Genomic DNA, 219,626 nt, shown 5'->3' on the forward strand with positions numbered 1-219,626 from the left:
GCGCCGGCCGCCGCGCCGGACGTCGTCCTCGACCAGGCCCCCGCCGAGGAGAAGGCGGCCGACGTCATCAACGCCATCACCCCCGACAAGGACCTCGCCGCCAAGGCGCCGGCGAAACTGAAGTCCGACGGGCTGAAGGTCGTCTCCTCCATCGGCTACCCGCCGATGGAGCTGTTCGCCAGCGACGGCAAGACCCCGATCGGATTCGACCCCGCCCTGGCCAGGGCCATCGCCAGGAAGCTCGGCGTCAAGGTGACCATCACCGACGAGGAGTTCAACTCACAGATCCCCGGCGTGCTCACCGGCCGCTACGACTTCGTCATCTCCTCGATGACCGACAACCCGGAGCGGCAGGGCCAGATCACCTTCGTCGACTACGTGCAGGCGGGCTCGGGGATGCTGGTCAAGGCCGGCAACCCGGCCGGCGTCACCGGGCCGAAGGACCTGTGCGGCAAGAAGGTCTCCGTCGTCGACAACGGCTCCTCGATGGAACTGGCCGAGCGCTACGACGCCGACTGCAAGAAGGACGGCAAGGCCGCGGTGGACATCCTGAAGTTCCCCGGCGACACGGAGGCCATGCTCCAGGTGGGCAACGGCCGCGCGCAGGCCATCATCACCGACTACGTGGTGGCCGCCTACAAGGCCGCGGACCCCAAGCTCGCCATGGAGGCGATCGCCCTCGAAGGCACCGAGAGCCCGTGGGGCATTGGGATGAAGCCCGACAACAAGGAGCTCATCGAGTCCGTCAAGGGCGCGCTGGACTCGCTCATCCAGAGCGGGGAGTACGGCAAGATGCTCGCGGCGTGGAACCTCGAGAAGCTGGCCGTCCAGTCCGCCGTGGTCAACGGCGGTAAGTGACCATGCGGACCGAACCGATCGCCGACGCGTCGGGCAGGCCGATCCCCGTCGCGCGGACCTGGCACTGGGGCCGCTGGCTGGCCGCGGCGGTCGCACTGGCGGTCGCGGCCCGGTTGGCCTCCCTCATGGTGGCCAACCCGAACCTGGACTGGGGCAAGGTCGCCGAGTACCTGTTCCACGAGCGGATCCTGAGCGGGGTCTGGGTCACCATCGAGATCTCGGTCCTGGCCACGGTCCTCGGGCTGGTCCTGGGCGTGCTCGTCGCGATCATGCGGCTGGCGCACAACCCGGTGCTGAGCGGGCTGGCCACGTTCTACATCTGGTTCTTCCGCGGTACGCCGGTGCTCGTGCAGCTCATCTTCTGGTACAACCTGGCGTTCCTGTTCCCCGAACTGGTGCTCAAGATCCCGTTCACCATGATCGGCGTCAAGTGGGACACCAACCTGGTGATGACCGGCTTCACCTCGGCCATGCTGGGACTGGGGCTGAACCTGGCCGCCTACTTCGCCGAGACCGTGCGCGCCGGGATCCAGGCCGTCGACCACGGCCAGACCGAGGCGGCGTACGCGCTGGGCATGACGCCGGCCAAGCGGATGCGGGTCATCGTGCTGCCGCAGGCGCTGCGCATCATCATCCCGCCCACCGGCAACGAGTTCATCTCCATGCTGAAGACCACCTCGCTGGTCTACGTGGTCGCCGGGCACGACCTGATGACCAACGCCAGCCAGATCTACAAGGCGAACAACCTGATCATGGAGCTGCTGATCGTGGCGAGCCTCTGGTACATGCTCATGACCGCCGTGGCGACCTTCCTGCAGGGCAGGCTGGAACGCCGCTTCGGCTCCGAGGCCGTACGGCTGGTGCGCGGCGGCGGCCTGGCCGCCAGGATCCTGCCGAAGGCGGCCGCGTGAACGCGGCGGGCGAGCAGATCGTGCGGGCATCGGGCGTCCGGATGGCCTACGGCGACGTGCAGGTGCTCAACGGCGTCGACTTCACCGTCGCCGCCGGCGAGGTGAGCTGCGTCATCGGCCCGTCGGGCTCGGGCAAGTCCACGTTCCTGCGGTGCATCAACGGCCTGGAGCCGGTGCTCGGCGGCAGCCTGCGGGTGCTCGGCGAGGAGGTCGGCCACACCCTGCGCGGCGACAGGTACCACCCCTGGACCCCGAAGGAGTTCGCCGCCTTCCGCAGGAACATCGGCATGGTGTTCCAGCGCTTCAACCTGTTCGCCCACCACAGCGCGCTGGAGAACGTCGCCTGCGGCCCCGTCCACGTCCTCGGCACCCCCGCGGACCGGGCGCGGAAGCTGGCCATGGAGCACCTGGACCGGGTGGGCCTGGCCGACCACGCGCACAAGCGGCCCCACCAGCTCTCCGGCGGACAGCAGCAGCGGGTGGCCATCGCCAGGGCGCTGGCGATGAACCCGGCGCTGATGCTGTTCGACGAACCCACCTCCGCCCTGGACCCCGAGCTGGTCGACGAGGTGCTGGAGGTCATGAAGGGCCTGGCCGTCGAGGGGATGACGATGGTCGTGGTCACCCACGAGATCGCCTTCGCCAGGGAGGTCGGCGACTGGCTGACCTTCTTCGCCGACGGCGTGGTCGTCGAACGGGGCCGGCCTCGTGAGCTCCTGGCCAACCCGGGCCACCAACGGACCAGGGCCTTCCTGTCCAGCGTGCTCGACCCGAAGGAGCGCGGGGAGTCCCGGTAGGCGCCCCGCCGGGCGGCCCGGCCGCGACGTCGCGGTGGAGCCCGTCGCCGATCCCCTGCCGGCGCACGGGCTCCACCGCGACGGGGCCGCCACGGCGGGCTTCGACACGGGCCCTAGTACATCGGCGGGACGGGCAGCAGGTCGTCCGTCTGGTAGGTCAGGTCGCCCCTGACGTCCACCACCCCGTCCACCTCGTGGACGGCGGCGGAGGCCGCGGCGACCTGCGAGCTGCGGGGGACCTCGCCGGTCAGCGTGACCACGCCGGCCTCGACCTCCACGGTGACGTCCTCGACCGGCACGCCGAGCCCGGCCAGGACGTCCGTGACCTCCCGCCGGACGTCCTGCCGCGGTCGCAGGAAGACCTTCAGCAGGTCGCGCTGGTGGACGGTCCCCACCATCCTGCCGGTCACCGGGTCGATCACCGGCAGCTGCTTGATCCTGACGGTGTGCATCAGCCGGGCCGCGTCCCGCACCGGCGTGCCGATGGTGACGGTGATCGCCGGGCTGGTCATGATCTCACCCGCGACGGCGCCTGCGGCCTTGCGCCGCTCCCGGCGCTGCTCGCGGCCCTCGAACAGGGCCGTGCCGTACCGGTTGCCGGTCGTCTCCTTGAGCAGGAGGTCGTCATCCGACACCACGCCCACCGGGCGCCGGTCGGCGTCGATCACCGTCACCGCGCCGACCTTGAACCGCTGCATGGTGGCGACCAGTTCGGCGAACGGAGCGTCCTGCCGGACGGCGATGGCCACCTTGCCCATGACGTCCTTCACCTGCATCGTCATCGCTGACCTCCTCGTGTCCGGCTCAATCGTGCCGTCCCGGGGCGGGCCGGGGTCAGCGGCGAAGGTCCCGGGGCCACGGGACGTTCATCCTCGCCGCCTCCGGCCGATCGGCCCGCTCCTCGCGAACCGGACATCACGGCTCCGGCTTCCCGGCCCTGGGAGCCGCCCCCCACGCACCGGGCCGCCCACGGCTCCCGGCTCCGCCCCTGCCGGCCGGGCGGAGTCTCCGGGACGTCGTCGCGGCCGGCCCGGCTCCGCTGCTCCTCGCCGCCGGAACGGGAGACCCGGGGCCCGTGCACTAGGGTGCCGAGGGTGTACGTGAAGATCTGCGGGCTGCGTGAGCCCGGGCATGTGGCGGCCGCCGTCGAGGCGGGTGCGGACGCGGTCGGCTTCGTCCTCACCAGGAGTCCCCGGCGGATCACCCCCGCCCTGGCGCGGGAGCTGGCCGCGGCGGTGCCGTCGCACGTGCTGACCGTGGCGGTCTTCGCCGGGGAGACCCCGGACGAGGTGCGGGCCGCCGTACTGGAGACGGGGGTGCGCGCCGTACAGCTGCACGGCGACCACCCGCGTGGGGACTTCGCCGCGCTGCGGGATCTCGGGCTCATCCTGGTCCGCGCCGGGTCGGCGAGCGCCGACCCGCACTGCGGCGCCCTCGGAGAGGACCTGCTCATCGTGGACGCGCCCAGGCCCGGCTCCGGGGAGCCGTGGGACTGGGCCGCGGTGCGCGGACGCCCCACCGGCCGGTGGATGCTGGCCGGCGGCCTGGACCCGGCGAACGTGGCCGAGGCGATCGACGCCGCCCGGCCGTGGGGGGTGGACGTGTCGAGCGGGGTGGAGACCGCGCCCGGGACGAAGGACACCGGGCTCATCCGCGCGTTCGTCGCCGCCGCCCGCGGAGCCGCCGCCCCCGCGCGCTGACCCCGCGCGGACCGCGTCGGCCCCGCGCGCCGGGCCGGATTCGGGGGAGAACGCCCGTTTCATAGATGTGCGGGTGGCCCGGGGAGATCGCCGGTGATATACACCCCTGGAAACCCCAGGGGGTGAGGCATGCGCAGGAAACGGCTCCTGGCACTGATCGGCACGGCGGTGACGATCGTCGTCGTCAGCGTGTACGGCCTGCTGACCGCGCCGGACGCCGGGCGGGCCTCCCCCACGCGGACGCCGGATCGGACGAGGGAGATCACCCTCACCGACGAGGAGCCGCCGGTGGGGGAGCCGCAGGCCGGGGAGCCGCAGGCCCACGCGCCCACCGGGCCGCCCTCGTCGCCCACCCCGGTCCCCGCGGCCCCCGCCCCCTCCACGCCCTCCGCCCCGGCCACCCCCGAGGAGGCGGCGGCTCGGTACGTCGAGGCGTGGCAGAACGGGAACCTGACCGCGATGACCGCCCTGGTCGCCGACCCGCCGGCGGACCTCACCGCGCGGCACCTGGACTTCGATCGCGACCTGCGGGTCTCCTCGCTGTCCCTCACCCTCGGTGAGGCGCTGCGCGAGGACGCGACGACGGCCGAGTTCGCCTTCCACGGGGTCCGGCAGGTGGAGGGCTTCGACGAGCCCTGGCAGTTCGCCTCGGTGCTCCGCCTGACGCGGCGGGACGACGCCTGGAAGGTGCTGTGGACCCCCGAGACGATGCATCCGTCCCTCAGGGACGGCGGCTCCGTCCAGCGCACCGAGACCGCCTTCCGCCGGCCCGCCACCCTCACCCGGGAGGGTGAGCCGTTCCCCAGGCGCAGCAGGGCCGACCATTACGTCCTCGGGCTGGAGGGCACGGTGACGGTCCCCGCCCTGCTGGAGCGGCCCTCGGGCCGCGAGCTGCTGGCCGCCCCGGTGCCCCCGCAGGACGGCAGCCGCAGCACGATCTCCCGGCCGGTGCAGGCCGCCGCGGCCCGTGCCCTGGACGGCGTCGGCCAGCCCGCCGCGATCGTGGCCCTCGACGTTCGGAGCCGTCAGGTGCTCGCGGTGGCGGACACCCTGGACGAGGGCCAGGCGGCCTTCACCGGCCTCTACCCGCCCGGTTCGACCTTCAAGATCGTCACAGCCGCCGCGCTGCTGCGCACCGGCGTCGTCCCGGACGCGCCGCTGCCGTGCCCGGCGGTCTACACCGTCCCCAACGGCAAGACCTTCACCAACGACGGCGGCGCCGACCACGGTACGGTGACCCTCACCGCGGCCTTCGCGTTCTCCTGCAACACGACGTTCGCCCAGCAGACCTACGAGCGGCTGGGCGGTGGGCGGCTGTCCGCCGAGGCCGCCGACCGGTTCGGCTTCCGGGTCAAGCCCGGCCTGAGCGCGTGCCGGATCGGCCGGGGAGAGACCGAGACACCGGACGAGCTCACCACCGACGCCATCGGCCAGAACTCGGTGCTGGCCAGCCCGCTGTGCATGGCGGAGGTCGCCGCCGCCGCGGCGAGCGGCGTGTGGCAGCCCGCCGTCATGACGGATCGGCCGGCCCCCGGCCTGCCCGCCGCCGTCCCGCTGGGCGACGGCGTGGCCGCCGAGCTGCGCGCGATGATGACGTCCGTGGTCACCGAGGGCACCGCCGCGCGGGCCGGCCTGCCCCCGGGCACCGCCGGCAAGACGGGCACCGCCGAGGTGGGTGACGGGGCGTCACACGCCTGGTTCGTCGGCTACCGCGACTCGGTGGCCTTCGCGGTGTTCGTCCGGCACGGCGGAGGCGGCGGCGCGGTGGCCGCGCCCATCGCCGCCCGGTTCCTCAAGGCGCTCTGACCGTGACGGGGCCGCCGCGGCCTTCTCAGTGAACCTCCTTGACGGGCACGCACCGCTTCACGGGCGTGCCCGCCCGGGCCAGCCAGGCTCCGAGCAGCCAGGGCACCCGCGCGTCCCGGTTGTCGCGGAACTCCACCACGAGCGTCTCACCCGGCCTGATGTTCCGCGGGAAGATCCGGATCGTCCGTACGGAGGTCACCCGGATGGCGGCGAACGAGCGCGATCCGGTCACGAGCGAACGCAGCTCGTCCCTTCCGGAGGCGGCCGGTCCGTCGTAGGTACGGTCCACACCGACGAACCGGGGGGTCGCGCACAGCGTGCCCGGGGCCAGGAACGTCACGTCCGCCCTGACGCCGGCCGCGCCCAGCCTGGCCTGCAGCCCGGCGGGGTCGCGCAGCTCGTTGACGAGCACCCCGATCGTGCCGTCCGGACTCGTCGTCACCGCGTAGGCGGGGGTCCCGGTTCCGAAGATCAACGGTATGACGGCGAGCGCCGCCGCGACACCGGCCATGACCGGCAGCCAGCGAGCGGCGGCGACGCGCCGCCGGGGGCGCATCCCGTCGAGCAGCCGCCGCCGTGCGCCGGCGAGTTCCTCCGGGGTGGCCGGTGGGACGGCCTGCCACATGCCCTTCAGCGCGTCCATCGTCATTCTCCTTGTCCGTCCAGGGCCCGGCGGATCCGGAGGCGGGCCCGGTTGAGCCGGGAGGCGACGGTTCCCGGCGGGATGGCGAGCGCGTCGGCCACCTCCTGGTAGCTCAGCTCGGCCCACGCGACGAGCAGCAGCACGTCGCGATCGGCCTGCGCGAGATCCAGCAGGGCCCTCGCCAGCGGCCGGTTGACGGCCAGGGTGTTGACCCCGTCCTCCACCGGCAGGCCCGACACCTCGGCCGGGTGCACGCCGCTGCGGACGTAGGCGCGGTAGAGGCTCAGCTCGGTGCGCCGCCGCCTGCCGATGACGTTGGAGGCGATGCCGTACAGCCACGGCCGGGCGCTGGAACGGCTCCGGTCGTACTCCTCCCGGTGCTGGAAGGCGGCCAGGAAGGTGTCGGCCACGACGTCCTCCGCCTCGCTGGGGCCCAGGCGTCTGGCCGCGTAGCGGTGCAGGAGCGGCGCGTGCCGGTCGAACAGGATGGCGAAGGTCTCGGGTTCGTTCAGCGATCTCTCGATGAGGGTCGCGTCATCGACCTCGACGACTTCGAGGGGGATCGTCATGCATGCCGGCCTTTCTCGGCGTATGCGGTCACCTGTACTTACCGTGCCGCGCCGGAATGCTTCACGGGACGGCCGGGGCCCGTGTCCGGCGCACGCCGGGTCCGCCCCGGCGGAGGACCGGGCGGGGGACCGTGCGAGGGACCGGGCGGGGGAGCGGGTGTTCAGAGCGCCCGCTCCAGGGCGGCGAGCACGGCGTCGTCCAGCATCTCGGCGCGGCCGCCCACGAGGTGGCGTTCCACGATCTCCAGCACCACCGTCTCGCTCCGGGCGACCTCGGCCGCGACGCGGTCCGGCCCCGTCGTGGCGGGCGCGTCGCTGCGCAGGTAGGTGACGTCGGCGAAGTACGGCAGCACCCACGGCAGCGAGTTGCGGGTGAAGGAGTCCCCGATGAGCAGGGTCCGGGGCCGGAACAGGGGCGCCCGGTCCGAGGCGTTGACCGTGGCGAACGACACGGGCAGCTCCCGGTCGTCCTGCCGGACCCGCCGCACGCCGTCCCGGACCAGCCGCCACCGGTCGACGGTCTCCTCGACGGGGATGCCCAGCAGCCCGCCCAGGTCGCCGCTTCGCGGCGCCCGCCCCTCCTTCACCAGCCGGGTGTCCCGGGACAGGCCGGGCTGGAGCGCCCGGGCCAGCTCCGCGCCGTACAGGCCGGCGGAACGCTCGTTCCAGTGGCTGTCGGTCCGCCAGTACGCCGGTGTGCCGGACTCTCGCTGCGCCCGCTCCAGCGGCTCCCGGAGATCCACGTGACCGGGCAGGTCCGCCGCCCGCAGCGCCGCCCAGAACTCCCGCTTGCGCTCCCGGAGGCAGTCCCGGCCGGGGAAGCGCTCCGGCAGCCTGCCGGGGCTGACCGTGGTCTTGTCGGGGGCCACGGTGAACACGAACCGCCTGCCGGATCTCCGCACGATCCCGGCCAGGCGGCGCAGGCGGTCCAGGGTCTCCGCGACGGGCCGGTGCGGCCGGCACGCCTCTCGCACGTCGTCGCCGAAGTAGAGCCAGCCGTCGCGCCCCTCGATCACCCGGGGGTAGTCCGCGGCGTCCGCCGTGCCGTACGACGGCGCCTCCCCGAACAGGAACTCCGACAGGGCGGCGTTGCCGCCGACCGCGTACCGCCGGAGCGGCAGGTGGGCCGTCACCCACGCCTCCACGTCCGGAACGGCCTCCCAGCCGCGTGCCAGGACCGGGAACTCCGGCAGCCTCCGGTTCTCGATCTCCACGGCCCGGTCGCCCGCGGCGAAGGCCAGGGCGGGCCCGCCGAAGAACAGCACCGCGGCCAGCAACGTCATCGGCCGCCGTACCTTCGGCCACCGTGTCACCGGCCGCCGTGTCACCGGCCGCCGTCCTGCCGGACGGCGTTCCCCGGCTGCGGAGGACGCCGGTCCGGTTCGTGCAGCGATCATCGGTGTCTCCTCACCCGGGACTCGCCGGAACCGTCAGAAGCGGTAGTACAGGAAGGGGCTGAAGGTGCCGGCGGCGACGAGCGCCGCCGCGTAGGGGGCGGCCACCCACGTCACCACGGTGCGTGCCGGCCGTACCAGCCGCCCCCGCCCCGCCTGGAGCAGCGGGCCGAGCGCGGGCGAGGCCGGCAGCGCCACCACGGCCAGGGCCAGCGCGAAGACGGCCATCCGCTGGTGGCCGGCGGCGAACGCGACGAACTCGTCGAGCTCGCCCGGCCGCCAGGTGAACATCGCCCCCAGCATGTCCCACGCCCCGGCCATGCTCTCCGCGCGGAAGAACACCCAGCCGACCACCACCAGCAGCAGGGTCGCGCCGCGGCGCAGCACCAGGGCGCAGACGCCCCCCGGCGGGCGGTCCCAGCCGAGCAGCCGTTCGGCCACCAGCAGGGCGCCGTGGTACAGCCCCCACACCAGGAAGGTCCAGTCGGCGCCGTGCCAGAAGCCGCAGAGCACGAAGACGACCAGCAGGTTGCGGTGGGTCCTCGGTGCGCCGCCGCGGTTGCCGCCCAGCGGGATGTAGACGTAGTCGCGGAACCAGCGCGACAGCGACATGTGCCAGCGCCGCCAGAAGTCGGTGACGGAGTACGCCGAGTACGGCCGGTCGAAGTTCTCCGGGAGCCGGAACCCGAACATCAGGCCCAGCCCCACGGCCATGTCCGAGTAGCCGGAGAAGTCGAAGTAGATCTGCAGGGCGTAGGCCGACGCGCCCAGCCACGCCGTCGGGGTGTTGAGGGGGCCGCCGGCGTGCGCGAACGCCGCGTCCGCGACGGCGGCGAGCGAGTCGGCGACGACCACCTTCTTGGCCAGGCCCAGGGCGAAGCGGGGAAAGCCCTCGGCGAGGTCGCCGAGGCGGTCCCGGGGGACCTCGCCGAGCTGTCCGGCGATCTCGTGGTAACGGACGATCGGCCCGGCGACGAGCTGGGGGAACATCGCGATGTAGGTGACGAACCGGACGGGGCTCCGCTGCGCGGGCGTGCTGCCTCGGTAGACGTCCACCACGTACGAGAGATGGTGGAAGGTGAAGAACGATATCCCGATCGGCAGGGCCAGGGTCACGACCGGGCTGTGACCCAGCCCCAGCGCGCCCGCCAGCGCGTCGACCTGGGCGGTGGCGAAGCCGGCGTACTTCCACACCGCGAGCACCGCCACATTCCATCCGGCGGCGGCCAGCAGCACACCGCGCCGGGCCCGGGGACGGTCCCGCAGCCGCGCCCCGCCGAGCGCGAGGCCGGCCCCGTAGTTGACGGCGATGGCCGACAGCAGCAGCGGGGTGTGCGCTCCGGCGCCCCAGGCGTAGAAGAACAGGCTGGCCACGGCCACCACCGCGTTGCGGTGGCGCGGCGGGAGCAGCAGGTGGGCCAGCAGCGTGGCCGGCATGAAGAACCACAGGAACAGGGGGGAGGCGAACGACATCGGCGTCCAGACGGCTTCCGGCTCTCGTCGCGACGCCCGTCAGCCCCCGGCCCGCCGCCGGGGACACGTCCCGGGCCGCCGCCGCGCTCCGGCGGACCTCTCCGATGCGGCCGGTGCGGTGGCCTGCCGTACGGCCTTCAGCGCGTCCATCGTCGTTCTCCTCGCCTGGTCGGGGTACGGCGGGTCCGGAGGCGGACCCGTCCGGGTGGTCACCCCTACTTGCCGCGCCGGGCCGGAATGTTTCACGGCCGGCCGGAAAAAGCCTCACCCGGCGCCGCGGGCTCCTCCGTCCCCGCCGGTGTTCGCGGGCCCCTCCGCCGCCGGTGGCGGTCCTTCGCCGGAGGAGAGCCGGTGCGGCGGACCGGCTCCCTCCCGGGAACGGGACGGCGGGCGCTCCGGGCCCTCTCAGGGGCCGGACGGCAGCTCCTTCAGCAGCCTGCGGATCTCGGTCACCTGGAGCGGCTCGGAGATCCCGTCCCACGGCGCCAGCGCGGCCAGCCCCGCCCTGCGCCGCTCGGGCGCGCTCGCGGGGTCGAGCCAGGCGAGGTACAGGTTCGCCAGCGCGGTGATGATCCCGGTCTTCGGCAGCCGCGGCAGCGCCGAGCACAGCAGTTCCACGGCCTCCTCGTGGTGCGTCCTCCGGAGCGCCGCCGCCCGGTGCACCTGGCAGCGGAGCCGGCCGAGCTCGTCGCCGGCCCGTTCGTACAGCTCGGCGGCCTTCGCCCAGCCCTCCAGAGCCTCGTCATTCTGGCCCTGGTACCAGTGGACGAGCGCCAGGTTGTTCCAGACATGCGCCTCGAAGTGGGCGTAACCCGCGGCCTTGGCGTCGCCGAGGGCCCGGATGAGCAGGTGGCCCGCGCCCTCGTACAGGTACCGGGCCTCCTCCTCCCGCCCCTGGAAGTCGAAGGTCTGTCCCCAGCGCAAGTACAGGACGGCGTTGTTGTGCTTCCGGATGGCGTGGCCGACGGTGTCCCCGCCGGGAAGCGCCTGGCCGTACCGCACCATCGGCGACTCCACCGTGACGTACTCGTCGCCCCTGGCCAGCAGTCTCAGCCCTTCCGCATGGTGCATCCGGGCGGGGCGGGACTCCAGGTCCGGCAGCAGTCTCTCGGCCTCGCGGAAGTGCTTCTCGGCGGCGTCGTGATCACTGCGCATCAGGGCGATCAGGCACAACCGCAGCTCGGCGTCGGCGTGGACCGCCACGTCCTTCAGGGACTTCGCCGCATTCGACAGGGCCAGGGCGGTCTCCTGCCTCTCCTCGACACGCTGCTCGAGGGTGAACCACACGTCCAGGGCGTCCGCGATCCGCCACAGAGGGTCGCCCAGGTCGGGCCGGAGCGCCTTCGGCCACGGGAAGCCGCTCCCATGCCGATCCGGCCGGTACTCCCGCAGCATCTGCAGCAGCGTCCTGTCCTCCAGGGCGAACCAGTCGCGGGCGTCCTCGTCCGGCAACCGTTCGGCGAAGAAGACGGCCCGGTCGGCGAGGTGCTCGGCCAGACGCCGCCACGCCTTCGCCTCCCGGCCGTCCGGCCTCCGTACGGCCGGCCGGGCGGAGGCCGTCACCCGGAACCGCGACTCCCGCACCTTCTCCACCAGGCCGTACCGGCACAGCTCCTCCATGGCCTGCCCGGCGTCGCGTTCCGGCCCACCGGTGAGCGCGACGATCTCGTCGATGCCGAGCTCGGCGACCGGCGCGTGCGCCAGCAGCGCCAGCAGCCGCCGCACCGCCGCGTCCATCCGCGCCATCTGCATGCTGAACAGCCGTTGAAGGCCGAGGTCGTGGGCCCCCTGCCTCTTCAGGTCGGCCACCAGGGCGGCGATCGGGACCTTGGGATTCTCGTCGAGCCAGCGGCCGACTCCGATCACGACCTGGGGCATGCCCAGGAACTGGCCCGCCAGCTCCCGCAACGACTCGGGGTCGGCGTCGCTCCGTTCGGCGGAGGCCTGCGAGCGCAGCAGTTCCACGACGGCGGCGGTGTCCAGGAGGTCGATCTGGACGATCGCCACGTCCCCGAGGGACGGATACCTCACGTCCTCGTCGAGGGCGCCCGCGACGATGATCGTTCCTTTCGGCATGTTCTGTGGCAGCCAGCTGACCTGGCTCCACAGGGAGACGTTGTCCAGGAGCAGCAGCAGGCGGCCGGGGTCCCCCAGGGCGGCGGCGACCTCCTGCGCCGCAGTCTCCAGGTTCGTCGCCGCCCGCAACGGGCGGCCGAGCGCGCGCAGCACGCGCTCGGCCACGCTCCGCGTGCTCTCCGGCCGGTTCCGGTCCTGTCCCCGCAGGTCCACGTAGTACTGGTGCTCGGGGTCGCACCGGGGCTCGGCGCCGGACACCAGGTCCCATCCCGCGGCGAGGGCCACGGCGCTGGTGCCGGCCCCGGCCATGCCCCGCACCAGGACCATCCGGTGCTTCCCGGCCTGGGCGGTCACCTCGGCGACCTTCTCGTCCCGCCCGAACAGCGGATCGACCGGCTTGGGGAGGCCCCGGGCCTGTCTGGGGGGCGGGGGGAGCTCGCGCCGGCGCAGCCGCCGCACGCCGGTCACCACGCCGTACAGCAGCATCCCCCCGCCGAGCGCGCCCCACTGCGGGACCGCGTCCAGGAAGTTGTTGAAGAAGATCTCGACGATGGTGGCTCCTCCGAACCACCCGATGAACTCCATCACCCTGTCCGCGGATTCCCTGTCCCGGGGGCGTCGTGCCCCGCGGGACCTCATCGGCGGATCCCCTGCGTCAGCCCCCGCGCCAGCCACCTGCCCGTCGCCAGCAGCAGCGCCGCCGGAACCGCCGTCATCAGCACCCCCTGCGCCGCGAGCTCCCCGGCCGAGGTCGTGAAATATCGTGACGCCTGCAGCATGGTCAGCGGCGCCTGGTCGGCGGCCGGCCAGTTGAGCAGCAGGCTGACCACCATGTCGTTCCACACCAGCACGAACGACAGCACCGCCACCGCCGCCACGGCGGGGGCGCCGTCCCGCACCACCCGGGTCATCGCCGAGCGGCCGTCGGCGAAGCGGTCCAGCGTCGCCGGCCGCGGCACCGACATGAACGCGTTGCGCAGCAGCAGCACCCCCAGGGGCAGCAGCAGCGCGGCGTGCACCAGGCTGAGGACGAACGTGCTGCCCAGCGACCCGCCCAGCGCCCTGCCCAGCGGCGCGGCCAGCGCCTGCGGCGGCAGTACGGCCAGCACGACCGCCGCCGCGGTGACGGCCCGCCGCGCGCGGCGGGGGAGGGCCTCGTGCGTCAGCGCGTAGGCGGCCGACACCGCCGCCGGCACGACGAGGAAGGCGGTCAGCAGCCCGCGCTGCGCCGTGGCCCACAGCGCCTCCGCGAAGAAGCCGCCGTCGAACGCCTCGCCGTACGAGCCGAGCCCGTAGCCGCCGGTCCACCACCCGGAGGTGGCCGCGGCGTCCGGTGACCGGAACGAGGTGAGCAGCAGGACCACGAAGGGGAACGCCCAGAGCGCGGTGACCGCCCCCGCCGCCACCCGTCGCGGCCACCGGGCGGTCGCCGCCCGCCGCGTCCGGCGGGCGGCCGGCCCGACCTGGAACGGCTGCCGCCACGGACGCTCGGCCCCGGGCAGGTCATGGCGCAGCCGCCACAGCACGGCCAGCGCCACCGCGACGGCCGTCACGGTCAGCAGGACCGCCAGCGCCGCCGCCCGCCCGTCCCCGAGGACGGTACGGCGACGCCACCACAGCAGCCCGGCGACGTCCACCTCCGGCTGGACCGAGCCCGGCGCCCCCACCAGGACCAGCTCGAACACCCGGGCGGCGGCGGTGAGGACGATCAGCAGCGCCACCGCGGCCGTGGGGAACAGCGCGGGCGCCGCCACGGTGCGCAGGAGTCGCAGCGGCCCCGCGCCGAAGGCCCCGGCCACCCGCAGCAGGTCCCGGGGAAGGTTGGCCAGGCCCACGTGGAAGACCAGGAACGCCAGCCCCGTCCACTGCCAGACGAACGCCAGGCCCAGGACCAGCCAGATCCAGCCGGGGCCGGTGAAGAGCACCGGCTCGGGCAGCAGGGCGTTCACCGAGCCCAGCCCGGGATCGGGCGCGAAGATCATCCGGAAGGTCACGCCCGCGGTCAGCGGAGACGTCACCACAGGCAGCGTCAGCGCGGCCAGCAACAGCCTGCGCAGGCGCGGCCCCACACCCCGGGCGAGCCAGGCCAGGCCCAGCCCGAGCGCGCAGACCACCGGCGCGAGCACCAGCCAGACGGCGTTGTTCAGCAGAGCCGTCCGGACCTGCGCGTCGTTCACGACGTCCAGGTAGGCCCGCGGGCCGCCGTTCCCGGTGAGGCTCGTCACCACGGTCGCGGCCAGCGGGACGAGCAGGCCGGCGACCACCAGCCCGACGGCGGGCAGCAGCCGCCGCCACGCCTCCCACCGCCCGCGGCCCGGTGACTTCGCCGGCGCGCGCATGTCGTAGTACGGGGCCACCTCGAAGAGGAAGGCGTCTTCGCGGCTCATGATCCTCCACTCCGCCAGGCCGCCGCCTCCACCGCCGCGGCGTGCGCGGCCCGCGCGGCCTCCTCGGCGCCCCGGCCGCCGACGGCGACCGCGGCGAACAGGTCGGTCAGGACGCGCCAGAGGCCCTGGCCGTCCCCGCCGGCCAGGGCGCCGCCGAGCCGGTCCGACAGGTCGAACGCGATCGATCGTCCGGGCGTCCCGGCGCCGGCCTCCGAGGGTGCGGCGAGCTCGCGGAGCTCGTGCGCCAGCGGCCGCACCGGCGCGGGGTAGTCACGGTCGCGCAGCCCGGCGCCGAGGGACAGGAACCCCCCGGCGCCGGCCCAGGCGGCCAGCGGCCCGCGCATCTCCCCTCCGGTGAGCCGCGCCACGAACCGCCTGCCCCGCTCCCCGGAGGAGGCCAGCGCCACCACGGCGTCCCCGCCGGCCAGCACGGGCGGTCGTTCTCCGCCCGCGGGCCAGGGGAAACGGAACCAGCGGGCCTCGCGGCCCGGGACGCGGTAGCGGTCGATGACCGGCCAGGCGAAGTCGGGGCCGGCGACCATGTCGGCGCGGCCGTACCGGAAGACGTCGAGGATCGCGTCGTGGAACTGGGTGACCAGGGCCCGCCGCCCCCCGCCGGGGACCAGGCCGGGGACGGACCACAGCTCCGCCAGCCGGGCGAACGCCTGCGCCACCCGCTCGTCCCCCCAGTCAGCCGGGTCCAGCAGGTGCAGCCTGCCGTACAGGTCGGGGGCGACCCCGAGGAGGACGTTCTCGAACCAGTCGGTGAGCGCCCACCCGTCGGCGGCGGGCACGGAGAGCGGGGGGCGGCCCGAGGCCGCGCGGGCCCGGCACAGCTCCAGCCACGCCTCCCACGAGGCGGGCGATGTCTCCACGGACTCCGGCCGGTACCACACGAGCGACTTGTGGGCGACCTTGAACCAGACCCCCTTGACCCGCCCGTCGTCCGCGCAGCGCACCAGGTCCCGCCAGAACGGCGGGTCCTGCGAGACGAGCGGTTGCAGCCGGGCGCAGATCTCCGGGTCGCCGATCAGGCCGGGCTGCGGCACGATCGCCACGTCGGGGGTCGCCGCCGGGGCCACCGGTTCGCGCAGCAGCGCCGCGATGTCGTTGCCCGCCGAGTAGACGGTCACCGGCTCGCCCTCCAGGACCCGGCGGAAGCGGGCCAGCTCCCAGCCGCTCCACACCACCGCGACCCGCAGTGGCCGTTCGGCGGAGCAGCCGGTGAGCCCGGCCGCGGCCAGCCCCGACAGCGCGGCCAGGGCCCGTCTACGGTTCATCCGCATCGACGACCTCCCAGCGGGCCGAGGGGCTGCCCAGCGTCTCGATCCGGTCGCCCTCGTCGCCGACCACCAGGACCGGAAGGTGGGGGAAGGCGGCCAGGCTCCTGCCCACCACGGAATGGCAGGGCGGCCGGCCGTCGCGGTCCTCCACCAGCACCGCGTTCGGCCTCCTCCAGTGGCACATCGCGCGGGCGAACGCCACCCAGAGCCTCTGGTCCGCCGACAGGTCGTACGGCCGGCGGTCGAGCGGTACGTCCAGGTCGAGCCGGTCGGTGATGAAACGCACCTGTCCTCGTAGGAAATCCTTTCCGTACCGGTATCCTTTTCCGTCGCGGCCGTGCAGCCCGAAAACGATGTTCTGCTCGACCGTCAGATGGGGCAGCAGTCCGCCCCCGGCCGGAACCAGCGCGATTCCGCGTTCCCGCGAGGGCAACGAGGTGACCTCCTCCCTCCCGCTCAGTATCCGGCCCCGGACCGGCCACGCCCTGCCCAGCAGCACGTCGGCGAAGGCGTCCGCGGCATCGGCGTCCTCGGCCAGCACGACCCCGACCCGCCCCGCCGCGACCGACAGGCGGTCCGGCTTCAGGGCGCAGATCCTTCCTCCGTGCTCCCAGGAAAGACCGTCCAGCTGAAGCGGCCGTCCTGTCACGAATACATCAGCTCCATATGTCGGCGGGGATGCTTACTTCTATAACGCACCGGAATGGAAATCCGAAAGGCTGCCGGAAAATCTGCAGGAAATTCCTTTTCGGGCCTGCAAAATATGCGGAATCGGTCTTTCTGTGGGGTCGTACGAGCACGGCGCGGCCCGACGGCGGGCGGCGGAAGGCCGCCGGGGACTGCCGGAGGCGGCGGCGCGGGCGTACCGTGTGGTGATCACCGATGGGCGATCGCCGAGAGGAGCCGCCGCCATGGGCGCCACCGGCAACACCGAGATCTACCGCAGGGCCCGTGACGGACTGCTGGGCGCGGGCGGCGACCACGCCGGAGCGGTCGCGGAGTTCACCTGGCCCCGCTTCGAGGACCCGTTCAACTGGGCCGTGGACTGGTTCGACGCGATCGCCCGGGGCAACGACCGCACCGCCCTGCGGGTGGTCGGGGAGGACGGTTCGGAGACCCGGCTCACCTTCGACGAGATGGCCCGCCGCTCCGACGCGGTCGCGGCGTTCCTGGCCGCCCACGGCGTCTCCCGGGGCGACCGGGTGATGCTGATGCTCGGCAACCAGGTCGAGCTGTGGGAGTCGATGCTGGCGGTGATGAAGCTGGGGGCGGTGATCCTCCCGGCCACCACGGCCCTCGGCCCGGCCGACCTGCCCGATCGTGTGGAGCGGGGCGGGGTGCGGCACGTCGTCGCCAACGCCGCCGACGCCGCCAAGTTCGACGGGGTGGGCGGAGGTTACACGAGGATCTGCGTGGGCGGCGCCCCAGCGAGCTGGGCCGACTACTCCGAGGCCCACGCGGCCCCGGCGCCGCCCGCGCCGCATCCGGGCACCGCGCCGGACGACCCGCTGCTGCTGTACTTCACCTCCGGCACCACCAGCAGGCCCAAGCTGGTCGAGCACAGCCAGGTCTCCTACCCGGTGGGCCACCTGACGACGGCCTACTGGATCGGTCTGCGCCCCGGCGACGTGCACCTCAACATCAGCTCGCCCGGGTGGGCCAAACACGCCTGGAGCTGCTTCTTCGCGCCCTGGATCGCCGAGGCCACGATCTTCGTCCACGACTACCGGAGGTTCGACCCTGGGGCGCTGCTGGAGCGGATACGCGACGCGGGGGTGACGACGTTCTGCGCCCCGCCCACGGTATGGCGGATGCTGATAAAAGCTGATCTGTCCGGTGGTCCCGGCCGGCTGCGGGAAATCGTCTCGGCGGGCGAACCGCTCAACCCCGAGGTCATCGAGCAGGTCCGACGCCACTGGGGGCTGACCCTGCGTGACGGCTTCGGCCAGACCGAGACCACCCTGTCGGTCGGCAACGTCCCCGGCATGCCGGTCAAACCGGGCTCGATGGGCCTGCCCATGCCCGGCGTGCCGGTGACGCTGGTCGACCCGGTCACCGGACGGCCCGGCGACGAGGGGGAGATCTGCATCGACCTCGGCCGCCGGCCCGTCTCGCTGATGACCGGCTACCGTGGCGACGACGAGCGCCACGCCCGGGCGACCTCCGGCGGTTACTACCACACCGGCGACGTGGCCGTCCGCGACGCCGACGGCTACGTCTTCTACGTCGGCCGCACCGACGACGTGTTCAAGTCGTCCGACTACAAGATCTCCCCGTTCGAGCTGGAGAGCGTGCTCGTCGAGCATCCCGCGGTCGCGGAGGCGGCCGTCGTGCCCGCGCCGGACGAGCTGCGGCTGGCGGTGCCGAAGGCGTACGTCGCCCTGGCGGCCGGATGGGAGCCGGACCGCGGGACCGCGCTGGCCATCCTGCGCCACGCCCGCGAGAGGCTGCCGCCGTACCAGCGGGTGCGCCGCCTGGAGTTCGCCGAGCTGCCGAAGACGGTGTCGGGCAAGATCCGCCGGGTCGAGCTGCGCGGTCTGGAGGAGAAGGCCGGACAGGCGGGCGGGCTGCCCGCGGAGTGGCGCGACGAGGACTTCCCCGAGCTGCGCTCCTGACCGCGCGGATCAGCCGGACCGCAGCGGCTCGCGGGGGAGTGGCTCGCCCCGCAGCCAGCCGGCCAGCCGGTCGCGCTCGACGAGGATCAGGCCCGCCTCCCCGGCCTCGGCGAGGGCCTGGCGGGTCAGCCGGCCGGAGGTGACCAGCACACCGGTGTGCCCGGCGAACGCGTGAGCCAGGGCGCCCAGGAAGTTGCGGACCTCCGGGGCGCCGACGTTGCCGGCGTAGCGCTTGCACTGGAAGGCGTAACGCCGGCCGTCCTGTCCGACGGCGGTGAGGTCCACACCCCGGTCGCCGGAGCCGCCCAGCTCCCGGACCCGGCGGAAGCCGTCCCGCCGCAGCAGCCCGGCGGTGAGCGCCTCGAACTCCGGGCCGGTCAGCCCGTCGACCCGCTCCAACTCCAGGTTCGCCTCGAACCACCGGCGCTGCCGCGCGGCCACCGTACGGGCCCGGACGACCGGCACGGCCGCCGCCAGGGCGAGCACGGCGACGGCCGCCGCCGTGAACCACGGCAGGTGCGCACGGGCGAACGGCAGCGCGCTCCGCAGCGCGGCGTAGGCGAGCACGGCGGCCACACCCCACAGGAACAGGTCGGTCCACCCGAACCCTCCGGGCCGGCCCTTCCTCCTGACGGCCCGGTTCCTCCCGGTCCGGCGTCCCTTGGCCGGTCGTCGGCTCGGCATCGTGTCAGCTCCCGCGGGGGTGGGGGATCGGGGGTCGGGCGCAGGCCGGTGCCTGACGCCCTCGGCCAACCGCTTCCCCGCGCACGCCCCCCGCAATCCCGCCGGACCGCGCTCCCGCGGTCCCGGGTCGCCCTGTCCGTACGGTGCTGCCGCGGTCCCGGGCCGCTCTGCCCTTACGGCGCTCCCGCGGCGCGCGGGAGCGCCGGGCCGGTCAGCTCGCGCCGGGGACGGTGACGTTCTTCTCCTTGAACTTGTAGCCGTCCTGCGCGGCGCCCTGCTGGAGCTGGCCGAACGCCTCCCTGCCCGCGGTCACGTCGGCCTCGGTGGCCGTGCCGTTGCGCAGCTTGGCGGTCAGCGCGTCGAAGCGGTCGCTCACCGCCTTGACGCTCCGGCACAGGCCGGGGTTGGCGAGGGCGAACCCGCGGGCCACCTTCAGTTCGTGGACGGTGAACAGGCCCGCCACCGCGGCCTTGGCGAAGGTGCGCTTGCGCTTCTCCGCCCCGGCCTTGAACCCGCCGCTGCGCAGCGGCCGGTAGATGTAGCGGTAGAACGCCCCCAGCGCGAGGCCCGCGTGCAGCGCGAAGCGCGTCTTGGCGAACGGCCTGGCGTTGGCCCCGGTGGGGCACTCCCCGTCGTACTCCAGCTCGGGGCCCGCCTGCGGCGGCGGAGCGGCCGCGGCCGACGAGGTGGCGACCACCGGGGCCTCGGGCGGCAGGGCGGCCGGCCGCCGGTCGCCGCCGCACCCGCCGAGCAGGGCGACCGTCAGCAGCGCGGCCATCGCCACGGCGGCCGGTCCGGCACTTCGAGCAGCCATATCTCCCCCTGGAACGTCACGGCGCCGGGATCGGCGGACTCCTTCCCGGTTATCCCCGCTGTGACGGTTCCGACACGGAAAGTGTTCAGTGTCGCGTCGTGAGCCCCCGGACGGCGGAGACCAGGGCGTCGAGCTCCTCGTCGGTGTTGTAGTAGTGCACCGAGGCGCGCACCGCGGCCGGCACGGCGTTCGGGTCGAGACGCTGGTGGGCCCGGTCGGTCACGCTGACGTTGATCCCACGCTCCCGCAGGACGCCCTTCACCCCGGCCGACTCGTGGCCCGCGACGGTGAACGTGACGATGCCGCAGCGGCGGGCGCCGCGGTCCAGCACCGTCACGCCGGGCGTCGCCGCGAGCTCATCGCGCAGGCGGGCGGCCAGGCCGGTCACCCGCTCCTCGATGGCCGCGACGCCCAGGGCGGCGGCGTAGCCGGCGGCGACGCCCAGCCCGATCTGGCCCGCGACGTAGCGCTCCCACGTCTCGAACCGGCGGGCGTCGCCGCGGATCTCGTAGCGGTCGGGGGCGGTCCACTCGGCCGAGTGCAGGTCGAGGAAGGGCGGCTCCAGCTCCCCGACGAGGTCGCGCCGCACGTACAGGAATCCGGTCCCGCGCGGGCCGCGCAGGAACTTGCGCCCGGTCGCCGACAGCATGTCGCAGCCGATCTCCGTGACGTCCACGGCGAGCTGGCCCACCGACTGGCAGGCGTCCAGCAGGAACAGCACGCCCGCCTCCCGGCACAGGCGGCCCACCTCGGCGGCCGGGTTGACCAGGCCGTTGTGCGTCGGCACGTGGTTGATCGCGACGAGCCGCACCCCGCCCCGGGCCAGCCCCGCGGCGAGCGCGTCGAGGGACAGCTGCCCGTCGCCGTCGTCGGGCAGCGTCTCAACGCTCACCCCACGCGACTTCGCCACCTGGTGGAAGGCGATGGCGTTGCTGGCGTACTCGCTTGTCGTGGTGAGGATCCGGTCGCCGGGGGCGAACGGGATCGCGTAGAACGCCATGTCCCAGGCGCGGGTGGCGTTCTCCACGTAGGCGATCTCGTCGCGGTGGGCGCCGACCAGCCCGGCCACCGCGTCGTAGAACCCCTCGGTCAGCTCCCGGGCCTGGTCGGCCGCCTCGTAACCGCCGGTGACGGCCTCCAGCCGCAGGTGCCCGTTCACCGCGTCGAGCACCGGGGCGGGCGGCAGCGCCGCCCCCGCGTTGTTGAGGTGCGCGACGGACGCGCAGCCCGGCGTGTCCAGGCGGGCCTTCTCGACGTCGATGATTCCGTCACCCGTGGGCGTGGTCATGATCTCTCCCGTCTCCGGTGCCGTCGTCTCCGGTGGCGTCGTCCCGCGCCCCGGCGGGGATGTCGCGGACGCTGCCGGGGGCGCGGCTCACGGGCCATCCCCCGGCCCGCGCGAGCGCCGCGTAGCGTATCGCGTTCCGTACGGCGGCGCCGCCGGGGTCGTTGTTGAAGTACACGTGGACGTCGCGGTCGCGGCCCCACGTCCGCTCCAGGCGGCGCAGCCAGGAGCGGAGCGCGGTGTCGCCGTAGGACGGCCGGGGACGGGCGCGCCCCTCGTGGAGGCGCAGATACCCCCAGCCGGCGGTGCGCCACAGCGGGGAGAGGGGCCGGCCCAGCCGGTCGGCCCAGCACAGCGCCGCGCCGTGCGCCGACAGGACATCCCGTACGGACTCGGTCCACCAGGACGGGTGGCGCGGCTCGACGGCGACGCGCACCCCGGCCGGGAAGGCCCGCAGGCACGCGTCCAGACGTTCGGGATCGGCCCGCAGCGTGGGCGGGAGCTGCAGCAGGACGGGGCCGAGCCTGTCACCCAGGCCGCCGGCCGCCGCCAGCATGCGCCCGACCGGCTCCTCGGGGTCCTTGAGCCGTTTGACGTGGGTGAGGAAGCGGCTCGCCTTGATCGCCATGACGAACCCGGCGGGGGTGCGCGCCGCCCAGTCCTCGAACGTCTCGCGGGCGGGGAGCCGGTAGAAGCAGTTGTTGTTCTCGACGGTGGCGAAGCACTCGGCGTAGCGCTCCAGCCAGAGCCGCTGGGGCAGCCCCGGAGGGTACAGCTCCCCGCGCCAGTCGGCGTACTGCCAGCCGGAGGTTCCCACGAACATCATCGGACCCTCCTGCCGGTCGCCGCCTCACACCGGCAGATCTGCCCGGTGGGGCGGCCCTGACACGGGCGGAACCGCCCCGGGCCGTCACGGACGGTGTCCCCGCCGGGACGTGTCGCGGACCGGACGGGACGGGGACGCCGTCGGAACGGGCGGCGTTCGGGGAGGCACCCCGGGGGACGGCCGCGCCGGTCAGAACGGGCGTGTGCCGCCCGCGCCGAAGCCGGTCTCGTGCTCCCACAGGTGGGTGCAGCCGGGGCACTGCAGGTGCAGACGGCTGCCGGTGACGCCCAGGAGGTAGCGCCAGTGGTCGGCGCAGTTGCGGCCCGCGCCGCAGGTGGCGCAGTCCCGGTGGTCGCGGCATCCAGGGCAGGGGACCCAGGCCCTGCGGCCCAGGTCGGCGCAGGGGTCAATGGGCAGCATCGCCGGTCTCCCCTCCGGGGAGGACCCCGGCCGCCACGAGCATGTCGTAGATCTCCCGCTGCCGCGGGTCGAGGCCGGAGTAGAGGAGGTCGTGGGCCTCCTGCTCGGCGCGCATCACGGCCGGGGGATCCCAGTCGACCCCGAGCGCGGCGACGACCGCGGCTCGCCGCCGCGTCTCGTGGGAGGACAGGTCGAAGGCGATCCGGAACCCGGCGGGCACGCCGGTGCTGTCGTTGCTCATGGAGCGGCTTTCCGATGGGGTGGCGGGCAGGTGCCGGGCGTGACCGGAGGAAAGCGGCCGCCGTGCCCCGGAGGGGAACGACCGGACGGGGGACGGGACGCCCCGGTCCTCGACGATCACGTGACCGCACGTCACGCGGGGACCTTCACCGAAGGAAGGTGGATTACCCTCTGTCTACCCGAACATGAACTTCCACCGGTAATCGGGCCGGAAGCCGGTACGGATCGCGGGCCCGCCGGCGGCCACGCGGCCCGTGACCCGGGGGCTCCGCGTGCCGCCGTGACCGGACGGTGCCGCGCGGGCGGCCGTGACCCGCGGCACGGCGGGGTCGCGCGCCCCGCCGTACCGGGGAGCACGACCCCGCGCGGATCAGCACCGGCCGTCGGCCAGGACCCAGTAGGCGGGGCCGGTCTGCATCAGCGTGTGGGTGGTCAGGACGTTCCACAGTCCCATGGGGTCGTTGGACCCCTTGGCGTAGGTGTATCCGCCGGAGGCGTAGGCGCGGCCCGCCGTGGTGTGGGCGTAGTTGCTCGCCGTCACGCAGACCGGGGCGACCGTCGGCGTGGCGGTCGGGGTGGCCGTCGGGGTGACGGTGGGCGTGGCGGTCGGGGTGGCGGTCGGCCCGCCGCCGCCGTCCAGGCCGAAGAACCGCGCGTCGTGGTAGGCCGAGCAGATGGTGTCGAGGAAGTACGCCGCGGCGTTGCCGCACTGGTCGGGGCCGCTGCCCGGGTCGACCGGCAGGCCGTGGCCCATCCCGGATATCTCGTACAGGCGCACGTCATTGTTGCCGTACACCTTCAGCGACGTGCCGCCGGGGAGGCTCGACGTCGAGGTCGGCGTCTGGGAGACGCCCCGCACGTTCGTCCACTGGTCGCGCAGCTGGGTGCCGTTGGCCGGGGTGACCGTGTAGTCGGACGTGCCCTGCCATACGGCGACGCGGGGGTAGGGGCCGGAGTAGCCGCTGTAGGCGGCCCGGACCAGGTCGCCCCACTGCTGGGGGGTCTTGTTCGTGGCGCCGTACTGGCAGGAGGTGGCCTGGGTCAGGCCGGCGGCGCAGCGGTAGGCGATCCCGGCCCCGACCGAACCGGCCTTGAAGACGTCGGGGTAGGTGGCGAGCATCACCGCGGACATCGCGCCGCCCGCCGACAGGCCGGTGACGTAGACCCGCGCGGAGTCGGCGCCGTAGTTGGCGACCGCGTAGGCGACCATGGCGCGGATCGAGGCGGCCTCACCCTGGCCCCGGCTGGTGTCACCCGTCTCGAACCAGTTGAAGCACTTCGAGGAGTTGTTGGAACCGCTGGTCTGCGGCAGGACGAGGGCGAAACCCCACTGGTCGGCGTACTTGCGCCAGCCGGAGTTGGTGAAGTAGCCGTTCGCGTCCTGCGTGCAGCCGTGCAGGGCCACGACGAGCGGCCGGCCGGAGGGCAGGCCGTCGGGCCGGTAGGCGTACATGGCGAGGTTGCCGGGGTTCGAACCGAACGAGCCGACCTGGATCAGTGACGCCGCCCGCGCGGGAGGCCCGGCCAGGGACGCCCCGAGCAGGCAGAGCAGCACGAGCAGCGCGGTCGCGGCGGCGGTGAGGACGGCGGAGGGCCGTGACGGGCGGAGCCGGGGGGACGAGGAGGGTGCGGGCGGTGCGGGGGGTGCGGCCATGACGTACTCCTTTGACAACCGGGTTCACCGGTCCTTTCAGGGAAAGGTAGATCCGTCGAAACCCCCCGGACATGTCCCGGGCACACACTCTTCATCTCTGTGATGTGGAACACACGCGGGCCCCGCCTCGCGGTCCCGTCCCCGGACGCACGGCCCGGTCCGGGTGGCCCCTGGCCCGGACCGTCGGTGGCCCCGCCCCGCGGCCTCCCTCCGGGCGCGCCGACGGCCCCGCCGACGGTCCGGCGGGGTCGTGGGTGGACATGGGTGGAGGAGCGGACCCGTCTAGCCTCCGTACTCGCGGGAGGATCCCGCCATCTGGGCGACGTCCTGGGCGCCGTCCTGGATGAGCTGGGCGGCCAGGGTGGACAGCGCGCGGCCCACCGCCAGTTCGTCGCCGATCTCCGGCACCGGCTGGTCGACGGGGTTGCGCCGCGCGTGCGCGACGCCCTCGTGCCGCTTGCCGCGGTCGGTGAACAGCACGGCTCTGGCCGTGGTGACGTCGTCGTTGTCGTCCTCGCTGATGAAGATCTGCACGTTCCACTGCTTGGCTTCCATGGCGAACACCCCCTATGCCACAGCGTCACCTCTGCCGGGCCCCCGGAGGAAGGGACCTTGGACCCGCCCGGGAAGGTCCTTGCGCCCACCGGGCCGCGGATCCCGTGCCCGCCGCTCGCGGTGGTCGCCGCGTCCGTGGCCCGCCGCGCCCGTCGCGCCCGCCGCTCGCGGTGGTCGTCCCGTCCGTGGCCCGCCGCGCCCGTCGCGCGCCGGGCGGGACCGTGTCCGCCGCGTCCCCGCCCGCCGGGCGTGACCGCCGCGTCCCCGCCCGGCGGTCACGGCGGGCGACCGCGCCGGGTTCGGGACCTTCGGCCCTACAGGCCGGTGAGAGGCCAGGCGAATGCTGAGAAAAGGGGGTTTGAGATGTTCATCGAAATCCTGTACGGGATCATCGCCTTCATCGTCGCCTGGGTCGTGCTGGGCGGGGCCCGCGTGGTCAACCAGATCGAGCGGGGCATCGTCTTCCGGTTCGGCAGGGCGCTGCCGAACCCGCGCCGTCCGGGCCTGGCGATCCTCATCCCGGTCGTGGACCGGATGAAGAAGGTCAACGTCCAGATCGTCACGATGCCGGTGCCCGCCCAGGAGGGCATCACCCGCGACAACGTCTCGGTCAAGGTGGACGCGGTCGTCTACTTCCGGGTCGTGGACCCGATGAAGGCGGCCATCGAGGTGGAGGACTACCTGTTCGCCGTCGGCCAGGTGGCCCAGACGTCGCTGCGCTCGATCATCGGCAAGAGCGAGCTGGACGACCTGCTGTGCAACCGCGAGCGCCTGCACGAGGGCCTGGAGCTGATGATCGACAGCCCGGCGATCGGCTGGGGCATCCACATCGACCGCGTGGAGATCAAGGACGTGCAGCTTCCCGAGACCATGAAGCGGTCGATGTCGCGCCAGGCCGAGGCCGAGCGCGAGCGCCGGGCCCGCGTCATCACGGCGGACGGGGAGTTCCAGGCGTCCAGGAAGCTCGCCGACGCGGCGGGCATCATGCACGACACCCCGGGAGCCATGCAGCTGCGCCTGCTGCAGACCGTCGTGGAGGTCGCGGCGGAGCGCAACTCCACGCTGGTGATGCCCTTCCCGGTCGAGATGCTGCGCTTCTTCGACCGGATGGCGGGCGCCGTCTCGAAGGGCGCCGTGCCGAAGAGCACCGCGTCACCGGGGCAGGGATCACTCCCCGCCGGCGCGCCCGTCCCGGAGAGCCTGCGCGATCTCGTACGGCCCCGCGACGGCGAGCCCGCCGACCCGGCCTGACCGTACGGCCTGACCGGGGCGGCCCACCCGGCCTGCCCGGGCGTCCCGCTCCGGGGAGCGGGACGGCCGTCAGGCTCCCGGCCGCGGCGCGGCCGGGCGGGGGAGGTGCAGGTCGTCCAGCAGGACCTGGGTCGCGGCGGCGATGGTCTCCACGGCCCGGTCGAAGACCTCGGCGTTGCGCGCCGACGGGGCCCGGAAACCGGAGATCTTACGGACGTACTGCAACGCGGCGGCCCGCACGTCCTCGTCCGTCACGTCGCTGGAGTACGGCTCACGAAGGGTCTTGATGCTCCGGCACATGAGTAGGACCGTACGCCATCCACACCCCGCCGTTCCACCGTCCCGCAGCGTCCTTTCCCGACGGGGGAGGCCGCCCCCGGGACGGCGTCGTCCGTGTGGACCCCGCCCCCCGGCTCAACCGATCGGTGGATCGGCTCGACCGTCCGGTCCATCCGGTGCCTCGGCCCGGGAGCCGCGGAATCTCGCCGGACGGTCGATACCGCGTCCGGCCGGATCCCGCGAGGCTGAAGGCACATGGACGCGACGGGCCGGAACACCGGGAGGGCCACCACATGCCGGCAGTGATCGAGGTGCGCAACCTGCACAAGCGCTACGGGGACACCGTGGCGGTCGACGATGTCTCCTTCACCGTCCAGGAGGGGGAGATCTTCGGGATCCTCGGCCCCAACGGCGCGGGCAAGACCACGACGGTGGAGTGCGTCGAGGGGCTGCGCAGGCCGGACCGGGGCGAGATCAGCGTGCTCGGGCTCGACCCTCGGCGCGACCGCGCCGAGCTGACCCAGCGGCTCGGCGTGCAACTCCAGGACGGCGCGCTGCCCGACCGGCTGAAGGTCGGGGAGGCGCTCGAGCTCTACGGTTCCTTCTACCGTGAGCCGGCCGACCGGCGTGCCCTGATGGACGCGCTCGGGCTCGCGGACAAGAGCTCGACCAGGTACGGGAAGCTGTCCGGCGGTCAGAGGCAGCGGCTCTCGATCGCGCTGGCCCTGGTCGGGGACCCGCGGGTGGCCGTACTCGACGAGCTGACCACCGGCCTCGACCCGCAGGCCAGACGTGACACCTGGCAGCTGATCGAGGATGTGCGTTCCCGCGGCGTCACGATCGTGCTCGTCACCCACTTCATGGAGGAGGCCGAGCGGCTGTGTGACCGGATCGCGCTGATCGACGCGGGCCGTGTCGCCGCGGTGGACACCCCGGCCGGGCTGACCGGGCGGATCCACGCCGAGCAGCGGATCCGCTTCCGGCCGTCCGCGCCGTTCGACGACCGGCTGCTGACCGATCTTCCCGAGGTGACCGGCGTGACCCGCCGGGACGACGTCGTGACGGTCACGGGAAACGACGACGCGCTGAACGCGGTCATCTCCGCGCTGGCCCGCCACGGCATCGTGGCGCGGCAACTGCGCGTGGAGCGGGCCAGCCTGGAGGACGCCTTCGTCGCGCTGACCGGGCGGCGCCCGGAGACCGGGCGTCCCGCCGGGCGGAACCGGCCCGGTGAGAACTGACCGGCCACGTCATATCGGATCAGGAGAATGATCATGTCCGTCACCACCACCGCGGCGCCGCCGGCGGCCGTGTCGCGTTCCGCGCTCGGACGGCTTACCGTCACCGAGCTGAAGCTCTTCATTCGTGAGCGGGTCGGGCCCGTCTGGGGCGTCGGGTTCCCGCTGGTGCTGCTGATCGTCTTCGGCAGCCTGCCCTCCTTCGGCAAGCCGGAGAAGGAACTCGGCGGCGCCACCCTGCTCGATGTCTACGTGCCCGTCCTGATCGCGTTCTCGATCGCGCTGCTCGCGCTCAGCGCGCTGCCGATGGTCCTGGCCGGCTACCGGGAGAAAGGCGTCCTGCGCCGGCTGCGGACGACGCCGATGGGGCCGGTCCGGGTGCTCGCCGCCCAGCTCGCGGTCAATTTCGCCGTCACGGTGGTCGCGGCGACCGTGATCCTCGTGGTGGCCGGGGTGGCGTACGGCGTGGCTCCGCCGAAGCAGCCCGCGGGGTTCGCCGTCGCGGCACTGCTCGCCGCCGCCGCGCTGCAGGCGATCGGCCTGTTCGTCGCCGCGGTCGCCGGAAGCGGGCGGGCCGCCCAGGCGATCGGCACGGTCCTGTTCTTCCCGATGATGTTCTTCGCCGGTCTGTGGGTGCCCATCGCCCAGATGCCCACGCTCCTGCGTCACCTCAGCCACGGCACCCCGCTCGGCGCGGCGGTCCAGGCGCTGCAGCGGGCGGCGGGGGGAGACTGGCCGCACCCGCAGCAACTGCTGGTCATGGCGGTGTACGCGGTGGTGTTCGGACTGGCCGCCGCTAAATTGTTCCGCTGGGAGTAGGCCGCGGCGGAAAGGATGCAGATGAGCGCTCCGACGCCGCACACCCGGCAGGACCGGTGGAACCGGGGGCTGCTTCCGCTGGTGACCGTCGTGCCCTACGTCCTGCTGGCGATCATGACCGGTGTCACGGTGGCGATCAGGGGGTCCGACGGCGACCTCTTCGGCGTCGATCTCGCGCTGTGCGCGCTGACGGCGGCGTGGATGCTGTGGATGTTCACCCTGCATCCGGCCTGGCGGGAACGCCCGCGGATCATGGGGCTGTTCATGGGCGGGCTGATCGTGCTCATGGCGATCCTGGTGGTCAGGGACCCCTGGTTCGGGCTTTTCACCCCCGTCGGCTACTTCTACGCCTTCCGGGTTCTGCCGTGGCCGTCGGAGCTGGCGGCCATCGGCGGGGTGGCGATCGTGGCGGGCACAGCACAGGCGTCCTCCGTGCCCAAGACGGACCTCTACGGCGTGCTCGCCTACCTGGTGGTCCTCGCCGTGAACGTATTCCCCATGTGCGGTCTCGCCTGGCTCGGCCGCAAAGGCGAGGAGCGCGAGGAACTGCGGGAGCAGGCCCTCGTGGAGGTGCGGGAGGCGAACCGCAGGCTGGAGGCGAGCATGGCCGAGAACGCCGGCCTGCAGCGGCAGCTGCTGATCCAGGCGAGGGAGGCCGGGGTCTCCGACGAGCGGCAGCGGATGGCCCGCGAGATCCACGACACGCTGGCGCAGGGGCTCACCGGGATCGTCACCCAGCTGCAGGCGGCCGAGCAGCTCGCCGACGACCAGACGCTGTGGCGCCGGCACGTCCGGGCGGCGACCCGGCTGGCCAGGGAGAGCCTGTCCGAGGCGCGGCGGTCGGTCCACGCCCTGCGCCCCGAGGCGCTGGAGGAGGCCCGGCTGAGTGAGGCGCTGGCCGACGTCGCCGGACGCTGGTCGGCGCTGCACGGCGTCGCGGTCCAGGTGGCCACGACCGGCACGGTACGGCCGATGCCGCCTGAGGTCGACATCGCGCTGCTGCGCACGGCACAGGAGGCGCTGGCGAACGTCGCCAGGCACGCGCGGGCGACCATGGTCGGGCTGACACTGTCCTACATGGAGAACGAGGTCGCGTTGGACGTGCGTGACGACGGCAGGGGTTTCGAACCGGACCGGCTCGGTGACGGCGGCGGCGGTTCGCGAGGCGCGGGAGGCGCGGGAGGCGACGGTCCGCGGCCTCCGGACGCGGGTACACCGGGCGGCGGGTTCGGCCTCGTCGCGATGCGGCAGCGTATCGAGAGCCTGTCCGGGACGCTTCAGATCGAGTCGGAACCGGGTGCCGGAACGGCCGTCTCGGCCTGCCTCCCGGTCGCGCCCGCGGGGGCCGTGGCATGAGCCACGCGACCGGCGCCCCGATCAGGCTGCTGATCGTGGATGACCACCCCGTGGTCAGGGACGGGCTGAGCGGCATGTTCGCACGCGACCCGGGCTACGAGGTGCTCGGCGAGGCCGGCGACGGCGCCGAGGCGGTCCGGCTCGCCCAGGTCCTCGCACCCGACGTGATCCTGATGGACCTGCGGATGCCCGGCATGGACGGCCTGACCGCGATCACCGAGCTGGCCCGGCGGGGCGTCACCGCGCGGGTGCTCGTGCTGACCACCTATGACACCGACAGCTATGTCCTGCCGGCGATCGAGGCGGGTGCCACCGGCTACCTGCTCAAGGACGCTCCCCGCGACGAACTGCTGCGGGCGGTACGCGCGGCGGCCCACGGGCAGGCCGTGCTCTCGCCGTCGGTGGCGACCCGGCTGATGAGCCGGGTCCGGGATCCCGGGACCAAGCCGCTCAGCCGGCGGGAGCTGGAGGTCCTGGAGCTGGTCGCCGCCGGGACGACCAACCGGGACGCCGCGGCCAGGCTGCTCATCAGCGAGGCCACCGTCAAGACCCACCTGTTGAACATCTACGCCAAGCTCGGGGTCGGCGACCGCGCCGCGGCGGTCGCCGAGGCGTTCAACCGGGGGCTGCTCGTCCCCGACCCGCCGGAACAGCCATGACGCCGGTTCCAGGGAAGAGGGGTACGGCCCGCCTCGGCAGGTCGTGCGGAGCGGGTGTCAGCCGGAGGAGAGCAGGGCCTCCTCGGCGTGCTCGTCGTCCGGCTGGCTCTCGGCGGCCAGTTCGGCGTGGACCAGCCGGCGGTACTCCTCGGTCTCGCGCCGGACCGTCTCCTCGTCCCAGCCCAGCACGGGCGCGACGAGGGCCGCCGCCTCGGGCGCGGCCGCCAGGCCCCGGTCCCGCTGCTCGATGGCGACGTGGGTACGGCGGGCCAGCACGTCCGCGAGGTGCAGAGCCTGCTCGTGCGACGCCGCGTAGACGATCTCGGCCCGCAGGTAGTCCGGCGCCGCGGGCAGCGGCTCCCCCAGAGCGGGGTCGGCCCCGACGATCTCCAGCAGCTCCTCGACGCCGGACCCGTAGCGGCGCAGCAGCCGCTCCATCCGGCCCACGCCGAGCCCGTACCGTTCGGCGAGGTTGCGGCGGCCGTTCCACACGGCCTCGTAGCCGGTCGCGCCCAGCAGCGGCAGCCGCTCGGTGGCCGACTCCGGCACGCCGGAACCCAGTTCCTCGGCGGCGGCGTCGACGGCGTCCCTGGCCATGACGCGGTAGGTGGTGTACTTGCCGCCGCTGACCGTCACCAGGCCCGGCACCGGGTTGGCGACCAGGTGCTCGCGCGAGAGCTTCTCGGTGCCGGTCGCGGCGCCGGCGATCAGCGGCCGCAGCCCGGCGTAGACGCCCTCGACGTCGTCGTGGCCCAGGGGGGTGGTCAGCACCGCGTTGACGTGGTCGAGGATGTAGTCGATGTCGGCGCGGCTGGCCACCGGGTGGTCCCGGGCCAGGGTCCACGGCGTGTCGGTGGTGCCGATGATCCAGTAGTCGTCCCAGGGGATCACGAACAGCACGCTCTTCTCGGTCCGCAGGATCAGCGCCGTGTTCAGGTCGAGCCGGTCGCGGCGGACGACGATGTGGACGCCCTTCGACGGCTTGACGGTGAGGCTCTTCCCTGCCCCGGCCATCCGCAGCGTCTCGTCGGTCCAGACCCCGGTGGCGCCGATCACCACGCGGGCCCGGACGTCCATCTCCCGGCCGCTCTCCAGATCCGTCACGTGCGCGCCCACGACGCGCTCGCCGTCGCGGAGCAGGCTGCCGGCGCGGACCCGGTTGGCGACGGCGGCGCCGTACCGGGCGGCCGTCCGCACGATCGCGATCGCCAGCCGCGCGTCGTCGGTGTGGGCGTCGAAGTACTGCAGGGCGCCGACCAGCGAGTCGGGGCGCAGGGCGGGGGCCTCCCGCAGCGCGCCGCGGCGGGTCAGGTGCCGGTGCCGGGGCATGACGGCGCGCAGCCCGCCCAGGAAGTCGTAGAGGGTCATGCCCGCGCCGACGTAGAACCGCTCCCAGAGGCGGTGGGTCAGCGGGTAGAGGAACGGCACCGGCCAGACGAGGTGCGGCGCCAGCCGGGTCAGCAGCAGGTGGCGTTCCTTCAGCGCCTCCCGCACCAGCCCGAAGTCGAACTGCTCCAGGTAGCGCAGGCCCCCGTGGATCAGCTTGCTGGATCTGCTGGAGCTGCCGGCCGCCCAGTCGTTCGCCTCGACCAGCGCGACCGTCAGGCCGCGCGACGCGGCGTCGAGCGCGGCTCCCGCGCCGACGATCCCGCCGCCGACGACCAGCACGTCGTACTCCTTCTCGCCCATCCGCCGCAGCGCCGACTCCCGGTACAGCGGTCCCAATGCGGGTTCGTTCAACGGGCACCTCCCGTGTCGTCGTCCCGCCTGCGCGGGACGGGCGTGCTTCCCGGGCTCCCCGGGCTCCCCGGGCTCCCCGGGCCCCTCAGGCTTCCCGGACTTCCCGGTCCGGACGGTCCGGGCGCGGTCAGTCGACGTCCACCCAGCCGAACGTGCGTTCCACGGCCTTCTTCCAACCGGCGTATCCGTGCTCGCGCTGCTCCTCGGTCCATCTCGGCTCCCAGCGCCGCTCCTCGTTCCAGTTCTGCCGCAGCCCGTCGGTGGACTTCCAGAAACCCATCGCCAGCCCGGCGGCGTAGGCGGCGCCCAGGGCGGTGGTCTCGGCGACGACCGGCTTGGAGACGGGCACGCCCAGCACGTCGGCCTGGATCTGCATGCACAGGTTGTTCGCGGTGACGCCGCCGTCGACCCGCAGCACGTCCAGGGTGACGCCGGAGTCCTGCCGCATCGCCTCGACCACGTCGCGGCTCTGGTAGCAGATCGCCTCCAGGGTGGCGCGGGCCAGGTGGGCGTTGGTGTTGTAGCGCGACAGGCCCACGATCGCGCCCCGGGCGTCGGAGCGCCAGTAGGGGGCGAACAGGCCGGAGAACGCCGGCACGAAGTAGATGCCGCCGTTGTCGGCCACCTGGCGGGCCAGCGCCTCGCTCTCGGCGGCCCCGGAGATGATGCCGAGCTGGTCGCGCAGCCACTGCACCGCCGAGCCGGTCACCGCGATCGACCCCTCCAGCGCGTACACCGGCCGCTCGTCGCCGAACCGGTAGCAGACGGTGGTCAGCAGGCCGCTCTTGGAGCGGACCGGCTCGTGGCCGGTGTTGAGCAGCAGGAAGTTGCCGGTGCCGTAGGTGTTCTTGGCCTCGCCGACGTCGAAGCAGACCTGGCCGACGGTCGCGGCCTGCTGGTCGCCCAGGTCGCCGGAGAGGGGAACCTCGCGGCCCAGCGGCCCGTTCGCCCGGGTGACGCCGTACAGGCCGGGGTCGGAGGAGGGTCTGATGGCGGGCAGCATGGCGCGGGGGATGCCGAAGAACGACAGCAGCTCGTCGTCCCACTCCAGCGTCTCGAGGTCCATCAGCATGGTGCGGCTGGCGTTGGTGGGATCGGTGACGTGGACTCCGTCGTCCCTTCCCCCCGTGAGGTTCCACAGCAGCCAGGTGTCGGTGTTGCCGAAGATCGCCTCGCCGTCCTCGGCGGCCTGCCGGACCCCGTCGACGTTCTCCAGGATCCACTGGATCTTCCCGCCGGAGAAGTAGGTGGCCGGCGGCAGGCCCGCCTTACGGCGGATGACGTCGCCGCGGCCGTCGCGGTCCAGAGCCGAGGCGATGCGGTCGGTGCGGGTGTCCTGCCAGACGATCGCGTTGTGGTACGGCCGGCCGGTGCGCCGGTTCCACACCACCGCGGTCTCGCGCTGGTTGGTGATCCCGAGGGCGACGAGGTCGGCGGCGGTCACGCGGGATCTGGCCAGGGTGGTCTCGATCACCGAGCGGGTGCGTTCCCAGATCTCCACCGGATTGTGCTCGACCCAGCCGGCCCGGGGCAGGATCTGCTCGTGTTCGAGCTGGTGGCGGGCGATCTCGTTGCCGCCGTGGTCGAAGATCATGAACCGGGTGCTCGTCGTCCCCTGGTCGACCGCTCCGACGAAGTCCGCCATGGGTTCCCTCCTTCACTGTTCCGGTCGCTGTGCCGGTGACGCCTTCTCAGGGGGAGGGCGGTCCGGGGGGCAGCCTGCCGGGCTCCGGTTCCTCCCCGGGGCGCAGGAACCGGCCGACGAGGAGCTCGTACAGGGCTCCGCCCAGCACGCCGCCGATCAGCGGGGCCACGATCGGCACCCAGAAGTAGATCTGGCCGTACTGGTCCCGCCAGGCGGTCTCGTAGCCGGTGAGGAAGGACGCCAGGCGCGGCCCGAAGTCGCGGGCGGGATTGATGGCGTAGCCGGCGTTCGTGCCCCAGGCCATGCCGATCGCCACCACGATCAGCCCGATGACGAAGGGGGCGAGGTTCGCGCCGGGCGGGGTGTTCAGGACGTCGATGACGGCGAAGATGAGGAAGAGCAGGATCGCGGTGCCCATCACCTGGTCGCGGAAGGCGCCCCAGAGGCCGACGGGCAGCGAGCCGTTGCCGGGCAGCGTGGAGAAGACGCCCTGCGTCTTGATCGTCAGTCCCGGGTCGGCGGCGTGCAGCATCTCGGTGTAGTTCCACCGCACGAGGAGGGCGGCGACGAACGCCCCGGCGATCTGCGCCACGCAGTACGGCAGCACCCTGCGCCAGGAGAAGCCCTTGAAGACGGCGAGGGCGACGGTGACGGCGGGGTTGAGGTGCGCGCCGCTGATCCGGCCTGCGGTGTACACGCCGAAGGTGACGCCCAGGCCCCAGGCCCACGAGACGCTGTCGTGGTCGCCGATGTGGGCGGCGACGACCTGTGCCACGACGCCCACCCCGAACAGGATCAGGATCGCCGTGCCGGCGAACTCCGCCGCCAGCTCGGCGATGAGACCGGGGAGTTTCCGCGGGTCCGCCATGCACGCCCCTTCTGGAAGCCGTACGGCTCGCCCTCCCGCTCCGAAACCGAGCAGACTTGCCCAATAAGGAACGAAATATCCAACCGAAGCACTCGTCACACGGCTTTATCCCTCAAGAAAGGTTCATGCTTATCCATAGGGGAGGTATTGGCGAGGCCGGCCGCCGATGCCGCTTCCGCCCCGAGCCGTGCCTCCCGTGTTCTCTCCGTGTTCTTTCCGTGTTCTCTCTGTGTTCTCTCCGTGTCGTCCCCGCGCCTTCCCGCGGCCTTTCCCAGAGTTCTCCCCGGCTCCTCCCGGCCCTTCCGTCACGCGGCCGAAGCCCTCTCCGGAAGGCCCTCCCGGGCTGTCACGGCTTTTTCTGCGAGTGCCGGAATGGGCTCTGAGCTGGATGTTCACCCGTCCCATCAGGCCGTAATTGTTCTGTTATGTGTTGCCGTCCCGTGCCGGGGCAGACGATCGGCAGCCGAGCAAAAGGAAGTGTGAACATGACTGTCACCGGAATCATCACCGCCATCGTCATCGGAGCCATCGTCGGTGCCCTCGGCCGTCTCGCCGTGCCGGGCAAGCAGCACATCCCGATCTGGCTGACCATCGTGATCGGCATCGTCGCCGCCTTCATCGGTACCGCCATCGCCGGTGCTCTCGGCGTGGCCCACACCTCGGGCATCGACTGGATCGAGCTGCTCCTCCAGGTGGCCGTCGCGGCGATCGGCGTCATCCTGACCGTCAGCCTGTACCGCAGGCGCGGCGTCCGGTAAGCGCCTCCACCCCCGCAACGGTGCGGGACGGTGAGAACCGCCGGCGGCCCCGCTCCCCGACGCCCATCAGGGCGGGGAGCGGGGCCGCCGCCGCATGTCCGTCTCCGCCCGTCTCCGCCCCGAATCCGCGTCCGAGTCCGTCTCCGGCCCGGCCCGCCTCCGCGCCGTCCGGCCCCGGCCGGACGGCGCGGGCACTCCCAGGGGACTTCCAGGTAACCGTCAGGAATCCCCAGGTCACTGTCAGGAAAGCTCGATAGCGTCCATGGGATGAACTGGAAACGCAAGGCCAACGCCGCCGTGAAGGAGCTGACCGGGTTCCAGATCACTCGCGTCGGGAAGGCGGAAGCCGGCGCCGGGTCCGCCGCCAGGGGCGCGGGACGGGCGCCCGCGGTGGCGGCGGACGACCTCGTCCGTCTCCCCGCCGACCCGCGGAGCGACCGGCTGCTCACCGCCCCGATCTTCATCCTCTCGCCGGTCAGGTCCGGCTCCACCCTGCTGCGCGCGATGCTCAACGCCCACCCGATGCTGCACGCCCCGCATGAGCTGCACGTGCGGCGGCTGTCCGTCGGGCTCACCACCCCGCTCGCCGCCCGCGCCATGGAGGCACTCGGCCACAACCAGGCCGACCTGGAGCACCTGCTGTGGGACCGGGTCCTCCACCGCGAGCTGGTCCGCAGCGGTAAAGCGCACATCGTGGACAAGACCCCGGCCAACGCCTTCGCCCACCGGCGCATCGCCACCTGCTGGCCCGACGCCCGCTTCGTCTTCCTGCTGCGTCACCCCGCCTCCATCGCGACCTCCTGGCACGAGGCGAGCCCCGACCGGCGGACCCCGCGCGAGGCCGCGCTCGACGCGCTGCGCTATATGAAGGCCGTGGAACGTGCCAGGGCTGACCTGCCCGGCCTGACCCTCCGTTACGAGGACCTCACGGCGGATCCCGAGGCCGAGACCCGCCGGATCTGCGACTTCCTGGGCATTCCGTGGGAGCCGGTGATGCTCGCCTACGGCGAGCAGACGGTCGTCCAGAAAGGGCTCGGCGACTGGAAGGACAAGATCCGGTCCGGGAAGGTCCAGGAGGGACGCGCCCTGCCCCGCCCGGAGGAGATCCCCGAGGAACTCCGTCCGATGTCCCGGACCTGGGGCTACCTCGACGGGGACGAGAGCCGGTGAAGATCCGCTACATGCTCCTGCACGCCTACGGCATGGGCGGCACGATCCGGACGGTGGTCAACCAGGCCAACGCCATGGCCGCGGCCGGCCACGACGTCGAGATCATCAGCGTGGTACGGCGCCGCGCCAGGCCCCAGTTCCCCATCGACGGGCGCGTGGAGATCACCACGCTGGTCGACCAGCGCGGCGGCGTGCGCACCGACTCGATGGGCCGCCGGATCTGGCGGAGGGTGCGCGGCAAGGTCGTCCCGCCCGGGGAGTTCGCCGCCGGCTACTTCACCGAGCGCGTGGAGAAGGCCGTCATCGACCACGTCTCCGCCCTCGACGGAGGCGTCCTGGTCACCACCCGCCCGGCGCTGAACCTCATCTCCGCCCGGCGCGGCCCGAGCGGCGTGGTCCGCGTCGCCCAGGAGCACATGAACTTCACCACCCACCGCGAGAGCGTGCGGCGGCAGATCGCCCGCCACTACGGCAGGCTGGACGCGGTCGCGGTGCTCACCGGCACCGACCGCGACACGTACCGGCGCCTGCTGCCCGGCACGCCGGTCGTCCGTATCCCGAACGCCGTCCACACCCTGCGCCGGAGACCCTCGGCGCAGGAGAACCCGATCGTGATCGCGGCGGGCAGGCTCGTCAAGCAGAAGGGCCTCGACCTGCTCATCCCGGCGTTCGCCCAGGTCGTGCGGCGCTTCCCCGACTGGCGGCTGCACATCTACGGCACCGGCCCCAAGAAGACCGAGCTGAGCGCCCTCGTCGGCGAGCTCGGCCTCGACGGCAGCGTCAAGCTGATGGGCCGCACCCCCCGGCTGGACGAGGAGCTGGCCCGGGCCTCGGTGTACGCGCTCAGCTCCCGGTTCGAGGGCCTGCCGATGGTCATGATCGAGGCGATGTCCCACGCGCTGCCGGTCGTCGCGTTCGACTGCCCGACCGGCCCGCGCGACGTGCTGACCGACGGGGTGGACGGCCTGCTGGTCCCGCCCATGGACGTCGACGAGCTGGCCGGGACGCTCATCCGCGTCATCGGCGACCGTGAGCTGCGCCTGCGGCTGGGTTCCGCCGCCGCCCGCACGGCCCGTGACTACGCCCCCGAGGCGATCATGCCGATATGGGAGAACCTGTTCACCGAGCTGTCGGCCGCCCCGCGCGTCGCCTGAGGACGAGCCGAGCCGGCCCGCCGTACCGCAGCCGGGAGCCCGAGCCCGGGGGGTCAGATGAGGAGCACGGCGGCGCCCTCGACGCGGTCGGCGGCCAGGTCGGCCAGCGCCCGGTCGGCCGCGTCGAACGGGTAGGGCACGGTCGTGACCCTCGGCGGGCAGGCCGCGGCGGCCTCCAGGAACGCCCGGCCGTCGGCCCGGGTGTTGGCGGTGACGCTGCGCAGCGTCCGCTCCTGGAACAGGTGCCGCCCGTAGTTGAGCACCGGCACGTCGCTGAGGTGGATGCCCGCCACGGCCAGTGTGCCGCCGCGGTCCAGCGCCTCCAGGGCGACGGGCACCAGCTCGCCCGCCGGGGCGAACAGGATCGCGGCGTCCAGCGGCTCGGGCGGGGCGTCCGCCGCGCCGCCCGCCGAGGCCGCTCCCAGCTCCAGGGCCAGCTCCCGGGCCCTGGACGAGCGGGTCAGCACGTGCACGGTGGCCCCCTGGGCGATGGCGACCTGCGCGGTCAGGTGCGCCGAGGCGCCGAAGCCGTAGATTCCCAGGCGCCCGCCGGGCGGCAGCTCGCTGCGGAGCAGGGCGCGGTAGCCGATGATCCCGGCGCACAGCAGCGGCGCCAGCTTCCCGGCCGCGCCGCCCTCGGGCAGCCGGTAGGCGTAGTCCTCCGGGACGGTGAGGTAGCGGGCGTAGCCGCCGTCGGCGTCCCAGCCAGTGTAGGAGGAACGCGGGCACAGGTTCTCCGCGCCGCGCAGGCAGTAGGGGCAGCGCCCGCAGGTCGAGCGGAGCCAGGCCACGCCCACCCGTTCCCCGGCGGCGAGCCGTACGGTCTCCGGGCCGCGGGCCGCCACCCGGCCCACCACCTCGTGACCCGGGACGGTCCGCGGGCGTCGCGGTGGCAGGTCGCCCTCGGCCAGGTGCAGGTCGGTGCGGCAGACGGCGCACGCCTCCACCTCGACCAGCACCTCGCCCGGACCCGGCCGGGGGACCGGCAGGCGGACCCGCTCCAGGGGGCCCGAGGCGATCGGCCCTGGCCGGGCGACCACCCAGGCGTCCATCTCCTCGGGAACCGTCACGTGCCCGGTCATGGCGCCCTCCGTTCGCGTCCCCCCCGGCGTTCCCGCGTCGCGGGCCGGAGAGCCGTACGGCGGGCATCCGCGCGCCGCGTCCTACCCGTCCCCGCGCCGCGGGCGGTGGAATCCGTCCCGGAGATGATCGATGACCCGCTCTTTTGACCGGGGTGAAGGTGGGCGGGCACAAGACGAGGTGGGAACGGTCGCGAGGAGGGTGACATGGCGACGGACGTGGTCGTGGCGGGAGCCGACGGTTCGCCCCCGTCCCTGGCGGCGGTCGGGTGGGCCGCCGGTGACGCCGTGCGGCGCGGCGCCGTCCTGCGGATCGTGCACGCCTGCGAGGGCATGGACTACGACCTCCCGGTGTTCTCGGAGCCGGAGTACGGCGCGGCGGTGACGGAGCAGTGCCGCCGGGTGCTGGCGGAGGCGGCCGATCTGGCGCGCGGCCGCGTTCCCGGGCTGGAGGTGGAGGAGCGGCTGGAGAGCGGGCCCGCGGCCGAGGCGCTGCGCCGCGCGTCCGGGGACGCGGCGGTGCTCGTGCTCGGCCACCGGGGGCGGGGCGGGTTCCGCGAACTGCTGCTGGGGTCGGTCCCGCAGCGGCTGGCGGGCCACGTGGCCGTGCCGGTCGTGGTCGTCCAGGGCGAGGCGGAGCGCGGGAGCGGCGAGGTCGCGGTCGGCTTCGACGGGTCCCCGTCCTCGGAGGCGGCGCTGGGCCACGCCTTCGAGGAGGCGGCGCGGCGCGGGGCCCGGGTGCGCGCGGTGCACGCCTGGGAGGCGCCGGTCATGGGACCGTACACGGTGGTCTACACGCCGATGCTGGAGGAGGTCTCCACCGCGGCGGAGAAGACGGCCGAGAGGGCGCTCACCCCGTGGATGGAGCGCTACCCGCACGTCCCGGTGATCAGGTCGGTGGTGTGCGGGCATCCGGTGGTCGCCCTGCGGGAGGCGTCGGAGACCGCCGACCTGCTGGTGGTCGGCTCGCGCGGGCTGGGGAGGCTGGGATCGGCGGTGCTCGGCTCGGTCGGCCACGGGGTGCTGCACCACGCCCGCTGCCCGGTCGTCGTGGTGCCCGCGCCCGAGAACCGGCCGGCCGGGGACGGCTCGCCGGCCGAGGGGGCCGCCGCCCCCTCCTGACCTGGCTCTCCCGGCCGCCCTGGCCGCTCCGGCGGCGCGCCTGCCCGATCCGGCGCCTTCGGCTCTGCAACGGACGACCGTAATGCAAGATTTGCCGCAAGTGCCGTAATTGCGGGAGCATCCTTTCCGATCGCCCGCCGGGCGTGGGGCGCCGCCCGGCCGTGGAGCCGGGGCCGGTACCCGAGGATCAGGGAAAGGGAGCGATGTGGCGGCTGTGTCCCGCGACGTCCTGCGGCGGGGCGCGATCCGGGGTCTTGCCGCGTCGATCACCGCCGTGGCGCTGTGCCTCGGCCCGGCCGGATCCGGCCTCGCCGAGCCGAAGCCGACCGCCAAGCAGCTCCGCAAGGAGCTGGCGGACATGCAGAAGCAGTCCGAGTCCCTGATCGCCCGCTACTACGACTCCCGCGTCGAGCTGCAGAAGGCCGAGAAGACCGAGAAGGCGGCCAAGGACCGTCTGAGCCGGGCGCAGGGCGAGCTCGACCTGGCCGCGCGGGAGGTCCGCCTGCTGGCCGACGCGCGGTACCGGAGCGGCGGGATGGAGGGGATCTCCGCGCTGACGGGGGCGGGCGACCCCGCCGCCCTGCTGAGCCGCATGGCGCTCACCCAGCAGATCCTCGACGAGCAGGACGCCAGGCTCCGGGTGTTCGTCCGGGTCCGCGACGACCACCGCCGGGCCCGGGACGAGGCCAGGACCCGCGAGGCCGAGCTGAAGAAGAGCATGTCGAAGCTCGACAAGGAGAAGGACCGGGCGGAGAAACTGATCGAGAAGATCAAGGACCGGATCGACCTGCTCTATCCCACCCCGGGCGTCCGCCGGGCCGACGGCACGTGGGTGCCCCAGCTTCCGTCGGGCCCCGACAACGTCACCCCGCGGATGCGGCTGATCCGGCAGCTCGTGGCCCAGCGGTTCGGCCCGCACTTCGGGATCGGATGCTTCCGGGTCGACGGCGGCATCGCGGGCGGCGGCGAGCACCCCCTCGGCCGCGCCTGCGACTTCATGCTCAGCGGCGGAGGCGCCATGCCGTCGGCCGGCGAGGCCGGGCGCGGCGACGAGATCGCCGCCTGGGCGATCAAGAACTCCCGGCGGCTGGGCGTCATGTACATCATCTACCGCCAGCGCATCTGGCACGTCCGCACCGGGAGCTGGCGCGGGATGTCCAACCGCGGCGGCGTCACCGCCAACCACTTCGACCACGTCCACATCTCGGTCTACTGACCGGCGCGGGGCGGCCGGGGCCCTCCGGGACGCTCACCCGGCCGGAGCCCCCCTCGTCCCACCGGGGATCCTCCGGTGCGCCTTCCGGCCCGCAGCGGCCCGCCGGACTCCGCCGGCCCGCTCAGCCGAGCGTCTCCGGATCCGCCGTACGGTCGCCCGCGGCGCCCCCGGGGGCGGCGGGGAGGCTCACCACGAACCGCGCGCCCTTCTCCGAGTCGCGGATGGTCAGCGTCCCGCCGTGCCGTTCGACGATCTCCCGGCAGATCGCCAGGCCGAGCCCGGTCCCGCCCTTGTCCTTGCTGCGCGCGGCGTCGAGCCGGGCGAAGCGCTGGAAGACGTACTCCCGCTGTTCCGGCGGGATCCCGGGGCCGTCGTCGAGCACCTCCAGCACGCTCCGCCCGTCCTCGGGCCGCACCGTCACGACGATCGTCGACTCGGCGTGCCGGTCGGCGTTGTCCACGAGGTTGGTGAGCAACCGGACGAGCTGCATGCGGTCGGCGTCGACCATCACGCCGGGCTCCATGTGCATCACGACGGGCATCCGGTGGACGCGGCGCGCCAGCTCCGAGCCGGCCAGCTCTCCCAGGTCGACCCGGGCGTGCGGGCCGCCGGCGCCGGCTTCGAGACGGGAGAGCGCCAGCAGGTCCGTGACGATCGCCTGCAGCCGCCCGAGACTGGCGAGCACCGCCGCGGCCACGGAGGGCCAGTCGCTGTCCTCCCGGTGCAGCAGCGCCTCCTCCACCTGGGTGCGCATCGCGGTGATGGGACTGCGAAGGTCGTGCGAGGCGTCGGAGGCGAACCGCCTCTCCCGCTCGACCGCGGCCTCCAGCCGGTCCAGCGTCTGGTTCACCGTCTCCGCCAGCCCCCGGATCTCGTCGCGGTACGGGGGCACGGGCACCCGGCGGCCCAGGTCGGAGGAGGTGATCTCGGCCAGTTCGGCGCAGATGTCCTCCACCGGATCGAGGGTCCTGCTGACGGTGCGGTAGGCGCCGATCGCGGTGGCCCCGACCAGCAGGCCGGACGCGGCCAGGAGGCCGAGCAGCAGCGAGCGGCTGACGTACCACGGGGTGGAGAGGCCGGCGCCGTAGACGATCCAGCTGCCGTTGCCGGTGGGGACCCGGACGGCCACGACGCGCAGGCAGGTGCCGGGGAACCCCGGGGCGTCGCAGATCACCCGGTCCGCCGACGAGTCGTCGTCCCGCGGTGTGAGGCGGGTCAGCCGGGGCCTGCCGGCCAGTGACGGGCTCGCCGCCACGATCTGGCCGCCGGGTCCGATCACCTGGATGAGGGCGGACTTCCGGACGGGGAGCACCGGGGGGACCTGGCCGTGCTCGATGAGGCGGGCCACCTGCATGCCGGACAGGAGGAGCCGGTCGGTCAGGTCGGCGACGGCGCGGTCGCGCACGCCGATCAGGACCAGGGCACAGATGCCCCCGCACAGCAGTGCCATGACGACACTGGACAGCAGCGTCATCCGAACACGCAGTGACCAGATTTGTCCAAACATCACCGACTTATTGGTCCCCCTGACGACCAGGCTAAGCGTGCGCCCCCCGGAAATAGGGTGAAAAAAAGTATTAGGACGGTAATAAAATGAAAAGCGGTTGCAAAAACCTTAAGGTGAAAAATGATCGGGAAAGGCGTTTGCGATACTTCGTTCGGTGAACGACGCGGATACCCGCGCCACGCGACGCCCGGGTGATCGCCCGGTGAACCGGGCGGACGACACGACGACCCGGAGAAAGGACGGGACCGGTCAAGGAACCGTCAAGCGTCCGGCCGGGAGGTACACGGACGGCCGACGGGGTAGGGGAGCGCCCGTGAACGGCGAAACAGACATCACGGCGGCCGACGGGGTCCCGGAACCCGTCACGGCGGACCTCCTCCTGTCGGTGAACGGCGTCCCCCGCCCGGTCACCGTGGACACCCGCGAGACGCTGCTGGACACGCTGCGCGAGCGGCTCGGGCTGACCGGCGCGAAGAAGGGCTGTGACCACGGCCAGTGCGGCGCCTGCACGGTGCTGGCGGACGGCCGGCGCGCGCTGTCGTGCCTGACGCTCACCGTGACCGCGGACGATGTGGAGATCGTCACGGTGGAGGGACTCGCCGACGGCGACGCCCTGCACCCGCTGCAGGCCGCCTTCATCGAGAACGACGCCTTCCAGTGCGGCTACTGCACCCCCGGCCAGCTCTGCTCGGCCGCCGGCGTGCTGGCCGAGGCCGCCGACGGGTGGCCGAGCGCCGTCACCCCCGACCTGTCGGTCCAGCCCCGGCTGGACGAGACGGAGATCCGCGAGCGGATGAGCGGAAACCTGTGCCGGTGCGGCGCCTACCCCGGCATCGCCGCGGCCGTCGCGCAGGTGGCGCCATGAGGGCCCGTACGGCACGGCCGTACGGCACGGCGGCGCGGACGGTGCGGCCGTACGGCACGGCGGCGCGGACGGTGCGGCCGTACGGCACGGACCAGGGGACGCGGATGACGCGGGTGGCACGATGAGACCCTTCACCTACGAGCGGCCCGTCGACGTGCGGGCCGCGGTGGCCGCCGCGGCCGGACGGCCGGACACCGCCTACCTCGGCGGCGGCACGAACCTGGTGGACCTGATGCGGCTCGGCGTCGCCACGCCGCAGACCCTGGTGGACGTCACCCGGATCTCCTCCCGCGCGATCGAGGAGACGGACGGCGGCCTGCTGATCGGCGCGGGCGCCCGCAACGGCGACCTCGCCGCCGACCCGCTCGTCCGGCGGGTCCACCCGCTGCTCGCCCGCGCCGTGCTGGAGGGTGCCTCCGGGCAGATCCGCAACATGGCCACGGTCGCCGGCAACCTGATGCAGCGCACCCGCTGCCCCTACTTCCAGGACGTGACCAAGCCCTGCAACAAGCGGCGGCCCGGCTCCGGGTGCCCGGCCCGCCAGGGCGACCACCGCAATCTCGCGATCTTCGGTCACTCGGAGCACTGCGTGGCCACCCACCCCTCCGACATGGCCGTCGCGCTCGCCGCGCTGGACGCCCTCGTCCACGTGGAGGGGCCCGGCGGCGCTCGTACGGTGCCGATGCCGGGCCTGCACCGGTTGCCCGGCGACGAGCCGGACCGCGACACCGTCCTCGCGCCCGGCGAGCTGATCACCGCGGTCGAGGTGCCCCGCCTGCCGTTCGCGGCGCGCTCGCGCTACCGCAAGGTGCGCGACCGGGCGTCCTTCGCGTTCGCGGTGGTGTCGGTGGCGGCCGCGCTGGACGTGGCCGGCGGGGTGGTGCGCGACTGCCGCATCGCGCTGGGCGGCGTGGCCCACGCGCCGTGGCGGGCCGAGGCGGCCGAGGCGGCGCTGCGCGGCGCCTCGGCCACACCGGAGGAGTTCGCCCGGGCGGCCGACGCCGAGCTGGCCCGCTCCAGCCCGCTGCCGCACAACGCCTTCAAGGCGCCGCTGCTGCGCAACGTCCTGGTCCGTACTCTCACCGACATCATGGAGGCGCCGTGAAGACCGAGGCCAGGCCGTCCGTCGGCGCGGCGCTGGAGCGCGTCGAGGGCGTCGAGAAGGTGACGGGCCGGGCCCGCTACGCCTACGAGAACTTCCCGGCCGACCTCGCCTACGCCATGCCGGTGCAGGCGACCGTCGCCCGCGGCACGGTCCGCGCGGCCGACGTCGACGCCATCGTGCGGCTTCCCGGAGTGATCGCCGCCATCTGGCACGGCAACGCCCCCCGGCTGGCCCCGGCCGACAACGCCGAGCTGGCGGTGCTGCAGTCGGACCGGGTGGCCTACCGCGGCCAGTACGTCGCGGTCGTGGTGGCCGAGACGCTCCAGTGCGCTCGGGAGGCCGCCCGGCTGCTGCGGATCGACTACGACGCCGAACCGCACGACGTCGAGCTGCGCGCCGACCACCCGGAGATGTACCGGCCCGACCGCGTCAACGCCGGCTACCCCGCCGACAGCGAGCTGGGCGACCCGGACGCGGCGCTCGCCGGGGCGCCGGTCGTCGTCGACGCGACGTACCGCACCCCGGCCGAGCACAACAACCCGATGGAGCCGCACGCCACGGTCGCCGTCTGGCACGACGACGGCCTCGTCCTGCACGACTCCACGCAGGGGGTGTCCGCGCTGCGCCGGACGATCGCCCCGCTGTTCGGCATGCCGCCGGAGAACGTCCGCGTCATATCCCCGCACGTGGGCGGCGGCTTCGGCTCCAAGGGCGCCGCGCTGCCGCCCGTGGTGCTCGCCGCGCTCGCCGCCAAGCACACCGGCCGCCCGGTCAAGCTCGCGGTGACCCGGCAGCAGATGTTCGCGGTGACCGGCTACCGCACCCCCACGATCCAGCGGGTACGGCTCGGCGCGGACGACGACGGAAGGCTGACCGCGATCGTGCACGAGGCGTTCGAGCAGAGCTCCCGGCTGCGCGAGTTCGCCGAGCAGACCACCACCCCGACCCGGATGATGTACGCCGCGCCCGACCGGCGCACCACGCACCGCCTGGTCCGGCTCGACGTGCCGACCCCGTCCTGGATGCGCGCCCCCGGCGAGGCCCCCGGCATGTTCGCGCTGGAGTCGGCCATGGACGAGCTGGCCGTCGCCTGCGGGATCGACCCGGTCGAGCTGCGCATCCGCAACGAGCCCGCCGCCGATCCGGAGAGCGGCCTGCCGTTCAGCTCCCGCAACCTGGTCGCCTGCCTGCGCGAGGGCGCCCGCCGGTTCGGCTGGGCCGGCCGCGACCCCGCGCCCGCGGCCCGGGTCCGCGGCCGGATGCTCGTCGGCACCGGCGTGGCGGCGTCCACCTACCCGGCCTACCGGCGCCCCTCGCGGGCGAGCGCCCGCTGCGAGCCGGACGGCCGGTTCACCGTGCGGATCGCCGCCGCCGACATCGGCACCGGCGCCCGGACGGTCCTGACCCAGGCCGCCGCCGACGCGCTGCGCGTCGCCCCGGACCGGGTGCGGGTGGAGATCGGCGACACCGAGCTGCCCGACGCCCCGCTGGCCGGCGGCTCGATGGGCACCGCCTCCTGGGGGACGGCCGTGGTGCGGGCCTGCGAGGCCCTGCTGGACGAGCTCGACCGGCACGGCGGCGACGTGCCCGCCGGGGGGCTGGAGGCGGCCGCCGACACCGCCGAGGAGGTGGGCGGGCAGCGGGACTACGCCCGGCACGCCTTCGGCGCCCAGTTCGCCGAGGTGGGCGTGGACCCCGACACCGGGGAGACGCGGGTGCTGCGGCTGCTCGGGGTGTTCGCCGCGGGCCGGATCGTCAACCCCGTCACCGCGCGCTCGCAGCTCGTCGGCGGCATGACCATGGGCGCGTCGATGGCCCTGCTGGAGGAGAGCGTCATGGACCACGAGTTCGGCGACTACCTCAACCACGACTTCGCCCAGTACCACATCCCGACCGCCATGGACCTGCCCGACGTGCAGGCGTACTGGGTCGAGGAGGACGACCCGCACCTCAACCCGCTGGGCGTCAAGGGCATCGGGGAGATCGGCATCGTCGGCACCGCCGCCGCCGTCGCCAACGCCGTCCACCACGCCACCGGCGTCCGGATCCGCGACCTGCCGATCCGGCTCGACAAACTGGTGCGCTGAGCGCGCCGCGGACCCGGCCGCCGACGGTCGCCGACGATGCCCCGCCTGTTCCGCTCCGCCGCCGACCGGCTGGCCGACGCGGCGCCGGGCTGGCTGGTGGAGACCGTACGGCCCGCCCCGGCGAGACCCGCCTGGTGGCCGATGATCCGCATGGCCCTCGCGGTGACCGCCCCGCTCCTCGTGGGCGCCGCCGCCGGGAACGTCACGCTGGGCCTGCTGCCCTCCATGGGGGCGATGGGCCCCGGCCTGGCCGATCGGGGCGGGCCGTACCGGGAGAAGGTCGCCCGGATCGGCCTGGTCGGCCTCGGCGGGGCGGCGGGCTACGCCATCGGCGCGACGGTGCGCGGCCACGGCTGGTGGACCGTCCCGGTGATCATGGTGGTCTCGGTGGCCTCGGCGCTGATCAGCACGGTCGGGGCCAAGGGGTCGCTGGCGGGCCTGCAGCTCCTGGTGATGGCCGTGATCGGCAGCGGCATCCCGCTGCCCGGCGGCCCCCTCCCCGGGGCCGCGCTGTTCCTGCTCGGCACGGCCTGGGTGATCGTGCTCGGCGTGGCGGACCGGCCGCTGCGCTCGCGGAACCCTGAGGAGACCGCGACCGTCCAGGTCTACCGGGCGCTCGGCCGGTTGATCGACGACCGCGACGCCGGCGCCCTGGCCGCGTTCGACGCCGCGCTGGAGAGCGGCTACGACGCCGTCTTCGGCGCCCGCTCCGCCTCCGCGGGCCAGGACCCCGCGCAGACCCGGCTGATCGCGCTGCTGAACCAGGCGTCACTGATCCGCAACGCGCTGATCTCCCTCGGCCAGGAGGGGCTCGACCCGCCGGAGGAGACGGCCGCCGCCGTCGAGGAGATCGTCGCGGCGCTGGACGAGGGCCGCCCGCCGCACCGGCCGCCACGCCCCGGCGGCGACTCGCCCGCGCTGCGGGCGCTGAACTCCGCCGTGGACGGGGCCGTCGAGCTGGCCTCCGGCGGCGACGTCGAGGCCGAGCAGCTGCCGTACCGGCCGGTCGGCCACGGCGAGCGGTTCCGCAAGGCCTGGGCGAAGATGTGGTACGGCCACTTCACCCGCCTGTACGCCGTCCGGCTCGCCCTGTGCATGGGCGTGGCCGCCGCGATCAGCGGGTTCGGCCTGTTCGAGCGGTCCTACTGGATGGTGCTGACCGTCGCGCTGGTGCTCAAGCCCGACTTCGGGTCGGTGTTCGCGCGGGCCCTGCAGCGGGCCCTCGGCACGTTCGCCGGCACCCTCGTCGCCGTCGTGGTGCTCCTGGTGATCCCGTACGGCCCGCTGATCCTCGTCCCGATCGCGGTGTTCGCCGCGCTCATCCCGTACGGCCTGCAGCGCAACTGGGGGCTGATGTCGACCTTCCAGGCGCCGCTGGTGCTGTTCCTGGTGGACCTGCTGACCCGTGGCGGGCCGCGGCTGGCGGAGATCCGCCTGGTGGACACCCTCGCCGGGTGCCTGATCGTGCTGCTGCTGGGCTACCTGCCGTGGCCGGGGAGCTGGCACGCCCCGGTCCGGGGGGCCTTCGCCGACGCGGTGTCGGCCACCGCGCGCTACCTGCGCGACGCCTTCGACCCCGGCAGCCCCGACCGGCCGGTGCGCCGCCGCAGGGCCTACGAGGCCATGGCGGACCTGCGGGCGGTCTTCCAGCGCGCGGTGACCGAGCCGCCCGCCGTCAGCAGGCGGATCACCACCTGGATGCCCGCGATGACCGCGCTGGAGAAGGTGGCCGACACCACGGCCGCCACCGTGGCGCGCGCCGAGTACGGTGCGCCCCCGCCGCCGCCGGAGGCGGTGCGGACGATGGCCGACTCCCTGGAGGAGATCGCCGAGTCCATCCGCCGGCGGCGTGTCCCCGCCGAGCCGGGGCCCGCCGCCGAGGGCGCCCCGGAACGGCTGGCTGACGCGATCCGCGCGCTGCGCGACACCGTCTCGGGGCGCCACGCCTGCTGAGGGCGGTCCGTGCCGACACGGCGGGGCGGCCGGCCGTACCGCCGGCACCGTGACGTCCCGCGACGCCGTGCCGGCGGGCCGCCGCCGGGGCCTCAGCGGCCTCGGTGCCGTCAGGCCTTGCCGCCGAGGAAGCCCTGCTGGTCGAGCCAGTCGGCGGAGACCTTGCCCGGCTCCCGGCCCTCGACATCGACCTCGGCGTTGAGCTTCTGCATCGTGGCGTCGTCCAGCTTGGCGATCACCGGCTGGAGCACCTTCTCCAGCGCCGGGTACTTCTTGTAGACGTCCTCCCGCAGGGTCACGGCGGCGTTGTAGACCGGGAAGAACTTCTTGTCGTCCTCCAGCACGGTGAGGCCGAGGGAGGCGATGCGCCCGTCGGTCGTGAACACCTCACCGAAGTTGCAGGTCTTCCCCTTGTCCGTCTCGGTGTAGACGACGCCGGTGTCCAGCAGGCTGACCCGGTCCTTCGGGATGTCCATGTCGTAGGCCTTGGAAAGTCCCGGCAGGCCGTCGTCGCGGGTGGAGAACTCCGTCTCGATGCACAGCGTGACCTCCTCCGGCTTGGTCTTCGCCAGCTCGGCCACGTCGGAGAGCGTCTTGACGCCCAGCTCCTGGGCCTTCTCCGAGCGGATCGCCAGGGCGTAGGTGTTGTTCAGCGGGGTCGGGCCGATCCAGCGGATCCCGTTCTCGGCGAGGTCGGCCGCGGCGGTGGCCTTGAACTGCTCGGCCGAGTCCTGGATGGGCTTCGCGTTCTTCAGGTGCTCGATCCACCCGGTGCCGGAGTAGTCCCAGTACATGTCGATCGCCTTGGACTCCAGCGCCTTGCGGTTGGGGACGGTGCCGCCGAGGTTGGTCTTGTCGACGACCTCGGCCCCGTGCGCCTTCAGCACCTGCACCGCGATCTTGCCGAGGACGATGTTCTCGGTGAAGTCCTTGGAGCCGACGACGAACTTCGCCCCGGAGAGCTCGTCGCCCGCGGCGGCGGTCTCGACGGCCTCGGCGGAGCCGCAGGCGCTCACGGCGGTGAGGGTCAGCGCCGCGGCGGCGAGCGCGGCGGCCGTCCTGCGGAGGGGGGCCGTATCACGGAGGGGATGGGAACGCATGGAAAGGACACCTCTTCGTTCTCGTGTGGGGAAGGGACAGGGACCGGCCGGGCCAGGCCGTCCCGGGTCAGAGGCCGCGGGGTCTGAGCACGTCCTCGGCGAGCGCGCCGAGCCAGTCGATCAGGAAGGCGATGCACGCGGTCAGCACGCCGCCGACCACGGTGACGGGCATCCGGTTCAGCTTGAGACCGTTGATGATCAGTTCGCCGAAACCGCCCGCGGCGACGAACGCGCCGAGCGTGGCGACGCCGACGGTCAGCACGAGTGCGGTGCGCAGCCCGGCGAGGATCGCGGGCACGGCGAGCCTGAGCTCCACCCGGCGCAGCACTTGGCCCCTGGTCATGCCCATCCCGCGGGCGGCCTCGACGAGCGCCGGGTCCACCTGCTGGACCCCGACCATCGTGTTGCGCAGGACCGGCAGGACGGAGTACGCCACCAGCCCGACCAGCGCGGTCTGGAAGCCCACTCCCAGCAGGAAGGTGCACAGGACGAGGAGCCCGATGCACGGCACCGCCTGCCCGAGGTTGGCCGCGGTGAGGATGACCGGCGTGACGATCCGGTTGCGGGAGCGGGAGGCGACGATGCCCAGCGGGATCGCGATGACCACCACGAGCGCGGTCGCGGCGAGGGTCATCTGCAGGTGCTCCACGGCCTTGGCCAGGATCACCGGCCCGTTGAGACTGCGCCGTTCGATGGAGTCGAGATCCTGGGCGCTCACCCAGGCGTACAGGACGGCCAGTACGGCGCACACGGCGGCGGGGGTGAGGAGGAGGCGCAGGCGCGTGGCGCGCCGGGAAGGCCGCGCCGCGCCCGCGGTGAGGGCGTCGAGGGCTTCGGGGGTCCCTGGGGTCTCTGCCGCTTCGGAGTCGGGGACGCCGGCGGTGAGGGTGTCAGCGGCCACCGGCCACTGCCTTCTCCGGCGCGGGGAGGGAGGGCTCCGCCTCCGGCTCCCGCCCGGGGGACGGAGGCCGTCCGGTTCCCACGGCCCCGCACAGCGCGGCGTAGGTGAGGACGCCGGAGGGGGAGCTGCAGCGGTCGGAGCCGTGGGCGATCATGACGTCCAGGGCCTCGCGCAGGCTCGTCCCGGCCGCGACCTGCGGCAACCCGACCGGCTGGGGTGGCCCGGCCGGTGTCACGTCCTCCACGCGCAGCAGCGCGAGCCGCTTGAGCGTGGCGTCCTGGCCGACGAAGCCGGCGACGTAGTCGTCGGCGGGGTGGGCGAGGATCTCGGCCGGGGTGGCGTACTGCGCGATGTGCGAGCGCTCCCGGAGCACGACGATGCGGTCGCCCAGCTTGATGGCCTCCTCGAAGTCGTGGGTGACGAAGATGATCGTCTTGCGCAGACGCTTCTGCAGCCGGACGAACTCCTTCTGCAGGTGCTCGCGCGTGATGGGGTCGGTCGCACCGAACGGTTCGTCCATCAGCATCACGGGCGGGTCGGCCGCCAGCGCCCGGGCGACGCCCACGCGCTGCTGCTGGCCGCCGGACAGCTGGCGGGGGTAGCGGTCGTGGAACAGCGACGGCTCCAGGTTCACCAGCGAGAGGAGCTCCTCCACCCGCGCGGCGATCCGCGCCGCCGGCCAGCCCAGCAGCTTGGGCACCAGCCCGATGTTCTGCCCGATCGTCAGGTGGGGGAACAGGCCCACCTGCTGGATGGCGTAGCCGATGTGCCGGCGGAGCTCGTCGGGCTGCAGGCTCAGCACGTCCTCGCCGCCGATGCGGATCTCGCCCGACGTGGGCTCGACCAGGCGGTTGATCATCTTCATGGTGGTCGTCTTGCCGCAGCCGGACGGGCCGACGAAGACCACCAGTTCCCCGGCGGGGATGTCGAGGTCGATGCCGTCGACCGCGGGCGCCGGCTGCCCGGGATAGTGCTTGGTCAGCGCGCGCAGTTCGATGCGCGCGCCCTCTGTCTCAGTGTCGAACACGAAGCCCCCTGGGGACGGTCAGTCGGCGAACGGCGTAGAAGAACAGGTCGAACAGCACGGCGATGACCACGATGCCGAGCGTTCCCGCGAGCGTGGCGTTGAGAGCGTTCACCGACCCGAGCCGGGAGAGTCCCTCGAAGATCTGCGTACCGAGGCCCGGCCCGTCGACGTAGGCCGCGATCGCCGCGATGCCGATGATCATCTGTGTCGAGACGCGCACCCCGGTCAGGATCAGCGGCCAGGCCAGTGGGAGCCGCACCTTCATCAGGACGCGGGTACGGCTCATGCCCATCCCGCGCCCGGCCTCCACCGTGGTGGCGTCCACGCCGTTCAGCCCCGTCACCGTGTTGCGGATGATGGGCAGGAGCGCGTACGCGGTCAGCGCGACGAGCGTGGAGCCCCAGCCGAGGCCGGTGAGGGGGATCAGCAGGGTGAGCAGGGCGAGGGAGGGGACCGTCAGGACCGCCGCGGAGAGCGTCAGCGAGGCGTTCCGGGCCCTCGGCGTCTCGTGGACGAGGAGGCCCGTCCCGATCCCGACGAGCGCGGCGACGCCGATCGCGATCGCCACGGCGAGGACGTGTTCGGCGGCGGCCAGCGAGAGAGTGTCCCAGCGAGAGACCACGTACTCGCCGAAGTTCATGGGGGAACCACCTTCGCTTACGCTTGCAGGACTTGTAAACGTATGCGTTTGGTTGCATTCATCGCAAAATAAGTTGCAGCTGTCGCAACATAACGCAATGCTTTCGTTATGAACGGATGGGGATGAGCGAGAAGGCGGTGTCCTCGGCCGGGCTGCGCCGGGACATGGAGATCCTCGAGGTGCTCGCCGGTCACGGGGACGGCCCGGACGCCGACGGATTCGGCGTCAACTGGATCGCCCAGCGCCTGGGGAGGGAGAAGAGCCAGGTCTCACGGGCGCTGCGCGCACTCGAAGCCGAGGGAATGGTGGAGCGTGACCCGGTGACGCGCCGCTACCGCCTGGGCTGGCGGCTGTTCTCACTCGCGGCGCGGACCCAGCAGTCGAGGCTCGTCCGGGTGGCCGAGCCCTTCCTGCGGCATCTGGCCACGCTCTTCGACGAGGACACGCACCTGTGCGTGCTGCGCGGTGAGACGGTTCTCACACTGTCGTCGGTGCCGTCATCCCGGGCCTACCACCGGATCTGGGAGGGCGTCTCCGTCCCGGTGGTCATGGCGGCCGCGGGGCGGTCACTCCTCGCGGACTGGGAGGACGAGCAGATCCGCGGACTGCTCCGGGCCGCCCTCCCCGGCGGCCTGGACACCTCGATCGGCGGCGAGGAGCAGTGGCTGGCCGACATCGAGCACGTGCGGACCGCCGGGTACGCGGTGACCGACGTCGAGCTGGACGACAGCGCCGCCGGGGTGTCGGCGCCGGTGCGGGAGCACCGGGGACTGATCGCGGCCGCCATCAGCGTGTCGGTCACCCGCGCCGTCGCCGAGTCCCGGCTGAGGGAGATGGGAACCGCCGTCGCCGAGACGGCCCGCAGGCTCTCGGCTGCCCTGGGCCTGCCCCCGGGCGCCCCCGGCCCCGGTTCCGGCGCGGGCGGCGTGGACCGTTCCCCGGGTTCGGGGGAGTCCGCCCACGGCTGATGATCCCGGGGGTGTGACCGCCGCCCGCCGGAGGAATCGGCCGCCCGGCTGCGCGCCCTCGTCGATGGCTACGGCCTCGCCGGGGAGGCGCGCCCGGCGCTGGCCGCCATGCTGGGCCGCCGGGCCCGCGCCATGTACGACCTGCTGCGCGACGGCGCCCGGCGGGGCCGCGAGCCGTGGGCCCGCATCTGGACCGAGGACGGCCCCTACTGGAAGGCGACCGCCGACCACCTCGACGCGCACACCGCCCTGTGGGCCGCCGCGCTGCTGTGACCCGGCGTGAGGGCCGGCCCGGCCGTGGGCGGCGGCCGGCGGGGTCAGCGGATCCGGTCGTAGATCATGGCGATCTCGCCCAGCTCGCCGGCCCTCTGGTGGGTGAGCGCCCACTTCGTGGCCGGCAGGCCGTCGTCGAACAGCCGCGGCCCGCCCCCGGTGATCTCGGGGAAGATCATGAGGTGCAGGCGGTCGACGAGGTCCGCCGACAGGAGCGGTTTGATCACACTGGCGCTGCTGTTGACGAGGATGTCGCCCTCTCCGGCGGCCTTGAGCTCGGTGACGACGTCGGCGGCGGGGGCGTTCACCACGCGGGTGCGTTCCCACGGCGCTTCGGTCAGGGTGGTCGACAGGACCACCTTCTCCGTGTCGACCAGCCACTTGGCGTATCCGCGGTCACGCGGATCGGCGTTCTCGTCCCCGGCGACCGACGGCCAGTAGCCCATGAACCCCTCGGCGTTGTTGCGGCCGAGCAGCGCCGTCGTCGCGCCCTCCCAGATGCGGGTCATGTGGTCCCGCGCGACCTCGGTGGTCACATACGGGATGAAAGCCCCGAAGTCACCGGGTCCGCCGGGGCCGTGGTAGCGCCCGTCGAGGGTGAGGTTCAGGTTCGCGGTCACCCTGCGGCCGGTCTGCTCCGTCACTTCGTGCTCCTTGCGTCGATGCCGTGCTCGGTGTCGGTGTCGGTGGTGTCGTGGTCGGTGCCGTCGTCGTGCGGGTCCGCGGCGAGGATCGCCGCGAGCCTGTCGAGGCTCTGGCCGAAGCCGAGTTCGATGCCCGCGACGAAGTCCGCGGAGTCGACCGTGCTGCCGGTGATCCGCCAGTGGACGTCGAGGTCCGTGCCGGAGCCGGTGGGCCGGAGGCCCAGGTCGACGTGAGCGGTGAAGGCCGGGCCGCCGCCGGGGAGCAGTGGGGAGAGCCGGTAGGCCAGGTGCTCGGCGGGCCGTACGTCGTCGACGACCCCCTCCGCACGCCCGGCGACCGGGTCGGAGCCGTCGGTGTCCTCGATGTCGCGGTACTCGTGGACGATCCGCCCGCCCGGTCGCGCCTCGAACACGAGCTCGGAGACGCGCAGGTCGTCGGGGGTCCACCATCGGGCGAGCCGGGAGGTCTCGGTCAGGTGGCGCCAGATCGGCTCGGGACGCCCCGGCAGCGACCGGAAAAACCGGAACGAGCGTCCGTCGGCCCACCCGGGCTCCTGCGCGGCGAGCCGCTCCGTGTGGAGGCTGAGCCCGTAGCGGTCGTGGGTGGTGTGCGGGCCGTCGGCCCGGCCCGCGGTGTCGGCGAGTCCGGTGAGCGCGGCCGCCAGGTCCCGCAGGGGAGCGGGCCGGAGCGCGTAGACGCGGCGCTGGCCGGTGCGCTGGGAGGTGACGACGCCGGCGCGCTCAAGGGTCTGCAGGTGCTTGGTCGTCTGCGGCTGGCGTGCCTCGGCGAGCCGGGCGAGGACCCCGACCGGGCGAGGCCGTTCGGCCAGCAGGTTCACGAGCCGCCAGCGGGCCGGGTCGGCCAGCGCGGCGAGGAGTGCGTCCATGGCCATGATTATTCTCCAAGGAGAATATTCGTGTCAAGGAATAATTTTGCAGGCGTCACCGGAGGGATGATCCCCGGGGAAGACGGCCGCCGACCACCTCGACGCGCACACCGCTCTGTGGGTCGCCGCGCTGATTTGATCATGGAATCGACGCTCCGGCTCCCGAATCGGGACGCGGTCCCCGGCCGCAAGCCGGTTCGGGGGCCGGGTGCCGCTGTCGGTCCGGGAACCGGACGCCCCGCAGCGGAGGCCGCTCTATGGCGGTTTGTTCACATGGGGCACACCTCTAGGCTTAGAGATGGATCATGAGGCGGGCCCGTGCCAGTGTGAGCCCATGGAGTTCCGAATCCTCGGCCCCGTAGAGGTCCGGGAAGGCGCGCACCAGGTGGCGCTCGGTGGAGCCAAGCCACGGGCGCTGCTCGCCGCGCTGCTGCTGGAGGCAGGACACGTCGTTCCCGCCGGGCGGCTGATGGAGGTCGTGTGGGGCGACCGGCCACCGGACACCGCCCGCGCGGTCCTGCAGACCTACGTCTCCTCACTGCGCCGATCCCTCACCCGGGCCGGTCTGCCCCCGGTCATCGGCTCGCACCGCGTCGGCTACCTCGCCGAGATCCCGCCGGGAACGCTCGATCTGCACGTGGCCGAACACCGGATCGCCGAGGCGCGGTCGGCGGCGGCCGACGGACGGCACGAGGAGGCCGTCGCGTCTTTCCAGGCCGCGCTCGCGCTGTGGCGCGGTCCGGCACTCGGGGGCACCGGGGACGTGCTTCCCCAGATGGCGGGCCGCCGGTTGGACGAGCTACGACTCACGGTGACCGGTGAGCGGATCGCCGCCGAGCTGGAGACCGGCAGGCCGGACCGGCTGATCGGCGAGCTGACCGAACTGGTCGCCCACCATCCCCTGCACGAGGGGCTGCGCGGGCACCTCATGACGGCGTTGTACCGGGCGGGGCGCCAGAGTGACGCCCTCGCGGAGTTCCGGCGCGGCGCGGCGGCACTGGCGGACGAGCTCGGCATCGATCCCGGCCCGGAACTGCGCCGGCTTCAGGAGGCCATCCTGCGCGCCGACCCCGCCCTCGCCCGGCGCTCCCGCCTCGCCGTACCCGCGCCCCCCGCCGGACCGGCCCGCCCGTCCGGGCCGGCGGATCCACCGTCCCCCTCGCGACCCCCCGAACCCGCCGGGGTCCCGCCGCGGCCCGCGCAGGCCGCCGACGGCGGCACCGAACCCGTCCCGCCGAGCCTCGAAGAAGAGGAGAGGGAGAGGGTCCTCCCGCGTCAGCTGCCGCCATCCCCGTTCGACTTCACCGGGCGTGACACCGAGCGGGCGTCGCTGCGGACGGCGCTGACCCGTCCGGACGCCACCCCCATCTGTGTGATCTCCGGCCCCGGTGGTGTCGGCAAGTCGGCGCTCGCCCTGCGGGTCGCCCATGACATCGCCGACCGGTACTCGGACGGGCAGATCCACGTCGAACTGCGCGGCACCTCCGACACCGTCACACCTGACGAGGTGCTCGCCCGGTTACTGCGTGAGCTCGGCATCCCGGCCGGTGAGCTGCCCACCGGACTGGAGGAGCGGGTGAACCGTTACCGAACGCTGCTCGCCGGTCGCCGGATGCTGCTCGTGCTGGACGACGCGGCGGGGGAGCGCCAGGTCAGGCCGCTGCTTCCCGGCTCGCCCGGGTGCGCGGTGCTGGTCACCTCGCGGAACCGGCTGGCGGGACTGGCCGGCTCGCTGCTCACCGACCTGGGGGTGATGGACACGGAAGCAGGGCTGGAGCTGCTCGGCCGGATCGCCGGAGCGGACCGGGTCGCCGCCGAGCCCGAGGACGCGCGGCGGATCGTCGGGCAGTGCGGGGCGCTGCCGCTGGCCATCCGGGTCGCCGGCGCCCGGCTCGCCGCGCGCCGGCAGTGGTCGGTCGGGTACTTCACCCGGCGCCTCACCGACGAGCGGCACCGTCTGGACGAACTCGCCGTGGGTGACCAGGAGGTGCGGGCGAGCATCAGTCTGAGCTACGACCTGTTGTCCGAGCCGGCACGCCGCGCGCTGCGGTACCTCGGCTGGCTGGGACTGCCCCACTTCCCGGCCTGGGTGGCCGCCGCCGCCCTGGACGCCGACGACCTGGAGACCGACCGGCTCCTGGAACAGCTGGTCGACGCCTCACTGGTCGATGTGGAGGGCGTGGACGCCACCGGCGGCATCCGCTACCGCCTGCACGATCTCATCCGTCTGTTCGCCCGCGAGCAGGCGGAGGTGGATGACTCCGGCGACGGGCTGCGGGCCGCGGTGCGCCGGGTGCTCGGCAGCTGGCTGTGGCTGCTGGACCGCACCGGCGCGGCCGTCCCGCCGGGCACGCCGACCCTGCGCGCCGGACACCGGCACGCGGTAGCGGTCGATCCGGAGGTCGAGGACGCGGTACTGGCCGACCCGGCGGGCTGGATCCGTATGGAGGAGGAGAACCTCGCGGTCGGTGTGGAGCGGGCGGCGGCCGAGGACCTGGACGACATCGTCATCGAGGTGGCCTCGGCGACCTGCGCCTCCCCCATGATCTTCGAGAACAACTTCGTCTCGTGGGAGCGCATCCATGATGCCGCGCTCGGCGTCGTCCAGCGCACCGGCAACACCCTCGGCGAGGCGACGCTGCTGGCCTGCCTGGGGCAGGTCCGCCTGGAACAGGACCGGTTCACCGAGGCCCGCACGAATCTCGGCCGGGCACTGCGGATCTTCCGGTCCATCGGTGACGCCCACGGCGAACGCGTCGTCCTGGCGCTGATGGGCGGCGCCTGCCGGGAGCAGGGAGACCTGCCCGAGGCGCTGCGTTTCCTGGGCCTTGCGGAGGAGAAGTGGCGCGGCGAGGACGACGTCGCGGCGCTGGCACACGTGCTGCGTCTGAAGGGGGCGGTGCTGGTCGAGCGCGGCGAGCTGGAGTCGTCGGCCGGCCCCCTGGCGGAGGCACTCGACCTCTACCGGTCGGCGGGCAGTCTCCGCGGGGAGGGGCTGGTGCTGCGCACCATGGCGCTTCGCCACCTGGCCGGCGACGACCCGTCCGCCGCCGAGGAGGACGCCGGGCGGGCGCTGCGGATCTTCACCGAGCTGAATGACCGGCTGCTGGGGGCGCACGCGCGGCGCACCTGGGCCAAGGCCCGGCTGCGCCTCGGAGACCCGGCGGCGGCACGCGAGCCGCTGGAGGCCGCGCTCGCCGTCGCCCGGTCCATGGGGGACCGGTGGGGTGAGGCCCTCGCCCTGCGCACCCTGGGCCAGAGGAGCCTGGCCGCCGGCGAGCCCGCGGAGGCGGAGGCATTCCTGCGCGAGGCGATCGAGCGGTTCGCCGTACTGCGGCTGCCGCTGTACCGGGCACGCTGCCTGCGTGACCTGGCGGTGCTGCATGACAGCCGGGGGGAGGGCGCCGCGGCGCGCGCGGCACGCGCGGAGGCGATGGAGATCTTCCGTGACCACGGCACTCGCGAGTACGGCGAGCTGGCCGAGATCGCCGATGACCGGTGATTTCAGCGAGGCTGAAGAATTCCTCCAGCGGTTTCGCAGCCGATCGCGCCGGGTTGGAGAGCGTTTACAGAGCGGTTGAAGGCCGCGCGCCGATCCTCGTTCACAGCGGAAGCGAACGAGGAGGAGAAACCCATGAAGAACACGGGACACGGTGTGCGGCGCGTCGTCTGCGGGCTGGCGGCGGGCACGGTGGTGCTGGCCGGGCTACAGGCGGCGACGGTCACGCCGGCGTCCGCCGCCACCCGCGACGGCATCGTGGACGTGGCGAAGGCGGAGCTCGGCAAGGCGTCACGCAACGTCGAGAAGCCGGCCGGCAGCGGCTGTAACTACTACACGGGCTACTTCCGCACCTGGAAATCGGCCTCGGGTTGCGGCTCCGCCGACGGGGTGCAGTTCCGGGACAGCGACTGGTGCGCGGACTTCGCCAAGTACGTCTGGAAGAACGCCGGCGTGGCGTACGCGGACGTGCCGGAGACCTCCGGCGGCGTGCTGACCGGCTGGGCCAGCTCGTTCAAGGACTACGGGGTCGCGCACGGCACCTGGCACACCCGGGCCAGCGGCTACGCTCCCCAGCCGGGCGACTCGCTGGTCTTCGACTGGGACCACGACGGCGGCATCGACCACGTGGGCATCGTGACCTCCTCGACGGCGAGCACGGTCTACACCATCGAAGGCAACAGCGGCGACGCCACCCGGTCGAGGAGCTACTCGCGCTCGGACGCCGACATCGTCGGCTACTCGGCGCCGATCGTCGACAGTGTGCCCCCGGCCCCCACGGTGGTGGACGGGCGGACGCGGTTCGCGGATCTGGACGGTGACGGGCGGGACGAGCTCATCGGGATCTGGGCGGACGGGACGGTGCACGCGTACCGGAACGCGGGCTGGGATGCGGCCAAGGTGTACGACGGGGTGGACACCAAGGTGGTGGCGTCGGGGTTCACCGATCCGGAGCGGACGAAGTTCGCTGATCTGGATGGTGACGGGCGGGCGGAGATCATCGGGATCTGGGCGGACGGGTCGGTGCACGCGTACCGGAACGCGGGCTGGGATGCGCCGAAGGTGTATGACGGGGTGGACGTCAAGGTGGTGGCGTCGGGGTTCAAGGATGCGACGCGTACGACGTTCGCGGATGTGGACGGGGACGGCCGGGATGATCTGGTGGGTCCGTACGCCAACGGTGATGTGCACGTGTATCGCAACCTGGGCTGGGATGCGGCGACGGTGTTCGACGGCAACGTGCAGAAGGTCGTGGCGTCGGGGTTCAGCGCGCCGGGGACCAAGTTCGCCGACGTCGACGGGGACGGCCGGGCGGAGATCATGGCGTTCTACGCCAACGGTGATGTGCACGTGTACCGGAACCTGGGCTGGGATGCGGCCAAGGTGTTCGACGGCAATGTGCAGAAGGTCGTGGCGTCGGGGTTCGGTGACCAGTCGCGGACGAAGTTCGGTGACCTGGACGGTGACGGGCGGGCGGAGATCGTGTCGATCTTCGCGGACAAGACGGTGCACGCCTACCGCAACCTGGGCTGGGACGCCTCGCCCAACGTCTACGACGGCAACGTCCAGAAGATCGTCGCCTCCGGCTTCGACGCCTGAGTGAGGAAGCCCGCCGGCCGGGACCGCCATGACGGTCCCGGCCGGTCCCGCTCGGTTGAAGCGGATTTACAGCGAAGTTGAAGAGGCGCCGTCCATGGTGGTCCCGGCGGAAGGGGCCACCGGCGGCGCCACACGAGGTGCCGGATGCCGGACTCACTGGAAACGGAGCTTGAGTGGTGTACGAGCCGGTGTTGATGTCGGACCCGGTGGTCTCCGCGGTGCCGGTCCAGGACTGCGGGGAGCCGTTGGTGGACCTGCGGGGCTTCGGAGCGTTCCACCTGGACTCCCGGCTGGCCGACGACGCGGGCGCCTACGCCCTCCTGCGGCGAGGCGTCGCCGAGCGGCTGCTCGTCGCCCAGGAACTGCTGGAACCCGATCTCGCCCTGCTGGTGGTGGAGGGCTACCGTCCGCCCGAGCTTCAGGAGCGCTACTTCCAGGAGTCCGTCGACGAGCTGCGGACATCCCATCCCGGCTGGACGCAGAGCGCCCTGCGGCGCGAGGCGGGCCGCTACATCTCGCCACCCGAGGTGGCGCCGCACGTCTCCGGAGCGGCGGTCGATCTCACGCTCTGCACCCGGGAGGGCCTTGAGCTGCCGATGGGCACGGAGGTCAACGCGACTCCGCTCGGCGAGGACGGACCCTGCTACACCGCCTCACGGGGGATCTCCGCCGAGGCCCGGCGCAACCGCCGGACGATGGGCGGGGCTCTCGCCGCGGCGGGTCTGGTGAACTACCCGACCGAATGGTGGCACTGGTCCTACGGCGACCGCTACTGGGCCTTCGTCACCGGAGCCGGCCGGGCCGTCTACGGGCGGACGCGGCCGTCCTGATCACCGGGGAGCGCAGCGCCGGGGCGGGTTCCGGCGGGGCGGCGGCGCGGGCGGCCCCCCGCACGGCGCCGCCGGTCGCGGGCACGGCGGGTCAGCCGCGCCCGCTCCGGCCCGCGGCGGCGAGGGACGCGAGCTTCTCCGCCTCCGCCGAGTCCGGGGCCACCACGTAGACGACGATCAGCTGGTCGGGGTCGCCGGGCAGGGCCAGCGTCTCGTAGCCGACGTCGAGCAGGCCGGCGACCGGATGGCGGATCAGCTTGCGGCCGCCGGCCTTCTCCCGGACCGTGTGGTCCTCCCACAGGGCCCGGAACTCGGAGTTTCCCGCGGACAGCTCCGCGACCAGGGCGGCCATCCGGGGGTCGCCCGGGTGGCGCGCCGCGTCCAGCCGCAGGTACGCCGCGGTCTCGGTCGCGACCTCCGTCCAGCGCGGGTAGATCGTCCGGGCGGCGGGGTCCAGGAACGCCTGCCGGGCCATGTTGCGCTCGCCGGGCGGCATCGCGGAGAAGCCGGCGACGGCGTCGCCCAGCGCGTTCCACGCCAGGACGTCCATGCACCGGCCCAGCACGAAGGCGGGGGCCTGCAGGGCGTCCAGCATCATCTGGACCTGCGGCCGGACGGCGGCCGGGGCCGGCGGCTCCGCCTCGCGCGGCGGCCGGGCCAGGTCGTACAGGTGCGCCCGCTCGGTCGCGTCGAGCCGCAGCACGCGGGCGACCGCGTCGAGCACGGCGTCCGAGACGTTGTGCCCGCGTCCCTGCTCCAGCCGGACGTAGTAGTCGACGCTCACCCCGGCGAGCAGGGCGACCTCCTCGCGGCGCAGTCCGGGTACCCGCCGCCGCCGACCCGCGTCCGGCAGGTTCGCCTCCTCGGGCCGGATACGGGCACGGCGGGACCGCAGGAAGCCGCCGAGTTCGTCCAGATTGGTTCCCTCCATGCCCGCGACCTTAGCGGTGGTCCCGGTACGGCTCCGGCGCGGTGGCCCGCCACGGCACGGGCGGGAGCGGCCGGGTCGCGGCCCGCCGCGGCGCGGCGGGACCGGGGCCGCAGAGGAGGGGAGCGGCCGGGTGGCCGTCCCGTTGCCGAGGGACACCGTCCGCGAAGGTGGTAACCGCAGACCCAGGAAAACCAGTGCTCTGGGTAGACGGCGCGGCCGGCGGCAGAGTGGTCTCACACCGGGAGGACATCCCGGAGCGAGACCCCGGAGAACCCCAAGGAGATCCGGGCGGGGACCTCGCAGGACTTCACCGAACCATGCAGAACCTGGCAGAACCTGGAGAACACCGTGGACTACACCTCCCTTTCCGGCCGCACCGCCGTCGTCACCGGGGCCGCGAGCGGCATGGGCGCCGCGACCGCCCGGCTGCTGGCCGCGCACGGCGCCCGCGTGGCGCTGCTGGCCCGCCGCGAGGACCGCCTCAAGGAGCTCGCCGCCGAGATCGAGCGGGACGGCGGCCGGGCGATCGCGGTGGCCGTGGACGTCACCGACCAGGCGTCCGTCGACGCCGGAGTCGCCCGCGTCCACGCCGAGCTGGGCGCGGCCGACCTGGTGGTCAACGCCGCCGGCGTGATGCTGGCCAACCCGATCGACGACGGCCGCGCCGACGAGTGGACCCGGATGATCGACACCAACGTCACCGGCGCCCTGCGGATCATCCGCGCGTTCACCGCCGACCTCGTCGTCGCCGCGGCCCGCGGGGACGTCGCCGACCTGGTGAACATCTCCTCGATCGGCGCGCACTCGCTCTTCCCCGGCTACACCGTCTACGCCGCGACCAAGGCCGCGTTGACCCACCTGTCGGCGTCGCTGCGCACCGAGTTCGGGCCGCGGGACGTGCGGGTGACCAACATCGAGCCCGGCCTGACCGACACCGAGCTGGGCTCGCACGTCGACAACCCCGAACTGGGGGAGGAGGGCCTGCTCAAGGAGATGGCCGCCGCGCTCGGCTCGCTGTCGGCCGGCGAGATCGCCGACCTCGTCGCCTACGTGACCAGCCGCCCCCGCCACGTCAACCTGCGCCAGATCGTCGTCCTGCCCACCCGCCAGGCGTGAGCCGCGGAACCCCACCCGCCAGGCGTGGACCGCGGAACGGACGCCGCCGCGCCGTACGGCCGGCCCGTCCCGCCGTACGGGAACCGGCGCTAAACGATCGGCGGGCGGCCGGCGCGGAGCAGACGCAGCACCGTGGTCCAGGACATCGGACGGCGAGTCCCGTGCCCGCCCGCCAGACCCTCCCGCAGACCGGCGGCCCATACGGCGAGGTGCGCGCGGGACCGGATCCGGGCGACGCTGAGCAGCGTCCAGACCAGCAGGTAGACGGGGATCAGGGGGGCGGGCAGGCGGCGGTAGGCGAGCCAGACCCGGTTGCGGGCGACGAGCCGGTAGTAGCCGGCGTGCCGGGCGGGGTCGGTGGCGGGGTGGTGGACGACCACGCCGGGCGCGTACCAGCCGGTGCGGCCGAGGTCCCACAGTCGCCAGGCCAGGTCCACCCCCTCGTGGAAGAGGAAGAACCGGCCCGGCCAGCCCCCGGCCTCCTCGTAGTCGGCGCGGCGCACGAGGACGACGCCCTCGGCCATGACGGTGACGACGCCCGGCCGGGTCGCCTCACCGGCCCGCAGTCGCGGCACCCAGCGGCGCAGGGTGACCCCGGAGCCGGGATCGGCGATGCGCGGCTGGATGTAGGCCGCCCCGGGACGGCGGCGGGCCTCGGCGACGAGCCGCGCCAGCACGTCCGGGGCGGGCAGGACGGCGTCGTTGTCGAAGAAGAAGACGAACTCGCCGGCGCCGGGGCCGGAGAGGGCGTCGGCGCCGACGTTGCGGCCCCCGGGGATGCCCACGTTGGCGGGCAGGGCGACGGTGCGCACACCGTCCGGCACGTGGTCGGGCTCCACCCCGTTGCCCACGATGACCACGCGCAGATCGACTCCGCGCTGGGCGAGGAGGGACTCCATCGCCCTGGGGAACTCGGCGGGCCGGTCGTTCATGGTGAGGACCACCACGTCGACGGTGGCCGTCGGGCCGGTCATCGGTTCTCCTGTACATGGCTCGGCGCTCGGCGCGCGGAAGACGTCACCCGCCCGGAGGGGGTGGGGATCACCGGCCACCTTAGCGGTGTATCGGCGGAGGACAGCGGGTGAACGCCGATCCCGCCGCTCCCGGTCGACGCGGCGGCGCCGGTCAGCCGTACAGGCCGGCGGCGCGGGCGACCTCCTCGTTGCGGCGCAGGTGGTCGTGCCCGGCCGGGCCGAGGGCGGTCAGGACGCCCGCGACGACCGTCTCGATCACCGCCAGCGTGGGGACCAGGCTGTCGTACGGCGAGGGCGCCCCGACGTGGCCGGGCAGCACGACGTCGGCGATCGAGGCGATCGGCGACAGCCACGGGTCGGTGAGCAGCACCACCCGGGCCCCCCGGTCGCGGACGTAGCGGGCCAGCTCCAGCGACTCCGGCTCGTAGCGGCGGTAGTCGAGGACGACCAGGACGTCCCTGCGCCCGGTCCCCGCGAGGACGGCCGTACGCTCGACCTTCGCCTCGGGCAGCGGACAGACGTTGCCGCGCATCTGGATCAGGTGCAGGGCGAGGTAGTGGCCGAGGAGCCGGCTGAAGCGGCCCCCGGTGATGAGGATCCTGCGGGAGGGGTCGGCCAGCAGGTCGATCGCGGCCTGCAGGTCGCCGGGCGGCATGGCGGCGAAGGTCTGGGCGACGGACTCGCCGAACGCCCGGCCCGCCCGCTGCAGCAGTTCGGCCGAGGAGGAGTCGCGCGAGCCGTACCCGGTGGCCTCGTACAGGGTGGCCGGGGAGGCGTCGCGCTCGCCCAGCTCGGCGCGGAGGGCGTCCTGCAGCTCGGGGAAGCCCCCGAAGCCGAGCCGCCCGGCGAACCGGAGCACGGTCGGCGCGCTCACCCCGGCGCGCTCGGCCAGCCGGGCCACGGTCTCCAGCCCGGCGGCGGGATAGGAGGCGAGCAGGGCGCGGGCGACCTTGCGCTCGGCCGGGCTGCACTCGCCCAGCCGCTCCCTGATCATGTCGCTGATCCGCGCCATGCCGCGATTCCTTTCCCCGGGTGACGGGGCGGGGGCGCGACGCCCCCGCCGTGAAGATGATGTTCGCCGTCCGGCGCCGGTGTCCACCCGCGGCCGGACGCGGGTCCGCCCACGGCCCGCCGTGGTGCCCGTCGGCCGGACGCCCGCCCGCCGTGGTGCCCGCCTGCCGGGCGCCACGGCAGGCGGGCCACGCGGTCAGGCCGGTGCGACGGCCAGGCGCAGCCCGGTGAAGGACCCGTCGGTGCGGGAGCGGAACCCGTGCGGCTTGGTCAGCGTGACCGCGAAGCGCGGGCCGGTCTCCAGGGTGTAGCCGGTCACCGAGCGCGAGCGCCCGGCGGTGGCGAGGTCCCGGGCGACGTCGAACAGCTCGTAGCCGTCACCGGCGCCCGCGGGGGAGTCGAAGACGTCCTGGCTCGCCGGGCGGGCGGTCCGGTCCTCGGGCCGGTCGGGCCGCTTGCCGGGGGCGGTGCGCACCCCCTGGGGCGTCCACCGGTCGCCCCGGGTCAGGTGGCTCCAGCTCACGTCGTCGATCGACCACGGGTTCCGGGTGACGCGGGCCCGGGAGAGGTCGAGCACCGAGACCCCGTGCTCGCCGATCACCCGGACGTCCTCGCGGCGGGTGCCGACGCCGGTGACCAGCAGCGCGGTGTTCTCGTCCAGGCCGAACACCCGGTCGTGGCCGGTGTCGGCGGCCAGCCGGACGGCCCGGCCCTGCCTGCCGTACACCGAGAAGTGGGTGTCGAGCAGGCCGTGACGGAAGAACCCGAAGCCGCCGGCCGGGTGGTAGGCGAGGACGGCCGCGTCGTCGAAGTATCCGGGGCGGGCGCCGTCGCGCAGGCCCTCGTAGGACTCGCCGCCGGTCACCATGTCGGGCCCGGCCTGGATCTGCGCGCCGGCGCTGCTGCCCGCGACGACCGCGCCGTGCTCCAGCCGGTCGCGGACGGCCGCGAGGACGGGCGAGTCGCGGCCGTCGCGGATCATCGTCCGCACGTAGCGGTACTGGTCGCCGCCGCCGAAGAAGAAGCCGGTCATCGTCCGCACCTTCGCGGCCAGTTCGGGGGAGTCGGCGGCGTCGGGGTGGTCGAGGTCGATCGGCAGCCACTCGGCCGAGCCCGCGCCGTACCGGGTCAGCAGGCCGGCGTAGAACGCCCCGTTGGCCTCGCTGTTGGCCGCGTCGGGCGTGCCGGCGTCGGGGTCCTGGCTGGGCGGCACCGAGGCGGCGGTGATCACCCCGAACCGGGCGGCCGGGCCGCCCGCGCGGCGGACGATCTCGCCGTAGATCTCGGCGTTGCCGTCCTTCAGGCCGCCGCCGACGAGCACCAGCGTGCCGCCGCCGTCCCGTTCCCGGTCCTGTGCCTTCGCCTGTGCCCCGGCGGGCGCGGCGGCGGCCGTCGCGGCCAGCGCGCCGGCGAGGAACACGGCGGCGGCCCCCCTGATGAGAGCAGTGATCATGATGCCTCCGTGAGTCGTTCGATGAGGTCGGCCAGAAGGGTGACGCGGGGTTCGACGCTGGCCAGGTCGAGCCACTCGTCCTCGGAGTGGTCGGCGCCGCCGATCGGGCCGAGCCCGTCGAGGGTGGGGGTGCCGGCCCCGGCGGTGAGGTTGGCGTCGCCCACGCCGCCGGTGGCCGCCGCCTCCAGCGTGAAACCGGCGTCGCGGGCGATGGCGCGGGCCAGGTCGAGCATGCGCAGCGACGCGGGCGTGGTCTCCATCGGCGGGCAGACCGTGCCGCGCCGTACGGTGGCCCGGGTGCCGGGCACCTGCGGTACGGCGGCCAGCAGGTCCACGGCGTGCAGCGCGGCGTCCAGGTCGCGCAGGGCGCCCGCCCGGATCTCGGCCTCGATCGTCGCCTCGGGGCAGACGATGTTCGGCCGGGAGCCGGCCCGGACGACCCCGGCGTTGACGGTCACGCCGTCGGCCAGGCCGTTGAGCGCGTGCAGGCCGATGACCAGGTGGGCGGCGGCCAGGGCGGCGTCGGCGCCGCGCTCCGGCTCGATGCCGGCGTGCGCGGCCCGGCCCTCGACGGTGATCGTCAGGTCCGCGACGCCCTTGCGGGCCCTGACCAGGTCGCCGTTCTCGCGGGCGCACTCCAGGCAGAGCGCGTGGTCGCTCTCCCGGGCGAGGCCCTCGATGACCGCGCGGCTGCCCGCGCCGCCGACCTCCTCGTCGGGGGAGCAGCAGAGGATCAGCTCGTCGTACGGCTCCCGCCCGCGCCGCAGCACCGTCTCCAGCGCGTACAGCCCGGCGAGCAGGCCGCCCTTGTCGTCGCAGACGCCCGGCCCGTAGGCGCGGCGGCCGTCGGTGGAGAACGGGCGGGCGGCGGCGGTGCCGGCCTCGAAGACGGTGTCCATGTGGGCGAGCAGCAGGACGCGCGGGCCGCCCGCGCCGCGCCTGCGGCCGATCACGATGTCGCCCGTACCGGGGGAGACCGCACGGCGCTCGACCCGGCAGCCGAGCGCGGTCAGCCGCGCGGCCACGAAGTCGCCGACCTTGTCGACGCCGGCCGCGTCGTAGGAGCCGGAGTCGATGTTGACCAGGGTCTCCAGGTCGCTGAGGTAGTCGGCGAGGTTCATAGGACCTTCGACAGGAAGGCGCGGGTGCGCTCGTGCCGGGGCTCGGTGAGGACCTGACGCGGGTCGCCGGCCTCCACCACCACGCCGCCGTCCATGAACACGGCGGTGTCGGCGACCTCGCGGGCGAAGCCGATCTCGTGGGTGACCACGATCATGGTCATGCCGTCGCGGGCGAGGTCGCGCATGACGTCCAGCACGTCGCCCACCAGCTCGGGGTCGAGGGCGGAGGTCGGCTCGTCGAAGAGCATCAGCTTGGGCCGCATGGCCAGGGCGCGGGCGATCGCCACCCGCTGCTGCTGGCCGCCGGACAGCTGCCCGGGGTAGCCGCGCTCCTTGTCGGCGAGGCCGACCCTGGCCAGCAGTTCGCGGCCGTGCCGCAGGGCGTCGGCCTTCGACTCGCCGCGGACCCGGATCGGGGCCTCGACGATGTTCTCCAGCGCGGTCATGTGGGGGAAGAGGTTGAACCGCTGGAAGACCATGCCGATGTCGCGGCGCCGGCGGGCGATCTCCTTCTCCCGCAGCTCGTGCAGCCGTCCGCCGCGTTCGGCGTAGCCGACCAGCTCGCCGTCCACCGACAGCCGGCCGCCGTCGATCTTCTCCAGGTGGTTGACGCAGCGCAGGAAGGTGCTCTTGCCCGAACCGCTCGGCCCGAGCAGGCACATGACCTGGCCCTGCTCCACCGCGAGGTCGATGCCCTTGAGGACCTCCAGCCTGCCGAAGCGCTTGCGCACGTTCTCGGCCAGGACCATCGTCACCGGGTTCCTCCGATCATGCGCTGGAACACGCCGGGTCCGCTCCCGGTGACGCCCCGGCCGAAGCGCCGCTCCAGGTAGGACTGCGGGACCGACAGCAGGGTGGTCAGCACGAGGTACCAGACGCTCGCCACGATGAGCAGCGGGATCGTCTGGTAGTTCTGGCTGTAGATCCGCTGGATCTGCGTCATCATCTCGGCGGCGGAGATCACCGACACCAGCGCGGTGGTCTTGAGCATGTTGATCGTCTCGTTGCCCATCGGCGGCACGATCACCCGCATGGCCTGCGGCAGCACCACGCGGCGCATGGTCAGCAGCGGCGACATGCCCAGGGAGTGGGCGGCCTCGGTCTGGCCGTGGTCCACCGACTGGATGCCGGCCCTGATGATCTCGGCGGCGTAGGCCATCTCGTTCAGGCCCAGCGCCAGCAGGGCCGCGACCATCGGGGTGATCACCTGGTTGGTGGGGGCCGACCAGAAGACGATGCCGGTGAAGGGGACGCCGAGCTGGATGTCGGCGTAGAAGATCCCGAAGAACCCCCAGAACAGGATCTGCACCAGCAGCGGCGTGCCGCGGAACAGCCAGACGAACGCCCCGGAGGTGATCGACAGCACCGGGTTCCTCGACAGCCGCATGACGGCGATGAGCGTTCCGCCGACCAGGCCGAGGGCCATCGCGGCGGCGGTGAGCCAGACGGTGGTCACCAGGCCCTGGAGGATCACGTCCTTGAACAGGTAGGACCTGATCGTCGGCCAGCCGAGGTTAGGGTTGGCGAGCAGTGACCTGACGAGCGCGGCGAGCAGGAACAGCACGGCCGCCGCGGCGACCCACCGGCCGTAGTGCCGGACGGGGACCGCCCTGACGCCGGCGGCGTCGCCCGCCGCCTCCGGGGCGGCGGGGCGGGATGAGGTGTCCTGCACGGCCTAGTCCACGGCCGCGTTGATCGTGGCGGTCTTCACGGCGATCGACTCGGCGCCGTACCCGGCCAGGATCTTCCCGTAGGCGCCGTCGTCGATGAGGGACTGCAGCGCCTTCTGGACGGCCTGGGCGAGCGGCTGGTTCGCCTTGGCCACGCCGATGCCGTTGGGGGAGGCGTTGTAGCCGCCCATGGCGGCCGGGTCGTCGACGGCCTCGAAGGCGGCGCCGCCGTCGGCGGTCTCGGCGGTGTAGATGGCCGCGGGCTTGGTCTGCAGGCTGGCGACGACCGTGCCGGCCTTGATGGCGAGCTGGGCGTCGGTGTCCTTGGGGTACTCCTTCTTGGAGATCTCCGGTTTGCCCGCGGCCTTGCAGTCGGACTGCCACTTGTCGATCAGCTTCGACTGGTTGGTGGCGGCCTGCGCGGCGACGGCCTTGCCGCACAGGTCGGTGTGGGCGGTGATCTTCTCCGGGTTGCCCTTCCTGACGAGGATGCCGGTGCCGGAGACGGAGTAGTCGACGAAGGTGAGCACCTGCTGGCGCTCCTTGTTGTCGGTGAGCGCCGACATGACCGCGTCGTACTGCCCGGCCTGGATGGCCGGGATGATGCCGTCGAACTTCTGCTGGCCGAACTCGAACCGCACGCCCAGCCTGGCGCCGAGCGCCTGGCCGAGGTCGTAGTCGATGCCGGTCAGCTCGGTGCCGCCCTCGGAGACGAACATCTCGAACGGCGGGTACGGCGCGTCGGTGGCGACGCGGACCTTGCCGGCGCTCCTGATCGCGTCGGGCAGCAGGGCGGTGAGGGCCGGGTCGGCGGTGATGGAGACACCGGCGACCGTCTGGGGCTTCGGCTCGGTCCCCGCGGCGGAGGCGCCGCCGGCGTCCGCGGGCGCGCCGGAGGTGGTCTGGCCGCACGCGGCGGCGCCGAACAGGAAGAGGCCGGTCAGCAGAAGGCGGTGTCTGCGCACGTCACACCTCGGGGGATCGGGGGCTGAGGTGGTCTGGATGTTACAGATACGCTCCATGATTTCCAAGATGTAATGAACATAACAATCACGTCATGCCGTCTCCACCGGTAGGCCGGGGTGCCGGGAGTGCGGGGGCCGGTGCTCGGGCCCGGGCGTCGCCGTACCGGCCGTCGCCGCCGCGCCAGTCAGGTCCGATCCGGGTCGGTCCGGGTCGGGTCGGTCCGGGTCGGGTCGGTTCGCGAACTCGGAGGCGCGGCCGAACGAACGCCGATGATTCTGGTTAATCCCTGCTTTCTTGGAAAAAGCGCGGTATATATAAATTTTCATGATCCGCGGTAGACGTCGGCACGCATGCGAAGCCCTCCTGATGGCGCTGGTCCTGGCGGCCTGCTCGACGGCTCCCGCCGGACGGGAGCCCTCGGCCGCCTCCACCCCCGCCCGCGGCACGACCGCGTCGGCGGCTCCCAGCGCGACTCCGGCCACCACCCCCGGCACGGACCCGTCCGCCGGGCCCCCGCCGCTCGCCACCCTGTACGGCGACGGCCACAGCGGGGACCACGGCAGCGCGAAGATCGAGGTCATCGCGCTGGAGCGGAGCGCGCCGGATGCCGTCACCGCGCGGTTCCGGATCAGCGCCGAGCAGTCCGAGGTCAGGCTCGAAGGCTTCCACGCCTCCGGGCTCGCCGGGAGCACCCCCTACGACCACAACTCGGCCTTCTCCGGCTTCTACCTCCTCGACGACACGCGCTTCTCCGCCTACTACCCGATGAAGAGCCCCCCGGCGCGCTGCCTGTGCAGTCAGCCCGAGCCGTTCGCCAAGGTCAGGGCGGGCGAGTCCGCGCTGATGTGGGCGGTCTACCGGGTGCCGCCGGACACGACCGGCGTGGCGGTCGGCTTCCACGGCGCGGGGCTGACCCCGACGCTGCCCATCGCTCCGGCCGGTGGCGGCGGCACGCTCGACGGCGAGCCCGACGCCGCCGCCATCGCCGCGGCGACGCCCAACACGATCGCCCTCGCCACGCGGACCGACGGGACCGGTTCCTCGGTCACCGAGTCGGGCGAGCGGATCGACATCGCCCTCGACACCGACGTCCTGTTCGACTTCGACAAGGCGACGCTGACCGGCCGCGCCCGGCGGACGCTCCAGGGGACGGCGGAGCGGATCCGCGCGGAGGCGGACGGCGAGGTCCGGGTCGTCGGGCACACCGACGACGTCGGCTCCGACGCCTACAACCAGGACCTGTCGCTGCGCCGGGCCAGGGCGGTGGAGAAGGCGCTGCGCGGGCTCGTTCCGGACGCGGAGTTCGCCACCGAGGGCAAGGGGGAGACCGACCCCGCGGAGAAGGGCACCTCGGATGGGGCCAGGGCGCGCAACCGCCGCGTCGAGGTGGCCTTCCCCCGTAAGGCCGTCCCGCCGCCGCCCGCGGCCTCCCCGTCCGCCGTCCCCGCTCCCGCTCCGTCCGAGGTGGCGGCCGCCACCGCGCGGGGCCTGCGCAAGATGGCCGGGCTCACCGCGAACCTGCTGGAGCTGCGGCGCGTCGGCGGCCGGACGCTCGTCGCCACCGTGGAGCTCGCCCACACCGGCGGCGGCGAGGTCACCCTGGAGAACGGCGCCTGGGACGGCGACGTGGAGAAGGGCGGGTTCGTCTACGGCTACAAGACGGACTTCTTCTGGCTGGCGCTGGCCGACCGGTCCGGAACGCGCTACCTCCCGATGACGACGCCCGGCGACAACGGGTTCCCGCGGCACTGCGTCTGCTCGGAGATCGTGTTCACCAAGCTGCGCGCCGGTGAGCGCATCCGGATGTCCGTGCTGATGACCGCGCCGCCGCCCGGGGTGACGAGCGTGGACGTCGAGATCTCCGGCTTCACCCCGATGCGGGACGTGCCCGTCACCGGGTGACACCCCGGCGAATCCCTCGAAGCCTTTCCTGACCATTTGTTCCTTCATATAGCTATAAATGTGGATAACGGAGCACGTCGTCAGGAGGTGGTTGTTCAGTCGCACACCGAACGGGGGACCCAATGATCAGAAGGATCGTCGTCCTGCTGGCCGCCATGCTCGTCGTGATGGGCGGCGCCGTACAGGCCGCCGTGGCCCAGCCGAACCTCAACGAGCAGGACAGGAAGTTCCTGGTCCAGGCGCACCGCGGCAACCTGGCCGAGATCCGGTCGAGCAGGCTCGCGCTGAGGAGGTCGGACTCCCAGGACGTCAAGGACATCGCCCAGAAGCTCATCACCGACCACACGGCCCTGGACGACAAGCTGCGGCCGGTGGCGGAGCAGGCGGACGTGCGGCTGCCGGACCGGCCGAACCGGATGCAGCGCGAGCAGATCGAGAAGCTGTCGAACCTCAGCGGCCCGGCCTTCGACAGCGCGTGGCTGGCCGCGCAGGCCGCCGACCACCGCATGACGCTCAAGCGCCTCGACCGGGAACTGACCAACGGCTCCTCCTCGGCGGTGAGGAAGCTGGCGCAGGACGCCCTGCCGGTCATCCGGGAGCACCTGCGCCTGGTGCGCGAGGCCCGCGCGAGCGAAGGTCCGAGCGAGGGCGCGAGCGAGAGCCCGAGCGAGAGCCCGAGCTGACCCGTCCCGGACGCCACCTTGACCTCGACCTTAGTTGAGGTTTTAGGATCGACCCCTCGATCCTAAAAGAAATCCGGTGGTGTCCTGATGAACATGGAAATGGCGGCGTGGCACTCGATGTACGCCACGATGCAGGCGCAGGAGGACAAACGGCCGTTCTCCATGGCCACGCTGCGCCGGATCGGAGCCTTCGCCCGGCCGCACACCCGCAAGCTGGTGTTGTTCCTGCTGCTCAGCGTGGTGGGAGCGGTGCTGGCGGTCGCCACGCCGGTGCTCGCGGGCCAGGTCGTCGACGCGATCGTCAACCGCGCCCCGGTGGAGGCCGTGGTCCGTCTCTCGGCGCTGATCGCGGTGATCGCGCTGGCGGAGGCCGGGCTCGGCCTGGCGACGCGGTGGCTGTCGGCGACCCTGGGCGAGGGGCTCATCCTCGACCTGCGCGCCGCCGTATTCGACCACGTGCAGCGCATGCCGGTGGCCTTCTTCACCCGGACCCGCACGGGCGCGCTGGTCAGCAGGCTGAACAACGATGTGATCGGCGCGCAGCGGGCGTTCAGCGACACCCTCTCCGGCGTGGCCGGAAACCTCGTCACGCTGCTGCTCACGCTGGTGGTGATGATCGGCGTCTCCTGGCAGATCACCTTGCTCTCGCTGATCCTGCTGCCGGTGTTCGTGCTGCCCGCCCGGCGGATGGGCTCCCGGCTGGCCCGGCTGAGGCGTGAGGCGGCCGCGCACAACGCGACGATGAGCACGCAGATGACCGAGCGTTTCTCCGCGCCCGGGGCGACGCTGGTGAAGCTCTTCGGCCGCCCGGCCGAGGAGTCGGCCGAGTTCGTCGCCCGGGCCCGCCGGGTGCGGGACATCGGGGTGCGCACGGCGATGACGCAGTCGGTGTTCGTCACCGCGCTGACGCTGGTCTCGGCGCTGGCCCTGGCCCTCGTCTACGGCGTCGGCGGCGCCTACGCGCTGCGGTCGCTGCTCGACCCGGGCGCCGTGGTCGCCCTCGCGCTGCTGCTCACCCGCCTGTACGCGCCGCTGACCTCCCTGGCCGGCGCCCGCGTGGAGGTGATGAGCGCGCTGGTGAGCTTCGAGCGGGTCTTCGAGATCCTCGATCTCAAGCCGCTCGTCGCCGAGCGTCCCGGCGCCCGCGCGGTGCCCGACGGGCCGGTGTCGGTCGAGTTCGACGACGTCCGGTTCGCCTACCCGTCGGCGGACAAGGTGTCGCTCGCCTCCCTGGAGGACGTCGCCCGGCTCGACACGCGCGGCGGCGTGGAGGTGCTGCACGGGGTGTCCTTCCGCGCCGAGCCGGGCCGCATGGTGGCGCTGGTCGGCTCCTCGGGGGCGGGGAAGTCGACGATCGCGCAGCTCATCCCGAGGCTCTACGACGTCGACGCGGGCGCCGTACGGCTCTCCGGGGTGGACGTGCGCGACCTGACGGCCGAGTCGGTCCGCGGGGCCGTCGGGATGGTGACCCAGGACGGGCACCTGTTCCACGACACGATCCGCGCGAACCTGCTGCTGGCGCGGCCGGAGGCGACGGAGGAGGAGCTGCTGGACGTGCTGCGCCGCGCCCGCCTGACCGAGATCGTCGACGCGCTGCCCGACGGCCTGGACACCGTCGTGGGCGAGCGCGGCTACCGGCTCTCCGGCGGCGAGCGGCAGCGGCTGACCATCGCCAGGGTCCTGCTGGCCCGGTCCCGGGTGGTGATCCTGGACGAGGCCACCGCGCACCTGGACTCCACCTCCGAGGCCGCGGTGCAGGCCGCGCTGGGGGAGGCCCTGGACGGCCGGACGGCGGTGGTGATCGCGCACCGGCTGTCCACCGTCCGCGCGGCCGACCTCATCCTGGTGATCGAGGACGGGCGGGTCGTGGAGCGCGGCACCCACGCCGAGCTGCTGGCGGCGGGCGGCCGCTACGAGCAGCTGTACCGGACCCAGTTCGACCAGGAACCCGCCGGCCCCGTCGCGGACCCGGCCGGCTCCGCCGTACCCGTCACGGCCGGTACGGCGGGCTGAGCCGGGGCGGTCCCGCCGGTCACGGCGGGACCGGGGACGGACCTGGCCGGGCGGCCGTGACGGGTACGGCGGGGCCGATCCGTCAGGGGAGGCCGAGTTCGGCGAAGACCGGGCGGTGGTCGCTGCCGGGCAGGGAGTGCACGCTGAACGCGCTGACCGGCATCCGCCGGTCGGCGAGCACGTGGTCGATCGTCACGCCGGGCAGGGACCTCCACCCGAGCCGCGGCCAGGTCGGCGTCAGCCCCCGCCCGGTGGCGTCGGCCGCGTCGCGGTAGCCGCTCGCCAGCAGGTCCCGCACCGGCGGATGGTCGAGGGTGGCGTTGAAGTCGCCGGCCAGCACCCGCGGACGGCCGCCCGCCCGTGGCAGCGCCGCCAGGCCCGCGCCCCAGCAGGGCACCTTGCCGGTCTGGCTGGGCGCGCACGGGTGCACCGAGACGACCTCGACCTCCCGGCCGCCCGGCAGCGCGACGACGGCCCGCGACTGGCGGAAGCGGCCCAGTTCGATCATCGGCGCCTCGGTGAGCGGGTGGCGGGAGTAGATGCCCGACCCGGACACCCCGGGCCGGGAGCGGTCCACGACGTACGGCATCAGGCCCCGCAGGCCCGCCCCGTCCAGGCGGCCGAGCGCGGCGGGGGTGAGCTCCTGGAGGGCGAGCACGTCCGGCCGCAGGTCGTGCACCAGCCTCATGAGCGACGCGGTGTCGCCCGAGCCCACCCTCAGGTTCGCCGCGAGCACCCGCAGCCGCGACGGCCCGGCGGCCGGGCCTCCGTCGGCGACGTACCGGGGGAGCACGGCCGCGATGAGCGCCACGCTCGCCGCGAGGGCCACGGCGGCGGACGCCCGGCGGCGCAGCACCGCCGCGAGCAGCAGCGTGACCACCGAGAGCGCCGCCACGTACGGCGTGAACGCCACCAGCGGGACCCACTGCCAGGCCGGGGTCCACCCGGCGGTCCTGACCACCGCCCACGCCGCGACCGGCAGTACCGCGAGCCACACCAGGAGACCGACCGCCCTTGACCTGATCATGGTGTGGGAGCGTAACCGGCGCCGGTGCAGATTCCGTGGAGATCCGGTGCGCGCACCGTCGTGCTCCGCCGGGACGTCCCGGCGGTCGCGGACGTCCCGGCGGCCGGCGCGGAGCGGATTCTCCGCCGTCCGGTTTCCGTCGTCCGGTTTCCGCCGTTCAGTAGGAGCCGGCGCGGCGCAGGGCGCGCGGACGCCCGTCGGGGTCGTGCACGATCCGGTAGAGCGGGTCGGCCCACAGGGCGGTCCACCGGGAAAGACCCGGCGACCGGTAGACGCGCAGCCGGCCGGGCGGCCGGGGGCCGCGCCGTCCCTCCTCGTGCCAGTGGTCCAGGCGGGCGGCGCAGGCGGCGAACGCGTCGAAGAAGGACCGCGGGTCCAGCAGACCGCCGTCGTCGTCCTCCGGCAGTTCGAGGTGCTCGCGGGCGAGGGTGAGCCGCAGGTCCCGGGGGAGGCGGCGGGCGCCGTCGCCGTGACCGGCGGGGTCCAGCGGCGCGCGGCCGTCCGGGGTCTCGTCGAGCACCGCGCAGGTCAGCTCGGAGTCGTAGGTCCAGGAGCGGCGGTTGAAGTTGTCGGAGCCGATGGTCACCCACACGTCGTCGACGACGCAGACCTTGGCGTGGACGTAGACCGGGGTGCCGTTCCCGTTCTCCAGCCCGTACACCGCGAAGCGCTCGCCGCCGGCCTCCTGGAGCACCGACAGCGCCCGGTTGCGGCCCAGCACCTGGGGGACGTCGCCCAGCAGGCCGTCCTCGTCGGAGTGCAACGGCAGGACACTGATCATCAGCAGATCCGGGTTGTCGCGCAGCGCGTCGGCGAACGACTCGGCGACCTGCGGCGACCACAGGTACTGGTCCTCGATGTAGACCAGGGCGCGGGCGCGGCGCAGCGCCTTGAGGTAGCCGCGGGCGATGCTCCGCTCGCCCCGCGGCGCGAACGGGTAGCGGGTCAGCCGGTGGGCGTAGGTCCGCAGGAGCTGTACGGCGTGCGGCCCACGGGCGGGCGGGTCGGGGAACTGCCGTGGCAGCGGGTCGGGGCGGGTGTCCTCGCGGCGCAGCAGGTCGGCCAGGCGGTGCACGGGGTTGCGGGTCAGCGGGCCGGGGTCCTCCCAGCGTTCCCGGAAGACGGCCTCGACGTCGCCCACGGCGGGACCCTGGATCGCCGCCTGCACGTCGTGCCAGGGCGGGCGCTCGCCGTACACCCCGGACATGGGCGCGGCCTGCGGGTCGCCGTCGTGCGAGGCGTCGTCGCGGCGGCTCCAGCACAGGTCGATCCCGCCGACGTAGGCGATGTCGCGTTCCGGCCGGTCCCGGTGCCGCAGCACCACGAGCTTCTGGTGGTGGGAGCCGCCGGGCGGGACCCGCATGTCACGCAGGCACTCGCCGCCGGCGGCCTCGATCTCGTCGCCCAGGTGGCGGTTCTCGGCCTCGCTGAAGCGGAGTCCGTCCCAGTGCGAGCGCCACAGCAGCCCCTTGACCACGACACCGCGCTTGGCCGCCTCCCCGAAGACCCGGGCGACCTCCGTGCCGGGGCCGTCCAGCCGCTCGGAGGGGTCGCCCCGCCAGTCGGTGAACAGCAGCAGGTCCCCGGCGCGCAGTTCGCGGACCCGGGCGAGCAGCTCGGCGAAGTACGGCGCGCCGTGCGGGATGGGCCGGACCGTGTTGCCGTCCGACCAGGCGACACCGGGATCGTGGCGGCCGTCGATGGACGTCGCCGGGTTTCCCCGTTCCTCGGGGGTGAGGAACCAGTCGTTTGCCTTCATCGCAGGTGCTCTACCCGCCTTTGACCTGGTTTCACCCGCGAGACGGGGAGCGGACCCCTCGACGGGGTCGGGGAGCGGGCCCCTCGACGGGGCCGGGGAGCGGGCTCCGAAGGGCCGGGCGCCGGCACCGCCGAGGCCGGACGGGCCGCGGCGCGGGCGTTCCCCTCCGTTGGGGCGGACGGCGGCAAAGACCCCGCCAAAAGCCGCAACACCCCGGTTTCCGGATGATGTTTCCCCAGGTCCGCTCCCTAGGCTGGCAGCGTCCGACGCCGCACCCGCCGAATGGGGGCAGCTCTCGTGAGGATCGTCGTGGACCTCAACCGGTGCGAGGCGTACGCGCAGTGCGTCTTCCAGGCACCCGACGTCTTCGCCATGCACGGCGAGGAGGCGCTGATGTACGAGCCCGGCCCCGGGGACGAGCGGCGCGAGCAGGTCATGCGGGCCGCCGCGTCCTGTCCGGTCCAGGCCGTCCTCGTCGAGTGGCCCGGCGAGGCGGCCGCGCCGGAGGGGGCGGGGACCGGTGCCCGCGGCTGACGGAGCGGCGGAGGAGTTCCGGCGGCGCGGCCACGCCGTCGTGGTCGGCGCGTCCCTGGCGGGCCTGCGGGCCGCCGAGACGCTCCGCGAGAAGGGCTTCGCCGGGACACTGACCATGATCGGTGACGAGCCGCACGAGCCCTACGACCGGCCGCCGCTGTCCAAGCAGGTCCTGCTGGGCCTCACCGGCGCCGGCGACACCCTCCTGCCGCGGCGACACGCGCTGGAGGCGCGCTGGCTGCTCGGGGAGGCCGCCACCGGGCTCGACCCGGCCGGGCGGCTGGTACGGCTGGCAGGCGGGGACGAGGTGCGCTACGACCGCCTGCTGATCGCGACCGGCACCCGCGCCCGCCCGTGGATCAGGGAGGCCGAGGCCGCCCTGGACGGCGTCTTCACCCTGCGCACCAGCGACGACGCGGCCGGTCTCGCCCGCCGGATGGACGCGCGGCCCCGCAGGGTGCTCGTCATCGGCGCCGGGTTCACCGGCTCGGAGATCGCCTCGGCCTGCCGGGAGCGGGGGATCGACGTCACGGTCGCCGAGCGCGGCCCCGCACCGCTCGTCGGGGCGCTGGGCGGCGTCGTCGGCGCGGTGGCGGCCGAGCTGCACCGCGAGCACGGCGTGGACCTGCGCTGCGGCATCACGGTCACCGCGCTGGAGGGCGACCAGGCCGGGCGGCTGCGGTGCGCCCACCTGTCCGACGGCACCGCGCTGGAGGCGGACGTGGCCGTCGTCGCGCTGGGCGCGGTGCGCAACACCGAGTGGCTCGCCGGATCCGGGCTGGCCGCCGGGCCGCGGGGGATCGCCTGCGACGCCGGGTGCCGGGCCTTCGACGTGCACGGCATCGTCACCGACCACGTCTTCGTCGCCGGGGACGTCGCCCGGTCCCCGCACCCGCTGTTCGGCTACCAGTTCCTGTCGCTGGAGCACTGGGGCAACGCGGTCGCCCAGGCCGAGGTCGCCGCGCACAACATGGTCAGCCCCGGCCCGGACCGCCGCCCGCACCTGTGGCTGCCGGCGTTCTGGTCCGCCCAGTTCGGCGTCAACATCAAGTCCGTCGGCGTCCCGCCCATGGGCCGCGAGCTGGCCGTCGTCCAGGGGTCCCTGGCGACGCGCCGGTTCGCCGCCGCCTACGGCCACCAGGGGCGCGTCATCGCCGCCGTCACCTTCGACCACGGCAGGTGGCTGCCGTTCTACGGCCGGCTCATTGAGTCGGCCGCGCCCTTCCCGCCGGACTTCGCCCAGGTGGACCGCGCCCCCGGGGGTGCGCGGGCGATCCCGGCGGAGTTCCCCGACCCCGCCCTGCCCACCCACGGCCCCACCGTCACCCTGAGCGGCTACGCGCCCGACGAGCGGCGCGTCACGTTCGTCCCGGCCCGCCTCTGAGGACCGTTGAGGACTCTGAGGACCGTTGAGGACTCTGAGAACCATCCGCCGCTCCGAGAGCCGTCCGCCGCTTCACGGGACCGCTGAGAACCACCGAGAACCACCGAGAACCGCCCGCCGACCCCGGGAACCGTACCCGCCTTCCGGGAGCCGTCCGCCGAGAGGAGCCCGTCATGACCTCAGCCACCCTGCTGCGGCGGATCACCGACTACGCCAGCCGCGCCGACCCCTACCCGCTCTACGCCGAACTGCGCAGGACGCCGGTGGCGCGGCAGGAGGACGGCGTCTACGCGGTGAGCACGTACTGGGAGATCGCCGCCCTGCTGCACGACCCCCGCCTCAGCTCCGACCCCCGCAACCGGGTCCCCACCGCCGGTGAGGAGGACCTCCTGGAGGAGGAGCAGGAGGGGCTGCCGCCCGCCTTCCTGCGGCTCGACCCGCCCGAGCACGACCGGCTGCGCCGGCTGGCGAACCGGCCGTTCGGGCCGCCGGACAGCCCCCGGCGGATCAGCGACATGCGCGGCGACCTCGCCCGGATGGTCTCCGGCCTGATCGACGGCCTGCACGACCGGGAGGAGGCCGACCTCGTCGAGGACTTCGCCTACCCCTTCCCGGTGATGGTGATCTGCGAGCTCCTCGGGGTGCCGCACGAGGACGAGGCGCGCTTCCACGTCTGGGCCGAGGCGATCGTCGCCGGGCTCGACCCCGGCGAGGAGGGGGAGGGCCCGGTCGAACGGCGGCGCGCCGCCCAGCGGGCCCGCGGGGAGCTGGGCCGCTACCTGGCCGGACTGATCGAGGACCACCGCCGCGCGCCCGGCGGCGACATGCTGTCCGCGCTGGCCGCCGGGCACGGCGACCGGGAGCGCATGTCGCCGCTGGAGCTGGTCGTCACCGCGGTCCTGCTGCTCATCGCCGGCCACGAGACCACGGTGAACCTCATCACCAACGGCATGCTGACCCTGCTGCGGCACCCCGACGCCCTGCGGAGGCTGCGGGAGGAGCCCGGCCTGGCCGTGCCGCTGGTGGAGGAGCTGCTGCGCTTCGAACCGCCGGTGCAGCTCCTGCCCCAGCGCACCGCCCTCGCCGACATCGACGTCGGCGGCGTCACCATCCCCCGGGGGGCGCCCGTCTGGCTGGTCCTGGCCTCCGGCAACCGGGACCCCAGACGCTTCACCGACCCCGACCGGTTCGACCCGGGCCGGACCGGCAACGAGCACCTCGGGTTCGGCGGCGGCATCCACTACTGCTTCGGCGCGCCGCTGGCCCGGCTGGAGGCACAGGTCGCGCTCACCGAACTGGCCCGCCGGCTCGTCGAGCCTCGGCTGGTGGAGGATCCGCCGCCCTACCGGCGCAACCCGGTGCTGCGCGGCCCCCGCCACCTGCCCGTCGCCTTCGGCGGCTGCGCGCCCTGACGCCCGGTCAGACGCCGGGCACCGGGTACGGCCGGGCACAGGACCGCTCGCGCGGGCCACGCGGCCACGCGGGCCGGGCGCCGTACGGTCAGGCGCCGGGCAGGCCGTACGCTTCGGCGATCAGACCGTAGGAGCGGATCCGCGCCCCGGGGTCGGCGACCTGCGAGGTGATCATCAGCTCGTCGGCCTCGGTGCGCTTGCGCAGCTCCTCCAGCCCCGCGCGCACCGCGGCGGCGTCGCCCAGCACCACGTTCGACAGGTGGTCGTGGACGAAGGCCGCCTCGGCCGCGGAGTAGGGGTAGGCCTCCGCCTCCTCGGGCGTGGGGATCGGCTCCGGGGCGCCGCGGCGCAGGCGCAGCATGGCCAGCGCGCCCGGCCGGGCCAGGCGCAGCGCCTCCTCGGCGGTCCCGGCCGCCACGGCGGCGACGCCGATCATCGCGTACGGCCGGTCCAGCGCCTCCGACGGCTGGAACGCCGACCGGTACAGCTCCAGGGCGGGGACGGTGTTGGCGGAGCTGAAGTGGTGGGCGAACGCGAACGGCAGCCCCAGCAGGCCGGCGAGCTGGGCGCTGAAGCCGCTGGAGCCGAGCAGCCAGATCGGCGGGCGGCCCGACTCCGGGGAGCGGGGGACGGCCGAGAGCCGGTGCAGGGGGTCGTCGGCCGGGAACGAGGCGTCGAGGAAGCCGGTCAGTTCGGCGAGCTGCTCGGGGAAGTCGTCGGGCCCCAGGTCGCCGCGGCGCAGCGCCCGCGCGGTGGCCGGGTCGGTGCCCGGGGCGCGACCGAGACCGAGGTCGATGCGGCCGGGGTGCAGGGCGTGCAGGGTGCCGAACTGCTCGGCGATGATCAGCGGCGCGTGGTTGGGCAGCATCACGCCGCCGGAGCCCAGCCTGATCGTCCGGGTCGCCGCGGCAAGGTGGGCGATCAGCACTGCGGGGGAGGAGCTGGCCACCGACGGCATCCCGTGGTGCTCGGCCACCCAGATGCGGTGGTAGCCCCACTCCTCGGCGCGTCTGGCCAGCTCGGTGCTGCCCGCCAGCGCCTGGGTGGCGGTGAAGCCCCTGCCGACGGGCGCCAGGTCGAGGATGGACAGCGGGACCTCGGCGGAGCCGCGCGCCGCGCCGCGGATGTCACCGGGGACGTCGCCGGAGATGTCATGAGCCATGTCAGCGGCGAACCCGCCCCGGCCCGCGTTTATTCCGGCGTCCCCTCCCCGTCCCGGGCCCCGGCCAGCTCCGAGTGCCGGTAGGAGTAGGCGAAGTACACCACCAGGCCGATCACGAACCACACCGCGAACCGCACCCAGGTCTGCCACGCCAGGAAGGTGATCAGCCAGAGCGAGAAGGCGATGCCGACGGCCGGGACGACCGGCATGCCCGGGACGCGGAAGGTCCGCGGCAGGTCGGGCCGCCGGTAGCGCAGCACGATCACCGCGGCGCACACCACCACGAACGCCAGCAGGATGCCGATGTTGGTCAGCTCCGCCGCCTCCACGATGGGCAGGAACCCGGCGATGAGCGCCGAGAGGACGCCGACGATCCAGGTCACCCGGTACGGCACGTGCCGTACCGGGTGGGTCTTGGCGAACCACTTCGGCAGCAGCCCGTCGCGGCTCATCGCGAACCACACCCGGGTCACCCCGAGCATGAACGTGAACATCACGGTGAGGATGCCGATGATCGCCCCGACCGCGATCACGTCCGCGAGCCGGGTCAGGCCCACCGACTGGAACGCCGTGGAGAAGCCGCTCTCCCGATCGATCTCGGTGTACTTCTGCATGCCGGTCAGCACCAGACAGGCCAGCACGTACAGCGTCATCGCGATGGCGAGCGAGTACATGATCGCCCTCGGCATGTGCCGCGTGGCGTCCTTGGACTCCTCCGCGGCGGTGCTCATCGCGTCGTAGCCGAACACCGCGAAGAACACCGTGGCCGCGCCCGCGAACACGCCCCCGACGCCGAAGGGGAAGAAGGGGACGTAGTTCGAGGACCTGACGTAGAAGGCGCCGACCACGATGACCAGGATGACCACGGCGACCTTCAGCCCGACGACGGCCATCTCGAACCGGGCCGCGTTGCGCATCCCGAGGTTCAGCAGCCAGGCGATCAGCAGGCACAGCAGCGCGGCGAACAGGTCCACCCGGTGCCCGCCGCCCGTCCCCGGCGCGCCCAGCATCCACGCCGGGAGATCGGCGCCGAGACTGCCCAGCAGGAAGGAGAAGTAGCCGGAGATGCCGATGGCGACCACCGCGACGATCGCGGTGTACTCCAGCAGCAGGTCCCAGCCGATGAACCAGCCCGGCAGCTCGCCGAGCACCGCGTAGCCGTAGGTGTAGGCGGACCCCGCCTTCGGGATGAGCCCGGCGAACTCGGCGTAGGAGAACGCCGCCGCCGCGCTCGCGATCCCGGCGACCAGGAACGACAGCACGACGGCGGGACCGGCCTTGCCGTTGGCCACCGCGCCCGCGAGCGTGAAGATGCCCGCGCCGATGATGCCGCCCACCCCGATCGCGGTGAGCTGCCACACCCCCAGCACACGGGTGAGCTGCCCCGTCCCGCCGCCCCCGGCCTCTTCGATCTGTTCGAAGGGCTTGCGGCGCAGCACGCCTTTTCCCGTCCGCAGTCCGGCCACGACCCATCTCCCCCGAGCGACGCCCGGCGGCTGGGCGCCGCCGCCTGCCCGGCCCCCGTTTTACCCTCTTTCACCTGCGGCTATGCGAGCCTCCCCGAGGATCGGCCCGGGCTCGCCGTGGCCCCGCCGGACCCGGCGCGGTACCGTCGAGTCATAGGACATAAGCCACCCGGGGGGCCGCTATGGCAAGCGATCCCGATCACGTGCTCGACGCCATCGACGGAGTCGTCGACGAATGGCTCACCATGAGCGAGGACTCGATGCGCTGGGCGCCACCAGAGAAAGCCCCGCCGCGGCAGCGGCTCGGCCTGCCGGCGCCGCCCCTGCCGCAGATCGTCGAGGGGATCATCCAGGAGGTCGGCGCCCGCACCCAGGCCGTGGTGGAGGCGGTCCGCCCGCTGGGCGAGGGGGTGATCGAGGCGTTCGCCGCCGTGCTGGACAACTCCCCGGTACGGCACCTGCTCCACACGGGCCCGCGTGACCGGCCCCCGCACGGACCGGCCGGCCACGATGAGGACGGCCCCGAGGACGGTCCCGCGGATCCTCAGGCCGGATAGCGGATCCTCAGGCCAGATAGTCGCGCAGGGCCTGGGACCGGGACGGGTGCCGCAGCTTCGACATGGTCTTGGACTCGATCTGCCGGATGCGCTCGCGCGTCACGCCGTAGACCTTGCCGATCTCGTCGAGCGTCTTGGGCTGACCGTCGGTCAGGCCGAACCGCATGGACACCACGCCCGCCTCGCGCTCCGACAGCGTGTCGAGCACCGAGCTCAGCTGCTCCTGCAGGAGCGTGAAGCTGACCGCGTCGGCCGGGGTGGGCGCCTCGGAGTCCTCGATGAGGTCGCCGAACTCGCTGTCACCCTCGGTGCCGAGCGGGCTGTGCAGGGAGATCGGCTCGCGGCCGTACTTCTGGACCTCGACGATCCTCTCCGCCGGCATGTCGAGCTCGCGGCCCAGCTCCTCCGGGGTGGGGTCGCGGCCCAGGTCGGCCGTCATCTGCCGCTGCACGCGGGCCAGCTTGTTGATCACCTCGACCATGTGGACCGGGATGCGGATGGTCCGTGCCTGGTCGGCCATGGCGCGGGTCACGGCCTGCTTGATCCACCAGGTGGCGTAGGTGGAGAACTTGAAACCCTTGGTGTAGTCGAACTTCTCCACCGCGCGGATCAGGCCGAGGTTGCCCTCCTGGATGAGGTCCAGGAACAGCATGCCGCGGCCGGTGTAACGCTTGGCCAGCGAGACCACGAGCCGGAGGTTGGCCTCCAGCAGGTGGTTCTTGGCCCGGCGGCCGTCCTCGGCGATCCACTCCAGCTCCGCGCGGACGTCGGGGGCCAGGCCGTCGCCGTCGGTGGCGAGCTGCTCCTCGGCGAACAGACCGGCCTCGATGCGCTTGGCCAGCTCCACCTCCTGCTCGGCGTTGAGCAGGGGGACCTTGCCGATCTGCTTGAGATAGTCCTTGACCGGGTCGGAGGTCGCGGACGCCGAGACGCCGCTGAAGTCGTCGTCATCGTCGGCCAGGACCAGCGTGTCGTTGTCAACCGGGGCCGTCACCGCGATCACACCCTTCGTGAGCCGAGCAGGGCGAACACCCGCTCCTTCTCCTTCAACGTACGTCCCGCGCCGGCGTGCTGCGGACACGCGGAACCCCGCCCGCGGCCCGGGACCACCTCGGTCTTCTGCCCCGTTCCCCTCCGCCTGAATCGGTTCCGCCCCAACCGTGTGGCCCGCGTCACCCATCGTGACCTGCGCGGACGTCCCGTCCCGCCGTCGCGCTCCGGCCGCCCCCGGCCGCCCCGGCACGCCCCGCCCGGCGGCGGCGTGCCCTCGGCCGGAGGGCCGAACAGAGCACGCCGCCGGATGGGTCAGCGCGGTACGGCCCGCACCCACCCGCGGTCCCCGTCGACGAAGCCGTCCATCGCCAGGCCGGCGTCGTCGAGCTCCCGCGCCAGGAAGTCGTCGTCGAGGCGCCTGCTGAGGAAGAAGTGGGTCCAGCGCCGGTCACCGACCGTGTACTCCATGGTGGCCGCCAGCATGCCGGGCTCCGGCCGGCTGACCTCGGTCATGCGCATGACGTGGCCGTCGTCGGTCACCCGCTCGGAGGGCCCGACCGTGTCGTACCACTCCGGGGGCTTGCGCTGGAGGATCACCAGGCCGCCGTCGGCGACGTGGTCGCGGCAGGTGCGCAGGAACGCCCGGCGCAGCTCGTCGTCGGCCGTCTCGATCACGAACGACATGAGCAGGACCACGTCGAACGTCCGGCCCAGGGCGAGCGTCTGGATGGGGGAGCAGACGGTCTCGGCGCCTTCGATGTGCGCGAGCATCTCCGGCGACTCGTCGACGGCGACCACCGGGTGGCCGAGGGCCAGGAGGCCGTGGGTGACCCTTCCGGCCCCCGAGCCGAGCTCCAGGATGCTCGCGCCGGCCGGGACGGCGCCGTGCACGAGCTCCGGCTCGCCGTTCGGGGTCAGCATCGCGTAGTAGTCGACGGCGCAGCCGTCCGGGGTGATGGGGCCGGGACCGGTGCCGTGGTAGATGCGCTTCGCTTCCATGATCCCCATCATGTGTCGCCGCCCGGGGCCGCGCGCGGCGATACGGCGGGCCCGTGAGGATCCGGTGGGAAGCGGCGGTACGGCGAGCCGGGTGAGAACCCGGTGAGAGAACGAGAACCCGGTGAGAAAACGCCCGAAACGGGCATGGCTCGCTGAGAACGAGGAAGCACCCGAAGCGTGACCGGGGTCGCGGCCCGGGTTCCGCACCAGCTGGAGGCCCGTCATGGTCGACTTCCCCGAGTCCGGCGTCTTCTTCGTCGGCAACGCCACGATGCTCATCCGCTACGACGGGTTCACCCTGCTCACCGATCCGAACTTCCTCCACCGGGGCCGGCGCGCCTACCTCGGCTACGGCCTGAGCAGCAGGCGCCGCACCGATCCGGCGATACAGGTGGAGGACCTGCCCCCGCTCGACGCCGTCGTGCTGTCGCACATGCACGGCGACCACTGGGACCGGGTCGCCCGCCGCGGGCTCGACCGGTCCGTGCCGATCGTGACCACCCGGCAGGCGGCGCGGCGGCTGCGGCGCCAGGGCTTCGGCGAGGCCGCGGGCCTGAGCACCTGGCAGGAGCGGATCCTCCGCCGCGACGGCCGCACGCTGAAGATCACCGCGCTGCCCGGACGGCACGCGCCCGGGGCGGCCCAGGTGCTGCTGCCGCCGGTGATGGGCAGCATGCTGGAGTTCGGCCGCCGGGACGGCCGGGTCGGCCTGCGCATGTACATCAGCGGCGACACGCTGATGGACCGCGAGCTCCTAGCGCCCATCCCCGAGCGTTACCCCGACATCGACGTGGGCGTCGTCCACCTGGGCGGCACCATGATCCTGGGCATGATGATGGTGACCATGGACGGCGCGCAGGGCGCCGAGTGGCTCTCCTTCATCGGCCCCAGGCACGCCGTGCCGATCCACTACGACGACTACGAGGCGTTCTCCTCCGGCCTCGACGACTTCCGCGAGGAGGTCGAGCGGCGCGGCCTGTCCGACCGGGTGCGCTACCTCGCCCGCGGCGAGACCTGCCCGCTGCCGGTGCGGACCGCCCACAGGAAGGCCCCGGCGCCGCAGCGCTCCTGAACCTCCCGGCCGGACCGGGGCCCTGCCCGGTCCGGCCGGAACGCCTCACCCGTGGCCGGCCGGGGCTCCGGACCCCTCCGACACGCTGTCCATCCAGGCCCGGTGCAGACCGGCGAAGCGGCCCCCCTCCGCGATGAGCCGGTCCGGGGAGCCGTCCTCCACGATCCGGCCGCCCTCGATCACCAGCACCCGCTCGGCGGTCTCGACCGTCGACAGCCGGTGGGCGATGATCAGCGCGGTCCGGTCGGCGAGGATCGTGCGCATCGCCCGCTGAACGAGCCGCTCACCCGGCACGTCGAGGCTGGAGGTGGCCTCGTCGAGGATCAGCACCGCCGGGTCGGCGAGGAAGGCGCGGGCGAAGGCCACCAGCTGCCGCTGGCCCGCCGACAGCCGGCCGCCGTGCTTGCCGACCTGGGTGTCGTAACCCTCCGGGAGCGCCGAGATGAAGTCGTGGGCGCCGATCGACCGGGCGGCCGCCACGACCTCGTCCATGGTCGCGTCCGGGCGGCCGAACCGGATGTTGTCGGCCACCGTACCGGTGAACAGGAAGTTCTCCTGCGTCACCATGACCACCGCGCCGCGCAGCGTCTCCTCGGCGAGGTCGCGCAGGTCGACGCCGTCGAGCAGCACCCGGCCGGCGACGGGGTCGTAGAACCTGGCGACCAGCTTCGCCAGCGTGGTCTTGCCCGCCCCGGTGGTGCCGACCAGCGCCACGTTCTGCCCGGCGGGGATCACCAGGTCCATCTCCGGCAGGACCGGCGTGCCGTCGAGGTAGGAGAACTCCACCCCCTCGAACCGCACCTCGCCGCGCGGCCGCTCCAGCGCCACCGGCTCGCGCGGCTCGGCCACCACGGGCCGCTCGTCCAGCACGCCGGCGAGCTTCTCCAGCGCCGCCGCCGCCGACTGGAACGTGTTGTAGAACTGGCTGATCTCCTGCATCGGCTCGTAGAACTGCCGCAGGTAGAGCAGGAAGGCCGCCAGCACGCCCACCTGGACGTCACCGCCGATGGCCCGCCAGCCGCCGTACAGCAGGACGGCCGCGATCGTGACGTTGCCGATCAGCTTGACCCCCGGCATGAACATCGCGATCAGCCGCATGCTGCGGAGGTTGGCGTCCCGGTAGTCCACGTTGAGTTCGGAGAAGATCTCCTGGTTGCGCGGCTCCCGGCGGAACGCCTGGACCGCCCGGATGCCGGTCATCGACTCCACGAAGTGGACGATCACCAGGGCGACCGTCTCCCGGGTCCGGCGGTAGGCGAGGCTCGACTGCCGCCGGAACCACCGGGTGAACAGCAGCAGGACCGGCAGCGGCAGCAGGGCGACCAGCGCCAGCGGGACGTCCAGGACCAGCAGCAGGACCGCGGTGCCGACCAGCGTCAGCACGGCGGTGACCAGCCCGTCGAAGCCCGACTGCAGCATCTCGGAGATGGCCTCGATGTCGGAGGTGAGCCGCGCGACGACCCGCCCGGAGGTGTAGTCGTCATGGAACGACAGCGACAGCCGCTGGAAGTGGCCGAACACCCGCCGCCGCAGCTCCAGCAGGATGTTCTGGCCGATCCGGCCCGCCATCCTGAGGAACACCTGCCGACTCACCGCCTGCACGGCCGCCGCGACCAGGATCGCCGCCACGACGGTCACCAGCGTCCCCGGCCCGTGCCCGGCGGCCATCGGCGGGATGCCGGAGTCGATGCCGACCTTGACCAGGAAGGGGATGGCCAGGGCGGCGGCGTTGCAGACGACGATGACCGCGACGAGCAGCGCGATCTGCCTGCGGTAGGGGCGCAGCAGCTCGCCGAGCAACCGCCTGGACTGCGAGCGCAGCGCCAGCGACTCCTGCGGCGGCAGGTCGTCGTCCTTCTCGGCGGCGACCCCCCGCCACGCCCGTTCGTCCTGCTCGTCCCGCTCGTCCCGCTCGTGCTCCGGCCGGTCCGGGCGGGCCGCGCCCGCCGGTCTCGCGTGGTCCGTCGTGCTCATCGCAGCGCCCCCTCGCTGTCCAGGTCCATGCCGGCGCCCAGGCCGGCCCCCTCGTCCGGGCCTGAGTCCGGGCCTGAGTCCGGGTCCGGGTCCGGGCCGATCTCGTCGTCCAGGGCCGCCGACAGCAGCGCGCGGTACTCCGGCACGCTCGCCAGCAGCTCGTGGTGCCGGCCGACGTGCGCGATCGTGCCGTCCAGCAGCAGCGCCACCTTGTCCGCCAGCAGCACGGTGGAGGCGCGGTGCGCCACGACGATCCCGGTCGCGTCGCGCAGCACGTGCCGCAGCGCCTCCTCCACGAGGATCTCCGTCTCGACGTCCAGCGCCGAGAGCGTGTCGTCCAGCACGAGGATCCTCGGCCGGCTCAGCACGGCGCGGGCCAGGGCCAGCCGCTGGCGCTGACCGCCGGACAGCGACATCCCCTGCTCGCCGATCCTGGTGTCCAGCCCCCACGGCAGCCGGTGGACGAACCCGGCCTGGGCCGTCTCGATCGCCGCCTCGATCTCCTCCTCGGTGGCGTCGTGCCGGCCCAGCGTCAGGTTCTCCCGGACGCTCATCGAGAACAGCGTCGGCTCCTCGAAGGCCGTGGCGACCAGCGAGCGCAGCGCGGGCAGCGACAGGTCCCGTACGTCGTGCCCGTCGATCGTGACCCGGCCCGCGGTGACGTCGTGCAGCCGCGGCACCAGGGAGGTCAGCGTGGTCTTGCCCGAGCCCGTCGCGCCGACGACCGCGACCGTCTCGCCGGGCCGTACGTCCAGCCAGACGTCACGCAGCACCGGCTCGGCCGCGCCGGGGAAGCGGAACTCCACACCCTCGAACCGCAGGTGCCCCCGGGGCCGCTCGATCTCCCCGGAACCGCCGACGATCTCCGGCTCGGTGTCGAGCACCTCCAGCACGCGGTCCGCCGCGGTCATCGCCTCCTGGCCCTGCACCAGGATGAAGCCCAGGGCCGAGATGGGCCACACGAGCTGCAGCATCAGCGTGGTGAAGGCGACCAGCGTGCCCAGCGTCAGCGCGCCCGAGCCGACCGCGAGCGCGCCCAGCAGCAGCACCAGCGCGAGGGTGACGTTCGGGACCACCTCCAGGAAGGTGAAGAACTTCGACGACAGCCGCACCTTCTCCATCGAGGAGCGGTAGACCTTGTCCGCCCCCTCACCGAAGAGGCCGGCGATGTGCCGTCCGCGGCCGAACGCCTTGATCGTCCGGATGCCGACCGCGGACTCCTCGATCACGGTGGCGAGGTCGCCCTGCTCGTCCTGGACCCGCCGGGAGACGTCGATGTACCCCCGTTCGAAGCGCAGCGAGGTGATCACCACCGGCGCCGCGGACAGGGCGACGAGCAGGCCGAGCGGCCAGTACATGTTCAGCAGCAGCACGGTCACCGTCACGATCTGCACGGTGATCAGGACGAGGAAGAGGATGCCGAAGCCGAGGAACCGCCGGATCACCGACAGGTCCGTGGTCACGCGCGACAGCAGCTGGCCGGACTGCCAGGAGCCGTGGAAGCCCATCGGCAGCCGCTGCAGGTGCCGGTAGACGTCGTCGCGGAGCCTGGTCTCCACGTCCAGGACGACGTCGGACATCAGCCACCTGCGGGCGAAGATGAGGCCCGCCTCCAGCACGCCCAGCGCCAGGGCCAGCAGGGCGAGGGGGACCAGGGCGCCGGTGTCCCTGTCCGCGACGGGACCGTCGATGATCTTCCGGGCGACCATCGGGATGACGATCGCGATCCCGGTCGCCACGAGGGCGGGCAGCCAGATGAAGACCAGGCGGGTGACATGGGGGCGGAGGTAGGACCTCATCCGCCACAGGGAGGTCAGGCCGCGGCGGCGCGGCGGGGGAGCGGGGGCCGGGCGGGGGTCCTCCGCGGGCCCGGCGGTGTCGTCTCCGGTCGAGTCGTTGGAGTCCTTCTGTTCGAGGGGGTCCGTATCAGGGGGCATCAGCAGGCAGCACTCTCCTCACGGTCTAGGGGTGGTTGGTCGCCGACCGGCGCACAGAACCCGCCTAGGCTAAGGCAGCCGTCAACCGGTTTTCCGGTCGGTGGAGCCGCCGGATCTCCCGGACATTCCAGTCATTCCAGACCGGGCACGAAGGCTCACCGTGGCGGAGGGGTGCCTTGAGTCTCCGCCCGCCGTACGGCGTCGGCAACTGCCCCGGGGGTGGCGCTGCCGTAACCGCGGCGGCAGGCGAGGCTGCGCGCCGTACGGCGGTCTAAGCTGGTGTCAACACCGCCCCGGCGGGGCGGCGACCCGCTCCGACCTGGGAGTTGGTGGCGATGACGGATCGGCTGCCCGCGAATCCCCGCGCCGTCGCGCGCCCCTCGGACGGCGGCACCGCGCTCCGTCCCGGAGCCTCGGCGATCGCCTCCCGGGCGCTGCCCGCGGCGGAGGGGACGCCCCGCGAGGAGGACCTGCTGGATCTGGTGGGTGACGCCCGCTTCGTACTGATCGGGGAGGCGTCCCACGGCACCCACGAGTTCTACGAGGCCCGTGCCCACATGACGCGGCTGCTCATCGAGAAGCGGGGATTCTGCGCCGTGGCGGCGGAGGCCGACTGGCCCGACGCCTACCGGGTGAACCGCTACGTCCACGGCCGCAGCGACGATCTCACCGCGGAGGAGGCGCTGCGCGGCTTCGAGCGCTTCCCCACGTGGATGTGGCGCAACGCGGTGGTGCTCGACTTCGTCGGCTGGCTGCGCGCCCACAACGACCGGGCCGGCCGCGCCGAACGCGCCAGGGCGGGCTTCTACGGCCTCGACCTGTACGGCATGTACCGGTCGATCCACGAGGTCGTCGCCTTCCTGGACAGGACGGACCCGCAGGCCGCGGCGCGCGCCCGCGAGCGCTACGCCTGCTTCGACCACCACGGCGCCGACGACAGCCGGGCGTACGGCTTCGCCGCCGCGTTCGGAGCCGGAGAGTCGTGCGAGGAACAGGCGGTCGAGCAACTGGCCGACCTGCGCGCCCACACGCTGGAGCACGTCCGAAGGGACGGGATGCTCGCCCGCGACGAGGTCTTCTACGCCGAACGGAACGCCAGGGACGTCGTGGCCGCCGAGGAGTACTACCGCACGATGTTCGGCGGGCGGGTCTCCTCCTGGAACCTGCGCGACACCCACATGGCCGAGACGCTGCACGCCCTCGCCGCCCACCTCACCCGGCAGCGCGGCCGGCCGGCCAGGATCGTGGTGTGGGCGCACAACTCCCACGTCGGCGACGCGCGGGCCACCGAGGCCGGCGAGGAGGGCGAGGTCACGCTCGGGCAGCTCGCCCGCGAGTGCTTCCCCGGAGAGTGCCGCCTCATCGGCCTCACCACCTACACCGGCACGGTGACGGCCGCCGGCGACTGGGGCGCCCCCGCCGACCGCATGCGGGTACGGCCCGCCTTCCCCGGAACGGCCGAGGAGCTCTTCCACCGCACCGGCCGCGGCGACTTCCTGCTCGACCTGCGCGCCGCCGGGGAACCCGCCTCCGGGAAACCCCCCTCCGGGGAGTACGGCGCGGGCGAGCCGGGTGGCGGTGAGCGCGGCGCGGGGGGACCCGGCGCCGGTGATCCCGCGGGGGGACTCGGCACGCCCCTGCTGGAGCGGGCGATCGGCGTGGTCTACCGCCCCCGGACCGAACGGCGGAGCCACTACCTGCACGCCCGCCTGGCCGGGCAGTTCGACGCGGTGATCCACATCGACGAGACCCGGGCCGTCGAGCCGCTGGAGCGGACCGCCCGCTGGGAGCGGGGCGAGGCCCCCGAGACCTACCCCTTCGCCGTCTGAGCCGGAGCGCCCGAGCCCAGGGAAGTCTTCCCACCCGGTTCGACGGCGGCGACTTCAGCCGCGCGGTGTTCGCCGGCGTGCTTGTCTTCATGGCTTCTCATTCCGGGTCGTGACGGTCGTCCAGTAGACGGGGCAGCAGGCCCAGGGCGACACCGGCTGCTGCGCCACCGCTGAGCAGGGCGGTGGGCCAGGGGGCGCCGGCCGCCAGGGTGAGGGCGCAGGCGATGGCCGCGACCAGGGCGGTGATGGTGAGCACGATCAGGACGGTCGTGGAGAACATGCGGGTTTCACTCCTGCGGTGGTGCCGGCACCGTGCCGGCGGTGTGTTCATCGGCCCAGAACTCGATCAGCTCTTCGCGGGTGAGCCGGTCGGATGGGCGGTTGGGCGGGATACGTCCGGTGGTCAGCGCCCAGGTGGTGACCAGCAGTATGAGCAGCTGGTCGTCGTCGGTGACCTGAGGTGGGAAAGGGCGGCAGGACCGGGTGCCGTTGACGCGCAGGAAGGCGTGGGCACTGGCGCATGGCATGGGGCTCTCGCCTCCGTCGTCGGTGGCAGGGGGTGCGCGGTCAACGATGCGGGGGCTGTGGCGACGGCTGCCACCACTTCCAGCATCCCCGAATGAACCCGGACAAGCCGCTGCTTTCCTGGTGGTGATCTCTCCGCGACGCCATGCGTCGGCCGGTGTCCGGTGTCGTCCGGAAGCCCTTCGGCGCCGTCCGGTCTCATCCGGAATCCGCATCCGTTCTCATCCGGGATCATCCGGAGTCATCCGGGCCGTTCTCTGATTCCCCTGGTCACCCGTTCTTCCGGGGGGCGCGTGTTCCGGACGAGACGGGATGTGCGATCTGCCCCAGCTTGACAGTCCTTTGGTGTAACTATGGCTTCCGTCACTTTTTGTTGATCACTAGTTACCGAATCGGACTAAAGGTGCAATGGAGGGTCAACATCGCGTCGCGGCGCACCACGGCTTCATCGACCAGCTCAAGGAACTGCGTGAGCAAGCCGGGGGTCCGACGCTGTCCCAGCTCAAAAGACTGTCCATCGCCAACGCGAAGAGGGAGAAATACGCGGCGCTCGAACCCAGCACCACACACGACATTCTGAGTGGCAAGCGAAAGCGCCTTCCGCCCTGGCCGTGGGTCGACATGTTCGTGGCCGCCTGCCATGCGGCGGCCGTGGAAAACGGACTGCCCGTCGAGCCCCTGGGCGGCCGCGCTGACTGGAACGCCCGGTGGCGGGCCGCTCGCGTCGCTCGGGAGGACGCCGAGGATCCCCTGTCCGACGCCGCCCGGCCGCCCGCACGACCGCCGGACAGCCGGACGGGTGAGGCGACGCCCGCGTCTCCCGTCACCGTGCAGACGAAGCCGCCTGAGCCCGACGTCGCCGACGCGGTGGCGCTCTGGCGGGAGAGGCAGGGTGATCGGGAGGTCTACGGCAGGATAGGGGCCCGGCTGCTGGGGGAGATCGAGATGGGGGATCCGCAGGATTGCATGCGGATGGCGGTCATAGCCTGGTTGAGGAACCAGCACTCGTCGGCGTATCTGTGGCTGCACCGCGCCGGTGACGCGGCCAGGTTGCTGCGTCCCTCCTCGTTGACCGAGGCGGCCGCCGAACTGGCCTTCCGTTACGGGCGGCACTACGAGCGTGCCGCGCGGATCGGCGTCGCGATGTTCTTCTACCGGCTGGCCGACCGCCACGGCCACCCGGCGGCGGCCTTTCACTCCGACCTGATCGAGCAGCGCAGGCGGCATGAGCATGCCGCTGCACCGTGGTCTGACAGCGCGGGGCCAAACGGCTACTTCCGCACGGCTGTGGAGATCACCAGCGGTTGGGCGCGGATCGGCGATCCGCTCTGGAAAGAGAACGATGTCGTGCCGGCCGAAGTGATCGAGCCCATCATCGTGGTCGAGTCGCCCCAGCCGACGGAAGACCCTCCGCTGGCTGTTTTCTGACCTCGCCACCGCCCGGACCCATCGATGTGAGGCCGGCTCTTCCCTCCGGAGCCGCGCTCACCCGCATCTGTCCATCGACGGTGATGCGATCGGCCTGGTCAATGAGGAGAGTTCAGGTTTTCCTGAAGCGATCATCCCGCTCCCGCGAGGCTCCATGAAATGACGCCCGGCCGTGGTTTCGGTGACACCGCACCGGGAGCCCGCAGGACCTCGCCGACGCCGCCCGATCCTCGTCATCTGTGCCGCTCACGGTGCTCGCCGTGCTGCGCGGCTGGACGGCCCCGCCGGGCGTCACCCCTGCGGCAGGGCGATGGCGGTGAGCGCCAGGCCGCCGGAGACGAGCCAGCGGCCGGTGAAGCCGGTCAGCTCCCGGCCCTCCACCACGGGCCCGGCCACCAGCAGCCGGGCGGTGAACGTCCCGGCCGGATCGAAGGTGACGTGGGCCTCGTCGAAGTCGAGCCAGCGCCGGGCCAGCGGGAACCACGCCTTGTAGACGCTCTCCTTGGCGCTGAACAGCAGCCGGTCCCAGTGGGTTCCGCCGGCGAGGCGCGCCAGCTCGGCCCGTTCCTCGGGGAGGGCCACGATGCCCGCGATCCCCTCGGGGAGCGGCTCGTGCGGCTCGGCGTCGATGCCGACGGTGAGGGCCTTGAGGGAGACCGCGGCGGCGCGGTACCCCTCGCAGTGGGTGATGGCGCCCCGTACCCCGGCGGGCCAGACGGGCGCGCCCAGCTCGCCGGGCAGGATGGGGGCGGGCGGCACGCCCAGGCGGGCCAGCGCCCGGCGGGCGCAGTGGCGGGCGGTGGTGAACTCGCGCCGCCGCCGCTCCACCGAGCGGGCGACGACCGCCGCCTCCTCGGGGAACAGCCCGGCGTCGGGCGGGTCGGCGAACGCCTCGGCGCTCGCCACCCACGACGGCAGGATCTCCTCGATCACGGCGCCGCCGCCGGGGGAGCGGGCAGGATGCGGCGCAACCGGCCCGGCTGGGTGGGGCGGGGCCGCCACTCGCGCGGGTAGCCCAGTGAGACCTCCTCGAAGCGCACGCCGTCGTACCAGGTGGTGCGGGGGATGTGCAGGTGGCCGTAGACGACCGCGCGGGCGTCGAACCGCAGGTGCCAGTCGGCGGTGAGCTCGGTGCCGCACCAGATCGTGAACTCCTGGTGGTGCATGACCCGGGTCGGCTCGCGCACCAGCGGATAGTGGTTGACGAGCACGGTCGGCAGGCCACCCGGGCGTTCGGCCAGCCGCCGTTCTGTCTCGGCGACCCTGGCCTCGCACCACGCCGCGCGGGAGGGGTGGGGGTCGGGGTGCAGGAACACCTCGTCGGTGCAGACCACGCCCCTGTCGTAGGCCAGGGCCAGCGCCTCCTCGGCGGTGGCGACCCCCGGCATGCGGAAGGTGTAGTCGTACAGCACGAACAGCGGGGCGATCACGACCGGCCCGCCCGGCCCCTCCCACACCGGGTAGGGGTCCTCCGGGGTCACCACGCCGAGGTCACCGCAGACCTTCACCAGGTGCCGGTAGCGCTCCTCGCCGCGCAGCCGGACCGGGTCGCTGGAGTGGGACCACAGCTCGTGGTTGCCCGGAACCCACACGACCTTCTCGAAACGTCCGGCCAGCAGGCCGAGCGCCCACTCGATGTCGGCGACCTTCTCCGAGACGTCCCCGGCGACCAGCAGCCAGTCGGACCCGGACGACGGCCGCATCTCCTCGACGATCCGGCGGTTCTCCTGGTAGCCGACATGCAGGTCGCTGACGGCCAGCAGCGCCGTCACGCGTGAACCGCCCTCACTGAGCCGAGGATCATCCGGGCGATCTCCGGTACGTGGCCGGTGAGGAAGAAGTGGCCGCCGGGGAACACCTTCAACTCGAACCGGGAGGTGGTGTGCCGGCCCCACGCCTCGGCCTCGGCCACACTGGTCACCGGGTCGGCGTCGCCGGTGAGCGCGGTGATCGGTACGGCGAGCCGCGCCTCGCCGTCGGGGCTGTGGGTGCAGACCGCCCGGTAGTCGGCGCGCAGGCTCGGCAGGATCAGCCCGCGCAGCTCCTCGTGCCGCAGCACCTCCGGATCCGATCCGCCGAGCATCTCGGCCAGGGCCACGAGCTCGTCGTCACCGAGCAGGTGCGCGGTCTCCAGCCGGGTCGTGGAGGGGGCGCGCCGCCCGGACACGAACAGCGCGACCGGCCCGCCGCGGTCCAGCCGCCGGGCGACCTCGAAGGCCATGACGGCCCCCATGCTGTGCCCGAAGAACACCCGTGGCCGGTCGCCGCCGCCGAGCGCCTCGGCCGTCCGGTCGGCGAGCAGGGACAGATCGTCGATCAGCGGCTCGTCGAACCGGTCCTGCCGGCCCGGGTACTGCACGGCGAGCATCTCGGCGGCGGGCGCCAGGGCCGCCGACAGCGGGTGGTAGTAACTCGCGGTGCCCCCGGCGTGCGGGAAGCAGACCACCTGGACGTCGCTTCCGGGGGAGGGGTGGAAGCGCCGGATCCAGCGGGCGGCTGCCGTCAAGGTCGTTCTCCTTCGGTCGGTCGGCGGGCCGTCGTGCCGGACGCGTGCCGTACGGCGGCCCGGCTGGACGCGCGTCGTACGGCGACGGCCCCGCGGGACGCGTGCCGTACGGCGGCCGTCGTGCCGGACCCGCGCCGTACGGCGGCGGCCCGGGGTGCCCGAGGCGCGCCGTCCCGCCCGTGCCCCGCCGCGAGACGACCCCACTGCGAGACGATAACGGGGAACGTTGATCATCACCAAGGGCGGGAACCCCGCGGGACGCGGGAATCCCGGTGGATCCCCGTCGCCGGCGGCCGCCGCGGCCGGTCGGGCGAGTGATCAGATCTTTACTCCGCTTTGTGGCGTCGAAGGTGTCGATTCGCCGAACACGGAACGTAATCTGACGACTACCGTAAATGACGGAGTGTTCACATGCCAGTGACATCGACCATGCAGTTGGCCGTCAGCGAGGCCTTCGCCCGTCGGGATTCCGCCGGTCACGCTCTCGCGGAGGACTCCCTGCGCATCGCCCGCGCGTGCCGGGAGATGGCGGACCGGTTCCACCGCGGTGGAAAGCTGATCGTGTTCGGCAGCGGCGGGGGCGGCACCGACGCGGCCCACATCGCGGTCGAGTTCATGCATCCGGTCATCATGGGCAAGAAGGCGCTGCCCGCCCTGGCCCTCAGCAACGACGCCGCCACCGTCAGCGGGGTGAGCGCCCGGGAGGGGCCCGCCGAGTCGTTCGCCCACCAGCTGCGCCGTTGGGCCGACCCGGCGGACATGGCGCTCGGGATCTCCCGCGACGGCGACTGCCCGGGTGTCCTGCGCGGCCTGCAGGAGGCCGGGGCGCTGGGCCTGTTCACGCTCGCCCTCGTCGGGGGCGACGGCGGCGCCGTGGTGCGCGAGCGGGCGGCCGAGCACATCCTGATCGCCGCCTCCGACGACCCGGCGGTGGTCAAGGAGATTCACGTCACCGTCTATCACGTGCTGTGGGAGCTGGTTCACGTCTTCCACGACAGGCCCGGCCTGCTCGGTGGAGAGGAGACACGATGAGCGACGAGGACGGCTGCTGCGACACCGGGCCGTGCGTCACGTGCGCCGACGAGGCCGTGCCGATGCGGGTGATCAGCATCAGGTACGGCGGGCTGGCCGTCGCCGGCGCGGGCCCGGTCACCACCGAGGTGAGCGTGGCCCTGGTGGACGCCGCCGAGGGCGACACGGTCCTCGTCCACGCGGGGGAGGCCATCGCGGTCGTCGGCAGGCACCGGCGCGCGCCGGAGGAGGCGGCGCCCGGAGACATAGGACCCGGAGGCGCGGTGCCCGGGGAAACGATGCCCGGAGACACGGCGACCGGAGAGACGGCGACCGGAGAGACGGCGATCGGGGACGCGGCGGTCCAAGGCGCCGCGATCGGCAGACATCGGGAAACGCGGTGACCAGGAGAGGAAACGGCGATGAGCACCGGTGAGCGGCCCCCCGAGGGGATGGGCGGGCTCTACCCCTTTCTCTACCCGGGCCCCGGCGACCTCGACGCGGTGCTGACCGAGGCGCTGCGCTCCACCGGAGAGAAGGCCGCCGAGATCGTCCGGCTGCGCCGGGAACTGGCCGAGTCGATGGCGGACGAGCTCGTCGAGTGCGCCGGGGAGATGGCCATCCGGTTCGCCGCCGGCGGGCGGCTGTTCGCCTTCGGCAACGGCGGCAGCAGCACCGACGCCCAGGAGGTGGCGACGGCGTTCCTGCATCCCGGCTACGGGCTCTCCCTGCCCGCGCTGTCGCTGACCAGCGACGTCGCCGTGGTGACCGCCCTGTCGAACGACGTGGGCTTCGACGTCGTCTTCGCCCGCCAGCTCGCCGCCCTCGGGCGGCGCGGCGACATGGCCTTCGGCCTGACCACCAGCGGCGGTTCCGCCAACGTCGTCCGCGCCTTCGAGGAGGCGGCCCGGCTGGGCATGCTCACCATCGGCCTGGCCGGGGACCGGGGCGGCAGGCTGTCCGAGCTGGAGCTGCTGGACTACCTGTTCGTCATCCCCTCCTCCTCGGTGCACCGGATCCAGGAGGCGCAGACGACGGTCTACCACGTGCTGTGGGAGCTGACCCAGCACGCCCTCGGCGCCGCCCCGGCCCCGCCGGTCCACAACGTCGGCTGACGGACCCGGGCCCGGACCCGCCGCGAGAACACGAGAGCACGAGAGCACGAGAACGCGAGGAGCCCGGCGAACCCGAGGAACCCGAGGAACCCGAGGAGACGCGTCATGATCCGCACCGCACGAGACCTCCCCCACCACCATCGACCACCGGCATCGAGGAGCGGGGAGCCCCGGGAAGGCAGGACGGCATGACGGCACCGGCGGGCCGGGCGCGGCAGGAGAAACGGCACGAGAAACGGCAGGAGAAACGGCAGGAGAGACGGCGGGAGAGCCAGGGCGCGGCGGAGCCGCAGGAGGAACAGCGGCAGGAGAGCCGGGGCGCGGCCGGGCCGCCGGAGGAGGAGCCGCTCGTCCACATCCTCTGGATCAACGCCGGGCTGAGCTGCGACGGCGACTCGGTCTCGCTGACCGCGGCGACGCAGCCCAGCATCGAGGAGATCGCCCTGGGGGCGCTTCCCGGCCTGCCGAGGGTGGCCGTGCACTGGCCGCTGGTCGACTTCGAGTCCGGGCCGATGCAGGGCTCCGACGTGTTCATCGAGTGGTTCTTCCGGGCCGCGCGCGACGAGCTGGAACCGTTCGTGCTGGTCGTGGAGGGATCCATCCCGAACGAGTCGATCAAGCAGGAGGGCTACTGGTGCGGGTTCGGCAACGACCCGGCCACCGGGCAGCCCCGGACCACCAGCGAGTGGCTGGACATCCTCGCGCCGAAGGCCACCGCCGTACTGGCGGCCGGAACCTGCGCCACCTACGGCGGCATCCACGCCATGGCGGGCAACCCGACCGGCGCGATGGGCGTCGCCGACTACCTGGGCTGGGACTGGCGCTCCAAGGCCGGCCTGCCGATCGTCAACGTGCCGGGCTGCCCGGTCCAGCCGGACAACCTGTCGGAGACGATCCTCTACCTGCTCTACCAGCTCACCGGGCAGGCGCCGATGATCCCGCTGGACGAGGCGCTGCGGCCGACATGGCTGTTCGGCCAGACCGTGCACGAGGGCTGCGACCGGGCCGGCTACTACGAGCAGGGCCAGTTCACCGCCGAGTACGGCTCGCCGAAGTGCCTGGTGAAGATCGGCTGCTGGGGGCCGGTCGTACGGTGCAACGTGCCCAAGCGCGGCTGGATGAACGGCATCGGCGGCTGCCCCAACGTGGGCGGGATCTGCATCGCCTGCACGATGCCCGGCTTCCCCGACAAGTTCATGCCGTTCATGGACGAACCGCCCGGAGCGCGGCTGTCGTCCACGGTCAGCGGCGCCTACGGCGGCGTCGTGCGCGGCCTGCGCGGCATCACCCTCAAGACGGTCGACAAGGAACCGAAGTGGCGCACCAAGGGCCGCGCCCTGCTCACCGGTTACAAGGCGCCCTGGAGCTGAGCATGAAGACCTCACCTGAGAAGACGGAGGAGACCCCGCCGCCCGGCGGCCGGGAGCTGGTGGAGATGTCGTGGGACCCGATCACGCGGATCGTGGGCAGCCTCGGCATCTACTGCAAGATCGACTTCGCCAACCGGGAGGTCGCCGAGTGCTACAGCACCTCGTCGATCTTCCGCGGCTACAGCATCTTCATGAAGGGCAAGGACCCCCGCGACGCGCACTTCATCACCAGCCGGATCTGCGGCATCTGCGGCGACAACCACGCCACCTGCTCGGTCTACGCCCAGAACATGGCCTACGGCGCCCGCCCCCCGGCGCTGGGGGAGTGGATCGTCAACTGCGGCGAGGCGGCCGAGTACATGTTCGACCACAACATCTACCAGGAGAACCTGGTGGGGGTCGACTACTGCGAGAAGATGGTCCGCGAGACCAACCCCGGGGTGCTCGCGCTGGCCGAGACCACCGAGGCCCCGCACGCCGCCGACCACGGCTTCCGCACCATCGCCGACATCATGCGCTCCCTCAACCCGCTGGAGGGGGAGTTCTACCGCGAGGCCCTGGCCATGAGCCGGGTCACCCGGGAGATGTTCTGCCTGATGGAGGGCAGGCACGTGCACCCCTCCACCCTGTATCCCGGCGGGGTCGGCACGGTCGCCACCGTGCAGCTGTTCACCGACTACCTCACCCGGCTGATGCGCTACGTCGAGTTCGTCAAACGGGTCGTGCCCATGCACGACGACCTGTTCGACTTCTTCTACCAGGCCCTGCCCGGCTACGAGGAGGTCGGCCGCCGCCGGGTGCTGCTCGGCTGCTGGGGCAGCTTCAACGACCCCGAGCACTGCGACTTCGACTACCGCACCATGAGCGACTGGGGCCGGCGGATGTTCGTCACCCCCGGCGTGATCGTGGACGGCCGTCTCGTCACGAACGACCTCGTCGACATCAACCTCGGCATCCGCATCCTGCTGGGCAGCTCCTACTACGACGACTGGGCCGGGCAGGAGCCGTTCGTCACCCACGACCCGCTGGGCAACCCCGTCGACATCCGGCACCCGTGGAACCAGCACACCATCCCCCACCCGCAGAAACGCGACTTCACCGGCAAGTACAGCTGGGTGATGTCGCCGCGCTGGTTCGACGGCGCCGACATGCTCCCGCTGGACACCGGCGGCGGCCCCATCGCCCGCCTGTGGTCCACCGCCCTGTCCGGGCGGGTGGACATCGGCTACGTCAAGGCCACCGGCCACAGCGTGCAGATCAACCTGCCGAAGACCGCCACCCGCCCGGAGAAGACGCTGGAGTGGACCATCCCCACCCACGACGGCCAGCCGCTGTCCAACGCGCTGGAGCGCAACCGGGCCCGCTCCTACTTCCAGGCGTACGCGGCGGCCTGCGCGCTGCACTTCGCCGAGCAGGGCCTGGCCGAGGTCCGCGCCGGGCGCACCCGGACCTGGGCGCCGTTCGAGGTGCCGGAGGAGGCGATCGGCTGCGGGTTCACCGAGGCGGTCCGGGGCGTGCTGTCGCACCACATGGTGATCAGGGACGGAAAGATCGCCAACTACCACCCGTACCCGCCCACCCCGTGGAACGCCAGCGTCCGCGACCCGTACGGCACGCCCGGCCCGTACGAGGACGCGGTGCAGAACACCCCGATCTTCGAGGAGAACCCGCCGGAGGACTTCAAAGGCATCGACATCATGCGCGCCGTACGCAGCTTCGACCCGTGCCTGCCGTGCGGGGTCCACATGTACCTCGGCGGCGGCAAGGAGCTGCGCAAACTGCACAGCCCGCACGCCTTCGGCCCGGCATGACCGGCCCGGCGACCCCCGGGGAGCCACCCGGGGAGGGGCCGCTCACCGACCCGCTCACCGACGGGCACGACGGGCACGACGGGCACGGTGCCCGCGCCGTCCGTACCGCCCGCGCCGTCCGGGCGGGCGGATCCCGGGGGCGCGACGTCCGCGCGGTGGGCGAGCGCGTCGAGGCGCTGCTCGCCGACCTCGGCGAGCACGCCGACCCCGCGACGCGCGCCAGGGCCGAGGAGCTCGTCCGCGCCCTCGTCGAGCTGTACGGCGCCGGCCTGGAACGCGTCGTCGAGGCCGTCGTCGAGGCCGGAGCCGCCGGCGTCCTGCACCGCCTGACCGGTGACGACCTCGTCTCCGGCCTGCTCATCCTGCACGACCTGCACCCGCTCGGCACCGCCGAACGCGTCGCCGCCGCCCTGGACGAGGTCCTGGCCGGCCGCGAGGAGAGGGCCGAACTGCTCGGCGTGGACGAGGCGGGCGTCGTACGGCTCCGCCTCACGGGCGCCGGTCACGGCTGCCCCTCCTCCCGGCGCGCCCTGCTGCGCGCCGTCGAGGACGCCGTGACGCGGGCCGCGCCGGAGGCGGCGCGCGTCGAGATCACCGAGGCCGGGGGGCGGACAGCGGGGCCGGCGGCGGGCCGGTCGCCCCTGCTGCAGATCGGCCGCCGCCCGGCCGTCGCGGGCGGGGGAGCGCCGTGACGGCGGCCACCGGGCTGCGCCGCTTCCGGACGCCGGACGCCGGGGCCGCGACCCGGTGCGAGCTGTGCGGCGAGCCGGCCGGGGAGGACCACGGGCACGTGGTGAACCTGGAGACCCGGGCGCTGCTGTGCGCCTGCGCCTGCTGCCACCTGCTGTTCTCCCACGACGGCGACCACGATGACGGTGACCGCGACCGCGACCACGATGACCGCGACCGCGACGGCGGCCGTGATCACGACGGTGGTGATCAGGGCGGCGGTGATCAGGGCGGTGCCCACGACGGCGGTGACCGCGACGGCGGTGATCAGGGCGGCGCCCGCTACGGCGGTTCGCGGCGGCGCTACCGGGGGGTGCCGCGCCGCCACCTGCACGCGCCCTCGTTCCCCCTGACCGAGGCCGACTGGGAGGAGATGCGGATCCCGGTGCGCACCGCGTTCTTCTTCCGCAACTCCGCGCTCGGCCGGATCGTCGCCTGCTACCCCAGCCCCGCCGGGGCCACCGAGTCCCTGCTGCCGCACGACACCTGGGAACGGGTCCTGACCGCCGTCCCGGAGATGGCCGGGGTGCTGCCCGACGTCGAGGCGCTGCTGGTGGACCGCCGCCCCCAGGGGGGCTTCGCCTGCCACCTCGCACCGATCGACGCCTGCTACCGCCTGGTGGGCCTGGTACGGCTGCACTGGAAGGGCTTCGACGGCGGCCCCGAGGTCTGGCGGGCCATCGACGGTTTCTTCGCCGACCTGCGCCGCCGCGGCCGCCGGGTGCCGTGGCCGGACGGCCGCGGTGCCCCGGAGTGCGGCGGGGACGGTCACGGCGCCCCGGAGTCGCGCGGGGGCGGCCGTGGATGAGATCGCCTTCACCTGCGTGGGCGCGCGGGCCGAGCCGTACGCGGCCTTCCCGACGCTCCTCTTCCGGCTGCGCGTCACCGAGCCGTCGCCCGCCGGGGTGCACGCCGTACTGCTGCGCTGCCAGATCCGGGTGGAGCCGCACCTTCGGCGGTACGGCCCCGCCGAGGCGGAGCTGCTCGGCGACCTGTTCGGCGACCCGTCCCGATGGGGCGACACGCTCAGGCCGATGCACTTCGCGACCGTCTCGGCCACCGTCCCCGCCTTCCACGGCGCGACCGAGATCGACCTGCCCGTGCCCTGCAGCTACGACCTGGAGGTGGCCGCGGGCAAGTACTTCGCCGCGCTGGACGACGGGGAGATCCCGCTGATCCTGCTGTTCGGCGGCACGGTCTTCGCCCGCGCCGAGAGGGGTTTCTCGGTGACGCAGATCCCCTGGCACCGGGAGGCCCGGCACCGGCTGCCGGTCGGGGTGTGGCGGGAGCTGATGGACCGCTACTTCCCGGACAGCGGATGGCTGCGGCTGAACCGCGGCACGCTGCGCGCCCTGCGCCGCCTCAAGGCCGAACGCGCCCTGGCCACCTGGGACGAGGCCGTGGAACTACTGCTGGAGGAGAGCCGGCGATGACCGCTCCCATGGAGATCGCCCGCCGGGTCGCCGACGCGGTGCTGTACGAGGGCTACCTGCTCTACCCCTACCGGGCGTCGGCCGCCAAGAACCGGGTGCGCTGGCAGTTCGGGGTGCTCGTGCCGCCGGGGTTCGACGCCACCTGCGAGCACCCCTCCAGCGTGACCGAGTGCCTGCTGGAACGCGCCGACGACGCCGAGGTACGGCTGCGGCTGCGCTTCCTGCACGTCAGGACCCGCGTCGTCGAACGGGCCGGGGACGACGGCCACCGGCCCGTCCCCGAGCTGACCGTCGAGACGGCCGGACCGGCCGCTCCGGCAACCGGGACGGCGGGCGGGTTCCCGGTCCGGGAGGCGGACCTCGGGACGGCGGGCTCCGCGGAAGCGGGCGACGGGCCCGGGACGGCGGGCGGGGCTCCGGAGGGATTCCCGGACCGGAAGACGGGCTTTGGAACGGCGGGCTCCGGGGAAGCGGGCGACGGGCCCGGGACGGCGGGCGACGCGGTGACCTACCTGTCCTTCGAGGAGGCCACCGAACGCGAGACGGAGGTGGTCTTCCCCGTCGCCGGACTGCTCGACGGCGAGCGCGCCGCCGACGTGCGCCTGCCCGGGGACCGGTCCGTCGAGACGATCACCGGGCCGTCCGGCCGGGCCCGGGGCCGCGTGGTCCGCGAGCACCTGCCGCTGCACGCCGTCGTTCGGGCCCGCGCCGAGCGGGTGGCGGGGCCGTACGATCTCGTCCGGCTGCGCGTGCGGGTGGAGAACGTCACCGGCTGGGACGACCCGGACGCCACCCGCGAGCAGGCGCTGCGCCGCTCGCTGATCTCGGCCCACCTGATCATCGAGGTGACCGGCGGCGCGTTCGTCTCCCTGCTCGACCCGCCCGAATGGGCCCGGCCCGCCGCCGAGACCTGCCGCAACGAGCGCACCTGGCCCGTCCTCGTCGGCGAGCCCGGTCACCGCGACGTGCTGCTGTCGTCGCCGATCATCCTCTACGACTACCCGGACACCGCCCCGGAGAGCCCGGGTGACATGTTCGACGCCACCGAGATCGACGAGATGCTGCACCTGCGGACGCTCACCCTCACCGAGGAGGAGCAGCGGCAGGCCCGCGCGACCGACCCCCGGGTGGCCCGTCTCCTCGACATGGTGGCGACCCTGCCGCCGGAGCTGGCCGAACGGCTGCACGGCGCGATCCGCCACCTGGAGACCCCCGCCCGCGACGCCGCCGCGCCCCGCTGGGGCTCGGCGGCCGGTCCCGGCGCGGTCCCGTGGGACGACGCGTCCCCGGCCGGTCCGCCCGCGGGCCCCGTGCCGGATCCCGTGCCGGGCCTCACGCCGGATTCCGTACCGGACCTCGCCGCAGACCTCGTGTCGGGCCGCATGCCCGGCGCCGCGCCGTGGGGCGATCCCGGCGCCGACTTCTGGAGCGACCTCGCGAACGGGCCCGGTTCCTCGCCGGACACCGACGCCGTGTCCGTCGCCGGGGTGGAGGTCGCCAGGGGCAGCCGGGTACGGCTGGCGCCCGGCAGGCGGCGCGCCGACGCCCATGACATGTTCCTGGCCGGCCGGACCGCCCGGGTGGAGGCCGTGCTCACCGACCTGGACGGGGCGCGCCACCTGGCGGTGACCCTGGACGAGGATCCCGGCGCCGACCTGCACCGTTCCCACGGCCGCTTCCTCTACTTCGCCCCCGACGAGGTCGAGCCGCTCGACGCCCCCGGCCCGGCGGACGGTACGGCGGGCACCGGCCTCCCCGGCCTCCCCGGCCTCCCCGGCTTCTCCGGACGGACGCCGGGCCGGCCCGGCCGTCCGGAGGACGCCGGCACCGGGACGGACGCGCGGGACACGCCTGAGGGGCGGGACGCCCCATGAGCGGCATCCTCGTCGCGGGCGTCGGGAACGTCTTCCTCGGCGACGACGGGTTCGGCGTCGCGGTGGCCGGGCGCCTCGCGGAACGCGACCTGCCCGCCGGCGTCTCGGTGGCCGACTTCGGCATCCGCGGCGTCCACCTGGCCTACGAGCTCACCGGCGGCGGCCACGACACCGCGATCCTCGTCGACGCCGTGGCCCGCGGCGGCCCGCCCGGCACGCTGTACGTCCTGGAGCCCACGCCCGGCGAGGTGTCCGGACCGGTCCTCGACGCCCACGACATGACCCCGGAGACCGTGCTGGCCCTGGCCAGCGCGCTCGGCGGCGGGACGGCACGGGTGCTGCTCGTCGGGTGCGAGCCCGCCGACCTGTCGCCCGGCATGGAGCTGAGCCCGCCGGTGGCCGCGGCCGTCGGCGCGGCCGCGGACCTGGTCGCCGACCTGGTCCGTCAGGAGATGGCGGCGGCGCCCGCGAGCGCCCGCTCGCCGTAGCCGCCCACAGGGAGGAGAGACCGTGTTGAGACGCCTGTTCGTCGGAGCCGTCCTGGTGGGGATCGGCGTGCTGGTCTACCAGTCGATCCCCGACCTCAAGCGCTACCTGCGGATCCGCAGGATGTGACGCCCGGCGAGAACCAGTGAAGAGCAGAAGAGCAGTGGGACCGGAAATACCAGTGAGGCGGACATGCACGAATTCGGGATCGCCGAGGCGATCCTCGACGCGGTGGAGAAACGCGCCAGGGGCCGCAGGGTGGAACGGGCGCGGGTGCAGGCGGGCGCCATGCTCCGGGTCACCGAACCGATGATCAACCAGGCATTCGCCATGATCGCCGGAGGGTCGGCCGCAGAGGGGGCCCACGTCGACCTGGTCGTCGTGCCCGTGCAGCTGATCTGCCGCTCCTGCGGCCAGACGGCCGCGTCGCTCGACCCCTACGCCACCTGCCCGGAGTGCGGCGGCGTCGACCTCGACGTGGAGGGCGGCGACGACCTCGTCCTCGAATCCATCCAGATGGCGGAGGCCACCCATGTGCCTGGGAATCCCGGGGGAGATCGCGGAAATCCTGACCGACCGGCCTGACCTGGCCATGGTCGACGTCAGCGGCGTACGGCGCGCGATCAACATCGGCCTGCTGAAGGGTGAGCCCCTGGCGGCCGGCGACTGGATCCTCATCCACGTCGGCTTCGCGCTGTCGAAGATCGACGAGACCGAGGCCCGCGCCGCGCTGGACTTCCTCGAAAGCATCGGCGAGGCCTATGACGAGGAGATCGCGGCCCTCCGAGAATCCATGATCGAGCAGGGGTGAGGACCGGTGCGTTTCGTCGACGAGTACCGTGACGCCGGCCGGGCACGGGCCCTGGCCGCGCGGATCGCCGGGCTGTGCGAACCCGGCCGCCGCTACAAGTTCATGGAGGTGTGCGGAGGCCACACCCACACCATCTACAAGCACGGGCTGGAGGACCACCTGCCCGAGGCCGTCACGCTCGTGCACGGCCCCGGCTGCCCGGTCTGCGTGATCCCGATGGGACGGGTGGACGACGCGATCCACGTCGCCATGCAGCCGGACGTGATCATGACGTCGTTCGGCGACATGATGCGGGTGCCCGGGGGCGACGGCTCCTTCCTGGACGCCAAGGCGCGCGGCGCCGACATCCGCATGGTCTACTCCCCGCTGGACGCCCTGCGGATCGCCCGGGACAACCCCGGCAAGCGGGTGGTGTTCATGGGCATCGGGTTCGAGACCACGGCGCCCTCCACCGCGATGACCGTCCTGCGCGCGCGGGCCGAGGGGATCGCCAACTTCTCGGTCCTCTGCAACCACGTCATGATCATCCCGGCGATCAAGGCGATCCTCGACTCGCCCGACCTGCGGCTGGACGGGTTCATCGGGCCCGGCCACGTCTCGGCCGTCATCGGGTGCAGGCCGTACGGGTTCATCGCCCGCGACTACGGCAAGCCGCTGGTGGTCGCCGGGTTCGAGCCGCTGGACGTGCTGCAGACGGTCCTGCGGCTGCTGGAGCAGCTCGCCGCCGGGCGGGCCGAGGTGGAGAACCAGTACGCCCGGGTGGTGCCCTGGGACGGCAACGCCAGAGCCCTCGACGTCATCAACGAGGTGATGGAGCCGAGGCCGTACTTCGAGTGGCGGGGCCTGGGGTTCATCTCCTCCTCGGCGCTCGCGATACGCGAACGCCACGCCGGCTTCGACGCCGAGCGGATCTTCGACCTTCCCGGCGTGCGGGTGGCCGACCCCAAGGCGTGCCAGTGCGGCGAGGTGCTCAAGGGCGTGCTCAAGCCCTGGGAGTGCAAGGTGTTCGGCACGGCGTGCACGCCCGAGACGCCGATCGGCACCTGCATGGTGTCGTCGGAGGGCGCCTGCGCGGCCTACTACAACTTCGGCCGGTTCTCCCGGGACCGGGTCAGGGAGGCGACCCGCGCGTGAACACCGACGTGACCACCGGAGCCGGCGAGGCGGCGCGTCCCGGCCACCGGGCGGACTCCCCGGCTCCGGCTTCCGGAGAGCCGGAAGGTTCCCTGGGGCTTGAGGCATCCGGGAGGCCGGGGGGTCCCCGGGGACCTGAGGTCTTCGAGAAGCCGGGAAGTTCCCCGGGACCGGGGGTCTCCGGGGGGCCGGGGGTCTCCGGGGGACCGGCGGAGAGGGCGGAGCGGGACCGCGAGGCGCTGGTGCTGGAGCGCATCGAGCGGGCGCGCCGCCGCCCCGCCCGCGTCCGGGAGGACCGCGTCACCCTCGCGCACGGCGCGGGCGGCAAGGCGACGCACACCCTCGTCGAGGCGGTGTTCCTGGAAGAGTTCCGCAACCCGCTGCTGGAGCCCCTGGAGGACGGCGCGGTCTTCGACGGCCTCGCCCTCACCACCGACGCGTTCGTGGTGACGCCGCTGTTCTTCCCGGGCGGCGACATCGGCGACCTGGCCGTCAACGGCACCGTGAACGACCTGGCGATGTGCGGGGCCCACCCCCGCTACCTGTCGGCGGCCTTCGTCGTCGAGGAGGGCTTCCCCGTCTCCGACCTGCGGCGGGTGACCGCCTCGATGGCGGCGGCGGCGCGGGCGGCGGGCGTGTGGATCGTCACCGGCGACACCAAGGTCGTCCAGCGGGGCAAGGCCGACGGCTGCTACATCACCACCGCCGGGGTGGGCACGATGGACCACCCGGTACGGCTCAGCGCCGCCGCGGCCCGGCCCGGGGACGCGGTCATCGTGTCCGGCCCGATCGGCGAGCACGGCGTCACCGTCATGATCGCCCGCGGCGAGCTGGACATCCAGGCCGACCTCGCCTCCGACACCGCGCCCCTCAACGGGCTGACCGGGCGGCTGCTGGACGCCTGCGACGGCCGGGTGCGATGCCTGCGCGACGCCACCCGCGGCGGGGTGGCGACCGTCGTCAACGAGATCGCCGGAGCCTCCAGGGTCGCGGTCGTGCTCGACGAGGACGCGATCCCGGTGCGGCCCGCCGTGCGCGGGGCGTGTGAGCTGCTGGGTCTCGACCCGCTGTACGTGGCGTGCGAGGGCCGGATGGTCGCCGTGGTCGACGGGGAGGCCGCGGACGCGGCCCTCGCCGCGCTGCGCTCCGATCCGCTCGGCTCCGGCGCGGCGGTCATCGGGCGGATCGCCGACGACCCGCCGGGGCTGGTGCTGCTGCGGACGTCCTTCGGCGGCACCCGCATCGTCGACCTGCTGGTCGGCGACCCGCTGCCGAGGATCTGCTGACGACCCCGCCGTAAGCCCGGGACCACGGATCCCGGGCCCCGGAGTCCAGGGGTCCAGGGGACCCGGAACCCATCGAGAACCTGCTGATCGACCGAGACCCACGGGGGTGGCGGACATGGGAAGACACCGCGAGAGGCGACAGGACACGGCACGGGACGGCGGCCCCTCCGGCCCCGCCCCCGGCGGCGCCGTCTGGCACGGCTTCTCACCGGCCGTGGGCCGGGCGAGCGAGGAGGTGGTCCAGGCGGGCGACCGCGCCTGGGGACCCCCGCCGGAGGGCCTGGGGCCGGAACGGGAGGCGTCGCGGGCGGAGCGCGAGGGGATCTCCTCCACCGAGCCCGCCCCCGTGGGGCCGATGGGCGTCGGCGTCAGCGAGACCCGCGGCCCCGAGGAGCTCGCGGCCCGGGAGCGCGAGCAGGGCCGCCGGGAGGCCGGCGTCGACGAGCGGACCGGCAGGCCGTACGGGACCTCCGAACCGGAGGACGCCACCGGCGTCGCGCCGCAGAAGACGGCCGAGGAGGAGAGCCCCTACCTGCCGCCGGGCGACCAGGCCGGCTGACGGCCCGGCCCGCCTGGCCCGCGGCTCGTTTCGCGTGCGGTCCTTCTCCGGAAACGCCGGTGCCCGTTTCCGGAGAAGGTTCGGGCGTCCCGGTGGATCCGGGGCCCGTAAAGAAGAATTGACGGAATCCGCCCCGGGTGATCACGTCACCCTGTGTGTCGCACTCATCCTTCTCCGTGGTGAACTGCATAGAGTTGTCGGGGTGGAACCGAGCGTGAGTGGCAGGAAAAGCGGCGAAGGCGCCATTGTCATGATCTCCTCGCGGGTCCGTAAGGGATGTGAAGAGGAATACCGCCGATGGCAGGAGAGGACCAACGAGGCCGCTCGCCGTTTTCCCGGGTTCGAGCGCACGGAGACATATCCGCCCGGCTCCGGCGAGCAGAACACGTGGATGGTGGTGTTCCGTTTCTCCAGCCCCGGCCAGCTGAACGCCTGGCTGGACTCCGACGTGCGGCGCGGCCTGCTGGAGGAGGGCAGGGCGTTCCTGGAGGAGCGCGCCGCCAGAGCGGAGACCGCAGGTGCGGAGGGTGTCGGGCCGGAGGGCGTCAGGACGGACGCTGTCGGGCAGGACGCCGTCAGGCCGGACGGCCTCGCCGGCGGCGGATGAAGGTTTCGAATCTTCACCGCGAATGCGCATCCGGACACGCTCCCGTTCCCGAAGTCATCTTCACCGACGCAGAGGAGCGATGCCCATGGCCACCGGCACCCGCGAGACCGAGCACCGCACCGGCGCGCCGCCGGGGACGGACGGGGGCGCCCGATGAGCGGGGCGGGCGGGACCGTGGTGATCGGCGCGGGGCTCGGCGGCCTCGCCGCGGCGATGCGGCTGGCCGGCTCCGGGCGTGACGTCACGGTCGTGGAGGCCCGCGACGTGCCGGGCGGCTGCTGCGGGACCGCGAGTCTGGACGGCTACCGCTTCGACACCGGGCCGTCGGTGCTGACCATGCCGGAGGTGCTGGCCGACGCCTTCGCCGCGGCCGGCGAGGACATGGAGAGCCGCCTGCCGCTGCGCAGGCTGGACCCGTACTACCGGATGCGCTACCACGACGGCACCCACCTCGACGTGGTCCCCGGCGAGGACGCCATGATCGAGCAGGTCCGCGCGCTGTGCGGGGCGGCCGAGGCCGACCGCTACCGGCGGTTCCGCGCCCGTCTCGGCGAGCTGTTCGCCGCCGAGTGGCCCGCCTTCATCGACCGCGACATGACCCGGCTGCGCCACCTCGTCCGGCCGCTGGTCCTGGCCCGGCTGGCCGCGCTCGGCGGCTTCCGGCGGCTCGACGGCCTGGTGCGCTCCCACCTCACCGACGACCGCCTCGTCAGGGCGCACACCTTCCAGGCCCTGTACGTGGGGCTGTCCCCGCAGCAGGCCCTCGGGATCTACGCCGTCATCGCCCACATGGACACCGTCGGCGGCGTCTTCTTCCCCCGGCACGGCGGCATGCACGCCATCCCGCAGGCCATGGCCGCCGCCGCGGAGAAGGCCGGAGCCGAGATCAGGTACGGCACGCGGGCGCTGAAGGTCGAGACGGACCCGTACGGCGTCTCCGCGGTCCGGCTCGACACCGGCGAGCGCCTCCCCGCCCGGCACGTCGTGGTCGCCTGCGACCTGCCCGGCGCCCACGACGGCCTGCTGCCGAAGACGGCGGGCGACTGGCGGCTGCGCCGTCCCCGCTACTCGCCCTCCTGCCTCGTGCTGCACGTCGGCCTCGACCGGCGGCTGGACGACCAGGCCCACCACACCCTGCACTTCGGCCGCGGGTGGCGCTCGACGTTCTCCGCCCTCGCCGCCGGACGTCCGCAGCCCGACCCCAGCCTGCTGGTCACCTACCCCGCGACCGACACCGCCGCCGCGCCCGCCGGCCACGCCACGCTGACCGTGCTGGAACCGGCGCCCAACCTGGACGGCGGAGCCGACTGGGACCGCCTCACCCCGCAACTGGAGGACCGCCTGCTGGGCAGGATGGCAGACCTCGGCTACGGCGACCTGTCCGGCCGTCCCCGCCTCCGCTTCGACCCGCCCGCCTGGGCCCGGCTCGGCCACTCGGCCGGCACCCCCTTCGCCCTGGACCACCGCTTCTCCCAGACCGCCTGGTTCCGTCCGGCCGGAGCCGCCAGGCGGGTCCCCGGCCTGCACTTCGCCGGCATGCACACCGCGCCGGGCGTCGGGGTGCCGCCGGTGCTGATCTCCGGCCGGCTGGCCGCCGAACGCATCCTGGAGAGCCCCCGATGACCCTCACCCGCAGCTACGAGCTGTGCCGCAGGCTCAACGCCCGGCACGGCCGCTCCTACTACCTGGCGACCCTGCTGCTGCCCGCCTGGAAACGCCCCCACGTCCACGCCCTGTACGGCTTCGCCCGCTACGCCGACGAGATCGTCGACTCCTTCACGATGACCGGCGACCGGGCCGCCGCGCTGGACGCCCTCACCGACCGGACCTCCGCCGCGCTGGCCGGAGACCCGGTGGACGACCCGATACTGCCGGCGTTCGCCCAGACCGTCCGCTCGTTCGGCGTCGACCACGCCGACGTCCACGCCTTCCTGCGGTCGATGCGCGCCGACCTGACCGTCACCCGCTACGCCACCTACACCGACCTGCTCGACTACATGGAGGGCTCGGCCGCGGTCATCGGCACGATGATGCTGCCCGTCCTGGAGACCCTGCCCGGCGCCGCCGAGAAGGCCCGCGAGCCCGCCCGCCAGCTCGGCCTGGCCTTCCAGCTGACCAACTTCCTGCGCGACGTCGCCGAGGACATCGCCCGCGGCCGGGTCTACCTGCCGCTGGAGGACCTCGACAGGTTCGGCGTCTCCGTCGACGACCTGCGGCGGCCCGCCCCCACTCCCGCCCTGCGCGAGCTGCTGGCCTTCGAGGCGGACCGGGCGCACGCCCACTACCGCCTCGCGATGGAGGGGATCGACCTGCTCGTCCCCTCGTCGAGGCCGTGCATCCGCGCGGCCTACGAGCTGTACGGCGGCATCCTCGGCCGGATCGAGGCGGCCGGCCACGACGTGCTGCGCGCCCGCGTGGCCGTGTCCCGCCGCCGCAGGGTGGCGATCTTCACCCGGCACCTGCTCGCGGCGTCCGCCGCGGACCGGGCCGAACGCCGGGTCACCGTACGAATGCCCTGAACCGGGCGGGCGTCCCGGCCTGGGTGGTGACGCCGGCGGAGCGGGCCGGCTCCGGGCCCGGCGTCATCGCCCGGCCGCCGAGCCGGACAACGACATGACACCCCCGCGGAGGAGAACGTGATGCCCCAGCCTGTCGCCGTCGACGCCATGGGCGGAGACCACGGACCGGCCGAGACGGTCGGCGGGGCCGTCACGGCCACGCGCGAGTACGGCGTCCCCGTCGTGCTCGTCGGCCGCGCCGGGGAGATCCGCCGCGAGCTGGCACGCCACGGCGCCGCCGGTGAGATCGGCGTGGTGCACGCCGAGGACGTCGTCCCCATGGCCGAACGGGGTGCCGGAGCCGTCAGCACCGCCGCCTCCGAGGTCTCCGCCACCTCCAGCCTCGGCGTGGCCTGCCAGCTCGTACGGCAGGGCACGGCCTCGGCGCTGGTGTCGGCCGGCTCCACCGGCGCGGTCGTCTCGTGCGCCATCCGGGGCATGGGCCGCGCCCCGAACGTGCTGCGCCCGGCCCTGGCGATCGCCCTGCCCACGACGTCCGGCGGCGCGACCGTGCTGATCGACGCCGGTGCGACCTCCGACCCCACGCCCGAGATGGTCGCCCAGTTCGCGCTGCTCGGCGCCTCCTACGCCCGGCTCGTGCTCGGCGTGGCCGACCCGTCCGTGGGCCTGCTGTCGATCGGCTCCGAACCGGGCAAGGGCAACCGGCTGACCCGCCGCGCGGGGGAGCTGCTGCCGGCCCTGCCGCTGCGCTTCCACGGCAACGTCGAGGGTCACGACGTGCTGGCCGGGACGGTCGACGTGGTCGTCACCGACGGCTTCACCGGCAACGTCGTGCTCAAGAACGTCGAGGGCTCCGTCCGCGCCACGCTCGCCCTGGTGGCGCGGACCGGCGCCGCGACGCCCGAGGCGCTGCGCGAGGTGGCCCGCCTCTACGACCCCGAGACCCACGGCGGTGCCGCGCTGCTCGGCCTCACCGGCACCGTCGTGGTCGCCCACGGCGCGTCCCGGGCGGCCACGGTCGCCCGGGCCTGCGCCGTCGCGCGGGACCTCGCCGACGGAGGCGTCACCGACCGCGTCGGCGACCATCTGGCGGTGGAGCCGGTCAATTGACCGGCTCCACCGCCGGCCTCCCGCCGGACCGGTTCCCGTCGGGACAGGCCGTCCGCGACGGCCACGGGGTGGCCGACGGCCGGGAAGGGGTGTCCCACGGTCCCGCCCGGATCTCAGGGACCGTCGTACCCGGCCAGGGGATCGACGCCGTTCCAGGTGCCCTCGCTGCCGTACGGGGCGAACCGGGCGAACAGCTCCTCCGAGTACCAGTTCTCGGCCCGTGTCCGCCCGATCACCTTCCGGTGGGCGGCCCCCCGGTAGGCGAAGTCGCGCACCGCGTCCGCGTCCCGCCACAGGGAGAACGTCGCCTGCCGGGCCAGCGGCCACTCGCCGACGCCGACCGAGGCCAGGCATCCCTCCTGCCCGGCCAGCAGGCGGTCCACCCGGGGGACCGACCGGTAGAACGCCACCAGCCGGGAGGGCCGGATCGCCGCCCGGGTCAGCACCGCGACCGGCGTACCGTCCTGCCGGCCCGGGGCGGTCACGGGCGGGAGGCCGAACGGGTCGGTCCCGCCCCACCGGCCGCGCGACGACACCGGCCGGAGCCGTACCCGCCACGACTCCAGCGCCTCCGTGCGCCAGCGCGCCGCCACGGGCGAGCCGGCCAGGAAGCCGTCCAGGGCCGCCTCCTCCCGCCAGACCGCCAGCATCGCCCAGCGGCGCAGGTCGGCGCCCAGGCTCATCGACGTGCCCCGGCCCGTCCCCAGCAGCCGCCAGAACACCAGCCCGGGGGTGCGCCCCAGCACCGGCCGGTCGAACGCCATGTACTTCATAGCGCCTATATCCGCATATCTCGTGAGATGGAAGGAAGCGATGACTCCTCCGCCCGGCCTGCCCGTCGCGCTCGCGGTGCTCGTCTCGGTCATCGGCGGCTACCTTCTCGGCTCGGTGCCGGTCGCGGTGCTCGTCACCCGGGCGCACGGCCTCGACCCCCGGGAGGCGGGCGACCGGAACCCCGGCTTCTGGAACGTCATGGAACTGCTGGGACGGCGGGCCGCGGTGCCGGTCTTCGCCGGTGACATGCTCAAGGGCGCCCTCGCCGGGCTGCTCGCCCTGGCGGTCACCGGATGGCCGCTGACCTGGCCCGGCGGGGTGACCGGCGGCGGCGTCCTGCCGGTGTACCTCGCGGTGGCCGCCGCGATGACCGGCCACGCCTGGCCGGTGTTCGCCGGGTTCCGGGGCGGCCGGTCCATCCTCACCTTCGCGGGCGGCTTCGCGGTCATCTGCCCGCCCGCGTTCCTGCTCGGCGTCACGGCCCTGCTCGTGACGACCCTCGTCACCCGGTCCTTCGCCGCCGGCGCGCGGGTCGGCGTGTTCGGCCTGCCGGTGCTGCAGCTCCTGCTCGCCCCGGTCGGGTACGTCGCGGCCACCGGGGCGCTGATGTGCCTCATCGGCCTGCGCTTCGGCCAGGCGTCCCGGGCGGAACGGTCACCCCGGCCGTCCTGACCCCGGCGGTGTCCCGTTCCCGGTCACCGGGCGCGCTCCCGGCTCCGTCCCCGGCCCACGCCTCGGCGGCCCCGGCGCCGTCCGGGTAGACGCGGCCCCGCCAGCGGCGCACCGGCCGCAGCGTCGCCCGTGTCAGCCGCAGCGCCGCCAGCGGGTCCAGCAGCGGCGACAGCGGCACGCCCGGCCCCGGCCGTACGTAACTGCCGCGCAGCGCCCCGGTCAGCAGCAGCCGTACGGTCAGCAGCCCCGCGTCCAGCCGGGTCGGCCGCCCGGCCGCCAGCCGCAGCACCGGCAGCGCCGCGGTCAGCCACACCACGGCCAGGTCGGCGGCCCGCCGCCCGGGAGAGGTGACGTCGTGCAGCGGCAGCGACCGCCCCCACTCCCGCCACACCTCCGCCGCCGAGGAGTGCATGTCCACCTCCAGCAGGCCCCCGGCGTCCAGGAACCCCACCGACCAGCCGCCGGTCGCCAGCTCGCGGGCCAGCGCCACGTCGTCGGTCATGTGCCCGCGCACCCGGGCGAACCCGTCCGCCGCCAGCATCGCCGTACGGCGGAAGGCCATGCACTGGCCGTTGGCCATCACGCGATGCGGCGGCGGGGGAGCGGACGGGCCGACGGGACCGAGCCGGTAGACCAGCGTCGCCAGGAACGACGCGTGCAGTGCCTGCTCGGCGACCCCGTCGCAGACGAACCTCGGGCCCACGCTGACCAGGTCGTAGCGGTCCAGCTCGGCCGACAGCGCGCCGAACAGGCCCGGCCCCGGCCGGGCGTCGGCGTCGAGGGTCACCACGACGTCCCCGGAGGCCGCCCGGACGCCCTGCCGCAGCGCCCACTGCTTGCCCACCCAGCCCGCGGGCAGCGGCTCGCCCGCGACGACCTTCGCCCCCATCCCGGCGGCCAGCCGCACCGTGCCGTCGGCCGACTCGTCGTCGACGACGATCACCTCCGCCACGGCCGGGTCGGCCAGCACCGCCGCCAGACAGGGGCCGAGGCGGTGCTCCTCGTCGCGGGCGGGGATCACCACCGAGATCCGCCCGGCGGCGTCGGCGACGGGCGCCAGCGGGGGGAGCCGGTCACGCCCCCGCGCCAGCCGCACCGCGACGACCAGCGCGGCCGCGGCCTGCGCCGCGGTGAGAAGCCTCATCCGGCGAATCCCTTCGATACGGCCGTTCCCGGCATGGTTCCCGGCACGACTCCCGGCACGAGCTCCGGCGCGGCTTCGGCCGTCACTTCCGGCGTGGCTTCCGGCACGATGCTCAACAGGGGAAATCCTCCTCCACCAGGGAGGCGACGATGCGCCCGCCCATCGCCACCAGTGGCAGACCGCCGCCCGGATGCGCCGAACCGCCGACCAGGTACAGGCCGCGCCGCGGCCCCCGGTTGCCCGGCCGGCGGAAGGTGGACAGCCGCCCGGAGTAGGCGCCGCCGTAGATCGACCCGCCCCAGTATCCGTAGCGTTCCCGCAGGTCGGCCGGGGTGAACAGGTCCACGAACCGCAGCCGTCCCGACAGGTCGTACCCCCGGGCGGCCAGCCGCTCCAGCACCAGGTCGCGGTACGCCTCCGGCGTCACGGGCCACCGGCCCGGATCGCGGGCCGGGACGTTGACCAGCATCGTCCAGTTCTCCGCGCCCTCCGGCGCCTGCGCCGGGTCGTCCACCGCCGAACAGCCGATGTAGACGGTCGGGTCGGCGGGCGGCACCCGCCGGTCGAAGATGTCGCCGAACTCCCGCTCGTAGTCGGCGGAGAAGACGACGGAGTGGTGCGCCAGCCCCTCGGTCCGGCCCTCCACCCCCGCCAGCAGCAGGAACGCCGACGACGACGTGCCCAGCCGGGCGACGCGCCGCAGCCGCCGCCGGTCCGGCATCAGCCGCCCGTACAGCGCCGCCGCGTCGGTGTTGGCCACCACCACGTCGGCGCGGTCCCGCTCGCCGGAGGCCAGCCGTACGCCCGTGACCCGCGTGCCGTCGTCCAGCACGTCGAGCACCTCGGCGCCGAGACGGACCTCCACGCCCGCCTTGTCCAGCAGCGCGGCCAGCGCGTCGGCGATGCGGGGCAGGCCGCCCGGGACGTACCAGCCGCCCTCGCCGTGCTCGATCCCCGGGATGCAGGCCAGCGCCGCCGGGGCCCGGTAGGGGCTGGAGCCCGCGTAGGTCGCGTAGCGGCCGACGTACTGGCGCATCCGGGGGTCGGCGAAGAACCGCCGGGCCAGCCCGGCCACCGTACGGCCCGGCGCGACCGCCGTCAGGTCCGACAGGCTCGCCCCGCCGGACGGCGGCCGGACCGGCGGCCAGGAGGGCAGGAGCGGCCCGGCGAAGAACGCCCGCCGGGCCGCCTCGAAACAGCCCCGCGCCCAGTCGTGGAAGGCCAGCCAGTTGCGGCCCTCGCCCGGGGCCAGCCGGTCCACCTCCGCCGCCATCCGGCCCGGGTCGCGCCGGGCCGACAGCGTCGAGCCGTCGGCGAAGCGGTAGCGGCACAGCTCATCCAGCTCGACCAGGTCCAGCTCCAGGCCGAGACCGGTGAACACCTCCGGCAGCGTCAGCAGGGACGGGCCGATCGAGAAGGTGAATCCGTCCCGGACGTGCTCGGCCAGCTTGCCGCCCAGCCGGTCCCGCTGCTCGTACAGCCGGACCCGGTGCCCGCGCCGGGCCAGCAGCAGCGCCGACACCATGCCGCCGACCCCGCCGCCGACCACGACCACCTCGGCCGCCCGCTCCGCCGTTCCCGCCACCCCGGCCGCCCTTTCCGCGTTCACCGCCGCTCCCGCCGCCCTTCCGTGCTCTCCGCCGGTCCTCTTCCGGATCCCGTTCCCTTCGCGGGCTCTCCCGGCCGCCGTCTGCCCCGGGTCCCGTTCTCCCCACGTTCACGGGCGGGCGCTGGAACGTCCCCTCCGCGGGCCGGTTCCCGGGACGTCACGCCGGTCCGGCCCGGCGTCCGCGCCACCACGCCAGTACGGCGAACACGCCCATGCACGCCCCTCCGGTCACCGCCACCAGCCGGTCCGGAGGGTCGAACACCGCCGCGAACCCGACGGTCTCCATGAACGCCATCACCGCGTAGACGGACCGCAGCCCTGTGCTCCGCGCCGCCGGGTCGGCCACGATGACGTCGATCAGCACCATGACCAGCGCCGACACCAGCAGCCAGCCGACGAAGTTGCTCAGCGGGATTCCCCGGTACGGCCCGCCGTCGTGCCACACCCACAGGCCCAGCCGGAGCATCTGCGGGTCGAGGAACAGGTCCCAGGCGGTCAGCGCCGCCGCCCCGGCGGCGACCCGCGCGGCCCTGCCGTACGCCGTCGCCGCCGGGAAGATCGCCGCGGCCGTCGCGTGGGCCGCCAGCCCCATCCCGCCCCAGGCCAGTGCCACGATGACCGGCACCGAGCCGAGCTGCGGCCGCAGCACACCGGTGTAGTGGTAGGCGCCGAACGGCAGGCCGGTCCGGATGCCGACCCATTCGGCGGCGTACCCGGTCACGACCGCGGCGGCGAACGCCGTGAGAGCCCTCGGGAAGGTGTGCGCCCTTCCCGCGAAGGCCACGGCGCTCGCCGCCAGCAGGAGCACCACCACGCTGGTCAACAGGATCGGCCGCGGCTGGAGCCCGGACGCGACCTGGGCGGCGATCATCACCAGGAGCAGGGCGCAGCCGAGCAGACCGAGCACCCGTGGACCACCCGTGAGCGGTCCGTCCTTCCCGGTGGGCTTCGCCTCCTCCGCCGCGTCGCCGTTCACCGCGCCGAGACCGGATCTTCCCCTGTTCACCTGTTGGCTGTGCCCCATGCAGGGTCATTCGAGCGGCGGCCCCGGGTCAGATTCACTTTTCGGGAACGGAAAATGATCGCCTCCGGGCCGGGCGGTTCCTCCGGCGCGGCGGGACCGGGCCCGCAACCGTCGGAGAGACCAGAGCATACGGCTTGACTTATATAAGCGTTGGCTGAATCATTGTCGCGTGCACGCATTCGACGTCCTCGGGGACCCGGTCCGGCGCCGGATCCTGGAGCTGCTGGCCGACGGCGAGCTGAGCTCCGGCGAGGTGACCGCCGTGATCAGAGACGAGTACGGGATCTCCCAGCCGGCCGTCTCCCAGCACCTCCGGGTGCTGCGTGACAACGGCTTCGCCAGGGTGCGGGCCGAGGGCACCAGACGGCTGTACGCCGTCGAAGCGGAGCCGCTGCGGGAGGTCGACATGTGGCTGGAGCCCTTCCGCCGGTTCTGGGAGCAGCGCCTCGACGCGCTGGCGACCGAACTGGCCCGCGGCAGACGCGAGCGGCGCCGTGCCGCAGACGGCCCCGAAGATCCCACCGGACACGAGGAGAACCGATGAAGGACATCATCGACGAGGTCGGCCTCGCCCACCGGGAGGTGGGAGCCGACGGCGAGACCAAGTCGATCCTGGTCCGGCGCCGCTACGACGCCGAGGTCAAGGACGTCTGGGACGCCATCACCACCGCCGACCGCATCGCCCGCTGGTTCTCCCCGGTCACCGGCGACCTGCGGGAAGGCGGCCACTACCAGATCCAGGGCAACGCCGGCGGTGAGATCCTCGCCTGCGAGCCGCCCCGCCACCTGAGGCTCACCTGGGTCTTCGGCGGCGGAACCTCGGAGGTCGAGGTACGGCTGGCCGAGGACGGCGACGCCACGCGGCTGGAACTGCGCCACACCGCCGCCGTCCCGCCGGAGATGTGGGACGAGTACGGCCCCGGAGCCGTCGGCCTCGGCTGGGACCTGGCGCTGCTGGGCCTGGTCCTGCACCTGCGGACGGGCGAGCCGGTATCGGACCCCGAGGGCTTCGGCCGCAGTCCCGAGGGAGCGGCCTTCATCGCGGCCAGCGGCCGGGCCTGGGGCGAGGCCCACCGCGCCGCCGGAGCCACCGGGGAGGAGGCCACCGCGGCGGCCGAACGGACCATCGCCTTCTACACCCCCTGAGAGCCGTCCCGGAAGCTCAGGCCCCAACCCCCGAGCCCGCCGGACGACGGCGGCTCGTTCAACACTCATGAGGAGTTCACCCGATGACGCAGAAGATCACGACCTTCCTGATGTTCGAGGGCGCCGCCGAGGAGGCGATGACGTTCTACATCTCGCTGTTCGACGACGCGAAGATCCTCGACATCACCCGCTACGGCTCCGATGGCCCCGGTAAGGAGGGCACCGTGCAGCACGCCACGTTCAGCCTGGCGGGTCAGGAGTACATGGCCATCGACAGCCCGACGGCACACGCCTTCACCTTCACCCCGGCGGTCTCGCTGTACGTCCAGTGCGACTCCGACGCGGAGATCGAGCGGCTGTACGCGGCGCTGTCGGAGAAGGGCGGGACCATGATGCCGCTCGACTCCTACGGCTTCAGCAAGCGCTTCGCCTGGGTCGCGGACCGCTTCGGCGTCTCCTGGCAGCTCAACCTCGCCTGACCCCGCCCTCTCCCGCGTGGGCCCGCCGTACCGGACCTCCGGCACGGCGGGCCCACCGGTCCGCGCGGCGCGGGTCTTCGGGGGCCGCAGCCGGAACCGGCAGAGGCTTGCATCCTCAGGACCACCAGGGGCTGCACCCTCAGGACAACGAGGAGAGGAAGAGCCGGCCGGCCGCGTCGCGGGCCAGCAGGAAACCGGCGACCGCCATCGTCCAGCTCACCGCCGACGCCGCGTGCCTGGAGATCCAGGCGCGTAACCGCTCCAGTTTCGGCTCCACCCACTCCCAGGCGGCGGCCCGTACGGCGAGCAGCACCAGCGGCGGACAGATCATGACGGCCACATAGGCCGCGAGCAGCGGCACCCACTGCCCGGACGACAGGCCGGAAGTCGTCATCAGACCGACCGCGGCGAGGTAGGGCACCATGGTCGCGACCTCCAGCACCCCGGCGGTCAGCCCCAGCGCCACCATGACCCGTGGCCCGCCCACCTCGGGTTCGAACCGGCGCTCGGGCAGACCCCGCTTGCGCCGCCGCTTGGGATCGAGCCGGAAGCTCAGCAGGAACAACCCCACACCCAGCGCGAGCTGCGCCCAGTACGCCGGGCGGCTGTTCACCGCCTCCCCCAAGTGCTCCATCACGGCGGACAGCCCCAGCATCAACGCGACGCCCACCGCGAAGTAGAAGACCGCCACCGTCCCGAGATAGACCAGCAGCGGCGCCACCCGCGACCTCTCCAGGGTGAGAAGGAGATAGACCGGGATGCCGAGGGTCCCGAAGCTCGTGCCGTCGACGAGGGCCAGCGCGGCGAGAGCGAGTAACAGACCGGTGGACATGGGGCAATCATGCACCCGCCGTATCCGGCCGCCCTCCTCCTCGGGAGGGAACCCGGTGTACATCCTTGTGCCCACCCGCCGGGCCGTCTCCTCCCCAGGGCTCCCGAATCACGTCCGGGCCCGTTCCCATGCCGCATCCGCCCCCGGCTCCGCGCCCAGGACGCGTCCATCGTCCTCACGACCCGGTACGGCATGGCGTCACCGGGCGGGCACCGTCACCTGTTACAACGAGAGACGTCGTCCTGTCGCGGGACCGCCACGCCGAGATCCACGATCGCCGGGGCCTCCTCCCTGTCCCGCGCCCCGGGCGGCTCGGCCTCACGCGCGCCCGTCTCCCCGTCCCGCGCGAGCGTGCTCCCGGCGGATGCGGACACGCGGCCGGAACACGAAACGACCGCTCGTCCACGGGAGGAATCCATGACCGTCCACCGCCGCGCCCTCACCGTCACGGCCCTTCTCGCCTCGGCGTTTCCCGCCCTGGCCTCCCTGCCCCCGGCGCTCCCCGCCTCCGCCCGTCCCGCGCAGCTCACCGTGCTGCTGGTGAACCTGCAGACCGGCAGGTGCCTGACCATCGCCGGCGGCGTGAGCGCGGAGAACAACGTCCAGGCCGTGCAGTACACCTGCGACACCCACCCGTCCCGCCGCTGGTTCCTCAACGACGTGACCGGAACCGGCCAGTACCAGGTGCGCAACGCCAACACCGGCAAGTGCCTCACCATCGCCGGAGGCGTCAGCACGGCCAACAACGTCACGGCCGTGCAGTACACCTGCGACAGCAACCCATCGCGCCGCTGGACCCTGATCGACGTCACGGGCAACGGCCGGTACCAGGTGCGCAACGCGCAGACCGGCAAGTGCCTCACCATCGCCGGAGGCGTCAGCACGGCCAACAACGTCACGGCCGTGCAGTACGACTGCGACGACCACCCCTCCCGCCGCTGGACCCTGAACCTGACGGGCGCCCTCTAGACGATCGATTCCAGAATGTTCGGTGGTCGTACGGCCGATCGGTGCGATCGCCGTACCGGCTCCCTCGTCGCATGCGCGCGGGGACGCCCTGAAACCGATCGCCTATGTCGTCGTGCGTCTGCGGACCAGGTCCCTGCTCTCCTCGGGCAGCGCGTCAGCGGCCGTCAGCCGCGGCAGCAGGTCCGGTTCGAGGGTCATCGCGCGGAAGACGAGCGCGACGGTCACGTCGTGGTCGGGCCGGTGCCCGATCTCGACGGGGTCGGAGGCCCGGATGTCCCCCGGTTCGATCACCCGCAGATAGGCGCCCGGCACCGCGGCCCGGGTGAACCGCTTGATCCAGCCCTTCTGCTCCAGCCACCCCTGGAACGTCGCGCACGGGATCCGCGCGCATGACACCTCCAGGACCACGTCCGGCCCGATGCGCCAGCGTTCGCCGATCAGGGCGCCGTTGACGTCGAGGCCGAGGGTCGTGAGGTTCTCCCCGAAGACGCCGTTGGTGAGCGGCCTGCCCAGCTCGGCCTCCCACCCGTCGAGATCCTCGCGGGCATAGGCGTAGACGGCCTGGTCGTAACCACCATGATTCTTCACATCGTGGACGCGGTCGCCCGCGAGACCGACCTCGCCGGTGCCCTTGGGGCCGGGCGCGGTGACGGCGACCGGTCCGTCGACGGGCCGCTTGTCGATGCCCGTCGCGCCGAGGCCCTTCCACGGGTTGGGCCGGGGCCTGCCGACGTTGACGGAGAGCAGCTTCATACGCGCGACGGTACAGACCTCCACGTATCGAAGCGACGCGTTTCCCCGCCGATCCCTTGAAATCGATCACCCAGGACGCGCGTGCCGTACGGGGCGGGTTTCCAGTCCGGTGTGGTCATTCCGATGTGGCCGGCGGCGTGCAGGCCGAAGCCTGTACCCGGCACCACCGCTGCTCCTGTTGCGGCCCCTCTCGTGGGCGATGAGGGCACGCCGTCTCCATCGCCGGCCGCGCCCGGCACATCCTGGGCATCGCCGAGGACGAGGCCGCCGTGCTGTTCCACCAGAACAACACGCTGGCCGACATCCGCCGCATCATCGACGGCCTCATCGCAGGCGCGCGGCACTGGAATCCCACCTCGGAGACCCGCGCTCCCCGCACGAGGGGGCGCGGGCCTTTCGCGTTTCCGCCGAACCTCTGAACCCAGGAGCCGAACGGGTCCTCATCGTCCCCATGAGGGGTCGCGACTGTAGTACGCACGGAACCAGGAGTAGTGCGGACAGGTCCTCCCCGCCCCTGCGAAGGGCCGCAACACGGGGATGTGGACGCGGTCGATGCGGCCGTACGTGTCCTCATCGCCCCTATGAGAGGCCGCGATGCATCCTCGCGCTCAGCCGAAGGGGCGCGACGGAGGATCAGCCCGTGAACCTTTCACCGTGTGGGAGCGACGAACCATGTAGTCGACCACTGTGGAGGCCGTTGATGATCTCATCCCATGCCGGGGGAGCGCCGCCGAGCCGTCCGAACAGGTCCGGGCGGAAGAGCCTCGGGCTGATCGTTCTCGGCGCCGTACTGGGGGCGATACTGAGCGTGGCGCTGTTCGTCGCGGCGTGGTGGCCGCGGTTCGAGGTGGTCTACCGCAGTGATCAGCCGACCACCGTGGCCTACAGCGACGGTTCGAAACACATGGTGGGCCTGGTGCGCAGGAGCACCCTTCTCGGGGAGTCACACCTGATCGTCGCCGGCCGGGATCCGAGCTTCTCCTACGGTCACCAGGTGGAGATCGAGACGTCCGCCGATTCGGTCAGGACGGTCGAGTGGACGACCGCCGGGGTTCGGACGGTCTTCGACACCGGCCACGAACTGTTCATTCCCGCCCGATACTTCATCGGCGGTCGGTGACTCGCACCGGCGAGAGGCGTCGGCCGCCGCGTGGGAGGAGAACGCGTCGGCCGATTCCGCGGCCGGGAGCCCTGGTCCGGCGACCAGGACCACCACGGTGGTCCCGTGACCGCCGACCGGGTTCATGTTCGCCCGTCTGCCCTGGTCACGGCATGTCGTCACCTGAAAGATCGTCTTCGGGTGTTACAACGGAGCGTCGCCCGGTTGCGGGGCCGCCCGACCACACGATCCACGGGCATCCTCCCGGGCCCGGCAGGTCGGGGCGACCCGGTTCCGCGTACCCGGTGCCCGCGCCCGCTTCCCCGCGGGCGCGGGCACCGGGCTGCCGGAGACCTCCGCCGCCGCGCCGTCGGCGGATCCACGGACGCGGGCCGGAACGCCGTGACCACGACAACGACCAGCTCATCCACGGGAGGAACCCCATGGCCGTTCTCCGCCCAGCCCGCCGCTCCGCCCTGACCCTCGTCACGGCCGCCGCCCTGTTCGTTCCGGTGCTCCCGGCCGCGGCCCACGCCCGGACCGACCCCGCCACCGGCCTCTCCCCGGAAGGGCAGCAGTCGACGGCCCTGACCGGGATGCTGGTGAACGGGCAGACCGGAAAGTGCCTGACCGTCGCCGGCGGCGGGCGCGTGACCGACAACCTCCGGGCCGCGCAGTACGAGTGCGACGCCTACCCGACCCGCCAGTGGACCATGACGGACGCGACGGGCACCCGCCAGTACACGCTGCGGAACGCCCAGACGGGCAAGTGCCTGACCATCGCCGGAGGCGCCAGCACCGCCAACAACTACACCGCCGTGCAGTACACCTGCATGGACCACCCCGCGTTCCGCTGGATGTTCTGGGGTGCGGCCGGCGCCCAGCAGTACCAGCTGAAGAACGTGCAGACCGGCAAGTGCCTGACCATCGGTCCGGACGGCAGCACCGCCGTCCAGTACACCTGCGACAAGCAGCCCGCGCGCATGTGGGGCGTGCGCTACATGTGAGCCGGGCCGGCAGGGTGGGCGGCCCGAAGACCTGGACCGCCCACCCGGCCGTTCACCGGGACCCGCCGGTGCCGTCCCGCGGCCGGCGGACAGACCGGTCCCGCGCATCGTCGGTTCGGTGCCTCCGAGGCACCGACGACGGGAGGCCCTGAGGTGGAGTGCCCGGAGGCGGGAGACCCAGGAGATGCGACCCTATGACAGTGTTCCGGGCATGCTGATCGTGATGAGCGGCTTACCCGGTGCCGGCAAAAGCTCCATCGCCCAGGAACTGGGCCGTCTGCTTCCGGCTCCGGTGCTGTCGGTCGACCCGGTGGAGGCCGCGATGTGGAGAGCGGGGATCGACCGCGGCCAGCCGACCGGACTGGCGGCCTACGTCGTGGTGGAGGCACTCGCCTCCGACGTTCTCGCGCTCGGGCAGACGGTCATCGTCGACGCGGTGAACGACGCGCGGGAGGCGCGGGAGCAGTGGCGCGGCCTCGCCCGCCGCCGGAGCGTGGTGCTGTGCCACATCGAGGTGACCTGCTCCGATCGTGCCCTGCACCGGCGACGGCTGGAAGGTCGCCGGCGCGACATCGACGGCTTCGTCGAGCCGGCCTGGGCGTCGGTGGAGGTGCGGCGCGCGAACTTCGACGCATGGCGTGAGGACCGCCTCGTCCTCGACTCCACCGCTCCGCTGACCGGCAACGTGCAGATCGCCCTGGCTCACCTGCGCGCTGCTCGCCGAGATCCCCTATCCGGCACCTCGGAATGACACCTGGAGTCGGCGAAGGCGGATGCGGAGCCGTCGCCGCGGCCCATCTCGACGGCGGCGCGGCTCAAGGGGCCGGACCGGGATGGTGGATCCGTCCGGCGACCGGTGACGACGGCCGGGTGGGATGATCTCATCGTGGCGATCCAGGTGGCGGTGTGCGGGCCGCGTGACTGCACGGGCGAAGACGAGGCCGACGCCCGCGAGGTCGGCCGGCTGCTGGCCGGGCGCGGCGCGGTGGTGATCTGCGGTGGTTACACGGGGGTGATGGCCGCGGTGGCGGCCGGGGCCCGCTCGGCGGGCGGCACGGTGGTCGGCGTCCTGTCCCGGCCGGACCGGGAGCAGGCGAACCCGGACCTCTCCGTCGTCATCCCGACCGGCATGGGGGAGGCCCGGAACGCCGTCATCGCCAACTCGGGCGACGCCGTGATCGTCATCGGCGGTTCATGGGGGACGCTGTCGGAGCTGGCACTCGCGATGCGTCACGGCCGCGTCCCCGTGGTCCAGCTCGGCGGCTGGCGGATCCTCGACCGCGAGGGGCGGCCGGTTCCCGGAGTCAGGCACGTCTCCTCCCCGGAGGAGGCGCTGGAGGCCACCGGCCTGTGGGCCTGACCGGCCGTTCCACGCGGCCGTGAGCGGGGAACCGCCATCTCATGCCGCCGTGAGCAAAGAACCGCCGGTTCATGCCGCTGGGAGCAGGGGAACCGTCGGCTCACGTGGTGACCGGGAAGGTGAGCGCCAGGGGCCAGGCGAGCAGTGCGGCGCCGACCACGGAGGTGACCCAGACCGGTGCGCCGGCCGCGCGCAGGCCGGCGGCGGTGACGCCCTGCCAGGCCAGCAGTACGGCGAACAGCGGGATCACGAACACCACGAATCCCGGCGCGCCCGCGGCGACCACCGCGACGGCCATCGCCGCCACGACGGAGAGCGCTCCCCAGGCGTGGACGAGGACCGCCCCACTCGGCGAGCGGCGGCGGGCCAGGATCTCCAGGCCGCTGACCAGCGCTCCGGCGGCGAGGAGCGCGGGTGCCAGCAGCCACAGCCGCACCCCGGAGGGGACGGAGTTCGCCCAGCCGAGGTGCGCCGGCACGGCGAAGCCCAGCACGGTGAACGCCGTCAGCCCGGCCGCCGCCGCGACCAGCCGGGCCGACCGGGCGGCGGAGGAGACGGGCGTCCGGGGCGACGGACCGGTCCCCGCTCGGTCCTGCCCGTCCGCGGTACGGCCGCGCGACATGGCCCAGGCACGGTTGAGCCGTACGGTCCCGGTACGGCCGACCAGAGCGGCGGCCGACAGGACGAGGCCGTGGACGGCGATGAACCCGATGGCGTAGTCGGCGACCTCGACCGGCAGCCAGCCCGGTGGTGCGACCCGCATGACCAGCATGGCCGCCGCACCCGCCACGACCGGCCCGGCGAGGAGTGCGATTCGTGGCAGTCCGGTGCCGCCGACCGGCTCCGGACGGGGATCACGGCCCGGACGGCCCGGCAGGAGGAGGGAGGCCAGGGCGCCGAAGGACAGGACGGCCGCCAGATGCAGCAGCAGGGCCGGGCCCACGCGGTGCAGCGGGTACACCTCCGAGGCCGCCCGCCCCGGCACCGCTCCCAGGGCCGCGTTCAGCCAGTCGAGGGTGGCGCGATGGGTGGCGGAGGCGAACAGGACACCGATGTGCTCAACCCCGGGAATCTCCTCGGCGCGGCGGGCCGTACCGGCGGTGAAGTCACCGTAGGTGCGTCCCAGGACCGCGTCCGGGTGCGCGGACCGTACCAGTGCGGGACCTGCGGCGCGGATGCCGCCGAGTTCCAGTCCTCCGGCCAGCACCAGCAGGTCGCGCACGCCGGTCGCGCCGCCGTCCGCCGAGCCGGTGGAGATCGCCACGGTGGCGGCCACGCCAGGGTCGGCCGCGGCCTGCCGCAGGACGGCGCCCGCTCCCATGGAGTGGCCCACCAGCCCGATCTTCGCGGTGTCGACGTACGGCAGCGCCCGCAGGAAGGCCAGGGCGGCAGAGAGGTCGTCGGTGAGGCCGTCACCCAGAGAGGCTCGGGAGCCAGAGGGGCCCGAGGAGCCCTGGGAAGCGCGGGAGAAGGGGCGGCGGTTCGCGCCGTGGCCCGCGAAGTCGAGCAGGACGACCACGTAACCGTGCCGGGCGAGGGTGTCCGCGAATCCCCGCATGATCTGCTTGCTCGCCGCGAATCCGTGCGCGACCACCACCCCGGGCGACCGCTTCTCGCTCTCAGCGGCTCGTACGGTCTCCAGTGGCACCCCTCGGAAGACCGTCCCGTCCCGTCGCAGGCCGTCGTCGGCCCGGATCATCGCGGCGGTGCCGACGGCCGCGCACAGTAGGGCGAGCACCACGGCGGCCATCCGGCGGCCTCGGGTGAACCCGGAGGAATCCGGACGGATGGATCCGGAGTGATCCGGACGGGCGGATTCGAGGGAATCCGGGGGAGTCGGCATGGGATGACCATGCCCGCCCATCATCCGACCGGCAAGACCGTCCACCGGAGACCTCGTCGCGCCGTCCCGATGGCCCTGGCCGTCTCGGCCGCTCGACCCGCGCGGTTCGACGGTCCGGATCACCCCGGCCACTCGTACCGTCTGGATCGTCCGGCCCGCCGGCCCCGCAGGATCGCCGGGCTCTCGTCAGCCGGCCTGCTCCTTCAGGTGGTCCAGGATGGCGTGGGCCACCTCGCGCTTGGACATCTTCGGCCGTTCGAAGCGCAGGTCGGCCACCTCGGCGAAGGCCGCGGCCCGGCGTTCGTGCAGTTCCTTCGCCAGGTCCAGCGGCTTCTTGCCGAACCGCGGGCGGTGCGGCTTCTCCTCGATCTTCTTGGCGATGAACTCAGGGGTGGCGTCCAGCCACACCACCAGGGCCGGTTTGAGCGCCTCCCGGCACCGCGGGTCGTCCAGGACGCTGGCCGCGGCGGCGATGATCGGCGCGGGCCGTTCGGCGAGGCTGTCCAGCAGGTGCTCGGCCTCGCGGGCGTGCAACTCGGTGACGCCGGCGGTCTCGGCGATGGCGGCCGCGGTGACGCCGTAGCGTTTCTCGAGGTAGTCGTCGCTGTCGCGCACCGGCCGGTCCAGGGCCTCGCCCAGCACTTCCGAGACGCTGGTCTTGCCGGCGCCCATCAGACCGACCACCACGATCGGGACGTCCGCCTCCGTGTCTGCCATGTCAGCCACCTCCGGTCCTCAGGGGGAATGTGAAAAAGGGGTCCTCCGTCTCCCTTGCCCCGGAAGCCCATGCCTAGCCCTCCCGGTCCGCCGACGCCCCCACGGCACCCCTGTTTTCCGCAAAATACCCTATTGCTCCCTATCAAGCAGAAAGATACGGTAGTTTCATGTCAGATCGCTTCTACTCCGTGGAGCAGGTCGCCGAACACCTGGGTCTGCACGTTCGCACCGTCCGCAACTACGTGCGGGACGGACGGCTCACCGCGGTCCGCATCGGCAAGCAGTACCGGATCGCGCACGAGGACCTGGAGGCGTTCACCGGCCGCCCGGTGCCCCCGCCGCCCCGGGAGACCGTACGGCGGCAGCGGCACACCGACGTGTCGAGCATCGTGGAGATCGACGCGGTCAGCCGGGAGACGGCCGACCGACTGTCCACCCTCCTGATGGTCGCGGCCACCGACCGCCGCCCCGGCGACCAGCCGCTGCGGATCGAGACGGTCTACGACGAGGAAAGGGCCCGGATGAAGATCATCGTCCTGGGCGGTCTGCGGGACACCGCCAGGCTGTTCGACTACATGGAAGGAATCCTCACGTCATGAGCGTGATCTACCGGTCCGAGGCCGGCGCGGAGGAGATCCGGCGGCGGTACCGGGAGGCGCTGGACGCCTGGCCGGTCCCCGCCGAGCAGGTACGGGTGCCCACCCGCCAGGGCGAGACCTTCGTCGTCGTCTCCGGCCCGCCGGACGCGCCACCCGTGGTGCTGCTGCACGGCGCGGGGGCGAACGCGACGATGTGGCAGGACGACGTCGCCGTCTGGACGCGGCGTTTCCGCACCCACGCCGTTGACCTCATCGGCGAGCCGGGCCTGAGCGCGCCGTCGCGCCCGCCCCTGGACTCCGACGCCCACGCGCTGTGGCTGGACGACGTGCTGGACGGCCTCGGGATCACCGCCGCCTCGATCGTCGGGACCTCCCTCGGCGGCTGGGTGGCACTGGACTACGCCGTCCGGCGTCCGGGAAGGGTGGAGCGCCTGGCCCTGCTGTGCCCCGGTGGGCTGGGACGGCAGAAGACCGGCTGGATGATCAGGGCGCTGCCGCTGCGCCTGTTCGGGCGCCGGGGGCTGCACCGGTCGGCGCGGATCGCCACCGGCCTGAAGTCCCCGCTGGCCGGACCGGTCCTCGACTCCCTGGCGCTGACGTTCACGGAGTTCAAGCCGCGGATGGAGCGGCTGCCGGTCTTCCCCGACGAGGCGCTGCGCCGCCTGGCCGTGCCGGTGCTGGTGATCGTCGGCGGCCGTGACGTCATGTTCGACTCCACGGAGACCGCCCGGCGGGTGCGCCGCTGCGTCCCGCACGCGACCGTGAACCTTCTGCCCGAGGTCGGGCACGCGATCCTGGGCCAGGCCGAGCCCGTCTCGGCGTTCCTCTCGACCGACGCCGACGCCGACGCCGATGCCGGAACCGAAACTGGAGCCGGAGCCGGAGCCGGAGCCGGGGCCGTGCCCGCCGACGCCGGCGGTCAGCTCGGCGCGGAGGCCCGCGATGCCTGACGTGATCCAGGAGCGGGCCGGGACGACGGTGCTGGTGTGCGATCCGGACGGGCCGCCGGTGGCGACCACGCAGGACGCGCTCGACCTGGTCGGCGCGGCGTTCCTCGGCGCCCAGGTGGTGGCCGTGCCCGCGAGCCGGCTGGACGAGCGGTTCTTCTCCCTGGGCACCCGCTTCGCCGGGGAGGTCCTGCAGAAGTTCGTCAACTACCGGCTGCGGCTGGCCGTCATCGGGGACATCTCCCGGCACCTGGCGTCCAGCTCGGCCCTGCGCGCCCTCGTCCACGAGTCGAACCTTGGGGACCACGTGTGGTTCCTCCCCGACCTCGACGCGCTCGACGCCCGGCTGGCCGCGGTCGGCTGACCTGCGGCCCCGCCCGCCGTACGGCCGTCCCGGACCGTGGGGCGCCGCCGTCCGGTCACGGGGCGGGATCGGCCGCCGGGCGCCGGCTCCAGTTCCGGGGCCGGGTTCCGGCGCGCCGGAACCGGAGGACGGCGACGGAGGACAGCACGAGCGTGCCGCCGGCGAGCTGCACCGGGGTCAGGGACTCGCCGAGGACGAGCGCGGCCAGTGCGGCGGTGACCACGGGCTTGAAGGTGGACAGGATGGCGGCGGTCGAGGGGCCGGTGCGCCTGAGCCCGGCGAAGAAGGTCAGCATCGCCACGACGGTGGAGATCACGGCGATGGCGGCGAGCCAGAACCATCCCGATGCCCCGAAGCCGAGATCGACGCCGCCGGTGAGCAGGGCGCGGGCGCCGAGGGTGCCGGCCGCGCCGGTCATCACCAGCGCGGACAGCGCCACGGGCGCCAGCCGGTGCACGACGGTGTCGGCGACGAGGATGTAGACGGTGTACGTGGTCGCGGAGGCGAAGGCCAGCAGCGCCCCGAGCGGGTGGAAGCTCATGCCGCCGGCGCCGAGCAGGACCAGCAGCGTCCCGCCCGAGGCGGCCGCCAGCGCGGCTCCGCGCGCGGGGGTGAGCCGGTCACGGCCGAGCAGCACCGCCACCACGGTGACCATGACCGGGTAGGTGTAGAGGATCAGGGCCAGCAGCGAGGCGTCCATCAGCTCCAGCGCGGAGAAGAACAGACTCGCCTGCGTGGCGTACCCGATGGCGCCCAGGCCGATGGCGATGGCCGGCACCCGGCCGCGCGCCGTCACCGGCCGGGCGCCGACCGGCGGCTTCCGGGGAGGGCCGGAAGTCACCGGCCGGGTGCCGACCGGCGGCTTTCGGGGAGGGCCGGAAGCGGCGCGACGCAGTCCCGGTCGCACGAGCAAGGCGAGCCCGAGCAGGACGGCGGCCAGGGCGAAGCGCACCAGCAGCAGCGCCCCGGGTGAGACGCCGGCGTCGTAGGCGAGCTTGCCGAAGATCGCCATCGCGCCGAAGCAGGCCGCGGACAGAAGACACAGTGCTGCACCCATGCGTCCAAGGATCCGGGGCCTGAATCATCGGGTCCAGCGATGATTCCTGGAGGTGAATCATTAGAATTCTCGAATGATTGAGTTGGACCTCCGGCGACTGCGCTTCCTGCGGGAGTTCGAGGAGCGTGGCACCCTGGCCGCGGTCGCGGCGGCCCTGGGCTACAGTCCGTCCACGGTCTCCCAGCAGCTCGCCCTGCTGGAGAAGGAGGTCGGGGCCCGGCTGTTCGACAAGGCGGGGCGGGGTGTGCGGCTCACCGACGCCGGACGTCTGCTCGCCCAGCACGCGCGGGTGCTGCTGTCGGCCGCCGAGGCGGCGCAGGCCGACCTGGCCGGTCTCGGCGGCGACATCCGGGGCACCGTCCGCGCCGGCGGCCTGCAGTCGGCCGCCCGCCGCCTCCTCATCCCGGCGGTGGCCCGCATGAGGGCCCACCACCCGCGGGTCCGGGTGGAGATCTCCGAGCTGGAACTCGAACAATCCCTGCCGGGCCTGCGCCTCGGCACGGTCGACCTCGTCATCGGCGACGAGTACGACAGCCACCCCCGCCCCCGACCGGCCGGCCTGCGCTTCACGCTCCTGCTCGAAGAGCCCCTGAAAGTCGTGCTCCCGGCCGCGCATCCCCTCGCCCGGCCCGGCGGGCCCGTCCCGGTCATCGGGCTGCGGTCCGACGTCTGGACCGCCTCCGCCGAAGGCACCGGCCACCATGCCATGGTCATCGGGACCTGCCGCGCCCTCGGCGGTTACGAGCCCGATCTACGGCACCGCTCCAGCGACGCCGACGTCCAGCTCGAACTCGTCCGCGCCGAGGCGGCCGTCGCCCTGTTGCCGACCCTGACCCTGCCCGGCGACGATCCGGCGCTCGCGATCAGAGACATCGCCGAGACCACTCTCAAGCGCCGTCTGGTCGCCGTCACCCGGGACACGCCGCCCGCTCCCGCGCTCACCGCCCTCCTGGCGGCCGTGACGGACCAGGTGGGCGAGCTCGGCCTGTAGCGGCCTTCCGGTCCCCCGGCGTTCTTCAGGGCCGGGGACCGCGGGCGGGCGTTACCGGGCCGCGGGTCGCCGCCGTCCGGTCACGGTACGGGGGCCGTCGCCGGTCACGGGGCGGGATGGGCCGCCACGCCCGCGGCGTACCGGATGCCGCCGAGCAGGTGGGCGCGGAACGCCGGGTCGGCGTAGGACTCGCGCGTGTGCCCGCCGCCGGTGTACCAGGACCGGCCGCCCAGGTGGTCGTGGCACCAGGCGATGGGGTGGTCGCCCATGCCGCCGCCGGAGTACGACGCCTCGTCCAGCGACATCAGGACGCGCACTCCGGGCCGCGGGTTCGTCCGGTAGTCATACCACTCGTCGTACCGCCGCCAGACGGGTTCGAGGTGCGCGGTGGAGGGATGGGAGCGATCCTCCACGCGGACGACGGCCTCCTGCGGCTCGGGGTGGCACCGGAAACGGGCGCCGACGAGCTCACCGTAGAACGGCCAGCCGTACTCGGTGTCGGCGGCCGAGTGGATCCCGGCGAAGCCGCCGCCGCCCCGGACGTAGGACTCGAACGCCGCGCGCCGCGCGTCGTCCAGCACGTCGCCACTGGTGTTGAGGAACACCACGGCCCGGTACCGGGCGAGGCCGGCGGGGGTGAAGGCGCCGCCGTCCTCGGTGGCGTGGACGGTGAAGTCGTGCCGCCGGCCGAGGTCCCCGACGGCCCGGAGGCCGTCGGGGATGGAGTCGTGCCGGTACCCGGTGGTCCTGGAGAAGACGAGGACGGCGTAGGGGGGATCGGCCGTCATCTTTCGGGTCAGCCGCTCTTGCGGCGGAAGGAGCGCCTGCCCCCGGCCGGGCCCTGGGAGCCGTGGATCTTCGAGGCGCCCTTCCCCCGGCCCGCGGCGTTCAGCTCCGTCTGGGCCACCTTCTTGCGCTCCAGGGCCTCGCGGAACTTGCGCTTGAGCTCGTCGTCGGTGGTCTCGGTGCCCTCGGCGCCTTCGAGGGTCTGGGTGCTCTCGGCGTCCTCCGGCTTCGGCGTGACGTCAGGCATGCGAACCTCCTGTTCTCTGGACGGTCCGGCTTCGGCCGACCGGAACATCATCTTCTCATGTCCGCAACGCCGTACGGCTGGCCGCGCGGTCCTCTCCGGGCCGGGCACCGGGGCGCGGGCCGAGGGTCGCCTGCGGGTGGGGAGCCGGGGGGCGGGGGAGCGGGCTCAGCCCAGGTCCATGACCATCAGCAGTATCAGGCCCGCCAGGTGGCCGACCACCACGAAGATGATCACGAAGAGGAAGACGAACCGCGCGGGGCCGTGCTCGAAGTACTTGCCCTCGCGGAGCTCGGAACGCCCCGCCTGGCGCTCGGCGATCCGCTCCTCGATCGGCTTGCGGTTGAACATGGGGCTCCTCAGGGACCGGTGACGCTTGGTGCCGCAATGCTTTGTGCACCAATTACCTTACTATGTCGATTGGAGGTGCATGTGAGTGACATATCCGAGGCGCTGCGCCTGGAGCGACAGGTGTGCTTCGCCCTCGCGGTGGCCTCGCGCGGCGTCATCGGGGTCTACCGGCCGCTGCTGCAGCCGATGGGACTGACCCACCCGCAGTATCTCGTCATGCTCGCCCTGTGGGAGCACGACCAGCTCTCGGTGAAGGAGCTGAGCAAGCTACTGAGACTCGACCCCGGTACGCTGTCACCGCTCCTCAAAAGACTTGAGGCGATCGGCTACATCCGGCGGCGGCGTGACAGTCAGGACGAACGCGTCCTGGCGATCACGCTCACCCCGGAGGGCCGGAGGCTGAGGAGCGAGGCTGAGAGGATCCCGCCGTCCGTCGCCCGGCGACTGGGTATGGACCTGGAGGAGCTGCAGGAGCTTCACCGGGTGCTGACCCGGGTGATCGCCGCCGCGGACGACACGCATCATTGATGCACAGAAAGGACAGATAAGGCTCATGGCTGGAAGCCACGGAGGAAGCCCCAAGTCTTGGCTTGCGGTGCTCGTTATTTTGGCCGGGTTCATGGTCGGCGGAGTGGGCCTGTGCACCGGGCCCAACTGGATCATGTTCTGGGCGGGGGCCGGAATCATCGTCGTGGGCGGTCTGATCGCCCTGGTGGTGGACATCTTCTCCGACGTGATCATCGACGCTCCCCGTGAGCCGCTGAACCACGGCGGCTGACCCGGAGGCTCCCGCACTCCCGGAGCTCCGGCCCCGGGCGATCTGACGGATCGCCCGGACCCGTCGTCCGCCGCCGGGCCCTCCGTGCCGCCGCAGAGCCGCAGGGTCTCCGGGTCGCCGCGAGATCCTCCGGGCCGCTTCCCGGTCCTTGAGGCCGTCACCCGGTTCGATGTCCGGAATGGCGGTTCGAGGGTGACATGGGTCACATCTGAGGTGCATAGTCGTCTGACGACTTCGCGCCGAGGATCGGAGGCTCCTCTCCATGTCCCGAGACCGGACCCGCTACCTGTACCTGGCCGTCATCCTGGCGGTGATCGCCGGAATCGCCGTCGGACTGCTGGCGCCCGATCTCGGCACGGCGCTGAAACCCCTGGGCACGGCCTTCGTCAACCTCATCAAGATGATGATCAGCCCGATCATCTTCTGCACCATCGTGCTCGGCGTCGGCTCCGTCGCGCGGGCCGCCAAGGTCGGCCGGGTCGGCGGCCTGGCGATCGGTTACTTCCTCGTCATGTCCACCGTCGCGCTGGCCATCGGTCTGGTCGTGGGCAACCTGGTGGACCCCGGTCACGGCCTCCAGCTCACCGACGAACTGCGCAAGTCGGCCCAGGCCGAGGCCGCCAAGGGCGGCGAGAGCGACACCGTCTCCTTCCTGATCGGGATCATCCCGGCCACGCTGGTGTCGGCGTTCACCGAGGGGCAGGTGCTGCAGACCCTCCTGGTCGCTCTGCTCGCCGGGTTCGCGCTGCAGGCCATGGGGGAGCGCGGCGTCCCCGTCCTGAACGGTGTCGCCCACATCCAGCGGCTCGTCTTCCGCATCCTCGCCATGATCATGTGGGCGGCCCCGGTCGGTGCCTTCGGCGCCATGGCCGCGGTGGTCGGCGCCACCGGGCTCGACGCGCTCCGCAGCCTCGGCCTCATCATGCTCGCCTTCTACGTGACCTGCCTGGTGTTCGTGCTGGGCGTCCTCGGGCCGCTGCTGTGGCTGGTGGCGCGGGTCAACCTGCTGTCCCTGCTGCGCTATCTCGGCCGGGAGTTCCTGCTCATCCTGTCGACCTCCTCCTCGGAGTCGGCGCTGCCCCGGTTGATCGCCAAGATGGAGCACCTGGGGGTGAGCCGCCCGGTCGTCGGCATCACCGTGCCGACCGGCTACTCGTTCAACCTGGACGGCACCGCCATCTACCTCACGATGGCCACCCTGTTCATCGCCAGTGCCACCGGCGCCCCGCTCTCGGTCGGCGAGCAGGTCTCCCTGCTCGCCTTCATGATCATCGCCTCCAAGGGCGCGGCCGGCGTCACCGGCGCGGGCCTGGCGACCCTCGCGGGCGGCCTGCAGTCGCACCGCCCCGCCCTGGTGGACGGCGTCGGCCTGATCGTTGGCATCGACCGCTTCATGTCCGAGGCGCGGGCGCTGACCAACTTCGCGGGCAACGCGGTCGCCACCGTCATGGTCGGCACCTGGACCGGTGAGTTCGACCGGGACCGCGCGGCCGAGGTGCTCTCCGGCCGCGCCCCCTTCGACGAGGCGACCCTCCTGGACGAGCGCGGCGACGAGCACGGTGAAGGGCATGACGGGCACGGTGAAGGGCGTGACGGGCGGAGCGACCCCGACGGGGACCGTGGCGAGCACGACGAGGCCGGAACGGGGGTCGGCACGGCGTCCCGGTAGGCGTCGGTGCGGCGCCTCGACGGGCGTCGGCGCCGGATCTCGAAGCGCGGGCGCGGGGTCCCGAAGTGAGGGCGCGGGGCCTCGAAGCGTCAGAGCGGGGTCTCGGTGAGCGGGCGCGGGGCCCTTCCCGGCGGCGGCCGTACGGCGGGGGCCGAGGTGCTCGCGCGCAGGACGACGGTTCCCGGGACGCGCTCGACGCGGCTGCGTCCGGCGGTGGCGGGCCGCAGGGCCAGCGCCATGACGCGCCTGCCGATCTCCTCCAGCGGCAGCGCCACGGTGGTCAGCGGCGGGGTCAGGTCGCCGACCACCGGGATGTCGTCGAACCCGGCCAGCGAGACGTCGCCGGGCACGGTCAGGCCGTGGTCGCGGAAGGCGGCCAGCGCGCCGACCGCCATGATGTCGGTCGAGGCGAAGACGCAGGTGGCGCGCAGGCCGCGGGCGACCAGTTCGGAGGCGGCCCGGTGGCCGCCGTCGCGGTTGAAGGCCCCCTCCACGATCTGGTCCGGGGCGATCATCACCCCCGCCTCGGCGAGAGCCTCCCGGAAGCCGGTCAGGCGGTCCACGACGGTGGTGATGACCGGCGGGCCGGTGAGCACGGCGAAGTCGCGGTGGCCGAGGCCGAGCAGCGCCCTGGCCAGCGCGGCGGCGCCGGCGCGGTTCTCGGGCAGGACCGAGTCGACGCGGAGGCCGCGGTGGCGGCTGACCGCGGCGATGCGGGTCCCCGCGGCGGCGCACCGGGCCAGTTCCTCGCGCATCGCGCCCTGCCAGGCGCGGTCCTCGAACCCCGAGCCGGTCAGCAGGATCGCCCGGACGCGCTGGCCGCGCATCATGGAGACGTAGGACAGCTCACGGGCCGGGTCGCGGAAGGTGCTTCCCATGATCACGTGGAGGTCGTGCTCCGCGGCGGCCCGCATGATCCCGCCGGAGACCGCCGCGAAGTAGGGGTCGCTGACGTCGTGGCAGATGACGCCCACCGCCTGGCTGGAGGCGCGGGCGAGGGCCTGGGCGTGGGCGTTCGGGGTGTAGGCGAGCCGCTCCGCGGCGGCCAGGACCCGCTCTCGGAGGTCGGCGCGCACGCGGGTGGTGCCGTTGAGCGCGCGGGAGGCGGTGGCGGAGGAGACCCCCGCCTCGCGGGCGACGTCATTGAGGGTCACCTGGGACCATTTGTCCAATTCCTCCCTCACCTCCTCTTGACCCGTATGTGAGACGGCCCCTACCGTACACCGGAAAGCGCTTTCAGACAGCGCTTTCACATCACCAGAAAGCGCTTGCATACAGATCCGCCCGTACGCGGGCGAAAGGAGGGCGCCCATCATGAGCATGAACCCCGGCGGGTCCGAGGGGCGGCTGCTCGCCGTCCTCGAACGGAGCTGGCGGCCGGTCGCGCTGCTCGTCGCCTGTTTCGCCGTGTGGTGGGCGATCACCTCCACCCAGCTGGTGCCGCCCTACCTCGTTCCGTCGCCGGGGACGACCCTGGGAGTGATGACGGAGAAGTCGTCATATCTCTGGCAGCACACCTGGGTGACCACCTACGAGACCGTCCTGGGCTTCGTCATCGCCGTCGTCATCGGCGTCCTGGCGGCCGTGGTGATGGTCTACTCCGCGACCGTGGAGAAGACGCTCTATCCCGTCCTGCTCTTCGCGCAGGTCATCCCCAAGATCGCCATCGCCCCGCTGTTCGTGGTCTGGCTCGGCTTCGGGCTGACCCCCAAGGTCGTCGTCGCCGTGCTGATCGCGTTCTTCCCCGTCGTCATCTCCATGGTGACCGGGCTGAAGTCCGTCGATCCCGAGATGCTCCAGCTCGCCGCCACCATGGGCGCGAGCCCGCTCAAGACCTTCGCGAAGATCCGTTTCCCCGCCTCCCTGCCGCACCTGTTCTCCGGCCTGAAGGTGGCCGTCACCCTCGCGGTGACCGGCGCCGTGGTCGGCGAGTTCGTCGGCGCGAACGAGGGACTCGGCTTCGTGATCCTGCAGGCCAACGGCAACCTCGACACCCCCATGCTGTTCGCGGGGCTGCTGGTGATGTCGCTGATCGGCGTCGTGCTGTTCGTCCTCGTCGAGATCGCCGAGCAGCTGATGCTGCCCTGGCACGCCAGCCGGCGGGGCGAGACCGCGACCACGACCCTCTGAAGCCTGGAACCGGCCACCGACCATCCCAAGGAAGGCACCCCGTGAAATCCCGGATCGCCATCGCCGCCCTGCTGCCGGCCCTCCTCCTCACCGCCTGCGGCGGAGAGGACGGCGGCACGACCACCAGCGCGTCGGGCAAGAAGCTCGACCAGGTGACGCTCACGCTCAACTGGTACCCGTACGGCGAGCACGCGCCGTTCTACCTCGGCAAGAAGCAGGCCGTCTTCGAGAAGCACGGCATCGACCTGAAGATCCAGGCCGGCCAGGGCTCGCAGAAGACCATCCAGGCCACCGGGGCGGGGCAGACCGACTTCGGCTGGGCCGACACCCCCGCGCTGCTGGCCTCCGTCTCCCAGGGCGTCCCGGTCAGGAGCCTCGGGGTCTACCTGCAGACCACCCCGGCCTCCGTGCAGTTCTTCGACGAGAAGAACATCACCGAGCCCGCCGGCATCAAGGGCAAGAAGATCGCCATCACCGCCGGCGACGCGCTGTCCAAGACGTTCCCGGCCTTCCTCAAGCAGAACGGCATGGCCGAGGGCGACGTGCGGCTGCAGAACACCGACCCGGCGGGGAAGATCGCCGCGGTGATCTCCGGTCAGGCCGACGCCCTGCTCGGCTACGCCTCCGACCAGGGGCCGACGATGCAGGAGAAGGCCGGCAAGAAGGTCTCCTACCTGCGCTTCTCCGAGTTCGGCCTCAACTTCTACAGCAATGGCCTGCTGACCTCCACCAAGAACCTGGAGAGCAGGGCCGACCTGGTCAAGCGCATGGCCGCGGCCACCAGCGAGGCGTGGGCCGCCGCCGAGAAGGACCCGCAGGCGGCGGTGGACGCGATGCAGGGCGCCTCCGAGCAGCTTCCCAGCGCGCAGGTGCTGCTCGACCAGTTCAAGACCACCGTCACGCTGCTGCACACCGACGCGACCAAGGGCATGGCCCCGGGGGTCAACACCGCCGCGGACTGGCAGGCGACGATCGACACCTTCGTCAAGGCGGGCGTGATCGCCAAGGCCGAGGCGCCGGCCGCCTACTGGGACGAGAGCGTCACTCCGAAGGGATGAGCACGATGAAAGGCGAGCTGGAGGCCGAGCGTAGGCCCGGCGGCGAGACCACCGCGGCGGTGGAGCTCGACGCCGTCGCGGTCCGGTTCAGGGCCAAGAAGAAGGAGGTGACCGCGCTGCGCGACGTGTCGCTGAGCGTCGCGCCCGGCGAGTTCGTCTCGATCGTCGGCCCCTCGGGTTGCGGCAAGTCGACACTGCTGAAGCTGGTCTCCGGTCTGCTGCGGCCGTCGGCGGGCAGCGTGCGCCTGTTCGGGGAGACGGTCGGCGGCACCAGGCGTGACATCGGATACGTGTTCCAGCGCGCGGCCCTGCTGGAGTGGCGGTCCGCGCGCCGCAACATCCTGCTCCAGGCGGAGATGCGCGGGATGCCCGCCGCCGAGGCCGGCCGGAGGGCGGACGAGCTGATCGAGATGACCGGGCTCACCGGCTTCGAGGACGCCCTGCCGCACGAGCTGTCGGGCGGCATGCAGCAGCGGGTGGCGCTGTGCCGGGCGCTGCTGCACCGCCCGCCGGTCCTGCTGATGGACGAGCCGTTCGGCGCGCTCGACGCCCTCACCCGCGAGCAGATGAACGTCGAGCTGCACCGCATCTGGCGGGAGACCGGCACGACCGTGCTCCTGGTCACCCACTCCATCGCCGAGTCGGTCTACCTCGCCAACCGGGTCCTGGTGATGACCGCGCGGCCGGGGACCGTCGCGGAGATCATCGACGTCGACCTGCCCGGCCCCCGCGACTACTCCGAGACGATGTCGCAGCCCCCGTTCGCCGAGGCCACCGGCCGGATCCGCGACCTGCTCGGCGCGGCCACGGCGGCGGACTGACCGGTCCCCGCGCCCTGCCCGGCGCCGTCACCGCGGCGGACCGGCCGGCCCCCGTGCGCTGCCCGATGCCGCCGCGGTGCCGGACCGGCCGACCCCCGCACTCCGCTCGGCGCCGTCACGGTGGCGGACCGGCCGGTCCCATGTCCCGGGTACGGCGGTCAGGCGGACGCGCGGAGGGGCCACAGCCGTCCGGCGAGGGCGGGGAGGTCGGCGCCGAGACGGCGCAGGATCGCCACCGAGGCGTTGGAGCCGTCGGCCAGCAGGCCCCTCACCAGGTCCTCGTCCACGACCCCGCCCCGGGTACGGCGGGCGGCGTGGTACAGGGCGACCTCGACGGCCTTGCGGGCCGCGACGGTGAGCCGGAGGTCGCCGGCCGGGCCGGAGAGCGTCACGCGCAGCGGGCGCGTCCGGGGGCGGCGCAGCCGCCACGCGGCCGGGTCGGCGCGGCGGGACGGGAGCCTGCGGCGGATCTCGTCCAGGTCGACGCCCAGACCGGCCAGCAGGTCGCGGTCACCCGGGCGATCCGGCGGGCCCGCGGGCAGCAGCGCGCGGACGGCGTCCGGGGACACCTCGAAGCCGTCCACCGGCCACGCCTCGGCCAGGGCGAGCAGCAGCATGTCGTCGTCCAGGACGGTGCGGCCGGCGTCGAGCGACAGCAGGCCGGCCCGGACCACGGTCCTCCGGGCCTCGGGGGCGAACCTCTCGAACATCAGCGTCTCCCGCCGTCGATGATCCGGTGCGCGTGCTTGCGGTGCGCCGTCTGCCGTTTCACGCCGAGTGCCGCAGCGATGGTCTCCCACGACACGTTCCGGGCGCGGGCCTCGGTGACGTGCGCGGCCTCCAGCTCCTCCAGGAGCCGCCGCAGGGCCGCCACGGCGGCCAGCGCCGTCACCGGGTCCTCGCCGGTGGTGGCCTCGGCCAGTTCGGTTACCGTCGTCATGCTGTCAGCATATGCTGACACAGCCCGCTTGTCAGCATATGCTGACGAATTCCTCCGGGGCACCGGTTCCAGGCGGACAGGCGGCGCGGAACGACGCGGTCCCCGGGAGACTCGGCGCGGACGACGCGGGAAGGCGTGGGCGTGCGCGGATGGGCGTGGAGGGCCCCCGAACCGGTAGGGAGGACGCGGCCGGGACGGACGCAGCCGGGACGACGCGGCTCCGGCAGGCGGTCAGAGTCAAAGAAGGCCGGCGTCGCGCACCTTCATGGCGACGTGGACCCGGTTGTCGGTCCCCAGCTTGGCGAAGATCCGGGTGACGTTCGCCTTCACGGTCGCGACGCTCATGTGCAGGCGTTCGGCGATCTCGGCGTTCGAGCTGCCCCGGGCCACCTCGACCGCGACCTCGCGCTCGCGCTCGGTGAGCCTGTCCAGCTCCCGCCGCGCCTCCGGGCCCCGCGGCTCGGGACCGCCGGTGGCCGCGGCGATCACCTGCCGCGCGACGCTCGGCGACAGCACCGGCTCGCCCCTCGCCGCGGCGCGGACCGCCTCGACCATCTTCGGCGGCGGCGTGTCCTTGAGCAGGAACCCGGCCGCGCCGAGCCGCAGGGCCCGCAGGACCAGGTCGTCGGCGTCGAAGGTGGTGAGCACGAGGATCCGGGGCGCGTCCGGCCGCCTCAGCAGCAGCTCGGTGGTGGCCAGCCCGTCCTGGACGGGCATCCGGATGTCCATCAGCACCACGTCGGGCCGCAGGTCGCGGATCACCTCCATGGCGTGCCGGCCGTCCCCGGCCTCGCCCGCGATCTCCAGGTCGGGCTCGCCGCCCAGGATGAGGCGCAGCCCGGTCCGCACCATCGGGTCGTCGTCCACGATCACCAGCCGAATCACCCGTCAAGCCTCCCACGGCAGTCCGGCGTCCAGGACGAAGCACCCGTCCCGCAGGGAGTGGCTGAGGGTGCCGCCGGCCATCCGGGTCCGTTCGGCCAGGCCCACCAGCCCCAGCCGCCCGCCGGGACCGGCGGGCGACCCCGGAACCGCCGGATTGCTCACCCGGATCCGCAGGCCGTCGCCGGGACGCCCGCCGATCTCGGCCCGCACCCGGCTGCCCGGCGCGTGCTTGCGGGCGTTGGTCAGGGCCTCCTGCACGATCCGGTAGGCGTGCCGGCCGGTCTGCGCCGGCAGCGACTCACGGCCCTCGACGGCGTCGGTCACCTCGACCCACTGGCCCGCCGCCCGCACCTCCTCGAACAGGTCGCCCAGCCGGTCCAGTCCCGGCTGCGGCGCCTCCGGCGTCTCCGGGCCGGCGGAGGCGCCCTCGGACCGGAGGACGCCGAGTACGGCGCGCAACTCGTTCAGCGACTGGTGGGCGTTCTCCTGGATCGCCAGCGCGACCTCGCGGGTCTCCCCGGCGGTGAGGTCCTTCCGGTACGCCAGGCCGCCCGCCAGCATCGCCAGCAGGGAGAGCCGGTGCGCCAGGACGTCGTGCATCTCGTGGGCGATCCTGGCGCGTTCGGCGAGCCTGGCCTGCTCGATCCGCTGCGCCTGCTCGCGTCCGGCGGCCAGCGCCGCCTCCCGCCGCGAGGCGGCCAGGTCGCGCAGCCCGCGCAGGTACAGGCCGAGGAGGGTCAGCCCGCCGAGGACGGCGGTGCCGGTCACCAGGGAGACGACCGTCGCCTGGCCGACGCCGTTCATGACGGCGTAGAACGCCGTGCACAGCCAGAGGACGGCCGCGACCGGGGCGATCCGGCGCCACCGGCGGTGCGTGCACAGCGACACGTAGGCGACGTAGGCCGGGCCGGTCGCGACGGTGGAGAACGTCGTCAGCAGGGCCGTCGCCAGCGCGGTCTGCCACGGCAGGCGGCGCCGCCACCGCAGCAGGACCAGCCCGGCCAGGCCGAGCCCCGCCTCGGTCAGCGCGAACCCGAGCCGGTCGTGCTCCCGGGAGACGACCACGGCCAGGACGGTGCCGTGGAACAGCATCGGCACCGCGGCGCACAGGTAGCGCAGCGCGGAGTCCCGCCGGGTCAGGGGCGGCTGGTTCTCCGTACGGTCGTCCACGGCCCCACAGCCTATGCACCGTGCGGACCCGCTCCCCAGCGACCTGGGTCCACGTCGGGGTGGCCGAAGGTCCACGGTCGCGCCGCCGCGCGTACACCCCGGACGCGCTCCCGGAGAGGCTCAGGCGGTCCCGCTGCGGTGGACCTCCCGGGCGAGACGGGTGATCTGGGACGTCGAGCGCTGCCAGGACGTCCCGGCGGGGTAGGCGGTGAGCAGGACCATGATCCAGCGGTCCTTCGGGCCGACGAGGCCGGTGGTGTGCAGGACGGGTCGGCCGTAGTCGGGCACGATCCTGGGCGCTGACCCGGGGGCGGCCGGGGCGGTGGCGTCGGCCGGGGCGGCCGGCACCGGGACGCCGGAGAGGGGACCGGCCGGGGCGGGGGCGCCGGCCGTACGCCCGGAGGCCGCCGGGCCCGGGGCCGCGGCCGAGGAGACCGGAAGCGACGGGGACCCCGGGGTCCCCGGGGTCCCCGGGGACGACGGCCGGCACCTGACCGGCGGCCTGAGGCCGTACCCCGACCAGCCCTGCTTGACCGCCCACGGCCGGGCGACCCCCCGGGGGATGCCGAAGTACTGGTCGAAGCCGTCGGAGCCGCACTGCCCGGCCTGGCGCAGGTGGCCGAGGATCAGCTCGGAGACGCGCGGTTCGGCCCGGTCGAGCAGGTAGCGGTAGACGCGCACCATGTCCAGCGCGCTCAGCGAGGTGTAGCCCCAGAACCCCGGCCTGTCGGCGGGCGGCGGCGCGGTGTCGGTCAGTCCCAGCCGCCGCGCGACCCGCTCGACGATCCTCCCTTTGCCGCCGCGGTCCCAGAACGCCGACGCCGCGTCGTCGTCGCTGACCCGCAGCATCACCTTCAGCAGGGCGAGATCCCGGTCGGGGACCTTCCGGTGCGACTCCAGGTAGTCGATGGCGATCATGATCTTCACCACGGACGCCGACCGGAACCTCCGGTGCACGTCGCGTTGGGCGGTGAGCCTGCCGGTCTGCCGGTCGAAGACCGCGTAGCCGGCGGCCACCCCGGCCGGGACGCGCGGTACGGCGGGGCCCGCGGCGGAGGCGGGGGCGGCGGACGTCAGGAGGGGGAGGGCCGCGGTGAGGAGCGCCAGGGAACGGATCATGCGCAAATGCCTACCAGATCCGCGGGTCCCGGTGGGTCCGGCGGTCCGGGGGCGCGAGACGGGATGACGCGCCGGGCCGTACGGCGGCGGCCTCTGTGTCTCACCGGCGGGCGCGGCGCAGGTTGCGCGCCACGACGCCGGCGACCTTCCGGGCTCCGGCGGGGTCGCCGAACACGCTCAGGTGAACGACGACGCCGCCCACGCCGGCCAGGGCGGAGTCGAGGACGGGGGTCAGCCCCGGGCCGTCGACCAGCCAGACCCCCTCGCCGCGCGGTTCGACGGGCGACCTTTCCCGCCGCAGGTGGGCCAGGGCGGTGGACACGAGGAGCCGGGCGGCGTCGGGGGAGGGCGCGACCCACGCGACGGTCACCGCCACGGCGGGGCCGTCGTCGGTGGGCGGGACGTAGTCGCAGCCGGTGGGGCGGGGGAGACCCGTCCCGCCGACCCGCCGGTGGCGGGGGTGGGAACTGTAGCCCGGGCCCAGGATACGGAGGTCGTCCACGCTGAGCAGCCCGCACGCGTCAGGCCAGGCGGAGGGTTCGGTCCCGGCGAGCGCGGCGGGCCCGGCGCCTCGCGGGCGGGAGAGCCGGTAGGCGGTGATCCGGCCGTCCGCGGCGCCTCCGCGGCCGTCGACGTGCCCGACGAGGACGAGCCCGGCGGCGGCGCCGAGGAGTGTCGAGGCGGAGGCGGCCGTCGGGAGCGGACGCCACGCGGCGTCACCGCGGCCGACGTCGGCGACCACGAGGAAGGCGGGGCCCGGCCGGCCTCCCTCCTTCCCGGCGTCGTCCTGGAGGACCGCCAGGCCTGGACGGCTCCGCTCCCCGAGGTCGTGCATCTCGTATCCCGGCAGTCCTCGCCGCCACCGCACGTCACCGTCGCGTTCCACGGCGACGGTGACCGGCGGCGAACCGCCGGGTGACCGGACGGTGTAGGCGGCCACGTCGCCGGCGACGGCGAGACCGTAGGCCGGGCCGTGGCCGTCCACGTCGATCCTCCGCCCGCCGGGGGCGTAGAGCCGGTGGCGGCCGTCCGCCGAGACCAGCGCCGTCCCGTCCCGGCCCACCTCCACCGCGTCCGGCTCACCGGCACCTTCCTCCTCCTGCGGGTCGTCGCCGGTCCCGTCCGGCCGGAGCGGGAGGGTGTCGCGCCACCGCGTCGTCCCGGTCGCCGGGTCCATCGCCCACAGCGTGGCCGGGCCGTGCCCGCAGCGGACGACCGCCACGAGGAGGATCGGACCCGCCCCCGTGGTCCCCGCGCACGCGTCGCCACGGGGAAGGGGGACGCGCCAGGCGGTGCTCCCGTCGCGCGGGCTGATGCCGGCCGCCGCACCGCTCCCGGCGCTCACCAGCGTGACGCCGCCGGGCGTCGCGTCCACCCGCAGGTCCGCGGGTACCTGGCCGGGCCCGCCGTACAGCGCGGCCGGCACGTCGGCCTCCCACAGCTCGCGCCCGGAGCCCGTCCCGTAGCCGGTGAGCCGGTGGACGGCCCCGTCCCGCGTGCTGCGGTGCACGACCACGACGTCCCCGGCGGGCCACGCCCCTTCGAGCCGGTGCCCGGCGGGTCCGCGGAGCACGGCGCGAGGACGGCCGGTCCGCAGGTCGCGGAGGAGGACGTCCCCGGGGGGTCCCGTCACGGAGAGGATGAGGTCGCCGGTGACGGCGAACGGCCGGGCACCGTCGTAGCGGTTGCCGGGCTCGTCCGCGGACGTCTCCCAGACCGGTGTGAACACTCCCGGAGGCGGGAGGGGGACGGGCGGGAGGTCGCCGGCGGTGACCAGTACGGACAGCAGGAGGACCGCGGTCGCGGCGAGCCGCCGGATCACCGCCGGCACCCCCGCGACGCGGGGAAGGCGGCGCACAGCGTCTTCCCGCCGGCTCTGTGCCAGGTCCGCCCCTCCTCGGCGTAGACGGCCCGGTAGGCGTGGTGGTCACGGGCCGCCCCGGTGACGCGGAACAGCCCGCCGTCGGTGCCGCCGATCGTCTGCGTCATCCGCCGCCCGCCGGTGACGACGAGGACCTGGAGGTCGAACTCGACGGCCGCGCGGTGGGACAGGAATGAGATGACCAGCGTCTCGCGCTCGCCGCGCTTCAGGTCGATCTGCTTGCCAGTGAAGTAGGGCTTCTTCCCCTTCTCGCCGGAGAGAAGGAGCACGGGGGGCCTGTCGAAGTCGGCGTTCAGCGAGATGACGGGCGCTTCGCCCGACGTGTCCGGCAGGAAGTACGCGCCGGTGAGGATCGCGGTGCTGCGCCGTACCCGGGGGCGGATGTCGACGATCCTCAGGTCGCTGCGCCGGCTCTCGACGGTGATGGTGACGTCCAGGCGCTCGACCGCCCCGCCGTCGTGGCGGCGCGACAGCTCGGCGAACTCCTCGTCCGACGGGGCGGTGAGCAGCACGGCGCGGTCGGCGGCCGACGACGGCCGGGAGCGGAACGCCACGGGGCCCGGTCCGGGCGCGTGCTCCTCGACGACCGGCACGGCGAGAGGGGGCCGCCCGAGAACGTTCTCCAGGAGGTCCTGTCCGCCGCCCTGCGCCCAGGGCCCGAGGACGGCGGCCGCCACAGCGCTCAGCACGCCGCCCAGCCATGCCAGCGGACTGCGGAGGATCCGGGTGAGCAGCGGGGGCGGGGCCTCCGCCGACGTCTCCGCGGGTTCCCCCACCGGTTCCCCGGCGGGTTCCTCCGGCGGTTCCCCGGCCGCCCGGCCGGTCGCCGGCCGGGCGGCATGGGTACCGCCGGCGTGGGGACGCTGATCTTCCGACATGGTGGCCGCCGTCTGGAATCAATGCGTTACAGGGGGTGCACACCAGGTTCCTGGAAGGACGACGTCCCGGCAACCGGAACGCGGCGAACGGCGTGACCCGTTGGAACCACCGGGGCCGCGCGCGCGTACGGCCCGGCGCGTGGTGCGCCGGGCCGTACACAGGTGCCGCCGGGCCTTCAGGCCCGGTTGGCGATGGCGGTGATGAGCGGCTGGACCAGCCGGGCCGCCAGCGGGCCGAACGCCGCGAGGATGAGCACGTAGGCCGCGGCCAGCGGGCCGAGGTCCGGATGGACCCCCGCCGAGACCGCGAGACCCGCGATCACGATGTTGAACTCGCCGCGCGGGATGAGCGCGATGCCCGCCCGCGCCCGGCCCGCCCGGGCGATCCCCGCCCGCCGCGCGGCGTAGAAGCCGGTGAGCAACTTGGTGATCATGCTGACCAGCGCGAGCAGCGCCGCCAGCCCCGCGACCGGGCCCATCTTGGTCGGGTCGGTCTGCAACCCGAAGAAGACGAAGAACACCGCGGCGAACAGGTCGCGCAGCGGGCTCAGCAACGCCTGGGCGTCGTGGGCCAGCTCCCCGGACAGCGCGATGCCGACCAGGAAGGCGCCGACCGCGGCCGACACCTGGAGCTGCTGCGCCACCCCGGCGACCAGCAGCGCCAGCCCGACGACCTTCAGCATCAGCACCTCGGAGTTGGGGCTGGAGACGAAGGACTCGATGAACCGGCCGAAGCGCAGCGCCACCAGCAGGACGACGCTGACCGTGCCCAGGGCGATCGCCACGGTCACCGCGCCGGCGGCGAGGGTCAGCCCGGCCAGCATCGCGGTGAGGACCGGCAGGTAGATCGCCATGGTGAGGTCCTCGAAGACCAGCAGCGACAGCACCACCGGGGTCTCGCGGTTACCGATCCACCCCAGGTCCGACAGGACCTTGGCGGTGATGCCGGAGGAGGTGGCGTAGGTCACGCCGGCCATGGCGAGCGCCGCGACCGGGCCCCAGCCCAGCAGCAGCGCGCAGATCGCGCCCGGCGCGGCGTTGAGCACCAGGTCGACGAGGCCGGCCGGGGCGTTGCCCTTGAGGCTCGTCAGGAGCTCGTCGGCGTTGTACTCCAGGCCGAGGGTGAGCAGCAGCAGGATGACGCCGAGTTCGGCGCCGACCGAGATGAACTCCTCGCTGGTGGCCAGGGGCAGGATGCCGCCCTGGCCGAACGCCAGTCCGGCGAGGAGGTAGAGCGGGATGGGAGAGATGCCGACGCGCATGGCCAGCGCGCCGAGGATGCCGAGTCCGAGGAGGACGGCGCCCAGTTCGAGGAAAAGGATCGCGATGTCGTGCACCCGGTGGCCTATCCGTTGGTGAGGATGTCGGCGACGGCGGAGGTGCTCTCGGGGCTGCCCACCACGACGATCACGTCGTCGGCGGCGAGGCCGAACTCGGGCCCGGGGCTGGCGAAGACCTGGCCCCCGCGGACCACGGCCACGACGGAGGCGCCGGTGCGGGTGCGGACCCGTGCGTCCCCCATGGGCCGCCCGACGTACGGCGTGCCGGCCAGGACGGGGAGCTGGAGGCTGACCAGGCCCTCGACCTCACGGTGCAGGGCGTTGAGACGCTGGACGATGCGCGGGGCGCCGAGCAGCTCGCACAGCGCGTCGGCCTCCTCGTCGTTGAGTTTCACGGTCTCGCATGCCCGGTCGGGGTCGTGTTTGTCGTATATGACCAGGTCGCGGCGTCCCGTCCGGTGGGAGACGACCCCGACCCGGCGCCCCGACCGCGTGGTGAACTCGTGCCGCAAACCGATTCCGGGCAGCGCCGTCTGCTCGACCTCCACCGTTCCCAACCCTTCGCTTGTTCAGGAAAATGTCTGATTTTCGCAACGAACCTATCGGCTGAGGCGTTCCCCGGCCTAACCTGCGGGCCCGCCCGGGAGAGACACGCCGGAGAAGGGCGGGGAGACGGGAGCGCGTGGCCCGGCGGGGAGCCTCCGGAGGGCCGTACGGGAGCGCGGACGGGGCGTGGGACGGGGCCGGTCGGAGGGCCGTACGGGAGCGCGGGCGGGGCGTGGGACGGGGTGGCGAGGCCGTACGGGCACGAGGGTGGATCGCGGGACGGGGCGGCGGGAGGGGCGTGCGGGAACGCGGACGGGGTGGCCGGAAGCCGCATGGGAGTCTCCGGAGCGGGGAGTCTCATCCCATGCCCGAAGACCGCCCGTATGACATCGTGCTCCTCGGCGCCACCGGCTTCACCGGTGGCCTCACCGCCGAATACCTCGCCCGCCACGCCGGTCCCGGCGTCCGCTGGGCCGTCGCCGGCCGTAACCGCGCCAAGCTCGAAGCGCTCGCCGAACGCGTCGGCCTGCCCGAGCTGCCGCTGCTGCACGCCGACGCCACCGACCCCGCCTCGCTCGCCGACGTCGCCCGCCAGGCCAGGGTCGTCGCCACCACGGTCGGCCCGTTCACCCTCCACGGCGAGCGCCTAGTGGCCGCCTGCGCCGAGGCGGGCACCCACTACGCCGACATCACCGGCGAACCGGAGTTCGTCGACCTGATGTACCTCCGTCACCACGACCGGGCGCGGCGGACCGGCGCGAAGCTCGTGCACGCCTGCGGATTCGACTCCATCCCGCACGACCTGGGCGCCTACTTCACCGTCGGGCTGCTCCCCGAGGGCGTGCCGATCGAGATGGACGGGTTCGTCCGGGCCGGCGGCCGGCCGTCCGGCGGCACCCTCGCCTCCGCGCTCCTGGTGCTCTCCCGCGCCCGCCGTACGAGCGAGACCGCGCTGGCCCGCCGCCGGATCGAGGAACGCCCCGCCGATCGCCGCGCCCGGGGCCGCGCCGGGACGCTCCGCAACGTCGGCGGCTGGGCGCTGCCGCTGCCCACGCTCGACCCGCAGATCATCGCCCGTTCGGCCCGCGCGCTGGAGCGCTACGGCCCCGACTTCACCTACCGCCACCATGTCGCCGTCCGGCGGCTGCCCACCGCGCTCGGCCTCGTCGCGGGCGCCGGGGCCCTCGCCGCGCTCGCCCAGGTGCCCCCGGCCCGCTCCTGGCTGGCGGGCCGGATCGCCGCGGGCGACGGCCCCACCCCCGAGCAGCGGGCCGAGGGCTGGTTCAAGGTCACCTTCCTCGGCCGGGGCGGCGGTGAGCGCGTCGTCACCGAGGTCGCGGGCGGCGACCCCGGCTACGACGAGACCGCCAAGATGCTCGCCGAGTCGGCCCTGTGCCTGGCCTTCGACGACCTGCCCGGGGCGTCGGGCCAGCTCACCCCGGCCGCGGCGATGGGCGACGCGCTGATCAACCGGCTGCGCCGCGCGGGCATCACGTTCCGGGTGCTGAGCGACTCGCGCGCCTGACCCGTCCGGCGGGCCGTCCGCTCAGGAACCCGCGTGCTGAGCGACTCACGCGCCTGACCCGACCGGCTGTGTCGCGCGGTCGTCACGTTCCGGGCGCTGGGCGACTCGCGAGCCTGACCCGTCCGGCGGGCCGTCCGCTCAGGAACCCGCGTAGCGGGCGGCGAGAGCGCGGGACGTCCCGGCGAGGCGGGCGCGCAGCTCGGGCGGCGCCAGGACCTCGGCGTCCACGCCGAGCGCGAGGAACGTCCGGTGGGCGTGGTCGAGCGACTCGATGGGCAGCGTCGCGCGGATCCAGCCGCCCGGCTCGGCGGCCCCGGTGGCGGCCAGCGCACGGGCCGCGGCGCCGTCGAGGCCCGCCGCGCCGCGCGGGGAGAGGCGGACGACCGCCGCTCCCCGGTGCAGGCGGGCGTGGAAGTCCTCCTGGTGGCGCCGCCAGTGGGCGGCCAGATCGAAGCCCTCGGGCGGCGAGCACTCCTCCTCCAGCACGGTCAGCTCCAGGATCTGGTCCACCCGGTAGGTGCGCGGCTCCGCGCCGGGGTCCGCCGCCGCGACGACGTACCAGCGGCCCGCCTTGAGCACCAGGCCGTACGGCGCCAGCCGCCGCTCGACGTCGGTCGGCTCCTTCCAGCGGCGGTAGCGGATCTCCAGCATCCGGCCCTGCCACACCGCGTCCGCGACCCGCGGCAGGAACCGGAGATCGTCGTCGTCGGCGTACCAGCCGGGTGCGTCGAGGTGGAAGCGGGCCCGCATCCGGTCGGCCTGCCCGCGCAGCTCCGGCGGCAGGGCCGCGCGCAACTTGAGCTGCGCGGCCGCGAGGTCCTGTCCGAGCCCGAGCTGGGCGGCGGGCCCGGGGACGCCGGCCAGGAACAGCGCCTCCGCCTCGGCGGCGTTGAGCCCGGTGAGGCGGAGGCGGTAGCCGGCCAGCAGCCGGTATCCGCCCGAGTGCCCGGCGTCCCCGTAGAGCGGCACGCCCGCCGCGTGCAGCGCCTCCACGTCGCGGTAGACGGTGCGCACCGACACCTCCAGATCCCGGGCGAGCTGGGCGGCGGTCATCCGGCCCCGGGCCTGGAGCAGCAGGATGATCGAAAGAAGGCGGCTCGACTTCACTGCCACAAGATGTCAGGGGAGCGGCCCTATGGTCCAGCGGTACCGGGGCGGAGACCTCGACGCCCCCTTCCCGAAGACACCACAGGAGACCGTTCGTGAACGACTTCGACTTCCTCATCGGCACCTGGGACGTCGCCAATCGGCGGCGCACGGACTTCCTCGACGCGGCGAGCGAGTGGGAGGAGTTCCCGGCGGTCAGCCACGCCTCCCGGCACTTCGACGGCGGAGCGAACTTCGACGAGATCGAGTTCCCGGATCAGGGCTCCGCCGGGCTGACCCTGCGGCTGTACGACCCCGCGACCGGGCAGTGGTCGCTGTACTGGGCGAGCAAGCGCACCGGCACGCTCTTCCCCCCGGTCGTCGGCAGCTTCTCCGGCGGCCGGGGCGAGTTCTACGGCGACGACACCTACGAGGGCACGCCCATCCGGGCGCGTTTCATCTGGTCGGACATCACCGGGGACTCCGCCCGCTGGGAGCAGGCGTTCTCCGTGGACGGGGAGAAGACCTGGCTGACCAACTGGACCATGGTGCTCACCCGCCGCTGACCTCCCGCGGCGCCCGGGGCCGCCCCGGGCGTCCCCGCCGCGGTGAGGACGTCAGCCGAGCCGTACGGTGACCGTGTGCGAGGCGCCCTCCCGGCCGGCCAGCCGGCCCCAGGTGAGGACGAGCCTCCGCCCGGTCGCCGCGGCGGTCAGCAGCGGGTGGCCGCCGGTCACCGCCGCCACCGGCCGGTCCCAGGTCACGGTCAGCTCCTCCAGGTCGCGCCGGGGGTCGGAGACGGTCAGCATCGCCGTGCCGTCGCCGCGTTCCCTGACGAGCACCGAGCACGGGGCCGAGGCGGTCAGCGGCCCCGCGGTCCCGCCGTTCCAGAAGTTGACGGCGGTGAGGCCCAGCGACGGCACGTGGACGCCCTGCCGGCGGCGGTCGTTGGCGAGCACGCGCACCCAGCCGGGATCGGCGGCGCGGGCCCGCGTCACGGCCCGGCTCGCCCCCGGCATCAGCAGATAGAGGTAGCCGGCCGAGACGGGATCGACGCCGTGGTCCAGCCAGAGCGTCACGTAGCTCCTGGTCACCGCGCCTCCGGCCGCGGCACCTCCGGCCGCGCGTCCGGCGGTCGGCCGTTCCGGGACGGCCGCCGCCGAGGGCCCTCCGTCCGCGGGGCTCGCCGTGCGTCCGGCCGGCGGCCGCCCCGGGACGGCCGTGCGCTCCTCGCGGAGCGTGCGCAGCCGGGCGCAGGGCAGCACGTAGCCGCCGTGCCCCTCGAGGTGGGCCCAGCCCGCCGTACGGTCCACGGTGAGGCGTGCGGCGGTCCGGCGGTTGTCCACGACGGTCTCCACCGGAACGCCGTCCGAGCAGCCGATCCCGGCGCCCAGGCAGACCACGGCGTCGTCGAGGAAGAACCACGACTTGAACGCCTCCAGCGTGCTCTCCAGGCCGGTCAGGTGCTGGCCGACCGCCGCGTACCGGCCGTCGGTCGCGCCGCCCGCCCAGCGGACCGGCGGGCGGGTGTCGCCCCACGCCGTGCCCGCGCCGTCGGCCGGCCGCCGGGTGGAGACCGTCGTGCCGGGCAGGCGGCAGGGGTCCACGGTGTCCCAGAAGGAGTCGGAGTACTGGTCGCCGTGGCCCTCGGCCCACCAGTAGAGCATCCCGGAGCCGGTGTGCCAGCCGCGGAGGTTCTCGCCGTTGCCGTGCTCGTAGTGGCCGATCCGGTCCGAGGCCATGCTGAGCCCCGCGCACCAGCCCCGGCCCCGGTGGACGGCGCGGGCGCTCGCCGGGAACAGCCGGTGCCCGGCGGGCTCGGCGGCGGCGGGGACCCCGTCGTCGTCGAGGAGCGCGGCGAGCCGGGCGTGGAAGCCCAGGTCCTCGCGTTCGGCCGCCCGCCGCATGGGCCGGACGGTGTCACGCAGCGCCCATCCCTTGACCAGGCTCCGCCAGCGGGCCCGTTCGGCGGGGGAGGCCGTCTCGCCCAGCAGCAGGATCGCCGCGGCGATCGCGCGCCCCCGGGCGTGGTCACCGTACGGCCCGCGGCCGACGGCGCGCCCGCTGACGAGGTCCATGCAGAGGCCGTCGTGGACGAACGGCGCGAACGACCTCTCCACCGCGTCGAGGACGACCTGCCGGGCCGGGTCGGTGACCTCCCACGGTGAACCGCGCAGCACCGCGAACAGGGCCGCGAGCCCCGACAGCAGCGACGCCCCGTAGGTGCCCTGGTAGGGGACCCAGGTGTGCTGGATGAACGAGCCGTCGCGGTGGAACCCGTCGCCCTCGGTGACGTGGGGGAAGACCGGCGACAGCGCCGCGACGGCCCGCGCGGCCCCGCCCGGGTCGGCGGCGAGGACGGCGCGCAGCAGCCGCACCGTGCACAGGTCGACCCGGTTCGCCCCGGTGCTCGTCCCGTCGTAGTCGTCCAGGACGGACTCGGGCGCGAAGTGGTCCACCGCCGCGAGCAGCGCCGCGGCCCGCTGCCGCCCCAGGTGGGGGTCTGTGAGCAGCGCCGCGTCGAGGAGCGCCCGCGGGACGCCGATCCGCCAGTGCCACCAGTTGCCGGTCGCCTCGGCGCCCGCCGCGTACACCCGCCGCCGGTAGTGGTCCACGCCGTCGGCGACGGCCCCGGCGAGGCCCGCGTCTCCGGTCAGGCCGGTCCCGGGCAGCGCGTACGCGCGGGCCATGGCTCGCAGCCGGGCCGGGGTGGCGGTGAAGGAGGGGAACGGCAGGCCGGGCCAGAGCGACGACGCGCCGGGGCGCATGGAGTCCCGGTGCCGCGCCGCCGCCGCGCCCAGCTCAGCCAGCCGGCTGCGGTACGGCTCGGCCTCCGCGTCGAACCCCGACCCCGCCGTGACATCCCGCCAGGCGCGGCGCAGTGCGGCGAAGGGGTCGTCTTCCGGGCCCGGATCTCCCGGCCGCGCGTCGTCCCGGGTTCCGGCCCGGCGCTCGGTCCGGCGTTCGGTCCACGGGTGTTCGGCCGGGGGCAGGACCAGCGCCCCGGCCGCGACGGTCCCGCCGAGGCGGAGCAGTGACCTCCGGGAGTATCCGATCATGCCGGTCATGTCGGGATTATCACGCGCGAAGCCCGCCGCGTGACCGGAACGGCGCGGAGACGGCCGTGCCGGTCCGGCGCCGGTGATGAGACGGTCGTTCCGGCCCGGCATCGACGGTGTAACCGGTCCGGCGTCGACGGTGTGGACGGCCGTGCCCGCCCGGCGGGAGGACCGGGCGGGCACGGGGCGGCGCCCGGACGCCATCGCGCCGGGGCCTTCCGGGAGATCAGCCCGTGGGCATGTGAACCTCTCTCAGCAGTCGTGATCTCCACGGGCACCAGTAGCCGCCGGGCAGGAACGCGCCGCCCGCCTCGTCGAGGTGGTCCTCGAGGTATTGGATCGAGGAGTCGCACACCTCGATGGCGACCTCGAAGAACGCGGTCGAGGCCGGGTCGAGATTGAAGTCCCAGCCGGGGTTGTAGGGCGAGGGACGCTTGACGATCCTGCCCATGACGTGGGTGCGGTCCCGCTGCGCGCCGCTCAGGATGTCCCGGGCCTCCTTGATCTTGGCGGGGTCGCTGAGCTTGAAAATGAACTTGTCAGGGGCCGGCGGGTAGTCGAACTCGAAGTAGGCGTCGCCATCGTCGGCGCGCGGGCTCACGGTGTCGGCCTGCTTCGCCGCGGCGGGCTGGGCGAGGGCGAGCATCGCGATCGCCGCGAGGATGCCGATCTTGGTGGTGATGGTGCGTCGCATGGCAGCTCCGGTGCTGTCGGGCCGCGTCCACGGCCGTTCGCCACGCAAGGTAACAGTAAAGTGACTCGGAGTCACTGACGCGAGATGGTGCAACGCTGCGACGGCCCGCGCGGAGCCGGGACCAAAGGGATCGCCCGCGGTCCCGGCGTGCCGTCGCCCTGGCGCGCGGACCGTGCCGAACCGGAGGACTCAGGCGGATGGGCGGCCTTCGAGCGGGTTGGCGGCGATCCGCCCCGCGACGTCGTTCCTGACCGACTCGGCGGCGGCGCTGTCCGGCTTGCGCCTCGCCTGGTCCTCGAAGCACGCCAGGAACTCCGCGCCGAATCCCAGCCGGGGATGGCGGGCGAGCGTCTCCGCCCTGGCGTCCGCGGAGAACTCCTCCGGCCGCCGCCCGGACACGTCCCAGCTCGTGGCGACCTGGAGCAGGTGGGATTCGGGGTCGGCCGACGGGGCCACGTCGTCGCGCATGTGCAGGACGATGATCTCGGCGGCCCTGCCGGCACGCTCCACCGGCCAGCCGGCCGCCACGCCGAAGACCCAGGCCAGTTGCCCTCCCGCCTCCTCGAACGGCAACCTGTGGCTGTCGAAGGCCTCGGTCAGTCCGATGTCGTGGAGCAGCGCCGAGACGTAGTAGAGCTCGTCGTCGAAGGCGATCCCGTGCGCCGCGCCGTACATCGCCCCCCACAGGTAGGAGCGGACGGAGTGGTTGAGCAGCGCGGGCGAGCAGAAGCGGGTGGCCACCGACAGGGCCGCCGCGGCGGCGGGAGTCTCCGGGAACATGGGTCCACCTTCTCATCGGACCGCCGGATCCCGATCCGCGGCACCGTGGATCAGGACGGCCCGCCCGGCGGCCAGCCTGCCGTGGCCGAACGGTCCACACCACGCGGTCAGTCCCGAGACCACGCCACGGCGGTCGTCCGCCGGGTGCACCATACAGGCGCCGGGCGGAGGACCGGAGGCGGGCGCGCAAAGGGGATGCCGGAGTTACGTTGGACGGATGGAGATCAGGAATCTGGTGATCGCCGCGGCCCTCACGTCGACCCACCTGCCTGGTGTCCCCGCGACCGTGACGACCGGCACCCCCACGGCCACGGCGGAACCTCTGCACGGGTGCGCCAGGGCGACGGCGCGCTGCGACGGTGAGATCTCGGTACCCCTCGACTGGAACGACCCGTCCTCCGAACGGATCACGGTGGCGTTCGCCTGGCTGCCCCGCGCGGGCGCGAGCGGTACCGTCCTCGCCAACCCCGGCGGTCCCGCCGCCGCGCTGCCCGACGTGCCGGCCCTCACGGAGGTGCTCGGCCCCGTGCTCGACCGGCGCAACCTGCTGGTGGTCGAGCCCCGCGGGCTGGGGAAGTCCAGCCCGCTGCTCTGCCCCGACCTCGACCTGGGCGTCCCCGAGACCATTGCCGGGTGCGCCGAACGGCTGGGCCCCCGCCTGCGGTATTTCACCGCCGACCAGGCGGTGGACGACATGGACGCGGTCCGCCGGGCACTGGGCGTTCCCAAGGTGACGTTCCACGGCACCTCCTACGGCACGCTGTTCGCCCAGGCGTACGCGACCCGCCACCCCGGGAGCACCGCCGCGCTGTTCCTCGACAGCACGGTGACCACGAACCGTGACGGGTACGCGTCCTGGCCGCTACGAGCCCGCCTCGACCTCCTCGACCTCGTCTGCCGGGCCTCACGCGACTGCCGGTCGCTGCCCGGCACGGCAGGCGGCACCTGGACGCGGCTCGTGGAGCGCCTGCGCGCCCACCCGGACCCGAAGGCGCCGCCCACCGGGCTCGCCGCCGTCGTGGCCAACGTCTCCCAGCCGGTGTTCGGCCGCGAGGCCGGGGCCGCCGCCACCGCCTACCTGCGGGGTGACCCGGCCCCGCTGCACCGGCTCGTCACCGCCGTCACCGCGGGCCCCGTCCCGCCGCTGAAGGGGTCGCAGTGGGCGGGCTACCTGGCCTACCGATGCGGCGACAGCGCGCTTCCCTTCGACCGGGACGCCTCCCCGGCCGAGCGCCGTGAGCAGCTCGACCGCCACTACCGCGAGAAGCGCCCGCTTCGGCCGTTCACCGTCGCCGAACTGGGCGGGACCTCGCCCCTGGACCTCTGCGTGAACTGGCCGACCCCTCGGCCCAGCCCGCCGGTGCCGCCGGACGCCGCGTACCCTGCGGTGCCGGTCCTGGCGGTGGGCGGCGACTTCGACACCGAGACCCCGGCCGAGGTCGCCGAGCAGGTGCGGCGCTTCCCGCGCGGTGTCTTCGTCCGGGTCCCCTTCGGCGGTCACAGCCTCGCCTGGGGAAGCCGGCCGGTCAACGAGTGCGTCCGCTCGCTCATGCGGTCCTTCCTGGACGACCCGTCCCGCCCGCTCCCCGCGGCGCGGTGCACGGCCGAGAACTACCGTGCGACCGGGGAGTTCCCGGAGACGGTGAAGGAGGCGACGCCGATCCGCGCCCCGGGCCTCTCCGCCCGGGACCGGAGGGTCGCCGGAGCGGCCTTCGCCACGGTCCAGGACGCGAGCGCCCGCCGCAACCCGTACTCCCTGCTCCACTCCCTGCTGAAGACCGAGCCGGGACTGCGCGGCGGACGCCTCGCCTTCGACGACGCGGCGAGGGCCATCTCCCTGGAGGACGTCAGGTTCGTCGGGAACCTCGCGGTCAGCGGCCGCGTCACCCTCCCGGAGGACCCGGACGGAGGCGGCGAGGCCGTCGCGCGGCTGACCGTCACCGGGGATGACGGCACGCCGCACGAGATCACCCTTTCGTGGCCGGTGTTCGTGGCGGAGGAACGCCCCCCGCTCTCCGGTACCTTCGACGGACGTCCCTTCTCCTCCTGACCGCCCGCCGCGGCCGGCGTCCCGAGCTCCCGCGTCCCCCGGTCCGCCGGTACGGCCGCCGGTCCGGGGGATACCCGGACCGTGACGCCGGGCCCCGGCGGGTGTGCGGCCGCGAACCCTTGCGGGTCCCCGATCCTTCCGCTGGGATCGCCCTGAAGAACCGGTGGAACCGGCAGCGAGCCGGTGGAGCCGGCCGAGGGAAGGGGACGAAGGTGTCCGAGCCATCAGAGACGCCATCAGAGACCGTCGCCGGCGAACCGTTCGGTGACCGCAGCCCGACCAGTCACGAACGGATGACCGGCCAGCCCTGGGACGCGTCGTACCACGACGGTCCCGCGCCCTGGGACATCGAACGGCCGCAGCCGGCCGTGGTGCGCCTGGCCGCCGAGGGTGGATTCACCGGAACGGTGCTCGACGCGGGCTGCGGGACCGGCGAGAACGCCCTGCACGTCGCCGCGCTGGGACTGCCGGTCCTGGGCGTCGACGTGGCGGAGACGGCACTGGCGATCGCCCGGGAGAGGGCGGCGGACCGCGGGATCGACGCCGAGTTCGCCACAGCCGACGCCTTCCGGCTGGAGCGCCTGGGACGCAGGTTCGACACGGTGCTGGACTGTGGGCTGTTCCACACCTTCGACGCCGCCGAGCGACCCGGGTACGTGGCGAGCCTGGCGTCGGTGACCGAGTCCGGCGGCACCCTGTACGTGCTGTGCTTCGGCGCCGGCCCCGGCGCCGGCCCGCATCCCGTCAGGCGGGAGGAACTGGAGGCGGTGTTCGAGCCCGGCGGTGGATGGGACGTCGTCGCCGTCGAGCCGGACCGGATCCAGACGAGATACCACGACGATGGCGCGCCGGCCTGGCTCGCGACGATCAAGCGGATCCAGGCCGCGGGCCCGGCCGTCGCCGGGCGGAGCCGGCGCGGAAGCGGGCTCTGATCAATAGGCTGGTCTCATGCCGACCGGTCCGCGCCCGTATGACGTCACCTTCCCGAACGGGGAGGTGACGCTGGCCGGTTCGCTGACGGTCCCCGAACGGGGAGGGGAGGCGACGGGCGTGGTCATGGTCGGCGGGTCCGGGCCGTCGGACCGGGACAACGACGTCTACTTCCCCCCGATCCGGCGGCACCTCGCCGACGCCGGCATCGCGGTGCTGTCCTACGACAAACGCGGCGTCGGCGGATCGTCCGGCGAGTGGCGCGACGCGACCATCGGGGACCTGGCCGCCGACGCGGCCGCCGCGCTGGACTTCCTGCGCGCGACGCCCGGCGTACGCGCCGGCGCGGTGGGGCTGTTCGGTCACAGCGAGGGCGGCTGGGTCGTCCTGCGCGCCGCCGCCGTCCGGGACGACCTGCCCTGGGTGATCACCAACAGCTGCCCCGCCACCACCCCGGCGGTCCAGGAGCGCCACGCCCTGACCGGCGTCCTGCGGAGGGTGGGAGCGGACGCGAGGGACACCGGCCGGACCCTGGCCCTGTACGACCGCCTCATCGAGGAGGGCCGGGACGGTGCGGACTTCGCCGCGGCGGCGGGACTCGTCGACGCGGCCGGGCCGTCACCCGCGTTCGCCTCCTACTGGGCCGAGGTGGACGAGCGCCTCTGGGAGTTCCTCAGGCGGAAGCAGGACCACGACCCCGTCCCGGACGTGGAGCGCCTGCGCTGCCCGCATCTGGCGATCTTCGGTGGCGCCGACGAGCTGGTCCCCGTAGCCGAGAGCGTCCGCCTGTTCGGCGCCGCGGCGTGCTGCCCGGACCGTCATCCCCGGGCGCGGCTGACCGTGGAGGTGTTCCCCGGAGCCGACCACCGCGTCCAGACGGACGGCGAGGGTCTCCTGGCGTCCCGCTACCTCGCCACCCTGGCCCGCTGGATCGGGCACCACACGCCCACGACTCCCACGCCGTGACCCGGCAGGGACCGCCCGGGGGCTGACCGGCCGGTGACGTCTACCGGTTCAGGCCCGGTTCGCCGACGAGTTCGTCCTCGCTCATTGGCGGGGGGCGGAAAGGCCAGGCGGGTGCCCGAGGTGACGGGGAGGGCGAAGGCGGCGGCCTTGCCGACGGTACCGGCGGATCCGGGCGAGGATGTCACGGCCGCACAACAGACCTGTACTACTCGTAAACTTGAATAGTTCGTGTGTGCCGGGGTAGGTTGAGACCATGACCTCATCCCAGCCCCTGACCACCGCCGAGGAGCTGCGTGGCGTCGGCCTGCGGGTGACGGCCGCTCGTGTCGCGCTACTCGAGACGGTCCGTGACGGCGATCACCTCGATGTCGAGGCGATCGCCTCAGGAGTGCGTGCGCGGGTCGGCCACATCTCACTTCAAGCCGTGTACGAAGCCCTGCACGCGCTCACCGCCGCAGGGCTCACCCGCCGCATCGAACCGCCGGGCAGCCCGGCCCTGTACGAGGGGCGGGTCGGCGACAACCACCACCACATCGTCTGCCGATCGTGCGGTGTCGTCGCCGACGTCGACTGCGCGGTCGGAGAGGCGCCCTGTCTGACCGCATCCGACGACCATGGCTTCTCGATCGTCGAGGCCGAGGTCATTTACTGGGGCGAGTGCCCCGCCTGTTCCACCGCCAGCTGATCCGGAAGGATTCCCATGACCGAGAACGACGGCACGCAGGGCGGCTGCCCGGTCGCGCACGACTCCGTGACCGCGCACGGCAGTGAGAGCGAGAACCCGGCGATCGACTCGCCGGCTCCGAAGACGGGAGGTCGTCCGCGCACGAGCCGGGACTGGTGGCCGAACCAGCTCGACCTGTCGATGCTGCGCGCGCACTCGTCCAAGAGCAACCCGCTGGGAGCGGACTTCTCCTACGCCAGGGAGTTCGGGAAGCTCGACGTCGAAGCCCTCAAACGCGACATCACCGAGGTGCTCACCACCTCGCAGGACTGGTGGCCGGCCGACTTCGGCCACTACGGCGGCCTGATGATCCGGATGAGCTGGCACGCGGCGGGCACCTACCGTATCCATGACGGTCGCGGCGGGGCGGGTGACGGCTCCCAGCGGTTCGCCCCGCTCAACAGCTGGCCGGACAACGCCAACCTCGACAAGGCCCGCCGCCTGTTGTGGCCGGTCAAGCAGAAGTACGGTCAGCAGATCTCCTGGGCCGACCTGCTCGTCCTGGCCGGCAACGTCGCCCTGGAGTCGATGGGGTTCAAGACCTTCGGCTTCGGTTTCGGCCGCGAGGACATCTGGGAGCCTGAGGAGATCTTCTGGGGTCCTGAGGACACCTGGCTCGGCGACGAACGCTACACCGACGACAAGACGATGACACCCGACGTCGGCGCGACCGAGATGGGGCTCATCTACGTCAACCCGGAGGGCCCTCGCGGCAACGCGGACCCGGTCGCGGCGGCACATTTCATCCGTGAGACCTTCGCACGGATGGCGATGAACGACGAGGAGACGGTCGCCCTCATCGCCGGTGGCCACACCTTCGGCAAGACCCATGGTGCGGGCATCGCGGACGACCACGTGGGTCCGGAGCCCGAGGCCGCGTCGCTGGAGGCGCAAGGGCTCGGCTGGCTGAGCACGTACGGCACCGGCAAGGGCGCCGACACGATCACGAGCGGTCTCGAGGTGACGTGGACCGACCGGCCGACGCAGTGGAGCAACCGTTTCTTCGAGATCCTCTTCGGTCACGAGTGGGAACTCACCACGAGCCCCGGCGGCGCGAAGCAGTGGGTCGCGAAGGACGCCGAGGAGATCATCCCGGACCCGTTCGACCCGGCGAAGAAGCACAGGCCGACGATGCTCACCACCGACCTGTCGCTGCGCGTCGACCCGGAGTACCAGAAGATCTCCCGCCGCTTCCTGGAGAACCCCGACGAGTTCGCCCAGGCCTTCGCCAAGGCCTGGTACAAGCTGCTGCACCGTGACATGGGCCCGGTCAGCCGCTTCCTCGGCCCCTGGGTCCCCGAGCCCCAGCTGTGGCAGGACCCCGTTCCGGCCGTCGACCACGAACTCGTCGGTGACGGCGACATCGCCTCGCTGAAGGCGAAGATCCTGGAGTCCGGCCTCACCACCGCCCAGCTGGTCTCCACCGCCTGGGCCTCCGCCGCCAGCTTCCGCGCCACCGACAAGCGTGGCGGCGCCAACGGCGCCAGGATCCGTCTGGAGCCGCAGCGGAGCTGGGAGGTCAATCAGCCCCAGCAGCTCGCGACGGTCCTGGACCGCCTTGAGGGCATCCAGCGTGAATTCAACCAGGGCGGCGGCGCGAAGATCTCGCTCGCCGACCTGATCGTGCTGGCCGGCTCGGCCGCCGTCGAGAAGGCCGCCCGTGAGGCGGGCGTACCGGTGACGGTGCCGTTCCGCCCAGGCCGCACCGACGCCGCCCAGGAGCAGACCGACGTCGAGTCCTTCCGCGTCCTCGAACCGCGCGCCGACGGGTTCCGCAACTACGTGCGTTCCGGCGAGAAGACCCCTCCGGAGGTGCTCCTGGTCGACCGTGCTTACATGCTCAACCTCACTCCGCCGGAGATGACCGTCCTCATCGGCGGCCTGCGCTCCCTCGGGAACAACTTCGGGGGCACCCGGCACGGAGTTCTCACTGACCGGCCCGGCGTGCTCACCAACGACTTCTTCACCAACCTGCTCTCTCCGGGCACCCGGTGGAAGGTCTCGGAGTCCGAGGAGAACGTGTACGAGATCCGTGATGTGACCACCGATGCGGTGAAGTGGACCGCCACCGCGGTCGACCTCGTCTTCGGCTCCAATTCCCAGCTACGAGCCCTCGCGGAGGTCTACGCCTCCCAGGACGCCCGGGAGAGGTTCGTGACCGACTTCGTCGCGGCCTGGACCAAGGTGATGGAACTCGACCGCTTCGACCTCGCCTGAACCGCGGGAAAAGGCCGCTCTCCAATCTCTGGAGAGCGGCCTTTTCCACGTGGGCCGGCGCCACGTCTCGATCGCCCGGCATCGGCCGTGGAAGCCGGCTCGTCGGATCCTCCTTCGTGCCTCGCCGTGAGGTCAGGGGGAGGGCCGCTGCTTGGGAGCGCGGCGGTCGGCGGCGACGTCGGAGAGGGCCACCGCCAGCGTCACCGCCACGAACCCGATGGTGACGTACAGCGCGTGCCGGAACGCCGTGGCGTAGTCGCCGTGGGAGGAGGCCACCTGGGTGAAGAAGGCCGAGCCGACCACGGCGATGCCGACGGCGGTGCCGATGCGCTGCCCGGTCTGCAGCACGCCGCCCGCGCTCCCGGCGTGGGCCACCGGCACCTCCGACAGGGTGAGCGTCTGGTTGGGGGAGATCACCAGGCCGCTGCCCACGCCGGCGACCAGCAGCGGCACCGCGATCGCCCAGGCCACGTGCTGGCCGGGCACCAGCCGTACGGCGATCTCCACGGCGACGAGGCCGACCCCGACCAGCGTCAGGCCCACCGCCACCAGCGGGCGGCCGATCCGGGTGACGATCCGGCCGCCGAACACCGAGGCCGCGGCCGACCCCGCCGCGAACGGCGTGCTCGCCAGGCCCGCCGCCAGCGGCGAGTAGTGCAGGCCCTCCTGGAGGTAGATGGTCAGGATGAAGAAGATCGCGGTGAAGCCCGCGAAGTAGAGCGCCGCGATCAGGGAGCCGAGGCCGTAGGAGCGCCTGCGGAACAGCGCCAGGTCGACGACCGGCTCACCGCGCCGGGCGTACCGGCGCTCCCAGGCCACGAAGGCGCCGATCACCGCGATCCCGGCGGCCGGCAGCACCCACTTCACCGCGCCCTGCCACTCCTGGCCCTCCACCAGCGGCAGCAGGATCAGCACCACGCCGATGCCCAGCAGCAGCACGCCGACCGGGTCCATGCTCTTGCGCGGCCGCTTCTCCGCCGGTTTGGGGATGTAGCGGTAGGCCAGGACGATGGCGAGGACGCCGATCGGCACGTTGACGTCGAAGACGTAACGCCAGCCGTCCTGCTCGCCGCCGAGGCGGATGATCACCCCTCCGAGCATCGGGCCGATCGCCGTCGAGATGCCGATGGTGGCGCCCAGCAGCCCGAACGCCTTGCCCCGCTCGGCGCCCCGGAAGAGCTGCTGGATGAGCCCGCTGACCTGCGGGTTGATCAGCCCGCCCGCGAGTCCCTGGATGAGGCGGGCGACGACCAGCCAGGTCGAGTTCTGCGCGATCCCCGCCGCGGCGCTGGCCAGGGTGAACAGGGCGACGCCGAAGGCGAAGGCGTTGCGCCGGCCGTACATGTCGCCGAACCGCCCGGCGGGCACCAGGATCAGCCCGAAGGTGAGCGCGTAGCCGGAGACCACCCACTGCAGGTCGCTCTGCGGGGCTTCGAGACCGGTGCGGATGGCGGGCAGGGCGACGTTGACGATGCTGACGTCCAGCAGCGTCATGAAACCCGCCACCAGGCAGACGATCAGCGCCTTCCAGCGGCGCGGGTCGGCCACCTGGTCGTCCTGCGCGGTCGAGGTGCCTCCCTGCCGGGCCCCGGCGCTCACAGGGCCGGACGCCGGCGGGTGCCGGTCCGTCCAGCGCCGTGCCGGGTTCCGAGCGGCGTCCGCCGCGGGGTGGGAGTCATCGTTACCGCCTCGTTCTCTCCGTCGGGGAGCGCTTTCCGCTGTCCAGGAGCGCGTACCTACCCCTTTTCGTCAGGTCATTCACCATACCGACCGTCCGCGACGGACCGAGGCGGAGGATCCGCGGACGGGGGAGGTCCACGGGCGGGGAAGAGACGGGGGAGATCCACGGGCGGGGGAGAGACGGGGGAGATCCACGGGTGGGGGAGAGGAGAGACGGGTACGGCGGGCGGCCGTGGCCGCCCGCCGTACCGGGTCGCGGAGCCGTCAGCCGGTCAGGTCCGCTGCCACAGCGCCGGGACGTTCGGCGGCTCCCAGCCGGGCACCGAGGTGTGCCCCTGCAGGCACCGGTAGGTGACGCCGTCGTAGGTCACCGTGTCGCCCACGGCGTAGGAGGTCCAGGGCGCCCAGGTGCCGCCCCCCTGTCCGTCGCCGCCGACGGTGAGGGTGAGGCGCGCCGTGTGGTCGGCGTTCGCCCCGTCGGCGGTGAGGGTGACCGCGTACGTCCCCGCCGGGGTGGCCGCCGAGGTGGCGACCGTGACGGTGGCGGACTGGCCGGAGCTGATGGAGGCGGGGCTGAAGGACGCGGTCGCCCCGGAGGGCAGGCCCGAGGCGCTCAGCGTGACGTTCTGCGCGCTCCCGGAGGTGACCTGGGTGGACAGCGTCGCGGTCGCCGAGCCGCCGGGCTGCACCGTCACCGAGGACGGGTTCACCGTGACCGAGAAGTCGTTCCCGGGCGGGTTGGAGGTGCAGGACGGCTCACCGCTCTGCGCCGGGACGTTGACCGCGGACCAGGCGGCCTTGACCGCGTCGACCTCGGCGCAGCCGCCGGGGAAGAGCTGCCGGGCCGCGGCCACGGTGGCGGCGCGGGCCTTGGTGTGCGTCCACGGGACGGTCTTGCTGTTCAGCCCGGCCATGAAGATCTGTCCGGCCTTCTGGACGCCGATGCCGGTCAGGGCGGACGGCCCGGAGCAGACGGGGCTGGACGGCTTGCCCGGCGGGTTGGTGCCCTCGGCGAGCAGGTAGAACCAGTGGTTCTGCGGGCCGGCCGCCGCGTGCACCTCGGTGTTCGGGATGGACGAGCTGTAGCAGTTCGGGTCGCCCAGCGCGCCCGGGTTGTACATGTTGCGGATCGGGCCGTTGCCGACGAGGTTGACCTCCTCGCCGACCGTGTAGTCCGGCGGGTCGGCGGAGTTGGCGGCGAAGTGCTCGGTCAGCGCGCCGAAGATGTCGCCGGTCGACTCGTTCAGGCCGCCGGCCTCGTTGCCGCTGCCCGCGCCGCCGGACCCGGAGAACTGGAAGATCGCGTGGCCGAACTCGTGGGCCACCACGTCCATCGGCGTGGCCTGCTGGGTGCCGGCCTGGTTGCGCCCGAAGTTGGTGTAGGAGCCGTTCCAGTAGGCGTTGACGTCGGTCAGCCCGACCCGGGCCGGGAACGCGCCGCCCGAGCCGTTGAACCCGTTGCGGCCCAGCCAGGAGCGCAGCATGTCCCACTCGTGCTGGGCGGCGTACAGCGCGTCCACGCAGGCGGTCTCCAGGTCGGTGCCCCGCCCGTTGCCCCAGGAGTCGTCGGGGCCGGTGTAGGCGGAGCCGTTCTGCCCGCCGCAGCGCAGGCCCGGCCGGGTGCCGTCGGTCATCGAGTAGGAGCCGCCGGAGCCGGAGGTCTGGATGGTCACCGGGTTGCCGTTGTAGAAGCCGTTGCCGGTGCCGGCGCGCACGTCGTCGTAGGAGTCGACGACCGAGCCGTCCCTGGCGTCCACGAAGACGTGCAGCACGCTCGGGACGCCGTCCGCGGTGGCGCCGGTGACCACGACCTCCCACGCCGTGCGGGGGCGCGGCCCGGCGGCGTGGACGACGAGCCGGGGCGTGTCCGTGCCCTCCACGGACGACATCAGGCCGCGGGCGGTGGCGGCCGCGGCGTCGGCGCCGACCTTGCTCGTCACGTCCACCTTGATCTCGGCCCGCTGCCCGGAGACCACGGACCCGACCCGCTCTCCCGTGCCGTCGGTGGCGACGATCACGTCGCCGCCATAGACCGGCAGGCCGCGGTGGGTGCGAGCGTAGGTGAGGTACTGCAGGCCGCGGGTCCCGCTGACGGTCCTGGACAGGGTGAAGGCGTCGTCGGGGCTCTTGAACAGCGCGCCGGACCTGGCGGCGAGGGCGTCCGCGGCGCTGGCGGCCGCGCGCCTGCGCGCCTCGGGGCCGGGCGGCGCGAACGCCGGAGGGTCGGCGGGCGCGGTGCGGGCGGCGGGGACCGCCTGCGCCGCGGTGGCGGGGGAGGCTGGGGCCGCGGCGTGCGCCGCCGGGCCCGTGGTCATGGCGGCGGCCGCCAGTACGGCGACCGCGCCCAGTCTGGCCTTGGAATTCACGCGGGGTGACTCCTTCTCGGTTTCCCCTGGGGGGTGGAGGGACGCGAGGAGCCCGGGACACCCGGTGGCGGACCCCGTGAGGGAGCCCGCCGGGAGGCGTTCCGACGGTTCGGGCTGGACCAAAACTGACATCGCCGCGGCGGGCGGAGTACCCCACGAAATTCCATAACCCGGCCATATGGGGAGGGCGCGGTGGCAGGGCCGGAGCGTCCCGGATGAGCCCGGACCGCCGTGGGGAACCCGGGGAGTCGCCTGGCCGGCCCGGCGGGCTCCGGGCCCCTCAGGTCAGCGAGGCGAGGGGGCCGTGGCGGTCCAGCCACGCCGCGTAGACCGGGGAGCGGCCCACCCCGGCCCAGTAGGCGGCGGTGACCGCCTGGACCAGCGAGGCGGAGTGCGGGGCCACCGGACCCCGCTCGGTCCACCCGATCATGTGACGGAAACGCAGCGGGGTCCCGGCGAGGGGCCGGATGGCGATCCCGGGGTAGCCCTTGCTCGTCGCCTGGAACATCCCCACGCACCTGGCCGAGGCGATGAGGTCGAGGGCGAGGCCGAGGTCGGCGGAGTAGGCGACCTGCGGTGCGAAGCCCTGTCCGGCGCAGGCGGACCAGAAGTGCTCCCGGTGCCCCGTCTCGGCCAGCGCGTGCAGGCTCCAGTCCTCGGCCGCGAGGTCGCGCAGCGCGATCTCCTCCCGCCGGGCGAGCGGGTGGGACTCGGCCAGTCCCACGAAGATCGGCTCGACGGCGACGCCCGCGTACCGGACGCCCGGAGGCGGCGACAGCTCGTGCCCCGGGTAGTCGCCGAGGGTGGCCAGCTCCAGCCGCTCGGACTCCAGCAGCCCCGGGAGGAGGTCCATGGCCTCCTCGGTGCGGACGACGACGTCGGCGCCCGGCAGCAGCTCGCCGAGGCATTTGATCACGTTGATCGCCAGGTGGCTGGACATGCAGCCCACCCGGACCGTGACCCGCTCGGCGGCCTGCCCGGCGTAGCGCATGCCGTCCCGGCGCAGCTCGTCGAAGGCCGGCAGCAGCGAGCGCGAGCGCACCAGCACCCAGGAGCCGAGCTGGGTGGGCCGGGCCCCGTCCCTGCCCCGCTCGAACAGCGGCCCGCCGAACATCCGCTCGATGCGCCGCAGCTGCGTGGCGAGCGCCGGCTGGGACATCTTCAGCGCGGTCGCCGCCTTGGAGATGCTGCCCGAGTCGGCTATCGCGCAGATCGCGCGCAGATGACGTACTTCCAGGTCCACAACGGCAGGTTAATAGTAAACAACCTTTCCGGTAAGCCCTTCGGTGGAAACGGCCGGAAACGGCCCGCCGAGCAGGGCGTCCCCGCCGCGGCGCCGTCGGCGCTCCGGGGGCCGGCCGCCCGTCCGGCCGGTCGCTCCGGATGGGGGTGAGGGCCGGTCAGCGGACGTGGGCGGCGATGGCGCGGGCGCACACGACGGACTCGGTGCGCGTCGTGTCCACCTCCACGTCGTAGCGCACGCCGTCATGGACGATCCGCGCCTGCGACGCGGCCATCCCGATGACCCGGTCGCCGCGCGCGATCTCCCGTCCGGCGGCGACCTCGCCCTCGCACCGCACCCCGGCCCACAGGACCTCGATGCCGTCCAGGGCGTCCAGCCAGCGCCGCTGGGACGTCGCGCCGCCGAGGAAGACCTCGTCGAGGATGATCCGTGCGCCCTTCCGGGCCATCGTGGCGATGCCGGCCATCCATGCGCTCTCCAGCTCCCGGAACGCCGGTCCGACGTTCACCCCGCCGTCCGGGGTGAGCTCGATGCCCGCCGCCGAGGTCCGCATGGACGCGGGCATCGCCTCGATCAGCGAGTCCACCCCGAAGGCCAGCCACGGGTGCGGCAGCACCGCCTGCAGGCATCTGACGATCCCGGACTTCCCGGAGCTGGAGCCGCCGTTGAGAATGATCATCTGTGTCGTCACCGGGCCACGGTAGAGGAGGGGGACCGGGGTCAGAAACGGTTTTCCGGTCCGGCGGCGAGACGGCCGGGGCCGGCCGTACGCGTGGTGGCCCGGGAGGGGGCGCGTGTACGGCGTCCCGGAAACGGGGGACCCGGTGGCGGCGCCAAGGGGAGGCGCGCCACCGGGTCCGTCGCGGCCCGCCGGTCAGACCTGCCGGAGGGTCCACCTCTGCTCGCCCTCGCCGAAGGGGAGCAGCCTGACGGGGGTGTCCTCGCCCTCACCGGTCATGTAGAAGGACGAGCCCAGGGCGATGACGACCCGGTCGCCACCGGCGTCGGCGACGGTCCACGTCATGTCCGTGCCGGAGCCGCAGGGCGCGGTGCCGACGAACGGCGGATAGATGCGCAGTCGGCTCATGGTCAGGCAGTTCTCCGTGCCGGCCTGCTTGATGACGTAGCGGCCCCCCTCCTCTTCGGAGGAGATCAGCTCCCACGAGGTGTCACACTCGCCGGTCCGCACCATGGCGGAGGGCTCGCTGTCACTCCGCAGGCAGTACCCGCCCGCGTCGACGATCCGGTAGGTGCCCGGCTCGACGGCCGCCGCCGAGGACGCCAGGGCGGGGGCCGCCGGAGCGGCGGAGGCGACCGCGGCCAGGACGGCGGCGGCGGCGAGGGAGAGGCGGACGCGCATGGGTGATCCCCTTCCGATCGGTGACTCTGGGTAATGAATGGTTACACAGAGTTCCAAGCGATGGGAGGCCGTGGCCGCTCGCGGCCTGTCCGGATCAGGACGTCGTCCCGCCTGGCGTCCCCGGTCGTCAGTGGTGGTGGGCGTGGGCGACGGCGTGCCCCCGGCCGCGGGCGATCATCCAGCGGTTGACCGGCACCGTCACCACGAAGGCCAGGGCAAGGGAGAAGGCCAGCGACGCCCAGAACAGCACGGTGGTCAGACCGGCGTCCATGGCCCCGGGGACGGCGACCATCACGGTGTTGTCGATGATCTCCATGACCAGGATGGAGACGGTGTCGGCGGCCAGGGCCACCTTCAGTGCCTGCCGGAGGGTCAGCCCGGCCCGGAGCATGCCGCGCATGGTGAGCGCGTAGCCGAAGACGAAGGCCAGCGCGACCGACAGCGCCACGACGGCGCCCGAGTGCAGCCCGGCCGCGGTCCCGATGACCATGCCCAGGACCTCGCCGATGGCGCATCCGGTCAGGCAGTGCAGCGTCGCCTGTACGGCGGTGCGCCAGGAGGCGTCGCCGTGGGCGCGGCCGTGGTCGTGGGGTCCTCCCCGGGCGCCGTCGTGCCCGCCGGTGGAGACGTCCGCGTGGTCGTGGGTGTCACCGTGGGGGCGCGCGCCGTCACCGTGGCCGGTGTGGTCTGTGCGGTCCATACTCCTCGCCACTTCCCTTCCTCCCTGATCGCGAACCGTCCGGCCCGCCCTCCAAGGAACCGGATACCCCCTCCAGGTATTCCGGCGATATGGGGGACGACGCGGCGGCGTTCCGGGAGACGCATGGGACGCGGCCGTCGCGGATCCGGCCCGGACCCCACCGGACACGGCCGGACGCCGCCGGATCCCTCAGCCGGAGGCGTGCTGCCAGTAGGGGTCGCGATAGAGCACCACCGAGGGCCCGCGCAGCAGCTCGTCGGGGGCCGAGACCAGGATGAGCTCGCCCTCCGCCTCCAGGCGGCGCAGGATCTCCCGGACCCGCGGGCCCACCGGCAGACGGCCCACGGGAAGGCCCAGGGCGTCGCGGACGGCGTCGGCCACCTGCGACAGGCGGAACGGCTCCCTCATCGGCGCGATGAGCGTGCGGACGACCTCGGGGGTGATCATCCTCTCGGCTTCGGCGTAGGCGAGGTTCCAGGTGACCTGGACCTTGCGGCGGCCGGTGCCGGCGCAGGCCGTGCACGTCTGCGAGTAGCCCGGCACGATGTCCTCGGTGGTGGAGCCCAGGCAGGCGGTGCACTGCTTCGTCTCCAGGGCGTGCAGCTCGGCCGCGGCCCGGTCGGGAAGCCGTTTCCCGCAGAAGCAGAGATAGGTCCGGTAGCCGCCCCCGACCAGGGCGAGGTCGTCGGCGTCCTCGGGAATCTCGTTCCACGTCGCGGTGATCGTGTGCTTTTCCATGGTTGTGCGACTCTACCGATCTCGGCCTCGCACCCGCCCGTTCCCCGCGTCGTGCCGCCCGCGGAACCCGCGCGGGACCGGCTCCGCGCCCGCCCGGGGCCCGGTCCCGCGCCGCCCGCCGCGCGTCCCCGTCAGGCCGCCGGCGTGACGGGGACCAGCCGCATCGGCGCGCTCCAGAGCCACTCCTCGGTGACGTAGGCGCCGGTCAGCAGGGTCATCAGTGCCAGGATCCGCTCAGCGGAGGTGGAGGGGTGCGCGCCGCAGTCGCCGAAGTGGCACATCCACAGCTCCAGCGGGCTGTCGTCGCTGAGCTGGTCGTAGACCGAGGGCCGTCCGACGTTGAACCCGTCGCGCCAGATGTCCACCGAGGAGCCGCAGTCGGGGAAGGCCCCGGCCAGCACTCCGCCCCCGGTGGTGACCATCCGGGCCACGCCGTCCCGCACCGGCAGGGAGCCCTCGGGCTGGGCGAGCACCACCCCGCCGCCGGGCGGGCAGGCCACTCGCAGCACCTCGCCGTCGCGGGCCCGCTCCGCCTCCCGCAGCGCGCCGGCCGCCATCGGCGGGCACAGACCGGGGGAGGACCCCAGGCGCCGGACGACCTCCTCCTCGCTCACCCCGCCCACGAAGGCCAGGCAGAAGCCCTCGGCGTAGTCCTCGTAGGAGAACATCATCTCGTCGACGGTCTCCTGGAGGTCGCGCAGCCGGTGCCCGATGCGCGGCGCCCCGGGGAGGTCCGCGAACATTCCGGCCAGCTCGGTGAAGAGGGCCTGCACGCCGGGGGAGCGTCCGGCGATGCACGGCCGCCACGGGTCGGCGCCCGCGTCCAGCAGCACCCGCACGGCGTCCTCCTGGCCGTGCCGTACGGCCTCCCACAGCGGGGTCGCGCCGTACCGGTCGGCGGGATCGACCTCGGCGCCCGCGGCGAGCAGCAGCTCGATCACCCGCGTCGCGCCCTCCTGCGCCGCCTGGTGCAGCGGCGTCGAGCGCAGCCAGAAGAGCCGCCGGCCGGGATCGAACCCGCCCGCCAGACGCGCCCTGATCTCCTCCAGGTTCGTGTCACGCCAGACGCCGACGTCCCCGCTCCACTGGTCGTCACTCACGTTCCGATCCCATCTCATCACACTGAAGGATCAAACCAGCCTAAGCCGACATTTTCCCTCGGCGTCCGGATCAAGCGTCCGGATCAGAAGCCCGCCAGGGCCCGGCGGGACAGCCGATCGGCGACGCGGGTGGTCTCCGGGAGACGGTAGGAGGGGGTCAGCGCGAGGACGTTGTGGCAGGCCGTGTCCAGGTCGACGCGGTGGCCCACCGAGACGAAGACCGGCTTGACCCCGTCCCGGGTGCGCAGCACGCGGCCGACGACCTCGCCGTCCAGCGTCAGATCACTCGCCGAGCCCCGCTCCGGGCCGGGATCGGCGTAGGAGCCGACGAAGGCCGTCTTGCCGACCCCGATCGCCGGCAGGCCGGTCAGCACGCCCAGGTGGCAGGCCAGACCGAAACGGCGGGGGTGGGCCAGGCCGTACCCGTCGCACACGACCAGGTCCGGGGTGACGGTCAGGCGGCCCAGGGCGTCGAGGAGGGCGGGCAGCTCCCGGAAGGCCAGCAGGCCCGGGACGTAGTCGAACGCCACCGATCCGCCGGCCGCCACCTGCTCGACGACCTCCAGCGTGCCGCCGTCCAGCACCGCCACCGCCGCGGCCAGCCGGTCCCCGGCGTAGGCCACGTCCACCCCGGCCACCAGGGCGGGCCGCCGGGGTCCCGGCCCGGTGAGGTCCAGCAGCGGCCGCAACTCGTCCTGGATCGCCTCGGCCTCGGCGACGGACCGGGGGGTTCGTGTCTTCATGAACCTATGATCGGTATTTTTGTGGCATGAGTGTGTACCGGGGTCGTGTCCAGCGGGTCCTCAGGTGGCCGGTGAAGTCGCTGCGCGGCGAGGAACTCGGGGAGGCGCTCCTCGACGGGCGCGGCCTGGCCGGGGACCGCGCCTACTCGCTGGTCGACGAGCGCGAGCACCACGGCGGCAAGGTGCTGACCGTGCGGCAGCGCGCCGAGATGCTCCACTGGCGCGGCGCCCTGCTCACGACGGCCGGCGCCGGGACCGGCCCGGACGCCCCGGACGGCCCCGGTGATCCCGGTGATCCCGGTGATCCCGACGGTCCCGGCGGTACGGCGGGCGGGCCCCTGCTGACCGCCCCCGACGGCACCGTCTGGCACTGGGACGACCCCGGCCTGACCGCCGCTCTGCGGGAGTCCCTGGGCGTCCCGCTGAGCCTGCGCGCCGCCGACGGCCAGCAGGACCGCGGGCCGACCGTCCTGGTGACCTGCGAGGCGTCCCGCGCGGCGCTGGAGGAGGAACTGGGCATGCCGCTGGACGTGCTGCGGTTCCGCCCGAATCTGCACCTCGACCTCGACGCGCCGGCCTTCGCCGAGGAGGACTGGGGCCTGGGGACCGTGATCACCGCGGGAGACGCGGAGCTCACGGTGACCGGCCCCCACACCGGTCCGTGCATCCGCTGCGCCGTGCCGAGCTGGGACCCGCACGGCCGGGAGCGCCGGCCCGAACTGCAGAAATGGCTGATCGCCGAGCACGCGAACAAGTTCGGCGTCATCATGCGGGTCACCCGCCCCGGCACCGTACGGCGGGACGACCCCGTGACCGCGAGCCCCGCGCCCCCGGAGGCGCGGGAGGGCGAGGACTGAGGACTGAGGCCCCGAGGGAAGCTCCGGCGGCCCCGGCCGCCGGGCCCGACACCGACGGAGACCCGCACCGGATGCGCATCACCCACGAGACCGCCGCGGCTCCCGGCCGCCCGCGCAACGAGGACTTCGTGGTCACCGGCCCCGACTGGGCCGTCGTGCTCGACGGCGCGACCGCCCCGGCCGGTGTCGTCTCCGGCTGCGTGCACGACGTGCCGTGGCTGGTCGCCCGGCTCGGCGGCGCCCTGGCCCACCGGCTCGCGACGGGACCGCGGGAGAGCCTGCCCGACCTGGTGGCCGCCGTCATCCGGGACACGATGACCGCGCACGGCGACGCCTGCGACCTGACCGGCCCCGACAGCCCCTCGTCGACGATGGCAGTCCTGCGGCGGCGCGGCGGCACACTGGACTACCTGGTGCTGTGCGACTCGCCGATCGTGCTGCGGCACACCGGCGGCGCCGTCACCGTGCTCGACGACGACCGCCTCGACCACCTGCCGGGAGGCCGGCCGTACGGCCTGGAGCTGGTCCGCGGCCTGCGCAACCGTCCGGGCGGGTTCTGGGTGGCGTCCGTCGTCCCGGAGGCGGCGTACGAGGCGCGGGCCGGGTCGGTGCCGCTGGCGGACGTGTCGGGCGCGCTGCTGGCCACCGACGGTGTGACCCGCCTGGTCGAGGCGTACGGCTGGACGTGGGAGCGGCTCGTCGCCGTCGCGGACGCCGACGGGCCCGGCCGGCTCATCGCCGAGGTGCGCGCCGCCGAACTGGAGCACGGCGCGCCGCACCCGACCGCCAAGCCCCACGACGACGCCACCGCGATCTGGATGACCTGGTGACGCACTCCGGCCCCTGATCGTGGTTCCGGCGGAGAACGGTCTTGTCGAGAGGGCCTCGCCAACCGGAGAGACCTCCGGCATGGATGCCACCCAAATAATCCTTATGAAAAATCCTGTGAAGAATCCCTCTCTCTCCGGCACGGCCGTGCAGCAGGTCATGACGGCCGTCGGCGCGACCGCAGTACGGCGGACGACATCGAGGTGATGAGCAGAACCACGGGATCGGTCTTCCACCCGTTGGATCGCCCGTCGACGACTCGGTAGGGTGGCGCGCGGACCGTCTCCTGGTGATAGCGGGTGGCTGGTCAAGGGTCTGTTCCGGTGTTCCCGCACTGGAGCAGACCCGTTGTCGTTAAAGGCGACCTCATCTGTACCTGCTGTCTGTACAGTGAGCGCTGCGTGGGTGTGCGCGAGTTATGTTCACCTGGGGAAGGTGATCGCATGAGTGAACCTGTCACCGAGCGCCACCCTGTTGCGGTGGGCGACATAGCGGTGCTGCTGGCTGTGTCGGTTCATACCGTCAATCAGTGGCGACAGCGTGCCGCGCACGCTAAGAGAGTCGAGCCGTTCCCTCCTGCCGCCGGCAAGGTCGCCGGTGTGGACTACTGGTGGGATCTCGACATCTTGGGATGGGCTCAGCGCACCGGCCGCATCAAGGAGGCGTCGCCTGGGCCGTGAAGGCCGTCGACGTGACGTCCCGGCAGCGTGTGCTGCCGTAGTCGAGTACAACCTGCCGTCCGGTGCGGGAACACCGGGCTGGCCGTTGATTCACCCCCTGCTACCACCAGGAGGAACAGCCCTGTGGGCTACGCACTACGCCGCTGGCTTGCCGACCGTCTCCCTGCGGGACTGTCTTCGGGCGAGCGGTTGGTCGCGCTGGAGATCGCCGACCAGGCCAATGAGCAGACTCGCCGCGCCTACGGCAGAGGCATGTTGAAGACGGTGGTCCGTCGGACCGGCTACGCAGATGAGAAGCAACTCGGCAAGGTGCTGGGCAAGCTCAGCGCGAACGGCATCGAGTTGCGTGTCCCTGTTCGCGACAAGGAAGGCCGGATCGTCGTGGACAGCCGGGGAAGAACGGTCTATGCCTGCAAGGGACATGAGCTGAACTTCTATGTTCCGCTGTCTGAGGAATGCCCCGTGCTGAAGGTCTCCCAAGAGGGAGACCAAAGCACACCTGAAAGCTCCGCCGCTCGGAGGACCAAAAACGCCGAAGGTCCCCTGCGGAGTCCCAAAGGTCCCCCGCCTGGTCCCCAAAGGTCCCCCGCCTGGTCCTCAAAGGTCCTCCGTGCGGGGGCCCCTTCTCCTCAATCTCCCCAAGAGAACACCTCATCTCTCCTAAACAGAGCCATGCGGCAGGTCATGACGGCCGTCGGCGCGACCGCCGAGGAGGCGAGAGAGATGATCGAGATCATCAGGACGGACAACCCCGGGATCCGGGCGCTCCCGGCTTACCTCACCCGTATGGAGGGCAACGGCACCCTGGGTGTTCTTCTGGAACGGGTCCGCGCCGGGGAACGCGCCGTTTCCCGTGTGACGCCGACGCCGACGCCGCCGCCGTACGCCGAGATCCACGCCTCCCAGGCGATCCAAGCCGTTCCGGTGCAGCGCGACGCCGAGCCGCCGCACCGGGACCGGTCCATCGCCGCCGCCCGCGCCCGTCTCCGAGAGGTCACCATGCGCGCCGCCGGACCGCCTCGGCCGCCGGACGTCATTTCGGAGCCGACGCGGGCCGGTCCGCACCCGCGCGGTCGGGCATGCACGGGCGGGTGGGCAGAATGAGCTGTCCGGTGGGGTCGAGGGCTTTCACGGCCAGGGGAGGGGAAAGGCATGTCGGTGCTGGTGGCGTTCAGCGTGACGCCGATCGGGGTGGGGGAGGACGTCGGCGGGTTCGTCGCCGAGGCGGTGCGGGTGGTCCGCGCGTCGGGCCTGCCGAACCGCACGGACGCCATGTTCACCACGGTCGAGGGTGACGACTGGGAGCAGGTGATGGGGGTCGTCGGGGACGCGGTCGCGGCGGTGGAGGCCCGGTGCGGCCGGGTCAGCCTCGTGCTGAAGGCCGACATCCGCGCGGGCGGGGGCGGCCGGCTGGAGAGCAAGGTCGCCACCGTGGAGCGATATCTGCTCTGACGAGCCTCCGTGGGGACGGCCGAGAGGACAGGGCGGGGCCCTTGCCGGTGGTGCTCCGCCATGTGGCCAGGACGGTCGTCACACGCGGACCGGGCGGCGACCGTTTCGGGACCGGGAGTTTCCGGATCGTCCTCCTCCCGCGCCTGGTGGGTGTCACCGGGTGAGCAGACCGGCTCCGGTCAGGGCCGCCACGGTGACGGCGAGCACTGTGATCAGCAGGAAGAAACGCGGATCGGGGACAGCCGGGTGGTGGGGCGGCGCCCCGTCGCACGGCCGCGAACGGTGATGGTAGGCGCGGACGCCGAGCAGCGCGGCGATGGCCAGACTGAGCGCGCCTGCCGCCATCAGCGCGCCATCGCGCCCGGCACCCAGCATCACGCCGCCGGCCAGCGCCGCCGTGGCGGCCGCCAGGCACCGGCACCGGGTCGTCCGGCGAGCCTGGCTCCGGACGTCACCCGCCGGTGACCATGGTGTTGTCATCGTCGCCTCCCCGTCGATGTCGTCGGATTTCATGGATCACGGTGGTCATGGTCATGGTCGGCCGACGCGCCGAAAGCGGTGAACGCGGTCAGGAGCGCTACGACCGAGAGGGTGATCAGTGCTGCCCGCGCCCCCGACAGGTACGAGGCTCCGGCCAGGTGCAGCGCGAGTGTGACCACGGCGATCCCGAACGCGGTTCCGATACCGCGAGCCATGTTCACCATGCCGCCCGCCGTGGCCGACATCCGTTCGGGGACCGCGGCCATGACGACGCTGTTGTTGGCGGGGATGAACGTTCCCAGGCCCAGGCCCATCGCCGCGAGGCACGCCGTCAGCCACCCCACCCGGTCCGGGAACAGGGCCAGCACCCCGGCTCCCGCCGCGGCCAGTGCCGCGCCCGCCAGACACCGCAGCCGATTGCCCCATCGGGCGGGCAGCAGATGCTCCGCGCCGAGCGCGGCCAGTGCGAACCCGGCGGGCAGCGCCGTAAGGACCAGGCCGGCTCTCAACTCTCCTGCGCCGCCGGCCACCAGTACCTGAGGGACGAGCACGAGCGGGCCGAACAGCACGAGGTAGCCGCCCAGCGCCCCGGCCAGCCCCGCCGCCACCGGCGGGCCGCGCAACAGGCCGACGTCGATCAGCGCCGACGGCGCCCGCCGTTCCCACAGCCAGAAGGCGGCCCCGGCTCCGGCGGCGACGACCAGCAGGACGGCCGATGACCAGGGCGGCAGGGCGAGGCCGGAGACCACCGAGGCGGACAGCAGCACGCCGGTGCTGGCGCAGCCGAGCAGGACCAGTCCTGTCAGGTCGAACCGCCGGGTACGGTTGCGCCGGCGGGTACGCGGCAGCAGGTTGTGTCCGGCGACGACGGCGGCCACCCCCACGGGCACATTGATCCAGAACACCCATCGCCAGCCGAGGCCCGCCACGAGGAGACCGCCCAGCGCGGGTCCCGAGGCCAGCCCGAGAGCCTGGGCCGCCGCCTGCACGCCCAGCCCGGCCCGCATCCGCGACCGCGGCAGGCTCGACACGACCAGCGCCACGCTGTTGGCCTGGAGCATCGCCGCACCGACGGCCTGAACCAGGCGGAAGGCCACCAGAACCGCGGGCGATGACGCCAGACCGCACACCGCGGACGCCGCGGTGAACACCACGAAGCCGTACAGGTAGATCAGCTTGCGGCCCGCCATGTCGGCGACCCGGCCCGCCCCGGCCAGCAACGCCACGAGCACGAGCAGGTATCCCAGCGACACCCACTGCACCGCCGCGAGCGAGGCGCCGAACTCCCGCTGAATCGCCGGGAACGCCACCGTGACGATGCTCGCGTCAAGCTGCCCCATGAACGCGCCGACGCACACCGTACCCACGGCGAACCACGGCGCGCCGGGATGCTCCCGCACCCGCGGTGGCCGCCGGGACTCCCTGAACAGGTCAGGTGGCCCGCGACGGCTGCGCGCGTCCATGAGTCGCCCATCGGGACACTGATCGGCCGGCCGGAACGGCCGCGGCCCCGGGCCGTACATCCCCGCGGCCGGTGAACGGAGCGAGAGCCCTCTCACCCCGCCGGAGTGCTGTCCCGGGCCGCATCGGGGCGGTCCGCCCGTATCGGTGACACATGCGTGACCCTCCCGGACCGCTTCTACGCCAGGGCTGACGACCAGTCTATTCCCGCTGGTCACAGCCGTTGGTGTACGGCCCCGCCGCTTGGTCTCGCCGCGGTCCGGCCGCAGTGCCGGCCGGTGGGCACGCCGTCACGGAGATGCGGACGAACCGTGGATCGGGTCCGCCGAGGCCGAGGGTGACCCGGGATCAGGCGGCAGGGGCGGTCGGGGACGCGATCAGCGCACCGGTCGCGGGCGTGGAGGCCAGCCGTCGCAGGCAGACGCGCCGCTGTACGGCCGACAGCCCCGCGACCGCCGCGCCGAGGGCGAGCCAGCCCGCCGGTCCGGCGGCCATCACCGCGCCGGTCAGCAGCAGCGGCCCGGCGGACTTCTGCACGCCCTGGGACATGGCGGACACACCCAGGTAGGCGGCCCGCGCCTCCTGGGGCGCGAGGGAGACCGCCAGCTCCCAGGAGCTCGCGGAACGCATCAGCTTCGCCGCGGTGAGCAGCACCGCCGCGGCGAGCATGGCGATCGAGGCCGTCCAGGCCCCTCCCGCGGTGGCGGTCGCCAGGAGCGCGCAGCACGCGAGCACCGCCAGCCCGTACAGGCCCACCGCGGTCGTGGCCCGGCGCGGATCCTCGATCCTCGCCGACACGTGGATCTGCAGGACGACGATGAGCACGGTGTTGACCGCCAGGAAGGCGGGGACGAGGACGTGCGGCGCCGCGGTGTGGCCGATCAGCCACACCGGGAGCCCGACGTTGAGGATCGAGTCGTCGAGGTACATCGGCACGTCGAGCAGCGCGAACAGCAGGTATCCGCGGTCCCGTCACGGGCTCGGCGCGGCCGGCCGGGCCGTCGTGACGGCGTCGCCCGACCGGCCCGCCATGGCCGTGACGGCGTCGCCTGACCGGTCCGCCGGAGCCGTCCCGTCCGGCCGCGCCGCGGCGTGCTCCGGGCCGTGCCCGGGGCCGCGCGGCTCCCGGGTGCGCCACACCAGTGCCGCGGCGACGAGGAACGACAGCGCGTCGCCCAGGATCAGGGCGTGGTAGGCGTCGCGGGTGCCCACGGCGAGACCGATCGCGGCGATGCCCGAGCCGAGCGCGTAACCGGCGTTCGCCGCGCTGCGCGACAGGGCCCGGTAGGTGGAGCGCCGCTCGCCGGCCACCCGCGTGGCGTAGAGCATCTCCAGCGGCTTGGCCGCCCGGTCGGCCATGTAGGTGACGGTGACCACGGGCAGCAGTACCTCGAAGCGGGTGAACGCGACCGTCAGGCAGAGGGCCGCGATGCGCAGGAGGTGGCAGCCGATCAGCAGCGAGCGCGCCGGGAGGCGGCCGGCCAGGCGGCCCGCCAGCGGTGAGCCGGCGATGCCCAGCACCCCGGCCGTGCCCAGCAGCAGTCCCAGCCTGCGGGCGTCCAGCCCGACCACGAAGGTGAAGTACAGGATCGAGGACGCGCCCCACACTCCCGACCCGGTCCGGTCCAGGAAGTAGGCGAGCAGCATGATCCGGGCGTCGCGGCCGCCCGGCGGGTTGCGCATCTGCGCGATCAGGCCGGTTCCGTTCCGCCGGTTCTCCCGGGCCCCAGCCCCCGTGCCCCGCCGCATTCCCGGCCTCCATGTCGTCGCAAAGGTCTCTCGACGTCAAGAGACCTGCGAGATCTTGCACGACATTAAACTTGATGTAAAGATACTTGATGTCAACATAGCCAGGTGGGCGGGGAACGGGCCCCGCCGTCGCCCCCCGTCGCCCCCCCGTCGAGGACCCGACTGCCGACCCCGCTGCCGATCCCGTACGGCGAGGCGGAAAAATGACCCCGGAAAGACGGTTCAGGCGCGTTCCAGGAAGTGGTGACCGATGGCGGGAAGAGGATCGGCCGGAAGGCTCGTCGCGGGCGGACTGGCGCTGGCCGCGCTCGGGTGGGCGGTCAGGGAGGTGCCGGCCGAACTGGGCGGGCGGGCCGGGGGAGAGCGGCTGGAGCGGATGCGGCGCTCGCCGCGGTTCCGCGACGGCGCCTTCCACAATCCCGTGCCGAGCACGACCACCCCGCCGCCGAGCAGTTTCCCGGAGATGCTCAGGGACATGGTCGCCGGCGGTGACGGGCGGCGGCCGAGCGCCCCGGTGCCCCTGGTGGCGTCGCCGGCCGTACCGCCGTCGGAGAACGGCCTGAGCGCGGTCTGGTACGGTCACGCCACCACGCTGGTGGAGATCGAGGGGCGGCGGGTCCTGTTCGACCCCGTGTGGAGCGAGCGGGTGTCGCCGTCCCGGCTGGTGGGCCCGCGACGGCTGCACCCGGTGCCGTCCCCGCTGGAGAGCCTGCCGCCGGTCGACGCGATCGTGATCTCCCACGACCACTACGACCATCTGGACCGGGCGACGGTCCGCGCGCTCACCGCCACGCACACCGCGCCGTTCCTGGTCCCGCTCGGCATCGGCGCCCACCTGGAGCGCTGGGGCGTCCCCGCGTCGCGGATCGTCGAGCTCGACTGGGAGGAGGAGGCGAGCGTCGCGGGGCTGCGGTTCGTCTCCACCGCCGCCCGGCACTTCTCCGGGCGCACGCTCACCCGCAACGACACCCTGTGGGGGTCGTGGGCGGTCATCGGCGAGAACCGCCGGGTCTTCTACGCCGGGGACTCCGGCTACTTCGACGGCTACGCGAAGATCGGCGCGGCGCACGGCCCCTTCGATCTGACGCTCATGCCGATCGGCGCCTACAGCCCCGCCTGGCCCGACATCCACATGACGCCCGAGGAGGCGGTCGCCGCCCACTTGGACCTGGGCGGACGGCTGTTCCTGCCCGTCCACTGGGCCACGTTCAACCTGGCGTTCCACGCGTGGGCCGAACCGGTCGACCGCCTCTGGCGGGAGAGCAAGGCCCGCGGCGTCGGCATCGCCGTCCCGCGTCCGGGGGACCGGATCGACGTGGACGACGTGCCGCTGGTGGAGAGCTGGTGGGAGATGTTCGGCCCCCGCTGACCGGCCGGCCCCCGCTGACCGGCCGGCCTTCGCAGGCCGTACGGTTCCGCCGGCCGTACGGTGTCCGGGGCCGGTGCGGCTCCGGCCGGGTGTCCGGTCCCTCCGCGGGCCGCTCGGCCCCCGGCCGTACGGTCCGCGGAGGCCGGAAGCCGGTCCGTAAATATTTAGACCAAGGCGGAAAAATCACCCTCTGAGGGGAAGCGAGCGGGATCCGGGTCGCCGATCGCAATATGATGGCCCCTGTTCACCGATCTTCGATCCGGCCTGACGGCGCCGTGCGCGCGGCCGACGCGAACCAAGCCCGGGGGAGGCGCTTCGTTGTGCCCGCGATGAGGCGGCCGGACCGATGAGGATGACCGGATCGATGCGGAAGGCCGGGCGCAGGACGGCCGGGACGATCCGCCCGGTCGAACCCACGAAGATCATCCTCTACGACTACGAGCGGTTCAGCGGGCTGGCCGGACCGGTGACCGAGCCCGAGCCGGGCCTGCCGTACCGGGTGGCCTACCGGTCGATGCTGGCCGCGGAGCCGCACCGGGTGCGGGCCGTGCTGCTGATGGCGGCCGCGATCGTCGTGGAGTTCACGATGATGACGTGGCTGCTGCTGCCGTCCCACTGGACGGTCCGGCTCGACCCCTACGGCATGCTCCCGTGGTACGTGCCGGCCGCCGACAAGGCCATGCTGGTCATGATCGCGCTGATCGAGATCTTCCGCCTGGTCAGCGTGGTCTCCAACGTGCACGCCATGCTGGCGGCCAGGGACCCGGTCCCGGTCCCGCCCGAGCCGGGCACCCGGGTGGCCTTCATCACCACCTGCGTGCCCGGCAAGGAACCGCTGGAGATGGTCCGGGAGACCCTGTCCGCCGCCCTGCGGGTCCGCCACGACGGCGTCCTGCACGTGTGGCTGCTGGACGAGGGCGACGACCCCGAGATCCGCGAGATGTGCGAGTGGATGGGCGTCCGCCACTTCAGCCGCAGGGGCGTGCCCCACTGGAACCAGCCCAAGGGCGCGTTCCGGGCGAAGACCAAGCACGGCAACTACAACAGCTGGCTGGACGCGCACGGCGACGACTACGACTTCTTCGTCTCGGTCGACACCGACCACGTACCGCTGCCGGAATTCTGCGAGCGCATGCTCGGCTACTTCCGCGACCCCCGGGTGGCCTTCGTCGTCGGACCGCAGGTCTACGGCAACTACACCTCGGCGGTCACCAAGGCCGCCGAGAGCCAGCAGTTCCTGTTCCACTCCCTCATCCAGCGGGCCGGCAACCGGTACGGCGCGCCGATGTTCGTCGGCACCAACAACGCCGTGCGGATCAGGGCGATCAGGCAGATCGGCGGGCTGTACGACTCGATCACCGAGGACATGGCCACCGGCATCGAGTTCCACCGCTCCCGCGACCCCGAGACGGGCGAGCGCTGGATGTCGGTCTACACCCCCGACGTGCTCGCGGTGGGGGAGGGGCCGTCGTCGTGGACCGACTTCTTCAGCCAGCAGCTGCGCTGGAGCCGGGGCACCTACGAGACGCTGCTCACCCAGTTCTGGAAGGCGGCCTTCCGGCTGTCGCCGGGACGGCTGTTCAACTACACGCTGATGGTGACGTTCTACCCGATGTCCGCGCTCAACTGGCTGCTGGCCGGGCTCAGCGCGACGCTGTTCATGGCCGTCGGCGGCTCGGGCGTGACCGTGCCGATGGACGTGTGGCTGATGCTGTACGGCGACGCCGCCCTGCTGCAGGTCATGCTCTACACCTGGAACCGGCGGCACAACGTCAGCCCGCACGAGCCCGAGGGCTCCTCCGGGGTGGCCGGGATGGTGATGTCGGCGCTGTCGGCCCCCATCTACGTGGCGTCGCTGATCGGGGCCGCGCTGCGCCGGCCGAGCAGGTTCGTGGTCACCCCCAAGGGGGACTCCGCCAGCCCCGACCGGCTCGCCACCTTCCGCATCCACCTGTGGTGGGCGCTGATCTTCGGCGCCGGGCTGCTGCTCGCCGCCCTCTGGACCGGTCACGTGCACCTGGTCATGACCCTCTGGGCGATCCTCGCCCTCGTGATCTGCCTGGGGCCCGTGGCCACCTGGGCCTGGAACAGCCGGGATGCCCGTTGAGCCGCCTGCGCAAGAACCTCATCGCCGCCGCCGTGGTGACCGCGGTGCTGGGGGTGAACGTCCCCGCCATGGCCGGGTTCGCCTCCCGGCGGTGGCACGACTACAAGATCAACACCGACGACTACAAGGCGCGCAACGGCCACTGGGACCTGCTGAGCATCCCCGACGAGTACAAGGTCAACGCCATCCACGCGGCGCTGCTGCACACCGGCAAGGTGCTCATCGTCGCCGGGTCGGGCAACAACGCCGCCAACTTCGACAAGGGCACCTTCAAGACCGTCCTCTGGGACCCGTCCCGGCCCGGGAAGCCTGGGGAGTTCAAGCTGGTGCCGACACCGGTGGACCTCTTCTGCTCGGGGCACGTGTTCCTGCCGAACGGCAACCTCCTCATCGGCGGCGGCACCCTCCGCTTCGAGGTGCTCAAGAGCAAGGTGAAGCGGGCCGGCGGACCTCTGGTGATCAAGAACGAGAACCCCGACGCCAAGCCCCGCGTGCTGCGCGCCGGCGCGCTGGTCGCCGCACCCGGCGGACGGCTCTACCGCACCACCGCGGCCGTCACGGTGCCGCCCGCCACGAAGACCGAGACCGGCGCGCCCGGCCGGGTCCGGGTCAGGCCCAGCGAGACCAAGGTATTCGCCGAGGCCGCCGTCGAGGGCGCGCCCGGCCTGCTGGACACCGGCGGCCGGATGGTCAAGTACGAGATCCAGGGGCTGACCCGCCGCGAGCGGCGCGACCTGTACGCCATGGGCGGCGCCATGACCATGGACAAGCAGGACTACCAGGGCGTCAGGGACGCCTTCGAGTTCGACCCGGTCGCCGAGCGCTACATCCGGGTCCCGGACATGGCCGAGGGCCGCTGGTACCCCACCATGACCGCCCTGCCCGACGGGAAGGTCATGACGGTCTCCGGCCTGGACACCGTCGGGCAGATCACCCGGGACAACGAGATCTACGATCCCGCCACGAAGACCTGGTCGCCCGGTCCCAAGCGGTTCTTCCCCACCTACCCGGCGCTGTTCCTGCTGGACGACGGCACCCTCTTCTTCTCCGGCATGAACGCCGGGTACGGTCCCGGCCAGCTCGCGCTGCGCCCCCCGGGCATCTGGGACTACCGCCGTGACACCGACCGCCTGGTGCGGACGCCCGGCGCGCCCGGCGGCAAGGCGCCCGACGAGACGGAGGCGTTCACCCCCGTCCCCGGGCTGCCCGAGCCGGAGCTCAACGAGACCGGCGCCTCGGTGCTGCTGCCCCCGGCGCAGGACCAGCGGATCATGGTGATGGGCGGCGGCCCGGTCGGCGAGCGCCAGCCCGGCCAGAAGAACGCCACCGACCGGACGGCCATCATCGACTTCAAGGACCCCGGCCCCCACTACGAGCGCGGGCCGGCCCTCTCCCACCCCGTCCGCTACCCGTCGGCGGTCCTGCTGCCCGACGACACCGTCTTCTCCTCCCACGGGTCGGGCAACTACCGCGGCCGGGGCGGCAGCGACGTGCTGCGGGCGGAGGTGTACCGGCCCGCCACCAACACCTTCCACGAGGCCGCGGCCCCCTCGGTCGGCCGCAACTACCACTCCGAGGGACTGTTGCTGCCGGACGGCCGGGTGCTCAGCATGGGCTCCGACCCCCTCTTCGGCGACAGGGCGGGCACGATGCCCGGCACCTTCGAGCAAAGGGTCGAGGTCTACAGCCCGGCCTACCTGTTCAACGGCGAGAAGCGGCCGGAGTTCACCGACGGCCGCCGGGAGCTGACGATGGGCGGCCGGGGCGGGTTCAGGACGCCCGACGCCGCACGCATCACACGGGTCCGTCTGATGCGGCCCAGCGCGGTCACCCACGTCACCGACGTCGAGCAGCGCTCCATCGAACTGGACTTCACCCGCGTGCCCAGCGGCGTCGTGGTCACGGTCCCGTCGAACCCCGCGCTGGTGCCGCCCGGCTGGTACATGCTGTTCGGGATCACGGCCAAGGGCACCCCGTCCCACGGCCGGTGGGTCCACATCCAGCCGGCCCCGGCCGGCCGCTCCCGCCGTACGGGCCAGGCGAACCGCACGGACCAGGCGAACCGTACGGGTGAGACGGGCCGGACAGGGCAGACGGACCCGGCCGGTCAGGCGGGCCCGGCCGACCAGGGCGCCCGGACGGCCCGGACCGGTCCGGAAGATCAGGCAGCCCAGGGAGGATGAGGATGAACAGGTACGGCCGCGCCACCGCGGTGCTGGCGTTCGCGCTCGCGGCGGCGGCCTGCTCCGGGGATCCCGCGCCCCCCTCGCCCTCCGCGGCCCCGCCCGCCGCCTCCGCCGGAACGGAGCCCCCGGCCGCCTCCCCGGGGGCCTCGACCGGAGCGAAGAGCGGGGCGACGCGTTTCTACGTCGACGCCGACGGCGCTGCGGCCAGAGAACTGCGCCGGGTCACCGAGCAGGGCCGTACCGGGGAGGCGGCGCTGCTGAAGAGGATCGCCGAGCGGCCGGCCGCGATCTGGATCGGCGACCGGGACCCTCACGACCGGGTGCGCGACATCACCACGGCGGCGCAGCGGGCGGGGCGGGTTCCGGTCCTGGTCGCTTACCACATCCCCGACCGCGACTGCGGGCAGTTCTCCGCCGGAGGCGCCGCCGACGCCGGCGAGTACCGCGCCTGGATCGCCCGGTTCGCCGAGGGCATCGGCGACCGGCCGGCCTGGGTCGTCGTCGAGCCCGACGCCCTGGCGCACATCCTGGACGACTGCACCCGGGGCGGCCGGGCCGCCGAACGGCTCGGCCTGCTCCGCGAGGCCGTCCAGACGCTGAAGCGGCGGCCCGCCACCCGGGTCTACCTCGACGCGGGCAACGCCGGGTGGATCGCCGACCCCGCCGCCTGGATCGGGCCGATGCGCGAGGCCGGGGTGGAGGAGGCCGACGGCTTCGCCTTCAACGTCAGCAACTTCTTCACCACCGAGGAGAGCAGCGAGGTCGCCCGCCGCCTGTCCGACGGCCTCGGCGGGGCGCACTTCGTGATCGACACCTCGCGCAACGGCAACGGCCCGCTCCGCGAGGGCGGCGACTCCTGGTGCAACCCGAAGGGCCGGGCGCTCGGCGCGGAGCCGACCACCCGGACCGGGGACGAGCGGCTGGACGCCCTGCTGTGGGTCAAGCGGCCGGGGGAGTCCGACGGCGAGTGCGGCCGGGGCGAGCCGAAGGCGGGCGACTGGTTCCACGGCTACGCCCTGGACCTGGCGCGCAACACCCGCTGACGCCCGCCGGGGCCCGCTCTCCGGGCGTTTCCCCCGCGCTTCCGCACCGTCCCGTTTCCGCACCGTCCCCGGTCTCTGCGGGTCCGGAGCCGCGGCGTCCCGCTTCCGTGCCGTCCCGGGCCTCTGCGGTCGAGTCTGCGGCGGTCCGGGTCCGCGGAGACCCCGGTTCGGGTCGCGGCCGGTTCTCGCCGTGCCCGGTCCGCGCCGGACCGTGATTTGTTATATCCCCGATCTTGCGCATATGGATACCTCTGAAGGAGATTGACCGGAGTCATGTGATTCCACACCCCCCGGGAGTCTCCCTCCATGCACAGATGGAAGACCGTCCTGATCGCCCTGGCGGTGGCCGTACCCTCCGGCGCGCTGCCCGCGGCGGCCGCGCGATCCGCGGCCGCGCCGATCCAGAACAACGAGACCCAGCCGGTGTACTCGCGCGCCGACGCCGTGACCCAGACCGTGTTCGTCGAGGTCGCCGGCACGGACAGCGACGCGGACGGCCGGCCCGACCGGGTCGCCGTCGACATCATGCGGCCCAGGGAGACCGAGTCCGGGCTGAAGGTCCCGGTCATCATGGAGGCCAGCCCCTACTACGCCGGCGGCAACGACGTGCCCAACCACGTCGTCGACCTCGACGGCTCCGACCCGGCGGGCATGGACTACCGGCGCAACAAGTTCGACGAGCTGCGCGACGAGATGTTCGGCCTCGACGAGGAGCGGGGCGTCGCCCGCGCCGACCAGCCGCCCTTCCCCGGCTACTACGACAACTACTTCGTCCCCCGCGGCTACGCCGTCGCGCTGGTGGAGAACCTCGGCTCGGGCCGCGCGACCGGCTGCCCGACGACCGGCCTGGCCAACGAGACCGCCGGCCCCAAGGCCGCCATCGACTGGCTCAACGGCCGCGCCCGCGGCTTCGACGCCGCCGGAGCCGAGGTCAGGGCCGACTGGTCGACCGGGAACGTCGGCATGATCGGCGTCTCCTACAACGGAACCCTGCCCAACGCCGTGGCCGCCACCGGCGTCCAGGGCCTCAAGACGATCGTGCCGATCGCCGGGATCTCGTCCTGGTACGACTACTACCGCTCCGGCGGCGGCGTGGTCGCCCCCGGCGGCTTCCAGGGCGAGGACGCCGACGTGCTCGCCCGCTACGTCCTCACCCGGGAGAACGGCCAGGAGGCGTGCGGCCGGCTGATGGACGCGATCGAACGCGACCAGGACCGCGTCACCGGCGACTACACGGCCTTCTGGGCCGCCCGCGACTACCTCCGCGACGTGAACAGGGTCCGCGCCAGCGTCTTCCTCGTCCACGGCCTCAACGACTGGAACGTCAAGACCTCCCAGGGGGTCCAGTGGTGGGACGCCCTGGCCAAGCGGGGCGTGCCGCGCAAGATCTGGCTGCACCAGGGCGCGCACTTCAACCCCTTCTCCTTCGCCGACCGCAACGCCGAGTGGCTGCGCCAGCTGCACCGCTGGTTCGACTTCAACCTGTACGGCCTGCGCAACGGCATCATGGACGAGCCGCAGGCCGACGTGGAGTCCGGCCCCGGCCAGTGGGGGCGGTACGCCTCCTGGCCGCTGCCCGGCACCCGCGACGTGACGCTGCGCCTGTCCGCCGGGAAGGCCGGGCAGGACGGAGGCAACGGGGCCCTGGGCGCCGAGGGGCGGCGCGGCCACGCGATCGAGTCGTTCACCGACCAGAACGTCCGCACCGCCGAGCAGCTCGCCGCGGACGTCACCGCCACCGATCCCAACCGCCTGGCCTACCTGTCGCCCGCCCTGGGCAAGGACGTCCGGATCTCCGGCACCCCGGCGGTGTCGGTCAGGGCCGCCTACGCCAAGGGGCGCTCGCCGTACCTGACGGCGCTGCTCGTGGACTACGGCACCGACACCCGCGCCTACGGCCGCCTCGCCTACGACGCGACCCCGGTCTGCTACGGCCAGGGCGTGCCCGGCGACACCGGCTGCGCCCGCCTGGCCCGGCACGTCCCGGAGACCGCCCCCTACAAGATCATCACCAGGGGGTGGCTCGACGTCCGCAACCGCCACTCGGCCGCGCGGACCGAGCCGCTGCGCGAGGGCCGCTTCTACGACTTCGACCTGAACCTCCAGCCCAACGACTACATCGTCAAGGCCGGGCACCGGATCGGCGTCGTGCTCATCTCCACCGACCACGACTTCACCCTCCGCCTGCCCGCCGGGACGACCGTCTCGGTCGACCCCGGCGCGAGCTCGGTGAAGCTGCCCCTGGTCGGCGGCCGCTCCGCGCTGTGACCCGTCCGCGCACGACGGACACCGGTCCCGCAGGGACCGCCGCCCGGGAGACCGTTCCCGGGCGGCGGCTCCCACGGCTCCCACGGCTTATGGGGGCGCGGCGGTCCGGGCGGCCGTGGTGGCCGGGCCGGGCGTCCTTCGCCCTGGTGGCGCTGGGCCTGTTCGCCGCCGGGGTCGCGGCGAACGCGGTCCGGCCCGTCGCCGCGTTCCATCTGCGGTCCTTCGCGCCCCACCCGGCCGCCGAGAGCGCCGATCCGGATCCCGGCGGCGCCGAGCCGCAGTTCATCGTGGAGGGCACGCTGAACGGGATCCCGTTCTGGACGCTGGTGGTGCTCGGCGCCGCGTTCGCCGCCGTCCTGCTGGTCTCCTTCCTCCGGGCGCTCAACCGCCTGGAGTACGGCTCGCCGAAGGCCGCCCAGGACCGGGAGGAGCCGCCGGCCGCCACCGGCGGCGAGATCCGGGCCGCGCTCCGGGCCGGCCTGGCCGACCTGGACGCGGGCGGCGACCCGCGCCGCGCGGTGATCGCCTGCTGGCTGCGTCTGGAGCACGCCGCCGCCGGCGCGGGCACCCCCCGCATGGCCGCCGACACCCCCGCCGAACTGGTCGCGCGGCTGCTGGCCGGGCACCGGGTCGGCGGGCCGGCGCTGGACCGCCTCGCCGCGGCCTACCGCCGGGCCCGCTACGCCCCGCACGAGGTGACCGTCTCGCTGCGCGCCGAGGCGCGGGCGGCGCTGGCCGAGGTGGACGCGGAGCTGGCGTCGTGACGGCCCCGCCGCGACACCCCGGCCGTCACCGGGGCGGGCACGGAGCCGGTGCCGTGACGGCTCCGCGGTGGCGCCCCGGCGTGCCGGGCGCCGCGCCGGACGCGGAGCCGCCGACGTGACGGCCCTGCTGTGGCATCTCGGCGTGCTGGCCGCCGCCGTCGCGTCGATCGCCCTGATCGTCCGCCGGATCCCGGCGCCGCCCCCCGAACCGCCCCCGCCGCCCCCGGCGGCCGGTGGCGTCGAGGTGTCCGACCGGGCGTTCGCCGAGGCCCGCTGGTGGGAGCACCGGCTCGCCTCCACCCGGGACGACCCGCAGCGGTTCCGCACGCTGGTCCAGCCGCGCCTGGCCGAGATCGCCGCCGAACGGCTCCGCCGCCGCCACGGCCCGGCGGGCCCCGGCCGCGCCGCGGAGATCCTCGGCCCCGACCTGTACGAACTGATCACCGCCCCCGTGACGGCGGTCCCGACCCGCGCCGAGCTGGCCCGCCTGCTCACGCGCATCGAGGAGATCTGAATGGAGCTCGCCGACGTCGGCGCGCGCGCCCGTGAGGTGCTCGACAGGGTCGGCACCGTCGTGGTCGGCAAACGCGACGCCCTGGAGCTGGTGCTCGCCGGGATCCTGGCGGGCGGCCACGTGCTGATCGAGGACTTCCCCGGCCTGGCCAAGACCCTCACCGCCCGTTGCTTCGCCCAGACCCTGGGCCTCGGGTTCACCCGCCTGCAGTTCACCCCCGACCTGCTGCCCGCCGACGTGACCGGGTCGTTCCTGTACAACCAGCGCGAGGGCGACTTCGTCTTCCGTCCAGGCCCGGTCTTCACCCAGCTGCTGCTGGCCGACGAGATCAACCGCACCCCGCCCAAGACCCAGGCGGCGCTGCTGGAGGCCATGCAGGAGCGGCAGGTCAGCGTCGAGGGCGTCACCCACCCGCTGCGGACGCCGTTCCACGTCCTGGCCACCGCCAACCCGATCGAGTACGAGGGCACCTATCCGCTGCCGGAGGCCCAGCTCGACCGGTTCCTGCTGCGGGTGTCCTTCGGCTACCCCTCCCCGGAGGAGGAGTGGACGATGCTGGGGCGGCGGATGACCCGCCGCACGGAGGAGACCGTACTGGAGCCCGTCGTGGACGCCGGGACGCTCGGCGAGATGCAGCGGGCGCTGGAGGACGTCGCCGTGGAGGACTCGGTGGGCCGGTACATGGTCGCGCTGGTCGCCGCGACCCGCGAACACCCCCAGATCCAGGTCGGCGCGTCCCCGCGCGGCTCGCTCGCCCTGCTGCTGACCGCCCGCGCCCGCGCGGTGCTCGACGGCCGCGACTACGTGGTCCCCGAGGACGTCAAGCGCGTCGCCCCGGCCGCGCTGTCCCACCGGATCGGGCTGCGCCCGGAGACCTGGCTGCGCCGCGTCGACCCGGTCTCGGTCATCGAGGAGATCTGCGCCCGCGTCCCGGTCCCGCTGTCGGAGCAGCTGCCCGCCTACACCGGCGGCACGTGATGCGGCTACGCCGCCGCACCCCCGAACCGGCCCCCGGCCCGGTCTCCGTACCCGCTCCCGGCCCGATGTCCGGGTCGCCCCCGGGATCGGCCGACGTGCGGGCCGGCGCCGTACGGGACGACGCCCGCCGGACCCCCGAACCGGCTCCCGGCTGGGCGCCCACCGCCGCGCTGCGCCGCGCCGCCGTGTTCGGCTGCGGCCTGTGCCTGCTCGCGGTCGGGCTCGGCCGCCCGGACCTGCTGGCCATGGCCGTTCCGTTCGCCCTGGGCACCGTCTGGACGCTGCGCGCCCGCCCCGCTCACCCGCCGCGCGCCAGCCTGCGCCTGGCCGGCACCGACGTCACCGGAGGCGTCGCCGACGCGGTCGAGGGCGACGCCGTCGAGGCCGCGGTCGTCGTGGAGGCCGAAGAGGCGACGCTGTGCGTGGTCGGCGCCGCCGCCTCCCCCGCGCTGGGCCTGACGGCGGGCCACCACGTCGCGGCGCCGCCCGCCGCGGTGGAGCTCACCGGTACGGCGCACCGCTGGGGCGTCCACCCCCTGGGGCCGGTGCGGGTCCGCGTGATCGCCCGCGACGGCCTGCTGGCGTTCCCCGCACTGACCCTGTCCGCGCCCGGAGTGCGGGTCCTGCCGCTGGCCGGGCCGTTCACCTCGCGCGCCTCCGTGCCCCGCCCCGGCGGGATGTCGGGCGTGCACCGCTCCCACCGCTTCGGCGAGGGCGGGGAACTGGCCGGGGTGCGCCCCTACGGGCCCGGCGACCGGCCGCGCCGCATCGACTGGCGGACGACCTTGCGGACCGGCGAGCCGTACGTCGGCGCCACCCGGCCGGAGCGCGACGCCGAGATCGTGCTGCTGCTGGACGTCCTGCACGAGGCGGGCGGCGAGGACGGCGTGCCGAGCGTGCTGGACACCGCGGTCCGGGCCGCCGCCGCGATCGCCGAGCACCACGTACGGCAGGGCGACCGGGTCTGGCTGATGGAGTTCGGCCCCCGGATGCGGCGGCTGCGCCCCGGCACCGGACGGCGCCACCACCTGGCCCAGCTCGCCTGGCTGGCCGAGACCAGGCCCATGCCCGAGGGGCGGGAGGCGTCCGATGACCGGCCGCCGGTGGCCGGGCTGCCGCCGAACGCCCTGGTCGTCATGCTGACCCCGCTCCTGGACTCCCGCAGCGCCGCCGCCCTGGCCGCGCTGGCCCGCGCCCGCCGTCCCCTGGTCGCGGTGGACACCCTGCCGCCCGGGCTGCGGCGCCGGGTCACCGGCGAATGGTCGGACGTCGCCGAACGGCTCTGGCGCCTGGAACGCGAGAACACCGTCGGCCGGCTGCGCGAGGCCGGGGTCCCGGTCGAGGCCTGGCGCGGCGCGGGCAGCCTGGACGCGGTCCTGCGGGACGTCGCCCGGATCGCGGCGGCGCGGCGATGAGCGCCCCGCGCCCCGCCGGGCGTCCCGAGTCCGGGCGGGCGGAACCGCGCTCCGGAGGCCCGGACCGCGGGGCGGCGGGCGCGTCGCCCCGGTCGGCGACGGCCGCGCTGCCCTCCCTGGTCTGGCGGTTCCTGATCTGGGCCTGCGGGACGGCGGCGCTGCTCACGGCGATGCCGCCGGACTACCGTGCCGGGGCCGTGATGCCGCTGTTCGCCGCCCTGCTGGGCCTGCTGGCCGCCGCCGAGCCGGAGGGGGTGTGGGTGCTCGCGCTGGAGGCCACGACGGCGGGGACCTGGCTGGTGACCACCCTCGCCTACGGTGAGGACCCGTCACCGTTCACGGCGTCGGCCATCGGGTCGCTGCTGTACGTCCACCACGCCATGGCCGCCCTGGCGGCCCACGTGCCGGTGCGCGCCCGGCTCCCGGTGCCGCTGCTGGTCGCCTGGGCCGGCCGTACCGGGGGAGTGCTGGCCGCCTCGGCCGCCGTCTGCGCGGCCCTCGCCGCGCTGGTGGCCCTGCCCGGCGGGCCGCCCCCGGCGGTGGCCGTCGTGCTCGGCGCCGCCGGGGCCCTCGCCGTCGCCTTCGCCCTCACCCGGTAGACGTCCCGGGCCCGCGGCACCACGCCGCCGGACGGCCGTCCGTCCCCACCCGGTGAGGTGCCGGGCCCGATCACGGATCACGAGGTGAGGGAAAACCCTGGCTCGCCCCTGACATCGTCCTCCGGACCCGCCACGGGCCGGTGTCCCGGCGTAGCGTGGTGGCCATGGGACGAATCCTCCTGATCGTGGCGGCCGTGGTGCTCGCCTTCTTCCTGCTCGGCTCGATCCTGGGCTTCCTCGTCGGACTGGTCAAATGGGCGCTGATCATCGGCCTGGTGGCCGTGGTGGTCACGTTCGTGACCAGGCTGCTGCGCTCCTCCGGGGCGCGCCGCTGACCATGCGTTCCCGTCCGGCGGGCCCCGTCGCGGGGCCCGCCGGACGGACGGAGGCCGCCGGATGAGCTAGGTGAGGTCGCCGCAGGCCACGGCGTCGGCGTCCTCGGCCGCGTGCGGCACCCACCGGACGTTCGCGAACGACGCGGAGAACGCGCCCTCGGTGTAGACGAGGAACGGCGTGTTGACCTTCTCCAGGTCGAGGCCGGCGTCCGCGAAGCACGAGATCGGGATCTTCACCGTCGCCTTGCTCCCGGCGGGGAGCCCGCGGAACAGCGATGTCGCGACCACCTCCGACAGGCACGGGTAGCCGCAGTGGACACTGATCACCGTCCGCGCGGCCGGGGCCTGGTGGACCACGGTGTCGAAGACCAGTGCCCCGCCGGAGTTGAGATAGCCCCGCAGGTCCGTGCCGCCCGCCGGGTCCTGCATGTACACCTGGGCCGGACCGCCGCCGTTCCAGGTGACCTTGAGGGCGTCCTGCTGCACGTTGACGTCGGAGCGCGTCACGGCGATGACCGAGTGCGCCGCCTCGCCGTCCTCGCCGATCTCGGTGCCGCCCCAGTTGTCGCCGGAGCCGATGAAGCTCCGGTACGGCGCGACGTCCGCGCGGTTGAAGACCTCCAGGTCCTCGGTCGCCTGGCCGCCGCCCCCGTTCGTGCCGCAGCCGGACGGCGGCACGGTCTCGTCGAGCGTCCCGATCGTCCGGGACCGCCCGTCGCGCAGGCCGTACCCGAGCGGGAAGAGCGGGTCGTAGTCCTTGTCGCCGGCGTTGAGCGGCGTCTGGCAGGCGCTCTTCGGCCAGGAGTACGGCAGCGTGCCGGTGTAGCCGGCGCCGTGCCCGCGGCCCCGCACGAGCAGGTCCGCCACGCCGCCGCCCTCGGTGCCCGGCAGCCAGGCCGCGACGAAGGCGTCGGAGCGGTTCAGCTCCTTGTTCATCCACAGGGGGCGCCCGCCCACGTACACGGTGGCCACGGGCGCGCCCCTGCCGCGGACCCGGTCGAGGACGGCCAGGTCGCCGGGGTACAGCCTGGCCGCCTCCAGTGAGCGCCGCCCGAGGTCGCCGACGCCCTCGGCGTACGGCGTCTCGCCGATCACCGCGACGACCGCGTCGTACGCCGACGGGTCGGTGTCCTCACCGGTCTCGCTGAAGGTGACGTTCGCCGCGCCCAGCGCCTCGCGCAGGCCGCCGAGGATCGTGGTGCCGCCGGGGAAGTCGGCGTTGACGTTGCCGGTGCCCTGCCAGGTGAGGCTCCAGCCGCCGGTCTGGTTCGGCAGGCTGTCGGCGCTCTTGCCGACCACGAGCACCTTCGAGCGGGCCGGGAGGGGCAGCAGCCCGCCGTTGTTCTTGAGCAGGACCTGCGACTCGCGGACCGCCCGGCGGGCCAGCTCGCGCGCCTCCAGCGCGGCGGCCGACCCGGCGTGGGCCCGCCGCGACGGCTTGGGCGCGTCGAGCACGCCGGCGCGCAGCTTCACCCGCAGGATGCGGGTGACCGCGTCGTCGATCCGTGCCATCGGGATCTCGCCGCTCTCGACCTGCCCGACCGTCGTGGCGATGAACGCCTTCCAGTCGTTGGGCACCATCACCACGTCGAGGCCCGCGTTGATCGCCCGCGGGCAGCTGGAGTTGGTGCAGCCCGCGACCTGGCCGATGCCGTTCCAGTCGGAGACGACGACGCCGTCGAAGCCCATCTTCGCCTTGAGGACGTCGGTGAGGAGGCGCTTGCTGCCGTGCACCTTGCCCTCGTCGATGCCGAGGTCGGCGTTGGTCCAGCTGTTGAAGGACGCCATCACGGTCTGGGCGCCGGCCGCGAGCGCACCGTAGTAGCCCTGCCCGTGAATGTTGATCATTTCGGCCTCGGACGAGGGGTTGACCCCCTGGTCGGTGCCGTTGAGGGTTCCGCCGTCGCCGATGAAGTGCTTGGCGGTCGCGATGACGCCGTCCGCGCCGATTCCGCGCGGGTGCCTGCCCTGCAGGCCCCGGACGGCCTCGTAGCCGTAGGCGCGGGTGATCCTGGGATCCTCGGAGAAGCCCTCGTAGGTGCGGCCCCACCGGTCGTCCCGGACGACGGCGAGCGTGGGCGCGAACGCCCAGTCCTGGCCGGTGGCCCGGATCTGCTCGGCCGTGGCGGCGCCGATGTCGCGGACCAGGCAGGGATCGTGCGCGGCGCCCAGGCCGATGTTGTGCGGGAAGACCGTCGCGCCGTAGACGTTGTTGTTGCCGTGGACGGCGTCGATGCCCCAGATGACCGGGATCTTCGTCCGGGTGGCGGTGGACGCCGCCCAGTAGGCGTCGGCCAGGTCGAGCCAGGCGCGCGGCGCGGCGTGCTTGTCGCGGCCCGGCCACGAGCCGCCGCCGTTGAGCACCGAGCCGATGGCGTACTCGCGGACCTCGGCGGGGGTGATCGCGCCGATCTCCGGCTGGGTCATCTGGCCGACCTTCTCGGCCAGGGTCATGCCGGCGACGATCTTGGCGATGCGTTTCTCGTCGGCCGGGTTCCGCTTGATCCGGCTCTCCACCCGGGGCCAGTCGGAGAGCGTTTCCAGCCGTTTCTCGGTGCGGGCGCAGCCGCGGGCGTCCAGGGCGGGCCGGCCGATCACCGGCCGGTCCCCGCCGTGCCCGGCCCGCGCGTCGGCCGCCGGGATCCCCGCCATCCCCGAGGCCAGCAGGGCGAGGGCGGCCATCAGTGCCGATGACCGTCTCCTGTGACGCGGCAGGAGGGGGGAGCGTCGGGCCATGGGGGAGTCCGTTCTCGAGACGCGGGGGCCGCCCGCCCCCTCACGGGGGCGTTGCGCCGATCGTGACGTCCGGTGGCGGCCGGGTCAAGAGGGATGGGAGAGCGCTCTCTCCGGTCTCCGCGTCCGGTCCGTGATCGGGAAGGCGTGATCCGGAAGGGCGGTACGGCGCGCGGGCGGCCCGCGTCTCCGGCGGCCGGCGTCTCCGAGGGTCCCGGCCTCCGGCGGTCCGGCCGCGCCGATGACCGGGACTCCGGGACTCCGGGACCCCGGGACCCCGGGACACGCGGACGGCCCGCACCCGGCCGGCCGTCTCGTCACGACCGGTGGGGTGCGGGCCGTCCACGGGGCGGGCGGCGGGCCGGCGTCTAGAAGCGGTGCTCCTCGCCGCCCAGACCGGCGGCCCTGGCCACCTCGCCGATGTTGTGGAACTTCTCCCCGGCGGGCAGGGCCCGCAGGGCGGCGGCCACCCCGCCGGGGGCCGCCTTGGCGTCGGCGTGCGCCAGCAGCGCGTCGCGGTCGGCCGGCCATTCGGCGTCGGTCAGCCACCGGGCCATGTCGCTGCGCTGGTCCACGCCCTCGGCGCTGATCCCCTCGGCGGCGCCCGGCTCGTGCCCCGGCGGATACCTCCTGGGCGTGGCGTCGTCGTCGGCGGCCCGGATGCCCTCCGGGTCGGCCCACTCCTCGGCGTGGGTGGGGCCGCCACCGCGGATCGCGCCCTCGCTCTCGTGCTTCTGGTACTCGTCCATCTGCGGACCGTGCTTGGCGCTGCCACGTTCGGCGCTCATCTGCATCCTCCAGTGTGAAGATCCACGAGACGTCCGTCTCGGTCAGGGAAAACGCGGCGCGATGCCGCGGGTCGTCTGGAACGGGGATGTCACGAAAGGGGCCGTACCCGTTACGGAGCTCCCAAACATCGCCGGACCCCGGCCCTGCCGTCCTGTTTCCCGCGGTCCTGAGCGGATAGGTCTTCCCTGTCCAGTTCCCCGCCCAGCAGCGCCGACTGCCCGACGTCGCCCGGGGCGGCGGCGGCCGAAAAGGAGGTACCGATGCCGATCGCGACGATCAACCCGACCACGGGCGAGACTTTGAAGACCTTCGACCCGCTCGGCGACGAGGAGGTGGACGAACGCCTCGCGCTCGCCGCCGCCGAGTTCGCCACCTACCGGACGACCGGTTTCAAGCAGCGGGCCGAGTGGATGCGCGCCGCCGCCGACCTCCTCGAATCGGAGCAGGAGGACGTGGCCCGGCTCATGACCACCGAGATGGGCAAGACGCTCGTCGCCGCCCGCGCCGAGGTGGCCAAGTGCGCCAAGGGGATGCGCTACTACGCCGAGCACGCCGAGGAGTTCCTGGCGGACGAGCCGGCGGACGCCCCGGCCGTGGGGGCGCGGCGGGCGTACGCGCGCTACCAGCCGCTCGGGCCCGTCCTGGCGGTGATGCCCTGGAACTTCCCCCTGTGGCAGGCGGTCCGCTTCGCCGCGCCCGCGCTGATGGCGGGCAACGTGGGGCTGCTGAAGCACGCCTCGAACGTGCCGCAGACCGCGCTCTACCTCGGGGAGCTGTTCGCACGGGCGGGCTTCCCCCGGGGCTGCTTCCAGACCCTGCTGATCGGCTCCGACCAGGTCGAGCGGGTGCTGCGGGACCGGCGGGTGGTGGCGGCGACCCTGACCGGCTCCGAGCCGGCCGGCCGGTCGGTCGCCTCCGTCGCCGGCGGGGAGGTCAAGAAGACCGTCCTGGAGCTGGGCGGCTCCGACCCCTACGTCGTGATGCCCTCCGCCGACCTCGACGCCGCCGCCTCCACCGCGATCACCGCGCGGGTGCAGAACAACGGCCAGTCCTGCATCGCGGCCAAGCGGTTCATCGTGCACGCCGACGTCTACGACGCCTTCGCCGAGCGCTTCACGGCGCGGATGGAGGCCCTGCGGGTCGGTGACCCGATGGAGGAGGGGACCGACGTGGGGCCGCTCGCCACCGAGCAGGGCCGCGACGACGTGGAGATGCTGGTGGCCGACGCGGTCGGGCGCGGGGCGCGGGTGCTGTGCGGGGGCTACATCCCCGACCGGCCGGGCTGGTTCTACCAGCCGACGGTCGTCGCCGGTGTCACCCCGGAGATGCGGATGTTCTCCGAGGAGGTGTTCGGCCCGGTGGCGGCGCTGTACCGGGTCGCCGACATCGACGAGGCGATCGCGCTCGCCAACGTGACCGACTTCGGTCTCGGCGCCAACGCCTGGACCGCCGACCCCGCCGAGCAGGAGCGCTTCGTCACCGACCTGGAGGCCGGGGCGGTCTTCGTCAACGGCATGGTCACCTCCTACCCGGAGCTGCCCTTCGGTGGCGTCAAGAACTCCGGGTACGGCCGGGAGCTGTCCGCGCACGGCATCCGCGAGTTCTGCAACCTCAAGGCCGTCTGGGTCGGCTGACCTCGGCGCCGCGCGCGAGGGGAGCGGCGCGGTCGGCCCGCCCACACCCGAGCGGGAGACCGGGCGGGGACGGAACGGGCGGCGCGGTCGGCCCGCCCGCGTCCGGGCAGGAGGCTCGGCGCCGCACGGCGGGGAGGGCGGACCGGCCCGCCAGGGGCGAGCCCCAGGGGGTCGAGCGGGCCGGTCCGGGTTCGCGGGGCGGCCGCGGCGGCGCGCCGCGGTCCGCCGGGAGGACGACCGTGTGAGGCGCTGCGGCGCTGCGGCGGCACCGGGGACCGCCATCCCTTAGTAGAGATTCTTCCTATATTTGCGACGCTTTTCAGGTATATCGATCAATAACATCAATTTTCCCGATTGTCGGGAGCCGGATGCGCCGGCCGTACCGGCCGCGCCGTGACCCCCGCAGACCCCCGCAGACCCCCGCAGAGCCCGGCAGACCCCGGCAGAGCCCGGCCGGGCCCGGCATGGAACCTCCGGGTGAGAACTCCCTCTCCCGCCCCGGCCCGCCCGCCGCGTCGCGGTGTGGCGCCGGGCGGATCGGGGCACGGTTCCGCGGGTGCTGCAGTTGATCAGCGACTTCGTCACCCTCATGGTCGTCTTCGCGCTCGTCTGGCTGGCGCTCCTGTTCGTCTCGGTGGTCCTGCTCGCCGGCCTCGCGGTGTTGGCCCTGGCGACCGTATGGGAGCAGGATGGTGACAGGGGACCAGGGAGGTAGGAGATGCGGCAGCTCAACCCGGTGGACGCGCAGTTCCTGAACTTCGAGACGCCGACGAACGTCGCGAACATCGCCGGGCTGGCCGTGCTGGCGGGCGAGCTGACCCGCGCCGACCTGATCTCCCTGCTCGCCCGGCGGCTCCACCTCGCCCCGCCGTTCCGGCGCAGGCTCGTCACGGTGCCGCTGGGCCTGGACCGCCCCTACTGGGCCGACGACACCCGGGTCGACCTCGACTACCACGTGCGTGAGATCGCGCTCCCCGCGCCGGGCGGCGACGAACAACTCGGTGACCAGGTCGCGCGGCTGCACGCCCGCCCCCTGGACCGCGGCCGCCCGCTGTGGGAGATGTACCTGATCCACGGCCTGGCGGGCGGCCGGACGGCCCTGTACATGAAGGTCCACCACGCCGCGATCGACGGCGTCACCGGTGCCGGCGTCCTCGCCGCGCTCCTGGACACCTCACCCGAGCCCGCCGAGGTCCCGGCGGCGCCCGAGGCGGGGCCCGACGGCGGTGTCGACGCCGCGGAGATGATCACCAGGGGAGTGGCGGGCGTCGTCCTCAACCCGGCGAACACCGTGCGGTTCCTCGTCAACGCGGTCCCGCACCTCGACGAGATCCCCGTACTGTCCCAGTTGCCGGGGGCCCGCCCGATCTCCCGTGTCACCCGCGATCTGGCCCGCCGCCTGACCGGGGAACCCGGCACCCCGGTCATGCCCCGCCTGATCGCGCCCCGCACGCCGTTCAGCGGGAGGATCACCGCGCACCGCAGGTTCGCCTTCACCGCCCTGTCCCTGGCGGACGTCAAGCAGGTCAAGAACGCCTTCGGCGTCACGGTGAACGACGTGGTGATGGCCGTCTGCGCCGGGGCGCTGCGGCAGTGGCTGATCAAACACGACGCGCTGCCCGACCAGCCGCTGGTGGCCGGCGTGCCGTTCTCACTGAAGGTCCCCGACGCCGGCGACGACGGCAACCAGGTCACCCTGATGATCACCACACTCGCCACGCAGGTCGCCGACCCGGTGGAGCGGCTGACGGCCGTGCACGACGCGATGTCCCTGATCAAGGACCGTGCGTCGCTCGCCCCGGCCCGCTGGATCCAGGAGGTCAGCGACATGATGCCCTCGGCGCTGACCGGCCTGGCGGCCCGCGCGGCCTTCAACCTGCTGGCCGGTACGGCGGGCCCGATCAACGTGCTGATCTCCAACGTCCCCGGCCCCCAGCTGCCGCTGTACGTGGACGGCGTCCGGCTGCTCGCCTATCACCCCGTGTCGGTGGTCACCGACGTGAGCGGCGGCCTGAACATCACCGTCTTCTCCTACGACGGCTCACTTGACGTGGGCGTGATCGCCTGCCGGGAGATGGTCCCCGACGTGTGGCTCGTCACCGACTACCTCCGGGACTCCCTCTCCGAGCTCAAGCTCCTCGCTGAGCAGGAGTGAGCGCCCGGGGGCGTCGTCCACGAAGTGGAGGATCTTCTCCAGGCGGACGATCGACCCCCGCTCCGGCCGGTTGACGAACCTGATGTCGTCGGCCAGCGCCTGCATGATGAGCAGCCCGCGACCGTGTTCGGAGGTGGCGGAGGGGGTGCGCGCCATGGAGGAGTCGAAGCCGTTCCCGGCGTCGATCACCTTGATGACGCACCTGTCGCGGATCAGCTCGGTGCTCACCATGTAGTCGTCGCTCGGCTCGGCGTGCTGGATGACGTTGGAGCACGCCTCCGAGAGCATGAGCTGTATGTCGTCCCGGATCTGCGGCTCCACCCCCAGGGCGCCGAGCGAGGCGTCCAGAAGCTGCCTGATCACCGGGACGCTCGCGGCGTCACGCGGCAGGCGCAGCGAGATCGTGGCCTCCACGGTTCCTCCTTCAACAGATGACTCTCCAGTGCACTGCCCTCACTCCGGTGCCTTAACCGGAAAGGGGCGGCGGGCCGTGTCCGGGGCCCGCCGCCCCTCGTCCCCGGCGACCGCTAACGGGAGAAGGCGTCCACCGCGGCCTGGCAGAAGGCCTTGAGGTCGTCGGGCTTGCGGCTGGTGATCAGGGTGTTGGGCCCCCCGGTGCACACGACGACCTCCTTGTCCTCCCAGGTGGCCCCCGCGTTGCGCAGGTCCGTCTGGAGGCTGGGCCAGGAGGTGACCGTACGGCCGCGCACCACGTCGGCCTCGATCATCGTCCAGGGCGCGTGGCAGATCGCCGCGACCGGCTTGCCCGACTCGAAGAACTCCTTGACGAAACGTACGGCCTCCGGAACCGTCCGCAGGAAGTCCGGGTTGGCGACGCCGCCCGGCAGCACCAGCCCGTCGAAGTCGGCGGCCCGTACGTCGCCGGCCGTCCCGTCGACCGGGAACGTGTCGGCCTTGTCGAGGTGGTTGAACGCCTGGACCTCGCCCGCCTTGGTGGAGATCAGCCTGGGCGTGCCGCCCGCCTGCTCGATCGCCTTCCACGGCTCGGTGAGCTCGACCTGCTCGATGCCCTCCGGGGCGACGAGGAATGCGATCGTCTTGTTGCTGAGCATGATGCCCCCCTTTGACGTGCTTTCTTGGGCTTCAAGGGGCCCATGCCCCGGGTGCGGGGATACATGCGAGCCGCCGCGGGGGTGACGGCTCGCGTTCGAAGGCGCGGGCGGCGGGATCGGCTCCGCGCCCGGTCGAGGCTTCGAGCCCGGCCGAGGCTCCGGGTCCGGCGCGGGCCCGGTGCCGGGCGCGGTTCCGGCCCGGGGTCAGCGCCGGACGAGGTCGAGGGCGACGTCCAGCGCCGCCTCCCGGCGCTCGTCGTCGGAGAGCGCCTCGTCCCGCAGGACGAACCAGGCCGCGTGCAGGGCGAACAGCGCCATCGCGTGCTTCAGCCGGGCGGCGGGCGGGTCGTCCGGCTCGACGAGGAAGTCGAACAGGCTGAACATCCGCTCGTGCATCTGCTTCATCACCGGGTGGCCCTTGAGCGCGGTCTGGTTGCGCTCGAAGAACCGCATGATCTCCCGGTGGCCGCCCCGGTGCAGGTCCGCGGAGTAGCGGCGGACCAGCTCGCGGCGGCTCTCCTCGGTGCGCGGCTGCCTCCCGGCCCAGGCGATCAGCTCCTCCAGCGTGCGGATCCGATCCTCCACGAGACTGGTGATGATCTCTTCCTTGCTCTTGAAGTGGTAGTAGAGTGCCGCCTTGGTCACGCCGAGGGCCTCCGCGATCTCCCGGAGAGAGGTGGCCTCGTAGCCCTGCTCGGTGAAGAGCCGAAGAGCCGTCTCCTGGATGCGGGTGCGGGTGTCGGCGTGTTCGCTCATGGTTCCCTTTGCGGCGGAATTGACTTGACGGCCGGTAAGTGATCGTCCTACATTCCCATCATATCCGACACTAGCCGGACGGCAAGTAAGCAAGATCCTTAGGGGGCTGGAGAAATGACGGAGACCGCGGTCGTACCAGGACGGCGGCGCGAGGTCATGGTCGTCTTACCGGGGCTGATGCTCGCCATCATCCTCGCGATGCTCGACAACATGATCGTCGGTACGGCGATGCCCCGCATCGTGGGGGAGCTCGGGGGCCTGTCGCACCTGTCGTGGGTGGTCACCGCCTACGTCCTCGGCACGACCGTCTCGACCCCCATCTGGGGGAAGATCGGCGACCTGTACGGCAGGAAGAACATCTTCATCGCCTCCATCGTCATCTTCATGGTCGGGTCGGTGCTGTGCGGCATGGCCGGATCCGACCTGCTGGGCGGCCCCCAGGACGGCATGGCCCAGCTCATCGCCTTCCGCGCGCTCCAGGGCCTCGGCGGCGGCGGTCTCATGGTCAACGCCATGGCCATCATCGGCGACCTCGTCCCGCCGCGTGAGCGCGGCCAGTACCAGGGCATCATGGCCGGCGTCATGTCGCTGGCGATGATCGCCGGCCCGCTCGTCGGCGGCTTCATCACCGACCACCTCGACTGGCGCTGGGCCTTCTACGTCAACCTGCCCGTCGGGTTCGTCGCCCTGGCGCTGCTGGCGGTGACGCTGAAACTGCCCAAGCTCCGCACCGAGCACCGCATCGACTGGCTCGGCGCGGTCCTGCTGTCCATCGGCATCACCGCGCTGGTCCTCATCACCACCTGGGGCGGCAACGACTACGCCTGGACCTCACCGCAGATCATCGGCCTGGCCGTGACGGCCCTGGTGACGCTGGTGCTGTTCGTCCCGGTGGAGCGCCGCGCCGCCGAGCCGATCATGCCGCTCCAGTTGTTCCGCAACCGCAACTTCACGCTCATCTCGCTGGTCGGCTTCCTGCTCGGCTTCGCGATGTTCGGCGCCATCACCTTCCTGCCGCTGTTCCAGCAGACGGTCCAGGGTTCGACGGCCACCAACTCCGGCCTGCTCCTGCTGCCCATGATGGCCTCGTCCATGGTGATCTCGCTGTTCGTCGGCCAGGCCATCACCAAGACCGGCAAGTACAAGATCTACCCGGTCATCGGCGGCGTGATCATGGCGATCGCCATGTGGCTGCTGTCCCTGATGGACGCGAAGACCCCCACCTGGCAGACCGGCGTGTTCATCGCGGTGCTCGGCCTCGGCATGGGCTTCCTCATGCAGACCACCATGCTGATCGCCCAGAACAGCGTGGAGCAGAAGGACCTCGGCGTCTCCAGCAGCGCCGCGACCTTCTTCCGGTCCATCGGCGGCTCGTTCGGCGTCTCCATGTTCGGTGCCATCTTCAACCACCACCTGTCCGACAGCCTGACCCAGAAGTTCGGGGCGGAGGGCGCCAAGCTCGCCGGAGGCGGCGGGCGGGCCGACGCCGCGACCCTGGCCCACCTCCCGGCCCAGGTGCGCCTCGGCTTCCTGGATTCACTGGCCTCCTCGATCGCCGGCGTCTTCTGGTGGGCGATCTTCTTCGCGGTCCTGGTGCCGGTGCTGGCCTTCTTCATCAAGGAGATCCCGCTGCGCGGCGCTCCCGGGCAGGACGGCCCGGCCGAGCAGGCCAAGACCCCGGCCCCCGTGCTGGAGTAGGGGCCGTCCGGTCCCGCCGTCCGGTCCCGCCGTCCGGTCCCGTCCCGGGGCTCCCGGGACGGGCGCCGGACCTCCGGACCCCCCGAGCCTCCGGCGCCCGCCTCGCTCCCGCCCTCCGTGGGGGCGGGGGGCGGGCGCCAAGTCACGGCCCAGCGGGAGGCAAGTCGGGCCCGGCACACTCGGGGCCATGGAAGACACCCTCGAAGCGACCCCCGTACCCGAGCCCGGCCGCGCCGTCGCGCCGGCCGTCACGGCCGCCGGGCACACCATCCGGCGGCCGGAGGCCGGCGACGCCGAGGCCGTCCACGAACTGGTCTCCCTGTGCGACACCCAGGTGATCGGCAAGGCCGACATGACCCTCGACGACGTCGCCGACCAGCTGAACGACCCCTCCTTCGACCCCGACGCCGACGGCTGGCTCGTCCACGACCCCTCCGGGCGCCTGGTCGCCTGGGCCTGGGCCTGCCGCAGGGGCGACGACGGCGCCGTGGAGTTCGACGTGGTCGTCCACCCCGCCGCCCCCGAGCTGACCGGCCGCCTGTGGGACACCGTCCTCGACCGCGCCCGCCGGATCGCCGCCGGGCTCGGCCACGACCACGCCGTGGCCGACATCGCCGTGTACCGCGAGGACAGCGGCAAGCGCGCCCTCGCAGCCGCCCGCGGCTTCGCCCACGCCACCGGCTTCATCCGGCTCCGGGCCGACCACGGCCCGTCCCTCGCCCCGCCGGAGCCGCCGCCCGGCGTGACGGTGCACCGGGGGACCACCGAGGAGGCGCGCCGCCAGGCCCACGCCGTCGAGCAGGTCGGATTCGCCCGGCACTTCGGGTTCGTCCCCAAGGACTACGACGAGTGGCACGCCGAGCTCGACTCCTCCGCCAGCACCGACTGGACGCAGCTCGCCGTCGCCCGCCTCGACGGCGAACCGGTGGCGATGCTCCTCGGCACCGACGCCTTCGCCGCGGACGAGAACTGCGGCTACGTCCGCCGGCTCGCCGTGGCGCCCCCCTTCCGGGGGCACGGCCTGGGCCGGTTCATGCTGCGCGCCGCCTTCGCCGACGACGTACGGCGCGGCCGGATCGGCACCTGCCTCCACGTGGACGCGGGCAACGTCACCCCCGCCCTGGACCTGTACCTGTCGGTGGGCATGCGCCAGGTGCTGGCCATCGACGTCTGGCGGCGGACCCTCTGACCGTCTCCGGGCACGGCACGCCGTACCCGGAGACGCCGGCCGGGCGGCCGCCCTCGGGGAGCGTGCCCGAGGGCATCATCGGCCGGGCGGCCGTCCTCAGGGGAGAACCGCGCCCGCACGCGCGGCGCCGTCCCCGCCCTCCGGCCGGAGCGCCCTCAGCGGTCGGCGGCCACCCGATGCTTGGCCAGGTGCGCCAGCACCGCCTGGTTGGCCTCCCACCCGTCGGGGAACTTCACCGGCACCCCGAGCCGCACCGGTTCGGCCGACGGGTGGGCGTCCAGCAGTTCGGGGATGCCCGCCCTGGCCACCACCACGCAGGCGTGCCGGTGCCGCGAGGCCAGCACGCACAGCCGCCCCGACTCCAGGTGGAACGCCGTGGCGTCGCGGCGGCCCGACAGCGGATGCAGCATGATCGTCACGTCGTACTCCCGGCCCTGCAGCCGGTTGGCGGTGTCCACCGTGATCTCCTCGGGCACCCCGGCGGCGCGGATCGCGGCGACCTGGTCGCGGTGCGCCGCGCCGATCGCGATCCGGTCGGCCGTGACCCGGTGGCTGCCCCGCTCCGAGTGCGCCACCGGCGCCCGCTGCAGCAGCCGCACCGCCAGCACCGCCACCGCCTGAACCGCCTCGGCGTCGGTGCGCACCGTGTGGCGGCTCGGCAGCTCGTACAGCGCCCACCCCGAGGCCGCCGCCTCCTCCAGCGCCCGGTCGTAGGAGGTGCGCATGCCGTCGACCGTCAGCTCCAGCGCCCGGTCGGCGTCGCCGGTCCCGGCGCGGAACCCGGTGAACGGGTAGAACGCCTCCGACACCACCGGCGCCGCCGAGGCGGGCAGCCGCCAGGACACCGGCAGCCGGTGCACCGGCAGGTCCGGGTTGTGCCGCAGCAGCACCGAGACCGCGCTCTGCACCGGATCCCACGACAGCCCGGCCCAGCGGTCGCCGTCCACGATCGAGAACGGGTCGAGCTGCCCCGGGTCGCCCACGAACAGCGCCCGCTCGAACAGCGAGGCGATGCGCAGCAGCTTGTCCGAGCGCATCTGGTACGCCTCGTCCACGATCGCCCACGGCCAGGTGCGGTCGCCGATCCAGGCCCACTTGTCCGCCGTGGCCACCACCACCGCCGGATCCCCCAGGTCGGGCAGCTTGCCCGCCACCGACACGTTGGGGTGACCCAGGACCCGGCCCGGCGTGACGTAGCCGCTCGCCGACAGCCGGCCGATCGTCAGGTCCGGGTGCTCGGTCGCCAGCCGGTCCACCAGGTCGTCGACCTGCTCGTTGGTCTGCGCGACGATCATCAGCGGCTCGCCGGTCTCCGCGATGTGCCCGGCCGCCCGGACCACCAGCGTCGACTTGCCCGCCCCGGGAGGGGAGTCGACCACCACGCCCCGGTGGCGCGGCAGGTCGGCCAGGACCGCCTCGACCACGGCCGCCGCCTCCCGCTGCGGCGACACGGCGGGAACCACGAGACGCGAGGCGGCCGGGCCGTACGGCAGCGCCTCCGGGCGCGCCTCCGGCACCACCCCGAGCACCCCCGTACGGCGCGCCCCCGGCGTCCCCCGCTGAACGCTCATGACCATTCCTCCCGCGCGTCGTCGTCATCCGGCACGTACTCCTCCGGCGGGCCGCCGTGGGTCCACGGGGTCCGCTCGGGCTCCGGCAGCGCCGCCGAGGACTGGAAGTCGTCGGTCAGCGTGGTGTAGGTGACCTGCTCGCCCGGCTCGGGCACCGCCCCCGGGGCGGCCACCTTCCCGCGGCCCATCCCCTTGGTCACCTTCAGGGTGATCTCGTCGCCGTCGATCCCGACGACCTCGGCGGCGTGGCCGCGCCGGTCGGGGCTGCCGAGCACGGCGCCGGGCGTCAGCCGCACCGGGTCGGCGGTGCGGACCGTGACCAGCGGGCGCAGCTTGCGCGAGCGGCCCTCGCCCTCGGTGTTCTCCGGATCGGAGGAGACGACCGTCCCGGCGAACGCCTCACCGGTCAGGCGGTACTCGGCCATCACCAGCGGGTCGTCGTAGGCGCGCTGCACGTCGTAGCTCGCCCGCGCCCGCTCCAGGGCCGCCAGCCGCGCCGCGGCGCCGACCGCGCCGTCCCGGCGAGCCTGCGGCGGCCCGCCCTCGGCGATCATTTCGAGGAACCGGGTGAACGACCCCCGGTCGGTCTCCCAGCGGCCGGCCACCCGCGAGCCCTCCGGCAGGGCGCGCAACAGCTCCACCGACCGCCACATCAGCCGCCAGGTCGGCTCCAGCTGGGTGCGCAGCGCCTGGGCGACGCGCTCCACCGCCCGCGCGGTCGGCGCCTCCTCGTAGGCGCGGACGGCCGGGCCGAGCACCTCGTTGTCGAACCCCGGATCGGTGGCCGGCCCGGCGGGCGGCCACAGCAGCGGGTCCTCGGCCTCCTCGGCGGCCCGCCTGCCGTCCATCCCGGCGGGCGGGTCGATCCACCCTGCCAGCGCCGCCAGGTTGGCGTCCTCCAGGGCGCTCTGCCCGGTCGCCCAGTGCGCCGACAGCGCCTCCGTCATCGACATCATCAGGCACGACCCCGGCCGTCGCGACCGGTCGGCGAAATACGTCAGCCACCGCCCGAGCAGCGGCACCGACGGATGCACCGGGTAGGGGCCGTCGGCCCGGCGGAACCGGGTGGAGCGGCCGAGCAGCCCGGCGAAGGCCGCCGCCGAGCGGTTCGGCACCAGGATCTGCGGCGCGTCCAGGCACCGCTCGTACGGGTCGCCGCCCCTGCGCTCCACCGTCTCGGTGGTCTTGGCGAACCCCTCGACGTACGGCAGCAGCACCTCGGCCAGCTCCGCGGCGAAGGCGAACCGCAGGTCGCGGTTGCGCGGCTGGGGAACCACCAGCAGCCGCGGATGGTCGGGGTCGGCGCCGACCATGGCGCCCAGCGGGGCGAGGGCCTCCCCGGCGAGCTGGAGCGGCACGAACACCATCGGGCGCGGGGCCAGGTGGCAGTGGCGGACCGTGGTGATCCGCTGCGCGGTCCCGTCGCGGACGGCCTTGAGGCGGGCCAGTGCCGTCAGCGTGCTCATCCCAAGCACTCCTCGCGCAGGCGGTGGGCCAGGCGGAGCAGGTGGGCGATCTCCTCCTGCCCCTCGGCGGGCTCCGCGGAACCCTCGGCCAGGGCGAGCGCCTCGTCCACGCCCAGGATCCCGCCGAGCTGGTCGCGCACCTGACGTCCGAGCTGGTCGGTGGATCCGCCGCAGCGGGCCTCGTCACGGCAGAACATGCACATGTCGCAGGTGGACAGGCAGTCGGGCGCGTACCGGGCCGGGACCTCGCGCAGCGCGCCGGCCACCTCCCGCGCCGGCCGGGTGGGGACCCCCTCGGAGTCTGGGGCCAGGTCGAAGGTGATCCCCGCGGGCAGCTCCTCCACCAGGTGGTCCACCCGGGTCATCCGGTCGAGCTGCCGCCGGAGCACCGCGAGCTGCCTGCGGACGTCCACCAGCGTCGCGACCGGCCGGTTGGCGAAGTTCTCCGGGCACACCAGCACCACGTCGTGCGACACCCGCTCCGGGTCGTGCCCGAGGTCGGCCAGCAGGGCGCGCAGCGCCAGCACGTACACGGCGGCCTGCCGGGCCGCCGCCGCGACCTTCTCCGGCTCGGCCTGGCCGTCGACCACCGCGAACGACTTGATCTCCACGATGTGGAAACGGCCCTCGACCTGGAAGGCCACCACGTCGGGCTCCAGATAGGAGGTCTGGCCGGCGATGCGGAGGCTGAGCAGCGGATGGTCGTAGAAGACCGCCGCGTCGTCGCCCTCGCGCGCCGCCCGGTCGATCAGGGCGCGCGTGTGGGAGTGGCGCAGGTGGGAGCCGACGCTCTCCACGTCCTGGTAGCCCACCTGTGCGATCGGCAGCCCGAGCAGCTCGCGCAGCAGCCGCAGCAGCTCGGCGCAGCCGTTCTCCTTCACCAGCGCCTCGAAGACGTTCCCGCGGGTGATCGCGAACTGCGACTGGCCGAACGGGGCCGGGAAGCCGATGTGCCGTGCCGTGAGGTCCTTGTCCACCCCGGCGGCGTCCAGCACCGCCCGGCGGGCGCAGCCCGGGTTCGCGGCCAGCGCCGCGATGGCCCTGGCGTCGTGGGCGCGGGGCGGCACCGGCCCGCGCAGCTCGTCGAGCCTGTGCCTCAACAGGCCGCCTCCTTCAACGCGCCCAGCGCGGCGGCGCCGAACAGGCGCTCCACGTCCGGCAGCCGTCCGGTCGCCCGGACCGCCACCTCGGTCCGCTGCGCCGTGTCGGCCGCCCGGTGCACCTCCAGCTCGGCCCGTGCCGCGCGGATCGCGGTCGCAGGGTCGGCCGGGGCGAAGCCCTCCGTCGCACCGGGGATGTTCTGCGCCATCCGCGTCAGCAGCCGCACCGCGCCGGGCGGCGGCTCGGGCAGCCGGGCCAGGTGCTCTGCGACGCGCACCGCCGAGGTCAGGAAGTCGACGCGCGGGCTCAGCGGCCCCAGCACCCGCAGCTCCGGGGCCCACGTGCTGACCGCGAGCAGCCCGCGGGCGGGGGAGAGGCGGTCGGTCAGCGCCGCGCACAGGTAGTACGGCCGCGCGTACGGGTCGCTCCGGAACGAGCGCTCCTCGTCCCGCCGCAGGCTGGTGAGCTGCGAGCCGCGCAGCGCGCGGGAGAAGAACGCGTCGTTGACCGCGACGATCAGCTTCGGGGCGGCGGGCACGCCCAGCAGGGCCAGGGCCTGGTGTACCTGCTCCCGGATGGGCAGCAGCGGCGCCTCCGGCTCGGGGACCGGGAGCTCCTCGGCTCCGACGGCCCGGTCCCACTCGTGTTCCATCCGGCGCAGCTCGCCGCGGAGCGACCGGGCCAGGGAGTGCTCCTTGGCCTTGACCGCGCGGCGGACCTCGGCGCGCAGGTCGGCGATCCGCCGTTCCAGCGCGTCCAATGACTCACTCACGGCACGGAGCGTAACAGCAGTCCCATCGGTTTCCCGGGATTTCCCGGGAATTCCAGTCTTCGGGTCGCGCCGTCCGGCTTCGGGCCGCGCCCCGGCTCTCCGGGTCGCGCCACAGGTCTTCGGGCCGTGCCGTCCGGCGTCCGCCACCGGAGCGGGCGTTCCTCACCCGCCCCGGTGAGCCCCGGACCTCACCGGGGCGTGCCCGTCCCCGTCGTGGTCAGGCCCCGATCTCCGTACGGTCCCCGGACCACAGCGTGTGGAAGGTCCCCTCCCGGTCGGACCGCTGGTAGGTGTGCGCGCCGAAGAAGTCGCGCAGCCCCTGGACGAGCGCCGCGGGCAGCCGGTCCGCGCGCAGCGAGTCGTAGTAGGCCAGCGCCGTCGAGAAACCCGGCGCCGGGACGCCCGCCCCGGCCGCCGTCGCGACCACTCGCCGCCACGACTCCTGCGCCAGGCCCAGCGCCTCGGCGAACAGCGGCGCCGTCAGCAACGTCACCGGAGGGCTCTCCTGCTCGTACGCCTCGCGGATGCGGTCGAGGAAGACCGCCCGGATGATGCACCCGCCACGCCAGATCGTGGCCAGCGCGCCCGGATCGACGTCCCAGCCGTACTCCACGCTGCCGGCCCGGATCTGGTCGAACCCCTGCGCGTAGGCGATGATCTTCGACGCGTACAGCGCCCGCCGTACGTCCTCCACGAACTCCCCGCGGCCCGTGCGGTCCCCGGCCGGCGGAGCCTGCGGCGCGCCCGCGGGGCCGGGCAGGTCCCGTGCGGCCAGCCGCAGCTCCGTGTGGCCGGACACCGACCGGGCGAACACCGCCTCGGCGATGCCGCTCACCGGGACGCCCAGTTCCAGCGCGTTCTGGACGGTCCAGCGGCCGGTGCCCTTCTGCTCGGCCCGGTCGGCGATCACGTCGACCAGCGGCCGGCCGGTGACGGCGTCCACCTGCCGCAGCACCTCGGCGGTGATCTCGATGAGGTAGGACGACAGCTCGCCCCGGTTCCACTCCTCGAAGACGTCGGCGATCTCGGCCGGGCTCAGCCCGAGGACCTGCCGCAGCAGGTCGTACGCCTCGGCGATGAGCTGCATGTCGGCGTACTCGATGCCGTTGTGGACCATCTTGACGAAGTGCCCCGCGCCGTCCGGGCCGATGTGCGTGCAGCAGGGCACGCCGTCCACCTTGGCGGCGATGTCCTCCAGCAGCGGGCCCAGCGCCTGGTAGGACTCCCTGGACCCGCCCGGCATGATGCTCGGCCCGAGCAGCGCGCCCTCCTCACCGCCTGACACGCCCGTGCCGACGAAGTGGATCCCCCGCTCCCGCAGCGCCGCCTCCCGCCGCCGGGTGTCCAGGAAATGGGCGTTCCCGCCGTCGACCAGCATGTCTCCCGGCTCCAGGAGCGGGGCGAACTCCTCGATCACCGCGTCGGTCGGCGCCCCCGCCTTCACCATCACCAGGACACGCCGGGGCCGCTCCAGCGCCGCGACCAGTTCCTCCGGCGTGTCGCAGGCGACGAACTCACCCTCGTGGCCGTGCTCCTTCAGCAGGGCGTCGGTCCGGTAGCGCGACCTGTTGTGCACGGCCACCGTGTGCCCGTGCCGGGCCAGGTTCCGCGCGAGGTTGGCCCCCATCACGGCCAGGCCGGTGACTCCGATACGCGCCTGTGGCATCCTTCGACCTCTTCCCTGAAGACGTGTGTGACGTTTAGGGGCTTATGTCCAAGAATGCCAGGGCGCGTTCGGGCCGTCAGAGGTGGAGTGTCGTCGACGCGGTGCCGATCCGCAGGCCCGCCTTGAACAGGTGGGTCTTCAACGCCTTGTTCAGCGCGCCCGCCGCGACGCCGGTGAGCTTCACCCGGATGTTGCGAGCTCGGACCACCGACCCCTCGGCCTTCAGCTTCGCCGCCGAGAGGTCCAGGTCGAAGACCGGAACACGGACCTTCGGGTCGTCGTTGACGTTGCCCGTGACCTTGCCCTTGGCCAGGTCGATGACGAAGTCCCCGACCTTGATCCGCTTACCGTTCTTCGCGTTGACGAAGGACAGGTCACCGCGGTGCTCGACCTTGCCCGCCAGCGGGTCCACGGTGGCGCGGCCGCCGGTCACGGGGAAGCCGAACGACAGCGACAGGTTGTCACCGGCGATCCGCACGCCGGTCTTGCCGGGGGAGGTGGCATAGGCGGAGAGCCCGTTCTCCAGCAGGACCCCTCCCAGACCCCGGACGGTGGTGACCGTGGTCTGACCGCCCTTGATGGGCGCGCTCGCGGACACGGAGGCCGCCGAGGAGGTGGGCGCCGCCGCGGCGGTGGCCGCGGTGACCGGAGCCTGGAGGGAGAGGGCGAGCAGCGAGCCGCCGACGGCCAGGGTGCTCAGCGTACGAAGGGTGCGCATGGGGGATCTTCTTTCTCGTTGCGGTGTTCCCGGTGACTCTTTGCGTCGTCGCTTCCTCTTCTCGGGATGGGCACCGGTTGGATGCACCGGAGATTGTTGTTTTCTGACGCATCCGAGACGGCCGTCCCTTCGAAAGAAGAGACGATGGTCGCCCCAACCCCCGACCGGGAGATGCCACAGAGCACCGGTCCCGACAGCGCGGAACTGGACGAGGCGTCACTCGCCGCCGGCCTGAGGTCCGGGGACGAACGCTGCCTGGCCGAGATCTACCGGCGGTGGTCTCCGATGGTCCACACGATCGCCCTGCGCTCCCTGCGTCGTGTCCCGGACGCCGAGGACGTCACCCAGCAGGTCTTCATCGCCGCGTGGAGGAGCAGGACCGGATACGACCCGGCGTCGGGCTCCCTGCCCGCCTGGCTCACCGGCATCGCCCGTTACGAGATCGCCAACCGATGGCGGCTGATCCAGCGGGAACAACGGATCTCCCAGCGTCTGGTCAGTCTGGAGGCCGATCCGCCGCAGGCTCCGTCCGCGGAGGCGGTGACCGACGGCGTCCTGCTGGCAGAGGAGCTCGGCAGGCTGGGCCAGCCACGGCGTACCATCCTTGAGCTGGCCTTCTACCAGCAGCTCACGCACGTGGAAATCGCAAGCAGACTCAACCTGCCGCTGGGAACGGTGAAGAGCCACATCACCCGAGGACTTGACCGCCTGCGCCGGCGACTGGGGGTGGACGGTGCGCCATCTGGACGCTGACACGCTCGCCCTGGTCGCCCTGGGTGAACACGAGGAGCCGGAGCACCTGAACGCCTGCGCCGCCTGCGGGACGAAGCTCGGCGAGCTTCGCCGGGTGGTCGCGGCGGCCCGGCACGATCCTCTGTCCGCCCCCGCACCCCACGTGTGGGAAGGCGTGCGAGCCGAGCTCGGGCTCTCCCCGGATCTCGTGTCCGGCGCGCCCGCCGGCCCTTCCGATCCCTTCGGCTCTCCTGACCTCTCCCGTTCTTTGGGGGACATCCCGGGCGTGCCCGCCGCCCCCCTCCGACGCTCCACGCGCGGGCGGACTGTACGGCACGCCGACACGCCGGTCCGGCGAACCCGCCTCTGGGCGCTCACCGCGGCCCTGACCGCCGGACTGCTCGCCGGAACCGGAGGCACACTCCTGATCCAGCGCCTCACATCGGAGCGGACGCCTCAGGTCGTCGCGGCTCATACGGATCTCGGCCCTCTGCCCGGCAACCGGGGGACCGGCGTGGCCGAGATCCGGACGGGGCGGGACGGCGGGAAGCGGCTCCAGGTCCGGCTCGACGACCTCCCCGCCTTCGACGGGTTCTACGAGGTGTGGCTGCTCGACCGGGATGCGAAGCGGATGATCTCCCTGGGAACGGTCGACCCCTCCGGGCGTGGTTCCTACCCACTCCCCGAAGGGGTCACGACCGCCGACTACCCGGTGGTGGACATCTCCCGGGAACCGCTGGACGGGGACCCCCGCCACTCCTCCGACAGCGTCATCCGGGGCACGCTGCCCGGTGGGTGAGGCGCGACACGGCATGCCGCTCGTCCCCGGGACGCGGAAGAGGCGAGGCACTCGGCACGCCCGCGCCGGCGAAGCGGATCCCCCGCTCCCGCGGCGCCGTGCCGCCGGTTCCGTCCAGGGTCACGCCGCGGACCTCGTCGCCGGGCTCGTGCCGGTCTTGTCATATGTCTCGTCACGGGTTTCGCCGCGGGTCTCGTCACGGCGTTCGTCGCGGGCCGGGAGCTTCTCGACGTCGCCGCGCGCCGTACGCTGGAGATCGTCGAGCAGCGCGTCCCACCTGGCGCCGACCGCGTCGAGGGAGTACGCGGAGGCCGTGCTCAGGGCGTTCCGGCCGAGGGCACGGCGCAGCTCGGGGTCCTCTATCAGCCGGGAGACGGCCCCGGCCAGGAACTCCGGCTTCTGCGGGCGCACCAGCAGCCCGTCGTGCCCATGGGTGATGATCTCCCCGGGGCCGTGCGGGCAGTCGAAGCTCACCACGGGCACGCCCTTGCTCATCGCCTCCAGGATGGTCATGCCGAACCCCTCGTAGCGGGAGCTGACGACGTACATCGACGACTTGGACAGCTCGACGCCGATCTCGCTCGAACTGCCCATGAGGAGCACCTTGTCCGTCAGACCGGCCTTCTCGATCCTGGCGCGGAGCCGATCCTCGGCCTTCTGGGTGCCTCCGCCGTAGATGCGCAGCACCCAGTCCGGGTGCTCCTCCGCGACCAGCGCCCACGCCTTGACGAGACGGTCGAAGCCCTTGGCGTGGACCAGCCTGCCGATGGCGGCCACGCTCTTCTCCTCCAGGGCCGAGACGTCACCGGCCAGTTCCGGGACGGCGTTGGGAATGCACAGCAGCCGGGCCGGAGGGTCGTTCCGCAGTGTCCTGGCGTAGTGCTCCCGGTCGGCCTCGGTGAGGGTGACGAACGCGTCGAACCTGCCGTAGCGCCGTTTGATCAGCCGCCGCATCTCGGGGGCATGGACCTCCAGCGCCACGTGCTCCTGGCCGATCGTCAGCACCTCGAGCGGCGCGAACAGCGCGGTGATCAGGTTGAATCCCGGCCGGGTGGAGATGACCACGCCGGTCCGCATGGACCGCAGATAGGCCACCAGGCGGAGGTCGGTCCACAGCGAGACGGACCCGTGCACGTTCTCCTGCTTGGGCACCAGAACGCTCGGGAAGCGCGACAGCAGGCGCGCCACCGGGCCACGCGGACGCGTCCGGTCGTCCAGGAATGTCACCCGCACCCCCGGCGGGATCGGGAAGAACGGATGCTCGGCCGCGCGGACCACGCTGACGATCTCCACGTCGCGTTCCCTGGCGAGGTATCCCGCCAGGTTCAGCACCGTCCGGATGGTGCCGCCCATGCCGTAGGCGTGCTGGAGCAGGATTCGAACCGTTCCGGTGTCGGCCGCGGGCGCGCGCCGCACGCGCCTTTCGTTGACCGTCTCCAGCAGGCGTACCCCCGCACGCCTGACCGCCACGCGCATTCTCCCCGTCACTCGTGTCTCCCCCGTGTAGAAGTGGTTCGTATAGAAGTGATCGCTCTTACAGCCTTAAGAACCATTCCGCGTGCCTCCTGGTTGCCCGGGAACGCGAAGAACATGCTCAGACCGGTGGCAGAGCCACTGACTCGTCCCCGTGGGGACAGCCGCGTCCCCGTCCCCGCTCCGTCCTCCGCCGGAAGGGGCGATCATCCCTACGGGGCCGGCCGCCCGTCACCGGAGCGGGAACGGATCGGGGGGAGGCGTTCCCGCTCCGGGTTCGCGGGAGTGGATCGGGACGCCGATGGGAGGCGTCGAAGGTACGCCTCCTTCGGTACGCCTCCTTCCCTCGTCGGAGGGCGGCTGGAACGACGCGGCACCCCTCGTCCGGAGGGACGGTGGAACGGGGCGGCAGCGGGTGCACGGTCGATTTGACGATGCGGCCCGGTGTTCATAAAGTTCACCAGGCCCGAGGGAGACGGCGGAGCCGCCGTGATCTCGGAGCCACCCCACTGATCTGATCCGCCCGTTGGGATCTCTGTGTTCCGACGGCATTCGATTCGACTCGAATCGAATGATGGAGTAAGTTGGAGGGGTTGTCCCGGAAACGGGCGCCCGAATTCCCTTCGGGACGGTTGGATCAAAGCAAATCGCTCCGAAAGAGCGGTTTGACACGAAAAAGCCGGTCTGAAAGAATAAAGGCACAACGAAACGAACGAAACGCCCCGGAGAGACGGGCCTGAGGGTCCGGTTCGACGGTGAACGCGTCCGTTTCTTGAGAACTCAACAGTGTGCTAAAAGCCAGTGCATGATGCACAACCCCGTCCCACCCGCCTTCGGTGGGAGG

The 219,626-nt window shown here is 73.3% G+C and carries 209 protein-coding genes (1 of these 209 running past the window's edge); 107 read left to right on the forward strand and 102 right to left on the reverse strand.

The window, feature by feature from the left end:
• The 3 genes in view from ACZ6W9_RS22845 to ACZ6W9_RS22855 are tightly spaced (at most 41 nt apart) and all read left to right on the forward strand, a layout consistent with a single transcriptional unit that may run on beyond the window.
• Positions 1 to 858 carry the 3' portion of an ABC transporter substrate-binding protein gene (locus ACZ6W9_RS22845; protein ID WP_389964111.1) on the forward strand. 99 nt of this gene lie to the left of the window's left edge, so the window shows 858 of its 957 coding nt (coding positions 100–957); its start codon lies beyond the left edge, outside the window; the stop codon is at positions 856 to 858.
• Positions 859 to 860: 2 nt separating this feature from the next.
• Positions 861 to 1,769 carry an amino acid ABC transporter permease gene (locus ACZ6W9_RS22850; RefSeq protein WP_389964109.1) on the forward strand — a complete coding sequence of 303 codons (909 nt, stop codon included), beginning with the start codon at positions 861 to 863 and terminating at the stop codon, positions 1,767 to 1,769.
• A 41-nt stretch (positions 1,770 to 1,810) separates the two neighbouring features.
• Positions 1,811 to 2,566 (forward strand): amino acid ABC transporter ATP-binding protein, encoded by a 756-nt coding sequence (locus ACZ6W9_RS22855; RefSeq protein ID WP_389964466.1) that lies wholly within the window; start codon positions 1,811 to 1,813, stop codon positions 2,564 to 2,566.
• Positions 2,567 to 2,679: 113 nt separating this feature from the next.
• Here the strand turns inward: ACZ6W9_RS22855 and ACZ6W9_RS22860 are convergent, their stop codons facing one another.
• The gene (locus ACZ6W9_RS22860) at positions 2,680 to 3,348 is read right to left on the reverse strand and encodes a CBS domain-containing protein (protein ID WP_362933051.1); all 669 of its coding nucleotides are present in this window, start codon (positions 3,346 to 3,348) and stop codon (positions 2,680 to 2,682) included.
• A 312-nt stretch (positions 3,349 to 3,660) separates the two neighbouring features.
• Here ACZ6W9_RS22860 and ACZ6W9_RS22865 point away from each other — a divergent pair, with 312 nt between their 5' ends.
• Positions 3,661 to 4,266: a phosphoribosylanthranilate isomerase gene (locus tag ACZ6W9_RS22865; protein WP_389964106.1), complete on the forward strand. Its 606-nt coding sequence runs from the start codon at positions 3,661 to 3,663 to the stop codon at positions 4,264 to 4,266.
• Between the two features lie 129 nt (positions 4,267 to 4,395).
• Positions 4,396 to 6,072: a penicillin-binding transpeptidase domain-containing protein gene (locus tag ACZ6W9_RS22870; protein WP_389964103.1), complete on the forward strand. Its 1,677-nt coding sequence runs from the start codon at positions 4,396 to 4,398 to the stop codon at positions 6,070 to 6,072.
• A gap of 25 nt (positions 6,073 to 6,097) precedes the next feature.
• Here the strand turns inward: ACZ6W9_RS22870 and ACZ6W9_RS22875 are convergent, their stop codons facing one another.
• The 8 genes from ACZ6W9_RS22875 to ACZ6W9_RS22910 form a co-directional block, all read right to left on the reverse strand.
• Positions 6,098 to 6,715 carry a hypothetical protein gene (locus ACZ6W9_RS22875; RefSeq protein ID WP_389964100.1) on the reverse strand — a complete coding sequence of 206 codons (618 nt, stop codon included), beginning with the start codon at positions 6,713 to 6,715 and terminating at the stop codon, positions 6,098 to 6,100.
• 2 nt (positions 6,716 to 6,717) lie between these two features.
• The gene (locus tag ACZ6W9_RS22880) at positions 6,718 to 7,284 is read right to left on the reverse strand and encodes an RNA polymerase sigma factor (RefSeq protein ID WP_470119520.1); all 567 of its coding nucleotides are present in this window, start codon (positions 7,282 to 7,284) and stop codon (positions 6,718 to 6,720) included.
• Between the two features lie 161 nt (positions 7,285 to 7,445).
• On the reverse strand, positions 7,446 to 8,567 hold the full coding sequence (locus ACZ6W9_RS22885) for an alginate O-acetyltransferase AlgX-related protein (RefSeq protein WP_470119522.1): 1,122 nt from the start codon (positions 8,565 to 8,567) through the stop codon (positions 7,446 to 7,448).
• Positions 8,568 to 8,714: 147 nt separating this feature from the next.
• A complete protein-coding gene (locus ACZ6W9_RS22890; RefSeq protein WP_470119524.1) occupies positions 8,715 to 10,151 on the reverse strand; it encodes an MBOAT family O-acyltransferase in 1,437 nt (478 codons plus the stop codon).
• Positions 10,152 to 10,556: 405 nt separating this feature from the next.
• Positions 10,557 to 12,812, reverse strand: coding sequence for a tetratricopeptide repeat protein (locus ACZ6W9_RS22895; RefSeq protein ID WP_470119526.1), 2,256 nt, complete (start codon positions 12,810 to 12,812; stop codon positions 10,557 to 10,559).
• Between the two features lie 50 nt (positions 12,813 to 12,862).
• Positions 12,863 to 14,614, reverse strand: coding sequence for an ABC transporter permease subunit (locus tag ACZ6W9_RS22900; protein WP_389964086.1), 1,752 nt, complete (start codon positions 14,612 to 14,614; stop codon positions 12,863 to 12,865).
• Complete coding sequence (locus ACZ6W9_RS22905; RefSeq protein WP_389964083.1) at positions 14,611 to 15,894, reverse strand: hypothetical protein; 1,284 nt, start codon at positions 15,892 to 15,894, stop codon at positions 14,611 to 14,613. Before ACZ6W9_RS22905 ends, ACZ6W9_RS22900 begins: the two co-directional genes overlap by 4 nt.
• Positions 15,884 to 16,546, reverse strand: a complete 663-nt coding sequence (locus ACZ6W9_RS22910) for a P-loop NTPase family protein (RefSeq protein WP_389964080.1) — start codon at positions 16,544 to 16,546, stop codon at positions 15,884 to 15,886. The genes ACZ6W9_RS22905 and ACZ6W9_RS22910 overlap by 11 nt, the downstream gene beginning before the upstream one ends.
• Before the next feature lie 262 nt (positions 16,547 to 16,808).
• Between ACZ6W9_RS22910 and ACZ6W9_RS22915 the strand changes: the two genes are divergently transcribed.
• Positions 16,809 to 18,512 (forward strand): AMP-binding protein, encoded by a 1,704-nt coding sequence (locus tag ACZ6W9_RS22915; RefSeq protein ID WP_470119529.1) that lies wholly within the window; start codon positions 16,809 to 16,811, stop codon positions 18,510 to 18,512.
• Positions 18,513 to 18,521: 9 nt separating this feature from the next.
• On the opposite strand, the gene ACZ6W9_RS22920 is transcribed toward ACZ6W9_RS22915, so the two are convergent.
• From ACZ6W9_RS22920 to ACZ6W9_RS22955, 8 genes are all read right to left on the reverse strand, one after another.
• Complete coding sequence (locus ACZ6W9_RS22920) at positions 18,522 to 19,196, reverse strand: restriction endonuclease (RefSeq protein WP_389964074.1); 675 nt, start codon at positions 19,194 to 19,196, stop codon at positions 18,522 to 18,524.
• Between the two features lie 211 nt (positions 19,197 to 19,407).
• On the reverse strand, positions 19,408 to 20,010 hold the full coding sequence (locus ACZ6W9_RS22925) for a hypothetical protein (protein WP_389964071.1): 603 nt from the start codon (positions 20,008 to 20,010) through the stop codon (positions 19,408 to 19,410).
• An 85-nt stretch (positions 20,011 to 20,095) separates the two neighbouring features.
• Complete coding sequence (locus tag ACZ6W9_RS22930) at positions 20,096 to 21,298, reverse strand: aminotransferase class V-fold PLP-dependent enzyme (protein ID WP_470119531.1); 1,203 nt, start codon at positions 21,296 to 21,298, stop codon at positions 20,096 to 20,098.
• Positions 21,279 to 22,121 (reverse strand): DUF72 domain-containing protein, encoded by an 843-nt coding sequence (locus ACZ6W9_RS22935; protein ID WP_470119533.1) that lies wholly within the window; start codon positions 22,119 to 22,121, stop codon positions 21,279 to 21,281. Before ACZ6W9_RS22935 ends, ACZ6W9_RS22930 begins: the two co-directional genes overlap by 20 nt.
• A gap of 189 nt (positions 22,122 to 22,310) precedes the next feature.
• Positions 22,311 to 22,541 (reverse strand): hypothetical protein, encoded by a 231-nt coding sequence (locus ACZ6W9_RS22940; RefSeq protein ID WP_470119535.1) that lies wholly within the window; start codon positions 22,539 to 22,541, stop codon positions 22,311 to 22,313.
• Positions 22,528 to 22,782, reverse strand: a complete 255-nt coding sequence (locus ACZ6W9_RS22945) for a DUF6400 family protein (protein WP_389964060.1) — start codon at positions 22,780 to 22,782, stop codon at positions 22,528 to 22,530. The genes ACZ6W9_RS22940 and ACZ6W9_RS22945 overlap by 14 nt, the downstream gene beginning before the upstream one ends.
• 369 nt (positions 22,783 to 23,151) lie before the next feature.
• Positions 23,152 to 24,435 carry an extracellular catalytic domain type 1 short-chain-length polyhydroxyalkanoate depolymerase gene (locus ACZ6W9_RS22950; RefSeq protein ID WP_389964057.1) on the reverse strand — a complete coding sequence of 428 codons (1,284 nt, stop codon included), beginning with the start codon at positions 24,433 to 24,435 and terminating at the stop codon, positions 23,152 to 23,154.
• A gap of 282 nt (positions 24,436 to 24,717) precedes the next feature.
• Complete coding sequence (locus tag ACZ6W9_RS22955; RefSeq protein WP_362933114.1) at positions 24,718 to 24,990, reverse strand: DUF1876 domain-containing protein; 273 nt, start codon at positions 24,988 to 24,990, stop codon at positions 24,718 to 24,720.
• A 363-nt stretch (positions 24,991 to 25,353) separates the two neighbouring features.
• On the opposite strand from ACZ6W9_RS22955, the gene ACZ6W9_RS22960 reads away from it, so the two are divergent.
• A complete protein-coding gene (locus ACZ6W9_RS22960; RefSeq protein ID WP_470119537.1) occupies positions 25,354 to 26,241 on the forward strand; it encodes a slipin family protein in 888 nt (295 codons plus the stop codon).
• A 69-nt stretch (positions 26,242 to 26,310) separates the two neighbouring features.
• Here the strand turns inward: ACZ6W9_RS22960 and ACZ6W9_RS22965 are convergent, their stop codons facing one another.
• Entirely contained in the window at positions 26,311 to 26,541 is a 231-nt protein-coding gene (locus tag ACZ6W9_RS22965) for a DUF2277 domain-containing protein (RefSeq protein ID WP_362933120.1), read from the reverse strand.
• Between the two features lie 272 nt (positions 26,542 to 26,813).
• On the opposite strand from ACZ6W9_RS22965, the gene ACZ6W9_RS22970 reads away from it, so the two are divergent.
• Genes ACZ6W9_RS22970 through ACZ6W9_RS22985 form a run of 4 tightly spaced genes read left to right on the forward strand, consistent with a single transcriptional unit; the run spans position 26,814 to position 30,592 of the window.
• Positions 26,814 to 27,761 (forward strand): ABC transporter ATP-binding protein, encoded by a 948-nt coding sequence (locus tag ACZ6W9_RS22970; protein ID WP_389964050.1) that lies wholly within the window; start codon positions 26,814 to 26,816, stop codon positions 27,759 to 27,761.
• Between the two features lie 33 nt (positions 27,762 to 27,794).
• Positions 27,795 to 28,577: an ABC transporter permease gene (locus ACZ6W9_RS22975; protein WP_389964047.1), complete on the forward strand. Its 783-nt coding sequence runs from the start codon at positions 27,795 to 27,797 to the stop codon at positions 28,575 to 28,577.
• A gap of 21 nt (positions 28,578 to 28,598) precedes the next feature.
• Entirely contained in the window at positions 28,599 to 29,933 is a 1,335-nt protein-coding gene (locus tag ACZ6W9_RS22980) for a sensor histidine kinase (protein ID WP_470119540.1), read from the forward strand.
• Positions 29,930 to 30,592: a response regulator gene (locus ACZ6W9_RS22985; protein ID WP_389964041.1), complete on the forward strand. Its 663-nt coding sequence runs from the start codon at positions 29,930 to 29,932 to the stop codon at positions 30,590 to 30,592. The genes ACZ6W9_RS22980 and ACZ6W9_RS22985 overlap by 4 nt, the downstream gene beginning before the upstream one ends.
• A gap of 57 nt (positions 30,593 to 30,649) precedes the next feature.
• Here the strand turns inward: ACZ6W9_RS22985 and ACZ6W9_RS22990 are convergent, their stop codons facing one another.
• From ACZ6W9_RS22990 to ACZ6W9_RS23000, 3 genes are all read right to left on the reverse strand, one after another.
• Positions 30,650 to 32,332: a glycerol-3-phosphate dehydrogenase/oxidase gene (locus tag ACZ6W9_RS22990; RefSeq protein ID WP_389964039.1), complete on the reverse strand. Its 1,683-nt coding sequence runs from the start codon at positions 32,330 to 32,332 to the stop codon at positions 30,650 to 30,652.
• Positions 32,333 to 32,459: 127 nt separating this feature from the next.
• A complete protein-coding gene (gene glpK, locus ACZ6W9_RS22995; RefSeq protein ID WP_389964037.1) occupies positions 32,460 to 33,977 on the reverse strand; it encodes a glycerol kinase GlpK in 1,518 nt (505 codons plus the stop codon).
• 46 nt (positions 33,978 to 34,023) lie between these two features.
• The gene (locus tag ACZ6W9_RS23000) at positions 34,024 to 34,845 is read right to left on the reverse strand and encodes an MIP/aquaporin family protein (RefSeq protein ID WP_389964034.1); all 822 of its coding nucleotides are present in this window, start codon (positions 34,843 to 34,845) and stop codon (positions 34,024 to 34,026) included.
• A 485-nt stretch (positions 34,846 to 35,330) separates the two neighbouring features.
• Between ACZ6W9_RS23000 and ACZ6W9_RS23005 the strand changes: the two genes are divergently transcribed.
• The 3 genes from ACZ6W9_RS23005 (at position 35,331) to ACZ6W9_RS23015 (ending at position 37,927) form a co-directional block, all read left to right on the forward strand.
• Positions 35,331 to 35,603 (forward strand): GlsB/YeaQ/YmgE family stress response membrane protein, encoded by a 273-nt coding sequence (locus ACZ6W9_RS23005; RefSeq protein ID WP_389964031.1) that lies wholly within the window; start codon positions 35,331 to 35,333, stop codon positions 35,601 to 35,603.
• A 267-nt stretch (positions 35,604 to 35,870) separates the two neighbouring features.
• Positions 35,871 to 36,773: a sulfotransferase family protein gene (locus ACZ6W9_RS23010; protein ID WP_470119543.1), complete on the forward strand. Its 903-nt coding sequence runs from the start codon at positions 35,871 to 35,873 to the stop codon at positions 36,771 to 36,773.
• A complete protein-coding gene (locus ACZ6W9_RS23015) occupies positions 36,770 to 37,927 on the forward strand; it encodes a glycosyltransferase family 4 protein (protein WP_389964024.1) in 1,158 nt (385 codons plus the stop codon). The genes ACZ6W9_RS23010 and ACZ6W9_RS23015 overlap by 4 nt, the downstream gene beginning before the upstream one ends.
• 53 nt (positions 37,928 to 37,980) lie before the next feature.
• Here the strand turns inward: ACZ6W9_RS23015 and ACZ6W9_RS23020 are convergent, their stop codons facing one another.
• Positions 37,981 to 38,979, reverse strand: a complete 999-nt coding sequence (locus ACZ6W9_RS23020; protein WP_470119702.1) for a zinc-binding alcohol dehydrogenase family protein — start codon at positions 38,977 to 38,979, stop codon at positions 37,981 to 37,983.
• A 234-nt stretch (positions 38,980 to 39,213) separates the two neighbouring features.
• On the opposite strand from ACZ6W9_RS23020, the gene ACZ6W9_RS23025 reads away from it, so the two are divergent.
• Together ACZ6W9_RS23025 and ACZ6W9_RS23030 are read left to right on the forward strand one after the other, a co-directional pair.
• Complete coding sequence (locus ACZ6W9_RS23025; protein ID WP_470119545.1) at positions 39,214 to 40,128, forward strand: universal stress protein; 915 nt, start codon at positions 39,214 to 39,216, stop codon at positions 40,126 to 40,128.
• Between the two features lie 205 nt (positions 40,129 to 40,333).
• On the forward strand, positions 40,334 to 41,344 hold the full coding sequence (locus tag ACZ6W9_RS23030) for a coiled-coil domain-containing protein (protein ID WP_389964015.1): 1,011 nt from the start codon (positions 40,334 to 40,336) through the stop codon (positions 41,342 to 41,344).
• 121 nt (positions 41,345 to 41,465) lie between these two features.
• On the opposite strand, the gene ACZ6W9_RS23035 is transcribed toward ACZ6W9_RS23030, so the two are convergent.
• Complete coding sequence (locus ACZ6W9_RS23035; protein WP_389964463.1) at positions 41,466 to 42,851, reverse strand: sensor histidine kinase; 1,386 nt, start codon at positions 42,849 to 42,851, stop codon at positions 41,466 to 41,468.
• Positions 42,852 to 43,164: 313 nt separating this feature from the next.
• On the opposite strand from ACZ6W9_RS23035, the gene ACZ6W9_RS23040 reads away from it, so the two are divergent.
• The 5 genes from ACZ6W9_RS23040 to ACZ6W9_RS23060 are packed head-to-tail and all read left to right on the forward strand — an operon-like array spanning position 43,165 to position 48,861.
• A complete protein-coding gene (locus ACZ6W9_RS23040) occupies positions 43,165 to 43,716 on the forward strand; it encodes a 2Fe-2S iron-sulfur cluster-binding protein (RefSeq protein WP_389964012.1) in 552 nt (183 codons plus the stop codon).
• Entirely contained in the window at positions 43,713 to 43,841 is a 129-nt protein-coding gene (locus tag ACZ6W9_RS23045) for a hypothetical protein (protein ID WP_470119548.1), read from the forward strand. The genes ACZ6W9_RS23040 and ACZ6W9_RS23045 overlap by 4 nt, the downstream gene beginning before the upstream one ends.
• On the forward strand, positions 43,838 to 44,821 hold the full coding sequence (locus ACZ6W9_RS23050) for an FAD binding domain-containing protein (protein WP_389964009.1): 984 nt from the start codon (positions 43,838 to 43,840) through the stop codon (positions 44,819 to 44,821). Before ACZ6W9_RS23045 ends, ACZ6W9_RS23050 begins: the two co-directional genes overlap by 4 nt.
• On the forward strand, positions 44,818 to 46,908 hold the full coding sequence (locus ACZ6W9_RS23055; protein ID WP_470119549.1) for a xanthine dehydrogenase family protein molybdopterin-binding subunit: 2,091 nt from the start codon (positions 44,818 to 44,820) through the stop codon (positions 46,906 to 46,908). The genes ACZ6W9_RS23050 and ACZ6W9_RS23055 overlap by 4 nt, the downstream gene beginning before the upstream one ends.
• A gap of 36 nt (positions 46,909 to 46,944) precedes the next feature.
• Positions 46,945 to 48,861: an FUSC family protein gene (locus ACZ6W9_RS23060; RefSeq protein WP_470119550.1), complete on the forward strand. Its 1,917-nt coding sequence runs from the start codon at positions 46,945 to 46,947 to the stop codon at positions 48,859 to 48,861.
• 110 nt (positions 48,862 to 48,971) lie between these two features.
• Here ACZ6W9_RS23060 and ACZ6W9_RS23065 read toward each other — a convergent pair whose 3' ends face one another.
• The 4 genes from ACZ6W9_RS23065 to ACZ6W9_RS23080 form a co-directional block, all read right to left on the reverse strand.
• On the reverse strand, positions 48,972 to 49,961 hold the full coding sequence (locus ACZ6W9_RS23065; RefSeq protein WP_389964000.1) for a glycine betaine ABC transporter substrate-binding protein: 990 nt from the start codon (positions 49,959 to 49,961) through the stop codon (positions 48,972 to 48,974).
• 67 nt (positions 49,962 to 50,028) lie between these two features.
• Entirely contained in the window at positions 50,029 to 50,862 is an 834-nt protein-coding gene (locus tag ACZ6W9_RS23070; RefSeq protein ID WP_389963998.1) for an ABC transporter permease, read from the reverse strand.
• Positions 50,852 to 51,889, reverse strand: a complete 1,038-nt coding sequence (locus tag ACZ6W9_RS23075; RefSeq protein ID WP_389963995.1) for an ABC transporter ATP-binding protein — start codon at positions 51,887 to 51,889, stop codon at positions 50,852 to 50,854. Before ACZ6W9_RS23075 ends, ACZ6W9_RS23070 begins: the two co-directional genes overlap by 11 nt.
• Positions 51,876 to 52,529 (reverse strand): ABC transporter permease, encoded by a 654-nt coding sequence (locus tag ACZ6W9_RS23080; RefSeq protein WP_389963992.1) that lies wholly within the window; start codon positions 52,527 to 52,529, stop codon positions 51,876 to 51,878. The genes ACZ6W9_RS23075 and ACZ6W9_RS23080 overlap by 14 nt, the downstream gene beginning before the upstream one ends.
• Positions 52,530 to 52,651: 122 nt before the next feature.
• On the opposite strand from ACZ6W9_RS23080, the gene ACZ6W9_RS23085 reads away from it, so the two are divergent.
• Together ACZ6W9_RS23085 and ACZ6W9_RS23090 are read left to right on the forward strand one after the other, a co-directional pair.
• Positions 52,652 to 53,497 (forward strand): IclR family transcriptional regulator, encoded by an 846-nt coding sequence (locus tag ACZ6W9_RS23085; RefSeq protein WP_470119552.1) that lies wholly within the window; start codon positions 52,652 to 52,654, stop codon positions 53,495 to 53,497.
• A 108-nt stretch (positions 53,498 to 53,605) separates the two neighbouring features.
• Positions 53,606 to 53,770, forward strand: a complete 165-nt coding sequence (locus ACZ6W9_RS23090; RefSeq protein ID WP_389963986.1) for a hypothetical protein — start codon at positions 53,606 to 53,608, stop codon at positions 53,768 to 53,770.
• A 44-nt stretch (positions 53,771 to 53,814) separates the two neighbouring features.
• Here the strand turns inward: ACZ6W9_RS23090 and ACZ6W9_RS23095 are convergent, their stop codons facing one another.
• Together ACZ6W9_RS23095 and ACZ6W9_RS23100 are read right to left on the reverse strand one after the other, a co-directional pair.
• Positions 53,815 to 54,414, reverse strand: coding sequence for a dihydrofolate reductase family protein (locus ACZ6W9_RS23095; RefSeq protein ID WP_389963983.1), 600 nt, complete (start codon positions 54,412 to 54,414; stop codon positions 53,815 to 53,817).
• The gene (locus tag ACZ6W9_RS23100) at positions 54,411 to 55,301 is read right to left on the reverse strand and encodes a metalloregulator ArsR/SmtB family transcription factor (protein ID WP_389963980.1); all 891 of its coding nucleotides are present in this window, start codon (positions 55,299 to 55,301) and stop codon (positions 54,411 to 54,413) included. The genes ACZ6W9_RS23095 and ACZ6W9_RS23100 overlap by 4 nt, the downstream gene beginning before the upstream one ends.
• 334 nt (positions 55,302 to 55,635) lie before the next feature.
• Here ACZ6W9_RS23100 and ACZ6W9_RS23105 point away from each other — a divergent pair, with 334 nt between their 5' ends.
• From ACZ6W9_RS23105 to ACZ6W9_RS23115, 3 genes are all read left to right on the forward strand, one after another.
• The gene (locus tag ACZ6W9_RS23105; protein WP_389963977.1) at positions 55,636 to 58,803 is read left to right on the forward strand and encodes an AfsR/SARP family transcriptional regulator; all 3,168 of its coding nucleotides are present in this window, start codon (positions 55,636 to 55,638) and stop codon (positions 58,801 to 58,803) included.
• 132 nt (positions 58,804 to 58,935) lie between these two features.
• Positions 58,936 to 60,399, forward strand: coding sequence for an FG-GAP-like repeat-containing protein (locus ACZ6W9_RS23110; protein WP_389963974.1), 1,464 nt, complete (start codon positions 58,936 to 58,938; stop codon positions 60,397 to 60,399).
• Positions 60,400 to 60,572: 173 nt separating this feature from the next.
• A complete protein-coding gene (locus ACZ6W9_RS23115; protein WP_389963971.1) occupies positions 60,573 to 61,229 on the forward strand; it encodes a M15 family metallopeptidase in 657 nt (218 codons plus the stop codon).
• A gap of 91 nt (positions 61,230 to 61,320) precedes the next feature.
• Here ACZ6W9_RS23115 and ACZ6W9_RS23120 read toward each other — a convergent pair whose 3' ends face one another.
• On the reverse strand, positions 61,321 to 62,160 hold the full coding sequence (locus tag ACZ6W9_RS23120) for a helix-turn-helix transcriptional regulator (RefSeq protein WP_389963967.1): 840 nt from the start codon (positions 62,158 to 62,160) through the stop codon (positions 61,321 to 61,323).
• Between the two features lie 348 nt (positions 62,161 to 62,508).
• Here ACZ6W9_RS23120 and ACZ6W9_RS23125 point away from each other — a divergent pair, with 348 nt between their 5' ends.
• On the forward strand, positions 62,509 to 63,276 hold the full coding sequence (locus tag ACZ6W9_RS23125) for an SDR family oxidoreductase (RefSeq protein WP_470119556.1): 768 nt from the start codon (positions 62,509 to 62,511) through the stop codon (positions 63,274 to 63,276).
• Between the two features lie 89 nt (positions 63,277 to 63,365).
• Here ACZ6W9_RS23125 and ACZ6W9_RS23130 read toward each other — a convergent pair whose 3' ends face one another.
• From ACZ6W9_RS23130 to ACZ6W9_RS23160, 7 genes are all read right to left on the reverse strand, one after another.
• Positions 63,366 to 64,250, reverse strand: coding sequence for a glycosyltransferase family 2 protein (locus ACZ6W9_RS23130; protein ID WP_389963961.1), 885 nt, complete (start codon positions 64,248 to 64,250; stop codon positions 63,366 to 63,368).
• A 151-nt stretch (positions 64,251 to 64,401) separates the two neighbouring features.
• Positions 64,402 to 65,262: a MurR/RpiR family transcriptional regulator gene (locus ACZ6W9_RS23135; protein WP_389963959.1), complete on the reverse strand. Its 861-nt coding sequence runs from the start codon at positions 65,260 to 65,262 to the stop codon at positions 64,402 to 64,404.
• Between the two features lie 195 nt (positions 65,263 to 65,457).
• The gene (locus ACZ6W9_RS23140) at positions 65,458 to 66,714 is read right to left on the reverse strand and encodes a cyanophycinase (RefSeq protein WP_470119559.1); all 1,257 of its coding nucleotides are present in this window, start codon (positions 66,712 to 66,714) and stop codon (positions 65,458 to 65,460) included.
• The gene (locus tag ACZ6W9_RS23145) at positions 66,711 to 67,835 is read right to left on the reverse strand and encodes a M20 family metallopeptidase (protein WP_470119560.1); all 1,125 of its coding nucleotides are present in this window, start codon (positions 67,833 to 67,835) and stop codon (positions 66,711 to 66,713) included. Before ACZ6W9_RS23145 ends, ACZ6W9_RS23140 begins: the two co-directional genes overlap by 4 nt.
• Positions 67,832 to 68,584 carry an amino acid ABC transporter ATP-binding protein gene (locus ACZ6W9_RS23150; RefSeq protein WP_470119704.1) on the reverse strand — a complete coding sequence of 251 codons (753 nt, stop codon included), beginning with the start codon at positions 68,582 to 68,584 and terminating at the stop codon, positions 67,832 to 67,834. Before ACZ6W9_RS23150 ends, ACZ6W9_RS23145 begins: the two co-directional genes overlap by 4 nt.
• Before the next feature lie 2 nt (positions 68,585 to 68,586).
• A complete protein-coding gene (locus tag ACZ6W9_RS23155) occupies positions 68,587 to 69,507 on the reverse strand; it encodes an amino acid ABC transporter permease (protein ID WP_470119562.1) in 921 nt (306 codons plus the stop codon).
• A gap of 3 nt (positions 69,508 to 69,510) precedes the next feature.
• Positions 69,511 to 70,470, reverse strand: a complete 960-nt coding sequence (locus tag ACZ6W9_RS23160; protein ID WP_389963948.1) for an ABC transporter substrate-binding protein — start codon at positions 70,468 to 70,470, stop codon at positions 69,511 to 69,513.
• Positions 70,471 to 70,837: 367 nt separating this feature from the next.
• Between ACZ6W9_RS23160 and ACZ6W9_RS23165 the strand changes: the two genes are divergently transcribed.
• The 3 genes from ACZ6W9_RS23165 (at position 70,838) to ACZ6W9_RS23175 (ending at position 75,069) form a co-directional block, all read left to right on the forward strand.
• Entirely contained in the window at positions 70,838 to 72,373 is a 1,536-nt protein-coding gene (locus ACZ6W9_RS23165) for an OmpA family protein (protein WP_470119564.1), read from the forward strand.
• 122 nt (positions 72,374 to 72,495) lie between these two features.
• Positions 72,496 to 73,056 (forward strand): DUF4142 domain-containing protein, encoded by a 561-nt coding sequence (locus ACZ6W9_RS23170; protein ID WP_470119565.1) that lies wholly within the window; start codon positions 72,496 to 72,498, stop codon positions 73,054 to 73,056.
• A gap of 87 nt (positions 73,057 to 73,143) precedes the next feature.
• Positions 73,144 to 75,069 (forward strand): ABC transporter ATP-binding protein, encoded by a 1,926-nt coding sequence (locus ACZ6W9_RS23175; protein WP_389963939.1) that lies wholly within the window; start codon positions 73,144 to 73,146, stop codon positions 75,067 to 75,069.
• A gap of 82 nt (positions 75,070 to 75,151) precedes the next feature.
• On the opposite strand, the gene ACZ6W9_RS23180 is transcribed toward ACZ6W9_RS23175, so the two are convergent.
• Entirely contained in the window at positions 75,152 to 76,096 is a 945-nt protein-coding gene (locus ACZ6W9_RS23180; protein ID WP_470119567.1) for an endonuclease/exonuclease/phosphatase family protein, read from the reverse strand.
• Between the two features lie 157 nt (positions 76,097 to 76,253).
• The gene (locus ACZ6W9_RS23185) at positions 76,254 to 77,855 is read right to left on the reverse strand and encodes a phospholipase D family protein (protein ID WP_470119569.1); all 1,602 of its coding nucleotides are present in this window, start codon (positions 77,853 to 77,855) and stop codon (positions 76,254 to 76,256) included.
• Between the two features lie 297 nt (positions 77,856 to 78,152).
• On the opposite strand from ACZ6W9_RS23185, the gene ACZ6W9_RS23190 reads away from it, so the two are divergent.
• The 3 genes from ACZ6W9_RS23190 to ACZ6W9_RS23200 all read left to right on the forward strand — a co-directional run bounded on the left by ACZ6W9_RS23190 (position 78,153) and on the right by ACZ6W9_RS23200 (position 81,185).
• A complete protein-coding gene (locus tag ACZ6W9_RS23190) occupies positions 78,153 to 78,389 on the forward strand; it encodes a ferredoxin (RefSeq protein ID WP_389963930.1) in 237 nt (78 codons plus the stop codon).
• Entirely contained in the window at positions 78,376 to 79,773 is a 1,398-nt protein-coding gene (locus tag ACZ6W9_RS23195; RefSeq protein WP_470119571.1) for an NAD(P)/FAD-dependent oxidoreductase, read from the forward strand. Before ACZ6W9_RS23190 ends, ACZ6W9_RS23195 begins: the two co-directional genes overlap by 14 nt.
• Positions 79,774 to 79,946: 173 nt before the next feature.
• Positions 79,947 to 81,185 (forward strand): cytochrome P450, encoded by a 1,239-nt coding sequence (locus ACZ6W9_RS23200; RefSeq protein ID WP_389963924.1) that lies wholly within the window; start codon positions 79,947 to 79,949, stop codon positions 81,183 to 81,185.
• 88 nt (positions 81,186 to 81,273) lie between these two features.
• On the opposite strand, the gene ACZ6W9_RS23205 is transcribed toward ACZ6W9_RS23200, so the two are convergent.
• Both ACZ6W9_RS23205 and ACZ6W9_RS23210 read right to left on the reverse strand, forming a co-directional pair.
• Complete coding sequence (locus tag ACZ6W9_RS23205) at positions 81,274 to 82,347, reverse strand: LLM class flavin-dependent oxidoreductase (RefSeq protein WP_470119573.1); 1,074 nt, start codon at positions 82,345 to 82,347, stop codon at positions 81,274 to 81,276.
• Between the two features lie 29 nt (positions 82,348 to 82,376).
• Positions 82,377 to 83,813 (reverse strand): amino acid permease, encoded by a 1,437-nt coding sequence (locus tag ACZ6W9_RS23210; RefSeq protein ID WP_389963917.1) that lies wholly within the window; start codon positions 83,811 to 83,813, stop codon positions 82,377 to 82,379.
• A 182-nt stretch (positions 83,814 to 83,995) separates the two neighbouring features.
• Between ACZ6W9_RS23210 and ACZ6W9_RS23215 the strand changes: the two genes are divergently transcribed.
• Positions 83,996 to 84,370, forward strand: coding sequence for a hypothetical protein (locus ACZ6W9_RS23215; RefSeq protein WP_362933243.1), 375 nt, complete (start codon positions 83,996 to 83,998; stop codon positions 84,368 to 84,370).
• A 7-nt stretch (positions 84,371 to 84,377) separates the two neighbouring features.
• On the opposite strand, the gene ACZ6W9_RS23220 is transcribed toward ACZ6W9_RS23215, so the two are convergent.
• Together ACZ6W9_RS23220 and ACZ6W9_RS23225 are read right to left on the reverse strand one after the other, a co-directional pair.
• A complete protein-coding gene (locus tag ACZ6W9_RS23220; RefSeq protein ID WP_389963914.1) occupies positions 84,378 to 85,700 on the reverse strand; it encodes an RNA polymerase sigma factor in 1,323 nt (440 codons plus the stop codon).
• Positions 85,676 to 86,362, reverse strand: coding sequence for a class I SAM-dependent methyltransferase (locus ACZ6W9_RS23225; protein ID WP_362933245.1), 687 nt, complete (start codon positions 86,360 to 86,362; stop codon positions 85,676 to 85,678). The genes ACZ6W9_RS23220 and ACZ6W9_RS23225 overlap by 25 nt, the downstream gene beginning before the upstream one ends.
• Before the next feature lie 223 nt (positions 86,363 to 86,585).
• Here ACZ6W9_RS23225 and ACZ6W9_RS23230 point away from each other — a divergent pair, with 223 nt between their 5' ends.
• Positions 86,586 to 87,434, forward strand: a complete 849-nt coding sequence (locus tag ACZ6W9_RS23230; protein WP_389963911.1) for an MBL fold metallo-hydrolase — start codon at positions 86,586 to 86,588, stop codon at positions 87,432 to 87,434.
• A 45-nt stretch (positions 87,435 to 87,479) separates the two neighbouring features.
• On the opposite strand, the gene ACZ6W9_RS23235 is transcribed toward ACZ6W9_RS23230, so the two are convergent.
• Both ACZ6W9_RS23235 and ACZ6W9_RS23240 read right to left on the reverse strand, forming a co-directional pair.
• Positions 87,480 to 89,408 (reverse strand): ABC transporter ATP-binding protein, encoded by a 1,929-nt coding sequence (locus ACZ6W9_RS23235; protein ID WP_389963908.1) that lies wholly within the window; start codon positions 89,406 to 89,408, stop codon positions 87,480 to 87,482.
• Positions 89,405 to 91,345, reverse strand: a complete 1,941-nt coding sequence (locus ACZ6W9_RS23240) for an ABC transporter ATP-binding protein (protein WP_389963905.1) — start codon at positions 91,343 to 91,345, stop codon at positions 89,405 to 89,407. The genes ACZ6W9_RS23235 and ACZ6W9_RS23240 overlap by 4 nt, the downstream gene beginning before the upstream one ends.
• 335 nt (positions 91,346 to 91,680) lie before the next feature.
• Between ACZ6W9_RS23240 and ACZ6W9_RS23245 the strand changes: the two genes are divergently transcribed.
• Positions 91,681 to 93,174 (forward strand): erythromycin esterase family protein, encoded by a 1,494-nt coding sequence (locus tag ACZ6W9_RS23245; protein ID WP_470119577.1) that lies wholly within the window; start codon positions 91,681 to 91,683, stop codon positions 93,172 to 93,174.
• A gap of 97 nt (positions 93,175 to 93,271) precedes the next feature.
• On the opposite strand, the gene ACZ6W9_RS23250 is transcribed toward ACZ6W9_RS23245, so the two are convergent.
• Both ACZ6W9_RS23250 and ACZ6W9_RS23255 read right to left on the reverse strand, forming a co-directional pair.
• The gene (locus ACZ6W9_RS23250; RefSeq protein ID WP_470119579.1) at positions 93,272 to 93,454 is read right to left on the reverse strand and encodes a hypothetical protein; all 183 of its coding nucleotides are present in this window, start codon (positions 93,452 to 93,454) and stop codon (positions 93,272 to 93,274) included.
• 7 nt (positions 93,455 to 93,461) lie between these two features.
• On the reverse strand, positions 93,462 to 93,701 hold the full coding sequence (locus ACZ6W9_RS23255; protein WP_389963896.1) for a hypothetical protein: 240 nt from the start codon (positions 93,699 to 93,701) through the stop codon (positions 93,462 to 93,464).
• Between the two features lie 406 nt (positions 93,702 to 94,107).
• Here ACZ6W9_RS23255 and ACZ6W9_RS23260 point away from each other — a divergent pair, with 406 nt between their 5' ends.
• Entirely contained in the window at positions 94,108 to 95,127 is a 1,020-nt protein-coding gene (locus ACZ6W9_RS23260) for a hypothetical protein (protein ID WP_470119581.1), read from the forward strand.
• A 291-nt stretch (positions 95,128 to 95,418) separates the two neighbouring features.
• Here ACZ6W9_RS23260 and ACZ6W9_RS23265 read toward each other — a convergent pair whose 3' ends face one another.
• From ACZ6W9_RS23265 to ACZ6W9_RS23275, 3 genes are read right to left on the reverse strand one after another with little or no spacing between them, the layout of a single operon-like run.
• Positions 95,419 to 96,060 carry a 4'-phosphopantetheinyl transferase family protein gene (locus tag ACZ6W9_RS23265; RefSeq protein ID WP_389963890.1) on the reverse strand — a complete coding sequence of 214 codons (642 nt, stop codon included), beginning with the start codon at positions 96,058 to 96,060 and terminating at the stop codon, positions 95,419 to 95,421.
• Positions 96,057 to 96,899 carry a metallophosphoesterase family protein gene (locus ACZ6W9_RS23270; RefSeq protein WP_389963887.1) on the reverse strand — a complete coding sequence of 281 codons (843 nt, stop codon included), beginning with the start codon at positions 96,897 to 96,899 and terminating at the stop codon, positions 96,057 to 96,059. The genes ACZ6W9_RS23265 and ACZ6W9_RS23270 overlap by 4 nt, the downstream gene beginning before the upstream one ends.
• Entirely contained in the window at positions 96,896 to 97,633 is a 738-nt protein-coding gene (locus tag ACZ6W9_RS23275) for a thioesterase II family protein (protein WP_389963884.1), read from the reverse strand. Before ACZ6W9_RS23275 ends, ACZ6W9_RS23270 begins: the two co-directional genes overlap by 4 nt.
• Before the next feature lie 411 nt (positions 97,634 to 98,044).
• Here ACZ6W9_RS23275 and ACZ6W9_RS23280 point away from each other — a divergent pair, with 411 nt between their 5' ends.
• The 20 genes from ACZ6W9_RS23280 to plsX all read left to right on the forward strand — a co-directional run bounded on the left by ACZ6W9_RS23280 (position 98,045) and on the right by plsX (position 115,488).
• Positions 98,045 to 98,665 carry a D-sedoheptulose-7-phosphate isomerase gene (locus ACZ6W9_RS23280; RefSeq protein WP_362933269.1) on the forward strand — a complete coding sequence of 207 codons (621 nt, stop codon included), beginning with the start codon at positions 98,045 to 98,047 and terminating at the stop codon, positions 98,663 to 98,665.
• Positions 98,662 to 99,048 (forward strand): HypC/HybG/HupF family hydrogenase formation chaperone, encoded by a 387-nt coding sequence (locus tag ACZ6W9_RS23285; protein WP_389963880.1) that lies wholly within the window; start codon positions 98,662 to 98,664, stop codon positions 99,046 to 99,048. Before ACZ6W9_RS23280 ends, ACZ6W9_RS23285 begins: the two co-directional genes overlap by 4 nt.
• Positions 99,049 to 99,066: 18 nt before the next feature.
• Complete coding sequence (locus ACZ6W9_RS23290) at positions 99,067 to 99,759, forward strand: D-sedoheptulose-7-phosphate isomerase (RefSeq protein ID WP_389963877.1); 693 nt, start codon at positions 99,067 to 99,069, stop codon at positions 99,757 to 99,759.
• A 188-nt stretch (positions 99,760 to 99,947) separates the two neighbouring features.
• Positions 99,948 to 101,129 carry an NADH-quinone oxidoreductase subunit B family protein gene (locus ACZ6W9_RS23295; protein WP_389963874.1) on the forward strand — a complete coding sequence of 394 codons (1,182 nt, stop codon included), beginning with the start codon at positions 99,948 to 99,950 and terminating at the stop codon, positions 101,127 to 101,129.
• 2 nt (positions 101,130 to 101,131) lie between these two features.
• Positions 101,132 to 102,940, forward strand: coding sequence for a nickel-dependent hydrogenase large subunit (locus ACZ6W9_RS23300; protein ID WP_389963871.1), 1,809 nt, complete (start codon positions 101,132 to 101,134; stop codon positions 102,938 to 102,940).
• Positions 102,937 to 103,632, forward strand: a complete 696-nt coding sequence (locus ACZ6W9_RS23305; protein WP_389963869.1) for a NifU family protein — start codon at positions 102,937 to 102,939, stop codon at positions 103,630 to 103,632. The genes ACZ6W9_RS23300 and ACZ6W9_RS23305 overlap by 4 nt, the downstream gene beginning before the upstream one ends.
• Positions 103,629 to 104,477, forward strand: a complete 849-nt coding sequence (locus ACZ6W9_RS23310) for a DUF5947 family protein (RefSeq protein ID WP_389963866.1) — start codon at positions 103,629 to 103,631, stop codon at positions 104,475 to 104,477. The genes ACZ6W9_RS23305 and ACZ6W9_RS23310 overlap by 4 nt, the downstream gene beginning before the upstream one ends.
• Positions 104,470 to 105,102, forward strand: a complete 633-nt coding sequence (locus ACZ6W9_RS23315; protein ID WP_389963863.1) for a DUF6084 family protein — start codon at positions 104,470 to 104,472, stop codon at positions 105,100 to 105,102. The genes ACZ6W9_RS23310 and ACZ6W9_RS23315 overlap by 8 nt, the downstream gene beginning before the upstream one ends.
• The gene (locus ACZ6W9_RS23320) at positions 105,099 to 106,976 is read left to right on the forward strand and encodes a hypothetical protein (RefSeq protein ID WP_470119585.1); all 1,878 of its coding nucleotides are present in this window, start codon (positions 105,099 to 105,101) and stop codon (positions 106,974 to 106,976) included. The genes ACZ6W9_RS23315 and ACZ6W9_RS23320 overlap by 4 nt, the downstream gene beginning before the upstream one ends.
• Complete coding sequence (locus ACZ6W9_RS23325) at positions 106,973 to 107,464, forward strand: hydrogenase maturation protease (protein WP_389963858.1); 492 nt, start codon at positions 106,973 to 106,975, stop codon at positions 107,462 to 107,464. Before ACZ6W9_RS23320 ends, ACZ6W9_RS23325 begins: the two co-directional genes overlap by 4 nt.
• Positions 107,465 to 107,486: 22 nt before the next feature.
• The gene (locus ACZ6W9_RS23330; RefSeq protein ID WP_389963855.1) at positions 107,487 to 107,591 is read left to right on the forward strand and encodes a DUF6893 family small protein; all 105 of its coding nucleotides are present in this window, start codon (positions 107,487 to 107,489) and stop codon (positions 107,589 to 107,591) included.
• Positions 107,592 to 107,654: 63 nt separating this feature from the next.
• Positions 107,655 to 108,047 carry a hydrogenase maturation nickel metallochaperone HypA/HybF gene (locus ACZ6W9_RS23335; protein WP_362933299.1) on the forward strand — a complete coding sequence of 131 codons (393 nt, stop codon included), beginning with the start codon at positions 107,655 to 107,657 and terminating at the stop codon, positions 108,045 to 108,047.
• A 7-nt stretch (positions 108,048 to 108,054) separates the two neighbouring features.
• Positions 108,055 to 108,273, forward strand: coding sequence for a HypC/HybG/HupF family hydrogenase formation chaperone (locus ACZ6W9_RS23340; protein WP_470119588.1), 219 nt, complete (start codon positions 108,055 to 108,057; stop codon positions 108,271 to 108,273).
• Positions 108,274 to 108,279: 6 nt separating this feature from the next.
• A complete protein-coding gene (gene hypD / locus ACZ6W9_RS23345) occupies positions 108,280 to 109,407 on the forward strand; it encodes a hydrogenase formation protein HypD (RefSeq protein ID WP_389963849.1) in 1,128 nt (375 codons plus the stop codon).
• A gap of 242 nt (positions 109,408 to 109,649) precedes the next feature.
• Positions 109,650 to 110,693 carry a hydrogenase expression/formation protein HypE gene (gene hypE / locus ACZ6W9_RS23350; RefSeq protein WP_470119590.1) on the forward strand — a complete coding sequence of 348 codons (1,044 nt, stop codon included), beginning with the start codon at positions 109,650 to 109,652 and terminating at the stop codon, positions 110,691 to 110,693.
• Between the two features lie 115 nt (positions 110,694 to 110,808).
• Positions 110,809 to 111,252: a hypothetical protein gene (locus ACZ6W9_RS23355; RefSeq protein WP_389963844.1), complete on the forward strand. Its 444-nt coding sequence runs from the start codon at positions 110,809 to 110,811 to the stop codon at positions 111,250 to 111,252.
• 391 nt (positions 111,253 to 111,643) lie between these two features.
• Positions 111,644 to 111,859, forward strand: a complete 216-nt coding sequence (locus tag ACZ6W9_RS23360; RefSeq protein ID WP_389963841.1) for a putative antibiotic biosynthesis monooxygenase — start codon at positions 111,644 to 111,646, stop codon at positions 111,857 to 111,859.
• A 153-nt stretch (positions 111,860 to 112,012) separates the two neighbouring features.
• Complete coding sequence (crtI, locus tag ACZ6W9_RS23365) at positions 112,013 to 113,482, forward strand: phytoene desaturase family protein (protein WP_389963838.1); 1,470 nt, start codon at positions 112,013 to 112,015, stop codon at positions 113,480 to 113,482.
• Positions 113,479 to 114,378: a phytoene/squalene synthase family protein gene (locus ACZ6W9_RS23370; protein WP_389963835.1), complete on the forward strand. Its 900-nt coding sequence runs from the start codon at positions 113,479 to 113,481 to the stop codon at positions 114,376 to 114,378. Before crtI ends, ACZ6W9_RS23370 begins: the two co-directional genes overlap by 4 nt.
• Positions 114,379 to 114,498: 120 nt before the next feature.
• On the forward strand, positions 114,499 to 115,488 hold the full coding sequence (gene plsX / locus ACZ6W9_RS23375) for a phosphate acyltransferase PlsX (RefSeq protein WP_470119594.1): 990 nt from the start codon (positions 114,499 to 114,501) through the stop codon (positions 115,486 to 115,488).
• A 113-nt stretch (positions 115,489 to 115,601) separates the two neighbouring features.
• Here plsX and ACZ6W9_RS23380 read toward each other — a convergent pair whose 3' ends face one another.
• Positions 115,602 to 116,261: a spheroidene monooxygenase gene (locus ACZ6W9_RS23380; protein WP_389963833.1), complete on the reverse strand. Its 660-nt coding sequence runs from the start codon at positions 116,259 to 116,261 to the stop codon at positions 115,602 to 115,604.
• Positions 116,262 to 116,301: 40 nt separating this feature from the next.
• On the opposite strand from ACZ6W9_RS23380, the gene ACZ6W9_RS23385 reads away from it, so the two are divergent.
• A complete protein-coding gene (locus tag ACZ6W9_RS23385) occupies positions 116,302 to 116,934 on the forward strand; it encodes a glycerol-3-phosphate acyltransferase (RefSeq protein ID WP_389963830.1) in 633 nt (210 codons plus the stop codon).
• On the opposite strand, the gene ACZ6W9_RS23390 is transcribed toward ACZ6W9_RS23385, so the two are convergent.
• The 3 genes from ACZ6W9_RS23390 to ACZ6W9_RS23400 form a co-directional block, all read right to left on the reverse strand.
• On the reverse strand, positions 116,876 to 118,078 hold the full coding sequence (locus tag ACZ6W9_RS23390) for a glycosyltransferase family 2 protein (protein ID WP_389963828.1): 1,203 nt from the start codon (positions 118,076 to 118,078) through the stop codon (positions 116,876 to 116,878). The genes ACZ6W9_RS23385 and ACZ6W9_RS23390 overlap by 59 nt on opposite strands.
• A 112-nt stretch (positions 118,079 to 118,190) precedes the next feature.
• Positions 118,191 to 119,687, reverse strand: coding sequence for a phytoene desaturase family protein (locus ACZ6W9_RS23395; RefSeq protein WP_389963825.1), 1,497 nt, complete (start codon positions 119,685 to 119,687; stop codon positions 118,191 to 118,193).
• A 157-nt stretch (positions 119,688 to 119,844) separates the two neighbouring features.
• The gene (locus ACZ6W9_RS23400; protein ID WP_389963822.1) at positions 119,845 to 120,711 is read right to left on the reverse strand and encodes a carotenoid biosynthesis protein; all 867 of its coding nucleotides are present in this window, start codon (positions 120,709 to 120,711) and stop codon (positions 119,845 to 119,847) included.
• Between the two features lie 169 nt (positions 120,712 to 120,880).
• Between ACZ6W9_RS23400 and ACZ6W9_RS23405 the strand changes: the two genes are divergently transcribed.
• The 3 genes from ACZ6W9_RS23405 to ACZ6W9_RS23415 all read left to right on the forward strand — a co-directional run bounded on the left by ACZ6W9_RS23405 (position 120,881) and on the right by ACZ6W9_RS23415 (position 122,336).
• Positions 120,881 to 121,255 carry an ArsR/SmtB family transcription factor gene (locus tag ACZ6W9_RS23405; RefSeq protein WP_389963820.1) on the forward strand — a complete coding sequence of 125 codons (375 nt, stop codon included), beginning with the start codon at positions 120,881 to 120,883 and terminating at the stop codon, positions 121,253 to 121,255.
• Positions 121,252 to 121,857, forward strand: coding sequence for an SRPBCC family protein (locus ACZ6W9_RS23410; RefSeq protein WP_389963817.1), 606 nt, complete (start codon positions 121,252 to 121,254; stop codon positions 121,855 to 121,857). The genes ACZ6W9_RS23405 and ACZ6W9_RS23410 overlap by 4 nt, the downstream gene beginning before the upstream one ends.
• An 83-nt stretch (positions 121,858 to 121,940) precedes the next feature.
• Positions 121,941 to 122,336: a VOC family protein gene (locus ACZ6W9_RS23415; protein WP_470119598.1), complete on the forward strand. Its 396-nt coding sequence runs from the start codon at positions 121,941 to 121,943 to the stop codon at positions 122,334 to 122,336.
• A 139-nt stretch (positions 122,337 to 122,475) separates the two neighbouring features.
• Here ACZ6W9_RS23415 and ACZ6W9_RS23420 read toward each other — a convergent pair whose 3' ends face one another.
• A complete protein-coding gene (locus ACZ6W9_RS23420; protein ID WP_389963811.1) occupies positions 122,476 to 123,168 on the reverse strand; it encodes a GAP family protein in 693 nt (230 codons plus the stop codon).
• A 417-nt stretch (positions 123,169 to 123,585) separates the two neighbouring features.
• Here ACZ6W9_RS23420 and ACZ6W9_RS23425 point away from each other — a divergent pair, with 417 nt between their 5' ends.
• On the forward strand, positions 123,586 to 124,137 hold the full coding sequence (locus ACZ6W9_RS23425) for an RICIN domain-containing protein (RefSeq protein WP_389963808.1): 552 nt from the start codon (positions 123,586 to 123,588) through the stop codon (positions 124,135 to 124,137).
• Between the two features lie 102 nt (positions 124,138 to 124,239).
• On the opposite strand, the gene ACZ6W9_RS23430 is transcribed toward ACZ6W9_RS23425, so the two are convergent.
• A complete protein-coding gene (locus ACZ6W9_RS23430; protein ID WP_389963805.1) occupies positions 124,240 to 124,890 on the reverse strand; it encodes an MOSC domain-containing protein in 651 nt (216 codons plus the stop codon).
• A gap of 269 nt (positions 124,891 to 125,159) precedes the next feature.
• On the opposite strand from ACZ6W9_RS23430, the gene ACZ6W9_RS23435 reads away from it, so the two are divergent.
• From ACZ6W9_RS23435 to ACZ6W9_RS23455, 5 genes are all read left to right on the forward strand, one after another.
• Positions 125,160 to 125,309: a hypothetical protein gene (locus tag ACZ6W9_RS23435; protein WP_470119600.1), complete on the forward strand. Its 150-nt coding sequence runs from the start codon at positions 125,160 to 125,162 to the stop codon at positions 125,307 to 125,309.
• Positions 125,310 to 125,590: 281 nt separating this feature from the next.
• A complete protein-coding gene (locus ACZ6W9_RS23440) occupies positions 125,591 to 126,010 on the forward strand; it encodes a hypothetical protein (protein ID WP_362946090.1) in 420 nt (139 codons plus the stop codon).
• 422 nt (positions 126,011 to 126,432) lie between these two features.
• Positions 126,433 to 126,996 (forward strand): RICIN domain-containing protein, encoded by a 564-nt coding sequence (locus ACZ6W9_RS23445; RefSeq protein ID WP_470119602.1) that lies wholly within the window; start codon positions 126,433 to 126,435, stop codon positions 126,994 to 126,996.
• Positions 126,997 to 127,207: 211 nt separating this feature from the next.
• On the forward strand, positions 127,208 to 127,747 hold the full coding sequence (locus ACZ6W9_RS23450) for a P-loop nucleotide/nucleoside kinase family protein (RefSeq protein ID WP_389963795.1): 540 nt from the start codon (positions 127,208 to 127,210) through the stop codon (positions 127,745 to 127,747).
• Positions 127,748 to 127,882: 135 nt separating this feature from the next.
• Positions 127,883 to 128,356 (forward strand): TIGR00725 family protein, encoded by a 474-nt coding sequence (locus tag ACZ6W9_RS23455; RefSeq protein WP_389963792.1) that lies wholly within the window; start codon positions 127,883 to 127,885, stop codon positions 128,354 to 128,356.
• Between the two features lie 100 nt (positions 128,357 to 128,456).
• On the opposite strand, the gene ACZ6W9_RS23460 is transcribed toward ACZ6W9_RS23455, so the two are convergent.
• Both ACZ6W9_RS23460 and ACZ6W9_RS23465 read right to left on the reverse strand, forming a co-directional pair.
• Positions 128,457 to 130,097 (reverse strand): alpha/beta hydrolase, encoded by a 1,641-nt coding sequence (locus tag ACZ6W9_RS23460; RefSeq protein ID WP_470119605.1) that lies wholly within the window; start codon positions 130,095 to 130,097, stop codon positions 128,457 to 128,459.
• 288 nt (positions 130,098 to 130,385) lie between these two features.
• A complete protein-coding gene (locus tag ACZ6W9_RS23465) occupies positions 130,386 to 130,916 on the reverse strand; it encodes a shikimate kinase (protein ID WP_389963786.1) in 531 nt (176 codons plus the stop codon).
• Positions 130,917 to 131,083: 167 nt separating this feature from the next.
• Between ACZ6W9_RS23465 and ACZ6W9_RS23470 the strand changes: the two genes are divergently transcribed.
• From ACZ6W9_RS23470 to ACZ6W9_RS23480, 3 genes are read left to right on the forward strand one after another with little or no spacing between them, the layout of a single operon-like run.
• Positions 131,084 to 131,515, forward strand: a complete 432-nt coding sequence (locus ACZ6W9_RS23470; protein WP_389963784.1) for a helix-turn-helix domain-containing protein — start codon at positions 131,084 to 131,086, stop codon at positions 131,513 to 131,515.
• Entirely contained in the window at positions 131,512 to 132,465 is a 954-nt protein-coding gene (locus tag ACZ6W9_RS23475; protein WP_470119607.1) for an alpha/beta fold hydrolase, read from the forward strand. Before ACZ6W9_RS23470 ends, ACZ6W9_RS23475 begins: the two co-directional genes overlap by 4 nt.
• Positions 132,458 to 132,826: a DUF4180 domain-containing protein gene (locus ACZ6W9_RS23480; RefSeq protein WP_389963778.1), complete on the forward strand. Its 369-nt coding sequence runs from the start codon at positions 132,458 to 132,460 to the stop codon at positions 132,824 to 132,826. The genes ACZ6W9_RS23475 and ACZ6W9_RS23480 overlap by 8 nt, the downstream gene beginning before the upstream one ends.
• Positions 132,827 to 132,881: 55 nt before the next feature.
• Here ACZ6W9_RS23480 and ACZ6W9_RS23485 read toward each other — a convergent pair whose 3' ends face one another.
• A complete protein-coding gene (locus ACZ6W9_RS23485; RefSeq protein ID WP_470119609.1) occupies positions 132,882 to 133,883 on the reverse strand; it encodes a DMT family transporter in 1,002 nt (333 codons plus the stop codon).
• A 73-nt stretch (positions 133,884 to 133,956) separates the two neighbouring features.
• Here ACZ6W9_RS23485 and ACZ6W9_RS23490 point away from each other — a divergent pair, with 73 nt between their 5' ends.
• The gene (locus tag ACZ6W9_RS23490) at positions 133,957 to 134,874 is read left to right on the forward strand and encodes a LysR family transcriptional regulator (protein WP_389963775.1); all 918 of its coding nucleotides are present in this window, start codon (positions 133,957 to 133,959) and stop codon (positions 134,872 to 134,874) included.
• Between the two features lie 104 nt (positions 134,875 to 134,978).
• On the opposite strand, the gene ACZ6W9_RS23495 is transcribed toward ACZ6W9_RS23490, so the two are convergent.
• The 3 genes from ACZ6W9_RS23495 to ACZ6W9_RS23505 all read right to left on the reverse strand — a co-directional run bounded on the left by ACZ6W9_RS23495 (position 134,979) and on the right by ACZ6W9_RS23505 (position 136,255).
• The gene (locus ACZ6W9_RS23495; protein ID WP_470119612.1) at positions 134,979 to 135,662 is read right to left on the reverse strand and encodes a ThuA domain-containing protein; all 684 of its coding nucleotides are present in this window, start codon (positions 135,660 to 135,662) and stop codon (positions 134,979 to 134,981) included.
• Positions 135,663 to 135,670: 8 nt separating this feature from the next.
• Positions 135,671 to 135,907: a DUF5302 domain-containing protein gene (locus ACZ6W9_RS23500; RefSeq protein ID WP_389963769.1), complete on the reverse strand. Its 237-nt coding sequence runs from the start codon at positions 135,905 to 135,907 to the stop codon at positions 135,671 to 135,673.
• A gap of 165 nt (positions 135,908 to 136,072) precedes the next feature.
• Positions 136,073 to 136,255 carry a hypothetical protein gene (locus ACZ6W9_RS23505; protein WP_470119614.1) on the reverse strand — a complete coding sequence of 61 codons (183 nt, stop codon included), beginning with the start codon at positions 136,253 to 136,255 and terminating at the stop codon, positions 136,073 to 136,075.
• A gap of 36 nt (positions 136,256 to 136,291) precedes the next feature.
• Here ACZ6W9_RS23505 and ACZ6W9_RS23510 point away from each other — a divergent pair, with 36 nt between their 5' ends.
• From ACZ6W9_RS23510 to ACZ6W9_RS23520, 3 genes are all read left to right on the forward strand, one after another.
• A complete protein-coding gene (locus tag ACZ6W9_RS23510) occupies positions 136,292 to 136,783 on the forward strand; it encodes a MarR family winged helix-turn-helix transcriptional regulator (RefSeq protein WP_389964458.1) in 492 nt (163 codons plus the stop codon).
• Between the two features lie 25 nt (positions 136,784 to 136,808).
• Positions 136,809 to 137,033, forward strand: coding sequence for an HGxxPAAW family protein (locus tag ACZ6W9_RS23515; RefSeq protein WP_362946122.1), 225 nt, complete (start codon positions 136,809 to 136,811; stop codon positions 137,031 to 137,033).
• Between the two features lie 262 nt (positions 137,034 to 137,295).
• Positions 137,296 to 138,702 carry a cation:dicarboxylate symporter family transporter gene (locus tag ACZ6W9_RS23520; RefSeq protein ID WP_470119616.1) on the forward strand — a complete coding sequence of 469 codons (1,407 nt, stop codon included), beginning with the start codon at positions 137,296 to 137,298 and terminating at the stop codon, positions 138,700 to 138,702.
• A gap of 89 nt (positions 138,703 to 138,791) precedes the next feature.
• On the opposite strand, the gene ACZ6W9_RS23525 is transcribed toward ACZ6W9_RS23520, so the two are convergent.
• Entirely contained in the window at positions 138,792 to 139,886 is a 1,095-nt protein-coding gene (locus ACZ6W9_RS23525) for a LacI family DNA-binding transcriptional regulator (RefSeq protein WP_470119617.1), read from the reverse strand.
• A gap of 130 nt (positions 139,887 to 140,016) precedes the next feature.
• On the opposite strand from ACZ6W9_RS23525, the gene ACZ6W9_RS23530 reads away from it, so the two are divergent.
• The 3 genes from ACZ6W9_RS23530 to ACZ6W9_RS23540 are packed head-to-tail and all read left to right on the forward strand — an operon-like array spanning position 140,017 to position 142,711.
• A complete protein-coding gene (locus ACZ6W9_RS23530; protein ID WP_389963759.1) occupies positions 140,017 to 140,832 on the forward strand; it encodes an ABC transporter permease in 816 nt (271 codons plus the stop codon).
• A gap of 41 nt (positions 140,833 to 140,873) precedes the next feature.
• Positions 140,874 to 141,890 (forward strand): ABC transporter substrate-binding protein, encoded by a 1,017-nt coding sequence (locus ACZ6W9_RS23535; RefSeq protein WP_389963756.1) that lies wholly within the window; start codon positions 140,874 to 140,876, stop codon positions 141,888 to 141,890.
• Positions 141,887 to 142,711, forward strand: a complete 825-nt coding sequence (locus ACZ6W9_RS23540; protein WP_470119620.1) for an ABC transporter ATP-binding protein — start codon at positions 141,887 to 141,889, stop codon at positions 142,709 to 142,711. Before ACZ6W9_RS23535 ends, ACZ6W9_RS23540 begins: the two co-directional genes overlap by 4 nt.
• Positions 142,712 to 142,869: 158 nt before the next feature.
• Here ACZ6W9_RS23540 and ACZ6W9_RS23545 read toward each other — a convergent pair whose 3' ends face one another.
• The 9 genes from ACZ6W9_RS23545 to ACZ6W9_RS23585 all read right to left on the reverse strand — a co-directional run bounded on the left by ACZ6W9_RS23545 (position 142,870) and on the right by ACZ6W9_RS23585 (position 151,413).
• Complete coding sequence (locus tag ACZ6W9_RS23545; RefSeq protein WP_389963750.1) at positions 142,870 to 143,421, reverse strand: hypothetical protein; 552 nt, start codon at positions 143,419 to 143,421, stop codon at positions 142,870 to 142,872.
• Positions 143,421 to 143,651, reverse strand: coding sequence for a helix-turn-helix domain-containing protein (locus ACZ6W9_RS23550; RefSeq protein ID WP_362946139.1), 231 nt, complete (start codon positions 143,649 to 143,651; stop codon positions 143,421 to 143,423). The genes ACZ6W9_RS23545 and ACZ6W9_RS23550 overlap by 1 nt, the downstream gene beginning before the upstream one ends.
• Before the next feature lie 237 nt (positions 143,652 to 143,888).
• Complete coding sequence (locus ACZ6W9_RS23555) at positions 143,889 to 144,536, reverse strand: response regulator (protein WP_389963747.1); 648 nt, start codon at positions 144,534 to 144,536, stop codon at positions 143,889 to 143,891.
• A 3-nt stretch (positions 144,537 to 144,539) separates the two neighbouring features.
• A complete protein-coding gene (locus tag ACZ6W9_RS23560; RefSeq protein ID WP_470119623.1) occupies positions 144,540 to 145,706 on the reverse strand; it encodes a sensor histidine kinase in 1,167 nt (388 codons plus the stop codon).
• Positions 145,707 to 145,826: 120 nt separating this feature from the next.
• On the reverse strand, positions 145,827 to 146,825 hold the full coding sequence (locus ACZ6W9_RS23565) for a hypothetical protein (RefSeq protein WP_470119625.1): 999 nt from the start codon (positions 146,823 to 146,825) through the stop codon (positions 145,827 to 145,829).
• Between the two features lie 100 nt (positions 146,826 to 146,925).
• Positions 146,926 to 148,683 carry an outer membrane protein assembly factor BamB family protein gene (locus ACZ6W9_RS23570; protein ID WP_470119627.1) on the reverse strand — a complete coding sequence of 586 codons (1,758 nt, stop codon included), beginning with the start codon at positions 148,681 to 148,683 and terminating at the stop codon, positions 146,926 to 146,928.
• Positions 148,644 to 149,483, reverse strand: a complete 840-nt coding sequence (locus tag ACZ6W9_RS23575) for a hypothetical protein (RefSeq protein ID WP_389963735.1) — start codon at positions 149,481 to 149,483, stop codon at positions 148,644 to 148,646. The genes ACZ6W9_RS23570 and ACZ6W9_RS23575 overlap by 40 nt, the downstream gene beginning before the upstream one ends.
• Positions 149,484 to 149,761: 278 nt before the next feature.
• Positions 149,762 to 150,922: a cation:proton antiporter gene (locus ACZ6W9_RS23580; RefSeq protein WP_389963732.1), complete on the reverse strand. Its 1,161-nt coding sequence runs from the start codon at positions 150,920 to 150,922 to the stop codon at positions 149,762 to 149,764.
• An 8-nt stretch (positions 150,923 to 150,930) separates the two neighbouring features.
• Positions 150,931 to 151,413, reverse strand: a complete 483-nt coding sequence (locus ACZ6W9_RS23585; protein ID WP_362944594.1) for a cation:proton antiporter regulatory subunit — start codon at positions 151,411 to 151,413, stop codon at positions 150,931 to 150,933.
• Positions 151,414 to 151,775: 362 nt separating this feature from the next.
• Here ACZ6W9_RS23585 and ACZ6W9_RS23590 point away from each other — a divergent pair, with 362 nt between their 5' ends.
• Positions 151,776 to 152,936, forward strand: a complete 1,161-nt coding sequence (locus ACZ6W9_RS23590; RefSeq protein WP_470119630.1) for a saccharopine dehydrogenase family protein — start codon at positions 151,776 to 151,778, stop codon at positions 152,934 to 152,936.
• Positions 152,937 to 153,074: 138 nt separating this feature from the next.
• On the opposite strand, the gene ACZ6W9_RS23595 is transcribed toward ACZ6W9_RS23590, so the two are convergent.
• Positions 153,075 to 154,043 (reverse strand): helix-turn-helix transcriptional regulator, encoded by a 969-nt coding sequence (locus ACZ6W9_RS23595; protein ID WP_470119631.1) that lies wholly within the window; start codon positions 154,041 to 154,043, stop codon positions 153,075 to 153,077.
• A 95-nt stretch (positions 154,044 to 154,138) separates the two neighbouring features.
• On the opposite strand from ACZ6W9_RS23595, the gene ACZ6W9_RS23600 reads away from it, so the two are divergent.
• Positions 154,139 to 154,588 carry a hypothetical protein gene (locus tag ACZ6W9_RS23600; protein WP_470119632.1) on the forward strand — a complete coding sequence of 150 codons (450 nt, stop codon included), beginning with the start codon at positions 154,139 to 154,141 and terminating at the stop codon, positions 154,586 to 154,588.
• 51 nt (positions 154,589 to 154,639) lie between these two features.
• Here ACZ6W9_RS23600 and ACZ6W9_RS23605 read toward each other — a convergent pair whose 3' ends face one another.
• The 3 genes from ACZ6W9_RS23605 to ACZ6W9_RS23615 all read right to left on the reverse strand — a co-directional run bounded on the left by ACZ6W9_RS23605 (position 154,640) and on the right by ACZ6W9_RS23615 (position 158,555).
• On the reverse strand, positions 154,640 to 157,090 hold the full coding sequence (locus ACZ6W9_RS23605) for a polysaccharide lyase 8 family protein (protein ID WP_470119634.1): 2,451 nt from the start codon (positions 157,088 to 157,090) through the stop codon (positions 154,640 to 154,642).
• A 217-nt stretch (positions 157,091 to 157,307) separates the two neighbouring features.
• Positions 157,308 to 157,775, reverse strand: a complete 468-nt coding sequence (locus ACZ6W9_RS23610; RefSeq protein WP_470119636.1) for a BP74-related protein — start codon at positions 157,773 to 157,775, stop codon at positions 157,308 to 157,310.
• Between the two features lie 189 nt (positions 157,776 to 157,964).
• On the reverse strand, positions 157,965 to 158,555 hold the full coding sequence (locus ACZ6W9_RS23615; RefSeq protein WP_470119638.1) for an HD domain-containing protein: 591 nt from the start codon (positions 158,553 to 158,555) through the stop codon (positions 157,965 to 157,967).
• A 217-nt stretch (positions 158,556 to 158,772) separates the two neighbouring features.
• Between ACZ6W9_RS23615 and ACZ6W9_RS23620 the strand changes: the two genes are divergently transcribed.
• The 5 genes from ACZ6W9_RS23620 to katG all read left to right on the forward strand — a co-directional run bounded on the left by ACZ6W9_RS23620 (position 158,773) and on the right by katG (position 165,442).
• Positions 158,773 to 160,605: an alpha/beta fold hydrolase gene (locus ACZ6W9_RS23620; protein ID WP_470119640.1), complete on the forward strand. Its 1,833-nt coding sequence runs from the start codon at positions 158,773 to 158,775 to the stop codon at positions 160,603 to 160,605.
• A gap of 212 nt (positions 160,606 to 160,817) precedes the next feature.
• On the forward strand, positions 160,818 to 161,537 hold the full coding sequence (locus ACZ6W9_RS23625) for a class I SAM-dependent methyltransferase (protein WP_470119642.1): 720 nt from the start codon (positions 160,818 to 160,820) through the stop codon (positions 161,535 to 161,537).
• 16 nt (positions 161,538 to 161,553) lie between these two features.
• Positions 161,554 to 162,501 carry an alpha/beta hydrolase family protein gene (locus ACZ6W9_RS23630; RefSeq protein ID WP_470119644.1) on the forward strand — a complete coding sequence of 316 codons (948 nt, stop codon included), beginning with the start codon at positions 161,554 to 161,556 and terminating at the stop codon, positions 162,499 to 162,501.
• Positions 162,502 to 162,754: 253 nt separating this feature from the next.
• On the forward strand, positions 162,755 to 163,186 hold the full coding sequence (locus tag ACZ6W9_RS23635; protein WP_389963705.1) for a Fur family transcriptional regulator: 432 nt from the start codon (positions 162,755 to 162,757) through the stop codon (positions 163,184 to 163,186).
• A gap of 15 nt (positions 163,187 to 163,201) precedes the next feature.
• Positions 163,202 to 165,442, forward strand: coding sequence for a catalase/peroxidase HPI (katG, locus tag ACZ6W9_RS23640; RefSeq protein ID WP_470119646.1), 2,241 nt, complete (start codon positions 163,202 to 163,204; stop codon positions 165,440 to 165,442).
• Between the two features lie 132 nt (positions 165,443 to 165,574).
• On the opposite strand, the gene ACZ6W9_RS23645 is transcribed toward katG, so the two are convergent.
• The 9 genes from ACZ6W9_RS23645 to ACZ6W9_RS23685 all read right to left on the reverse strand — a co-directional run bounded on the left by ACZ6W9_RS23645 (position 165,575) and on the right by ACZ6W9_RS23685 (position 175,372).
• Complete coding sequence (locus tag ACZ6W9_RS23645; RefSeq protein ID WP_470119648.1) at positions 165,575 to 167,041, reverse strand: MFS transporter; 1,467 nt, start codon at positions 167,039 to 167,041, stop codon at positions 165,575 to 165,577.
• A 353-nt stretch (positions 167,042 to 167,394) separates the two neighbouring features.
• Positions 167,395 to 169,488, reverse strand: coding sequence for a M4 family metallopeptidase (locus ACZ6W9_RS23650; RefSeq protein ID WP_470119650.1), 2,094 nt, complete (start codon positions 169,486 to 169,488; stop codon positions 167,395 to 167,397).
• Positions 169,489 to 169,768: 280 nt separating this feature from the next.
• The gene (locus tag ACZ6W9_RS23655; RefSeq protein WP_389963693.1) at positions 169,769 to 170,731 is read right to left on the reverse strand and encodes a LysR family transcriptional regulator; all 963 of its coding nucleotides are present in this window, start codon (positions 170,729 to 170,731) and stop codon (positions 169,769 to 169,771) included.
• Between the two features lie 157 nt (positions 170,732 to 170,888).
• Positions 170,889 to 171,422: a chloramphenicol phosphotransferase CPT gene (gene cpt / locus ACZ6W9_RS23660; RefSeq protein ID WP_389963690.1), complete on the reverse strand. Its 534-nt coding sequence runs from the start codon at positions 171,420 to 171,422 to the stop codon at positions 170,889 to 170,891.
• A gap of 183 nt (positions 171,423 to 171,605) precedes the next feature.
• Positions 171,606 to 172,091: a hypothetical protein gene (locus ACZ6W9_RS23665; RefSeq protein WP_389963687.1), complete on the reverse strand. Its 486-nt coding sequence runs from the start codon at positions 172,089 to 172,091 to the stop codon at positions 171,606 to 171,608.
• Positions 172,092 to 172,218: 127 nt separating this feature from the next.
• On the reverse strand, positions 172,219 to 172,791 hold the full coding sequence (locus tag ACZ6W9_RS23670; RefSeq protein WP_470119653.1) for a DUF4396 domain-containing protein: 573 nt from the start codon (positions 172,789 to 172,791) through the stop codon (positions 172,219 to 172,221).
• A gap of 189 nt (positions 172,792 to 172,980) precedes the next feature.
• Positions 172,981 to 173,529: a hypothetical protein gene (locus ACZ6W9_RS23675; RefSeq protein WP_389963682.1), complete on the reverse strand. Its 549-nt coding sequence runs from the start codon at positions 173,527 to 173,529 to the stop codon at positions 172,981 to 172,983.
• Between the two features lie 131 nt (positions 173,530 to 173,660).
• On the reverse strand, positions 173,661 to 174,629 hold the full coding sequence (locus ACZ6W9_RS23680) for an ankyrin repeat domain-containing protein (protein WP_389963679.1): 969 nt from the start codon (positions 174,627 to 174,629) through the stop codon (positions 173,661 to 173,663).
• Positions 174,630 to 174,712: 83 nt separating this feature from the next.
• Positions 174,713 to 175,372 carry an endonuclease V gene (locus tag ACZ6W9_RS23685; RefSeq protein WP_389963676.1) on the reverse strand — a complete coding sequence of 220 codons (660 nt, stop codon included), beginning with the start codon at positions 175,370 to 175,372 and terminating at the stop codon, positions 174,713 to 174,715.
• Positions 175,373 to 175,398: 26 nt separating this feature from the next.
• On the opposite strand from ACZ6W9_RS23685, the gene ACZ6W9_RS23690 reads away from it, so the two are divergent.
• From ACZ6W9_RS23690 to ACZ6W9_RS23710, 5 genes are all read left to right on the forward strand, one after another.
• Positions 175,399 to 176,229, forward strand: a complete 831-nt coding sequence (locus ACZ6W9_RS23690) for an MOSC domain-containing protein (protein ID WP_470119655.1) — start codon at positions 175,399 to 175,401, stop codon at positions 176,227 to 176,229.
• 71 nt (positions 176,230 to 176,300) lie between these two features.
• On the forward strand, positions 176,301 to 177,059 hold the full coding sequence (locus tag ACZ6W9_RS23695) for a protein phosphatase 2C domain-containing protein (protein ID WP_470119657.1): 759 nt from the start codon (positions 176,301 to 176,303) through the stop codon (positions 177,057 to 177,059).
• Between the two features lie 441 nt (positions 177,060 to 177,500).
• Positions 177,501 to 177,737: a hypothetical protein gene (locus tag ACZ6W9_RS23700; RefSeq protein ID WP_389963668.1), complete on the forward strand. Its 237-nt coding sequence runs from the start codon at positions 177,501 to 177,503 to the stop codon at positions 177,735 to 177,737.
• Positions 177,738 to 177,860: 123 nt separating this feature from the next.
• Positions 177,861 to 178,841, forward strand: coding sequence for a hypothetical protein (locus tag ACZ6W9_RS23705; protein WP_470119659.1), 981 nt, complete (start codon positions 177,861 to 177,863; stop codon positions 178,839 to 178,841).
• Positions 178,842 to 178,889: 48 nt separating this feature from the next.
• Positions 178,890 to 179,189: a thiamine-binding protein gene (locus tag ACZ6W9_RS23710; protein ID WP_470119660.1), complete on the forward strand. Its 300-nt coding sequence runs from the start codon at positions 178,890 to 178,892 to the stop codon at positions 179,187 to 179,189.
• 153 nt (positions 179,190 to 179,342) lie between these two features.
• Here ACZ6W9_RS23710 and ACZ6W9_RS23715 read toward each other — a convergent pair whose 3' ends face one another.
• The 4 genes from ACZ6W9_RS23715 to ACZ6W9_RS23730 form a co-directional block, all read right to left on the reverse strand.
• Positions 179,343 to 179,702 carry a hypothetical protein gene (locus ACZ6W9_RS23715; RefSeq protein WP_470119662.1) on the reverse strand — a complete coding sequence of 120 codons (360 nt, stop codon included), beginning with the start codon at positions 179,700 to 179,702 and terminating at the stop codon, positions 179,343 to 179,345.
• Positions 179,699 to 181,132 (reverse strand): MFS transporter, encoded by a 1,434-nt coding sequence (locus tag ACZ6W9_RS23720; protein WP_470119663.1) that lies wholly within the window; start codon positions 181,130 to 181,132, stop codon positions 179,699 to 179,701. Before ACZ6W9_RS23720 ends, ACZ6W9_RS23715 begins: the two co-directional genes overlap by 4 nt.
• 346 nt (positions 181,133 to 181,478) lie before the next feature.
• Positions 181,479 to 182,066 carry an MFS transporter gene (locus ACZ6W9_RS23725; protein ID WP_470119665.1) on the reverse strand — a complete coding sequence of 196 codons (588 nt, stop codon included), beginning with the start codon at positions 182,064 to 182,066 and terminating at the stop codon, positions 181,479 to 181,481.
• Between the two features lie 36 nt (positions 182,067 to 182,102).
• The gene (locus ACZ6W9_RS23730; protein ID WP_470119667.1) at positions 182,103 to 182,879 is read right to left on the reverse strand and encodes an MFS transporter; all 777 of its coding nucleotides are present in this window, start codon (positions 182,877 to 182,879) and stop codon (positions 182,103 to 182,105) included.
• 250 nt (positions 182,880 to 183,129) lie between these two features.
• On the opposite strand from ACZ6W9_RS23730, the gene ACZ6W9_RS23735 reads away from it, so the two are divergent.
• The 11 genes from ACZ6W9_RS23735 to ACZ6W9_RS23785 all read left to right on the forward strand — a co-directional run bounded on the left by ACZ6W9_RS23735 (position 183,130) and on the right by ACZ6W9_RS23785 (position 196,457).
• Positions 183,130 to 184,248, forward strand: coding sequence for an MBL fold metallo-hydrolase (locus ACZ6W9_RS23735; protein ID WP_389963659.1), 1,119 nt, complete (start codon positions 183,130 to 183,132; stop codon positions 184,246 to 184,248).
• A 346-nt stretch (positions 184,249 to 184,594) separates the two neighbouring features.
• A complete protein-coding gene (locus ACZ6W9_RS23740; RefSeq protein ID WP_470119669.1) occupies positions 184,595 to 186,355 on the forward strand; it encodes a glycosyltransferase family 2 protein in 1,761 nt (586 codons plus the stop codon).
• Positions 186,352 to 188,538: a radical copper oxidase GlxA gene (gene glxA, locus ACZ6W9_RS23745; RefSeq protein ID WP_470119671.1), complete on the forward strand. Its 2,187-nt coding sequence runs from the start codon at positions 186,352 to 186,354 to the stop codon at positions 188,536 to 188,538. The genes ACZ6W9_RS23740 and glxA overlap by 4 nt, the downstream gene beginning before the upstream one ends.
• A gap of 2 nt (positions 188,539 to 188,540) precedes the next feature.
• The gene (locus ACZ6W9_RS23750; protein WP_470119672.1) at positions 188,541 to 189,584 is read left to right on the forward strand and encodes a glycoside hydrolase family 6 protein; all 1,044 of its coding nucleotides are present in this window, start codon (positions 188,541 to 188,543) and stop codon (positions 189,582 to 189,584) included.
• 306 nt (positions 189,585 to 189,890) lie between these two features.
• Positions 189,891 to 191,852, forward strand: a complete 1,962-nt coding sequence (locus ACZ6W9_RS23755; RefSeq protein WP_470119674.1) for a Xaa-Pro dipeptidyl-peptidase — start codon at positions 189,891 to 189,893, stop codon at positions 191,850 to 191,852.
• Between the two features lie 89 nt (positions 191,853 to 191,941).
• On the forward strand, positions 191,942 to 192,616 hold the full coding sequence (locus tag ACZ6W9_RS23760) for a DUF4129 domain-containing protein (RefSeq protein ID WP_470119676.1): 675 nt from the start codon (positions 191,942 to 191,944) through the stop codon (positions 192,614 to 192,616).
• A 115-nt stretch (positions 192,617 to 192,731) separates the two neighbouring features.
• Positions 192,732 to 193,130, forward strand: a complete 399-nt coding sequence (locus ACZ6W9_RS23765; RefSeq protein WP_389963642.1) for a hypothetical protein — start codon at positions 192,732 to 192,734, stop codon at positions 193,128 to 193,130.
• Positions 193,131 to 194,108, forward strand: a complete 978-nt coding sequence (locus ACZ6W9_RS23770) for an AAA family ATPase (RefSeq protein WP_470119678.1) — start codon at positions 193,131 to 193,133, stop codon at positions 194,106 to 194,108.
• Positions 194,108 to 195,523 (forward strand): DUF58 domain-containing protein, encoded by a 1,416-nt coding sequence (locus ACZ6W9_RS23775; RefSeq protein ID WP_470119706.1) that lies wholly within the window; start codon positions 194,108 to 194,110, stop codon positions 195,521 to 195,523. Before ACZ6W9_RS23770 ends, ACZ6W9_RS23775 begins: the two co-directional genes overlap by 1 nt.
• Positions 195,520 to 196,122: a hypothetical protein gene (locus ACZ6W9_RS23780; RefSeq protein ID WP_470119679.1), complete on the forward strand. Its 603-nt coding sequence runs from the start codon at positions 195,520 to 195,522 to the stop codon at positions 196,120 to 196,122. Before ACZ6W9_RS23775 ends, ACZ6W9_RS23780 begins: the two co-directional genes overlap by 4 nt.
• Positions 196,123 to 196,286: 164 nt before the next feature.
• Positions 196,287 to 196,457: a hypothetical protein gene (locus ACZ6W9_RS23785; RefSeq protein WP_179817711.1), complete on the forward strand. Its 171-nt coding sequence runs from the start codon at positions 196,287 to 196,289 to the stop codon at positions 196,455 to 196,457.
• A 66-nt stretch (positions 196,458 to 196,523) separates the two neighbouring features.
• Here ACZ6W9_RS23785 and ACZ6W9_RS23790 read toward each other — a convergent pair whose 3' ends face one another.
• Both ACZ6W9_RS23790 and ACZ6W9_RS23795 read right to left on the reverse strand, forming a co-directional pair.
• The gene (locus ACZ6W9_RS23790; RefSeq protein ID WP_470119681.1) at positions 196,524 to 199,139 is read right to left on the reverse strand and encodes a glycoside hydrolase family 3 N-terminal domain-containing protein; all 2,616 of its coding nucleotides are present in this window, start codon (positions 199,137 to 199,139) and stop codon (positions 196,524 to 196,526) included.
• Positions 199,140 to 199,558: 419 nt separating this feature from the next.
• Positions 199,559 to 199,978, reverse strand: a complete 420-nt coding sequence (locus ACZ6W9_RS23795) for a DUF2795 domain-containing protein (RefSeq protein ID WP_389963631.1) — start codon at positions 199,976 to 199,978, stop codon at positions 199,559 to 199,561.
• Positions 199,979 to 200,239: 261 nt separating this feature from the next.
• Between ACZ6W9_RS23795 and ACZ6W9_RS23800 the strand changes: the two genes are divergently transcribed.
• The 3 genes from ACZ6W9_RS23800 to ACZ6W9_RS23810 all read left to right on the forward strand — a co-directional run bounded on the left by ACZ6W9_RS23800 (position 200,240) and on the right by ACZ6W9_RS23810 (position 203,768).
• On the forward strand, positions 200,240 to 201,613 hold the full coding sequence (locus ACZ6W9_RS23800; protein ID WP_389963628.1) for an NADP-dependent succinic semialdehyde dehydrogenase: 1,374 nt from the start codon (positions 200,240 to 200,242) through the stop codon (positions 201,611 to 201,613).
• A gap of 556 nt (positions 201,614 to 202,169) precedes the next feature.
• Positions 202,170 to 202,328 (forward strand): hypothetical protein, encoded by a 159-nt coding sequence (locus tag ACZ6W9_RS23805; protein ID WP_362946606.1) that lies wholly within the window; start codon positions 202,170 to 202,172, stop codon positions 202,326 to 202,328.
• Between the two features lie 3 nt (positions 202,329 to 202,331).
• Positions 202,332 to 203,768, forward strand: coding sequence for a WS/DGAT/MGAT family O-acyltransferase (locus ACZ6W9_RS23810; protein ID WP_389963624.1), 1,437 nt, complete (start codon positions 202,332 to 202,334; stop codon positions 203,766 to 203,768).
• Here ACZ6W9_RS23810 and ACZ6W9_RS23815 read toward each other — a convergent pair.
• The 3 genes from ACZ6W9_RS23815 to ACZ6W9_RS23825 all read right to left on the reverse strand — a co-directional run bounded on the left by ACZ6W9_RS23815 (position 203,655) and on the right by ACZ6W9_RS23825 (position 205,597).
• Positions 203,655 to 204,182, reverse strand: a complete 528-nt coding sequence (locus ACZ6W9_RS23815) for an ATP-binding protein (RefSeq protein ID WP_362946611.1) — start codon at positions 204,180 to 204,182, stop codon at positions 203,655 to 203,657. The two genes, ACZ6W9_RS23810 and ACZ6W9_RS23815, sit on opposite strands and share 114 nt — an antisense overlap.
• Positions 204,183 to 204,295: 113 nt before the next feature.
• On the reverse strand, positions 204,296 to 204,841 hold the full coding sequence (locus tag ACZ6W9_RS23820) for a type 1 glutamine amidotransferase domain-containing protein (RefSeq protein WP_470119684.1): 546 nt from the start codon (positions 204,839 to 204,841) through the stop codon (positions 204,296 to 204,298).
• A 204-nt stretch (positions 204,842 to 205,045) separates the two neighbouring features.
• Complete coding sequence (locus ACZ6W9_RS23825) at positions 205,046 to 205,597, reverse strand: TetR/AcrR family transcriptional regulator (RefSeq protein WP_389963619.1); 552 nt, start codon at positions 205,595 to 205,597, stop codon at positions 205,046 to 205,048.
• A gap of 114 nt (positions 205,598 to 205,711) precedes the next feature.
• On the opposite strand from ACZ6W9_RS23825, the gene ACZ6W9_RS23830 reads away from it, so the two are divergent.
• On the forward strand, positions 205,712 to 207,295 hold the full coding sequence (locus ACZ6W9_RS23830) for an MDR family MFS transporter (RefSeq protein WP_470119686.1): 1,584 nt from the start codon (positions 205,712 to 205,714) through the stop codon (positions 207,293 to 207,295).
• A gap of 187 nt (positions 207,296 to 207,482) precedes the next feature.
• Positions 207,483 to 208,484, forward strand: coding sequence for a GNAT family N-acetyltransferase (locus ACZ6W9_RS23835; RefSeq protein WP_470119688.1), 1,002 nt, complete (start codon positions 207,483 to 207,485; stop codon positions 208,482 to 208,484).
• 155 nt (positions 208,485 to 208,639) lie between these two features.
• Here ACZ6W9_RS23835 and ACZ6W9_RS23840 read toward each other — a convergent pair whose 3' ends face one another.
• The 6 genes from ACZ6W9_RS23840 to ACZ6W9_RS23865 all read right to left on the reverse strand — a co-directional run bounded on the left by ACZ6W9_RS23840 (position 208,640) and on the right by ACZ6W9_RS23865 (position 215,778).
• Positions 208,640 to 210,055 (reverse strand): AAA family ATPase, encoded by a 1,416-nt coding sequence (locus tag ACZ6W9_RS23840; RefSeq protein ID WP_389963610.1) that lies wholly within the window; start codon positions 210,053 to 210,055, stop codon positions 208,640 to 208,642.
• Positions 210,052 to 211,521 (reverse strand): hypothetical protein, encoded by a 1,470-nt coding sequence (locus tag ACZ6W9_RS23845; RefSeq protein ID WP_389963607.1) that lies wholly within the window; start codon positions 211,519 to 211,521, stop codon positions 210,052 to 210,054. Before ACZ6W9_RS23845 ends, ACZ6W9_RS23840 begins: the two co-directional genes overlap by 4 nt.
• Positions 211,518 to 212,621 (reverse strand): hypothetical protein, encoded by a 1,104-nt coding sequence (locus ACZ6W9_RS23850; RefSeq protein ID WP_362946630.1) that lies wholly within the window; start codon positions 212,619 to 212,621, stop codon positions 211,518 to 211,520. The genes ACZ6W9_RS23845 and ACZ6W9_RS23850 overlap by 4 nt, the downstream gene beginning before the upstream one ends.
• A complete protein-coding gene (locus ACZ6W9_RS23855) occupies positions 212,618 to 213,394 on the reverse strand; it encodes a hypothetical protein (protein WP_470119691.1) in 777 nt (258 codons plus the stop codon). The genes ACZ6W9_RS23850 and ACZ6W9_RS23855 overlap by 4 nt, the downstream gene beginning before the upstream one ends.
• 217 nt (positions 213,395 to 213,611) lie before the next feature.
• Entirely contained in the window at positions 213,612 to 215,060 is a 1,449-nt protein-coding gene (gndA, locus tag ACZ6W9_RS23860; protein ID WP_470119693.1) for an NADP-dependent phosphogluconate dehydrogenase, read from the reverse strand.
• A gap of 76 nt (positions 215,061 to 215,136) precedes the next feature.
• Positions 215,137 to 215,778 carry a hypothetical protein gene (locus ACZ6W9_RS23865; protein WP_362946638.1) on the reverse strand — a complete coding sequence of 214 codons (642 nt, stop codon included), beginning with the start codon at positions 215,776 to 215,778 and terminating at the stop codon, positions 215,137 to 215,139.
• A gap of 144 nt (positions 215,779 to 215,922) precedes the next feature.
• Here ACZ6W9_RS23865 and ACZ6W9_RS23870 point away from each other — a divergent pair, with 144 nt between their 5' ends.
• Positions 215,923 to 216,531 (forward strand): RNA polymerase sigma factor, encoded by a 609-nt coding sequence (locus tag ACZ6W9_RS23870; protein WP_389963595.1) that lies wholly within the window; start codon positions 215,923 to 215,925, stop codon positions 216,529 to 216,531.
• Entirely contained in the window at positions 216,479 to 217,309 is an 831-nt protein-coding gene (locus ACZ6W9_RS23875; protein WP_470119696.1) for an anti-sigma factor, read from the forward strand. Before ACZ6W9_RS23870 ends, ACZ6W9_RS23875 begins: the two co-directional genes overlap by 53 nt.
• Before the next feature lie 120 nt (positions 217,310 to 217,429).
• On the opposite strand, the gene ACZ6W9_RS23880 is transcribed toward ACZ6W9_RS23875, so the two are convergent.
• The gene (locus tag ACZ6W9_RS23880) at positions 217,430 to 218,785 is read right to left on the reverse strand and encodes a glycosyltransferase family 4 protein (RefSeq protein ID WP_389964448.1); all 1,356 of its coding nucleotides are present in this window, start codon (positions 218,783 to 218,785) and stop codon (positions 217,430 to 217,432) included.
• A 634-nt stretch (positions 218,786 to 219,419) separates the two neighbouring features.
• A partial coding sequence (locus tag ACZ6W9_RS23885) for a hypothetical protein (RefSeq protein ID WP_470119697.1) occupies positions 219,420 to 219,626 on the reverse strand: 207 nt, incomplete at its 5' end.

The sequence above is a fragment of the Streptosporangium sp. NPDC053982 genome, from assembly GCF_055585205.1.

Coding starts and splice junctions, on each gene's coding strand:
- ACZ6W9_RS23565 (WP_470119625.1), bottom strand. CDS start 146,825: ATGATCCGTTCCCTGGCGCTCCTCACCGCGGCCCTCCCCCTCCTGACG.
- ACZ6W9_RS22940 (WP_470119535.1), bottom strand. CDS start 22,541: ATGCTGCCCATTGACCCCTGCGCCGACCTGGGCCGCAGGGCCTGGGTC.
- ACZ6W9_RS22890 (WP_470119524.1), bottom strand. CDS start 10,151: ATGTCGTTCGCCTCCCCCCTGTTCCTGTGGTTCTTCATGCCGGCCACG.
- ACZ6W9_RS23045 (WP_470119548.1), top strand. CDS start 43,713: ATGAGGGCCCGTACGGCACGGCCGTACGGCACGGCGGCGCGGACGGTG.
- ACZ6W9_RS23545 (WP_389963750.1), bottom strand. CDS start 143,421: ATGTTCGAGAGGTTCGCCCCCGAGGCCCGGAGGACCGTGGTCCGGGCC.
- ACZ6W9_RS23690 (WP_470119655.1), top strand. CDS start 175,399: ATGAGTGTGTACCGGGGTCGTGTCCAGCGGGTCCTCAGGTGGCCGGTG.
- ACZ6W9_RS22975 (WP_389964047.1), top strand. CDS start 27,795: ATGTCCGTCACCACCACCGCGGCGCCGCCGGCGGCCGTGTCGCGTTCC.
- ACZ6W9_RS23610 (WP_470119636.1), bottom strand. CDS start 157,775: ATGCGACGCACCATCACCACCAAGATCGGCATCCTCGCGGCGATCGCG.
- ACZ6W9_RS22875 (WP_389964100.1), bottom strand. CDS start 6,715: ATGGACGCGCTGAAGGGCATGTGGCAGGCCGTCCCACCGGCCACCCCG.
- ACZ6W9_RS23060 (WP_470119550.1), top strand. CDS start 46,945: ATGCCCCGCCTGTTCCGCTCCGCCGCCGACCGGCTGGCCGACGCGGCG.
- ACZ6W9_RS23840 (WP_389963610.1), bottom strand. CDS start 210,055: ATGAGCGTTCAGCGGGGGACGCCGGGGGCGCGCCGTACGGGGGTGCTC.
- ACZ6W9_RS23870 (WP_389963595.1), top strand. CDS start 215,923: ATGGTCGCCCCAACCCCCGACCGGGAGATGCCACAGAGCACCGGTCCC.
- ACZ6W9_RS23250 (WP_470119579.1), bottom strand. CDS start 93,454: ATGTTCTCCACGACCGTCCTGATCGTGCTCACCATCACCGCCCTGGTC.
- ACZ6W9_RS23510 (WP_389964458.1), top strand. CDS start 136,292: ATGCTTTGTGCACCAATTACCTTACTATGTCGATTGGAGGTGCATGTG.
- ACZ6W9_RS23280 (WP_362933269.1), top strand. CDS start 98,045: ATGCCAGTGACATCGACCATGCAGTTGGCCGTCAGCGAGGCCTTCGCC.
- ACZ6W9_RS23370 (WP_389963835.1), top strand. CDS start 113,479: ATGACCCTCACCCGCAGCTACGAGCTGTGCCGCAGGCTCAACGCCCGG.
- ACZ6W9_RS23285 (WP_389963880.1), top strand. CDS start 98,662: ATGAGCGACGAGGACGGCTGCTGCGACACCGGGCCGTGCGTCACGTGC.
- glpK (WP_389964037.1), bottom strand. CDS start 33,977: ATGGCGGACTTCGTCGGAGCGGTCGACCAGGGGACGACGAGCACCCGG.
- ACZ6W9_RS23050 (WP_389964009.1), top strand. CDS start 43,838: ATGAGACCCTTCACCTACGAGCGGCCCGTCGACGTGCGGGCCGCGGTG.
- ACZ6W9_RS23785 (WP_179817711.1), top strand. CDS start 196,287: ATGGGACGAATCCTCCTGATCGTGGCGGCCGTGGTGCTCGCCTTCTTC.
- ACZ6W9_RS22945 (WP_389964060.1), bottom strand. CDS start 22,782: ATGAGCAACGACAGCACCGGCGTGCCCGCCGGGTTCCGGATCGCCTTC.
- ACZ6W9_RS23415 (WP_470119598.1), top strand. CDS start 121,941: ATGACGCAGAAGATCACGACCTTCCTGATGTTCGAGGGCGCCGCCGAG.
- ACZ6W9_RS23530 (WP_389963759.1), top strand. CDS start 140,017: ATGAGCATGAACCCCGGCGGGTCCGAGGGGCGGCTGCTCGCCGTCCTC.
- ACZ6W9_RS23165 (WP_470119564.1), top strand. CDS start 70,838: ATGGCGCTGGTCCTGGCGGCCTGCTCGACGGCTCCCGCCGGACGGGAG.
- ACZ6W9_RS23475 (WP_470119607.1), top strand. CDS start 131,512: ATGAGCGTGATCTACCGGTCCGAGGCCGGCGCGGAGGAGATCCGGCGG.
- ACZ6W9_RS23090 (WP_389963986.1), top strand. CDS start 53,606: ATGCTGGGCCGCCGGGCCCGCGCCATGTACGACCTGCTGCGCGACGGC.
- ACZ6W9_RS23720 (WP_470119663.1), bottom strand. CDS start 181,132: ATGGACGCGCGCAGCCGTCGCGGGCCACCTGACCTGTTCAGGGAGTCC.
- ACZ6W9_RS22980 (WP_470119540.1), top strand. CDS start 28,599: ATGAGCGCTCCGACGCCGCACACCCGGCAGGACCGGTGGAACCGGGGG.
- ACZ6W9_RS23300 (WP_389963871.1), top strand. CDS start 101,132: ATGAAGACCTCACCTGAGAAGACGGAGGAGACCCCGCCGCCCGGCGGC.
- ACZ6W9_RS23005 (WP_389964031.1), top strand. CDS start 35,331: ATGACTGTCACCGGAATCATCACCGCCATCGTCATCGGAGCCATCGTC.
- ACZ6W9_RS23540 (WP_470119620.1), top strand. CDS start 141,887: ATGAGCACGATGAAAGGCGAGCTGGAGGCCGAGCGTAGGCCCGGCGGC.
- ACZ6W9_RS23290 (WP_389963877.1), top strand. CDS start 99,067: ATGAGCACCGGTGAGCGGCCCCCCGAGGGGATGGGCGGGCTCTACCCC.
- ACZ6W9_RS23120 (WP_389963967.1), bottom strand. CDS start 62,160: ATGGAGGGAACCAATCTGGACGAACTCGGCGGCTTCCTGCGGTCCCGC.
- ACZ6W9_RS23790 (WP_470119681.1), bottom strand. CDS start 199,139: ATGGCCGCCCTCGCCCTGCTGGCCTCGGGGATGGCGGGGATCCCGGCG.
- ACZ6W9_RS23430 (WP_389963805.1), bottom strand. CDS start 124,890: ATGAAGCTGCTCTCCGTCAACGTCGGCAGGCCCCGGCCCAACCCGTGG.
- ACZ6W9_RS23025 (WP_470119545.1), top strand. CDS start 39,214: ATGGCGACGGACGTGGTCGTGGCGGGAGCCGACGGTTCGCCCCCGTCC.
- ACZ6W9_RS23140 (WP_470119559.1), bottom strand. CDS start 66,714: ATGATCACTGCTCTCATCAGGGGGGCCGCCGCCGTGTTCCTCGCCGGC.
- katG (WP_470119646.1), top strand. CDS start 163,202: ATGACCGAGAACGACGGCACGCAGGGCGGCTGCCCGGTCGCGCACGAC.
- ACZ6W9_RS23385 (WP_389963830.1), top strand. CDS start 116,302: ATGACTCCTCCGCCCGGCCTGCCCGTCGCGCTCGCGGTGCTCGTCTCG.
- ACZ6W9_RS23630 (WP_470119644.1), top strand. CDS start 161,554: ATGCCGACCGGTCCGCGCCCGTATGACGTCACCTTCCCGAACGGGGAG.
- ACZ6W9_RS23105 (WP_389963977.1), top strand. CDS start 55,636: ATGGAGTTCCGAATCCTCGGCCCCGTAGAGGTCCGGGAAGGCGCGCAC.
- ACZ6W9_RS23880 (WP_389964448.1), bottom strand. CDS start 218,785: ATGCGCGTGGCGGTCAGGCGTGCGGGGGTACGCCTGCTGGAGACGGTC.
- ACZ6W9_RS23355 (WP_389963844.1), top strand. CDS start 110,809: ATGGGAAGACACCGCGAGAGGCGACAGGACACGGCACGGGACGGCGGC.
- ACZ6W9_RS23100 (WP_389963980.1), bottom strand. CDS start 55,301: ATGGACGCACTCCTCGCCGCGCTGGCCGACCCGGCCCGCTGGCGGCTC.
- ACZ6W9_RS23080 (WP_389963992.1), bottom strand. CDS start 52,529: ATGAACTTCGGCGAGTACGTGGTCTCTCGCTGGGACACTCTCTCGCTG.
- ACZ6W9_RS23035 (WP_389964463.1), bottom strand. CDS start 42,851: ATGTTTGGACAAATCTGGTCACTGCGTGTTCGGATGACGCTGCTGTCC.
- ACZ6W9_RS23620 (WP_470119640.1), top strand. CDS start 158,773: ATGGAGATCAGGAATCTGGTGATCGCCGCGGCCCTCACGTCGACCCAC.
- ACZ6W9_RS23215 (WP_362933243.1), top strand. CDS start 83,996: ATGGCAAGCGATCCCGATCACGTGCTCGACGCCATCGACGGAGTCGTC.
- ACZ6W9_RS23500 (WP_389963769.1), bottom strand. CDS start 135,907: ATGCCTGACGTCACGCCGAAGCCGGAGGACGCCGAGAGCACCCAGACC.
- ACZ6W9_RS23495 (WP_470119612.1), bottom strand. CDS start 135,662: ATGACGGCCGATCCCCCCTACGCCGTCCTCGTCTTCTCCAGGACCACC.
- ACZ6W9_RS23775 (WP_470119706.1), top strand. CDS start 194,108: ATGCGGCTACGCCGCCGCACCCCCGAACCGGCCCCCGGCCCGGTCTCC.
- ACZ6W9_RS23410 (WP_389963817.1), top strand. CDS start 121,252: ATGAAGGACATCATCGACGAGGTCGGCCTCGCCCACCGGGAGGTGGGA.
- ACZ6W9_RS23865 (WP_362946638.1), bottom strand. CDS start 215,778: ATGCGCACCCTTCGTACGCTGAGCACCCTGGCCGTCGGCGGCTCGCTG.
- ACZ6W9_RS23735 (WP_389963659.1), top strand. CDS start 183,130: ATGGCGGGAAGAGGATCGGCCGGAAGGCTCGTCGCGGGCGGACTGGCG.
- ACZ6W9_RS23550 (WP_362946139.1), bottom strand. CDS start 143,651: ATGACGACGGTAACCGAACTGGCCGAGGCCACCACCGGCGAGGACCCG.
- ACZ6W9_RS23240 (WP_389963905.1), bottom strand. CDS start 91,345: ATGCCCCCTGATACGGACCCCCTCGAACAGAAGGACTCCAACGACTCG.
- ACZ6W9_RS23470 (WP_389963784.1), top strand. CDS start 131,084: ATGTCAGATCGCTTCTACTCCGTGGAGCAGGTCGCCGAACACCTGGGT.
- ACZ6W9_RS23825 (WP_389963619.1), bottom strand. CDS start 205,597: ATGAGCGAACACGCCGACACCCGCACCCGCATCCAGGAGACGGCTCTT.
- ACZ6W9_RS23795 (WP_389963631.1), bottom strand. CDS start 199,978: ATGAGCGCCGAACGTGGCAGCGCCAAGCACGGTCCGCAGATGGACGAG.
- ACZ6W9_RS23235 (WP_389963908.1), bottom strand. CDS start 89,408: ATGAGCACGACGGACCACGCGAGACCGGCGGGCGCGGCCCGCCCGGAC.
- ACZ6W9_RS22925 (WP_389964071.1), bottom strand. CDS start 20,010: ATGGCTGCTCGAAGTGCCGGACCGGCCGCCGTGGCGATGGCCGCGCTG.
- ACZ6W9_RS22885 (WP_470119522.1), bottom strand. CDS start 8,567: ATGACGTTGCTGGCCGCGGTGCTGTTCTTCGGCGGGCCCGCCCTGGCC.
- ACZ6W9_RS23820 (WP_470119684.1), bottom strand. CDS start 204,841: ATGCTCAGCAACAAGACGATCGCATTCCTCGTCGCCCCGGAGGGCATC.
- ACZ6W9_RS23150 (WP_470119704.1), bottom strand. CDS start 68,584: ATGGTCCTGGCCGAGAACGTGCGCAAGCGCTTCGGCAGGCTGGAGGTC.
- ACZ6W9_RS23515 (WP_362946122.1), top strand. CDS start 136,809: ATGGCTGGAAGCCACGGAGGAAGCCCCAAGTCTTGGCTTGCGGTGCTC.
- ACZ6W9_RS23700 (WP_389963668.1), top strand. CDS start 177,501: ATGAGTGAACCTGTCACCGAGCGCCACCCTGTTGCGGTGGGCGACATA.
- ACZ6W9_RS23685 (WP_389963676.1), bottom strand. CDS start 175,372: ATGAAGACACGAACCCCCCGGTCCGTCGCCGAGGCCGAGGCGATCCAG.
- ACZ6W9_RS23085 (WP_470119552.1), top strand. CDS start 52,652: ATGAGCGAGAAGGCGGTGTCCTCGGCCGGGCTGCGCCGGGACATGGAG.
- ACZ6W9_RS23295 (WP_389963874.1), top strand. CDS start 99,948: ATGACGGCACCGGCGGGCCGGGCGCGGCAGGAGAAACGGCACGAGAAA.
- ACZ6W9_RS23170 (WP_470119565.1), top strand. CDS start 72,496: ATGATCAGAAGGATCGTCGTCCTGCTGGCCGCCATGCTCGTCGTGATG.
- ACZ6W9_RS22905 (WP_389964083.1), bottom strand. CDS start 15,894: ATGAACCGTAGACGGGCCCTGGCCGCGCTGTCGGGGCTGGCCGCGGCC.
- ACZ6W9_RS23800 (WP_389963628.1), top strand. CDS start 200,240: ATGCCGATCGCGACGATCAACCCGACCACGGGCGAGACTTTGAAGACC.
- ACZ6W9_RS22855 (WP_389964466.1), top strand. CDS start 1,811: ATGGCCTACGGCGACGTGCAGGTGCTCAACGGCGTCGACTTCACCGTC.
- ACZ6W9_RS23445 (WP_470119602.1), top strand. CDS start 126,433: ATGGCCGTTCTCCGCCCAGCCCGCCGCTCCGCCCTGACCCTCGTCACG.
- ACZ6W9_RS23425 (WP_389963808.1), top strand. CDS start 123,586: ATGACCGTCCACCGCCGCGCCCTCACCGTCACGGCCCTTCTCGCCTCG.
- ACZ6W9_RS23490 (WP_389963775.1), top strand. CDS start 133,957: ATGATTGAGTTGGACCTCCGGCGACTGCGCTTCCTGCGGGAGTTCGAG.
- ACZ6W9_RS23780 (WP_470119679.1), top strand. CDS start 195,520: ATGAGCGCCCCGCGCCCCGCCGGGCGTCCCGAGTCCGGGCGGGCGGAA.
- ACZ6W9_RS23175 (WP_389963939.1), top strand. CDS start 73,144: ATGAACATGGAAATGGCGGCGTGGCACTCGATGTACGCCACGATGCAG.
- ACZ6W9_RS23605 (WP_470119634.1), bottom strand. CDS start 157,090: ATGACCGGCATGATCGGATACTCCCGGAGGTCACTGCTCCGCCTCGGC.
- ACZ6W9_RS23245 (WP_470119577.1), top strand. CDS start 91,681: ATGACGGATCGGCTGCCCGCGAATCCCCGCGCCGTCGCGCGCCCCTCG.
- crtI (WP_389963838.1), top strand. CDS start 112,013: ATGAGCGGGGCGGGCGGGACCGTGGTGATCGGCGCGGGGCTCGGCGGC.
- gndA (WP_470119693.1), bottom strand. CDS start 215,060: ATGCCACAGGCGCGTATCGGAGTCACCGGCCTGGCCGTGATGGGGGCC.
- ACZ6W9_RS22895 (WP_470119526.1), bottom strand. CDS start 12,812: ATGGAGTTCATCGGGTGGTTCGGAGGAGCCACCATCGTCGAGATCTTC.
- ACZ6W9_RS23380 (WP_389963833.1), bottom strand. CDS start 116,261: ATGAAGTACATGGCGTTCGACCGGCCGGTGCTGGGGCGCACCCCCGGG.
- ACZ6W9_RS23730 (WP_470119667.1), bottom strand. CDS start 182,879: ATGCGGCGGGGCACGGGGGCTGGGGCCCGGGAGAACCGGCGGAACGGA.
- ACZ6W9_RS23325 (WP_389963858.1), top strand. CDS start 106,973: ATGAGCGGCATCCTCGTCGCGGGCGTCGGGAACGTCTTCCTCGGCGAC.
- ACZ6W9_RS23695 (WP_470119657.1), top strand. CDS start 176,301: ATGCGCATCACCCACGAGACCGCCGCGGCTCCCGGCCGCCCGCGCAAC.
- ACZ6W9_RS23200 (WP_389963924.1), top strand. CDS start 79,947: ATGACCTCAGCCACCCTGCTGCGGCGGATCACCGACTACGCCAGCCGC.
- ACZ6W9_RS23020 (WP_470119702.1), bottom strand. CDS start 38,979: ATGGACGCCTGGGTGGTCGCCCGGCCAGGGCCGATCGCCTCGGGCCCC.
- ACZ6W9_RS22950 (WP_389964057.1), bottom strand. CDS start 24,435: ATGGCCGCACCCCCCGCACCGCCCGCACCCTCCTCGTCCCCCCGGCTC.
- ACZ6W9_RS22985 (WP_389964041.1), top strand. CDS start 29,930: ATGAGCCACGCGACCGGCGCCCCGATCAGGCTGCTGATCGTGGATGAC.
- ACZ6W9_RS23485 (WP_470119609.1), bottom strand. CDS start 133,883: ATGGGTGCAGCACTGTGTCTTCTGTCCGCGGCCTGCTTCGGCGCGATG.
- ACZ6W9_RS22955 (WP_362933114.1), bottom strand. CDS start 24,990: ATGGAAGCCAAGCAGTGGAACGTGCAGATCTTCATCAGCGAGGACGAC.
- ACZ6W9_RS23810 (WP_389963624.1), top strand. CDS start 202,332: ATGCGGCAGCTCAACCCGGTGGACGCGCAGTTCCTGAACTTCGAGACG.
- ACZ6W9_RS23260 (WP_470119581.1), top strand. CDS start 94,108: ATGGAGGGTCAACATCGCGTCGCGGCGCACCACGGCTTCATCGACCAG.
- ACZ6W9_RS23505 (WP_470119614.1), bottom strand. CDS start 136,255: ATGTTCAACCGCAAGCCGATCGAGGAGCGGATCGCCGAGCGCCAGGCG.
- ACZ6W9_RS23335 (WP_362933299.1), top strand. CDS start 107,655: ATGCACGAATTCGGGATCGCCGAGGCGATCCTCGACGCGGTGGAGAAA.
- ACZ6W9_RS23340 (WP_470119588.1), top strand. CDS start 108,055: ATGGTCGACGTCAGCGGCGTACGGCGCGCGATCAACATCGGCCTGCTG.
- ACZ6W9_RS22965 (WP_362933120.1), bottom strand. CDS start 26,541: ATGTGCCGGAGCATCAAGACCCTTCGTGAGCCGTACTCCAGCGACGTG.
- ACZ6W9_RS22860 (WP_362933051.1), bottom strand. CDS start 3,348: ATGACGATGCAGGTGAAGGACGTCATGGGCAAGGTGGCCATCGCCGTC.
- ACZ6W9_RS23205 (WP_470119573.1), bottom strand. CDS start 82,347: ATGGCTCATGACATCTCCGGCGACGTCCCCGGTGACATCCGCGGCGCG.
- ACZ6W9_RS22915 (WP_470119529.1), top strand. CDS start 16,809: ATGGGCGCCACCGGCAACACCGAGATCTACCGCAGGGCCCGTGACGGA.
- ACZ6W9_RS23000 (WP_389964034.1), bottom strand. CDS start 34,845: ATGGCGGACCCGCGGAAACTCCCCGGTCTCATCGCCGAGCTGGCGGCG.
- ACZ6W9_RS23760 (WP_470119676.1), top strand. CDS start 191,942: ATGGGGGCGCGGCGGTCCGGGCGGCCGTGGTGGCCGGGCCGGGCGTCC.
- ACZ6W9_RS23225 (WP_362933245.1), bottom strand. CDS start 86,362: ATGGAAGCGAAGCGCATCTACCACGGCACCGGTCCCGGCCCCATCACC.
- ACZ6W9_RS23400 (WP_389963822.1), bottom strand. CDS start 120,711: ATGGGGCACAGCCAACAGGTGAACAGGGGAAGATCCGGTCTCGGCGCG.
- ACZ6W9_RS23710 (WP_470119660.1), top strand. CDS start 178,890: ATGTCGGTGCTGGTGGCGTTCAGCGTGACGCCGATCGGGGTGGGGGAG.
- ACZ6W9_RS23675 (WP_389963682.1), bottom strand. CDS start 173,529: ATGGAAAAGCACACGATCACCGCGACGTGGAACGAGATTCCCGAGGAC.
- ACZ6W9_RS23145 (WP_470119560.1), bottom strand. CDS start 67,835: ATGAACCTCGCCGACTACCTCAGCGACCTGGAGACCCTGGTCAACATC.
- ACZ6W9_RS23180 (WP_470119567.1), bottom strand. CDS start 76,096: ATGATCAGGTCAAGGGCGGTCGGTCTCCTGGTGTGGCTCGCGGTACTG.
- ACZ6W9_RS23130 (WP_389963961.1), bottom strand. CDS start 64,250: ATGACCGGCCCGACGGCCACCGTCGACGTGGTGGTCCTCACCATGAAC.
- ACZ6W9_RS23110 (WP_389963974.1), top strand. CDS start 58,936: ATGAAGAACACGGGACACGGTGTGCGGCGCGTCGTCTGCGGGCTGGCG.
- ACZ6W9_RS23835 (WP_470119688.1), top strand. CDS start 207,483: ATGGAAGACACCCTCGAAGCGACCCCCGTACCCGAGCCCGGCCGCGCC.
- ACZ6W9_RS22900 (WP_389964086.1), bottom strand. CDS start 14,614: ATGAGCCGCGAAGACGCCTTCCTCTTCGAGGTGGCCCCGTACTACGAC.
- ACZ6W9_RS23750 (WP_470119672.1), top strand. CDS start 188,541: ATGAACAGGTACGGCCGCGCCACCGCGGTGCTGGCGTTCGCGCTCGCG.
- ACZ6W9_RS23230 (WP_389963911.1), top strand. CDS start 86,586: ATGGTCGACTTCCCCGAGTCCGGCGTCTTCTTCGTCGGCAACGCCACG.
- ACZ6W9_RS23360 (WP_389963841.1), top strand. CDS start 111,644: ATGGTGGTGTTCCGTTTCTCCAGCCCCGGCCAGCTGAACGCCTGGCTG.
- ACZ6W9_RS23255 (WP_389963896.1), bottom strand. CDS start 93,701: ATGCCATGCGCCAGTGCCCACGCCTTCCTGCGCGTCAACGGCACCCGG.
- ACZ6W9_RS23845 (WP_389963607.1), bottom strand. CDS start 211,521: ATGAGCACGCTGACGGCACTGGCCCGCCTCAAGGCCGTCCGCGACGGG.
- ACZ6W9_RS23670 (WP_470119653.1), bottom strand. CDS start 172,791: ATGGACCGCACAGACCACACCGGCCACGGTGACGGCGCGCGCCCCCAC.
- ACZ6W9_RS23420 (WP_389963811.1), bottom strand. CDS start 123,168: ATGTCCACCGGTCTGTTACTCGCTCTCGCCGCGCTGGCCCTCGTCGAC.
- ACZ6W9_RS23635 (WP_389963705.1), top strand. CDS start 162,755: ATGACCTCATCCCAGCCCCTGACCACCGCCGAGGAGCTGCGTGGCGTC.
- ACZ6W9_RS23465 (WP_389963786.1), bottom strand. CDS start 130,916: ATGGCAGACACGGAGGCGGACGTCCCGATCGTGGTGGTCGGTCTGATG.
- ACZ6W9_RS23740 (WP_470119669.1), top strand. CDS start 184,595: ATGAGGATGACCGGATCGATGCGGAAGGCCGGGCGCAGGACGGCCGGG.
- ACZ6W9_RS22880 (WP_470119520.1), bottom strand. CDS start 7,284: ATGACGATCCCCCTCGAAGTCGTCGAGGTCGATGACGCGACCCTCATC.
- ACZ6W9_RS23665 (WP_389963687.1), bottom strand. CDS start 172,091: ATGCGCGTCCGCCTCTCCCTCGCCGCCGCCGCCGTCCTGGCCGCGGTC.
- ACZ6W9_RS23390 (WP_389963828.1), bottom strand. CDS start 118,078: ATGAGGCTTCTCACCGCGGCGCAGGCCGCGGCCGCGCTGGTCGTCGCG.
- ACZ6W9_RS23320 (WP_470119585.1), top strand. CDS start 105,099: ATGACCGCTCCCATGGAGATCGCCCGCCGGGTCGCCGACGCGGTGCTG.
- ACZ6W9_RS22970 (WP_389964050.1), top strand. CDS start 26,814: ATGCCGGCAGTGATCGAGGTGCGCAACCTGCACAAGCGCTACGGGGAC.
- ACZ6W9_RS23715 (WP_470119662.1), bottom strand. CDS start 179,702: ATGAAATCCGACGACATCGACGGGGAGGCGACGATGACAACACCATGG.
- ACZ6W9_RS23065 (WP_389964000.1), bottom strand. CDS start 49,961: ATGCGTTCCCATCCCCTCCGTGATACGGCCCCCCTCCGCAGGACGGCC.
- plsX (WP_470119594.1), top strand. CDS start 114,499: ATGCCCCAGCCTGTCGCCGTCGACGCCATGGGCGGAGACCACGGACCG.
- ACZ6W9_RS23755 (WP_470119674.1), top strand. CDS start 189,891: ATGCACAGATGGAAGACCGTCCTGATCGCCCTGGCGGTGGCCGTACCC.
- ACZ6W9_RS23440 (WP_362946090.1), top strand. CDS start 125,591: ATGATCTCATCCCATGCCGGGGGAGCGCCGCCGAGCCGTCCGAACAGG.
- ACZ6W9_RS23520 (WP_470119616.1), top strand. CDS start 137,296: ATGTCCCGAGACCGGACCCGCTACCTGTACCTGGCCGTCATCCTGGCG.
- ACZ6W9_RS22920 (WP_389964074.1), bottom strand. CDS start 19,196: ATGCCGAGCCGACGACCGGCCAAGGGACGCCGGACCGGGAGGAACCGG.
- ACZ6W9_RS23770 (WP_470119678.1), top strand. CDS start 193,131: ATGGAGCTCGCCGACGTCGGCGCGCGCGCCCGTGAGGTGCTCGACAGG.
- ACZ6W9_RS22935 (WP_470119533.1), bottom strand. CDS start 22,121: ATGATGTTCGTGGGAACCTCCGGCTGGCAGTACGCCGACTGGCGCGGG.
- ACZ6W9_RS23010 (WP_470119543.1), top strand. CDS start 35,871: ATGAACTGGAAACGCAAGGCCAACGCCGCCGTGAAGGAGCTGACCGGG.
- ACZ6W9_RS23480 (WP_389963778.1), top strand. CDS start 132,458: ATGCCTGACGTGATCCAGGAGCGGGCCGGGACGACGGTGCTGGTGTGC.
- ACZ6W9_RS23450 (WP_389963795.1), top strand. CDS start 127,208: ATGCTGATCGTGATGAGCGGCTTACCCGGTGCCGGCAAAAGCTCCATC.
- ACZ6W9_RS23185 (WP_470119569.1), bottom strand. CDS start 77,855: ATGAAGGCAAACGACTGGTTCCTCACCCCCGAGGAACGGGGAAACCCG.
- ACZ6W9_RS22850 (WP_389964109.1), top strand. CDS start 861: ATGCGGACCGAACCGATCGCCGACGCGTCGGGCAGGCCGATCCCCGTC.
- ACZ6W9_RS23830 (WP_470119686.1), top strand. CDS start 205,712: ATGACGGAGACCGCGGTCGTACCAGGACGGCGGCGCGAGGTCATGGTC.
- ACZ6W9_RS23135 (WP_389963959.1), bottom strand. CDS start 65,262: ATGGCGCGGATCAGCGACATGATCAGGGAGCGGCTGGGCGAGTGCAGC.
- ACZ6W9_RS22960 (WP_470119537.1), top strand. CDS start 25,354: ATGTTCATCGAAATCCTGTACGGGATCATCGCCTTCATCGTCGCCTGG.
- ACZ6W9_RS23305 (WP_389963869.1), top strand. CDS start 102,937: ATGACCGGCCCGGCGACCCCCGGGGAGCCACCCGGGGAGGGGCCGCTC.
- ACZ6W9_RS23590 (WP_470119630.1), top strand. CDS start 151,776: ATGCCCGAAGACCGCCCGTATGACATCGTGCTCCTCGGCGCCACCGGC.
- ACZ6W9_RS22930 (WP_470119531.1), bottom strand. CDS start 21,298: ATGACCACGCCCACGGGTGACGGAATCATCGACGTCGAGAAGGCCCGC.
- ACZ6W9_RS22870 (WP_389964103.1), top strand. CDS start 4,396: ATGCGCAGGAAACGGCTCCTGGCACTGATCGGCACGGCGGTGACGATC.
- ACZ6W9_RS23615 (WP_470119638.1), bottom strand. CDS start 158,555: ATGTTCCCGGAGACTCCCGCCGCCGCGGCGGCCCTGTCGGTGGCCACC.